Source organism: Streptomyces sp. JLYT201 (genome assembly GCF_059448825.1).
In genome coordinates, this window is record NZ_CM182551.1 from 5,810,125 (window position 1) to 6,040,810 (window position 230,686).

Here is a 230,686-nt window from a genome sequence, read left to right on the forward strand (position 1 = left end):
TCACCGTCGAGGAGCCCCGCACCGCCGTCACCCAGGAGGTCGGCCGCACCCTGCTGATCATCGGCGGCGTGGCCCTGCTCGCCATCATCGCCGCGGTCCTGCTCGCCGTGCGCCAGGCGAACCGCCTCGCCTCCCCGCTCACGGACCTCGCGGAGACCGCCGAGCGGCTCGGCTCGGGCGACCCGCGCCCCCGCCACCGCCGCTACGGCGTGCCGGAGCTCGACCGGGTCGCGGACGTCCTGGACGCCAGCGCGGAGCGGATCGCCCGCATGCTCACCGCCGAGCGCCGCCTCGCCGCCGACGCCTCGCACCAGCTGCGCACCCCGCTGACCGCCCTGTCCATGCGCCTGGAGGAGGTCGCCGTGACCGACGACCTGGACACGGTGAAGGAGGAGGCGACGATCGCCCTCACCCAGGTGGAGCGGCTCACCGACGTCGTGGAGCGGCTGCTCACCAACTCCCGCGACCCCCGCACGGGCTCCGCGGTCTCCTTCGACCTGGACGAGGTGATCAAGCAGCAGCTGGAGGAGTGGCGTCCCGCCTACCGCAGCGCGGGCCGCGCCATCGTCAGCTCCGGCAAGCGCCACCTCCAGGCGGTCGGCACGCCGGGCGCGGTCGCCCAGGTGCTTGCGGCGCTGATCGAGAACTCGCTGATGCACGGCGGCGGCACCGTGGCCCTGCGCACCCGCGTCACCGGCAACCAGGCGGTCGTCGAGGTCACGGACAGCGGCCCCGGCGTGCCCGCCGACCTCGGCGCGCGGATCTTCGAGCGCACCATCAGCGGCCGCAACTCGACGGGGATCGGCCTCGCCGTGGCCCGGGATCTGGCCGAAGCGGACGGCGGCCGTCTGGAGATGCTCCAGGGGAAGCCGCCGGTGTTCGGTCTCTTCCTCTCGCGGACGCCGACGCTCCGCGAGGAGCGCCACGAGGACGAGACCGTGCGCTGAACACCCCCGCGCCCCCGCACCCCCGGGGCCGGGATCGGCGCAGGTCAGGCCTGGCGGCGCCCGCCCGACGCGGCCGGTCGCCCGCCGTCGGCCGCCGGGGCGTCCTCCAGGAACGATTCGGCATCGGCGACCGCGGCGCGCGCGGGCAGGGCCCTGAACACCCAGGAGCGGTACGACCAGAAGCGGAACAGCGTGGCGATGCCCATGCCGAGGAACTTGAAGACGTTCGCCTGGAGCTTGCTGTCCCACTCGAAGCCGTACGTCGCGACGTACAGGACGCCGTTCTCGATCACCAGGCCGACGACGCTGAACAGCAGGAAGAGCGTCAGCTCCTTGGTGCGGCCGCTCTTGTCCCGGTCACGGTAGGTGAAGTAGCGGAACCCCACGTAGTTGCAGCAGATCGCGACCACCGTCGCGATGACGCTGGCGCGCACCACCTGGAGGTCGGTGAGGTGGCGCACGAGGTTGAAGACGGCGAAGTTCACCAGCGTCCCCACCGCGCCCACCGCCCCGAACTTGGCCACTTCCCGCGTGAGCCGGTCCATTCGCACGCGCAGTGCGCCGCGGTCCGTCATGGTTGGTCGCCCCAGCCCCGTGATTGGTGTCCATCGGTCGTGTTGCCCGTGTCGGTCGGCCGTACCGGCGGGTCGTGCCGGTGGTGCCGCTCCTGTGGTGCCGCGCCCGCCTCGTTTGCGGTTTCCCCGGTCGCGTCAACCCAGCCATGCTAACCAGCCCCTCCCGGTGGTGCGCGGGGACGCCGTCCGATCCGTGGCACGGCTGTGACGCCGGTGCACGGGATCGGGCCGTTCCCGGATGGCCGATACCCTGTGGGTGTGACGTTCCCGGTAGTCGGCATGGTCGGCGGGGGGCAGCTCGCTCGTATGACCCACGAGGCGGGCATCCCGCTAGGCATCAGGTTCAAGCTCCTCAGTGACACTCCGCAGGATTCCGCGGCGCAGGTCGTCAGCGACGTCGTCATCGGCGACTATCGCGACCTGGACACGCTGCGTGACTTCGCGCGGGGCTGCGACGTGATCACTTTCGATCACGAACATGTACCCACCGAGCATCTACGGGCCCTGGAGGCGGACGGCATCCCCGTGCGCCCGGGGCCCGACGCCTTGGTGCACGCCCAGGACAAGGGGGTGATGCGCGCGAAGCTGGATGAGCTCGGGGTGCCGTGCCCACGCCACCGCATCGTGGAGGACCCGGCGGACGTCGTGGCCTTCGCGGCGGAAGGGGCCACGGAAGGTGACGGCTTCCCGGTCGTCCTGAAGACCGTGCGCGGCGGGTACGACGGCAAGGGCGTCTGGGTCGTGCGCTCCGCGGCCGACGCCGCCGAGCCGTTCCGCGCGGGCGTGCCGGTCCTCGCCGAGGAGATGGTCGACTTCGCCCGGGAGCTGGCGGCGAACGTCGTGCGCTCGCCGCACGGCCAGGCCGTGGCGTACCCGGTCGTGGAGTCCCGGCAGGTCGACGGCGTCTGCGACACCGTGATCGCGCCCGCCCCCGACCTCAGCGACGAACTGGCCGGGCAGGCCCAGGAGCTGGCGCTTCGCGTGGCCCAGGAGCTCGGCGTGGTCGGACACCTCGCCGTGGAGCTGTTCGAGACCCGCGACGGCCGCGTCCTGGTCAACGAGCTCGCGATGCGACCGCACAATTCCGGCCACTGGAGCCAGGACGGCGCCGTGACCTCCCAGTTCGCCAACCACGTCCGCGCGGTCCTGGACCTGCCGCTGGGTGACCCGCGCCCGCGCGCCACGTGGACGGTCATGGCGAACGTCCTGGGCGGCGACTACCCCGACATGTACACCGCGTACCTGCACTGCATGGCGCGGGACCCGCAGCTGAAGATCCACATGTACGGCAAGGACGTGAAGCCCGGCCGCAAGGTCGGACACGTCAACACCTACGGCGACGACCTGGACGAGGTCCTCGACCGCGCCCGTCACGCTGCCGGCTACCTCCGAGGAACGATCACCGAATGAGCACATCCGTGAGCAGTCCCGTCGTCGGCATCGTCATGGGCTCGGACTCCGACTGGCCCGTCATGGAGGCCGCCGCCAAGGCCCTCGACGAGTTCGAGATCCCGTACGAGGTGGACGTGGTGTCCGCGCACCGCATGCCGCGCGAGATGATCGCGTACGGCGAGGAGGCCGCAGGCCGCGGCCTGAAGGTGATCATCGCGGGGGCGGGCGGCGCCGCGCACCTGCCGGGCATGCTGGCGTCGGTGACCCCGCTGCCGGTGATCGGCGTGCCCGTGCCGCTGAAGTACCTCGACGGCATGGACTCCCTGCTCTCCATCGTGCAGATGCCCGCGGGCGTGCCGGTCGCGACGGTCTCGGTGGGCGGCGCGCGCAACGCGGGCCTGCTCGCCGCGCGGACCCTCGCCGCGCACGACGCCGAACTGCTCGGCCGGATGCGCGAGTTCCAGCAGGAGCTGAACGAGCAGGCGACCGAGAAGGGCAAGCGCCTGCGCGCCAAGGTCGAGGGCGCGGGGTCCGGCTTCGGCTTCGGGAAGTGACCCCGTGACAGCGCGCGCGATCGAGGGAACAGTGGCCGCATGACGAAGCTGACCGATTCCCTGGCCCGAGCCCGCTCCCTGCTCGCCGAGTTCCCCGTGGTGGACGGTCACAACGACCTGCCGTGGGCGCTGCGCGAGAAGGCCGGGTACGACCTCGACCGCCTGGACGTCGCCGCCGACCAGACGGGCCTGCTCCACACCGACCTGGCACGCCTTCGCGCGGGCGGCGTCGGCGCGCAGTACTGGTCGGTGTACGTGCGCAGCGACATGGCGGGCGACGATGCGGTCAGCGCGACGCTGGAGCAGATCGACTGCGTCCAGCGGCTGCTCGCCCGCCACCCGGCTCAGCTGCGCCCCGCGCTGACCGCCGCCGACATGGAGGCGGCCCGCGCGGAGGGCCGCATCGCGTCCCTGATGGGCGCCGAGGGCGGCCACTCGATCAACAACTCCCTCGCCACGCTGCGGGCGTTGTACGCCCTCGGCGTGCGCTACATGACGCTGACGCACAACGACAACATCGCCTGGGCGGACTCGGCGACGGACGTCCCGGGCGTCGGCGGCCTGTCCGCGTTCGGCCGCGAGGTGGTCCGCGAGATGAACCGGCTCGGCATGCTCGTGGACCTCTCGCACGTGGCGGCGACGACGATGCGGGCGGCCCTGGACACCTCCGAGGCGCCGGTGATCTTCTCGCACTCCTCGTCCCGCGCGGTGTGCGACCACCCGCGCAACGTCCCGGACGACGTCCTGGAGCGGCTGCCCGCGAACGGCGGCGTGGCGATGGCCACCTTCGTGCCGAAGTTCGTCCTCCAGGCGGCGGTCGACTGGACCCTCGCGGCCGACGAGAACATGCGGGCGCACGGCTTCCACCACCTGGACACCACCCCGGAGGCCATGAAGGTGCACGCGGCCTTCGAGGAGTCGCACCCGCGCCCCGTCGCCACCGCGGCGACGGTGGCCGACCACCTCGACCACATGCGGGAGGTCGCGGGCATCGACCACATCGGCATCGGCGGTGACTACGACGGCACGGCGTTCACCCCGTCCGGCCTCGACGACGTCTCCGGCTATCCGAACCTCGTCGCCGAGCTCCTCGACCGCGGCTGGTCCGAGCCCGACCTCGCCAAGCTGACCTGGCGGAACGCGGCCCGGGTCCTGGGCGCGGCGGAGGACGTGGCCCGCGACGCGAAGGCCCGCAGGGGCCCGTCGATCGCGACCCTGGAGCAGCTCGACGGCTGACGGGTCATCACCGGGCGCCAGGGGCGCGGCTCCAGAGCCGCGCCCCTTCGTCGTCCCTCATTCTTGAACGATCGGTCTGAATGGGCTACCGTCCTCGCAGAGGTTATGAACTGAGCAGTACAAAACTCTCGAAGGAGACCCCCATGTCCGACACCGTTCCCGCCGTGCCCACCGACGAGGAGCTGGCCCAGTCCCTGGAGGGCGACTTCACCAGCGCGTACGCCGAGGTGAACGGCGTCCGGCTGCACTACGTGGCGGGCGGCAGCGGCGACCCGCTCGTCCTGCTCGGCGGCTGGCCGCAGACCTGGTGGCAGTTCCACAAGGTCATGCCGGCCCTCGCGCGCCGCTACCGCGTCATAGCCGTGGACCTGCGCGGCATGGGCGGCTCCGCGAAGCCGCCGTCCGGCTACGACAAGAAGACGATGGCCGAGGACGTCCACGCGCTGGTCCGTCACCTCGGCCACGACCGCGTGCACCTCGCCGGGCACGACATCGGCGCGATGGTCGCCCACGCCTTCGCCGTCAACCACCCCGAAGCCACCCGGAAGCTGGCCCTCCTGGACGTGGCCCACCCCGACCCGAGCCTGCGCGAGCTCACCCTGCTCCCGGTCGGCGACGGGGCCGACTGGGAGGCCGCCCCCGGCGGCGTCTATCTCTGGTGGTTCGCGTTCAACCAGGTCAAGGGCCTGCCGGAGCGGCTGCTCGCCGGTCGGACCGACGTCCTCGTCGACTGGCTCTTCGGCTATCTGCTCCAGGACCAGTCCACGATCGACGCGCGCTCGCGCGCGGTGTACGCGGCGGCCTACGCCACGCCCGAAGCGATCCGCGCGGGCAACGCCTGGTACCAGACGTTCCTCCAGGACATCGAGGACTTCGAGACGTACGACCGGGTGGGCGTCCCCGTCCTCGCGCTGGCGGGCGACCGCAGCCACGCACATCTGCGCGCCATCCTGCCCGGCCACGCCGAGGACTTCCGCCTGCGGCGGATCGAGGGCAGCGGCCACTACCTCCCCGAGGAGCGGCCGGAGCAGGTGACGGCGGAGCTGGTGGAGTTCTTCGCCTGACGTGCCGCGGTGCCGCTAGCGGGCGTCCCGCCACATCAGCCACACCGGCGGGGCGTCGAGCGGCAGGCTCAGCTCCTGCCGCACCGTGAAGCCGAAGCGCTCGTAGAACGGCACGTTGCCGGCCTTGGACGACTCCAGGTACGCGGGCATGCCCTCCGCGTCGGCCCGCGCCAGGCCCGACCGCAGCAGGGCGCTCCCGTGGCCCCGGCCCCGGGCGGCGGGGTCGGCGCCCACCACGGCGAGGTAGTAGTGCGGCTCGGCGGGCGTGTGCCGGCTGATCGCCTCGTAGCTGGCCTTCAGGCGGACGGCGTACTCGCCCAGGATGGCGCCGAGCTCGTCGAACAGGCCCTCGTCGGGTTCGCCCCCGCCCTCGTCCTGCGGCGGCAGCCAGAAGGAGGCCGCCGGACCGGTCTGCTCGCACAGGCCGTTGGGCCCGTAGTGGCGCGTGTAGAGCGTGGCGAAGTACTGCTCCAGGCGCTCCTTGCGGGTGCTGTCGTCGGGGAACAGCCACCGCATCATCGGGTCGGTCGCGAAGGCCCGGGTCAGCGTCGCGCTGAGCGCCGGGAGGTCATCGGGCGTGACGGGCCGGGGAGTCGAGGTGAGAGCCATGCGGCCGATTGTGCAGATTGGGTGATCGTCCAGTGGCGAGGGGGTGCCCGGCGGGAGGGTGCCAACTCGCCTTCCCCACAAGCGGATCGGCCCCTTCCGTGCGTGCGGGAAGGGGCCGATCCGGTCGGGGCTACGGCAGGTTGCGGGCCATCACGATCCGCTGGACCTGGTTCGTGCCCTCGTAGATCTGGGTGATCTTGGCGTCGCGCATCATGCGCTCGACCGGGTAGTCACGGGTGTAGCCGTAGCCGCCGAGGAGCTGGACGGCGTCCGTGGTGACCTCCATGGCGATGTCGGAGGCGAAGCACTTCGCCGCGGCGCCGAGGTAGGTGAGGTCGGCGTCACCGCGCTCGGAGGCGGCCGCGGCCTGGTAGGTCAGGGCGCGGGCGGCGGAGATCTTCATCGCCATGTCGGCGAGCATGAACTGGATGCCCTGGAAGTCGGCGATCGGCTTGCCGAACTGCTTGCGCTCCTGGACGTAGCCCTTGGCGTAGTCGAGGGCGCCCTGGGCGATGCCGAGGGCCTGGGCGGCGATGGTGATGCGGGTGTGGTCGAGCGTCTTCATCGCCGTGGCGAAGCCCGTGCCCTCCTCGCCGATCATGCGGTCGGCGGGGATGCGCACGTTGTCGAGGTAGACCTCGCGGGTCGGCGAGCCCTTGATGCCGAGCTTCTTCTCCGGGGCGCCGAAGGAGACGCCCTCGTCGCCCTTCTCCACGACGAAGGCGCTGATGCCCTTGGAGCGCTTCTCCGGGTCGGTGACGGCCATGACCGTGTAGTACTCGGAGACGCCCGCGTTGGTGATCCAGCGCTTCACGCCGTTCAGGACGTAGGAGTCGCCGTCGCGCACGGCCTTCGTCTTCATGCCCGCCGCGTCCGAACCCGCGTCCGGCTCCGAGAGGCAGTACGAGAACATGCCCTCGCCCTTGGCCAGCGGCGTCATGTACTTCTTCTTCAGCTCCTCGGAGCCGGAGAGGATCACGGGCAGCGAGCCCAGCTTGTTCACGGCCGGGATGAGGGAGGACGACGCGCAGACGCGGGCCACCTCCTCGATCACGATGACCGTGGCGAGCGCGTCGGCGCCACCGCCGCCGTAGCTCTCCGGTACGTGCACCGCGTGCAGGTCGGAGGCCACCAGGGCGTCCAGGGCCTCCTGCGGGAAGCGGGCCTCCTCGTCCACGGCGGCGGCGAACGGCGCGATCTTCGACTCGGCGAGCGAGCGGATCGTGTCGCGGAGCATGTCGTGCTCCTCGGACGGGCGGTACAGGTCGAAGTCAGCCGATCCGGCCAAGGTCTCTCACGCTCCAAGGACGCTGTGGACGCTAGTCACCCTTGCTAATTACCGTTAAGTAACACGATGGGTACTCGAATTTTAGGGTGCCGCCCGCGCCACGGATACGTGAGCTTGACGACAGGGGGAAACGTGCCCGGTGAGAGCCCTGGGCACGCCTGACCGCGCCCCGACTATGCTCGGGCAGCGCACCCCGGCCAGTACACCTCTGGAGCACTTCATGGCCCTGAAGATCACCGTGATCGGCACCGGCTACCTCGGCGCCACGCACGCCGCGGCCATGGCGGAGCTCGGCTTCGAGGTCCTCGGGCTCGACGTCGTGCCCGAGAAGATCGAGATGCTCACGCGGGGCGAAGTCCCCATGTACGAACCCGGCCTGGAGGAGCTGCTGCGCCGCCACGTCGCCGGGATCGAGGGGTCCAGCGGCCGGCTGCGCTTCACGATGGACTTCGCCGAGGCCGCGGAGTTCGGCGACGTCCACTTCGTCTGTGTGAACACCCCGCAGAAGCACGGCGAGTACGCCTGCGACATGAGCTACGTCGACGCCGCCTTCGCCTCCCTCGCCCCGCACCTCAAGCCGGGCGCGCTGGTCGTCGGCAAGTCCACGGTGCCGGTCGGCTCGGCCCAGCGCCTGTCCGGGCTCCTTCCCGAGGGCACGGAGCTGGCGTGGAACCCGGAGTTCCTGCGCGAGGGCTTCGCCGTGGACGACACGCTGCACCCGGACCGGATCGTGGTCGGCGTGGACAGCGAGCGCGCCGAGAAGCTGCTGCGCGACGTCTACGCGAAGCCGGTCGCCGAGGGCACCCCCTTCGTCGTGACGGACTTCCCCACGGCCGAACTCGTGAAGACGGCGGCGAACTCCTTCCTCGCCACGAAGATCTCCTTCATCAACGCCATGGCCGAGGTCTGCGAGGCCGCGGGCGGCGACGTGGTGAAGCTGGCCGAGGCCCTCGGGTACGACGACCGCATCGGCGCCAAGTTCCTGCGCGCCGGGATCGGCTTCGGCGGCGGCTGCCTGCCCAAGGACATCCGCGCGTTCATGGCGCGCGCCGGTGAGCTGGGCGCCGACCAGGCCCTCACCTTCCTGCGCGAGGTCGACTCCATCAACATGCGCCGCCGCGGACACATGGTGGAGCTGGCCCGCGAGGCCGTCGGCGGCGGCTCCTTCCTCGGCAAGCGGGTGGCCGTCCTCGGCGCCACCTTCAAGCCCGACTCGGACGACGTGCGCGACTCGCCCGCCCTGAACGTGGCCGGGCAGATCCACCTCCAGGGCGGCCAGGTCACCGTCTACGACCCCAAGGGCATGGACAACGCCCGCCGCCTCTTCCCGACGCTCGGGTACGCCGCCTCCGCCGAGGAGGCCGTCCGGGGCGCCGACGTCGTCCTGCACCTCACGGAGTGGCGGGAGTTCCGCGACCTCGACCCCGAGGCGCTCGGGGCCGTCGCCGGACACCGCGTCCTGCTGGACGGGCGCAACGCGCTCGACCCGGAGCGCTGGCGCGCCGGGGGCTGGACGTACCGCGCCATGGGCAGGCCCGGAGCCTGACCCGGGGCCCGGACACCGGGCCCCGCCGCTCCGGCTAGCCGTCGAGTCGGCTGATCGTGGCGGTCGAAGCGCCCCTGCGCTCCCGCGCCGCCCGGGCCGTGAAGTCCGCCCCGCGCAGGGCGCGTTGGACGTTGCCCCAGGTGAGCGCCCCGATCTCGGCATCGCTCCAGCCCTGCCCGAGCAGCTCGGTGACGAGCCGGGGGAAGCACGAGGCGTCGTCGAGCTCCTGGGGGTGCGCGGCCGTGGTGTCGTACGTGCCCGCGATCCCCACGCACTCCGGCCCCGCGATCCGGCGCACGTGCTCCAGATGGCTCACGACGTCCCGTACCGAGGTCCCCGTCTGCTCGGTCGCGAAGGGCACCAGACACAGGCCCTTCGCCGCGCCCACGGCGGCGAGCAGGTCGTCACTGAGGTTCGCGGGGTGCTCGCACAGCGCTCGCGCCCCGGACCGGGTGAACAGGACCGGCGCCCTGGACACCGAGAGCACCCGGCGCGCGGTCTCCTCGGGCGCCCCGGACAGATCGGCGAGGACGCCGAGCCGGTTCATCTCCCGTACGACCTCCTCGCCGAAGGCGCTCAGGCCGTCCCCGCCCGCCCACGACGTGTCGGCGAGCGTGAGGACGCTCAGGCCGAGCGCGTGCAGCGAGCGCAGCGCGCCCAGCGAGTCGCCGATGGCACGGGCGCTCGCCGGGCCGACGACGGTGGCGACGCGGCCGTGGTTGCGGGCGTCGGCGGCCTCCGAGGCGTCCCGGGCGAGCCGCAGGTCGTCGCCGTAGCGGGTGACGACGTGGCGCACCAGGTCGAGCTGTTCCAGGGTCGCGCTCACCGCACGGTCACCGGCGAGCTCGTCGGGCACGTGCAGCGACCAGAACTGCGCGCCGACCGCACCCGCTCTCAGCCTTGGCACATCGGTCTCCAAACAGCTGTCGCCGGACTCCAGGTCGCAGTACGGAAGGCCGCGCAGCGCCCACGGCAGGCCGCTGTAGCCGTCGGCGACGGGATGCGCGGCCAGCAGGGCGCGGGCCCGCCCGTCGGCGTCGTCGAGGCGCGCTTCGGGCTCGGGCGCGGCCGCCCCGGCGCCTGGTACGGCGTCCGGCAGCCGGTCGAGCTCTCCGGCCTCGGCGGTGGTGTCGAATTCGTCCTGCAGGTCCGCCATGGCAGCTCCGCGGTCCGGTGGGCACTTTCTCGCTGGTCCACCACCGTCGCACGGCGAGCCCGCGGCTTCGCGGCGGGCGGAGCGTTCGGGGTATGCGGGCGGGGGAGCGCCGCGGGCCCCGCCGTCGGTGACGGCGGGGCCCGCGGGCTTCGGGTGTCCGGTCAGTTGCCCGACACGGTCACCGTCTCGTCGTTGTTGAGCTGCTCGACGAGCTGCTTGACCTTCGCCTTGTCCCAGACGAGGTTGCCGCCGACCGAGCCCGAGATCGGCATGTTCATGGACTTGCCGTCGCCGCCCGTGACGCCCTTCATCGCCCAGAACATCGAGGCCACGTCGAACAGGCCCATGTCCTTGTCGACGATCAGCGTGTCCAGGCCCGCGCCCATCATCGGGTAGAGCTTGAACGGGTTCATCACCGTGCCGGGCGTCGCCGCCTGGTTGGCCAGGGCCGCGAGGAACTTCTGCTGGTTCTTGGTGCGGTCCAGGTCGCTGCCCGGGAGCGCGTAGCGGGTGCGGACGAAGGCCAGGGCCTCCTCACCGTTCAGCTTCTGCTTGCCCGCCTCGAAGTCCGCGCCGGACTTCTTGTCCTTGAAGCCCTTGGGGATGTTCATCTCGACGCCGCCGACCGCGTCCACGATCTTCGCGAAGCCGCCGAAGCCGATCTCCGCGTAGTGGTCGATGCGCAGGCCCGTGTTGGCCTCGACGGTCCGGACGAGCAGCTCGGGGCCGTCCTCGGCGTACGCGGCGTTCAGCTTCGTCTGGCGGCCCGTGGCCGGGTAGAGCTTGCCCGACTCGGCGCCCTTGAAGGACGGGATCGTGACGTTCGAGTCGCGCGGCAGCGAGATCATCGTGTTCCCGCCGTCGTCCGCGACGTGCAGGATCATCATCGAGTCGGTCCGCTTGCCCTCGGCCGAGCCGGTGTGGAGCTTCTTCTTCTCCTCGTCGGACATGCCCGCGCGGCTGTCCGAGCCGACGATCAGGTAGTTCGTGCCCTTGCCGCCCGCGGGCCGCTCGATCACCTTCGACAGGTCGACCTCGCGCTTGAGCTTGGAGTCCGCCCAGAAGTACGTGCTCACGGAGACCACGATCAGCAGGGCGAGGAACGTGACCAGGCCCCAGGTGATCCGCTTCTTCCAGTTCACCGGGGGCTTCGGGCGCGGCGGGGCGGGCGGGCCGCCCGGTCCCTGCGGGCCGCCGGGCGCCTGGCCGCGGCGGGGTCCGGCGGGCGAGCCGTACACCTGGCCGGTGTTGTAGCCGCTGTCGTAGCCCTCCGGGCCGCCGGGGCCCTGGGCGTGCTGCTGCCCGGGCTGGGCCCGCTGGTCGCGGTACAGGTCGTCGTACACGTTGGCGTCGTACGAGGGCTGGCGCGGGACTCCGTCGGGCCGCTGGACGTGGCGCATCACGCGGGCGCCCTCGGGCTGTGCGTTGCCGCTGCCGTACCCGTGGCGGTCCCCGTTGTTGCCGTTCCGCGCGTCTGGCCAATCGCTCATGTGGCTTAGTGTGCAGTGCCGCGCGCCCTCCCTCACAGGGAGGGCGTGATTTCGGGTCACGCCTGTTGCAGAGCTGTGGCAATGCGCCCGTAACCGGCACGATGCCCCCGGCGACATAGGGTGGAGGGCATGACAGATCAGGCCACTGCTCCGGAGCCGGAGATTCCGGGCAAGCCGACCTCGGTGTCCCGCACCACCCTCAGCCACATCATGACCCACGCCGACACCAACCTCCTCGGCACGGTGCACGGTGGCGTGATCATGAAACTCGTGGACGACGCGGCGGGCGCCGTCGCCGGGCGCCACTCCGGCGGGCCCGCGGTGACCGCGTCCATGGACGAGATGGCCTTCCTCTCACCCGTGCGCGTCGGCGACCTCGTCCATGTGAAAGCCCAGGTCAACTGGACCGGACGCACCTCCATGGAAGTCGGCGTACGCGTGCTCGCCGAGCGCTGGAACGAGTCGACGCCCGCGCAGCAGGTGGGCTCCGCGTACCTGGTCTTCGCCGCGGTCGACGCCGACGGCAAGCCGCGGCTCGTGCCACCGGTCGAGCCCGAGACCGACCGGGACCGGCGTCGCTACCAGGAGGCGCAGATCCGCCGCACCCATCGGCTGGCACGGCGGCGGGCCATCAAGGACCTCCGCGAAGCCCGGGCCCGGGAGGGCTACGACGACTGAGCCCCGGCTCCGACACCGCGGCCCCGCCCTCCCCGCCGCTACCGCGCCGGGGTCTTCCCCCACCCGCCCACCCGACTCTCCCGGCTGCGCGGGGCCGGGCCCCGACGCGGTGCGCCCGCGCGTGGTGCCGTCCCGGTTTCCGCCGCTACCGCGGCGGTTTTCCCACCCGCCCGCCCGTGTCTGCCCGGCTGTGCGGGGTCGGGCCCCGACGCGGTGCGCCTGCAGGTGGTGCCGTCCCGGTTTGCGCCGCTACCGCGGCGGTTTTCCCACCCGCCCGCCCGGCTCTCCCGGGCTGTGCGGGGCCGGGCCCCGACGCGGAGCGCCCGGCTCTCCCCGGCTGCGCGAAGCCCGGCCCCCATGCAGCGCGCCCGGCTCGCCCCAGCTGCGCGAAGCCCGGCCCGCCCGCGCGTGGCCACCGTGGGTCCGGTGGGGCGGGGCTGCCCTCACTGTTCGCTGTCCCTGTTTCCCGCCGTTCCTTCTATGGGCGGGTGGGTGGGCCCACCCACCCGCGCGGAGCGCGGGATCCCCCGGGTGCCCCCAGCGGCAGGCCTGGAGGCGGCGGCCCCGCGGTCAGGGGCAGATGACCTGGTCGCCCGTGATGGCGCCGAACTCGCCCTGGTGGGCGTCCTCCGCCCGGACCGCGCGGACCCCGCGGAAATCCGCCCCGGCCAGCACCTTCAGCGTCGGCCCCTGCCCGTTCACCCGCCGCATCTCGCAGCCGGGCAACGCGGTGGCCAGGGACTTCGCGGAGCGGTCCCAGCGCGGGTCGTAGGCCACGACCGTGCGGGCGAGCGGGCCGGCGCCGGGGGCGAGGGGGACGGAGCCGGGCACCCCGGAGGTGCGGAAGCCGGACTTCCGTAGGGCGGAGTCCACCTGCCGCCCCAGCCCGGACGTCCGCGTGCCGTTGTCGACCTGCACCCGGATCTGCTCGGGGGAGACCGGCACGAGCGCCACCTTCCGCCGCTCCCGGTGCGGAGCCAGCGGCTTGTCGTCGCGCAGCGCCTGGAACAGCTTCGCGGACTTCTGCGGGTCCCACTTCAGCGTCGACCCGACACCGGGGATCAGCTGCCCCTTGGGCGCCAGCGGCACGGTCGTGAACTCCGACGACGACGGCGAGAAGTTCCGCATGGCCCGGCCGAGCGCCAGCATGTCCGTCGTACCGAAGCCGTCGTCGGCCCGCACCGAGCCGAGCAGCGTCTTCGAGACGTCGCGGAACTTGACCGGATTCAACAGCACGCCGCTGCTCGTGGCCTTCGCGATGAGCGCCGCGAGGAACCGCTGCTGGCGCTGCATCCGCCCGAGGTCGGCGGCCCCGTCGATGTGCCGCGAGCGTACGTACTGCAGCGCCTGGCCCCCGCTGAGCTGGTGCGTGCCGACGGACAGGTCGAGGCCCGTGTAGGAGTCCTTCAGGGGGATCGCGGTGCAGATCTCCACGCCGCCGACGACGTCGACGGTCTTCATGAAGCTGGTGAAGTCGACCTCCAGATAGTGGTCGATCTTCACCTTCGTCATGCGCTCGACCGTGCGGACGGTGAGGTTGGGGCCGCCCTCCGCGTACGCCGCGTTGATCTTCACGGGGTGCGACCTGTGGTGCTTGCGCGAGTTCTGGTCGACGTGCGGCGGCAGCTCCGCGTACGAGTCCCGGGGCAGGCTCACCACGCTGGCGCGCTCCCGGTCCTCCGAGATGTGCACGATCATGATGGTGTCCGTGCAGTGGCAGGGGGCGCCGCCGAGCCGGTACTTCTTCTTCTCCGCGCGGCTGATCCTGTCGCGCCCGTCCGTGCCGACGAGCAGCACGTTCGTGCCGTGGCTGCCCTCGGGCCGGTTCTTCATGTCCTTGAAGGCGTCGACGCGCCTGATGCCGGTGTCCAGGCTGGAGACCACGGAGTGCCCGATGCCGGCGGCGCCGAGCACCGTGACGGACAGCGCCGTCGCGATCCGCATCGCCCAGCGCGGCCGCCGCGTCCGCCGGGGCGCCGGTCGGGCCGGGGGGCGCGGCGGCCGCGGCGGGTGGGGCCGGCGCGGGGGCGGGGCGGGGGAGCGGTGCGGTGCGGGCACGTGCGAGGACACCTCCGCGGTCGCGGCGTGAGCCGGGGGACGCCAGAACCGTAGGCCCATACGATCTGCGGCCCGGGGTAGCGACCCGGACGGCGCGCGCCCGTGTCCCCCGTTCGCGGTAACGTGACGCCCGATGCTGCATTCTCCGGGGGCGTCCCCGGGGGACCCGGGCCGCGAGACGAGAAGGAAACTCCGCACGTGAATTCTGACGGTCAGCCTCCCGCCGTCTCCGTGATCATGCCGGTCCTCAACGAGGAGCGGCATCTGCGCGAAGCCGTCCACGCGATCCTCAAGCAGGAGTACGCGGGTGAGATGGAGGTCGTCGTCGCACTCGGCCCCTCCACCGACCGCACGGACGAGATCGCCGCCGAGCTGGTGGCGGAGGACCCCCGTGTGCACACGGTCCCGAACCCCACGGGGCGTACGCCCGCGGCCCTGAACGCGGCCATCAAGGCCTCGCGTCACCCGATCGTGGTGCGCGTGGACGGCCATGCCGCGCTCTCGCCGGGGTACATCACCACCGCCGTACGCCTCCTGGAGGAGACCGGCGCGATGAACGTCGGCGGCATCATGCACGCCGAGGGCCAGAACGACTGGGAGCACGCGGTCGCCGCCGCCATGACCTCGAAGATCGGCGTCGGCAACGCCGCCTTCCACACCGGCGGCGCCGCCCAGCAGGCCGAGACGGTCTATCTGGGCGTCTTCCGCCGCGAGGCCCTCGAACAACAGGGCGGGTACAACGAGGAGTTCATCCGCGCCCAGGACTGGGAGCTGAACTTCCGCATCCGCGAGGCGGGCGGCCTCATCTGGTTCTCGCCGGAGCTGAAGGTCTCCTACCGGCCGCGCCCGAGCGTGAAGGCACTCGCCAAGCAGTACAAGGACTACGGCCGCTGGCGGCACGTCGTCGCCCGCTACCACGAGGGCTCCATCAACCTGCGCTACCTCGCGCCGCCGACGGCCGTGTGCGCCATCGCCGCGGGCCTGGTCGTGGGCGCGGCCCTGACGCCGTGGGGCCTGGTGATCCCCGGCGGCTATCTGGCGGCGATCGTCGCCGGGTCCGTGCCCGCGGGCAAGGGCCTGCCCCTGAAGGCGCGCCTCCAGATCCCCGTGGCCCTCGCGACGATGCACATGTCGTGGGGCTGGGGCTTCCTCACCAGCCCGCGCTCGCTCGCCAAGAAGGTCATCGCCTCGCGCCGCCCCGCGGTCCTCGGTACGGACCGCAAGCCCCAGGAAGCCTGACCCCGGGGCCCGCGGCCGGACCCGGACTCCTGCCTCACCAGGTGAAGTTCGGGTCCACCTTCATGCACGCCTTCTTGTCGGAGCCGTTGAGCGCGTCCGCCGACTTCGGCGTCGAGTCGTCCTGCTTCTTCGCCTTCTCCGGCTTGTCGCCCGCGCGCCAGTCGGCGCCCACGACCAGCGTCACGCCGGAGACGTCGGTCGACCTCTTGGCCGCGCTCAGCGGCAGGCCCAGGGACTTCGCGACCCGCTGGGCGTCGCCCTCCAGGTCGATCGACGGATAGCGCACCACCGTCCTGGCCTCGGTGAGGGCCGTCGCCGTGTCCGGCGCCGCCTTGGCGAAGCCCGCCGCGGTGAGCAGCTGCGCCACCGCGCTCGCCCGGCCGCTGACCGGCGGCTCGGTGGCGGTGCGGGTGCCGTTCTGGACCTGCACCGCGATGTCGGCGTCCGGCGCGGCCGGGTCGTCGGACGGCTTCTCCTTCGGCTTCCTCTTCTTGCCCTTGCCGTCCAGGGGGATGTCGTCGCGTACGAGGCGGAAGAGCTGCTCGGCGTCGCCCGGCTTGGGCACCACGCGCGAACCGGAGTACTCGAACGGCATCGTGGTCATCGTCGTGCGCTCCGGCGAGACCTTCTTCAGCTCGTTGCCGAGGTCGTACAGCTTGAGGACCGAGCCGAGGCCCGGGTCGACCTTCAGGGCCTTCGTGGCGTTCTCGGCGAGCTTGCGCAGCCGGTTCGGGCTGGTCAGGCTCGCGTTGTCGCGCAGGGTGCGGACCAGCGAGTTCATGTACATGTGCTGGGCCTTGGCGCGGCCGATGTCGCTGCCGTCCTCGAAGCCGTAGCGCGTGCGCAGCCACTGGAGGGCCTGCTCGCCCTGGATCTTCGAGGTGCCCTTGGGCAGCTTGAGACCGGAGCCCTTGCCCGTGCTGGTGCGCGAGTGGATGTTCTTGTCCACGCACACGGGGACGCCGCCGATGGCGTCGGCCATCGACACCACGCCGGAGAAGTCGACCATCATGAAGTGGTCGATGCGGATGTTGGTCAGCTTCTCCCAGGTGGCGACCGTGCAGCCGGGGCCGCCGCGCCCCAGGGACTCGTTCGTCATCGCCCGCGGCCCGAGCTCGTCGTACACCTTGCCGTCGTCCGGGTCCGTGCACTTGGGGATGGTCAGGAGCGTGTCGCGGGGCATGCTGATCATGGACATGTTGGTGCGGTCCGCCGACAGGTGGAGCAGCATCTGCACGTCCGCGAGCGGGGGGCCGCCGAAGGTGTCCTTGGCGCCGCCGAGCTTCTGGTTCGCCTTGGAGTCCCGCGCGTCCGAGCCGATCAGGAGGATGTTCAGCGGGGTCTGGCCCGCGGCGTTGGGCGTGGGCGCGGGCGCCCGGTGGTCGCCCAGGTTCAGGTCGTCCGTTTCGAGGTTGCTGTTGAGGTGCTGGTAGTAGAGGTATCCGGCCCCCGCGGTGCCCAGTATCAGCACGGCCAGGACGGTCGCCGACCAGCGCAGTACCCGCCGCTTGCGCCGGGGCGCCGCGCGGCGCGTGCGGCTGCGGGAGCCCCGGGCCTCTTTGCGGCGGGAGCGGCCCTCACTCGCCGTGCCGCCTTTTCCGCGGGAGCGGCTCTCGCCCGCCGTGCCGCGGGACGGCCCCGGGTCCTTCGTGTCCCGCGCGTGTGGCTCCGCGTCGGCGTCGCTGTCCGGACGGCTGCCTTCCGCGCGGGACCGCTCACTCGTGGCCTCGTGAGTGCCCGCCCCCGAGGACACTCCCTCCCCACGCACGCTGTTCTGCCCCATCCCCTGTCCCTCCCCGCCGTGCTTCCCAAGTGTGGCCCACCCGTGGCCACTTGCGGCACGCTGCCGCCGCCCCGGCAGTCGGCGCGGTATGTCACGCTTCAACCACCGGGGCGTTCTGTGAGACGTGAAACGACCGCCTCAGGTCACTTGGCACACACGGTTTTGTCGGCCTCGACCTTCTGGATGCCGTCCGGAGCCTTCGACGGAGCCTTGACGGGCACCCCCGCGCCCTTGAAGTCGGCACCGAGGGTCAGCACGATCGCCGGCAGCCCCTGCGCGTTCTTCTCGCTCTTGCCCGGCTTCAGGGCGGCGGCGGGCAGCCCCATGAGGTCGGCCAGCTTGCGGGCCTCGTCGGCCTGTCCCGCGCCGTACTCCACCGTCGTCTTGCCCTGTTTGCCGGCGTTGCCGAGCTGACTGGACTTCGTCACGCCCTCAGTGTTCTGCAGCCAGCTGAGAGTTTCCTGAGCGGCGCCGTTGCGGTCGCTGCCGTTGTAGACGTCGACGCGCACGTCACCGGCCTCGGCGCGCGGGCCCTTGAGCCGCGCGGCCACGGCGGCCTTCTCCTTCTTCTCCTTCTTCTTGACCTCGGTCAGCGACACGTCCTCGCGCAGCATCGAGAACAGCTCGTCGGCCTTGGCCTTGTTCAGCACGACCGTGATGGGCTTCTTCTCGGCGGGGTTGTCGACCACCGGGGTCGTCGCGAAGGTCAGGTTCTTCATGTCGAACTTGCCGAGCTCCATGCCGAGGTCGCGGAGCTTCAGTATGTCCTTGATCTTGGAGTCGACGGTCAGCGCCTTCGTGCCCGCCTCCGCCAGACTTATGATCTTCGTCGGGCTGGTCAGCGTGCCCTTCGACTTCAGCTTGCGCATCAGCGAGCTGAGGAACTGCTGCTGCAGCTGGATCCGGCTGAGGTCACCGCCGGTGCCCACGGTGTACCGGGTCCGGACGAACGCCAGCGCCTCCTCGCCCTCGATCGAGTGCTTGCCCGCGGGCAGCTTCAGATGCGACTTGGGGTCGTCGAAGTCCTTGGCGAGGCACACGTCCACGCCGTCGACCGCGCTGGACAGCGTCTTGACCGCGTTGAAGTCGGCCACCATGAAGTGGTCGAGCTTTATGCCGGTGATCTGCGTGACCGTGCGCATGACACAGCTGGGCGTGCGCTCGTTCTGCCCGAGACTCTCGTTGAAGCGGACCTTCTGCGAGCCCGGGATCGTCTTGGTGGAGCCGTCGTCCTGCTTGGTGGGGCAGTCCGGGATGTCGGTGATCAGGTCCCGGGGGATGCTCAGCGCGGTCGCGTTGGACCGGTCCTTGGACACGTGCAGCAGGAGCGTGGTGTCCGCGTGCCCCACGCTGCCCTCGTCGCCGTAGCCCTTGTTGCCCGAGCCGCTGCGCTTGTCCGTGCCGATGAGCAGGATGTTGATCGCGCGGTCCTTGCTGAACCCGCCGGTGCCCGCGCCGTCGTCGGAGACGGCCGTGATGTTGCCGTTGAGGTGCTGGTAGTACAGATAGCCGCCGACGCCGGCCGCGACGACCACGAAGGCGACCGAGCCCCCCGTCCACGCCAGTATCCGCTTGCCCGTGGACTTCTTCTTCTTGGTCTTGCCCTTGCGGCGGCTGCCCGCCGCCTCCGGCTGCGCCGCGCGGCGCCTGCGCTGGCCCGGCACCTGCTGCTCCCGGCTGCCGCTGCGGCCGCCCGGGCGCTCGGGCCCGCGCGTGCCCGGGCGCGGGGCGCCCTGCTGCGGCGCGTCCTGCTGCGGATCCGCCGGGCGCGGGGCTCCCCGCCGGGGCGCCGCCCTGCGCGGACCCGGCACGCCGGTCTGGGGCGCCGACTGCTCAGCGGAAGGGCTCAGTCGCAGCTCGTAGTCGCCGGTCTGCGGATTGAGTACCCACTGGTCTGCGGGGTCGATGCTGTCTGCCCGCCCGTCTCCCGCCACCGCCCTTCCATGGAAGTCGCTTCGCTCTCCCCGGTTGGGCCCACGGCCTTGCGCGTCCACGGTTGTTTGCGTCCTCCGTCAGGGCCACGCGGCGCCTTTCCCCCCTCAAGAAGGCGCTCGGTCCAGTCGTACCAGCGGTGTGCGGCCCATCGGCCGGACACCGGATCGGCTCACACTATCCGCCCAGTTCAGCGTCCAACGACGCCGGTGACAAATTCCACTCCCCTACAACTGGGCAATCCGCCCAATTTCTTGGCCCCGAAGCCCTGTCCACCCCGTGTTCGGATTACGTGCAGGTGGATCCGGCGGCCGTGTTGCCCCGGAATGTGGGCGCCGGACTCGGCGTGTGCGTGGGGTCGTCCGGCTTCTCGTCGCTCCACTCGCCGCCGTCCTCGTCGTCCCCGGATCCGTCGTATCCGCCGGAGTCGTCCTCTTCTTCGTACTCCCCGCCGTCGTCGCCGTTCTCGTACGAGGATTCGTCACTGTTCGAGGTGGTTGAGGCATTCGGCACGTCCGGCCGGGCGCGGGTGACCTGCACCGGCTCGTCCGTGCGGAGCCGGGTGAAGAGTTCGTCGGCCGCGGGTTCCACCAGCTCGTCGCGATTCGCGTCGTACGTGTACGAGCGGCGTGGCACCGTGAGGAATTGAACCCGTTCTGTGGGGATATTACGCAGTCCGCGCACCAGTTCGTACAAACCGCGCAGGCTCGCGAGTCCCGGATCCGTGGTGAGCGACGACGTGGCCGCGTCCAGAACGGGATAGAGCTTCACCGGATTCAGCAGGACGTCGTTGCTGCGCACTTTGTTGACGAGCGCGCCGAGGAACTCCTGCTGCCGGTCCATGCGTTCGGTGTCGCTGCCGTTGCCGAGCGACTTGCGGGCGCGGACGAATCCGAGGGCCTGCTCCCCGTCGAGGGTCTGCCGTCCGGCGGGGAGCCGCAGCTTCGCGGCCGCGTCGTCCACCGGCGCCTTGAGGCACACCTGCACGCCGTCGACGGCGTCCACCATGTCCTTGAACCCGGCGAAGTCCACGACCATGTGGTGGTCGACCCGGATGTTCGTGAGCTTCTCCACCGTACGGATCGTGCAGGCCGTGCCGCCGAACTCGAACGCCCAGTTGAACTGCGCGAATTGGGCCCGCGTACGGGAGCCGTCCGGGCGGCGGCAGCTCGGGATGCGCACCATCAGGTCGCGCGGCAGCGACACCGCGGTGGCGCTCTGCCGGTCGGCGGCCAGGTGCAGCAGGATCGTGGTGTCCGAACGCTGGGTGCCGAGGTCGCGCCCGTACTTGTGGTTGCCGCGCCCCGAGCGGGTGTCCGAGCCGATCAGAAGGATGTTCTGCGCGTCGTGCACGAGCGGGGTCGGCCGCTCCTTCTCGTACCGCGCGAGCTCGGCGGCGGCGTCGGTGTCCTCCGTGATGTTCCCGTCGAGCTTCCGGTACACGGCCCAGCCGACACCGCCCGCCGCCAGTACGACCACGGCCGTGCCGACCCCGGCGTACCGCAGCCAGCGTCGTCTGCGGCGCCGCGCGGCGAGCCCCGACGGACTCGCTCCCGCGCCCGGTCCGTACGTGCTGTCGGTCACGTGTGGATCCACCCCTCGTGGCTGCGTCGGTGCATGGCGCTCCTACGACCATGACCCGGCCGGGGGCGGGGGGCCCGCGGATGGTGGGCCGGACGGGTGAGGGGCCCCGGGACCGGCCCGCCCCGGCTACCGCACCGTCACGGTGACCCGCTCCGCCTCCACCCGCTTCTCCAGGCCGCCCTCCGGGGCCCGGTCGAGGTGGCGGCACAGCACCACGGAGCCGCCCGAGGCGAGCGGCGCGTACAGCCCGGCGCTCAGCCCGTCCCAGCTGTCGTAGGGGCGGCCGGACAGCAGCCGCGCCCCGGACCCGAGCCCGAGCCCGGCGGCGTCGTCCAGGGCCCGCGCCACCACCTCGGCCCCGGTCAGCTCGGCTCCGCCGACGGCCAGGGCGGGCCCGGCCGGGTCCACGGGCGCGTACGGCGCGAAGCGGTCGCCCTGGCTCGGCACCTCCACCGCGTAGTCGACGAACCCGTCCGGGGTCTCGGGGAAGCGCCCGCCGAGCGGCCGCAGCGCGAGCGCCACCCGCTCCCCGGAGCAGGCCCGTGCGGCTTCCAGGGTGTCGGGGCCGCTGACGACGAGGTCGGCGCCGGCCGGGTCGCCGCCGACGTCCGCGACGACGCCCACCGAGGAGCAGGCGAGCAGCCACACGGCGGTCTGCCAGTGCGCGGGAAGGAGCAGGGCGAGCCGGTCGCCGGGCTCGGCGGCGAGGTCGCCCTGGAGCAGGTTGGCGGTCTTGGCCACCCAATTGGCGAAGGTAGCCACGGACAATTCCACGCGCTCGCCGGTGGCGTCGTCGTAGTACGTGACGAGCGGGCGCGCCGGGTCGGCGGCGAGCGCGGATCGCAGCAGGTCGGCAGGGGTGCGGTCGTTGGCGTTCACGGCCGCAAGGGTACGCGGGGGCCCGTGTGCCGCCGGTGCGGGCGGGGCAGTTGGGGCCACCGGTTCGGCCGACTCCGGGCCGACGGACCGTCAGTTCCCCAATGGACAGATATGACCCGATATGCGGACGATCGTCTGCATGCGTGGATTCCTTGCTTCCTCGATCGGTGTCACCTGCGCGGCGGCGCTGGCCCTGCCCGTCGCCCTTCCGTCGACGGCCGCCGCCACGGCCGCCGGGCCGCCCGCGGCGGGCGCGCTGCCCGGCAGTACCCAGTCGCTCCCGCTGGCCCCGCTCGGCTCCGACCGGGCGGGCGGCGCGCCCCGGGCGGAGGGCCTGCCGCGGCGTGACGTACGGCCGTTCTCGCTGCTCGGCGTGGTCTGGGACGACGCGGACGCCGAGCTGCGCGGCACCGTCCAGGTCCGCACCCGCGCCACCGGCACCACGGTCTGGTCCGCCTGGCAGGACGTCGAGACGCACAACCACGAGCACGCCGCGGACCCCGGCACGGCCGAGCGCGACTCGGGCCGCGCGCGCGGGGCGACGGCGCCCCTGTGGGTGGGGGACTCGGACGGAGTGGAGGTACGCGTACGGGCGCGCGGCGCGGAGCCCGCGACGGGCGCACGCGCCGCACGACCGGACACCACGCGCGACCGGGCCCCGGCGGCGGACGCCCCCCACGCCCACGCTGCGGCGGCCGACGCGGAAGGCCGCACCCCGGCAGGCGACGCGGAAGGCCGGACCCCGGCGGACGGCGCCCCGGGGCTGCTCCCCGCCGGGCTGCGCCTGGAGCTCGTGGATCCCGGGGCGGAGCCCCCGCCCGGCGGCGCCCCGGCCGACGCCCCGCGCGCCACCACCCTGACCGCCGAGGCCGCGGCCTCCTCCGCCGTGAACGCCGACCTCGCCCCGCTGGGCGCCCCGGCCATCCCAGGGCTGACGAAGGAGCGCACGCGCGCCGACCTGCTCGCCGCCCGCGGCCTGCCCGGCGCCGCCGGGGCCCGGCCCTACGTCGGCCCGCGCCCGCGCATCGTCACGCGCCGCGGCTGGGGCGCCGACGAGCGGCTTCGCGAACGGGACTTCGCGTACACGAAGACCGTCAAGGCAGCCTTCGTGCACCACAGCGCCACCGGCAACAACTACCGCTGCTCCCAGGCACCCTCCGTCCTGCGCAGTATCTACCGCTACCACGTCGAGAGCAGTGGCTGGCGCGACATCGGCTACAACTTCGCCGTCGACAAGTGCGGAAACATCTACGAAGGCCGCGCCGGTGGCGTGGCGAAGGCCGTCCTCGGCGCCCACACGCTCGGTTTCAACACCAACAGCATGGGCATCGCCGTCCTCGGCACCTACACCAGTGCCGCCCCGCCGAAGGCCGCGGTCACCGCCGTCGCCCGCCTCACGGCGTGGAAGCTGGGCCTGTTCGGGGCCAATCCCCGCGGAACGACATACCTGAAGTCGGGAGGTGGCAACCTCTACTCGAAAGGCACGAAGGTCCGGCTGCATGTGATCTCCGGCCACCGGGACGGTTTCGCCACCGAGTGCCCGGGCCGCCGCCTTTACAGCAAACTCGGCACGGCCCGTACCGCGTCGGCGCGCTACCAGGGCCGCTGACCCCGATCGCACCGCACGCCCGCATACACGTCTGCATACACTGGCCGGCCGAAACAGAGTTCGGCCGGCCCCAGCAGGAAGCAGAGACGACAGGTGACAGAAGCGATCCTCCTGGTCGGCGGCAAGGGCACCCGGTTGCGGCCGCTCACGGTGAACACACCCAAGCCCATGGTCCCGGCGGCGGGCGTCCCGTTCCTCACCCACCAGCTGGCCAGGGCCCGTGCGGCAGGCGTGGACCACATCGTCCTCGCCACGTCGTACCTGGCGGAGGTGTTCGAGCCGTACTTCGGCGACGGCTCGGCGTTCGGTCTCCACATCGAGTACGTCACCGAGGAGGAGCCCCTGGGCACCGGCGGCGCCCTGCGCAACGTGGCGTCGCGGCTGCGCTCCGGGCCGCAGGACCCCGTCCTCGTCTTCAACGGCGACATCCTCACGGGCCTGGACATCCGCGCCCTGGTCGCCGAGCACGAGCGGACGCGGGCGGACGTCTCGCTCCATCTGACCCGGGTCACGGACCCGCGCGCGTACGGCCTCGTCCCCACCGACGGGACGGGCAAGGTCCTCGCCTTCCTGGAGAAGCCCCAGACGCCCGAGGAGATCGTCACCGACCAGATCAACGCGGGCGCGTACGTGTTCCGCCGCTCGGTCATCGACACCATCCCCGCGGGCCGCCCCGTCTCCGTCGAGCGCGAGACCTTCCCCGAGCTGCTCGCCTCCGGCGCGCATCTGCAGGGCCTGGTTGACTCGACGTACTGGCTCGACCTCGGCACCCCGCAGGCCTTCGTGCGCGGCTCCGCCGACCTCGTCCTCGGCCGCGCCCCCTCGCCCGCGGTGCCCGGCCGCTGCGGCGACCGCCTGGTCCTGCCGTCCGCCCGGGTCGCCTCCGACGCCAAGCTGACCGGCGGCACGGTGATCGGCGAACACGCGGTGGTCGGCGAGGGCGCCCGGCTGTACGGCAGCACGATCCTGTCCGGCGCGGTCATCGAGCCCGGCGCCGTCATCACCGACTCTCTCATCGGGGCCCGCGCCTCGGTCGGGGCCCGCTCGGTCCTCACCGGCGCGGTGGTGGGCGACGGCGCCCGCATCGGCGCGGACAACGAACTGCGGGACGGCGTACGCGTCTGGTGCGAGGCCACGCTCCCGGCGGGAGCGGTCCGCTTCTCCTCGGACCAGTAGGGCGCTTTCGGGCGGGGGCGGGCGTGCGGGCTTCCGGCGGGGCTACCCTCGACGGATGTCCTCCCGTTTCGCCCCCCGCCCCACCCGCACCACCGTGCGCGGCGGCGAAACCCGCGTCCCCCCGGCGAGCCCCCGGCCCGCCACCGCGGCCAAGCGCCGCACCTGGACCCCCGCGGCCCCGCTGCACCTGGGCCTCACCCTGGGCCCCCTGCGCCGGGGCCCCGCCGACCCCACCTTCCGCACCACCCCGGACGGCTCGGTCTGGCGGGCGACCCGCACCCCGCAGGGCCCCGCGACCCTGCGCGTGGCGCTGCGCGCGGGCGCGGCGGAGGCGGAGGCCTGGGGTCCGGGGGCGGACTGGGCCCTGGACACCCTGCCCGACCTGCTCGGCGCGGCGGACGCCCCGGACGGCTTCACCGCCCGCCACCGCCTGGTCGCACACACGGAGCGCCGCCGCCAGGGCCTGCGCCTGACCCGTACGGGCCTGGTGCTCGAGTCCCTGATCCCGTCGGTGCTCGAACAGAAGGTCACCACGGACGAGGCGTACCGCGCCTGGCGCCTGCTGGTCCGCACGTACGGCGAACCGGCCCCGGGCCCGACGCCCCCGCAGGCCCGCATGCACGTGATGCCGGATCCGGCGACGTGGCGCCGCATTCCGTCCTGGGACTGGCACAAGGCAGGGGTGGACGACAAGCGGGCCTCGGCGATCCTGCGGGCCGCGCGGGTGGCCGCCCGCCTTGAGGAGGCGGCGGCGATGCCCGCGGAAGAGGCCCGGGCCCGGCTCGAACTGGTCCCCGGCATCGGCCCCTGGACCTCGGCGGAGACGATCCAGCGCAGCAACGGCGCCCCCGACGCCGTCACCGTCGGCGATCTGCACCTGCCCGGCATCGTCGGCTACGCCCTGGCGGGCGAACGCGACGCCGACGACGCCCGCATGCTGGAGCTCCTGGCCCCCTACGAAGGCCAGCGCCACCGCGCGGCCCGGCTGATCTGCCTCAGCGGCCGCACCCCGCCACGCCGCAAGCCCAAGATGCCGAAGGCCGACATCGCGGCCCTCTGAGCCCCGAGCTCGCCCAGTACCCATCAGCCTGTCCGGCGTGTGAGGACGAGGCGCGGAGCGCCGAAAAGGCGGGGGCACGGGGGCGGCAGCCCCCGTAGCGGGAAGGGGCGGGCCTGGGGCGCCCCCGCGAGGGCCCGGCTACCGCACGACGAGGAACTCCTCCGCGTCCCGACCGACCCGCGCCTCCGGCGCCACCGCGGGGTGCCCCACCGCGACGGCCCCCATCGGCTCCCACTCCGGCGGCAGGTCCAGCACGTCCCGCACCACGTCGCGGCAGAACATCGTCGAGGACACCCACGCGGACCCGAGCCGCTCCCCGGCGAGGGCCACCAGGAGGTTCTGCACGCCCGCGCCCGCGGCGACGACGAACATCTCCCGCTCGGCGGCGTCCCGCCGCTCGTCGCCATACGTGTGCGCGCCGTCCATGACGAGGCAGGGGACCACCAGGAAGGGCGCGTTGCGCAGGACGTCGCCGCGGCGCACGCGGCGGGCGATGGACTCCTCGGACTTGCCGTCCCGCCGCAGGTCGGCGACCCACGCGTCCCGCATGGCGTCGAGCAGCCGCAGCCGGGACTCCGCCGACTCCAGGAGCACGAACCGCCAGGGCGTCGTGTGGTGCGGCGCGGGCGCGGTCACGGCGGCGGCGACCGCGCGCCGCACGGCCCCGGGGTCGACGGGCTCGTCGGTGAACTCCCGCACGGTGCGCCGCAGCGCGAGCGCCTCCCGCACGGCCTCGCTCGTGCCGAGCCGGAACATGTCGTCGCGGGCGTCGCGCACCAGGGCCCGCGCCCCGGTGTCGGTGTCGTCGGAGGCGGCGTCCGCGCCGCGCACCGCGTGCGGCAGCCCCCGTACGACCGCGACGGGAAGCCCCGCGGCCTTGCCCTTCACGAGGTCACCGGCGGCGGCCAGCTCGTCGGCGGTGGCGACGACGGTGGCCTGCAGCGGATTCCCGTACGAGTCGACGCCGCCGCGCAGGTCGTCGAGCACGCGCACTCCGGCGGCGCCGATGGCCACGTCCGTCAGGCCGGAGCGCCAGGGGCGCCCGAAGGTGTCGGTGACGAGCACGCCGACGTCGACGCCGAGCGCGTCGCGCAGCCCTTCGCGCAGGGCGCGCGCGGACGCGTCGGGGTCCTCGGGCAGCAGCAGGACGGTCCCCGCGGGGGTGTTGGAGGCGTCGACCCCGGCGGCGGCCATCACCAGGCCCTGGCGGTTCTCGACGATGCGCAGGGTGCCGCGGCGGGCCACGACGCGAACGGTCTCCGCGTCGATCGCGGCCTCGCGGTCGGCGGCGGCGACGACGCGCCCCTCGGCCTTGCTGACGATCTTCGAGGTGACGAGGACGACGTCCCCGTCGGCGAGCCCGGGCTCGGCCGCGGCGATCAGCTTCGCCAGGTCGTCGCCCCTGCGGACCTCGGGCAGTCCGGGCACGGCCCAGACCCGGAACGCCGGGGCGGTCACGCGCGGACCTCCTCGGCGAGGGCGAGTGCCTCGCGGGCCATGGCCGCGGCGGCGTCGATGTCCGTCATCATCAGCGGGATGGCGCGGCACCGGATGCCCGCGGTCTCGACGCGCTCCACGGTGGCGGCGTCCACGGTGTCGACGAGCCAGCCGTCGAGCAGTCCGCTGCCGTAGTGCTCGGCGACGGCGGCGGCCGTGGAGTCGACGCCCACGGCGGCGAGCACCTTGTCGGCCATGCCGCGCACGGGCGCGTCCCCGACGATGGGGGACAGGCCCACCACGGGCACCCCAGCCTCGGCGATGGCCTCGCGGATGCCGGGCACGGCGAGGATCGTGCCGACGCTGACGACGGGGTTGGACGGCGGGAAGAGGACGACGTCGGCCTCGGCGATGGCTTCGAGGACGCCGGGCGCGGGCTTGGCCTGCTCGGCGCCGACGGGCACGATCGCGTGGGCGTCGACGGAGGCCCGCAGGCGGACCCAGTACTCCTGGAAGTGGACGGCCTTGCGCTCGCCGGAGTCGCTGTCGGGCACGGTGATGGCCACGTGGGTCTCGACGCGGTCGTCCGACATGGGGATGAGCCGCACGCCGGGCTGCCAGCGCTCGCACAGCGCCTCGGTGACGGCGCTGAGCGGATAGCCCGCGGCGAGCATCTGGGTCCGCACGATGTGCGTGGCGAAGTCGCGGTCGCCGAGGCCGAACCACTCGGGTCCGACGCCGTAGGCCGCGAGCTCCTCCTTCACCTTGAAGGTCTCGTCCTCGCGGCCCCAGCCCTGTTCCTCGTTGATGCCGCCGCCGAGCGTGTACATCACCGTGTCGAGGTCGGGGCAGACCTTCAGGCCGAACAGGTGGATGTCGTCACCGGTGTTGCCGATGACGGTGATCGCCGCGTCGGGCGCGGCCTTCTTGAGGCCGCGGAGGAAACGGGCGCCGCCGATGCCGCCGGCCAGAACCACAATGCGCATGTGCCCAGCATCGCAGGCCGGTGTGACAGTGCGGCAGGCGCCCGGGGGTTCGGCCGTGACGTCGGCGGGATCGCGCCGGTTGCGCGCCCTACGCGGTGAGTGCGTCGCGCGCCGGGTCCCGCGGCGCGTGTGCCTCGCAACGGGCCGTGTGCATCGGCATTTCGGTGAGGCCGGGGTAGTAGACGTGCAGGCTCACGGCGGGTTCCAGGGAGTCGTTGACGACTTCGTGGTCGTAGCCGGGCGCGAACACGCGCTGCGCCCCTGCGGCGAGGGTGCGGCTGCCGCGCCGGGTGCGTTCGGTCAACCGGCCTTCCAGGAGGGTCAGTACGCCGGAGGAGCGGCCGTGGCCGTGGAAGCCGCTGCTCTGTCCCGGTACCCAGGAGAGCAGCCAGACCTCGTAGCCGGGCGCGGTGCGCAGGCGGTGGTACCAGCGGCTGGTGGCGTCGTACTGGACGAGGGGTGCCCACTGGGCGCGGTCGGCGGCGATGGCGCGGGCGAGCCCGGCGAACTCCGCGACGGTTTCGGGGTGCTCGCGCGGGGGCTGGAGGAGGTGCGGGACTTCGAGGATGTCGCCGGCGATCTGGAGGTCGCTGTCGCTGTTCATGGGGTGCGGTGGTTCCTCAACGTAAGAGTGCTGGGGTGTCGCGGGGCAGAAAGCGGAGAGGTACTGCTCGGGGGTGCGGGCCGGGTGCGGAGCGGGCGCCGGGGAGCGGGGTGGCCGGGGCCTGGCGGTGGCTCAGCGGTTCAACGGCTGGAGACGGTGTGGCTCAACAGCTGGAACAGGCACACGCACAGGTACAGCGACAGCGCGCGAGGGCAGCACCGACGGACCCGCTGTTGCGGGTCACGGAAAGCGCCAAGTTCGCGAGCATGCCCACCAGGACAGCGGCTTACACCTCACCTGTCAACTCGATGTCCGGAATGTGGACAATGTTTCACCGCATCCGGTTGTTCTGTCAGGGGAAAGGTTTGTGCGGCGCTTCAGGGGACACAAGCCGCACCAACCGGCGCTCGAACCGGCGCGTCAACCGGCGCTCGGCCGCCGTCGCGATCCTGTGATCCACATGTGATCCGGTTCGCTTCGGCGAGTTCGCTGCAACGGGAGTGCGAGTCGTGACGTCCCTGTCGGTGAGTGGACGTGACGCGACGCCTGTCGGGCGATGGGACACCTGTCGGACGGGTCGCTGGCGAGTGTCACGGTTTAGGTAGATATGAACACTTTCCGCAAAGCCTTGGTTCCGCAGAGTGAATAAGGGGCTCAATAGCAGATCCCGGCTTGACTGCCCCGGATCGGCACACTTGTAATTTCACTCGTGTCGTTCAGCCGAAATCGGTAACGGCAGCACCACGGGGACGCGAAGACAGACGAGGGGCGCATATGACCGAGCTGGTTCAGGAACTGCTGGTCGAAGACGCGGACGACGAACTCGGCTGGCAGGAGCGCGCACTGTGCGCCCAGACCGACCCCGAGTCCTTCTTCCCCGAGAAGGGCGGCTCCACCCGCGAGGCCAAGAAGGTCTGCCTCGCCTGCGAGGTCCGCTCGGAATGCCTTGAGTACGCGCTTGCGAACGACGAACGCTTCGGCATCTGGGGCGGCCTCTCGGAGCGCGAACGCCGCCGCCTGAAGAAAGCGGCCGTCTGATCCGCCCCCTCCCGAAACCGTCCCTCCGCCCGCCCATCCGCCCCTACCAGGGACGGGTGGGCGGCGCCATGTGACGCACCCGCGAGGCATACCGGCCAGGCACTCCCCAGTTGTCCACAGGCGGCGGGCCGTTGTGTTCCCAGCCGTTAGTGTGGGGCCCCGTCCGAGACGCCACGGCGCCCCCACAGGGCACGGGCGTCCACCGCAGTCCAGCGAACCGGGGCCCGTACCTCGATGTCCGTGCACAGCCACCCCCCAGACCACGACGGCGCCGCCGCCGGGTTCGACCCGTCCCGCGCGGCCGGGTTCGATCCGGCGAGCCCACCCGAATTCCCGCGGCACGTCGTGACAGCGGTGCTCGTCTCCCACGACGGCGCCCGCTGGCTGCCCGACGCGCTCGCCGGACTGCTCGGCCAGGACCGCCCCGTACAGAACGCGATCGCGGCCGACACCGGCAGCGCCGACGACTCCGCGCGCCTGGTCACCGAGGCCCTCGGCGACGACCGCGTGCTGCACCTGGCCCGCCGCTCCGGCTTCGGCACCGCCGTCGACGAGGCCGTGCGCACGGCCCCCCTCCTCACCCCGGAGGACCTGCCGTACCTGAAGCGCCCCAGCGGCTGGGACCCGGTGAGCCGCACCTGGCGCGACGAGGCCTACGACCTGCCGGACCTGCCGCACGGCGAGCCCGAGCAGTGGCTGTGGCTCCTGCACGACGACTGCGCGCCCGAGCCCGGCGCCCTCGCCGAACTGCTGCGCGCCGTCGAGGCGGAGCGCGAGGCGGGCAGCGAGGTCGCGGTCGTCGGCCCCAAGCTCCGCGGCTGGTACGACCGCCGACAACTCCTCGAGGTCGGCGTCTCCATCGCCCACTCGGGCCGCCGCTGGACCGGCCTCGACCGGCGCGAACAGGACCAGGGCCAGCACGACCACGTACGCCCCGTGCTCTCCGTGTCCACCGCGGGCATGCTGATCCGCCGTGAGGTCTTCGAGCAGCTCGGCGGGTTCGACCGCCGACTGCCCCTCATGCGCGACGACGTCGACCTGTGCTGGCGCGCCCACGCGGCCGGACACCGCGTCCTGGTCGCCCCCGACGCCGTCGTGCGGCACGCGGAGGCCGCCTCGCGCGAGCGCCGCACCGTCGACTGCGTGGGCCGTACGGCGACCTCGCCGCACCGCGTCGACAAGGCGGGCGCGGTCTACGCCCTGCTCGCCAACTCCCGCACCGCCGTGCTGCCCTGGGTCCTCGTCCGGCTCGTCGTCGGCACCCTGCTGCGCACGCTCGGCCTGCTCCTGGGCAAGGCGCCCGGCCAGGCCCTCGACGAGGTCGCCGGGCTCTTCGGCACGCTGCTGCGGCCCGAGCGGATCCTGGCCGCCCGCAAGAAGCGCGGCAGGCCGCAGCCGACCGCCGGCGAGATGCGCCCCCTGTTCCCGCCGCCCGGCGCCACGGTGCGCGCCACCGTCGAGCAGCTCGCGGGCCACCTCGGCGGCGATTCCGACCCCGAGATCTCCGCCGCCGGACGGCACGGGGCCGTCGAGTCGGGACCCGGCGGGGACGACGCCGACTTCCTGGAGATCGAGCAGTTCGCGCGCCTCAAGCGCGTCGCCCGCAAGCCCGGACCGCTGCTCTTCGTCATCCTGCTCTTCGTGTCGCTCGTCGCCTGCCGGTCCCTGCTCGGCGGCGGCGCGCTCGCGGGCGGCGCGCTCCTGCCCGCGCCCGCCGACGCCTCGGACCTGTGGTCCCGGTACGCCGACGCGTGGCACCCCGTGGGCATCGGCGGCACGGACGCGGCACCCCCTTACCTGGCCCTCCTGGCCGGCCTGGCGACGCTCCTGTTCGGCTCCACCGGGCTCGCCGTCACCGTCCTCCTGATCGGCTCGGTGCCGCTCGCGGGCTTCACCGCCTACTTCGCGTCCCGGCCCCTGGTCACCTCCCGGCTGCTGCGCGCGTGGGCGTCCGTCGCGTACGCCTTCCTGCCCGCCACCACCGGCGCGCTCGCGGGCGGACGCATCGGCACCGCCGTCCTCGCCGTCCTGCTGCCGCTCATCGCGCGCGCCGGAGCCTCGGCCGCCGGGCTCACGGCCCAGGACGGCGGCCGCGGCAGCTGGCGCGCCACCTGGGCGTACGCGCTGCTGCTCACCGTCACCACGGCCTTCACGCCCATCGTGTGGCCCATCGCCGCCGTCGTCGGCCTCCTGGTGCTCGCCCTGCGCCGCGCCGACCTCGTCGCGTACGGCACGCGCTTCCTGGCCGCCGTCGGCACGCCGCTGCTCGTCCTCGCGCCCTGGTCCCTCACGCTGCTGCCGACCGGCTTCTTCAAGGAGGCCGGTCTCGCGTACGGCACGGGCTCCGCGTCCGCGCTCGACCTGCTCGGCGGCAGCCCCGGCGGCCCCGGCACCGTGCACGGCCTGCTGCTCATCGGCATCGTCCTGGCCGCGCTCGCCGCCCTGCTGCGCGCCGAGCGGCAGCTGGCCGTCCGCACCGCCTGGGCCGTCGCCCTGGTCGCGCTGGTCTTCGCCGCCCTGTCGAACGGCTCGGCGTGGTCGGGCCCGGCCACGCTCGCGTACGGCATCGCGCTGCTCGCCGCCGCCGCGCTCGGGGCCGACGGCGCACGCGCGCGCGTCGCCGAGCAGAGCTTCGGCTGGCGCCAGCCGGTGGCCGCGCTCATCGCGTTCGCCACGGCCGCGGGGCCGCTGCTCGCCGCCGCCGGGTGGATGATCCGCGGCGCCGACGGCCCGCTGGAGCGCCGCGACCCGGTGCAGGTGCCTGCGTTCGTCGCCGAGGAGAGCCGCACCCAGGACCAGGCCCGCACGCTCGTCCTGGACAGCGAGTCCCCGGCCGAGGTCGCCTACATGCTGGTCCGCGGCTCCGGCGCCCGCCTCGGCGACGCCGAACTCGCCGCGAAGGACGGCACGGACGCCCGCCTCGACCGCATCGTCGCCCGCCTCCTCGCGGGCTCCGGCGCCGACCAGGCCGACCAGCTCGGCGGCTACGCGGTGCGCTACGTCCTCGTCCGCGACGGCGCGCCCCGCCAGCTCAGCCGCACCCTGGACACCACGCCGGGCCTGACCCGGCTCAGCCAGGAGGACGGCAGCGCCCTGTGGCGCGTGGACCGGCAGGTCGCCCGCGCGGCCGTCGTCTCCGGCTCCCAGGACCCCGAGCCGGTCGCCGCGGGCCCCGTGGAGGTGCACACGAAGGTCCCGTCCGGTGCCGAGGGCCGCGTGCTGCGCCTCGCCGACGCGGCGGACCCGGGCTGGACGGCGACCCTGGACGGCCGCGCGCTGACCAGGACCACCGTGGACGGCTGGGCCCAGGGCTTCGAACTGCCCGCGTCGGGCGGCCGCTTGGACATCACGTACGACCCTCCGGCCACCCACACGGCGCTGCTGTGGACGCAGGGCGCCCTCGCGCTCGTCCTGGTGGTCCTCGCGCTGCCCGGCCGCCGCCGTGACGTGGACGACGACCTCCCGGAGGAGCAGCTGTTGCCCGCGCAGGCGACCGCGGGCGAGGGCCGCAGGGCGCGCAGGCTGCGGGCCCAGGGCGAACAGGGCCCCCAGGAGGGCGCGTTCCCCCACGGCATCCCCGAAGAGGCCGCTCTGGGCGCGGTCCCGCCCCAGCACACCCCCGCGCCACCCCAGCACGCGCCCGCCCAGGGCGAGTGGCAGACCCCCGCCCACGCGGGCGCCGACCAGGGCGCGTACGGCGGCGAACAGCACCACCAGAGCGGCCAGTACGCCTCCGGAGGCTACGACCAGGCGTACCAGGCGGACCCCTACCAGGGCGCCCAGTACGACCCGTACGCCTACGAAGGCACGTACGGCACGTACGAGACGCACCCCGGTTACGGCCAGACGTACGGCTCCTACGACGCCACGGACGCCGCCCACCCGCAGCACCCGCCGGTGCCGCCGCGCCCCGCGCACGGCACCGACAGTGAGCGTCCCGACGGGAGCCAGCAGTGAACCGCACCACCCTGTCCCTGATCGCCGCGGCGGCGGCCCTGGCCGCCGTGACCGGTTTCGCCGCCGTCAACGCCCCCGCGGGCGACGACGGCGCGGCGGCGGCGAAGCGGCTGCCCGTGGAGCGCACGAGCCTGCTGTGCCCGGAGCCCAGCACGTCCGACCTCGCGGAGACGACGTACACGGCGTTCACGCCCGCGTCACGGGCCTCGTCGGGGCGTGCGGGCGGGGCCGCGCTGTTCCCCGTCGTCAAGCAGCTCACGGACGCGCCGCAGGGCGGCAAGGGCAAGGGCGCCAAGCCGTTCCTGACCCAGAAGGAGCCCGGGAAGCCGGTCTCCGGCGAGGAGTCGGGCGCGGAGGCCCCCACGCTCATCGGCAGCGCCGACGGCCGCCTCGCGCCCGGCTGGACCGCCCAGCAGACGACCTCGGTCAGCGCGGGCGCGGGGCGCGGTCTGCACGGCACCAACTGCACGGCCCCGGACACCGACTTCTGGTTCCCGGGCGCAGGCACCGCCAAGGGCCGCAACGACTACGTCCACCTGATGAACCCGGATGACGCGGCGGCGGTCGTGGACATCGAGCTGTACGGCCCCGGCGGCCCTCTGAAGGCCGAGGTCGGCGAGTCCATCCAGATCCAGCCGCGCTCCAGCGTCCCCGTGCTCCTGTCCACGCTCACGCCCAAGCCGCAGACCAACCTCACGATGCACGTCACCGCGCGCAGCGGCCGCGTCGCCGCCGCCGTGCAGTCCTCGGACGAGGAGCTGGGCGGCGACTGGCTGCCCGCCGCCACCGACCCGGCGCCCCGGCTGGTGCTGCCGGGCATCCCGAAGGACGCGACCTCGGTCCGCCTCGTCGCCTTCGCGCCCGGCGCCGACGACGCCGACCTGAAGGTCCAACTCGCCTCGCCCACCGGCTCGATCACCCCGGCCGGGCACGAGAACCTGCACGTGAAGTCGGGCATGACGGCGGCGGTGGACCTGGGCGACCTGACGAAGGGGGAGGCGGGTTCCCTGGTCCTCACCCCCACGGAGGACCCCGTCCCGGTCGTGGCGGCGCTCCGCGTCACCCGCGGCAAGGGCGCCAAGCAGGAGACGGCGTTCATCCCGGCGACCGCCCCCGTGGGCGCCCGCGCCACCGTCGCCGACAACCGTGCCAAGGGCACCACGCTCTCCCTGACGGCCCCCGACAAGACCGCCCGCGTCAAGGTGACCGCGTCCCCGGGCACGGAGGCGGGCGAGGCCACCAGCAAGACGTACACGGTCAAGGCGGGCACGACGCTCGCCGTCGCCCCGCCCGCGCCCTCCGGCCTGCGGGGCTCCTACGCCCTCACCCTGGAGCCCCAGTCGGACGCCCCTGTCTACGCCTCCCGCATGCTGGAGATCCCCGAGAACGGCATCCCCATGTTCACGATCCAGTCCCTGCCGGACGACAGGGGCACGGTGGAGGTGCCGAGGGCGAAGCAGGACCTGGAGGTACTGCAGAAGTAGCGCGGGGCCGGTGCGTCAGTCCTCGCCGTAGCGCGGGTCCACCGACTCCGGGGAGAGCCCGAGGAGCTCGGCGACCTGCTCGACGACCACCTCGTGGACGAGCGCCGCCCGCTCGTCCCGCCCCTTGGTCCGGATCTCCACGGGCCGCCGGTAGATGACGACCCGCGCGGGCCGTCCCTCGGACGCCGACACGGTCCCCCCGAGCGGCACGGTCTCCGCGGTCCACTCCTCGTCCGGGGCGCCCCCGCTGACGGGAGGCACCTCGAGCACCAGGAAGTCGATCTCGGTGAGTTGCGGCCAGCGCCGCTCCAGGCGCTCCACCGAGTCCTGCACGAGGTCGGTGAAGGCCTCGGCACGGCTCGTGGACAGGGGGACCTGCGGCGGCGCCACGGGGCCGCGCATGCCCCTGCCGTGGCGGTCGCGGCGGCGGGGCCTCGGCTCGGCGGAGCGGGGCTGTACGGGGTCGTCCATCACTCACGAAGCGTAGTCCCCGAGATCGCCCTTTCCGCGCGGAGCACGGCATGTCGTTTCCTGACCATTCCAGCCAAGCTTGGGCACGATTGTGCATCTCTCCTGTACCACCGATCTCGCCCTGATTGGCAGGATTTGTTCCTGGTGGTGACCGGGTTCAACACCACAGGCCCCGTTGGTCCCTTGTGTCTACGCAGGTCAGAGCGGTGCTTTCCGGACACGCCACGCACGGTGGTACCGCACGACACGGGGGAGTGACCTGGTGGAGAGTCGTCGCGGCCCGCTCAAGAGTGCGGTACCGTCCAACGTCGTGAGCCCTGTACGTCGCTGTTCGCGCACCGCTTGCGGCCGACCCGCCGTCGCGACGCTGACGTACGTCTACGCCGACTCGACCGCGGTCCTCGGCCCCCTCGCCACCTACGCCGAACCCCACTGCTACGACCTGTGCGCCGAGCACTCCGAGCGCCTGACCGCGCCGCGCGGCTGGGAGGTCGTCCGGCTCGCCGACGGCTCGGGCCCGGCCCGGCCCAGCGGCGACGACCTCGAAGCCCTCGCCAACGCCGTGCGGGAGGCCGCACGGCCCCAGGAGCGCGCCGCGGGGGCGGGCGGCGGCTCGCGCGGAGCGGACCCCATGGAGGTCGCGCGCCGCGGCCACCTGCGGGTGCTGCGCTCGCCGGACAACTGAGCCCGGACGCTGAACTCGGACACCTGTGTCCGGGAAGCTGAGTCCGGACGGCTGAGCCCGGACACCTGTGTCCGCGCAGCTGAGCCTGGACGGGTGAGCCCGCACGGCTGAGCACAGCCCTCGCCCGACGGCTGAGGGCGACCGGGACGCATTCCGGCCAGTCCCTTCCCGCGCCGCCGGGCGCGCGCTCCGCACGCCCATGAGTGAATCCTCACCGGCACACGGATTGACGGCTGTTCGCCGAGGCCACGACTATTTCGCCACCCCGTGATCAAGGGATCATCCAGGGAGGCACCCGTGTTCGTGCAGCAACTGGAGCCCGTGGCCGACTCGCTCGGCCTGTCCGCACTCGTCGCGACCCTTCCCCTGCTCACCGTCCTCGTCCTCCTCGGCGCCGTCCGCATGAAGGCGCACCGGGCCGGGCTCATCGGCCTCTGCGCTGCCGTGGCCGTCGCCTGGCTCGTGTTCGGCATGCCCCTCGGCCAGACCGCCTCCAGCGCCGCCCAGGGGGCCGTCTTCGGGCTCTTCCCCATCCTGTGGATCGTCGTCAACGCCCTGTGGGTGTACCGGATGACCGTCCGCACCCGGCACTTCGACGTCCTCAGACGCTCCTTCGGGCGACTCTCCGACGACCCGCGCATCCAGGCGCTCGTCGTCGCCTTCTGCTTCGGCGCGCTCCTCGAAGCGCTCGCGGGCTTCGGTGCGCCCGTCGCGATCAGCGCGGTCATGCTGGTGGCGCTCGGCTTCGACCCGGTGCGCGCCGCGGTCGTCGCCCTCGTCGCCAACACCGCGCCCGTCGCCTTCGGAGCCATGGGCACCCCCGTGGTGACGCTCGCGCAAGTCACCGGCCTCCCCCTGGACACCGTCGCCACCGTGGTCGGCCGCCAGACCCCGCTGCTCGCGCTCGTCGTGCCGCTGCTCCTGGTCGCCCTCGTCGACGGGCGGCGCGGCCTGCGCGAGACCTGGGTGCCCGCCCTCGTCTGCGGCTTCGCCTTCGCCGCCGCGCAGTTCACGGCCTCCAACTACGTCTCCGCGCAACTGGCCGACATCGGCGCCGCCTTGGCGGGCGCGGGCGCCCTCGTGGCCGTGCCGCACGCGCGCAGGCCCGCAGCCGAGCCCGTGCGCGCCGCGGTCCTCACCGGCGCGCGCAGCGAGGACCTCGACCACGACGACCCGCGCGCGGACGTGCTGCGCGCCTACGCCCCGTACGCCCTGATCGTCGCGATCTTCTCCGTAGCGCAGATCCCGCCCGTCAAGGACTTCCTCACCGAGGCCACCCGCACCTTCGACTGGCCCTTCCTGGACGTCGCCGACCCCGCGGGCGACCCGGTCGGGGGCAACGTCTTCGCGCTGCCCCTGGTCGCCACCGGCGGCACGCTCGTGCTGCTCGCCGGGTTCGGGACGGCCGCCGTGCTCGGCGTCCACGCGCGCGGGGCGGCACGGGAGTGGGCGGCGACCGTCCACGAACTGCGGTTCGCGATCCTGACCGTGACGAGCGTCCTCGCGCTCGCGTACGTCATGAACCTCTCCGGACAGGCCGCCACCATCGGGCACTTCGTGGCCGACGCGGGCGCGGGCCTCGCCTTCCTCTCGCCGGTGCTCGGCTGGTTCGGCGTTGCGGTGACCGGCTCGGACACCTCGGCGAACGCGCTGTTCGGCGCCCTCCAGGTGACCGCGGCCGAACAGTCGGGCCTCTCGCCCGAACTCCTCGCCGCCGCCAACAGCTCGGGCGGTGTGCTCGGCAAGATGATCTCCCCGCAGAACCTGACCATCGCGTGCGCGGCCGTCGGACTCGCGGGCAAGGAGGGCGATCTGCTGCGCAAGGTGCTGCCCTGGAGCCTCGGCCTGCTGCTCGTGATGTGCCTGATCGTGGTGGGCCAGAGCACGGCGGCGCTCGGCTGGATGCTTCCCTGACGTCCTTGTGTAACGCCGCCACAACCCGCTGTCAGTGGTTGGAGGTAGTTTGGGGGCGCCGTAGGAAGTCCGTAGGAAGTCCGTCGACGAAGTCCGCCGCGTGCGGCCGCCCGCCCGGGCACCCCACGCGTCGCTGAACGTACGTAAAGAGAGGCTTGGCCGTGGCTGCTGATCTGTCCCAGATCGTGAAGGCGTACGACGTGCGCGGGGTCGTCCCGGACCAGTGGGACGAGACCCTGGCCGAGCAGTTCGGCGCCGCCTTCGCGCGCGTGACGGGCGCGGCCGCGATCGTCGTGGGGCACGACATGCGGCCCTCCTCGCCCGGTCTCTCCGGCGCCTTCGCGCGCGGCGCGGCCGCCCTCGGCGTGGACGTCACCGAGATCGGCCTGTGCTCCACGGACCAGCTGTACTACGCCTCGGGCGCGTTGAACCTGCCGGGGGCGATGTTCACCGCCTCGCACAACCCGGCGCAGTACAACGGCATCAAGATGTGCCGCGCGGGCGCCGCCCCGGTGGGCCAGGACACCGGCCTCGCCGACATCCGCGCACTGGTGGAGGGCTGGGCGCAGTCAGGCGCCCCCGAGCCGGCGGCCACCCCCGGCACGCTCACCCGCCAGGACACCCTCAAGGACTACGCGGCCCATCTGCGGTCCCTGGTCGACCTGTCCGCGATCCGGCCCCTGAAGGTGGTCGTGGACGCGGGCAACGGCATGGGTGGCCACACCGTGCCCACCGTCTTCGAGGGCCTGCCGCTGACGCTGGTGCCGATGTACTTCGAGCTGGACGGCACCTTCCCCCACCACGAGGCCAACCCGCTGGACCCGGCGAACATCGTCGACCTCCAGCAGCGCGTGCGCGCAGAAGGCGCCGACCTGGGCATCGCCTTCGACGGCGACGCCGACCGCTGCTTCGTCGTCGACGAGAACGGCGACCCGGTCTCCCCATCGGCGATCACCGCCCTGGTCGCCGCCCGCGAACTCGCCAAGCACGGCGGCTCCGGCACGGTCATCCACAACCTGATCACCTCCTGGACCGTCCCGGAGGTCGTGCGGGAGAACGGCGGCACGCCGGTCCGCACGCGCGTGGGGCACTCCTTCATCAAGGAGGAGATGGCCAAGTCGGGGGCCATCTTCGGCGGCGAGCACTCCGCGCACTACTACTTCCGCGACTTCTGGAACGCCGACACCGGCATGCTCGCCGCCCTGCACGTCCTGGCCGCCCTCGGCGGCCAGGAAGGCCCCCTGTCGGGCCTCGTGGAGCAGTACGACCGCTATGTGGGCTCCGGCGAGATCAACTCCACGGTGGCCGACCAGCAGGCCCGCCTCGCCGCGATCAGGGCCGCATACGAAGGCCAGGACGGCGTCACCCTCGACGAGCTGGACGGCCTGACGGTCACGACGGCCGACTGGTGGTTCAACGTCCGCGCCTCCAACACGGAGCCGCTCCTCCGCCTCAACGCGGAGGCCCGCGACCAGCAGACCATGGAGAAGACCCGCGACGCGGCCCTGGCGATCATCAGGGCGTAGCCGCATCGCCCCTCGCGGCACAGGGGGAGCCCGGGGAAGGGTGGGCATGAACGTCCACCGGGCCCGCAGAGCGACACCGGGGGAGGGGCGGGCCGGAGCCACCCTCTCCCCGGGCAGGGCCCCCGCCCCCAGGGGCCCGCCCCCGCCCAAGGCCCCCAGGCCAGCGATAGGCTGGGCGGGCCGCACGACCCCACCCCGAAGGGACCACCCCATGCCGCTCGAAGCCGGCCTCCTGGAGATCCTCGCCTGCCCGGCCTGCCACGCCCCTCTCAAGGAGACGGACGACGAGCTGGTCTGCACCGCGGAAGGCACCGACTGCGGCCTCGCGTACCCGATCCGCGACGGCATCCCCGTACTCCTGGTCGACGAGGCCCGCCGCCCCGAGTAAGGATCAGACGAGGGCGGGCGCGCACCCCGCACGGACGCCCGCCCGCACCCCTGCCGCGCACGGCGATCGGAGGCCGGACCCCCATGCTCGACGAGTCGCTCCTGGACGCCCCCGACGAGCTCGCCCGCGCAGACCTGCGTGATCTGCTGCGCGGCGCCGCCGAAGCGGGCGCCCGCGTACGGACCGCGGTCCGGCACGCCACCGAATCCGGGGTCACCGAGCTGAAACCGGACGGCCGCCCCCGCACCGTCCTGATCGCGGGCCCCGGCACGGCCGCCGCCGGCGTTGCCGACCTCATCGGCGCCCTCGTGGGCACCGGCTGCCCCGTCATCAGGCTCGCCCCCACCGGCGTCGCCCCCGCGGCGGGCGCCCTGCGCTGGTCCCTGCCCGGCTGGGTCGGCCCCGTGGACCTGCTGCTCATCGCCACGCCCGACGGCACCGAGCCGGGCCTCGCGCTCCTCGCCGAGCAGTCCTACCGCCGCGGCTGCACCGTCGCCGCCGTGGCCCCGGCCCGCTCCCCGCTCGCCGAGGGCGTCAGCGGCTCGCACGGCCTCACCGTCCCGATGGCCGTGGCGCCCCGGCCCAGCACGGACGACGCCGACGGCACGGGCGCCCCGGCCGCCGCCCCCGGCACCCTGTGGTCCCTGCTCGTCCCGCTGCTCGCCCTGCTCGACCGCACCGGCCTGGTCACCGCCCCCGCGGAGACCCTCCAGAAGGTCGCCGACCGGCTCGACGGCGTCGCGGAGCGCTGCGGCCCCGCCGTCGCGACCTATCACAACCCCGCCAAGACCCTCGCGACCGAGCTGGCCGAAGCACTGCCGCTGATCTGGACCGAGGGCGAGACCGCGGGCCCCGTGGGCCGCCGCTTCGCCGCCGCGCTCGCCGAGCTGGCCGGGCACCCCGCGCTCGCCGCCGAGCTGCCCGAAGCGCTGCCCGCACACGCCTCGCTGCTCGCGCGCGGCCTCACCGGCGCCGCCGACAGCGACGACTTCTTCCGCGACCGCGTCGACGACCCGGGGCCCCTGCGCGCCCGCGCGGTCCTGCTGCGCGACCGCCCCGCCGACGCGGGCGGCCTCACCGCGGCGCCCGCCGCCCGCGAGCTCGCCCAGAGCCACGACATCGCCCTCAGCGAGCTCCACCCCGAGGACGGCGACGACCTGGAGCGCCTGGCCGAACTGATCGCCCTCACGGATTTCGCCGCCGTTTACCTGGCGCTCGCCTCCGGGAGCCGATCATGACCCCGGCTCCCGTACGGGCGCCCGCCCGCGTGCACCCGTACCCGTAGGGGCACGCGTACCCGCACCGAAGGACGCACCCGCCCGCGTCCCCGCACGCCCGTAAGGGAGACCCTTCCGTGGACCGCCTCACCAACACCATCCGCCCCTACGCCTGGGGTTCCACCACCGCCATCGCGGGTCTCCTCGGCGTCGAGCCGACCGGCGAACCGCAGGCCGAGATGTGGATGGGCGCCCACCCGGGCGCGCCCTCGCGCACCGAGCGCGGGCCGCTCAACGAGGTGATCGACGAGGATCCGCGCGCCGAGCTCGGCCCCCGCGCCGTCGACAAGTTCGGCCCACGCCTGCCCTTCCTCCTGAAGGTCCTGGCCGCGGGCGCCCCCCTGTCCGTACAGGTGCACCCGGACCTGGAGCAGGCCCGCGAGGGCTACGAGGACGAAGAGGCCCGCGGCATCCCGCTCGACGCGCCCCACCGCAACTACAAGGACGCCAACCACAAGCCCGAACTGATCTGCGCGCTCACGCCCTTCGACGGCCTGTGCGGCTTCCGCCCGCCCGCCGAGGCCGCCGACCTCATCGAGGGCCTCGCCGTGGACTCCCTCAAGCCGTACGTCGACCTGCTGCGCGCCAAGCCCGAGGACGCGGCGCTTCGCGAGGTCCTCACGGCCGTCCTCACCGCCGACCGCGAGGAGATGGCGCGCGCGGTCACCGAGGCCGCGGCCGCCGCCGAGCACCTCGGCGGCCCCTACGCCCCGTACGCCGGCGCGGCCCGCCACTTCCCCGGCGACCCCGGCGTCATCGCCGCCATGCTGCTCAACCACGTCACCCTCAAGCCCGGCGAAGCCCTCTACCTCGGCGCCGGAATCCCGCACGCCTACCTCAACGGCATGGGCGTCGAGATCATGGCCAACTCCGACAACGTGCTGCGCTGCGGCCTCACCCCCAAGCACGTCGACGTGCCCGAACTCCTGCGCGTCGTCCGCTTCGAGGCGAGCGACCCCGGCATCCTGCGCCCCGAGGCGTCCGCCGACGGCGAGGAGGTCTACGAGACGCCGATCGACGAGTTCCGGCTCTCCCGCTACGTCCTGCCCGAGGGCGACGCCCGGTACGACCTCACCGCCGGGACGCCGCAGATCCTGCTCTGCACGGCGGGCGAGGTCCGCGTGGGCGACCTCTCCCTCACACCCGGCGGATCCGTGTTCGTCCCCGCGGACGAGAAGGCCGACGTCCGTGGCAGCGGCACCCTTTTCCGCGCCACCGTGGTGGCCTGACCCACCCCACGCCTCCCGTGCTGCAACAATGACGCACCGCACCGGCCGGGCCCAGCGGCGCCCGGCCGTCGCGGAACGGAGAACGTACGCGTGTCACGCGGCAGGCGCGGCACGCAACGGAAGGGACAACGGGCACACATGAGTGCGTCAGGCGGAACAAAGGCGATCGTGGCGGCACTCGGCGCCAACCTAGCGATCGCGGTGGCCAAGTTCGTGGCGTTCCTCTTCAGCGGCTCGTCGTCGATGCTGGCCGAGAGCGTGCACTCGCTCGCCGACTCCGGCAACCAGGGCCTGCTGCTCCTCGGCGGCAAGAAGGCCCAGCGCGAGGCCACTCCGCAACACCCCTTCGGGTACGGCCGCGAGCGCTACATCTACGCGTTCCTCGTCTCCATCGTGCTCTTCTCCGTAGGCGGCATGTTCGCCCTCTACGAGGGCTACGAGAAGATCAAGCACCCGCACGACATCGAGCACTGGTACTGGCCGGTCGGCGTCCTGGTGTTCGCCATCATCGCCGAGTCGTTCTCCTTCCGGACGGCCATCAAGGAGTCCAACACCCTGCGCGGCTCGCTCTCCTGGAAGGAGTTCATCCGCCGCGCCAAGGCACCCGAGCTGCCCGTCGTCCTCCTGGAGGACTTCGGCGCCCTCGTCGGCCTGGTCCTCGCGCTCGGCGGCGTCGGCCTCGCGCTCGCCACGGGCAACGGCGTCTGGGACGGCGTCGGCACGCTCTGCATCGGCGCCCTGCTGATCCTCATCGCGATCGTCCTCGCGGCCGAGACCAAGTCGCTGCTGCTCGGCGAGGCCGCGGGCACCGAAGAGGTCAAGAAGATCGAGAAGGCCATCGTCGACGGCGACACCGTCACCCGCATCATCCACATGCGCACCCTCCACCTCGGCCCGGAGGAGCTGCTCGTCGCCGCCAAGATCGCCGTCCAGCACGACGACACCGCCCGCGAGATCGCCGACGCCATCAACGCCGCCGAGACCCGCATCCGCGAGGCCGTCCCGATCGCCCGGGTCATCTACTTGGAGCCGGACATATACCGCGAGGACGCGGCGACGACGGGCAGCTGACCGGGCTGAAGTCCTCCCCGCTGTGCCCACAGCGCCGGGCAACCGTCGAAACAGGGTGCACGTGAAAGGGGCCCCGCACCAACCACCAGGTGCGGGGCCCCTTTCACGTACCAAGGACCGGACTCACTGAACCTCTCGCAGCACTTCCAGCACCGCGGCCTCATCCGCCGCGGCCACAAGCCGCCCCCGGAACCCCTCGTCCATGAGCTTCCGCGACAGCAACGCGAGGATCCGCAGATGCTCGTCGCCCGCAGCGGCCTCAGGTACGGAGATCATGAAGATCAGCTTGGCCTTCGTGCCGTCGAGCGACCCCCACTCGATGCCCTCGGCCGACCGCGCGAAGCCCACGACCGGCGAGGTCACGGCATCGGTCTTGGCATGCGGGATCGCGATCTCCTCACCGAGTCCCGTGGTGCCCTGCGCCTCGCGGGCGAGCGCGGTCCGCACCAGTTCCTCCACATCGGTGACCTTGCCGGTACGCGCGAGCAGCCCGGCCATCTCGCGGATCGCGGCCTCCTTGTCGGCGGCGGCGAGCTCGACCTCGACGGTCTGCCGGGTGAGATAGCCCGAGAGGACCTCGGGTGCGGCACCCGCGGCCACCGGGAAAGCGGCCACCGGGGCCGAGGCGGCGGACTCCCGTCCTCCGCTCCGTGCGACTTCGGCACCGGTCCCGGCCACAGCCACCCCACCGGCCCCGGCGCCCACACCCGCCAGCACCGGCTCGGCCGCACCCGCCCCGCCGACCGGCGTCACCCCGCGCCGCCTCCGCTCGCTCAGATCCACCAGCGACACGGTGGCGAGGGCGGTGACGGCCGTTCCCGCGGCCACGGCGACGAAGAACATCGGCACACCGCCGACCGCACCGAGCACCGCGACGATCGGCCCGCCGTGCGGTACTGCGTCCTTCACGCTCGCGAGGCCCGCGATCGCACCGGCCACGGCACCGCCGAGCATGTTCGCGGGAATGACCTGCGCGGGTCGCGCCGCCGCAAACGGAATTGCACCTTCCGAAATCCCGAACAACCCCATGAACAGCGATGCGAGCCCGGTCTCCCGCTCCTGCTCCGTGTAGAGCCGCTTGCGGATCAGCGTCGCGAGCCCCTGCCCGAGCGGCATCACCGGAATCGCGGCCGCGCACATGCCCATGACCGTCTGGTTGCCGGTGGCGATGAGCCCCGCGCCGAACAGGAACGCCGTCTTGTTGACCGGACCGCCCATGTCGAAGGCGATCATCAGCCCCAGGATCGCGCCGAGCAGGATCGCGCTCGTGCCCGTCATCCCGCTGAGCCAGTCCGTCAGATGCTCGAAGACCCACGAGATCGGCTTGCCGATGACGTAGATGAAGAAGAGCCCGAGCGCGCTCGTCGCCAGGATCGGGATCACGATGATCGGCATGATCGGCTGGACGAACTTCGGGACCTTGACCTTCTTGATCCACAGCACCAGATACCCGGCCAGGAACCCGGTCACGATCGCCCCGATGAAGCCCGCCCCCGCCTTGGAGTCGTACAGCTCACCGGTGTTGGCGATCCAGCCGCCGATCATGCCCGGCACCAGGGCGGGCCGGTCCCCGATCGCGTACGCGATGTACCCCGACAGGATCGGCACCATCAGCGTGAACCCGATGACGCCGATCTGGTTCACGTGCATCCAGAACGAGTCGTCCGGGATGACGAGCCCGCCCTTCGGGTCGGTGTGCCCGCCGAGCGACAGCGAGATCGCGATCAGCAGACCGCCGACCACGACGAACGGGATCATGTACGAGACGCCGTTCATCAGCGCCTTGTACGCGACGCTCCGCTCCCGGCCGCCGCCCCCGCCACCGGTGGCCGCGCCCGTGCCGCCGCTCCCGGCGCCGTCGCCGCCCTGCACGGGCGCGCTCCCGACCCGCTCGATCAGCCGCTCGGGGTGGCTGATGCCCTCGGAAACCCCGACGGACAGCACGCGCTTGCCCGCGAACCTGCCGCGGTCCACGTCCTTGTCGGCCGCGATGATGATGCCGTCCGCCTCTCTGACATCGTTGTCAGACAGCACGTTCTCGGCCCCGATCGAGCCTTGCGTCTCCACCTTCATGTCGACGCCGAGGCGGTCGGCGGCCTGCTGGAGCTTCTCCGCCGCCATGTACGTGTGGGCGATGCCGGTCGGGCAGGCGGTCACCGCGAGCAGCTTCAGCCTCTTCTGCCCGTCGGCGCCGGTCGGGGGGTCGGCCGGACTGGTCACGTGGTTCTCCTAACGCCTTGACCGAACAAGATCGCGCATATGTTCCCGATCTCCAGGCATCCTGCAACAGACAGGGACAGGAGCAAAAGCGCAAAGGCCCCGGTTCGTCATGGACTGATGGCCTTTGCTCGGCCCTGGGAAAGGTCGCGATTCAGCCACGGCCCATCTCCCTGCACCCTTGTGGCTCACTGCGCCGATCGGTGTAGATTCGTGACAGTGCCAGACGTCGCTGCTGATGGCGGTCGGGCGGTCCGCTCCTGGGCCGACCGAGGGAGAGAGGGCCTCCGACGGACTGCGCTGCGCGCGCCGGTGTGTCTCCGTACCCCGACGCCGCAGATCAGCCATGCCCACCCTCGACCCATCACGAGGAGCAGCTCATCATGACTGCCGTCAACGGCAAGGACTTCAAGGTCGCCGATCTCTCCCTGGCCGAGTTCGGCCGCAAGGAGATCACCCTCGCCGAGCACGAGATGCCCGGCCTGATGGCGATCCGCAAGGAATTCGCCGCCAGCCAGCCGCTGGCCGGCGCCCGGATCATGGGCTCGCTGCACATGACCGTGCAGACCGCCGTGCTCATCGAGACCCTGGTCGCCCTCGGTGCCGACGTCCGCTGGGTCTCCTGCAACATCTTCTCGACCCAGGACCACGCCGCCGCGGCCATCGCCGTCGGTCCGAACGGCACCCCGGACGACCCCCAGGGCATCCCGGTCTTCGCCTGGAAGGGCGAGACCCTGGAGGAGTACTGGTGGTGCACCGAGCAGGCCCTGACCTGGCCGAACTCGCCCACCGGCGGCCCGAACATGATCCTGGACGACGGTGGCGACGCCACCATGCTCGTCCACCTGGGCGTCCAGTACGAGAAGGACGGCAAGGCCCCGGCCGTCGAGACCGCGGAGAACGACGAGCACCGCGTCATCCTCCAGGTCCTCAACCGCACCCTGGCTGAGAACCCGCAGAAGTGGACCCAGCTCTCCTCGGAGATCCGCGGTGTCACCGAGGAGACCACGACCGGTGTCCACCGCCTGTACGAGATGCAGCGCGACGGCAAGCTCCTCTTCCCGGCGATCAACGTGAACGACGCCGTCACCAAGTCGAAGTTCGACAACAAGTACGGCTGCCGCCACTCGCTCATCGACGGCATCAACCGCGCCACCGACGTCCTCATCGGCGGCAAGACCGCCGTGGTCTTCGGCTACGGCGACGTCGGCAAGGGCTGCGCCGAGTCCCTGCGCGGCCAGGGCGCCCGCGTCATCGTCACCGAGGTCGACCCGATCTGCGCCCTGCAGGCCGCGATGGACGGCTACCAGGTCACCACCCTGGACGAGGTCGTCGAGACCGCCGACATCTTCATCACCACGACCGGCAACAAGGACATCATCATGGCCTCCGACATGGCCAAGATGAAGCACCAGGCCATCGTGGGCAACATCGGCCACTTCGACAACGAGATCGACATGGCCGGCCTCGCGAAGATCCCGGGCATCGTCAAGGACGAGGTCAAGCCGCAGGTCCACACCTGGACCTTCGCGGACGGCAAGGTCCTCATCGTCCTCTCCGAGGGCCGCCTGCTGAACCTGGGCAACGCGACGGGCCACCCGTCCTTCGTGATGTCCAACTCCTTCGCGGACCAGACCCTGGCCCAGATCGAGCTGTTCACCAAGCAGGACGAGTACCCGATCGGCGTCTACACGCTGCCGAAGCACCTCGACGAGAAGGTCGCCCGTCTGCACCTGGACGCGCTCGGCGTGAAGCTCACGACGCTCAGCCCCGAGCAGGCCGCGTACATCGGCGTCGAGGTCGAGGGCCCGTACAAGCCGGACCACTACCGCTACTGATCCGGCCCGCGTACCGCCCCTGACCACGGAGCGGCCCCACCTCGGGCCGCTCCCGGCTCCCGGGGCGGTGCCCGGCCCGTCCGGCCGATCCCGGCCGTACGTCTCCAGCAGGCCCTCGCCGTTGTGGCGGGGGCCTGTCGGTGTCCTGGCCCGGACCGCGTCGTGACCGTCCCGCAAGCCCCAGGGCTGACCCCGGCAACTCCACGGCTGGCCCTGGCGGCCCCACCGTCAGGGTGCCGGACTCCGCATCCCCGACGGCGCGCTGCTTCACGGGCCTCCGCCCTACGAGCCCTCGGTCTGCATGCCCTCGGCTGACGAGTCCTCGGCTCACGAGCTCCCGGCACTCGATTGCGCGGCCCCTCCGACGGCTCGCCTCAGAAGGCTCCGTACGCTCGCCCCACGACGCCCCATACGCTCTGCCCCGACGCTCCACAGCGTCGACGACGCCCTACCGCACGTCCCCCGACAAGGACCGAGCCCCATGCCCCGCGGTCGCTATTCGCTGCACGATCCGCACGATCACACCCCCCTGGCTGAAGAACACTTCCAGTGCGCGCCCGGCCCCTCCGGCTGGCGCTACGTCGCCCAGCGCACCGCTCCCTCCGGCGACCACACGGGCTCCGTCGACCTGGCCGTCGACGAACTGGGCCGCCCCATCCGTCTCGAACTGAACGCCTCCGGCTGGCAGGTGCGGGCCGCCGCTCTCGACGGCGTCACCTGGGTCCGCACCGACGCCACCGGCGCGCACGCCACCGAGAACAACGCCCCCGCTCATGCCTTCACCGGTACGTCCCCCGCCTTCCTCATCGCCACCGCCCGGCTGCTGCGCCTCACCCCCGATTCCCCCGCGAGCCGCGTGCGCCTGGTCGCCTTCACGGACCCGGTCCTGGCGCCGCGCACCCTCGACCAGTCCTGGGCCCTGCTGACGAGAGAAGCACACGCCACTGACAACGGCCCGCTGACCGTGGACGAATACCAGGTCACAGCCCTGGACACGGGGGAGCAGCACACCGTCCACCTCAGCGGTGACGTCGTCCTCGCGGCCCCCGGCATCGAGCTCGAACACCTCGAGTCGCCGCCGTCGACGTTCCCCTGACGCCCGCCCTACGCCGGCGGCACGAAGCCCGTCGAGGGCCGCCGCGGCTCGTCACGCGGCCCGGACTCCGGCACGGCACGCGGCACGGCCCGGGGAGCTTCCGCGTCCGCCGCACCGGCCGAGGGCGGAGCCCACTGCCCCGCCGAGGGCAGCGGGGCGTGCGGGGCCGGCGGGGGGTACGGGGCCGGGGTGGGGGAGCCGGGCGCATTCGGGGCGTACGCGGTCGGCGCATAGGGGCCCGGGTGCGGCGCACTCCCCTCGGCCGCGGCACCGCCGAAGGCCCGCTGCGCCTCCCGTGCCTGCCGCTCGTGCACCACGGCGGCCAGGAACGCGGCCGGCGGCACCCCCACCGGAGCCGGGGCGCCCGTCCGCGCCACCAGATCGCCCGCGAGGCGCTCCGCCATGGCCCAGCCGACCTGCGGATCCAACTGCCCCATGCGCGTCAGGTACTGCCGTATCGCCAGCCACAGGCCATCCGGAACCGCCGACAGATCGAGCTCGGAGAACCGCCCCGCGAGCCACGGCGGCGGCGCGGGCACGTACGCCGTCTGCCCCGTGGGCACCCGCTCCCGTACGACCAGCGTCCCCGCGAACACGTCCCCGAGCCGCCGCCCCCGGGCCGAGACCAAGGACGCGATGCAGGCGACCACCCCGAACATCATCAGGATCTCGACGACACCGACGGCACCGCGCACCAGGGCGTGCCGGAACCGGATCGGCCCGCCGTCGTCCCGTACGACCCGCAGCCCGCAGGCCAGCTTCCCCAGCGACCGCCCGTGGCTGAGCGTCTCGATCGCGATGGGCACGCCCACGAGCACCAGCACGAACGTCGCCACGGCGATGGCGGCGGCCGCCGCGTCGTCGAGGGACGCGGTCGCCGCGAGCAGCCCCAGCGTCACCGCCAGGTACACCGACCAGGCCACGACCATGTCGATCAGGAGGGCGAGCACCCGGCTCGGCAGCTTCGCGGGGCGCAGTTCCAGCGCCACCGCCTCGCCCGTCACAAGCTCGCTCACGCCCGCCGTCCTTCCCGTCGCTGCCCCCGCCACCGCCAGTCTGCCAAGCTGATGAGTGATCGCGTCGCAGTAGGAGCAGTACGAGAAGCCGAGGAGCAGCCAATCCGATGGACCTCGACGTCTTCGTGTCGGCCCACGCAGCCGAATGGGACCGGCTCGACGCCCTGGTACGCCGCCAGCGCCGGCTCACCGGCCCTGAGGTCGACGAGCTCGTCACGCTCTACCAGCGCACCGCCACGCATCTCTCCCTGATCCAGTCCAGCGCCCCGGACCCGCAGCTCACCGGACGCCTCACCCAGCTGGTGGCACGCGCGCGCAGTGCCGTGACGGGCACGCGCCGCGCCTCTTGGAGGGACGTCACCCGCTTCCTGACGCACGGGTTCCCCGCCGCGGTCTACCGGTCCCGGCGCTGGTGGATTCCGGTGTCCCTGCTGTCCGTGGCCCTCGCGGCCGTGATCGGCTGGTGGGTCGGCACGCACCCGGAGGTGCAGTCCTCGATCGCGGCCCCTTCGGCGCTGCGGGACATGACCCGCCCCGGCGGGGAGTACGAGACGTACTACTCCAGCCACCCGGCGACGTCCTTCGCCGCCCAGGTGTGGACGAACAACGCCCAAGCGGCCGCGATGTGCCTGGTCCTGGGAGTCTTCCTGGGGATACCCGTCATCTGGATCCTCTTCCAGAACATGCTGAACGTGGGCGTCGGCCTCGGCCTGATGTCCTCCGCGGGCCGTCTGGACACCTTCTTGGGGCTGCTTCTTCCGCACGGCCTGCTGGAGCTGACCGCCGTCTTCGTAGCCGCCGGAACGGGGCTGCGCCTCGGCTGGACGTTGATCGACCCCGGCCCGCGCACCCGCCGCGCGGCCATGGCCGAGGAAGGCCGCTCCGCCCTGGGCATGGCCATCGGCCTGGCCCTGGTCCTGCTCGTGTCCGGCGCCATCGAAGGCTTCGTCACCCCTTCCGGCCTGCCGACCTGGGCCCGCATCACCATCGGAATCGCCGCCGAGCTGGCCTTCCTCGCCTACGTCTACGTCCTCGGTGGCCGGGCGGCACGCGAGGGCGAGACCGGCGACATCGACGCAGCGGAGCGGAGCGCCTCCGTCCCCACTGCGGCGTGATGTGCGTACGACCCTTCTGACCTGCTAGTCTCCTCATCGCTCCGGAAAAACCGTTGACACGGAAGGACCGGGGAGGTAGATTCGAACAGTTGCCTAGAGCTGGACAGCTCGCACGGCAGCGGTGATAATCCATCTGCTTCTCGAAATCACATGAATCGAGAGGCCACCCCCGATGAATCGGAATCCTGAGCCGGTCAGACCGGCCCAAAACTTCTGATAAAGTCGGAACCGCCGAAAAGGGAAACGCGAAAGCGAAAACCTGAAAGGCGCCGATGAAAATCGGAACGGACCGGGAAGCCGGAAAGATCTGATAGAGTCGGAAACGCCGAAAGGCAAAGGCCCTCCAACGGCCACCGGAAATGAAATCCGAACCGGGAACGGAACGGAAAACGGATCTGGTAGGGTTGGAAACACGAAATACCGAAGGGAAGCGCCCGGAGGAAAGCCCGAGAGGGTGAGTACAAAGGAAGCGTCCGTTCCTTGAGAACTCAACAGCGTGCCAAAAGTCAACGCCAGATATGTTGATACCCCGTCTGCCGGACATCAGTTCCGGCGGCGAGGTTCCTTTGAAAAAGTCCTCCCGCCGATGTGTGGGAGGCGCACAGCGAGGACGCTGTGAACGACCGGGATTATTCCTCCTGGTTGTTCCGCTCTCGTGGTGTTGCACCCGATTACGGGTACACATTCACGGAGAGTTTGATCCTGGCTCAGGACGAACGCTGGCGGCGTGCTTAACACATGCAAGTCGAACGATGAAGCCCTTCGGGGTGGATTAGTGGCGAACGGGTGAGTAACACGTGGGCAATCTGCCCTGCACTCTGGGACAAGCCCTGGAAACGGGGTCTAATACCGGATATGACACGGGATCGCATGATCTTCGTGTGGAAAGCTCCGGCGGTGCAGGATGAGCCCGCGGCCTATCAGCTAGTTGGTGAGGTAACGGCTCACCAAGGCGACGACGGGTAGCCGGCCTGAGAGGGCGACCGGCCACACTGGGACTGAGACACGGCCCAGACTCCTACGGGAGGCAGCAGTGGGGAATATTGCACAATGGGCGAAAGCCTGATGCAGCGACGCCGCGTGAGGGATGACGGCCTTCGGGTTGTAAACCTCTTTCAGCAGGGAAGAAGCGAAAGTGACGGTACCTGCAGAAGAAGCGCCGGCTAACTACGTGCCAGCAGCCGCGGTAATACGTAGGGCGCGAGCGTTGTCCGGAATTATTGGGCGTAAAGAGCTCGTAGGCGGCTTGTCACGTCGGTTGTGAAAGCCCGGGGCTTAACCCCGGGTCTGCAGTCGATACGGGCAGGCTAGAGTTCGGTAGGGGAGATCGGAATTCCTGGTGTAGCGGTGAAATGCGCAGATATCAGGAGGAACACCGGTGGCGAAGGCGGATCTCTGGGCCGATACTGACGCTGAGGAGCGAAAGCGTGGGGAGCGAACAGGATTAGATACCCTGGTAGTCCACGCCGTAAACGGTGGGCACTAGGTGTGGGCGACATTCCACGTCGTCCGTGCCGCAGCTAACGCATTAAGTGCCCCGCCTGGGGAGTACGGCCGCAAGGCTAAAACTCAAAGGAATTGACGGGGGCCCGCACAAGCGGCGGAGCATGTGGCTTAATTCGACGCAACGCGAAGAACCTTACCAAGGCTTGACATACACCGGAAACGGCCAGAGATGGTCGCCCCCTTGTGGTCGGTGTACAGGTGGTGCATGGCTGTCGTCAGCTCGTGTCGTGAGATGTTGGGTTAAGTCCCGCAACGAGCGCAACCCTTGTCCCGTGTTGCCAGCAGGCCCTTGTGGTGCTGGGGACTCACGGGAGACCGCCGGGGTCAACTCGGAGGAAGGTGGGGACGACGTCAAGTCATCATGCCCCTTATGTCTTGGGCTGCACACGTGCTACAATGGCCGGTACAATGAGCTGCGATACCGCGAGGTGGAGCGAATCTCAAAAAGCCGGTCTCAGTTCGGATTGGGGTCTGCAACTCGACCCCATGAAGTCGGAGTCGCTAGTAATCGCAGATCAGCATTGCTGCGGTGAATACGTTCCCGGGCCTTGTACACACCGCCCGTCACGTCACGAAAGTCGGTAACACCCGAAGCCGGTGGCCCAACCCCTTGTGGGAGGGAGCTGTCGAAGGTGGGACTGGCGATTGGGACGAAGTCGTAACAAGGTAGCCGTACCGGAAGGTGCGGCTGGATCACCTCCTTTCTAAGGAGCACTTCTTGGCTGCCAGCTCTGCTGACAGTCCAGAGGCCAGTACATCAGCGAATGTCTGATGCTGGTTGCTCATGGGTGGAACGTTGACTACTCGGCACACTTGACCTGCTTCTCTTCCCAGTACTGCTTCGGCGTGGAACGGAACGAGGAGGGGCGAGGGTGTCGGGCACGCTGTTGGGTATCTGAGGGTGCGGGCTTTGTTCCTGACCTCAGTGCCGACCCCAGTGCACTCACTGGTTCTCCAGTGGGGTGATGGGTGGTTGGTCGTTGTTTGAGAACTGCACAGTGAACGCGAGCATCTGTGGCCAAGTTTTTAAGGGCGCACGGTGGATGCCTTGGCACCAGGAACCGATGAAGGACGTGGGAGGCCACGATAGTCCCCGGGGAGTCGTCAACCAGGCTTTGATCCGGGGGTTTCCGAATGGGGAAACCCGGCAGTCGTCATGGGCTGTCACCCACCGCTGAATATATAGGCGGTGTGGAGGGAACGCGGGGAAGTGAAACATCTCAGTACCCGCAGGAAGAGAAAACAACCGTGATTCCGGGAGTAGTGGCGAGCGAAACTGGATGAGGCCAAACCTCAAGCGTGTGAGACCCGGCAGGGGTTGCGCTTGGGGGGTTGTGGGATCTCTCTTTCACAGTCTGCCGGCTGTGAGACGAGTCAGAAACCGTTGATGTAGGCGAAGGACATGCGAAAGGTCCGGCGTAGAGGGTAAGACCCCCGTAGTCGAAACGTCAGCGGCTCGTTTGAGAGACACCCAAGTAGCACGGGGCCCGAGAAATCCCGTGTGAATCTGGCGGGACCACCCGTTAAGCCTAAATATTCCCTGGTGACCGATAGCGGATAGTACCGTGAGGGAATGGTGAAAAGTACCGCGGGAGCGGAGTGAAATAGTACCTGAAACCGTGTGCCTACAAGCCGTGGGAGCGTCGGAACAAGGCTTGCCTTGTTCTCGTGACTGCGTGCCTTTTGAAGAATGAGCCTGCGAGTTTGCGGTGTGTTGCGAGGTTAACCCGTGTGGGGAAGCCGTAGCGAAAGCGAGTCCGAATAGGGCGATTGAGTAGCGCGCCCAAGACCCGAAGCGGAGTGATCTAGCCATGGGCAGGCTGAAGCGGAGGTAAGACTTCGTGGAGGGCCGAACCCACCAGGGTTGAAAACCTGGGGGATGACCTGTGGTTAGGGGTGAAAGGCCAATCAAACTCCGTGATAGCTGGTTCTCCCCGAAATGCATTTAGGTGCAGCGTCGTGTGTTTCTTGCCGGAGGTAGAGCACTGGATAGGCGATGGGCCCTACCGGGTTACTGACCTTAGCCAAACTCCGAATGCCGGTAAGTGAGAGCGCGGCAGTGAGACTGTGGGGGATAAGCTCCATGGTCGAGAGGGAAACAGCCCAGAGCATCGACTAAGGCCCCTAAGCGTACGCTAAGTGGGAAAGGATGTGGAGTCGCAGAGACAACCAGGAGGTTGGCTTAGAAGCAGCCACCCTTGAAAGAGTGCGTAATAGCTCACTGGTCTAGTGATTCCGCGCCGACAATGTAGCGGGGCTCAAGCGTACCGCCGAAGTCGTGTCATTGCAGTACATACCCCCAACGGGGACTGTGATGGGTAGGGGAGCGTCGTGTGCCGGGTGAAGCTGCGCCGGAAGGCAGTGGTGGACGGTTCACGAGTGAGAATGCAGGCATGAGTAGCGATACATACGTGAGAAACGTGTGCGCCGATTGACTAAGGGTTCCTGGGTCAAGCTGATCTGCCCAGGGTAAGTCGGGACCTAAGGCGAGGCCGACAGGCGTAGTCGATGGATAACCGGTTGATATTCCGGTACCCGCTTTGAAACGCCCAATATCGAGCCCATTAATGCTAAGGCCGTGAAGCCGCCCTGGAGCCTTCGGGCAAAGGGGAGTGGTGGAGCCGCCGGTCCAAGGTGGTAGTAGGTAAGCGATGGGGTGACGCAGGAAGGTAGTCCAGCCCGGGCGGTGGTTGTCCCGGGGTAAGGGTGTAGGACGTCAGGTAGGCAAATCCGCCTGACATTGAGTCTGAGACCTGATGCCGAGCCGATTGTGGTGAAGTGGATGATCCTATGCTGTCGAGAAAAGCCTCTAGCGAGTTTCATGGCGGCCCGTACCCTAAACCGACTCAGGTGGTCAGGTAGAGAATACCGAGGCGTTCGGGTGAACTATGGTTAAGGAACTCGGCAAAATGCCCCCGTAACTTCGGGAGAAGGGGGGCCACACCCGGTGACGGCACTTGCTGCCTGAGCTGGGGGTGGCCGCAGAGACCAGCGAGAAGCGACTGTTTACTAAAAACACAGGTCCGTGCGAAGCCGTAAGGCGATGTATACGGACTGACGCCTGCCCGGTGCTGGAACGTTAAGGGGACCGGTTAGTCACTCTTCGGGGTGGCGAAGCTGAGAACTTAAGCGCCAGTAAACGGCGGTGGTAACTATAACCATCCTAAGGTAGCGAAATTCCTTGTCGGGTAAGTTCCGACCTGCACGAATGGCGTAACGACTTCTCGACTGTCTCAACCATAGGCCCGGTGAAATTGCACTACGAGTAAAGATGCTCGTTTCGCGCAGCAGGACGGAAAGACCCCGGGACCTTTACTACAGTTTGATATTGGTGTTCGGTTCGGCTTGTGTAGGATAGGTGGGAGACTGTGAACCCGGTACGCCAGTATCGGGGGAGTCGCCGTTGAAATACCACTCTGGTCGTGCTGGATGTCTAACCTGGGTCCGTGATCCGGATCAGGGACAGTGTCTGATGGGTAGTTTAACTGGGGCGGTTGCCTCCCAAAGGGTAACGGAGGCGCCCAAAGGTTCCCTCAGCCTGGTTGGTAATCAGGTGTTGAGTGTAAGTGCACAAGGGAGCTTGACTGTGAGACTGACGGGTCGAGCAGGGACGAAAGTCGGGACTAGTGATCCGGCGGTGGCTTGTGGAAGCGCCGTCGCTCAACGGATAAAAGGTACCCCGGGGATAACAGGCTGATCTTCCCCAAGAGTCCATATCGACGGGATGGTTTGGCACCTCGATGTCGGCTCGTCGCATCCTGGGGCTGGAGTCGGTCCCAAGGGTTGGGCTGTTCGCCCATTAAAGCGGTACGCGAGCTGGGTTTAGAACGTCGTGAGACAGTTCGGTCCCTATCCGCTGTGCGCGTAGGAATATTGAGAAGGGCTGTCCCTAGTACGAGAGGACCGGGACGGACGAACCTCTGGTGTGCCAGTTGTTCTGCCAAGGGCATGGCTGGTTGGCTACGTTCGGGAGGGATAACCGCTGAAAGCATCTAAGCGGGAAGCCTGCTTCGAGATGAGTATTCCCACCCACTTGATGGGGTAAGGCTCCCAGTAGACGACTGGGTTGATAGGCCAGATATGGAAGCCTGGTAACGGGTGGAGTTGACTGGTACTAATAGGCCGAGGGCTTGTCCTCAGTTGCTCGCGTTCACTGTGTTGGTTCTGAAACCACGAACAACCCCATGCCCGTAGGGTGTGGTGCGGTAGTTCACAGTTTCATAGTGTTTCGGTGGTCATAGCGTGAGGGAAACGCCCGGTTACATTCCGAACCCGGAAGCTAAGCCTTACAGCGCCGATGGTACTGCAGGGGGGACCCTGTGGGAGAGTAGGACGCCGCCGAACAAATTGTGAAGGAGACCCCCGTGCCATTCGGCACGGGGGTTTTCTGCGTTGTGCTGCTTTTTCGCGCCCGCCTCTTCCCTCCTCTTCCTTTCATCGTTCGTTGGGGCGGCCTCAGAGGCGGCCCGCTGCCTTGAGGGAGAGATAGGCGTCGGCCAGCGCCGGGGGCAGAGCGTCAGGCGTGGCGTCCACGACCGTGACGCCATGGCGGGTGAGCTGTTCCACGGTCCGCTGCCGCTCCGCCTGGGACTGAGCGGCGGCTGCGGCGTCGTACACCGCCTCCGCGGTGCCCCGGGACATGGCCATCTTGGCGATGTGCGGGTCCGCGACGGATGCGACGAGAACCGTGTGGCGCTGGGTGAGACGGGGGAGCACCGGCAGCAGGCCCTCCTCGATGGGGGCCGTGTCGAGGCTGGTCAGCAGCACGATCAACGAACTGCGGGGGGCCGTGCGGAGAGCCGTCGCGGTGAGGCCGCGGGCGTCCGTCTCGACGAGCTCCGGTTCCAGCGCGGCCAAGGCGTTCACGAGAGAAGGAAGGACATCGCCCGCTGCCTTGCCCTGGACCAGGGCGCGTACGCGACGGTCGTAGGCGAGGAGGTCGACACGGTCGCCCGCACGGGATGCGAGCGCTGCCAGGAGGAGCGCGGCGTCCATGGACGCATCGAGGCGAGGAGCGTCGCCGACGCGGCCCGCGGAGGTGCGGCCCGTGTCGAGGACCAACAGGATGTGCCGGTCGCGCTCCGGGCGCCAGGTGCGGACCGCCACCGCCGACTGGCGGGCGGTGGCGCGCCAGTCGATGGAGCGGGTGTCGTCCCCGGGAACGTACTCGCGGAGGCTGTCGAACTCGGTCCCCTGACCGCGGATCAGCACGCTGGTGCGGCCGTCGAGTTCGCGCAGGCGGGCCAGCTTGGACGGCAGATGCTTGCGGCTCGCGAAGGGCGGCAGGACGCGCAGGACCCAGGGGACGCGGTGGCCCCCCTGGCGGGTGAACAGCCCCAGTGGGCCGTACGAGCGGATCGTGACGCGGTCCGCGCGGTGATCGCCGCGGCGAGTGGGGCGCAAGCGCGTGGTGAGACGGCGGCGCTCTCCGGAAGGGACGTCCAACCGGTGCCGGGAGGCGGCGACTTCGGTTCCGGGCTGCCAACTGCTGGGCGGCCAGGCGTCGCGGACTTCGGCACGCAAGGGGCGCTTGGTGGGGTTGGTGACGGTGAGCTCGACGTCCACGGGCTCGCCGAGGCGCACGGTGGTGTCGCCGGAGCGGGTCAGGCCGAGCCGGCGGACGGGTGCGGCCAGCGCGTAGTCGCAGGCGCACGCCAGGGCCAGCGGGGCGTTGACGGCCAGGATGCCGGTCCAGCCGGGTTCCAGCAGGCCGACGGGGAGGGTGCCGAGCGCCGCCAGGAGGGCGGCGCGGCCGGTGGGGGCCATCAGCGGGGCACCGGAACGTGGTTGAGGATCGCGGTGATGACGGAGTCGGCCGTCACGCCTTCCATCTCGGCCTCGGGGCGCAGCTGGACGCGGTGGCGGAGCGTGGGCAGGGCGAGCGCCTTCACGTCGTCAGGGGTGACGTAGTCGCGGCCTGTCAGCCAGGCCCACGCGCGGGCCGTCGACAGCAGGGCGGTCGCACCGCGCGGTGACACGCCGAGCGTAAGGGACGGCGATTCGCGGGTCGCACGGCAGACGTCGACTACGTAGGCGGCGATTTCGGGGGAGACCGCTGTCTTGGCGACGGCGGAGCGGGCGGCTTCGAGGTCGGCCGCGGTCGCGACGGGGCGCACGCCCGCGGCGCGCAGGTCGCGCGGATTGAAGCCTTCCGCGTGGCGCTGCAGCACGGCGATCTCGTCCTCGCGGGCGGGCAGGGGCACCGTCAGCTTGAGGAGGAAACGGTCCAGCTGGGCCTCGGGCAGGGGGTACGTGCCCTCGTACTCGACGGGGTTCTGCGTGGCGGCCACGAGGAACGGGTCGGGCAGGAGGCGAGGGGTGCCGTCGACGGTGACCTGGCGCTCCTCCATCGCTTCGAGGAGGGAGGACTGCGTCTTGGGCGGGGTGCGGTTGATCTCGTCGGCGAGCAGGAGGTTGGTGAAGACCGGGCCCGGCTGGAAGGAGAACTCCGTGCTGCGGGCGTCGTAGACGAGGGAGCCCGTGACGTCGCTCGGCATCAGGTCGGGGGTGAACTGGACGCGCTTGGTGTCGAGTTCCAGGGAAGCGGCGAGGGCGCGCACGAGCAGCGTCTTCGCGACGCCGGGGACGCCTTCGAGCAGGACGTGGCCACGGCAGAGAAGGGCCACGACGAGGCCGGTGACGGCGGGGTCCTGGCCGACCACGGCCTTGGAGATCTCCGTGCGCAGGGCCTCCAGGGAGGAGCGGGCGCGGTCGGAGCTCCCGGCGTTGTCAGTGGTCGGGTCCATCATGAAGTACGTACCTCACTTTCGAGGGCGTCGAGTTGGTCGGCGAGGGCGATGAGCCCTGCGTCGTCGCCGGGCGGCGGGCCGAAGAGAAGGGGGTGCAGGTCCCGGCCGGGCGTGCGCAGGCGGCTCGTCAGGGCGGCGAGGAGCGCCTCGGGCGAGTGGGCCCGGGTGGTGGGGACGCCGACGAGGGGGGCGAGGCGGGTGCGGGTGGCCGAGCGAAGAGCCGTGGCGGCGCGGTCGCGGGCGTCGGCCTTGCGGTAGAGGCGGGCGCGGCCTTCGACGGCTTCGGAGGCGCGGATCGCGACGGGGAGCTTCTCGGGGACGAGCGGGCCGAGGCGGCGGGCGCGCCAGAGGGCGGCGAGCACGGCGGCGACGGCGAGCTGAAGGGTGCCCCAGAGCCAGCCGGAGGGGATCAGGTCGAAGAAGTCCTCGTCGGCGCTGTCGTCGACGGCGTCGTCGGCGAGCGAGGGGAGGTACCAGACCAGGTGGGGGCGGGAACCGAGGAGTTGCAGGGCGAGCGAGGCGTTGCCGTGCTCGTCGAGGCGGTCGTTGTAGAGGATGTCGGGGGCGCCGAGGACGACGGTGTCGCCCTGCGCGTCCCCGGAGGCCGCCGTGGCGGGCAGCCGCAGAAGGCTGGGCAGGCCGTCGCTGGAGTAACAGGAATCGGCGTCCGGGACGAGCGTCTCGTAGCGGTTGCCGCCGACGTCGGCGGTGCCCGCGCGGCGGGCGGCGGGCAGGGAGCAGCCGGGGGACAGCGTCGAGTCGAGGCTGCGGGCGGAGTCCGCGGTGACCCCGGGGGCGAGGGTCGAGACCGACAGGGTGTTGGGGGCGACCAGGACGGTGCGGCCTCCGGAGTCCTTGGTGGCGGCGTGCAGCCGGGACTGCTGGCGTTCGGTGAGGAGGTCCGGGGTGGCCACGAGGAGCGTGGTGTCGGGGCCCGCGGCGGACCGGGCTTCTTCGGTGGTGGTGACCACGCGCGTGGACACGCCCCGGTCGTCGAGGAGTTCGGCGACGGCGCGGCTGCCGTAGGGGTCGGCGGAGCGCGGGTCCAGGCGCCCGTGCTGGGCGCCGGAGCGGACGACGGCGATGGCGATGGCCGCGGCCAGGAGGACGACGACCGCGAGGGCGATGCCCCGGGTGCGGGGCCAGAGCTGGCGCGGGGTGGCGGCGAGGGACGTCCCTGCGGGCGCTTCCGCCGCGGTCTCGGCGGGCGTGGCGGCTGTCCGGGGCAGGGTGCCTCCGGGAGTGCCCGGTGTGTTCGCGGCGGTGCCCGGTGCGTCCGCGCGGGGGGTGGGGCCGGTCATCCGTCGGCTCCGGGGGAGCTGGTGGGGGACGCGCCGGCGGTGGTGAGCACCGGCTTGGCGCGCTCCAGGGTCTGGTCGAGCTGGGCGATGCGCCGGTACGCGGGCGCGTCGGCGCTGCGGCCGCCGTACGTGACGTCGTCGAACTCCCGGGCCGCGGCGCGCAGCTCGGCGGCGTGCGCGGGCAGGGTGCGGCCGGCCTCGGCGGCGGCCTCGTCCGCCGTGCGGCCGGGGCGCGGGTCGAGCAGGGCGCGCTCCTCCAGGGAGCGGACGACGGCGCGCATCCGCTCCTGGACGGCCTGGTTCCAGTGGCCCTGGGCGGCGTGCGCCTCGGCGGTCGCGCGGTGTTCGGCGGCGCTGCGGGGGCGGTCGTCGAAGAGGGCGGCCGAGGTGGCGGGGGCCCGGCGGGGCGTGCCGAGGCGCCACCACAGGGCCGCGACCACGGCGACCACGGCGAGCACGATGACGACCAGGCCGAGCCCTCCGCCCGGAGCCGCCCCGGAGGCGGCGTTCAGGAGGTCGCCCGCCCACTCCCAGAAGCGGTTCAGGGCGCGCTGGAGGAGGCTCGGGTCGTTCTCGTGGTACGCGGGCTTGGACAGCTCCTTCTCGGCCGCCTCCCGCGCGGGGTCGCGCGGGATCGTCACCGGGGGTTCGTCGCCGGTGCGCGGCAGCGACAGGGCCGTCCTGAGGCCGCTGCGCGGCGACGGTGTCCCGAAGCCGGGGAGCGACGACGGGACGGCCGTGCCGAGCCTGTTGAGTACTGCCCCCGCCAGGGTCACCGCATCAGCTCCCCGGGGTGCTGCCGGGCGTGTCGGAGTCGCCGTGGCCCGGGACGCCGGCCGCGCGGGCCAGCTCCAGGTCGAGGGCCTCACGGCGGATCCGCTGGTCGATGTAGAGGAGCACGGTGACGCCCGCGGTGATCGGGAACGTGAGCATGGAGCCGATGACCTGCCCGATGCCGCTGACGATCAGGAAGGTCCAGCCGACGTCGCCGGTACCGCTGTCCAGGAGGTTGGAGACGCTGTCGCCGCTGAGCGCGCCGGCGATGACGGTGAACGGGATGACGATGATCGACGAGATGACGTTCGCGATGACGGCGGCGAGCAGCTGGATGCCGAAGACCCGCCACCAGGAGCGGTCGACCAGCTTCGCGGACCGGCTCATCGACTTCTTCACGCCCTGCTTCTCCAGCATCAGGGCGGGAGAGGAGAGCGAGAGGCGGACCACCAGCCAGATGGCGACGAGGCCGGCCGCGAGGCCGCCGAGGATCGCGAGGGTGACACCGGCGTCACCGGCCCCGAAGGCGGCGATCAGCACGCCGGGCAGGGTGCCGACCGCGACGATGCCCACCGCGATGAGCGGAAGGAGCAGGGTGAGGCCGAGCAGCTTGGGCAGCATCGGGCGGGAGTCCCGCCAGGCCTCCGCCGTGGTCACGGACCTGCCGAGCACGGCGCGGCTGGTGACCATGGTGAGCAGGGCGGTCGCCACGATCGTGCCGAGCAGGGTGATGACCAGGACGACGCCGCTGCCCACGAGCGTGGCGCCGAGGGCGCGGGTCACCTCGCCGACGGTCGCGCTCGGGTCGTCCAGGGCGTCGGTGTCGGCGGAGTCGTTGAGGAAGAGCCCCTGGAGAAGGACGACGACGAGCTCGGTGACGACGGCGACGGTCAGCGAGATGCCGAGGACCGTGCGCCAGTACGTGCGCATCGTGGAGACCGCGCCGTCCAGGATCTCGCCGACGGCGAGCGGGCGGAGCGGGATGACACCGGGCTTGGCGGCGGCGGGCGGGCCCTGCCAGGCGCCCCAGCCGCGGTAGGGGCCGCCGGGTCCGCCTTGGCCTCCTTGGCCGCCTCCCGGGCCGCCGGTGGGGCCGTTGCCCCAGCCCTGGCCGCCGCCCCAGCCCTGGCCGGGAGGAGCGGGCGGGGGCGGGGTCTGGGCCGGGCCGGGCGCGGACCACTGGGCGGGCGGCGGCTGTTCCTTCGACCACTTCGAGGACGGGCCGCTCGGCTGGTCCTGGGGGGCCTCGGGCCCCTGTTCGCCGGAGTCGTGGCCGTCGGAGGGGGCGGATCCGGGCGAGGCCCAGCCCGGAGTGTCGTTCATCGTCGCTCCTTCACAGTGCCCGTCCGCGGTCGCGGCGGCAGGTTGCCTGCCATCGTGCCACGGGGCGGTGGCCCGGGGACCAGGCACGGGGGTCCGGAGACCGGGTGCTGGCCGGGCTGCACACCTTCTATTGTCCGACGGGTAGCGGGCAGACTGGGCGGATGGCTGATCAGTACGCGCAATCCGGCGAGGACGTACGGCCGACACCGCCCTCGGCGACTTCCGGCGGCGACCCGGGGACGCCCGGCGGCTCAGGTGCGCCCGGCACGCCCGGCCCCTCCGACACCACCGGTTCCTCCGGCACCACCGCGGCCTCCGCGATCCCTGAGCCCCCAGAGACCCCAGAGGCTTCCATGGCCTCTGCGGTGCCCGCGACGTCCGCGATTCCCACGATCCGGTGGGACGAGCCACCCGAGGGGCCCGTTCTCGTCCTCCTCGACCAGACCAGGCTGCCGGGCGAGGAGACGGAGCTGGTGTGCACGGACGCGCCCGCTCTGGTGCAGGCGATCCGGACGCTCGCCGTGCGCGGGGCTCCGGTGCTCGGCATCGCCGGGGCGTACGGCGTCGCGCTGGCCGCGGCCCGCGGCTTCGACGTGGACGAGGCGGCCGAGGCCCTCGCGGCCGCGCGGCCCACCGCCGTGAACCTCGCGTACGGCGTGCGCAGGGCCCAGGCGGCGTACCGCGGCGCGGTCGCCGGTGGCGCGGACGAGCGGGGCGCGGCGAGTGCCGCCCTGGCCGCCGCGCGGGCGCTGCACCAGGAGGACGCCGAGGCCAGCGCGCGGATGGCGGTGCACGGCCTGGCGCTGCTCGACGAGCTGCTGCCCGGCGGCGGGCACCGCGTCCTCACGCACTGCAACACCGGGGCGCTGGTCTCCGGCGGCGAGGGCACGGCGTTCGCGGTGGCGCTCGCGGCACATCGCGAGGGCCGGCTGCGCAGGCTGTGGGTCGACGAGACGCGGCCGCTGCTCCAGGGCGCCCGGCTCACGGCGTACGAGGCGGCGCGCAACGGCATGCCGTACACCCTGCTCACGGACAACGCGGCGGGATCGCTGTTCGCGGCCGGTGAGGTCGACGCGGTGCTGATCGGCGCCGACCGGATCGCGGCCGACGGTTCGGTGGCCAACAAGGTGGGGAGCTATCCGCTCGCGGTCCTCGCCCGCTATCACCACGTGCCGTTCGTGGTGGTGGCGCCGGTGACGACCGTGGACCCGGAGACCCCGGACGGCGCCTCCATCGAGGTCGAGCAGCGGGCCTCCCAAGAGGTGACGGAGGTCACGGGCCCCTTCGTCGCGGGGTCGGGAGCGGAAGGGGGAGGCGGAATTCCGGTGGCGCCGCTGGGGACGCAGGCGTACAACCCGGCCTTCGACGTGACGCCCCCCGAGTTGGTGACGGCCATCGTCACGGAGGAAGGTGTCGTGTCGCCGGTCACAGCGGAGGCCCTGGCCGAGCTGTGTGCCAGGTCACGCCAGGTAACGATTAGCTAATGGGATGATGTCAGGCATGAAGGGACGAGTCCTTGTCGTCGACGACGACACCGCACTGGCCGAGATGCTCGGGATTGTGCTGCGTGGTGAGGGTTTCGAGCCGTCGTTCGTGGCGGATGGCGACAAGGCGTTGGCGGCTTTCCGGGAGGCCAAGCCGGATCTGGTGCTCCTCGATCTGATGCTGCCCGGTCGGGACGGCATCGAGGTGTGCCGTCTGATCAGGGCGGAGTCCGGGGTGCCGATCGTCATGCTCACGGCCAAGAGCGACACCGTGGATGTGGTGGTCGGCCTGGAGTCCGGGGCCGATGACTACATCGTCAAGCCGTTCAAGCCCAAGGAGCTGGTGGCCCGCATCCGGGCGCGCCTGCGTCGCTCCGAGGAGCCCGCGCCGGAGCAGCTGGCCATCGGTGACCTGGTCATCGATGTCGCGGGGCACTCCGTGAAGCGGGACGGGCAGTCCATCGCGCTGACGCCGCTGGAGTTCGACCTCCTGGTGGCGCTGGCCCGCAAGCCGTGGCAGGTGTTCACGCGCGAGGTGCTGCTCGAGCAGGTGTGGGGCTATCGCCACGCCGCCGACACCCGCCTGGTGAATGTGCATGTGCAGCGCCTGCGCTCCAAGGTCGAGAGGGACCCGGAGCGGCCGGAGATCGTGGTGACCGTCCGTGGCGTCGGTTACAAGGCCGGACCGAGCTGACGTGTCCAAGGACAGTTCCGCTCCGGCGCCCGGCGACCCGGGAGCGCGTCCGGGGCGGACTGTGCGGCCGCCACGGCGAGGGTCCCGCTTCGGGGCCCTCGTCGACAGCGGCCTGATGCTTCAGGGCGGAGTGCAGGGCAGCCCCGTGCTGCGGCTCTTCACCCGCTGGGTGCGCCGTCCGCTGCTGCCCGTGATGCGGCTGTGGCGGCGCAACATCCAGCTCCGGGTCGTCGTCACGACCCTCCTGATGTCGCTCGGCGTGGTCCTGCTGCTGGGCTTCGTCGTCATGAGCTCGGTGAGCAACGGCCTGCTCAAGGCGAAGGTCAACGCCTCCCAGAGCCAGGCCGACGGCGGCTTCAAGGTCGCCCAGGAGAAGGCCAACTCCGCGCGCCCGTCCTCCCCGCAGGGCGACGGCGCCGACGGCCCCACCGCGCAGAACGCCGCCGTGTGGATGTCGGAGCTGGCCGAGCAACTCGCCAGCGGCGGGCAGAACGCGTTCTACGTAGTGACGTTGAGCTCCAATACGGGTGACGTCGGCAGCGTGCGCGGACCGCGTGCCTCCGGAGGCGTGGACCCGATCCAGAGCGTGCCCGAAGAGGTGCGCGACAAGGTCGGCGACGGCACGCTCGCCTACCAGAGCAACACCCGCATCAACTTCATCGACCACCGCGCGTCGCAGGCCGGTCTGGTGATCGGCAAGCAGCTCAGCGACCTCAACGGCGACTCGTACCAGCTGTACTACCTCTTCCCGCTGACGCAGGAAGAGGAGTCGATGCGGCTGGTGCGCGGCACGCTGGCGACGGCGGGCCTGTTCGTGGTGGTGCTCCTCGGTGCCATCGCCTGGCTGGTCGTGCGCCAGGTCGTCACGCCCGTACGGATGGCGGCCGGGATCGCCGAGCGGCTGTCCGCGGGGCGGCTCCAGGAGCGCATGAAGGTCACCGGAGAGGACGACATCGCGCGCCTCGGCGAGGCCTTCAACAAGATGGCGCAGAACCTCCAGTTGAAGATCCAGCAGCTGGAGGAGCTGTCGCGGATGCAGCGCCGGTTCGTGTCGGACGTGTCGCACGAGCTGCGCACGCCCCTGACCACCGTGCGGATGGCGGCCGACGTCATCCATGAGGCGCGCGTGGACTTCGACCCGGTCACGGCGCGCTCCGCGGAACTGCTCGCCGACCAGCTGGACCGCTTCGAGTCGCTGCTCGCCGACCTCCTGGAGATCAGCCGCTTCGACGCGGGCGCGGCGGCCCTGGAGGCCGAGCCGATAGACCTGCGCGAGGTGGTCCGCCGGGTGGTGGGCGGCGCCGAACCGCTCGCGGAGCGCAAGGGCACCCGCATACGGGTCGTCGGCGACCAGCAGCCCGTGGTCGCGGAGGCCGACGCGCGGCGCGTGGAGCGGGTGCTCAGGAACCTCGTGGTCAACGCCGTGGAGCACGGCGAGGGCCAGGACGTCATCGTCAAGCTGGCGGTGGCGGGCGGCGCGGTCGCCGTCGCGGTGCGGGACTACGGGGTCGGGCTCAAGCCCGGCGAGGCGACCCGCGTCTTCAGCCGCTTCTGGCGGGCCGACCCGGCACGCGCGCGTACCACCGGCGGTACGGGCCTCGGCCTGTCCATCGCCCTGGAGGACGCGCGTCTGCACGGCGGCTGGCTGCAGGCCTGGGGGGAGCCGGGCGGCGGCTCGCAGTTCCGGCTCACGCTGCCGCGCACGGCCGACGAGGTCCTGCGGGGCTCGCCGATACCCCTCGAACCCGACGACTCGCGACGCCACCGCGACCGGGACGCCGCCGGCCTCCCGCGCGGGGGCGGCGGCAAGCGGGCCACCGTGCCGCACCAGCCGCAGGACCAGCCGCCGCCCGTGCCCGCGAAGGCCCCGATCGCGCCCCGGCTCGCCCAGGCGGCGGCCCTGGACGTGGACCCGACGGCCCTGCCGGGCAACGGCGCGCGCGTGGTGCCCCGCCAGCCCCTGGTGCCGGGAGACGAGCGCACCGGAGAGCCGCGCGGCGACGTACCGGAGCCGGGAACGGACCGGTACGCACCGACAGCGGACCACGAGGCGGACCACAAGGCGGATCACCACGACGGGCCGGGAGCGGGCAGTGGCGGCGGGCCGGGTGCGGGCAGGAGCGGCCCTGGTGCCGACGAGGAAGAGGGAGCCTCGCGTGCGCGTTGAGGGGAACGGGCGGCGGCTGCGGGCCGGGGTCGCGCTCACCGCGGGCGCGGTGCTGCTCGCCGGGTGCGCGTCCATGCCCGACGAGGGCAATCTGAAGAAGGTCGACGCGTCACAGCGCCCGGACTCGCAGTCCCAGGTGCGCGTGTACGCGATCCCGCCGTCCGAGAACGCGCGGGCCGTGGACATCGTCCAGGGCTTCCTGGAGGCCCTGACCAGCGACGACCCGGACTTCACGATCGCCCGCAAGTACCTCACGAAGGAAGCGTCCGCGGCGTGGGACCCGGAGCACTCCACCACGGTCCTCGCGGACGGCCCGAACACGGTCGCGGACAACCTGGGCAACGACAGCGGCGGCGGCCGCACGTACTCGCTGACAGGACGCCAGGTCGCGACGGTGAACAAGCAGCACGCGTACGTGCCCGACGAGAAGTCGTACGCGCAGACCGTGCACCTGTCGCAGCAGAGCGGGCAGAACGGCCGGGCGTGGCGCATCGACCGGCTGCCCAAGGGCATCGTGCTCGGCGAATCGGACTTCGAGCGCAACTACGAAGCGGTCAACAAGTACTACTTCGCCGAGCCCGGGGCGGGCAGCCGCGGAGGCGGCCCCAAGGCGCTCGTCGCCGATCCCATCTACGTACGGCAGCGCATCGACCCGCTGACGGAGACGGTGAAGTCGCTTCTGGACGGGCCGACGCACTGGCTCGAACCGGTGGTCAACTCGCGGTTCGACACCGGGACGAGGCTCGCGCCCGACGCCAAGTCGCTGGCACCCGACGACAAGAACAAGCTGGTCGTGCCCCTGAGCGGGCGCGGCGGCCGGGTCGGCCAGGAGCGGTGCACCGAGATGGCCGCGCAACTGCTCTTCACCCTCCAGGACTTGGCGTCCTCCGGAGTGGAGCAGGTGGAGCTCCAGCGCGAGGGCGGCTCGCAGCTGTGCGTGCTCGGCAAGGACCGCGCCGAAACGGTCGCGTCGCCGCGCAGCACGAACCGCCCGTCCTACCAGTACTTCGTCGACGACAAGCGGCGCCTGGTGCGGATGCCGGGCAACGCGGGGAGCAACGCCAAGCCCGAGCCGGTGTCCGGGCCGTTCGGCCAGCCGGAGGAGGAGCTGCAGTCGGTCGCGGTGTCGCGCAACGAGGTGCGCGCGGCCGGGGTGTCGGCCGATGGGCACCGGCTGTACACGGCGTCCCTGGTCGGCGGTGCGCTCGGCGGTCCCGAGCTGCGCTCGCGGGGCAAGACGCCGGACCAGGGCCTGTCCACGCCCAGCTGGGACGGCCGGGGCGACCTGTGGGTGGCCGACCGCGACCGGAAGCGGCCGCGCCTGCTCTGGCTCGACCAGGGCACGGGCGAGCCGGTGCAGGTCGGCGTCTCGGGCCTGGACGGGCGCATCGAGGCGGTCCGCGTGTCGGCCGACGGCGTGCGCATCGCGCTGCTCGTGAAGAAGGGCGACAAGACGTCGCTGCGCATCGGCCGGGTCGAGCGCTCGGGCGGCAAGGGCGAGCGCCCGGAGATCTCCGTCGTGGAGCCGCGCGAGGCGGCCCCGCAGATGGAGGAGGTCACCGCCATGTCCTGGGCGGGCCCGAGCCGTCTCGTGGTGGTCGGCCGCGAGTCCGGTGGCGTGCAGCAGATGCGGTACGTCCAGTGCGACGGCTCGGCGCGCGCGGGCACGACGCTGCCCGGCCTGACCGGCGTGCAGGAGATCGCCGCGTCCGAGGACGAGACGCAGCCGCTGCTCGCGCACTCCGACGACGGCATCGTGCGGCTGCCGTCGGGGGCGCAGTGGCAGACGGTGGGCAAGGACGGGACGGGGCCGGTCTACCCCGGGTGACGCCCGTGGGGCGCAGCGCCCCAGGAGCGCCCCTCGGAGCGCCTCCGGTACGGGTGCGTCGCCCGGCGCGCAAAAGTCGGTACAGAGGCGCGTTGGCGCAGCCCAGTCGGGGTGCGAACCGTTGTCCACAGGGGGTTATCCACAGGGGTGGCAGGGTGGCCCGCGCGTTGGCACAGTGGTGGGCATGCGGGGGTGGTGGCAGGACCTCACGGATCTGGTGCTGCCGACCGAGTGCGGAGGCTGCGGGACGCCTCGGGCGGCGCTGTGCGCCCGGTGCCGGACCGCTCTGTGCGGGGCCCCGCCGCGCAGGGTGCGGCCGGTGCCGGAGCCACCGGGCCTTCCGGTGGTGCACGCGGCGGCGGCGTACGAGGAAGCGGTGCGGGCGGTCCTGCTCGCACACAAGGAAAGGGGCGCGCTGGCGCTCGTCGGGCCGCTCGGCGAGGCGCTCGCGGGCGCGGTGCGGGCCTCGCTGGCGCATGGCGGCGCGGTCGGAGCGCGCGGTGCGGCCGCCGGGGGAGCCGGTGCGGCCTCCGTGCTGCTCGTCCCGGTGCCGTCCGCCGGGCGCGCGGTGCGGGCGCGGGGGCACGACCCCGTGCGGCGGATCGCGTTGGCCGCGGCGGGTGAGCTGCGCCGCCACGGGGTGCCCGCGCGGGTGCTCGGGGCGCTGCGGCAGCGGCGGCCGGTCGCCGACCAGTCCGGCCTCAACTCCCGCGAGCGGCGGGCGAATCTGTCGGGCGCGCTCGGGGTGGTGGCCGGTGCGGGGCCGCTGCTGCGGGGCGCGGGGCACGTCGTCGTGGTGGACGACCTCATGACGACCGGCGCCTCCCTCAGGGAAGCAGCGCGTGCGCTGGGTGGAGTGAACGGCGCATCCGGGGAAGGAGATGACCGAGCGCACCGGACCGGCCCCAGGGCACGGGACGGGGCGGAGAACCAGATAGGGAACCAGCCAAGCCGCGGTAAGCAGAACGGCGCCGTGGGCACGTCCGCTAATGCCCTGGTGGCCGAGGCAAAGGAGGCCGCAAAGGCACTCAGTGCGGCGGTCGTCGCGGCTTCACCGGATTCCTTCGAAATAAACCGGAACTGACGGAGAACTTTCATCGTTGCAGGTAGTGAGAGGGCCAAGACGCCCGAATGGAGGTACGCCGCAGTAGAGGGTGACGACATCCGTCCGGGCGAGATATGTTCGGTTGTGAGGAGCAGCGGACAGCGCTTCCTCGCATATCGGAATGCCGGTCCATGGGTTTTCCGCAATCACCCGGGGCCGGTGGGTGGAGATCTTGCCCACGGGGGAGGAGGAGGTGGAAGTCACCGAGTCCGAGGCTCCGGGAGCGCCCGGGGTCTGGTGCAAAAGGGAGAAGCCCCGCCGAGGTGGCGGAGCGATCCGGGAACGGAGTTCTGCGTGGACATCGTCGTCAAGGGCCGCAAGACCGAGGTGCCCGAGCGGTTCCGCAAGCACGTGGCCGAGAAGCTGAAGCTGGACAAGATCCAGAAGCTCGACGGCAAGGTGATCAGCCTCGACGTCGAGGTGTCCAAGGAAACCAACCCGCGTCAGGCCGACCGTTCCGACCGTGTGGAGATCACCGTCCGCGGGCGCGGACCCGTGATCCGGGCCGAGGCCTCGGCATCGGATCCGTACGCGGCACTCGACCTGGCGACCGCCAAGCTCGAAGCCCGGCTGCGCAAGCAGCACGAGAAGCGGCACAACAGGCGTGGCACCGGCAGGCTCACCGCCGCCGAGGTCGCCAGCCGCGTGCCGGACGCGGCGCATCTCAACGGGGACGGCACCGTGGCCCACGACGAAGAGCCCGACGGCGTGCCGACCACCAGGATCGGCTCGCTGGAGATCCAGGGCGAAGGCCCCCTCGTGGTCCGCGAGAAGACGCACGTCGCAGCCCCCATGTCACTCGACCAGGCGCTCTACGAGATGGAACTGGTCGGCCACGACTTCTACCTGTTCATCGACTCCGAGACCAAGGAACCGAGCGTCGTCTACCGGCGGCACGCCTACGACTACGGAGTGATCCACCTCAACGCGGACCCCATGGTCACCCAGCCGCAGTCGGCCGGCGGAGGCAGCGCCCTCGGCGGCTGACGCCCCCTTGCGGAGCGCGTAGGCAGGTGCCCCTGGAGCGCGTGTGCGCCCCCAGGGGCACCCCCGTGCGCCCACTGCGCGCACGGCTCGGCCGCCGGGCATGGAATCATGGGCCCGACAGCCCAACCCGCTTGACCCTGCCTAGGGTTGGTGCAGCCAAGGCAAGACACTGGCCCTGGCCTTCAGGGGGAGGAACGATGGCGGACAGCTTCGGACCGATGCGGAACGAGGATGCCGGGGACGGCATCGGCATCGGCACGGACGCGGGCGCCCCGCGCAAGGAGCCCATCCGGGTCCTCGTGGTGGACGACCACGCGCTCTTCCGCCGCGGCCTGGAGATCGTCCTCGCCGCCGAGGAGGACATCCAGGTGGTCGGGGAGGCCGGTGACGGCGCGGAGGCGGTGGACAAGGCCGCGGACCTGCTGCCGGACATCGTGCTCATGGATGTGCGCATGCCCAAGCGCGGCGGCATCGAGGCCTGTACCTCCATCAAGGAGGTGGCCCCCAGCGCCAAGATCATCATGCTGACGATCAGCGACGAGGAGGCCGACCTCTACGACGCGATCAAGGCGGGCGCCACCGGCTATCTGCTCAAGGAGATCTCCACCGACGAGGTCGCCACGGCGATCCGGGCGGTGGCCGACGGGCAGTCGCAGATCAGCCCGTCGATGGCGTCGAAGCTGCTCACGGAGTTCAAGTCGATGATCCAGCGCACGGACGAGCGACGGCTCGTGCCCGCGCCCCGGCTCACCGACCGGGAGCTGGAGGTCCTCAAGCTGGTGGCCACGGGCATGAACAACCGGGACATCGCCAAGGAGCTGTTCATCTCCGAGAACACCGTGAAGAACCACGTGCGCAACATTCTGGAGAAGCTTCAGCTGCACTCCCGGATGGAAGCCGTGGTGTACGCGATGCGGGAGAAGATCCTCGAAATCCGCTGACCTGCCGGGCGCCACCGACCCGCCCGGTGCCGGTGACCGGCCCGGCCCCGGTGGCCGCCCGGCGGGCCGTGGCCGGGGCGGGCCGGGCGGGCGTCAGCCCAGGGCGCGGACCAGGTCGGCCGTCAGCTCGGGGCGGTCCGCCACGCGCTCCACGCGCACCGCGTCGCAGCCCACCCACTCCGCCGCCTCCAGGAGCGCCTGGGCGACGGCAGGAACCGCCTTGGGGCCCTCCAGGGACACCTGCTTGGCGACCAGCGTGCCGCCCTCGCGCGCCGGGTCCACCCGGCCGACCAGACGGCCGCCCGCGAGGACCGGCATCGCGAAATAGCCGTGGATCCGCTTCGGCTTCGGGACGTACGCCTCCAGGCGGTGGGTGAAGCCGAAGATCCGCTCCGTCCGGGCCCGCTCCCAGATCAGGGAGTCGAAGGGCGAAAGGAGCGTGGTGCGGTGGCGGCCGCGCGGAGGCGTCGCGAGGGCCTCGGGGTCCGCCCAGGCGGGCTTGTCCCAGCCCTCGACCGCCACCGGCACCAGGCCGGAGTCCGCCACGACCGCGTCGAACTGCTCGCCCTTGAGGCGGTGGTAGTCCGCGATGTCCGCGCGCGTGCCCACGCCGAGGGCCTGGCCCGCCAGGCGGACCAGACGGCGCACGCACTCCCGGTCGTCCAGGTCGTCGTGGAGCAGGTCGTCGGGGACGGCGCGCTCGGCCAGGTCGTACACCCGCTTCCAGCTGCGGCGCTCCACGCACACCACCTCGCCGTACATCAGCGCGCGCTCCACCGCGATCTTGGAGTCGGACCAGTCCCACCACTCGCCCTTGTTCTTCGCGCCGCCCAACTCGGTGGCCGTGAGCGGGCCTTCGGCGCGGAGCTGCTTGATGACCTGGTCGTACGCGCCGTCCGGGAGGTCGTGGTGCCAGTGCGGCCGGGCGCGGTAGGCGCGGCGGCGGAAGGCGAAGTGGGGCCACTCCTCGATGGGCAGGACGCAGGCGGCGTGCGACCAGTACTCGAAGGCGTGGGGCCTGCCCGCGGGCGCGCCGGGGGACGCGCGGCCCCAGTACGCCGACTCGACCTGCTTGCGGCCCACCGCGCCCAGGCGCGCGTACGGGATCAGCTCGTGGGAGCGGGCCAGGACCGAGATCGTGTCCAGCTGCACCGCGCCCAGGTGGCGGAGGACGCCGCGGACGCCTGCCTTGCGGTCGGGGGCGCCGAGGAAGCCCTGGGCCCGGAGGGCGAGGCGGCGGGCTTCGTCGGCGGTGAGGGTGGCCTCGGGGGGCGGGGTGCGGGTGGGCTCGGTCATGGTCGGAACGATAGGGGGAGGGTCTGACAGCGGGGCCCCGGGTGGGCCTTCGCGGACGGGGTGCCCGCGAGCGCGGGCTGCCCTCGCGGGTGCGCCCCAGGCCGCCCCTTCCCGAAACCAGGGGGCTCCCCCCCGGGACCCCCCGTTGTCGGCGCTCCGCGCCTCGTCCTCAAACGCCGGACGGGCTTGAAGGTCCGCTGCGCGCTCGTCGCTCAGTTCGCCGTCGGCAGGTACTGCTGCTGGGACGGCAAGCCGATGTCCGTGGGCAGGAGGGCGCCGATCCAGCAGTCGCGGAGGGTGTTCTTGTTGGGCAGGGCCGCGCGGAGGGTGCCCTCGATGGTGAAGCCCGACTTCTCGGCCACCGCGCGGGAGCCCTCGTTGCCCACTTCGGCGCGCCATTCCAGGCGCGTGCAGCCGAGGCGGGTGAACGCCCAGTGGGCCATCGCCTGGACGGTCTCCGTCATGTAGCCGTGGCCCCGGTGCTCCTTGGCGGTCCAGAAGCCGATCTCCCAGCTGCCCGCGCGCGGGTGGTGCAGGCTCGTCGCGGCCAGGAGGGGCCCGCCCGCACGGGGGCGCACGGAGAAGGTGTACTCGATGTCGTGGCGCCAGCCGTCGGGGACCATGCGACCGGTGAAGCCCTCGGCGTCCACGCGCGCGTAGGGCGACGGGATGGTCGTCCAGCGCTGGATGTCGGGGTCCTGGCACGCCGCGTACACCTCGTCCGTGTCGGCGGACGTGAAGGTGCGCAGCAGCAGGCGTTCGGTGGTGAGGGTGACGGGCTCCATCGGCCGATTCTGCGCGGGCGCCCCGAGCGGCGCCAGCGGTTTGCGGCCTCGCCCCCGGTCCGGGGCGTCGACGGAAGGGTGCCTCGGTCCGGCCCGGCGCGTGCCGGAAGGGTCGCGGGAGCGGTGCGGCGGCGGGCGGATCCGCGGTCGGATGGCCCGGTATGCGGCACCTTCCAGGCCGCCCGAGCGTTGACGTACTGGCAGACCTCCCGGCGTGGCGGGGTCCTCGCATACGATGGCCGTTGCCCGACGAGTACAACCGACCGTGCCAGGCCCGACCGGCAAGGAGACCAACCCCCGTGTCCGTCCTCTCGAAGATCATGCGTGCAGGCGAAGGCAAGATCCTGCGCAAGCTGCACCGCATCGCGGACCAGGTCAACTCCATCGAGGAGGACTTCACGGTCCTCTCCGACGCCGAGCTGCGCGCGCTGACTGCGGAGTACAAGGAGCGTTACGCCGACGGCGAAACGCTCGACGACCTGATGCCGGAGGCGTTCGCGACCGTGCGCGAGGCCGCCAAGCGCGTCCTCGGCCAGCGCCACTACGACGTGCAGATCATGGGCGGCGCGGCCCTGCACATGGGTTATGTCGCGGAGATGAAGACCGGTGAGGGCAAGACCCTCGTCGGCACTCTGCCCGCGTATCTGAACGCGCTCTCGGGCAAGGGCGTGCACCTCATCACGGTCAACGACTACCTGGCCGAGCGCGACTCCGAAATGATGGGCCGCGTCCACAAGTTCCTCGGCCTGAGCGTCGGCTGCATCCTGGCGAACATGCCGCCCGCGCAGCGCCGCGAGATGTACAACTGCGACATCACCTACGGCACGAACAACGAGTTCGGCTTCGACTACCTCCGCGACAACATGGCGTGGTCGCAGGACGAGCTCGTCCAGCGCGGCCACAACTTCGCGATCGTCGACGAGGTGGACTCCATCCTCGTCGACGAGGCGCGTACGCCGTTGATCATCTCCGGCCCCGCCGACCAGGCCACCAAGTGGTACGGCGACTTCGCCAAGCTGGTCACCCGCCTCACCAAGGGCAAGCCCGGCGAGCCCCTCAAGGGCATCGAGGAGACCGGGGACTACGAGGTCGACGAGAAGAAGCGCACCGTCGGCATCCACGAGTCCGGCGTCGCCAAGGTCGAGGACTGGCTCGGCATCGACAACCTCTACGAGTCGGTGAACACCCCGCTCGTCGGCTACTTGAACAACGCCATCAAGGCCAAGGAACTGTTCAAGAAGGACAAGGACTACGTCGTCATCGACGGCGAAGTCATGATCGTCGACGAGCACACCGGCCGCATCCTCGCCGGCCGCCGCTACAACGAGGGCATGCACCAGGCGATCGAGGCGAAGGAAGGGGTGGACATCAAGGACGAGAACCAGACGCTCGCCACGATCACCCTGCAGAACTTCTTCCGCCTCTACAAGCGCCAGGACCACCAGGGCAAGGAAGTCCCCGGCCTGTCCGGCATGACCGGTACGGCCATGACCGAGGCCGCCGAGTTCCACCAGATCTACAAGCTGGGCGTCGTCCCGATCCCGACGAACCGGCCGATGGTCCGCAAGGACCAGTCGGACCTGATCTACCGCACCGAGGTCGCCAAGTTCGCCGCGGTCGTCGACGACATCGCGGAGAAGCACGAGAAGGGCCAGCCGATCCTCGTCGGCACCACCTCGGTCGAGAAGTCGGAGTACCTCTCGCAGCAGCTCTCCAAGCGCGGCGTCCAGCACGAGGTGCTCAACGCCAAGCAGCACGACCGGGAGGCGACGATCGTCGCCCAGGCCGGCCGCAAGGGCGCCGTGACCGTCGCGACGAACATGGCCGGTCGTGGCACGGACATCAAGCTCGGCGGCAACCCCGAGGACCTCGCCGAGGCGGAGCTGCGCCAGCAGGGCCTCGACCCCGAGGAGCACATCGAGGAGTGGGCGCACGCCCTGCCCGCCGCCCTGGAGCGCGCCGAGCAGGCGGTCAAGGCCGAGTTCGAAGAGGTCAAGGCACTCGGCGGGCTCTACGTCCTCGGCACCGAGCGGCACGAGTCCCGCCGCATCGACAACCAGCTGCGCGGCCGTTCCGGCCGTCAGGGCGACCCGGGCGAGTCGCGCTTCTACCTCTCGCTCGGCGACGACCTCATGCGCCTGTTCAAGGCCCAGATGGTCGAGCGCGTGATGTCCATGGCGAACGTGCCGGACGACGTCCCGATCGAGAACAAGATGGTCACGCGCGCCATCGCCTCCGCCCAGTCGCAGGTCGAGCAGCAGAACTTCGAGACCCGCAAGAACGTCCTCAAGTACGACGAGGTCCTCAACCGCCAGCGCGAGGTCATCTACGGCGAGCGCCGCCGCGTCCTGGAGGGCGAGGACCTGCACGAGCAGGTCCAGCACTTCATGGACGACACCATCGACGCGTACGTCGCGGCGGAGAGCGCCGAGGGCTTCGCGGAGGAGTGGGACCTCGACCGCCTCTGGAGCGCCTTCAAGCAGCTGTACCCGGTGAAGGTCACCATCGAGGAGCTCGAGGACGAGGTCGGCGACCGCGCGGGCCTGACCGCCGAGTTCATCGCCGAGGCCATCAAGGAAGACGTCCGCCAGCAGTACGAGGCCCGGGAGGCGCAGCTCGGCTCCGAGATCATGCGCGAGCTGGAGCGCCGCGTGGTCCTGTCGGTCCTCGACCGCAAGTGGCGCGAGCACCTCTACGAGATGGACTACCTCCAGGAGGGCATCGGCCTCCGTGCCATGGCGCAGAAGGACCCGCTGGTCGAGTACCAGCGCGAGGGCTTCGACATGTTCAACGCCATGATGGACGGCATCAAGGAGGAGTCCGTCGGCTATCTGTTCAACCTGGAGGTCCAGGTCGAGCAGCAGGTCGAGGAGGTCCCGGTGGCGGACGCCGCGCCGTCCCTGACGAAGGACGGCGCGCAGGACGCGGTTCCGGCCGGCGCCGCCCGCCCGGAGATCCGGGCCAAGGGCCTGGACGCCCCGCAGCGCCCGGACCGCCTGCACTTCCAGGCGCCGAACGCCGAGGGCGGTGTCGACGAGGGCGACTTCACGACCGCCGGCGAGCCCGCGGGCAGCGCGCCCGCGGCCGGTGGTGACGGCATGACGCGCGCGGAGCGCCGCAAGGCCCAGAAGGGCGGTCGGCGCCGCAAGAAGTAGGCGCTGAGCGGACCGAGCGGGGCCGGGTGCCGGTGGCACCCGGCCCTTCGGCGTTCCCGGGCGTCCTCGGCGTACTCGGCGGGACCCGGCGCTCTCCGGAGTTCACGCCCGGTGCCGTACGCCGCTGTCGACCTCTACGGCGGTGCAGCGCCAGCGCTCGTCGTCGCCCCGGTGCAGCCGGAACGCCAGGGCGCGCAGTGCGGGGCCCGCGCCGACGCGGGCGAAGACCTCGTAGACGCCGGGCCGCACCTCGTAGTGGCCGACGCGCCGCACCGCGGGCCGGTGGCCGCCCACGGAGCGCAGCGGAAGCAGCTCGGCGAGCCGGACCAGGTCGTCGTAGGCGGTGTGGGCGACGTGGCGGGCCACCGCGTGGACCGGGCGCTGGCCGCTGAGCACCAGTAACAGCAGCTCCGTGAAGAGCTCCGCCGGGTGCGGGGGAGGCTGCGCGGGGACCCGGTGCGACCGGGAGCCCGGGCGGCGCGGATCGGGACGCCCGGGCGGACGGCCCGCCGGTGGGCGGGACGCGGCCGGGCGGGTGCTCGCCGGGCGGCGGGGCCGGGTCATGACCTTCGGCCCGGCAGACCCGGTAGGTCCGGCAGAGACGGTAGGCCCGGCAGGTCCGGTAGGCGCGGCGACGGCCACGGGCGGTGGTGTGGGGGACTGGGGCACGGCAGGGCCTCCGTAACGGGTAACGGCGGGGGCGAACGGGCCTGGCCCTCAGGGCGCGGGGCCCGGGGTCGGGACTCGGGACTCGGGGTCAGGACTCGGGACTTGGGATTAGGACCGGATCGGGGGCCGGGATTCGCGACCGGGATCGGGATCGGGGACCGGTTCGGGACCGGGATTCGGCGGGCGGATTCGGGACCGGACTCGGGACCCGCACTGGGATACCGAGGGGTAACTTCACTGGGATCTTGTACGGCGGCGAGGGCGGCCGTGGCAACGCTCCCGAGGGCCCGCCGGGCCCGCCGCGGCGGTTCGCTCATCAGGGTGAGCGGAGGGGGCCCCGGCCCCGTGGCCACGGGGCCGGGGCGGGTGACGGGCCGGACGGGAGTGGACGCGGCGAGGGGCTCGGCCAGCACCTCGAAGGGGGACGCGCGCACGTATCCTGAAGCCCCTGCCGGGAGCCTTCGCGACTACGAAAGCGGCCAAGCCATGCGCGTCTACGTACCCCTGACACTGCCCCGTCTCGCGCAGGCGCACGAGGCGGGCGAGGTGGGTCCCGGGCCGCTGACCGCGTACGCCGTGACGCCCGCGCTGCGCGAGTGGTACGTGTCCGACGACATCGAGGAGCTGGAGTACGCGGCCCTCAACCGGGCGGCGCTGGCCTCGCTGCGGCTGCTCGCGGGCGAGCCCGGCACCGCGCGGCGCCGGGTCGTCCTCGCGGCGGACGTGCCGGACGGCGCCGCCGTGGCCGACCCCGACCGGGGCCTGGACGCGGGGGCGCTCGGCGAGGTGCGGATCGCGGGCGCGCTGCCCCTGGCCAAGGCGGCGGCGGTGCACGTGGACGCGGACGACGCGGAGCCGGACGTCACGGCGGCGGCGGACGCGCTGGGGGCGGCGGACCAGGGCGACGACGACGCGCAGTTCGTCGTGGACGGCGCGGAGGACCACGAGCTGCTCTGGTACGCGACCCAGGAGATCCCGAACCTGGTCGGGCCCGGCGCCTGAGCCCCGGCGCCGCCCCGGCGCCGCCTCGGCCCCGCCCCGGCCCCCGAGGGCCGTGGGAGCGGTGCTGTCAGTGGGGCCGGGTACGGTCTTGTGCATGGGGAAGCTGCAGCGCGGGGCGCACGGGGCCCACATCGTCTGGGACTGGAACGGGACACTCCTGCACGACATCCACGCCGTGATCGACGCGACGAACGCGTCGTTTGTCGAGATAGGCCTGGAGCCGATCACTCTGGAGCGGTATCGCGAGCTGTACTGCGTGCCGGTGCCGCGGTTCTACGAGCGGCTGATGGGGCGGCTGCCCACGGAGGACGAGTGGCTGATGATGGACGCCGTCTTCCACAAGCACTACGGGGCGCGGGTGGACGCGTGCGCCCTCGCCGAGGGGGCGGCGGAGCTGCTCGCCGGGCGGCAGGCCGCGGGGCGGACGCAGTCCCTCCTCTCGCTGGCGCCGCACGAGCAGCTGGTGCCCCTGGTCCGGCGGCACGGGATCGCCGAGCGGTTCGTGCGCATCGACGGGCGTACGGACGGCTCGCACACGGGGAAGGCCGAGCGGATGGTGCGGCACCTCGCGGCGCTCGACGGGGTCGACGCGGCGCGGATCGTCGTGATCGGGGACGCGGTGGACGACGCGGTGGCCGCGGCGCACGTCGGGGCGCGGGCGGTGCTGTACACCGGGGGGTCGCACAGCCGGGGCAGCCTGGAGCTCGCCGGGGTTCCCGTCGTGGACTCCCTCGGCGAGGCCGTGGACCTGGCGGAGAGCCTGGTGGCGTAGCCCCGGCCCCCCGCCCCGGGCCTCAGGCCCCCGGCCCCCGGACCGGGGCCCGGCCCAAGCTCCCGGGTGCCCCCGGCGGGGGCCTGGCGCGACTGCTGGGCGGCACCTCGGTGTTGTGCCCACCCGTTCCGCCCCCTGGGCGGACCAGCTGCCCACAACCAGGGGGCGACCCAGGAGGAGAGCTACGTCACCGGCGCCTTCGCCCTCAGGACCGTCAGGAACTCCCGCATCCACCCCGAGTGGTCCGGCCACGCCCGGGCCGAGACCAGCGTGCCGTCGACGACCGCCTCCGCGTCCTGGAAGGTCGCGCCCGCGGTCTGCATGTCGATCTCCAGGGCCGGATAGGCCGTGACGCGGCGGCCCGCGAGGCCCCCGACCGCCGCGGTGAGCAGCGGGCCGTGGCAGATCTGCGCCACCGGCTTGTCCGCGTCGAAGAAGGCCTTGAGGATCTTGCGGAGTTCGAGGTCGCCGCGCAGATACTCGGGGGCCCGCCCGCCGGGGACGACGAGGGCGACGTACTGCCCGGGGTCGACCTCCGCGAAGGCCAGGTCGGCGGGCCAGGTGTAGCCGGGCTTCTCCGTGTACGTGTCGAAGCCCGGCTCGAAGTCGTGCACGACGAACTGGAGCTTCTTGCGGGACGGGGCGGCGATATGGACGTCGTACCCCTCCTCACGCAGTCGCTGGTACGGGTAGAGGACCTCCAGTGACTCCGCCGCGTCACCGGTGACTATCAGGATCTTGGCTGCCATCGCTGCTCGCTCCCCTGCCTCAGCGCTTCGCTGGAACTGCCGTAATGGGCTGTCGATCGCCCGCGGGTCGGTCGTGGCTGCTCGCGCAGTTCCCCGCGCCCCTTCGGGCTGCCTTGTGCCGTCCCGGTCAACGTGCATCCCGTCGGAACGTTTGCCAAGAGGGCCGCACGGGGGCCGGGAGGGCGGGACTGTGCAGACTGTCAAAGTTCGGGCCCAGGTTTTGTACACATACGGCTCATGACGAGTTCCCGGTGGGGGGCGATAGCCTTGTCCCGTGATCAGCGCGATATCCCGCGGAGGCACGGCCGCCTCCGCCTTGCGCCCGCTATGCACGGAGGACATCCGTGCCGGGCGTCGCGCTGACGTTTTCCCGCGGTGCGGACAGCGCGGTCAGCGCGCCCCTCAGGACCGGTCAACGATCACCCCGGAAATGGCGGAATCCCGCCCGCTCATCGCTCATCGCGGCATAACGTCGACCTCGACCGGAGACCCCGCGTCGCGGCGTTACGTCACATCACTTCCTTCTACGTCACGCAACGGCGCGCGACAGGAGTCAGAGGACAATGCAGACCAAGCTGGACGAAGCCAAGGCCGAGCTGCTCGCGCGGGCCGCCCGGGTAGCTGAGAACAGCCCGGTCGGGGGGCGCCTGCCAACGGGAGCACCGACCGGGTCGAAGGGCGGGGGCGGATCCGGCTCGGACCCGGCCGCCCAGGCCGACCAGGACAAGGTGCTCGCGTTCCTCCAGCGCTACTACCTGCACACCGCCCCAGAGGACCTCACCGACCGCGACCCGGTCGACGTCTTCGGCGCCGCCTTCTCGCACTACCGCCTGGCGGAGAACCGCCCGCAGGGCACCGCGAACGTCCGGGTGCACACGCCCACGGTCGAGGAGAACGGCTGGACGTGCAGCCACTCCGTCGTCGAGGTCGTCACCGACGACATGCCGTTCCTCGTGGACTCCGTGACGAACGAGCTGTCGCGGCAGAACCGCGGCATCCACGTCGTCATCCACCCGCAGGTCATCGTGCGCCGCGACCTGACCGGCAAGCTCCTCGAGGTGCTGCCCGCGCAGGCGGCGGGCGCGGACAAGCCGCACGACACGCTCACCGAGTCGTGGATCCACGTCGAGATCGACCGCGAGACCGACCGCTCCGACCTGAAGCAGATCACCACCGACCTGCTGCGCATCCTGTCCGACGTCCGCGAGACCGTCGAGGACTGGGAGAAGATGCGCGACTCCGCGCTGCGCATCGCCGACGAGCTGCCCACCGAGCCGACCGCCTCCGACGTCCGCGAGGGGGAGGTCGAGGAGGCCCGCGAGCTGCTGCGCTGGCTGGCCGCCGACCACTTCACCTTCCTCGGCTACCGCGAGTACGACCTCACCGACGACGACTCCCTCACCGCCGTGCCCGGCACCGGCCTCGGCATCCTGCGCTCCGACCCCAAGCACAGCGGCGACGACCACCACCCGGGCGGCCCGTCCTTCAACCGGCTGCCCGCCGACGCCCGCGCCAAGGCCCGCGAGCACAAGCTGCTCGTCCTGACGAAGGCCAACAGCCGCGCCACCGTCCACCGGCCGTCCTACCTCGACTACGTGGGCGTGAAGAAGTTCGACGCCGACGGCAACGTGGTCGGTGAGCGCCGCTTCCTCGGCCTCTTCTCCAGCGCCGCGTACACCGAGTCTGTGCGCCGCGTGCCCGTGATCCGCCGCAAGGTCGCCGACGTCCTGCAGGGCGCGGGCTTCTCGCCCAACAGCCACGACGGCCGCGACCTGCTCCAGATCCTGGAGACGTACCCGCGCGACGAGCTGTTCCAGACGCCCCCCGACGAGCTGCGGTCGATCGTCACCAGCGTCCTGTACCTCCAGGAGCGCCGTCGGCTGCGGCTCTACCTCCGCAAGGACGTGTACGGGCGCTACTACTCGGCCCTGGTCTACCTGCCGCGCGACCGCTACACCACCGGCGTCCGGCTGCGGATCATCGACATCCTCAAGGAAGAGCTCAACGGCGCCAGCGTCGACTTCACGGCCTGGAACACCGAGTCGATCCTGTCCCGCATCCACTTCGTGGTCCGCGTGCCCAAGGGCGGCGAGGTCCCCGCGCTCTCCGACACCGACGTCGAGCGCATCGAGTCCCGTCTGGTGGAGGCCGCCCGCTCCTGGGCCGACGGCTTCGCGGAGGCGCTGACCGCCGAGTGCGGCGAGGAGCGCGCCGCCGAGCTGCTCCGCCGCTACCAGGGCGCGTTCCCCGAGGGCTACAAGGCCGACCACACGCCGCGCGCCGCCGTCGCCGACCTGGTCCACCTGGAGCACCTCCAGCAGGGCCACAAGGACTTCGCGCTCAGCCTGTACGAGCCGGTGGGCGCCGCCCCCGACGAGCGCCGCTTCAAGATCTACCGCTCCGGCGGCCAGGTCTCGCTGTCCGCCGTCCTGCCCGTCCTGCAGCGCCTGGGCGTGGAGGTCACCGACGAGCGGCCGTACGAGCTGCGCTGCGCGGACCGTACGAACGCGTGGATCTACGACTTCGGCCTGCGCATGCCCAAGCTGGGCAACGGCAGCGGCGACTACCTGGGCGACGACGGCCGCGAGCGCTTCCAGGACGCCTTCGCCGCCGCCTGGACCGGCGAGGCCGAGGTCGACGGCTTCAACTCGCTCGTCCTGCGCGCCGGTCTGAGCTGGCGCCAGGCGATGGTCCTGCGCGCGTACGCCAAGTACCTGCGCCAGGCGGGCTCCACCTTCAGCCAGGACTACATGGAGGACACCCTCCGCAACAACGTCCACACCACGCGGCTGCTCGTCTCCCTCTTCGAGGCCCGGATGTCGCCCGAGCGCCAGCGCGCGGGCACCGAGCTGACCGACGGCCTGCTCGAAGAGCTCGACGGCGCCCTCGACCAGGTGGCGTCGCTCGACGAGGACCGCATCCTGCGCTCCTTCCTCACCGTCATCAAGGCGACGCTGCGCACCAACTTCTTCCAGGAGGCGGCGGGCGGCAAGCCGCACGGCTACGTCTCCATGAAGTTCGACCCGCAGGCCATCCCCGACCTGCCGGCGCCCCGGCCCGCGTACGAGATCTGGGTGTACTCGCCGCGCGTGGAGGGCGTGCACCTGCGCTTCGGCAAGGTCGCGCGCGGCGGCCTGCGCTGGTCGGACCGGCGTGAGGACTTCCGTACGGAGATCCTCGGCCTGGTCAAGGCGCAGATGGTGAAGAACACCGTGATCGTGCCGGTCGGCGCGAAGGGCGGCTTCGTCGCCAAGCAGCTGCCCGACCCGTCGGTGGACCGTGACGCGTGGCTCGCCGAGGGCGTCGCCTGCTACAAGATCTTCATCTCGGCGCTGCTCGACATCACGGACAACCTGGTCGCGGGCGAGGTCGTGCCCCCGGCCGACGTGGTGCGCCACGACGAGGACGACACCTATCTGGTGGTCGCGGCCGACAAGGGCACGGCGACGTTCTCCGACATCGCCAACGAGGTGGCGGAGAGCTACAACTTCTGGCTCGGCGACGCCTTCGCCTCCGGCGGCAGCGCGGGCTACGACCACAAGGGCATGGGCATCACCGCGCGCGGCGCCTGGGAGTCCGTGAAGCGGCACTTCCGCGAGCTGGGCGTGAACACGCAGACCGAGGACTTCACCGTCGTCGGCGTCGGCGACATGTCCGGCGACGTGTTCGGCAACGGCATGCTCCTGTCGGAGCACATCCGCCTGGTGGCCGCCTTCGACCACCGGCACATCTTCATCGACCCGAACCCGGACGCGGCCACCTCGTACGCCGAGCGCCGCCGCCTGTTCGAGCTGCCCCGCTCCAGCTGGGCCGACTACGACAAGGACCTGCTCTCCCCGGGCGGCGGGATCTTCCCGCGCTCGGCCAAGGCGATCCAGCTCAACGCGCACATCCGCGAGGCCCTCGGCATCCAGACCGGCGGCGCCAAGATGACGCCCGCCGAGCTGATGCAGGCCATCCTGAAGTCGCCGGTCGACCTGCTGTGGAACGGCGGCATCGGCACCTACGTGAAGGCGTCCACCGAGTCGCACGCGGACGTGGGCGACAAGGCCAACGACGCCATCCGCGTCAACGGCGCCGACCTGCGCGTGAAGGTCGTCGGCGAGGGCGGCAACCTGGGGCTCACCCAGCTCGGCCGGATCGAGTTCGCCCGCTCCGGCGGCCGCATCAACACCGACGCCATCGACAACAGCGCGGGCGTGGACACCTCCGACCACGAGGTGAACATCAAGATCCTGCTGAACGCCGTGGTGCAGGCCGGGGACCTGACCGTCAAGCAGCGCAACAAGCTGCTCGCCCAGATGACCGACGAGGTCGGCCAGCTCGTCCTGCGCAACAACTACGCGCAGAACACGGCGCTCGCCAACTCCGTCTTCGAGGCCCCCTCGCTGCTGCACGCGCACCAGCGCTTCATGCGGCGCATGGGCCGCGAGGGCCATCTGGACCGCTCCCTGGAGTTCCTGCCGACCGACCGGCAGATCCGGGAGCTGCTCGGCTCCGGGCGCGGTCTGTCGCAGCCGGAGCTGGCCGTCCTGCTCGCGTACACGAAGATCGTGACGGCGGACGAGCTGATCCAGACCTCGCTGCCGGACGACGCGTACCTCCAGCGGCTGCTGCACGCGTACTTCCCGAAGGCGCTGCGGGAGAAGTTCCCCGAGCAGGTCGACGGGCACGCGCTGCGCCGGGAGATCATCACCACGGTCCTGGTCAACGACACCGTGAACTCGGGCGGCTCGACCTTCCTGCACCGGCTGCGCGAGGAGACCGGCGCGTCCCTGGAGGAGATCGTCCGGGCGCAGCTCGCCGCCCGCGAGATCTTCGGGCTCGGCGAGGTGTGGGACGCCGTCGAGGCGCTGGACAACGTGGTGGCCGCCGACGTGCAGACGCGGGTCCGCCTGCACTGCCGCCGCCTCGTCGAGCGCGGCACGCGCTGGCTGCTCAACAACCGGCCGCAGCCGCTGCAGCTCGCCGAGACGGTCAGCTTCTTCAGCGAGGGCGTCACGCAGGTCTGGGCGGCGCTGCCCAAGCTGGTGCGCGGCTCGGACCTGGAGTGGTACGAGAACATCCGCGAGGAGCTGACCGGCGCCGGGGTGCCGGACGAGCTGGCGCAGCGCGTGGCCGGGTTCTCCTCGGCCTTCCCGGCGCTCGACATCGTCGCCGTGGCCGACCGCACGGGCCGGGACCCGCTGGACGTCGCCGAGGTGTACTACGACCTCGCCGACCGGCTCCGGATCACGCAGCTGATGGACCGCATCATCGAGCTGCCGCGCAACGACCGCTGGCAGTCCATGGCGCGGGCCTCCATCCGCGAGGACCTGTACGCGGCGCACGCCGCGCTGACCGCCGACATCCTGGCCGCGGGCAACGGCTCCTCGACGCCCGAGCAGCGCTTCAAGGCGTGGGAGGAGAAGAACGCCGCGATCCTCGGCCGGGCCCGGACCACCCTGGAGGAGATCCAGGGCTCGGACGCCTTCGACCTGGCGAACCTGTCGGTGGCCATGCGGACCATGCGCACGCTGCTGCGTACGCATTCGTAGTCCCTGCGTCGCCGGGGCGCCCCGCACCGTTCGGTGCGGGGCGCCCCGGCGTTTTCGCGTCCGTACGCGCCGTACGCGCCTGCACTGGCAAATCGGGCATTTGGGGTACGGTGAATGAGATTATTTCGGGAAGGTCACAGGGTAAGCCGATGACAGAAGCAAGTCCGCTGGACGCTGCGGAAAGCGCGGTCCGTGCCTTCGGAGCGCCGCAGCTGCCCGAGGAGTGGGGAGCCACCCCGCTCACCGTCGTGATGCCGACCTACAACGAAGCGGGCAGCCTGCCCGGGATGGCCAGGGCCCTCATGGCGCTGCCGCTGCCCGGCCTGCGCCTGCTCGTCGTCGACGACTCCAGCCCCGACGGCACCGGGGCCCTCGCCGAGGAGCACGCCCGGCGCGTCGAGGAGACGTACGGGACGCGCCGCATGAGCGTCCTGCACCGCACCGAGAAGGACGGCCTCGGCCGGGCCTACGCGGCGGGCATGGCGCGGGCCGTCGCCGACGGCGCGCACTACGTGCTCCAGATGGACGCCGACGGCAGCCACCCCGCCGACAAGGTCGCCGAGCTGCTCGGCGTGGCCCTCGCCACCGACGCCGGGGTCGTCGTCGGCAGCCGCTACGTGCAGGGCGGCACCCTGTCCGACGCCTGGGGCGCCCACCGCAAACTGCTGTCCCGCTGGGCCAACGCGTACGCGGGCACGATCCTCGGCACCCGGGTCAGGGACATCACCGGCGGCTTCAACCTGTGGCGCGCCGACGCCGTGCGCGCCGTGGACCTGGCGACGGTCGACAGCGCGGGCTACAGCTTCCAGGTCGAGATGAAGTACCGCGCGCTGCGCCACGGCTTCGGCCTCGTGGAGGTGCCCATCCACTTCGAGGACCGCACGGTCGGCGAGTCCAAGATGAATCTGATGGTGCAGCTGGAGTCGGTCGCCATGCCCTGGAAGCTGCGTCTGCGCGACACCCGCCGCGGGGCGCGCGACGCCCTCGTGGGCCGGGCGGCGCGGGCGGCGCGCGGCGACCGGGGGCCGCTGGGATGACGAGCACCCTCCACGAGGCGGCCCGGCTCGCGGGCGCGCCGCACGAGGCGGCGGCGCCGGGGCGGCGCGCGGCGCCGGTGCGGCGGGTCCCGCCGCGCCTTCGCCGGCTGTGCGTGGAGCTCGCCAAGTTCGGCGTGGTCGGCGGCAGCGGCGTCGCGGTCAACTTCCTCGTCTTCAACCTGCTGCTGCACGGCCTGGGTTCGGCCCCCATGGCCGCGACGGTCCTCGCCAGCGTGGTCGCCATGGGCACCAACTACCTGGGCTTCCGCTTCTTCGCCTACCGGGACCGGGCTCGCCGCACCCGGCGCCAGATCGTGCTGTTCTTCGCCTTCAGCGGCATCGGCGTGGCGATGGAGACCCTGCTGTTCTACGCGGCGTACCACGGGGCGGGGATGAACGGCCCCCTCGGTGCCAACGTCGCCAAGGCCCAGTCCATCGTCCTGGCGTCGGCCTTCAGGTTCCTGGTGTACCGGACCTGGGTGTTCCAGCACCGCGCCCAGCCGCGGAGCGCGTGAGCCGCAGCGCCAGGGGCCGCACCAGGCGCGCGGTCACGCCCACGGGCGTCCAGCGCAGCTGGAGGCGGCCCGCGCCCCGGCCCTCCGGCTCCGCGGTGACCCGGTGCGGCGCGGTGCCGTGCCGGTAGCCGACGCGTGCCGTGACCGCCGGGAAGTCCAGGGGCGCGAGCAGCGGGCCGCTGTTGCGCAGCCGGCCCTCGGTGAGCTGGACCAGGGGGTGCCGGACGCCCGCGAAGCCCTGGGGCGGCAGCGCGGCCCGGGCCAGGTCGAGCACGGTCTCGCCCGCGAAGACGCCGGGGCGCACGGGGTCGAGGCGGAAGCGGACCGTCAGGCGCCGCCCGCCCGGGGCGACGACCAGGGACGCCACCTGCGGGCCCACCGGGAGCCGCAGCCCCGGGTCGTAGGTGCGCACGCCCAGGCGCAGGGTCGCGCCGGGGCCCGGCTCGATCCGGGTGAGCTCGTGGCGGAACAGGGCGCCGGGGAACGGCCGGGTGTCCAGGCCCAGGTCGGTGAGGTCCAGGTCGCGCCGGGCCTCGGGGGTCTCGGGGAGCCGCGCGCCCCAGTAGAGGCGGCCGTCCCGGTCGGCCGTCGCCTCGCGCGGGGCGACGGGGTGGCCGAGGGCGCGGGCGGCCACCCGGGCCTCGGCGAGGCGCCCGTCCCGCACCAGGCGCAGGACCACGCGCTCGGCGCGCGGCAGGCGCTCGTACGCCGCGGGGGACAGGCCCGCCAGATACGGGTTCACGAGGTCCGCGAAGCCGCGCAGCCAGGCGTCGTCGCGATGGGGCAGGTCGCCCGCGTACAGGCGGAAGTCGTGCTTGAGGAACTTGTAGTCCTTGGCCTCGCGCAGGGCGGTGTGCTCCGTGGCCCCGCTGGTGCGCAGGAAGTCGTCGATGAGGCGCTGGACGTGCACGCGGTCGCGCACGTTGCCCAGCTTGTGCCGCTGGTTGGAGATGGAGGCCGCGGAGGCGGCGCCGTAGGGCTCTATGTACCAGCGGTAGACGGGCTCGGGGATCACGGTGAAGGCCTTGGCCAGGCAGTAGGCCTGGGCCGTGAAGAGCTGGTCCTCGTAGTGGATGCCCTCGGGGAAGCGCAGGCCGCTGTGGTCGAGGAAGGACTTGCGGTACATCTTGCTCGTCGACAGGTGCTCGAAGAGCAGGCCGGGTTCGGTCTCGATGCCCTCGACCGTGCGGCGCTCCGCGACCAGGTGGGGCATCCACGTGGAGGTGCGGCCGGTGTCGACGCGGATGCGCTCGACGGCGCCCATCACGAAGTCGGCCTCCCGCTCGGCGTGCGCGGCGAGCAGCGACTCCACGGCGCGCTCGGGCAGTTCGTCGTCGCTGTCGAGGAACATCAGGTACGGGGCGCGGGCGAGGTCGATCGCGCGGTTGCGGGGCGCGCTGCACCCGCCGCTGTTCTCGGGCAGCCGCAGATAGCTGACGCGCGGGTCCCGGGCGGCGAGTTCGCGGGCCACGCGCGGGGTGTCGTCCGTCGAGTGGTCGTCGCTGATGATCACCTCGATGTCCCCGTGGGTCTGCCGGAGCGCGGAGCGGACCGCGCGCGGCAGGCGGGCCGCGTCGTTGAAGACGATGACCGTGATCGTCACGTCGGGGGTCACCGGACCGCCTCCTCGGGCGTCGGGGCGGGGGTGCGCCCGTCGAGCGGCACGACGGGCGGCAGCGCCGACTCCGGTTCGCCGAGGAACACGCGGCGCACCACCCGCTCCGCCGCGCGCCCGTCGTCGAACTCGCAGAAGCGGCGCCGGAAGGCGGCCCGCGCCCGCCCCGCGGCCGCGTCCCGCCAGGCGTCGGTGGTGAGGACCTCCGTCAGCTCATCCTGGGTGCGCGCCACCGCGCCCGGGGGCTCGGCGAGCAGGTCGAAGTAGACCCCGCGCGTCGTCGCGTACGTCTCCCAGTCGTCGGCGTAGACGACGATCGGCCGGTCCAGGTTGGCGTAGTCGAACATGAGGGACGAGTAGTCCGTGATCAGGGCGTCCGCCGCCAGGGCGAGGTCCTCCACCGGGTCGTACGCGGACACGTCGAGGACCCGGCCGGTGCGGCGCAGGGCGGCGAGGGACGGGCCCGCGCCGCCGCCGTAGAAGTAGTGGCCCCGGACGAGGAGGACGGTGTCCTCGCCGAGGCGGTCCGCCAGGGCGGCCAGGTCCAGGCGCGGGGTCCAGGCCGCCTCGTAGTCGCGGTGCGTGGGCGCGTAGAGCAGGGCGCGGGTGCCGGGGGCGATGCCGAGGCGGTCGCGGACGGCCCGGACGTCGGCGGCCGTCGCGGTGTAGTAGACGTCGTTGCGCGGGTAGCCGTGGTCGAGCTCGACGTAGCGGGACTGGTAGGCGCGCTGCCACATCTCCGTGGAGTGGGTGTTGGAGCTGACGCTGTAGTCCCAGCGGTCGACGCGGGCGAGCAGGTCGTGGAAGTTGAGGCCCTGGGCGGCGGCCGGGTGGTCGAGCTGGTCGAGGCCCATGCGCTTCAGGGGGGTGCCGTGGTGGGTCTGGAGGTGGACGGAGCCCTGCCGCTTGACGATCGCGTTGGGGAAGTTGGCGTTGTTCACCAGGTACTTCGCCGTCGCCATGACGCGCCAGTAGCGGCGGCTGCCGGGGACGACGTGGTCGGTGCCCGGCGGTAGCAGCGGTTCGTTCGCCCGTGACACCACCCACACGGGGTGGATGTGGGGCGCGAGCTCGGCGAGCTTCGCCGCGATCGCGGCCGGGTTGCAGGCCACGCCCCGGTCCCAGTAGGCCGAGAACACCGCGAGGCGGGGGTCGAGGGGGCGCCGCAGGTCCTGGTGGTACTGGACGGCGCGGACGGTCCTCGCCGCCTTGCGCCTGCCGCCCGCCATCGCCGAGCGCACCTGGCGCCGCCGCTGGTCGGCGGCCTGGACGGCGCGGTACTTCGTGTACGCGTCCTCTTCGAGCAGGCGGCGGCGCACGCCCTCCAGGCCGCCGGGGCGCCGGTGTCCGGGCGGGCGGAAGGCGATCGCCGCGAGCGAGGCGCGGTGGAAGAACTCCCGGGCCTCCGGCTCCGGGAGCCCCGCGCGGGCCACGGTCCGCAGACTGGCGGTGACCATCGCCGCGTACAGGATCCCGAGCGGCCCCGGGCCCGCCGCGCGCTCCTCGGCCAGGCGCAGCAGCCGCTCGTACGTCTCCAGGAGGGCGAAGCGGTCCGCGGCCGTCGGCGGCGGCAGGCTCTCGGGCCGCACCTGCCGCTCCTCCAGGGCGACTTGGTCGTGCGCCGCGATCCGGTCGGCGGTCAGGAGCGCGGCGTACGCGGTGAACAGCTCGTCGTCCGAGGCCAGTCGGTCCCGCCCGGTCTGCCAGAAGTCCCGGCGCAGCACGCGGGTGCCCAGGAGCGGGACGGTCCTCAGCAGGTCGGGGCAGTCCGCGAGGCGCACGTCGCGGCGGCCCGGCTCCGCCAGGAACCGGCCGTCGGGGCTCGGCAGGCGGGTGTGGCGCCAGGTCGACCGGGTGTGGTCGGTGAGCAGGACGTCCACGGTGTCCGGCAGCGCGGCCACGCGCTCGGCGACGGCGCGGGCGGCGCCCGGGGGCACGCTGTCCTTGCTGGGCACGAAGTGCAGCCAGCGGCCTTGGGCCCGGGCGGCGCCCGCCGCGCGGGCCGCGCCGTCGGAGGTGCCGTCGGGCAGGGCGACGAGGGCGAGGCCGGGGTGGCGGGCGGCCGCCGCCCGCGCGGAGGTGCCGACGGCGGCGACGACGACCTCCACGCCGGTGCCGGCCTGGCGGGCGAGGACGTCGAGGCTCTCGCCCAAGCGCCCCTGGACGTTGCGCCCGTGGACGACGACGCTCAGGTGCGGCCGGTCCTCGCTCATGCGCTGCTCCTTCGGGTCCCTCCGGGGTCCTTCTGCCGCTCAACGCTCCCATAGTGTAATGATCCGGACATTGGCGGCACAAAGGGGTTCGGCGGCTCCGGCCGGGCTCCGCGTGGCTCCGCGTGGCTTCGTGCGGCTCCGCGCGAGGGGCGGCCTTCCGGCTACTTACCGGTGAACTTCTCGTACTCCTTGATGACCTCGTCGGTGGGCCCGTCCATGCGCAGCTCACCGCGCTCCAGCCACAGGACCCGGTCGCAGGTGTCACGGATCGACTTGTTGTTGTGGCTGACCAGGAACACCGTGCCCGCCTCCTTGCGCAGCTCGCGGATGCGGGCCTCCGAGCGCTTCTGGAACTTGCGGTCCCCCGTCGCGAGCGCCTCGTCGATCATCAGCACGTCGTGGTCCTTGGCCGCCGCGATGGAGAACCGCAGCCGCGCCGCCATCCCCGAGGAGTACGTCCGCATCGGCAGCGTGATGAAGTCACCCTTCTCATTGATCCCCGAGAAGTCCACGATCTGCTGGTAACGCTCCTTGATCTGCTCCCGGCTCATCCCCATCGCCAGACCGCCCAGGATCACATTGCGCTCACCGGTCAGATCGTTCATCAGCGCCGCGTTCACCCCCAGCAGCGAGGGCTGGCCATCGGTGTAGACCCGGCCGCGCTCGGCCGGCAGCAGCCCCGCCACCGCCCGCAGCAGCGTCGACTTGCCCGACCCGTTCGACCCGATCAGACCGATCGCCTCACCCCGGTACGCCGTGAAACTCACCCCCCGCACCGCATGCACCTTGCGCACCCCCGGCGACTCACCCCGCCGCACGATCCGGCTCAACGCCGCCGTCGCACTTCCCCGGCCCGTCTTCCCACCGTTCACCCGGTACACGATGTGCAACTCGTCCGCGATCACCGTGGGGGTGCGTCCCTGCCGCTCAGCCGCGTCCATAGGTGTCCTCCGCCTTCCAGAAGTAGACGAACCCGCCGACCCCGGCGAGCAGCGCCCAGCCCGCGGCCCACGCCCACACGTGCGCGGGGAGCTGCCCGGCGTGGAAGCTGTCGATGAGGGCGAAGCGCATCAGGTCGATGTAGACGGCGGCCGGGTTGGCCTCCAGGAGCACGGTCACCGCGTGCGGCAGGTCCCGGTCGGCGAGGACCTTGTCGATGCTCCACATCACGCCGGACGCGTACATCCACGTCCGCAGGACGAACGGCATCAGCTGGGCGACGTCCGGGGTCCGCGCGCCGAGCCGGGCGAGCGCGAGCGCGAGCCCCGCGTTGAAGGTGAACTGGAGCGCGAGCGCGGGCAGCACGAGGAGCCAGGACGCGGTGGGCGGCACGCCGAAGCACAGCAGGATCGCGAGCAGCGCGACCATGGAGAACAGCAGCTGCTGGAGCTGCTGGAGGCAGTACGAGATCGGCAGCGCGGCCCGGGGGAAGTGCAGCGCGCGCACCAGGCCGAGGTTGCCCGCGACGGCGCGGGTGCCCGCGAGGGCGGACTGCTGCGTGAAGGTGAACACGAAGACGCCGGTGACCAGGAACGGCACGTAGTCCGGCACGTCGTGCTTGGTGTTCATCAGGACGCCGAAGACGAAGTAGTAGACGGCCGCGTTGAGCAGCGGAGTCATCACCTGCCAGAGCTGGCCGAGCTTGGCCTGGCTGTACTGGGCGGTGAGCCGCGCGGTGGCGAAGGCCGTGACGAAGTGGCGCCGCTGCCACAGCCGGCGCACATAGGTGCCGAGCGGGACGCGGGCGCCGCTGACCGTGAGGCCATGGCGGGCGGCGAGCTCGGCGGGCGACGGGCCGGACCCCGGGCCGGGGGCCGGGGCGGCGGGGGGCTTCTCCAGGACTTGGGTCACGTCCGCTGCTTTCGCTCGGGGGCGCGGGGGCGGAGGGCGACGCGCGGCACCCTCCACGTCGGGACGGGTCCGTATCGTCGTGACGTCGACAGTAGGGCGTTCCTACGTCGGGACGCAACCGTTTCGTCGTCACGTTCTATGCTGTCCCCATGACGACGAGCGGCAGGACGAGCGAGAAGAAGCCGGGTGAGCAGGGCCGCAGGGCACCGGCCGGGGCCGCCGTGCTCCGCGAGGACGTGACCGAGGCCATCCGGTCCGCCGTCTTCGCGGAACTCGCCGCCGTCGGGTACGCCCGCATGTCGATCGAGGGCATCGCGCGCCGCGCGGGCGTCGGCAAGACCGCCGTCTACCGCCGCTGGCGCTCCAAGCTCCACCTCGTCCTCGACCTGGTGTCGGCCCTCGCGGTCCAGGGCCTGCCCACGCCCGACACCGGCTCCCTGGAAGGCGATCTGCGCCTGCTGTACGAGGTGACCTCGCGCGCCCTGCGCCACCCGGTCGCCTCCCAGGTGATCCCCGACCTGATGGCCGAGGCGGCCCGCAACCCCGACATCGACGCGGCCCTGCAGAAGGCGCTCCGCGAGGGCCAGCACGGCGTCGCCAGCGGCATCGTGGCCCAGGCCGCCGCGCGCGGCGAGCTGCGCGCGGGCCTGGACGAGGAGCTGGCCCTCGACCTGATGTCGGGCCCGCTGTACTGGCGCGCGGTGGTGGTCCGCGGGCAGCTGCCCCCGGGCCATGTGGAGCGCCTCACGGCGGCGACGGCGGCGGCCCTCAAGGCGCTGTAGCGGCGGCCTCGGAGGTGTAGCGGGCTACACCCCCGGTCCGGGAGCGTCCTCCCTGGCCCCGCACCCGCCCCGACCGGCAGAGTCGGGACGTACGGAAGTCCTCCGCGACCAGCGGACGCCCCGAAAGGCCTCGTCATGAAGTCCCTGCTCTGGCTCGTGCTCGCTCTCGGTGTGATCGTCAACGCGTTCAGCAGCCTCGTCTTCGACGGCGCGCAGCAGGCCGTCATCAGCGTCATCACCGGGCTCGCCGTCATCGGCTCGATCACGGGCCTGGTCCTGACCCGTGAGCGCCGCTCCTAGCCTGTTGCCCATGCGAGAGACGCTGGAGCGCGCCGACCGCGCGTCCATGCAGCTGCTGGCGGGCGCGGGCCTCGCGCTCGTCTCGTACGTGTTCGTCGGCGTGCTGCTCTTCACGGCCGTCGCGTCCCTCATCGTCGTCGGCCTGGGCGTCCTGCCGGAGACGGTGCTGCTGCTGCGGCGCCTCGCCCGGTTCAAGCGGCGGCAGGTCGCGCGCGGGTCCGGGGTCGAGATCCCCGAGGCGTACGCGCCGCTGGAGGGTCCGCTCACCGCGCGCGTCCGCACGGCGCTGCGGGACCCCGGCACCTGGCGCGATCTGCGCTGGCTCGTCGTGCACTTCGCGTACGGGCTCGTGCTCCTCTACGCCATGCTCGTGCTGTGGGTCTTCGGGGCCTTCGCCGACGGCGTGTGGTGCGGGCTGCTGCGCCGCAGGGCCGTCGTCCTGCCGCTGATCGGACGGCTCGCCGCGCTCGACGCGGCCTGGTCGCGGGCGCTGCTCAGGCCCTCGCCGCAGGCCCTGCGCGCCGCCGAACTCGCCGAGCGCGTCGAGGAGCTCACCGCCACGCGCGCGGACGCCGTCGCCGCGCACGGCGCCGAACTGCGGCGCATCGAACGGGACCTGCACGACGGCGCGCAGGCCCGCCTGGTCGCCCTGTCGATGCGCGTCGGCCTCGCCAAGCGCGCCTACGACAAGGACCCCGAGGCCGCCCGCAAGCTCCTCGACGACGCGCAGCTCCAGGCCGAGGAGGCCCTCACCGAACTGCGGCACGTGGTCCGCGGCATCCACCCGCCGATCCTCACCGACCGGGGCCTGGTCGGCGCCGTGCGCGCGCTCGCCGCGGGCAGCGGGCTCGCCGTGGCGGTGCGTGACGACGGCGTCGAGGACGGCCCCCGGGCCCCGGCCGCCGTCGAGGCCGCCGCGTACTTCGTGGTCGCCGAGGCCCTCACCAACGCCGCCAAGCACAGCGGGGCCGCGCACGCCTCGGTGGACCTGGCCCGGGAGCGCACGGGCCTGCGGATCGCCGTGCGCGACGAGGGCCGCGGGGGCGCCGGAGGAACCGGTGGCGGCAGCGGGCTGCTCGGCATGCGGCGCCGGGTCGCCGCGCTCGACGGGATCATGGAGGTGAACAGCCCCGCCGGGGGGCCGACCGTGATCGAAGTGGAGCTGCCGTGCGTGTGGTGATCGCCGAGGACAACGCCCTGCTGCGGGAAGGCCTCGTGCTGCTGCTCACGACCTCCGGGCACGAGGTCGCCGCCGTCGCGGCCACCGGGCCCGAGATCCTGCCCGCGCTCCTCGCACACCGGCCCGACGTCGCGGTCCTGGACGTCCGCATGCCGCCCGGCTTCCGCGACGAGGGGCTGCGGGCGGCCCTCGCCGCGCGCCGCGAGCTGCCGGGCCTTCCCGTGCTCGTCCTCTCCCAGTACGTCGAGGAGACGTACGCGGCGGAGCTGCTCGGCGGGGGCGCGGGCGGTGTCGGCTACCTCCTCAAGGACCGGGTCGGGCGGGTCGACGAGTTCCTCGACGCGCTGGAGCGGGTGGCCGGGGGCGGCACCGCGCTCGACCCCGAGGTCGTCACGGAGCTCCTGACCCGGCGGCGGTCCGACCCCCTCGACTCGCTCACGCCCCGGGAGCGGGAGGTCCTCCAGCTCATGGCCGAGGGGCGGGACAACGCGTCCATCGCCGCCGCGCTCGTGGTCTCCGACCGGGCCGTCAGCAAGCACATCGGCAACGTCTTCCTGAAGCTCGGCCTGCCCCCGACGGACTCGGGGCATCGGCGGGTGCTCGCTGTGCTGGCTTACTTGAACCGGGGCTGATCCCTCGCGGTGCGCCCCAGACCCGCCCCTTCCTGAACAAGGGGGCTTCGCCCCCTTGGACCCCCTCATCGGCGCTTCGCGCCTCGTCCTCAAACGCCGGACGGGCTATGAAGAGCCCCTCCGGCGTTTGCGGAGCGGGGGTCTGGGGGCGGAGCCCCCAGGGGGCGCTGGCCGCGAGGGGGCCTCAGCGCGTCGGGTAGCGGCCCCGCAGCGCTGCCCGCGCAGGGAGGAGCGTGCCCGCGCAGACCGTGGCGCAGGTCAGGCCGACGATGAGCGCGGCCTGGGAGAGCGGCAGGCGCGGGAGGGTCCCGGCCGAGGTGAGCGTGAAGGCGGTGAGGGGGACCAGGGCCACGGCCGTGCCGACGGCGAGGCCCGTGAGCGCGACGGCCCCGGCCTCCAGGCGCAGCATGCGCCGGAGCTGGGCCCGCCCCGCCCCCACCCGCCGCAGCAGCGCGAGCTCGGGCCGCCGCCCCACCCCGATGAGGGCGAGGGTGGACAGCACGGAGACGGCGGTGAAGCCGCCGATCGCGGCGACGACGGCCCCGGTGACCACGTCGGCCAGTGCCTGGTCCGCGGGCGCGACCCGCACCGCGTCCCGTACGGCACCGGCTCCCTGGGCAAGGCGCGCCCCGGGCACGAAGGACCGTAGCGCGGCCGTGATACCGGGACGTTCCGCGGCCGGTACGCCGGGACGCTCCGTGGTCACCAGGACGCGCCGCTCCCCGGGCCCGCCCCCGGACATGTGGCGGACCAGTTCGTCGCGGGAGAGCAGGAAGTCCCCGAGGCCCAGGCCGCGTTCGTAGACCGCGATGACGCGCGGGCGGACCGCGGTGCCGTCGCCGAGGCGCAGGGACACCGGGGAGCCGACGCCCGCGTCCAGGTCACGGGCGCGCTCCCGGCTGATCGCGACCGTCCCCGGGCGCAGCCGGGCCAGGCTGCCCTCGGTGACGGCGGGATCCAGGGTCCGGCGCAGACCGGGGGCCGTCACGCCCAGGACGGGGAGGCGGTCCAGGCGCGGGGAGCCCGCCTCGCGGCGGGCCACGACCACCGTGCTGTGGACGACCTCGGTGGCCGCCCGCACCCCGGGCGCCGCGCGCAGCCGCTCAAGGGCCCCGGCGGGCAGCCCGCCGTCGGCCCGGACGACGAGGTCGGCGCGGACGGCGTCGCGCAGCTGGGCGCCCGCCTGGTGCGTCATCGTGGCGCCCGCCGACAGCTGGACGCCCATGAAGGCCGTGACGAGGACGACGGGCGTGATCGCCGCACCCAGACGGCCCGCCGTCGCCGCGCAGTGGGCGGCCGCGAGCTGCCCGCCCGGGCCCCCGGCGCGCCGCAGCGGCCCGCCGAGCACGCGCAGCGCGCCGCGCGCGATCCACGGCCCGAGCACCGCGCACCCGATGACCAGGGCGAGGGCAGCGGTGCTCGCCGCGGCGGCGGCCGCCTGGCCGTGCTGCAGCGCGGCCGTTCCCGCCGAGGTGACGCCGACGCCGAGCAGGACGAGCCCGGTGACGCGGCGGGCGGTCCCCGGCTCCGGCTCGCGCAGGGCCTCGGCGGGGCGGGCCTTCGCCGTGCGCGCGCACGCGAACAGGGCCGCGAGGCGGGCGATGAGGAGCGTCACGCCCGCGGCGGCGAGGGGCGCCGCCAACAGCCAGGCGGGCGTGGGCAGTTCCAGGCCGGGCGGCAGCGCCTCGCGGGCGTCCAGCAGGGCGCGCAGACCCGCGTACGCAGGGACGGCGAGCGCCGCGCCGAGCAGCCCCGCGGCCACGGCGACGCGGCCCACCTCGCGGCCCACCGCGCCGCGCAGCTGCCGCGGTGTCGCGCCCACGGCCCGCAACAGGCCCAGCTCGTGGGCCCGTTGCCGCAGGGCCTGCGCCACCGTCGAGGAGACGACGAGGAGCGCGACGAGGACCACGGAGCCCGCCACCGCGCCGAGGAACTCCAGGAGGCCCGCGCGGGCGGGCGCGGCGGCCAGGTGCTCCGCCGCGCCCCGGCCGTTCCCGGTGAGGACGCGCAGCCGGGCCGCGTCGCCCTCGGCCCTGCGGTCCGCGCCGCGCGGGCCCGCCCGGTCCAGGGCCGCGCGCACCCGGTCGTAGACGTCGGCGGTGCGGACACCGGGCCGCGTCACGACGCCCACGGCGTCCACGGTGCCCGCTCCCGGTGCCAGGCGGCGGGCCTCGGCCGCGGTGAAGTAGACGGCCGACCGGGGGCCGCGCGCGGTCCCGACGACCCGGTACGCCGCCTCGGCGTCGCCGACCCGCAGCAGCACGCGGGACCCGGGGGCGTGGCCGCCGCCCACGACGACCTCGCGGTCGTGCCGGGGCGGGTGTCCGGCGCGCAGCGCGTACGGCGCGAGGCGGGCCGCCTCCCAGGGGCGGCCGGTCGCCGCGCGGCCCCCGGCGCCGACGGGGAACACCCGGTCCGCCACCGCGCGCCGCACCCCGGGGACCGCGCGCACCACGTCCAGGGCGCGTTCCGGCACCCGGACGCGCTCGGTGAGCCCGGTCGTGGCCGTCTCGGGCTTCGAGCCCCACGGCTTGGTCGTGTAGCGGGTGTGCTGGTCCCCGGCGACCACGAGGTCGGCGGCGGCGTAGCGCTCCACGCGCGCGTGGCCGAGGCCCGCGGAGGCCACGGCGAGCGCGAAGGTGCCGAGCAGGGCCGAGGTGAGCACGAGGGCCGTGAAGACGGCCGCCCAGGCCTTGCGGTGGGTGCGCGCCGCGCGGGCCGCGAGCAGCGACGCGGCCCTCACGCCGCCACCGCCGACCGGCCGATGCGGCGCAGCACGTCCCGCACGCGCGGCGCGTCCGGGCGGTGCAGCGCCGCCACGAGCCGCCCCTGCGCCAGGAACACCGCCTCGTCGCACCAGGCCGCGGCGGCCGGGTCGTGCGTGACCATCACGACGGTGTGGCCGTCGTGGTCCACGGCCTGGCGCAGGAGCGAGAGGACGTCGTGGGCCGTCTCGGGGTCGAGGGCTCCGGTGGGCTCGTCGGCGAAGACGACGGCCGGGTCGGTGACCAGGGCGCGGGCGATCGCGACGCGCTGCTGCTGGCCGCCGGACAGCTCGGCCGGGCGGTCGTCGCCGCGGTCGGCGAGCCCGACGGCGGCGAGCGCCCGGGTCGCGGGGCCGTGCGGGTCGGCGGCGGCGCCGAGGAGCAGCGGCAGGGCGACGTTCTCGGCGACGCTCAGCGAGGGGACGAGGTTGTGGGTCTGGAAGACGAAGCCGACGCGCTCCCGGCGCAGGTCGGTCAGCCGGGCCTCCTTGAGGCCGTCGAGCGCGACGCCTTCGACCCGCACGGTGCCGGAGGTCGGGCGGTCGAGGCCCGCCGCGCATTGCAGGAGCGTCGACTTGCCCGACCCCGAGGGCCCCATGACCGCGAGGAAGCGGCCGCGCGGCACGACCAGGTCCACGGGGTGCAGGGCCACGAGGGCGCCGCGCCGGTAGGTGCGCCCGACGCCGTCGAGCGTCAGCGCGTGGCTCTCGGGGCGCCGCTCCCCGACCGTCTCCCGCGCGGGTCCGCGCCGCCTGAACATGCCGTACGTCCTCTCCGTGGCCGTCGCGGCGATCGCGCCGCCCGTCGGAGGAAACGCTAGGAATCAGGGCCTGTGCGCCGCGAGGGAGCGCGGTACCGGAGCGGGGGTGGAGCCTGCTACACCCCCGGGCGCCCGGCCGGGTGCCGTAACAGCTCCACCAGGGCCGAGACGCTGCCGGGCAGGGCGGGCAGCAGGGTGTGGGCGCGGGCGGGTCAGGGCGCCGCGCGCTCCGCCTCGGGGTGCAGCCGGACCCAGCCCGCCCACGCCGACTCGACCATCTCGCGCACGTCCCGCTTGGCCGACCAGCCCAGCTCGGCCGCGATGCGGTCGGCGGCGGCCACGACGCGCGCCGGGTCGCCCGCGCGGCGCTCGGTGACCTCGGCGGGGACGGCGTACCCGGTGACGTCGGCGATGAGGTCGACCATCTCGCGGACCGAGACGCCCTCGCCCCGGCCGATGTTGAGCGTCAGATCGGTGCCCTCGGGCACTTCGGCGAGGCGCCGGGCGGCGGCCACATGGGCCTCGGCGACGTCGCTGATGTGGATGTAGTCGCGCACGCAGGTGCCGTCGGGCGTGGGGTAGTCGGCGCCGAAGACGCGCGGGGCCTCGCCCTGGGTGAGCTTCTCGAAGACCATCGGGACGATGTTGAAGACGCCGGTGTCGGCGAGGTCGGGGCTCGCCGCGCCCGCCACGTTGAAGTACCGCAGGCAGGCCGTGCGCAGGCCCGTGGCCCGGCCCGTCGCGCGGGCCAGCCACTCGCCCGCGAGCTTCGTCTCGCCGTACGGGCTCATCGGCAGGCAGGGCGTGTCCTCGGTGACGAGATCGACGTCCGGCATGCCGTACACCGCGGCGGAGGAGGACAGGACGAAGGCCGGGACGCCCGCGTCCGTCATGGTCTCCAGGAGGACGCGCAGTCCTTCCACGTTCTCCCGGTAGTAGCGCAGGGGCTGCTCCACGGACTCGCCGACCTGCTTCTTGGCCGCGAGGTGGATGACGCCCGTGACCTCGTGCTCCGCCAGGGCGCGGGCGAGCGGCCCGGCGTCCAGGGTCGAGCCGGTGACGAGCGGCACCTCGGCGGGCACGCGCGCGGCGATGCCGGTGGACAGGTCGTCGTAGACCACTGTCCGCTCGCCCGCCTCGGTCATGGCGCGTACGACGTGCGCGCCGATGTAGCCGGCGCCGCCGGTGATCAGCCAGGTCATGGTCAGCTCGTCCCGTCGTGTGTCGTCTGTCGTGCTCGTCCCGGACGGTGCAGTCTCGCAGAGGCGGGGTGAGGGGTGTGTCAGTGGGCGTTTCCTCCCGGTCGCAGGGCGCGCAACAGGCGCCCGAACCGCCGCCGCGCGACCCCGGCGACGCCGAGCGCGCCCGGCGCGAGCCGCACCGCCAGGTTTCCGGCCCGGGTGGCGTAGGGCTGGACGAGCAGCACGCCGCGCCGCCCGTCCGGCACCACCGCGCGGCGCAGCAGGCCGGGGCCCGGCACCGCGCGGGCCGTGGTCTCGCGGGTCGTGCCGTCGTCGAAGAGCAGGCGCACCCGCAGGTCGAAGACGTCGCCGTCGAGCGCGCCGAGGTCGAGCCGCACCTCCGCCTCCCAGGTCCCGTCCGGCGACCCGGCGCCGAACGCGGCCGTGCGGCGCAGGCCCGGGCGGCCGCCGTCCCGGGGCACGAGCTCCACGTCGACCACGGCGGGACCGGCCTCGGCCACCCGCCCGTACAGCTCGTGCAGGCGCAGCCGCAGCGTGCCCGCGCGCGGGCGCAGCTCGGCGTCGACGGTGAGCGGGAGCAGCCGCAGCGGCCGGTGCAGGAGGTGGTCGAGGGTGACCTGGGGCAGGTCGGCGGACCACACGGGCGTGGCGTCGGACGCGCGCGCGTACGGCGGGGCGAGCCGGGCCGGGCGGGCCGCCACCTGCTGGATCCTGGCCAGGTCGCGGGGGTGCGGCGAGGCGAGCAGGACCCGGGCGATGACGCGTCCGGGCGCGGGCGCGGCCTCCAGGTCGGCGGTGTCGAACTCCGTCAGGTACGCGCGCGTGAGCGCCCACCACTCGCGCTGGTACGCCGTGCCGCGCGCGGGCAGCTCGCGTGCGTATATGCGCAGGGAGTGGTCGAGGAACTTGGCGCGGGCGGCCCGCGCGAGCGCCTTGCCGCCGCTGTCCCCGGTGGCGCGCAGGATGTCCACGGCCTGGCGGTGGGCGTCGACGCGGGCCTTCCAGTTGGCGATGCCGGAGCGGTCGAGGGAGATCGACAGCTTGGCGGCGGCGCGCCGCACGTGCCACACGTAGACGGGGTCGGGGACGAGCGCGACGCGCGGCGCGGCGGCGAGCACGCGGGCGCCGAAGACGAAGTCCTCGTAGAGGAAGCGGCCTTCGGGGAAGCGGGCGCCGTGCGCGCGCAGGAAGTCCGTGCGGTAGAGCTTGTTGACGCAGAGGGTGTCGTGGACCAGGCGCGGGCGCAGCTCGGGGCGGGCGACGAGCGCGGGCTTGCGGTACAGCTCGGGCTGCCAGGGCACCTCGCGCCCGGACGGCAGCTCGCGGCGCACGCACAGCCCGGAGGCGACCTCGGCGCCGTGGCGCACGGCGGCGGCGAGCAGGGTCTCGGCCGCGCCCGGCGGCAGCACGTCGTCGCTGTCGAGGAACATCACGTACTCGCCGGTCGCGGCGTCGATCCCGGCGTTGCGCGGGGCGCCGCAGCCGCCGCTGTTGGCCGCGCGGCGCAGGACCTCCAGGCGCGGCTCGGCCCCGGCCAGGTCGTGCAGGACCGCGAGGCTGTCGTCGGTCGAGCAGTCGTCGACGGCGATGACCTCCCGGACCACGGGGCCCTGGGCGAGCGCGGAGCGCACCGCGTCCGCGACGTGCGGGGCGTCGTTGTAGCCGATCACGACGACGGTGACGCACGGGGACGACGGCTGCGCCTGAGGCGAATTCGGTTCCACAAGGGAAATGTTAGAGCTTGCCAGGAATTATCCGATTAAGGGCCCGTGCTGGGTCGTCTGTCGCATGTCTGGTTAATCCAGGTTATATCGGAGCAAAGCTCTTCTTCGTGCGGGTCACGCGGGGCAAGCGGTACAGGCGATTCCAGCAGGCAGGGCAGGCAGAGCAGGCAGAGCGGGCGAGGCGGGCGGGGCGGGCGGGGCGGCTCCGGGGAGCGGTGGTCGTCCTCGTGCCCGCCCTCGTCATGCTCGCCCTCGGCCTGTGGGGCGTCGTACGCGGCAACGTCTGGCGCGACGAAGGCGTCACGCTCCAGGTGGCGAGCCGCTCGCTGCCCGAGATCTGGCGCCTCCTCCGCACCGTGGACGCCGTGCACGGCCTCTACTACCTGCTCATGCACACCGTGCTCCCGGCCGACGCGGGCGAGCTCGCGCTGCGCCTTCCGTCCGTGCTCGCGGCGGCCGCCACCGCCGGGCTCGTCGCCGCCGTCGGGGCCCGCCTCGCCCGCCCGCGCGTCGGCCTGTGGGCGGGCCTCCTGTACGCGGTGACACCGCTCGCCGGGCAGTACGCGCAACAGGGCCGCTCCTACGCGCTCGTCGCCGCCGGGGCGGCCCTCGCCACGCTGCTGCTCGTCCGGGCCGCCGAACGCCCGGAGCGGCCCTGGCCGTGGTGCGCGTACGCCGCCGTGAGCACCGCCACCGCGCTCCTGCACGAACTCGCCGGGCTGCTGCTCGCCGCGCACGCCGTGGCCCTGCTGCTCGGCCGCGCCGCGCCCCGCGTGCGGCGGGCCTGGGCGGGCGCGGCGGCCCCCGCCGCGCTGGCCCTGGTGCCGCTCGCCCTCGTCTCGCACCGGCAGGCGGCGCAGATCGGCTGGCTGCGGCCGCCCGACGGCACGGCCGCGGTGCGGCTCCTGCGGGAGTTCACCGGGCCGACGCTCGCCGTCCTCGCCGCCGAACTGGCCCTCGCCGCGCTCGCCCTGTGCGGCCCCTGGACCCGCCGCCGCGCCGGGCTCCCCCTCCAGGCGGTGGCCCTGCCGCTGCTCGTCGTGCCGCCCGCCGCGCTGCTCGCGGTGTCGCAGCAGTGGCCGCTGTACCACGCGCGGTACGTGCTGTTCGCGCTCGCGGGCGGGCCGTTGCTGGTGGCGGCGGGTGCCGATCGGGCGGCGCGGGCGCTCTCCGGCGGGCGCGGCCGCGGCGCAGTGGCCGCCGCCGGCGCGCTCGCCGTCGGCTGCGTCTTCTGGTGGCAGTTCCCCCTGCACCGGAGCGACCGGGCCGCCGGGCGCGGCGAGGACCACGCGGCGCTCGCCGCCTTCGCCGCCCGTGAACTGCGGCCCGGCGACCCGGTCCTGTATCTGCCGCTCATCGCCCGCCGCGTCCCGCTCACCTACCCCGACGCCTTCCACGGCGTGCGGGACGTGGCCCTGCGGGCGTCGGGCGCCGCGTCCGGAACCCTCTATGGCCGCGAGGCGGACCCCGCCGAACTGCGCCGCAGGCTCGCGGGTGTGGACCGCCTCTGGGTGCTCTCCGAGACGGGCCCGCTGCGGGGCGCGGCCGGTGACACCAGCGGCACGGAGGGCGTCAAGCTCGCCGTGCTGCGCGAGGAGTTCGCGCGGCGCGCCGAGCACGTCACGGTCGGCGGGGCGCTGCGGCTCTACGTACGCCGCTGACCGGCTCCGCCGACCCGGGCCAGGACCTCGCCGGTGCGCGGCCCCCACGCCACCACCACCGCCTCCGGCGGCACCCGCTGCGCCGGGTCGAGGAGCAGCCAGCGCACGGCGTAGCGGCGCACGACGGCGGCGCGCTCGGCCCGGGTCGACTCCGGCGCGAGGTACGCCCGCACCGCGCGCAGGCGCCGCCCGCGCTCCTCCTCGGCGAGCGAGGTGTCCGGCCAGGCGGGCGCGACCAGGTTGGCGCCGAAGGCGGGGAGCGAGCGCGTGGGCCGGTAGCCGTCGGTGAGCACCACGTCGCCGGGGCGCATCCGGGCGGCCGCCCAGGCGTAGCCGGGCCAGCGCGGCGGCTGGTCGAAGCCCACCGGGTCGAGGGCGCGGGGCACCACCGCCCCCGCCTGGACCTGGCAGAACCCGACGGCCGCCCCGAGCGCGGCCGCCCCCGCGAGCGCGGCGCGGCGCGTCCCCCACGGGCGGGGCGCCGCCAGCTCGATCGCCAGGGCGAACTGGAGGGGGACCAGGGTGAGGCCGAGGATGCGGCCGTACGTGTAGTGGCCGCTGAGCCAGCCGTAGGCGACGACCGCGCAGTCGAGGGCGAACATCAGGACCAGGGGGTCCCTGCGGTCGCGGCGCCAGCGGACCGCCAGGGCGGGGAGGCCCAGGGCGGCCAGCCAGAAGCGCGCGGGCATCTCTGTGTAGAGCTGTCGGTGGATGCCGTCGACTGAGGAGTCGCCTACGAGGGTGAGGGGGTTGAAGTAGGGCCAGGTCGTCGCTACTGCCACGGCGGCCGTGGCGGCCAGGGTCCAGCAGGCCGCGGCACGGGGCCGCTCGCGGCGGGCGACCGCGAAGGCCGTCACCCCGATCACCGCCGCCACCGATGAGATCGGGTGGATGAGCAGGATCAGGCCGCACAGCGCGCCCAGACCCCCGTACGCCCACGGCGACTTCGGGCCCGCGGCCGTCCAGGCCCAGGCCCAGAAGGTCAGGCCGATGGCGAAGGTCGACGGGTAGCCGAGGTTGCCCGTCATCGACATCAGGCCCAGGTAGCCGCTCCACCAGGCGGTGCGGGTGCCCCACAGGAGGACCATCGCGGCGAGGGCCAGGACCGGGGCCCAGGGCCGGGGCGTGAGGGCGCGGACGAAGCGGTTCAGGCCGGTGAGCAGGACGAGCAGGTTGACCGGCCCGGCGAGCTTGACCGTCTCCCAGCCGGTCAGGCCGGTGGCCTTGGCGAACAGGGCCTGGGCGACGGCGTAGGGGGAGTAGTACGCGCTGCCGTCGCCCGGCAGGGCCGCCATCGGGTGGGCGGGGTGGAGCAGGTCGGCCTTGAGGCGTTCGACGACCGCCGCGTGCTGGCCGAAGTCGCAGCACATCGGGACCCGCCAGTACGCGAGCGTCATGCCGAGCCAGAACAGGCCGCCGAAGACCAGGAACGGCGTCGGCCGCCACAGCCGTCCGGGGCCCGAGGCCGTGGCACCCGCCGGGGCGCGCCCGGTCAGGAGCGCGGTCACCGCATGAGCCTCTCCGCGACGCGGGCCGCCGCCCGGCCGTCGTCGAGGTCGCAGTACTCCGCGCGGAAGGACGCGTAGGCGGGGGCGTGCCGGGCGGTGACCGCGTCGAGGTCGCGCAGGGCGGCCACGACGTCGGCGGTGGAGGCCAGCAGCGGTCCGGGCGCGCGGGTCTCGAAGTCGAGGTAGAAGCCGCGCACGGTGTCGCGGTAGTGCTCCAGGTCGTAGGCGTGGAACAGCATCGGCCTGCCGGTGTGCGCGAAGTCGAACATCAGGGACGAGTAGTCGGTGACCAGGACGTCGGCGACGAGCAGGAGTTCGGTGGCGCGGGGGTGGGAGCTGACGTCGCGCACGAAGGGCGCGCGGGCCCCGGGCAGGCGGCCCGAGGTGAGCGGGTGCTTGCGGACGAGCAGGACGTGGTCGTCGCCGAGGGCGTGCTCGGCGGCGCGGAAGTCGAGGGCGGCCTCGTAGCGGAAGCGGCCGGGCGCGGCGGCGAGGTGATCGCGGTACGTCGGCGCGTACAGGACGACCCGCTTGCCGGGGGGCAGGCCGAGGTCGCGCCGCACGCGCTCGGCGACCTTGGCGCGGTCGGCGGCGAACAGCACGTCGTTGCGCGGCGACCCGGCCTCCAGGACCTCCCCGTCAAAGGCGAGGGCGCGGCCCAGGTGCCCGGTGGCGAAGCGGTTGGGGGAGACCAGGACGTTCCACTGCCGGGCCAGGCGCGGCAGCGCGTCGAGGTGGCCGTGGTCGGCGTACAGGGTGTCGGTCAGATCGGTGCCGAGGCGCTTGAGCGGGGCGCCGTGCCAGGTCTGCACGACCGTCTGGCCGGGGCGCCGCTCGAAGAAGTCCGGCAGGTGGCCCGCGGTGACGACGCGGCGGCAGCGGGCCAGGGCCTCGTACCAGGCGGCGCTGTGCTCCTCCACGCCGCGCGCGCCGGGCGGCACCGGCGTCTGCTGGTCGTGCGTGACCCACAGGTGCTCGACGTCGGCGCCGCGCCGCACGAGTTCGTCGTGGACGGCGCGCGGCGAGTCGCCGTCGAGGTACAGGACCGCGTCGCGCAGGGACTTGGCGCGCTCCCTCGGGTAGTGCTCGGTGCGCAGCCGGTGATGCCGGTACGCGCCGCGCTCGGTGCGCGCGAGCACGGACCCGGCCTCGATCAGGAGCCGGTCGCCGAAGCGCCGGTCGACGGTGAACTCCCGCCCCGCGACGGTGCGGCGGTCCGGCAGGGCCGCGCCGAGGGAGGCGAGGACCCGCACGGGCACGCCCGGCCCGCCGTGCCCGGCCTCCCGCAGGAAGGCGTACCAGCGGCCCTGCCGCAGCACGCCGCCGCCGGGGGCGAGGGTCGCGCGGAAGCGGCCGCCGACGCGCTCCACCGGCACGGTCACCTCGTCGTCGCGGCCGCTGTGGCGCAGCACGAGTTCGGCGGTGGGCCAGCTCGCGGGCGTGGCCGTGCCCTCCACGGTGAGGCCGCCGTCGTCGGTCCAGGCCAGGCGGTCGGCGACGGGCTGCCGGGTGAGTTCGACGACGAGGCGGCCCTGGTCGTCGGCGGTGGCGCACAGCTCGCGGCCGGGCCGGGACGCGTACCGGCCCGGCGGCAGGCCGAGGGCGGCGGCGAGCGGCACCCGCTTGCCGTCGGGCAGCACCAGGCGGGCCTGCCAGCGGTCGCCGTGCGGGGGCTCGACCTGGGCGGGCGCGTGCTGCGGGGCGGGCGGCACGTCCTCCAGGTCGGCGAGGCGGATGCGGGTGTCGAAGCGGTCGCCGTCGACCGTGACCGGGTAGTGGAACTCGGCGCGGCCGTCGCTCAGCCGCAGCGTCCGCGGGCGGGCGCCGCCGGTGAGCGTGCCGGTGAGCACGGCGTGGCCGCCGTCGAGGCGGTGGGCGTCCACGCGCGCCGCGTACTCCTGGATCCGCAGGACGAGCCGCCCCTTGCTGAAGCCCGCCGTCAGGCGCAGCCCGTCGTCGAGGTCGCGGACCAGGGACTGGGTGCCCGCGCCGTCCTGGGCGCGCACGGCGGCGCGCCGCACCGTGCCGTGGCCCGCGACGACGACGCCGAGCAGCCAGTTCCCGGGCTGCCAGCGGCCGCCGGTCTTCAGGCGCTCGGGGTCGACGGTCATCTCGAAGCCGGACAGGTCGTAGCTGTGCAGCTGCTGGCGGGAGGCCTCGGTGGCCTCGGGCAGGGAGACGGTGCGGGTGGGCACGCGGCGGAACCTGCCCTTGCTGTGGGCGGACTTGAGGAGCCCGGTCTTCACGCTCCTGGCGGGGCGGTCGGCCGGGAGGTTGCGCACGTACGCGTAGCCGCTGAGGCGCAGCCGCCCCTCGGCGTCCCAGGAGGCCTCGCGCAGCCGGGCCACGACGGGCAGTTCGCCGCGGCCGAGCCGGGTCAGCTCGCGCGGCAGCGCGCCGACGCCGGGGAACGCGGCGTGCCGGCGGCGGGCGCCGCGCACCGCGAACACGCCCTTGCCGCCCTGGCGTTCGCGGGCGAGCAGCGCGATCAGCTCGTCGGTGCGCCGCTCGCGCACCAGCTGCCACTTCACCCGCAGGTCCACGGGGAGCCGCCGGACGAGTTCCGGGTCCGCCGCGCCCAGGAACTCCGCGGTGCCGTCGAGGAACGCGGCCCGGTACTCGGGCCCGCCCATCGGAAGCCCCTCCAGGAAGTACACGAAGTCGTCGCGCAGACAGGACGCGTCGTACGTCGCCTTGAGGCCGGGCGCGTGCTCGCCGAGGAAGGCGCTGACGTGGGCGCAGGCGGCGATCCGGTCGCGCACGCCCTTGACGTCGGTGCGCCGCCGCGTGATGGAGCCCTCGCGCACCCGCCAGTAGTAGACGTGGTCGCTCAGCACGTCCACGGCCTCGGCGAGGAAGTGCGCGGGGATCATCACCGGCGTGTCCTCGTACAGTCTGCCCTCGGGGAAGACGAAGCCGTGCCGGTCCCAGAACGCCCTGCGGAACATCTTGTTCCAGGCGACGCGGTCGGACAGGAGCGCGAGGTCGCGGCGGATGTGCGTGCGGGTGCGCGGCTCGGTGAGCCACTGGTACTGCCAGGCCTGCGAGCGGCCGCGCTCGGTGAGCCGCCACACGTTGCCGGTGGCGAAGTCGGAGCCGCTGATGTCCAGGCTCTCGATCATCCGGGCGTACGCGCCGTCCGGCACGACGTCGTCGCTGTCCACGAACGTCAGATACGCGGCTCCCGGACTCGCGTGCCGCACGCCGGTGTTGCGGGCGGCGCTCAGCCCCGCGTTGGGCTGGCGCACGTAGACGAACCGGGGGTCGCGGGCGGCGAAGGCACGCGCGATGTCCGGGCTCGCGTCGGTGGAGCCGTCGTCGACGAGGATGACCTCCAGGCCGCCGCGGGGGCCGGGGCCGTCCTCGGGGCCCGGTGTCTGCCGGGCGATCGACTCCAGGCACTCCTCAAGGAACTCCTCGACGTTGTAGATGGGTACGACGACGCTGAGTCGGGGCTGCACGGGCGACCGGCCTTTCCTGGGCGTACGGGGGCAATACGTCCATTACGGGCGTATCCCTCCCGTTTTCCCGGTCGCGTCGCCCTTGCCGACGCCGATCACCCCTACGAGTGAGGGTTCTTCGGCGGTCCGTACGCATTGGCTACCGTCGGTGCGCATGTCGCGCTTCTCCGTAGTCGTGCCCGTCCATCGCGTCCAGGGCTATCTCAGGGAGTGCCTTGACTCGGTGCTCGACCAGTCCTTCGGCGACCTCGAACTGATCGTCGTCGACGACGCCTCCCCCGACGGCTGCGCGGACATCGCCGCCGCCTACGCGCGCCGCGACCCGCGCGCGCACCTCGTCCGGCTGCCCGAGAGCCGGGGCCCGGGCCCCGCCCGCGACGCCGGGGCCGCCCGCGCCACCGGCGCCTACCTCCTCTTCCTCGACGGCGACGACCTGCTCCTGCCCGGCGCGCTCGGCGCCGTCGACGCCGCGCTCTCCGGGGCGGGCGACCCGGACGTCCTGCTGTTCGGACACGACAGGATCAACTGGTGGGGCGACGTGCGCGCCGGACGCGACGACCTGACCGGCGACCCGCTCGCCGTGACACCGGCCGCCTGGAACCGCGTCGTACGGCGGGAGTTCCGGACCGGGCAGCGCCTGGCGTTCTCCGCGGGCCCCTACGAGGACGTGGTGCCCGCGCACCGGGCGACCCTCCAGGCCGGGGACCGCGTCGCCGCGCTCGACCGGGTGTGCGTGCGCTGGCGGGAGCGGCGCGTCGGCGGCTTCGCCAACGCCCCGGGCGAGCGGCACCTCACCGTGATCGAGCGCTACGAGGAGCTGTTCACCGGCACCTACGACGCCCCGGACGCCGTCGCCCGGCTCTACCCGCACGCCGTACGCCATCTGCTCGCCGTCCTCGGCGACCCCGGGCGCGTCGCCCCGCGCGACCGGCCGGAGTTCTTCCGCCGCGCGGCCCCGCTGCTCGGCGCGCACCGCCCGCCGGGCCACGAACCCGCGTCGGCCGAGGAGCGCGCCCTGGCCGACGGCTCGCACCGCGCCTACGAACGCCTGGAGCGGACCGCGAGCCGGGGCGCCGCCCTGCGCGCCCAGCTCGCCCGGCGCAAGAAGCAGCTCGCCGCCCGCGTCAAGCGCACCGCCTACCGCGCCGAACTCCGCACCGCCCGCCTCGACCCGGAACTCGCCGTCTACGGGGCGTACTGGAACCGCGGCGTCGCCTGCAACCCGGCCGCCATTCACGCCAAGGCCCGCGAACTCGCCCCGCACGTCAGGGGCGTCTTCGTCGTCTCGTACCACCACCGGCACCGGGTGCCGCCCGGCGTCGACCACGTGTTCGCGGGCTCGCTCGGCTACTGGCGGGCCATGGCCCGCGCCACGTACCTGATCAACAACTCCAGCTTCCCCGGCGGCTTCACCAAGCGTCCGGGCCAGGTCTACCTCCAGACCCACCACGGCACGCCCCTGAAGAAGATGGGCATGGACCAGCGGCGCTACCCCGCGAGCACGCACAACCTCAGCTTCCAGCGCCTCATGGACCACGTCGACCAGTGGGACTACAGCCTCTCCGCCAACCCGCACTCCACCGAGACCTGGGAGCGCGTCTACCCGTCCGCGTCCTACCGCGCCCTGGAGCTCGGCTACCCGCGCAACGACGTGTACTTCACGGCGACGGACGACGACGTGCGCCGCGTCCGCAAGGAACTCGGCGTCGACGACGGCCGCACGGTCCTCCTGTACGCGCCCACGCACCGCGACTACCAGAAGGGCTTCCTGCCCCGCCTCGACCTGGAGCGCCTCGCCGCCGCGCTCGGCCCCGCGTACGTGGTCCTGGTGCGCGCCCACTACTTCTACGGCGCCGACGCGGGCCTGGCCGCGCACCCCGGCCTGATCGACGTGACCGGCCACCCGCGCGTGGAGGACCTCTGCCTGGCCGCCGACGCCCTGGTGACGGACTACTCCTCGCTGATGTTCGACTACGCCTGCCTGGACCGCCCGATCGTCACCTACGCCCCGGACTGGCAGGCCTACCGGCTCGCCCGCGGCACGTACTTCGACCTCCTGTCGGGCCAGGAGGGCGAGACCCCGGGCGCGGTGGCCACCACGGAGGACGACCTCATCGCCCTGTTCCGCGACAACGCCTGGGACACCCCCGACACCACCCGCCTGCGGTCCGCCTTCCGGGCCCGCTTCTGCCCGTACGACGACGGGGGAGCGGCGGAGCGGGTGGTGAGGCATCTCTTCTTGGGCGAGGCGTAGGCGCCCGCTTTTAGGGGCGCGGGGAACTGCGCGAGCAACCCAGACGAACCGGCACCCGCTCAACACTCCTGACGCCGCAGCACCAACCGCGCAGCCACAACAACCAGCACAACCCACACAAGCAGCACCCCACCCCCGGCCAGGGGTGTCAGGTCGCCCGCGTCCTGATGGGTCTGCATCAGCCGAAGCCCGGCCCGATCCGGCAGCAGCCGAGCGAGCGGCCGCAGCCGCGGAGCCGTGGCCATGACCCCGGAGACGACGAACAGCAGCGGAAGGAGGATCCCCAGCGCGGTCATGGAGCGCCGCACCATGAACGTGAGGGCACCGGCGAGGACGGCGAGCAGCCCGGCGTAGGCCCCCGCGCCGGCCGCGGCGCGCAAGCCCTCCCCGCTCAAGGGCAGCCCCGCGCCGAGCGCCGCGCTCCCCGAGCCCAGCGCGAGCGCCCCGGTGGCGAGCCCCCAGGCGAGGCCCGTGAGGCCGAGCACGGCGAGCTTCGCGGCGAGCAGCAGCCCCCGGCGGGGCACCGCCGCGAGGGTGGTGCGGATCATCCCGGTGCCGTACTCGTTGCCGACGGCGAGCACCGCGAGGATCACCAGCGGCACCTGGCCGAACTGCAAGCCGGTGAACGGCAGCCCGACCGGGTCGAGTTCGCGCTGCCGCCCGGCGTCCGCGGCCCGGTACTCGGGGCCGATCAGGGCGCAGAACAGCAGGCCCACGGCGACGGTCAGGGCGCTGCCGAGCGCGAGCAGGGTCCAGGTGGAGCGCACGGAGCGGAGCTTGATCCACTCGGCGGCGAGCAGGTCACGCATGCAGCGCCGCCTCCTTCCGGGAGTCGTCGGACTTGCTGGTCACGCCCGTGGCGGCGGCCGCCGGGGCGGTCGCGCGGTACTCGGCGGCACGTTCGGTCAGGCGCAGATACGCCTCCTCCAACGACGGCCGCACGGGCGTGAGTTCGTGCACGCTCAAGCCGTGCGCGGCGGCGACGTCCCCGATGCGGGCACCGGTCAGGCCGGTCACGGTCGCGGTGTCCGGCGCGTCGTCGTAGGCCACCTGCGCGCCCTCGGAGCGCAGGGCGGGCGCGAGCGCGTCGAGCCGCGGCGACACGAGGCGGACGGCGGCCGGGCCCGCCGTCAGGAGCGAGGCCATGTCCCCGTCGGCGAGGACCCGGCCCCGGCCGATCACCAGGACGTGGTCGGCGGTGACCGCCATCTCGTGCATGAGGTGGCTGGAGACCAGGACCGTGCGGCCCTCGTCGGCGAGGGCGCGCAGCAGCTTGCGCAGCCACTGGATGCCCTCGGGGTCCAGGCCGTTCATGGGCTCGTCGAGCAGCAGCACCTCGGGGTCGCCGAGCAGCGCCACCGCGATGCCGAGCCGCTGCCGCATGCCCAGCGAGAAGCCGCGCACGGGCCTGCGCGCGGCCGTCGCGAGGCCCACCAGACCGAGGACCTCGTCCACCCGCGCCAGCGGGATGCGGTGCGTGCGCGCCAGCCAGGCGAGGTGCGCGCGGGGGCTGCGCGCCGGGTGGCAGGCCGACGCGTCGAGCAGCGCGCCCACCGTGTGCAGCGGGTCGCGCAGCCGCGCGTAGGGCACGCCGCGCACCAGGGCGCTGCCCGCGTCGGGGGTGCCGAGGCCGAGGACCATCCGCAGCGTGGTGCTCTTGCCCGCGCCGTTGGGCCCGAGGAACGCGGTGACGCTCCCGGGCGCGGCCGTGAACGACAGGCCGTCCAGGACGCGGCGGCCGCCGTAGGACTTGACCAGGTCGCGGACCTCGATCACGCGGCGGCCTCCAGGGTCAGGGTGCGGTCCACCAGGCCCGCGACCGAGGTGTCGGAGTGCGAGACCACGACCAGCGTGCGGCCCTCGGACCGCCACCGGGCGAGGTCGTCGCGCACGGCGGACACGGCGGCCGTGTCCAGGCCGTTGAACGGCTCGTCGAGCAGCAGGAGCCGGGGCGCGTGCGCGGTCGCGCAGACGTAGCCGAGCTTCTTGCGCTGGCCCAGGGAGAGTTCGCCGACGAGCACGTCGAACCGCTCGCCGAGGCCGAGGGCCGCAGCGCGCTCGCGCAACCCGCCCGCGGGTACGCCCCACACCCCCGCCGTGAACCCCAGCTGCTCGGCCGCGGTGAGGTGTTCGTACAGCGGCGGCGGCTCCTGCACATGGCCGCGCAGGGCCCGCACCGCCGGGTCGCCGGGCGCCCGGCCGTCGACGGCGACGCGGCCCGCGTCGGGTGCGGTGAGCCCGGCGATGACCCGCAGGAGCGTGCTCTTGCCGCTGCCGTTCGGCCCGGCGACGCGGACGGACTCGCCCGGGGCGACGCGGGCGCTCAGGCCGCTGAGGACGTCCGCCGGGCCCCGGCGGACGACGAGGTCGTCGATGACTATCACTGGAGCGCTCCGGCTTTCTGCTGACGGGCGGGCGGTGCGGCGGCCGCGGCGGGCGCCGCCTTGGGGTCGGGCAGGTCGCGGGCCGCGACGGCGCGCAGCGCGGCCCAGGCGCCCGCGAGCGAGAGCGCGAGCAGCGCGCCGTGCGCGAGGCGGGCCGCGGTGCCGTCGGCGAGGGCCCGGCAGAGGCCCGCGCCCGCCGTGACCGGCACGGTCAGCAGGGCCACGAACACGCCCTCGGTGACGTCCGCCGCCGGTGCCCGCGTCACCCGGCCGTCGGCGAAGGTCTCCGCGCGCGGCACGCAGAAGTAGGTGAGGACCGTGGCGCAGCCCGCGCCGCAGGCCACGGCGGCGAGCGCCAGCAGGGTCTGGGCCCAGGCGGCCGCGCCGCGCACCCCGCACAGCGCGGCCGCGCCCAGGGCGAACGGGCCGATCGCCGCGCCGACCGCCGCGGTCGCCGCCCACGCCTTCGCCGCCACCCAGACGCCCGTGGGGCGCGGCGACTGGCGCAGCGCGTCCCAGCTCTCCCGGTCCGCCTCGATGCCGCAGACCTGCACGACCTCGCTCGTCGTGAGCAGCGCGGCCGCCACGAACAGGGCGCCGACGGCCGCGGGGGGCAGCTGCCACACCGGCTGACCGTTCGTCACCACGACGGCCGCGCAGGCCGCGCCGGCGAACACGCCGAACCGCTGGAGCCGCAGCAGACCGCCGACGGTCTCCGGGTGCCCGCGAAGGAGCCGCAGCCGGGTCACGCGCCACACCGCGCGGTACGGGGACGCGGGCCAGGCCCCCGTGGAGCCGGTGGCCGCGCGGGCGGCCGGGCCCGCGGCCGCGTCGCGGCGGACGGTGGCCCGCACCCGCAGCACGGCGAAGGCGGCCAGGAGCAGCGTGAGCACGGCGTACCCGGCGACGGCGGCGCCGAGGGCGTCCGGCTCGTGCAGGTCCGTCCACAGCTGGGGACGCGAGGCCGTCACGGCGTCCCCGAGCAGCCGGGCCACGTCCTGTTCGGAGGGCCCGGAGCCGCCGCCGACCGCGCGGACGAACGGCGCCGCCACGGCGCCGGCCAGGCCGCCGCCCACCAGGGCGACGGCCAGGCGCGGCAGCTGCGGCACGCGCACCACGCGCACCATGAGCGCCGTCACCAGGGCCACGCGCAGCGCGACGCCACTGACCGCGGCGCCCACCGCGTGCACCGCGAGGACCGGCAGGGCGGCGCGCCCCGCGGCCCCGGCCGCGAGCCACGGCACGGCGATCGCGGCCGCGGCGACGAGCAGCCCCGCCGCGATACCGGCCGCGGGCACGACGAGCCGGGCGGTCACCACCTGGGCGCGGGACACCGGCAGCGGGTCCAGCACGCTCGCGTCGGGCGGGCTGACCAGGGCGCGGGCCTTCGCCGGTTCCGCGCTGAAGAGCTGGAAGAGGAACCACAGGGCCACGGGTGTCCAGGTCCACGTGGCCAGGTCCGTCCGCAGGTCCGGTCCCGGCGGCGCCAGGACGCCGAGGGTGCGGCCGAGCACGACCAGGGTGCCGAGCAGCGCGGCCGCGCCCGCGCAGACGACGACGCGCGCCGCCGCCCGGCGGCGCCGCGCCGAAGGGCCCGTACCGGCGAGGAGGTTGAGCCGCCGCCGGGTGTCGGCGAGCCACAGGGCGCACACGGTGCGCGGCCAGGCGCCGGGGCGGGCCGTCATGCCGCCTCACCGGCGCGGGCCCCGCCGAACCGCTCGGCGGGGCAGAGCACGGTGGCGGGCACGATCAGCGCCACGAAGACCGCGGCGAGCAGCTTGGGCGCCGTAGCGGACGGCAGATACAGACCGAGGATGCCGAGCGGGGCCCACCACAGCACCCCGCCGACGATCATCAGGACGCTGCCCCAGCGCGCCACGGCGACGAGCAGGCCGACGGCGATCAGCACGACGCCGCTGAGCAGCCAGACGACGCTGAGCAGCTGGAGGACGTCGACGACGTCGTCCGGGTCGCCGCTCAGATCGGCCGAGCTCTCGACGGCCCGCCGCGTCGCGTCGGACGTGGCCCGGAACGCGGCGAAGTACGCCACCGCGCACACCCCGGCGGCCGCCGCGAGCACCCCGCCCGCGATCCGCACCCCGGGCCGGGCGATGCCGTCCATGACCACGGTCCAGCAGCGCAGCGCGAACCGCAGGAGGCGGGGGTTTCCCAGGGTGGCGTGGAAGAGGCGGTGCAGCATGGTTCTCCGGGGCGGTGGGACGTCAGGAGGGGAGCAGCCCGAGCGCGGTGGCGTAGGCGGCGGTGACCGCGGCGGCGACGGCCGCGGCGCGCGGCGGGGCGGCACCGGCGGCGCGGCCCGCGAGCAGCAGCGCGCAGGGCAGCAGGGGCAGCCAGGCGTCGAGGTGCGTCACCGTGGGTACGGCCCGCGAGACGTCGTGGCCGAGCGCGAGGCCCGCCACGGTCCAGACGGTGAGCTTGGCGAGGACGAAGGCGACCCAGCCGAGCGTGAACGCCCGCCGCAGCCGGGTGAAGTCGTCGCTCCCGTCCGCGGGGCGCGGGGCGCCGGGCAGCGGCAGGTGGCGCGTGGCGACCGCGCCGAGCGCGCCCACGAGGACGCCGAGCAGGCCGAGCGTCAGGACGTTGGCGAGCAGGCTGGTGCACCAGGCGATGCTGGTGCCGATGCCGATGGCGCCCTCGGACGCGCTGTCGACGCGCTCCACGACCTGGTCGTGGATCTCGCCCCACAGCGGCACGCTGAACCCGGCCGTGGCGACGACGAGCGCGCTCACGCCGAGGGCGTGGCCGCGCCGGGTCAGCAGGCGCCGTCCGAAGGAGCCGCGCGCGGGCGGGGGCGCGGGCGCCGCGCCGGGGGCGTCGTCCTCGAAGGCGGGCAGCCCTGCCACGCCGTTCGCCCTGGTGATGCCGGTCGTCCCGGTAGTGCCGCTCATGCTCCCCATCCCGATCGTGCCGCCCGTCTCAAAAGGTCTCACTGGCACCGCATGCCCCATCGCCCGCGCCCTCACAGGCCGTGGCAGCCCCGCCCGCCGTGGCAGCCGGAGCCCCGTCGCCCGCGGCCGCTCCGCCCGCCGGGGGAGGCCCGGCCGTCGCGAAACCCTCGGGCATCACAAAAGCCTCGGCCAGGGCGGAAGCCCCGGTCGTCGCGGGCGCCCCCGCCCTCATGTGCTCACCCATGTCTCCACCGCCGCGGCCAGGGTCAGGCCCGCCAGGGACACGCCCCACAGCAGGCACGCGTCCTGGAAGCCGAAGCGGTCCCGGGTGCCGCGCTCCGGCGCGGGCCGCCGCCCGAGTCCGGCGCGCGCCCACGTCACGAGCGGCACGAGTCCGGCCGCCGCGGCGAGCGCGAGGCAGGCCAGTTCGAGGGGCATGTGCGGCAGCAGATGGCGTACGACGCCCTGCGTGCCTAGGACCGCGCTGCCCTGGCCCCAGTAGTAGCCCGCGAGCGTCCCGGTCAGGAGGGTGAGCGGGATCGTCATCACGCCGAGCGTGGCGACGCCGAGGAAGAGGGCCGCCGAGACGCCGACGTTGCGCGCGAGGATCTCCGCGAACAGGCCCCAGTCGGCCTGCTTGGGGGCCCGGCTCACCCCGGTCGGGTCCGCGGGCGCGAACCACCAGCCCGCGCCGAACGCGGCGAGCCACAGCAGGGCGCCGCTGACCACGGCGGGCCACTGCCGCCGCAGGAGTCCCGCCGCCGCGGGCTGCCGGCCGCCGCCGGCCGTGGGCCGGGCGATCGGCCCGGTCGTCGTGTCCATCTGTCCCCGCGCCTTCGCGTCCTGGTGTCGCCGGTCGGTCCCGCCGGGACCCCGCGCGTGCGGGGTCCCGGCCGGATGCGCTGCCTCGGGACTTAGGCGATGACGGCCTTCTTGCCGCCCTTCTTGATGGCCTGCTTGACGCCCCAGATGATCACGGAGCCGACGGCCAGGCCGCCGGAGACCAGACCGATCGCCGAGGCGACGTCCATGCCGGTCATGATCGACTGGTAGACGAGGGACGCGGAGTCCTTGCTCATGTTGAGCACGTTCTTCAGGAAGAACGGGGTGGCCGTGGCGGCCACCATGAAGGCGCCGAAGACGGTGGCGGTGACGGCGGCGGTGGTCAGGGGACGGCGGGTGGCCGAGCGGTTCATGTCGCGTGTTCCTTCGGATCGATTCATTACGATCGGACGCGTGCCCGCCCCGATTGGCGCGGGGCGGGCACGTCCGTTGACGGGCCCGGCGAGAGCGCCGGACCCGGTAACGATCTTGTGGGGGAAGCGGAGCACGCCCTACTGCCTGTTGACGGGGCCGTTCGGCAGTTACTGATGCGTAGAGGTATTAAATGCGGACATAAGCCCAGGAGTTGACGGAGCTCTCATCTGAGCGCATCGCCGCACGTCAACGCGGCACCGCTGGGGTAGGTTGAAGCCCGACCACATATTGACGACTTCTTGACTAATGGATCGCTCGGGGGAGCCATGCTGAACGTGACGGTCGCGCACCACCACCCGTTGATCCGCAGGGGGCTCGCGCAGTCCCTCGCGGACGGCGGGGAATTCACGGTCACCTCATACGGAGACGTCGACGGGGTGCTCGCGTGGGTGCGGGCCCAGCCGGACTCGGTCGTCCTGGCGTCGCGGATCCTGCCCGGCATCGACCGGCTGCTGGACGCGGTCCGGGGCGGCGAACTGCCCCGCGTCCCCGTCGCGCTGCTCGGCGAGGCCGCCGTCACCCGTCCCACCGTCGTCGGCGTGCCGCCCGGCGTCTCCGGCTACCTCCCGGAGGACGCCGACGTCCGCGCCCTCGCGCACGCCGTGCACACCCTCGCCTCCGGGGCCGCCGTGCTGCCCGCCGCGTGGATCCACCGCGCCGGCGCCACCACCGCCCGGGCCGAGTCGCGCGATGCGCACAGCGGGGCGCCGCTGTCGCTGCGCGAGCGGGAGGTCCTCGCCCTGGTGGGCGAGGGCCTGACGAACCAGCAGATCGGCCGGCGCCTCGGCCTGAGCGCCGGGACCGTCAAGTCCTACATCAGCGCCGTGTACGCCAAGTGCGGCGTGGACAACCGCGTCCAGGCCGCACTCTTCGCCCACGGCATCGAGGTCTCGGCGGCCTAGGCCCCCGCGGCCCGCTCATAGGGCGACGCCACCGGGAAGTAGGCCGCCAGGAACGCCCGCAGGGCGAGGGCCGACTCCTCGTCCGACACGTCGCCGCCGGGCGTCTCGCCGATGCAGAACGCGGTCTTGGCGCGGGACTGGAGCAACTGCCCGAGCCGGGCGTGGTCGGCGCGCTCGGCGATGTCCACGAAGTCGTACGCGAGGGAGCCGGGCACGGCCCGGCCCGTCAGGTACGCGTAGTGCTGGAACAGCGACGAGACGACGGAGTGGTCGCCCGCGCCCCGGAAGGGGTTGCGGGCGGTCGCCGCCAGCTCGTCGCCGTACCGCTCGGCCAGCTCCGCGAGGACGTCGCGCCGCAGCGCGTACGGCACGTGCAGCAGGCAGTGCGTCGCGGTGCGGCCGAAGTCGCGGCGCAGCAGCGCCCGGTTGTTCTTCGCCGCGGCCAGATAGCCCTCGTCGGCGGCGGACACCGGCAGGTCGGGCACGGACACCGACGACCAGAAGAACCGGGCAAGACCCGACGGCAGGAAGAACGTGTCCGGGGCCGTGGGGCGGCCCAGGAACATGTCGTCGTTGAAGTACAGGAAGTGCTCCGACAGGCCGTCGATCCGGTGCAGCTGGGTCTCGATGGCGTGCGAGTTGAACGTCGGCAGACAGCCGTCCGGATCCGCGAACAGGTCGCGGTGGTCCACCACCGTCAGACCCGGGTGGTCCTCGTCCAGCCACGCCGGGACCTGGCCCGCCGTGACGAGGTACACGTGCCGCACCCAGGGCGCGTACATCGCGAGGGACCGCAGGGAGTAACGCAGTTCGTCCCGGTTGCGGAAGCGGACCGCGCCGGTGTCGGCCGACGCGCCGTCGTCCCCGTCGCCCAGGGCGGCGGCGCGGGCCGCGCGCCAGGCCGGGTCGGTGTCGTCGACCCAGGTGTAGACGGCGTCGACGGGGAAGTCGACGTCCTTCATGAGCAGCCGCGCGAAGACGTCGAGGCTGGGGTACTCCCGCGCGCCCACCCGCAGCCGCGCCGTGGGGGTCAGGGACGGCAGCTCCGCCCCGGCGAGCGTGCTCCCGAACGGCGCCCGCCACACCCGCCCGCTCCCCTCCGGCTCGCCGGTGCGCGTCCAGAACGCCACCGTGCACGCCTGCTGCACGCCGTGGCGCAGCGAGAGCGTCGTCGTGGTGACCGGCTTGAAGACCTTGATCCCCGCCATCTCGCCGACGCTGTCGAGGCGTTCGGCGAGCACCACGCCGGGCGCGGCGTCGCGCGGCGCCACGAGCTCGGCGTACACGGCCCGGCCGTGCAGCGCCTCCGTGAGCGCCTTCAGGGCGGCGTCGCGGTGGTCGTCGGCGACGGCCAGGGTGTGCGCGGTCGAGCCGCCGTTCGTCCGCACCAGGACGTACGGCACGTCCCGCGCGTCGAGGGCGCTCGCGGTCAGGTCCAGGTTCCAGGCGGCCATGTCGGCGGTGCGGACGTCGTCGCGCCGCTCGGCGAGCCGCCCCACCGAGCGGATCAGACCGTCGTCGGCCGCCAGGATCTCCTCCTCGCGGGCCCGCTCGTCGGCGGGCGCGGGCGCGTCGAGGGTGTGCGGCGCCGTCGGCCGGAAGCCCGGGCCGCCGGACGCGACGCCGAGCGCCACCCGGTCCGCGCGCTCCGCGAGCCGCTCGGGCCGGTCGCGGCCCGCGACGAGCCGCGCGTACAGCTCCTCCCACAGCGCGGTCACGCGCTCGGACGAGAAGCGGGCGTACACGCCCTCGCGGGCGGCCCGCGCGTACCCGAGCCGGGTGGCGTCGTCCGACATCAGCTCGGCCATGGCGGCGGCAAGCCGCTCGATCTCGCCGGGCGGCACGAGAAGGCCGTCCACGCGGTGCCGCACGATCTCGGCAGGCCCCGTCATGACGTCGTACGCCACCACCGGCACGCCCGCCGCGAGGGCTTCGAGGAGGACCAGCGGGAACGCCTCGTTGTGGCCCGCCGTCATCAGGGTCAGACCCGCCTTGGCCCACTCGGCGGCCATGTCCTGGCAGGGGCCGAGGAGTTCGACCCGGTCCTGGAGGCCGAAGGCGTCCACAAGACGGCGCAGGCTCGCCTCGCGATGGCCGCCGCCGAAGATCCGCAGGGTCCAGTCCGGGTGCGCCTCCGCGATCTGCGCGAAGGCGCGGACCGCGTGGTCGACCCGCTTCTCGCCGGTGAGCCGCGCGGCCATCACGATGACCTTGCTGCCGCCGTCGGCGCGCGGCCTGAAGCCGTCCGGGACCGCGTTGGGGATCACCGCGAGCTCCGGCGCCGTCGCGCCGAGGGACTCCGCGATCCACTCCCGGGTCCGCTCCGTCAGCGTCACCAGGGCGTCCAGGCGCGGCGCGAAGAGCAGCAGCGGCTCGCCGGACGGGCCGCGGCGCTGCGTCGGCCGGTGCTCCTGGTGCACGGTCACCACGCGTCCGGGCACGAGCCGCACGGCCGCGGCGAGCAGCGCGGGCGTCGTGGTGACCAGGACGTCCGCGTCAAGATCGGTCAGCGCCGCCGTCAGCTCCACGTCCGCGAGCCGGTCGAACGCCGACTCCCAGGAGCGCGCGATCAGTTCGCTGGGCAGCGCGGCGAGCTCCCGGCAGGCGGCCTCGTCGAGCCGCGAGCCGCGCACCGGCCGCTCGGGCGTCACCGTGCGGTCCACCAGATAGCGCACGGCCAGGCCCCGCGCCTCGGGGAAGAACGGCTCGGCCCGGGTGCGGAAGACCGAGAGGACCTCCACGTCGTGCCGCTCGGCCAGGTGCAGCGCCTGGGTGTACGTGGCGAGTTCGGTGCCGCCCATCTCGTCTCCCCAGCCGAGGAGGTACGTGATCTTCATGAGGTCTCCTTCTGCTCCAGGCCCCGCCCCAGGTCCAGACAGGTCACGGCGAACGCGCCGGACGCGGTGACGTGCGGATGGGCCCGCACCAGACCGCCGCCCTCCAGCGCGACGAGCCGGAAGGGCGTGGGGAACGCCGACGGCAGATCCCGTACGTCGGTCAGCCAGCGCCCCAGCGGCAGTTCGCCCACGCGGAAGTCCCACACCCACTGGCCGGGCCCCGCCCCGGCCATCGCCGCCAGCGGCAAGGCGAAGCGGAACCGGTCGCCCTCCCACTCGGGCCGCACCGGCACGGCCAGGCCGTCCCGCCGCCGCACCGCGCTGGCCCGCTGCGCCCCGCGCGCCGCGACCATCCGGCCGTGCACCGTGATGCCGTCCCCGCGCGGCTCGAACCGCACCAGCTCCGCGCGCGGCCGCGACCGCGTGACCTGCACCGCCGCCCGCCCGCCCCGGCAGCGCACGAGCCGCAGGAGCGTGCCGGTGCGCGGGTGCGGGGCGTGCGGGAGCGTCGGCCCCGGCGGCCCCGGCGCGTCGGCGAGGGCGAGCCCCTGACGGCGTACGCGGCCGTCGGCGCCGGTCGTCTCCACCGTCAGCCGCCACACGCCCTCACCCAGGACGGGCCCGGCGCCGCTCGCGTCCCCGGCGGCGTCCCGCAGGCTGACGGTGGCCGTGAGCAGCGCCGCGTCCGCTTCGAGCGCGAGCGGTACGCGGAAGCGGCGGGGGCCGCGGCTGATCAGGAGCCGCGCGGCGGCCGGGGGCGGGGCCGGGGCGGGCAGGGCGAGGTTGAGCGTGCGGCTGTCCCGCAGGGACAGGTGAACGGGCCCGAGCAGCTCACCGCCGCCGTGCGGCTGCCGTCCCGCGGTGGCCCGCTCGACGCGGAACCGGGCCCTGCGGGCGGCCTGCCGGGCCCTGCGGGCCAATCCCCTGGCCGGAAAATTCTGCATCGCCCCACTTTGCCCGCTCTGTGCCTGGAGCGCCGGGAGCGCCGCGCGGCGGTCACCCCGCCCCCGGGCCCGGGCGGCACCCGGCAGTGGTCAGCGCCTGCGGCCCGGCAGGAGCGCCGCCAGGCCCCGGCCGCGCGGGCGGCGGGTGCGGCGGGGTCCGGCCTCGTCCTTGCGGGGCGGCGCGACGGAGGCGTGCCGGGACCGGGGGTGGGCCGGGGTGCGGGCCTTGCGGCCGCTGATGCGGATCATCGGGTGCCCGGCCACCTCCTCCGCCCCGTGCCACATGTCGTCCCGCCCCTTCAGGAGCCGCCCCAGCTCCCCGTGCACGGCCTCGTACCGCCCCCACGTCCCGTAGAACTTCGTCGCCGTGATGCACAGCGGCTTCAGCCCCGTCGTGGCGACGGCCCCCCACGTGGCGGCGGCCACGCCGGGACAGTGCTCGGCCCGGAAGTCGTCGAGGACGACGATCCCGTCCGGCGTGAGCAGCTCGCGCGCCGCCGCGATGTCGGCGTGCACGTGCTCGTACAGGTGCGAGGCGTCGATGTGGACGAAGCGGCAGCTCCCCCCGGGCACGTGCGTGGCGATGCCGGCCGAGGGGGCCTGCACGACCTGGGGCAGCTCGTCGTGGAAGGAGCGGTAGTTGGCCTCGAAGGCGCGCCGGGTCAGCGTCGCGTACGAGCGGCCCATCTCCTTGGAGTTCGCGTCGTCGGGCGCGGGCGAGTCGAACAGGTCGCAGACCGTGAAGGTCTCGTCGGGCCGCAGATAGGACCCCATGAAGATCGCGCTCTTGCCCAGATAGGCACCGAGTTCGAGCAGGTCGCCCGGTTCGCCGAGGTCCAGCTGACGGCTGAGGAACCAGTCGAAGAGCACTTGGTCGGCCGGGTGGAACCAGCCCTTCACATCGGAGAAGGCGGTGGGCAGGGGAAGGTCGTCCGTCTCCTCGGCGGACGCGGGCGCGGACGTGGGCACTGAAGCGGAGGCTTCGGGCATCTCAGATCCTGGAGTTGGGGGGAGTGCGCTGCGACAGGAGCGCGGCGGTCTGCGCGACCCCGGAGTCCTCGGCCCCGGACACACGGGTGCCCTCGGGCCCCGCCGCCGGCGTGGGGTGCCGCTCCGGGAGCGCCACGACCGAAGGTAGTGGGATCTTCGCCCCGAACACCACCCGCCGCACGACACGCTCCGCGGCACTCCCGTCGTCGTAGGGGCAGAACCGCTCCCGGAAGGCCCGCCGCAGCTGGGCCGAGCGCGAGCCCCGCCAGTGCCCCGACGCGAAGATGTCGGCCAGCTCGTCCTCGCCGCGCGCCACCGCGCCCGGCGGGAAGGCACGCACGTCGAAGTAGGTGCCGCGGGCCGCCTCGTACGCCTCCCAGTCGTCGGCGTGCAGGACGATCGGCCGGTCCAGGTTGGCGTAGTCGAACATCAGCGACGAGTAGTCCGTGACCAGCGCGTCCGCGGCCAGGCACAGCCGCCCCGGGTCCGGCTCGCCGGACACGTCGACCCACCGCCCGGTGAGGTCGTCGGGCAGCGGCTCCGCGTCGACGTGGGGGGCGCGCACCAGGACCGTGAAGCGGGGGCCGAGGCGGCGGAGCAGCCGCTCCAGGTCGACGCCGAGCCGCTGCGTGCGCCGGTAGTCGCGGTGCTCCGGCGCGTACAGGATCGCCGTCGTCCCCGGCCGCACGCCGAGGCTCTCGCGGATCCGCGCCACGTCGGTGGCGGTGGCGCGCTGGTAGCGGTCGTTGCGCGGACAGCCGTACTCCAGCGTCGTGTACGCCGCCGGGTACGCCCGCTCGCCCGCGAGGGTCGCGTGCCGGTTGGGGGACACGACGTAGTCCCAGGTGTCGGCGTCGCGCAGCCGCGCGTCGACGTCCGTGCCGCACGCGGCCGCCGGGCGCTCCAGGAGGTCGGCGCCCTCGTGCCGCAGGAGCGTGCCCGGGTGGACCCGCACCACGAGCTGCCCGGGGCGCTTGGCGAGCCGGCCGTCGAAGCCGGAGTCGCTCACCAGGTACGCGGCGCGCGCCAGGGCCGTCCACGCCGCGGCCGTGCCGGGCGTGAGCCTGCGGGTCGCGGTCGGCAGCGTGTGGTGGTGCGCGGGCGCGGCCAGCCAGGCGGTGCGCACGTGCGGCGCGAGCTCGCGGAACGCGGTTTCGAGGGCGCCCGGGTCACCGCCGTGCCCCCGCCCGTCGCCCGCCGTGAACACCGCGAGGTCCGCGCGCACCGGACGCCGCAGCTGGATCCGGTAGTGCAGCCGCAGCAAGGACTCCCGGGCCCGGCCGAGGGCTCCGGCGGAGTGCCGCACGGCAGCCCCGCCGAACCGGCGCACCGACCGCAGGACCTGGTACGCGCGGTGCGAGCCGAGCCGCACCAGGGCGTGCCGCAGCCGGGCACCCGCCCGCGGCCGGGAGCCGGGCACGCGGAAGCGGCGGTAGTGGGCGCGCGCCCGGCGCAGGAACTCGGCCCTGCTGCCGTGCGGCAGCCGCTCGGGACGGGAGTAGATGGTCAGGAAGTGGTCGACCATGCGCCGGAAGACCAGCGCCCGCCAGGCCTCCGGCAGGTGGGGGCGCGCGTCGAGGAACGCGAACACCCGCTCGTACTGGTCGAAGACGTCGAAGTGCGCGCGGCTCGCCGTGCCGAGGAGCCCGCCGCGCCGCCGCTGCCGGTAGCGCACGCACACCCGGTCGAGCGTCGCGATGGACTTCGCGGACATCATCAGCGGATACGTCCACGGCGCGTCCTCGTAGGTGCCGGGCGGGAACGTGAGGCCGATCCGCTCGACGAACTCGCGGCGGTGCGCCTTGTTCCACGCGACCATGAGCAGCCGCAGCAGGCCGCTCCTGTCGCCGAGTTCGAAGGGGGCGGGGCCGTCCTCGTCGAGGAGGTGCGCGAGCTGGTTGCGGACCCGCTCGCCCGTCCAGTACGTCCGCTCGTAGTCGTAGACCAGGACGTCGGGCTCGCCGGTCTCCTTCAGCCGGTCGGCGATGGCCTGGAGGGAGCCGGGCGCCATGCTGTCGTCGGCGTCGAGGAAGATCAGGTAGTCGCCGGTGGCGTGCTCCATGCCCGCGTTCCGCGCGCGGCCGAGACCCACGTTCTCTTCCAGGTGGACGGCCCTGACCCGGGCGTCCCGGCCTGCGAACTCGTCGATGATCGCGGCGCAGCCGTCCGGCGAGCGGTCCTCGACCGCGATCAGCTCCCAGTCCGCGAAGCTCTGTTCGAGCACGGACGTGAGGCATTCGTGCAGATAGGCCTGCACCTGGTACGCGGGGACGATGACACTGAACCGGGGCACGGCACATCCATGGGTCGGCGCGGGCACTCTGCCCGGGAACGCCCGGTGAGGTGATCTGGTTACGCCCGGGTCTCCCCATCGGGGGACGCCCGTCAAGCGGACGGAAAGGGGGCGGTCCGGTGCCGGACCGCCCCCTTCCGATCAAATCCCCGTCGCAGTAAGGCAGTTGATCATTTCGGCGCCGCCGGGTGCGCGGGCGCGTGCGCGTCCGCACTTGACGGCGCCCGCGCCACGGCCCCCGCCCTGCTTGACGGCGCCCGCGCCAGGCCCCCGCCCTACTTGACGGCGCCCGCCATCACGCCGGACACGAACTGCCGCTGGAACGCGAAGAACACCGCCAGCGGGATCACCATCGAGATGAACGCGCCGGGCGCGAGGATCTGCACGTTGTCCCCGAAGAACCGCACCTGCTGCTGGAGCGCCACGGTGATCGGCGGGCTGCCCGCGTCCGCGAAGATCAGCGCGATCAGCATGTCGTTCCACACCCACAGGAACTGGAAGATGCCGAGCGAGGCGATCGCCGGCGCCCCGAGGGGCATCACCACGCGGATGAAGAGCCGCAGCTCACCGGCGCCGTCCAGGCGCGCCGCCTCCAGGAGTTCGCGGGGGATCTCCGCGAAGAAGTTCCGCAGCAGGAAGATCGCGAACGGCAGCCCGAAGGCGGTGTGGAAGAGCACCACGCCCGTCGTCGTCTCGAAGATCCCGAGCTTGCCGAAGAGGTCGGAGACCGGGACGAGCGCCACCTGCACCGGCACCACGAGCAGCCCCACCACCCCGAGGAACCACCAGTCGCGGCCCGGGAACTCCATCCACGCGAACGCGTACCCGGCGAGCGAGCCGATCACCACGACCAGCAGCGTCGCCGGGACGGTGATGGACACGCTCGTCAGGATCGAGTCGGTGATCGTCTCGTCCTTCAGGAGGCTGGAGTAGTTCTCGAACGTCAGCTGCGACGGCGCCCCGAAGACCTTCCACCAGCCGGTCGCGCTCATGTCCTCCTTGGTGCGCAGCGAGCCGAGCAGCAGGCCGAGCGTGGGCACCAGCCAGAACAGGCCGACGAGGATCAGGAAGACCCGGACCGCGGTGCCGCCGAGCAGCCCCGCGATCCGCCCGCCGAGCGACTGCCGGGCCTTCACCACGCCCGCGTCCGCGGCGGCCCGAGTGTGCGTGCTCATCGCTTCGCCTCCCGCCGCAGCCGCCGCAAGTTGAACCACATCACCGGGATCACGAGGACGAAGAGCAGCACCGCGATCGCGCTCGCCACGCCGTCGTTCTGGTCCCCGAAGGCCGAGTTGTAGAGCTGGACGGCGAGGACGTTCGCCTCGTCCTTGGAGGAGCCCGGCGGGATCACGAAGACCAGGTCGAAGATCTTCATCACGTTGATCATCAGCGTGACCAGGACGACCGCGAGGACGGGCGCGAGCAGCGGCACCGTGACCCGGCGGAACACCTGCCACTCGTTGGCGCCGTCCACGCGCGCGGCCTCCAGGAGCTCGCGCGGCACGCTCGCGAGCCCCGCCGCGATGAGGACCATCGCGAACCCGGCCCACATCCACACGTAACTGCCGATGACGGCGGGCGTGATGAGCGAGGGCCCGAGCCAGTTCACGCCGTCGTACGGCTCGCGGAAGTTCGACGCGGGGTAGCGCAGGAGCGCCCCGTCGGCCTCCTTCGGCAGGGCGAAGGTGCCGTCGTCCGCCGCCGTCGTCGAGGCCACCACCTTGCCGTCCTTGACCGCCTCGATCCTGATGCCCGGGTAGCCGAGCTCGACGGGGTCGGGGGCGTTGACCTCGCCGCGGCCCTTGCCGCGGGTGAAGTCCTGCCAGGCCGTGCCGGTGACCTTGCCGGGGTCGGCCTCGGCGCGCTTCGCCGACGTGGCGTCGTCGGGCATCTTGTTGGGCGGCACGCCGGTCAGCGGCAGGGCCACCGGCTGCCCGGCGCGCACGGGCTCACGGGTCACGAAGGCGCCGCCGCCCGCCTCCTTCATCGGGGACCGCGCGGCCAGGTGCCCGCTCGGGAAGTGCGAGGACTCCACGAACGTGTCGTGCACGCCCACCCACACGGCGTTGACCACCCCGCGGTCGGGGTTCGCCTCGTACACGAGCCGGAAGATGATCCCCGCCGCCAGCATCGAGATCGCCATCGGCATAAAGATCACGATCTTGAACGCCGTGCCCCAGCGCACCCGTTCGGTAAGGACGGCGAAGATCAGGCCGAGCGCGGTCGCCACCGCGGGTGCGAACACCACCCAGATCGCCGTGTTCTTGACGGCGGTACGGATCCCGGAGTCCTCGAACATCGTCTCGTAGTTGTCGACGCCCGCGAAGTCGCCGCTCTTGTCGAAGAAGCTGCGCAGGACCGAGAACCCGATCGGATACAGCACGAGCGCGCCGAGCAGGACCAGGGCGGGCAGCAGGAACAGGGCCGCCACCGTCCTGCGGGTCCCGGTCACGCTCCTGCGGGGACCGGCGCCGCGCGGGCCGGTCGTGGACGTGTGCGCCGTCGGCCTGGCCGGGGGCACCGCTGCGGTGCCCCCGGCGTCCGGAGTCGTCATCGCCCCGTCAGCTCTTCGGGTACGCCTTGGCCGCCGCGTCCTCCAGCGTCCGCTGGGTGCCCGCGACGTTCTTCGGGTTCTTCAGGAAGTCCTGCAGCGCCTTCCACTCGCCCTTGCCCGGCGTGCCGCCGAAGGCCGGGGGCGCCTGGTCGGACATGTCGAAGCGGATGTCGTCGCCGGCCGCGATGAGCGCCTTGGCGATGCCGCGCTGCACGTCGTTGGGGTACGCGGCCAGGTCCAGGTTCTTGTTCGGCGAGACGAAGCCGCCCGCCTGCGCCCAGATCCTCGCAGCGTCCGGCGAGGCCAGGAACGTGAGCAGGGCCTGCGCGCCCTTGCCGTCCTTCAGCGCGACCGCGGCGTCACCGCCGACGACGGCGGGGGACTCGTCCCCGACCGCGGGGAACGGGAACACCTTCGCGTCCGTGCCGATCTTCGCCTTCGTCTCGGAGATCGAGAGCGACACCATGTCGCCCTCGAAGACCATGCCCGCCTTCGGCTGGTCGCCGCCGACGAACGTCTGCTTCACCGACGCCGGGAACTCCGTCTGCAGCGCGCCGTCCGCGCCCCCGGCGACGAACCCCTTCTTCCCGAAGAGCCCGCCGAGCGTCGTCAGCGCCTTCTTGACGGAGGGATCCGTCCACTTGATCTTGTGCTGGGCGAGTCGGTCGTACTTCTCGGGGCCCGCCTGCGAGAGATAGACGTTCTCGAACCAGTCGGTGAGCGTCCAGGCCTCCGCGCCGCCCACGGACACGGGCGCGACCCCGGAGTCGTACACCGTCTGGGCGGTCTTCATGAACGCGTCCCAGGTCTTGGGCTCGTCGACGCCCGCGTTCTCGAAGACCTTGGTGTTGTACCAGACCAGCGACTTGTTGGCCGCCTTGAAGTACACGCCGTACTGCTTGCCGTCGACCGTCCCGAGGTCCTTCCAGCCCTGCGCGTAGTTCTCGTCCAGCTCCTTCTGCGCCGCCGCGCCAAGGGGCTTGGCCCACTTCTTCGCCACGGCCTGCTGCACCGCGCCGACCTGCGGCAGCATCGCCACGTCCGGGGGCTGGCCGCCCGCCACCTTCGACGCGAGGAAGCTGATGATCGGCTCCTGCGCGGGTACGAACGACACGTCGGCGCCCGTCCGCTTCTCGAACTCGTCCAGGACCCTGAGGAACACCTTGCGCTCCGCGCCGCCCCACACGGCCGAGACCGACAGCTTCTGTCCGTCCAGCTTCGGCAGTCGAACGGTGGCCGCGGTCCCCTCCTTGCCGCCGCCCTTGCCGTTGCCGTCGTCGTCCTTGTCGTCGTCACCGCCGCACGCGGTGAGGCCGAGGGCGAGCGCGCCCACCGCCGCGGCGGCGACCATCCTGCCGGTCGTGCGTGTACGAAGAGTGCTGCGCATCACTGCCCCGTTCTCTTCCCCTGACAGTCCCGTTCCGGCCTGTCTACGCCCGGGGGCGTGGGGCGGCAAGACGGTCTACGGTGTCAAGTCGCCGATCGTGATGCCGTTGTAACGGCCCATCACCTCCCACAACCCCTCACCCACGCCCGGCCCCGGCCCGGGGGCGCCGCGCGCGGACACGGCGGGGCGCCGCCGGGAAGGGGCCCGGCGCACCCGGTGGGGCGCCGCCCGACGGTCAGAGCAGGGACGGCACTTGGTCGGCCGAGACCTCACGGGCCGCGCGGTCCAGGGCGCTGGCGAGGAGGGCCAGATCCGTAGGCCCGTTGCCCAGTTCGCGGACCGGGCGGCGGGTGGGGGGATCCCCCATGCGGTCCCACTCCAGGGGGACCACGGTGGGCCGCAGGGTCGCCGTACGGGGGATGCGCCCCGTGACCCGCCCCGCCTGGAAGGCGGTGACCCGCCCGTCACCCCCGCACAACACCCCGCGCCCGGGCGCCGGATCCTCCACCCCGCCCCCCGGCGCGTCCAGCGTGGCCCGAAGCCCGGCCCGCCGGCCCACCTCCGTCTCCGCCACGCGCTCGGCCCCCCGCACCGCGACCACCAGATGCACCCCGAGCCGCTCCCCGTCCCGGGCCACCGCGTCGAGCGCCCGGACGACGGACCCGGCGGCGGGCCGCCCGGGCGACCCGAGCGCGGGCGCCAGCAAGGAGTCGTAGTCGTCGACGACCACCACGAGCCGCGCGAGCGGCGGCCCCGGCTCGGGCCGTGCCCCGGCCCCCGGCGGCCGAAGGCGCAGCGTGGAGCTGCTCGGCACCTCGATGTCCCCGGCCCCCGGGCCCCCGCCCGCCTCGGCGTCCGGCGCCCCGCGGGGCGCCACGATCCGCCCGGCCACCACCCGCCCCGCGTGCCACTCGGCGAAGCCCTGCCGTCCAAGGAGCTCGGCCCGCCGCTTCAGCTCCGCGGTGAGGGACTGCGCGAACTCCCGCATCCGCACGGGGTCGTTGGCGGCGAGGTGGGTGCCGACGTGGGGGAGGTCCGTACAGGCCCGCAGCCCTTCGCCGGGCCGCTCGCCCGCACCGGTGCCGCCCGCCGTGCCCCCGTCCCGCCCGTCGACCCCGCCGTCGACGAGGACGACGCCGAGCCGGTCGGGCCGCTCGGCGGCGGCGAGGGACGCGGCGACGGACCGCAGCAGCTCCGTGCGCCCGCTGCCGGGCGGCCCCGCCACCAGCAGATGCGGCCCGTCCGCGGCGAGGTCCACCACGACGGGCCCGCGCGCGCCCGCGCCGAGCACCGCCCAGGCCCGCCCGCCCAGCGCACCCGCGTCGTCCCCGGCGGCCGCCCACCGCGCCATCAGCGAGGCGGGCGTGGCCCGGGCGAGCCCCAACTCGTCCAGGAGCCGGGCGGCTTGCGGCAGCGGCGCCGCCACGCGTGCGTGCCCGCCGCCCGCGCCGTCGGGCCGCAACGGGGCGAGCGCCCGCGCGAAGCGCTGCGCCCAGGCCGCCGACACGGCGTCCACCACGGCGACCGTGCCGTGCCCGGCGGGCTGCCCGTCCGCCGTGCGCAGCACTCGCAGGGCCGTCGCCACGTCACCGCTGAGCAGCGCGACCGCCCCGCAGGCGCGGAAGGCGGGCGACACCGAACACGCCGCCTCGTACGTCTCCGTCACCGGCGACGCGGGCGAGGCCGCGGCCGTCTCGGCCAGGCACACGACGTGGATCCCGGCCCTGCCGCCGTCCCGCGCGAGCCGCACGGCGGCCTCCCGCAGCGCGGCGGAACCGGGGTCGCCGTCCACGACCACCACCGTGCGCGGCCCGGACGCCTCCGGGGCTGTGTGCTCCTGAGCCCGCCCCGCCCCGCCGGGACCCGCGTCGGCCGTCTCCGGCTCGTCCAGGCGGCGCAGCAGCTCGGCCGTGCGCGCCGCCGCCTGCTCGCGGTCGTACGCCAGCAGCAGACGGCAGTCCTGGCCGTGCGCGGGCCGCAGGTGCGGCAGCCAGCCGAGCCAGGCCCACTCCGCGGCCCGCTCGCCCGGCGTCCGCGCCCGGTCCGTGCTGATCAGCACGATCTCCAGGTCCGTGGGGGAGTGCAGCGCGGCCAGCTGGGCGAGCACCGACCGGGCGAGCCCCGCGAGCCGCTCGCGCGGCCCGGCGAGACCGAGCGCTCCGGCCTCCCTAAGGCTCACCGTCACCGGCACGGCGGGCAGCAGCGCGCTCTGCCCGGGCGCCGCCCGGTCGACCGTGCCGAGGCGCACCGCGAGCGCCTCCGGGTGCGCGGGCCCGCGCTCCCACAGCCGCGTGCCCGGCCCGAGCGCCGTCAGGAGCAGCGCCGCCGCGTCCGGCCACACCTCGGGCACCGGCTCCGGGAGCGGCCCGCCGTCGCCCCACTCCTCCGCCACTTCGGGGCCCTCCGGCCCTTCGTACACCTCGTCGTACGCCCCGTGCTCGCGTGCCGTCTCCTCGCCGCGCCCGCCGGTCAGCCGCCGCGCCCACGCGGACAGGCCGCCCCGCTTGCGCGGGCCGCGCGGCAGGGGCGTCCCGCGCGCGGGGGTGCCGGTCCGGTGCCGCTCGGCCTCGGGCACGCCGCCCTGCCGGGGCACCACGGGGGACTCGCTGCCTCCGGAGGCACCCCACTCGGCCGTGCCGTACGCGTGCTGCGTCACGCCCTCTTCGGGGACGGCGGGAACGGACGGACCGGACGACGACCCGAGGAGGTCGGGTGCGGCGGCCGGGCCGGGCACGGTGGACGCGGCACCCGGTGAGGGCGAGGAGCCGGGCGCCGCGGCGCCTCCCGCGACGCGGGCACCCCATGCGCCGCGCAGCTCCCCGACGCCCCTCGCCGTCGCCCCGTCCCCTCCTGCCGCTCCTCCTGCTCCTTCCGCGGTGACCCGCACGCGCACGTGCCCCTCGCCGTCCGCCGCGGTGTCGAGCACGCCGCCCATGCCGCTGCCCGTGGTCAGCCGGAGCACGGACTCGCCGATGCGCAGGAGCGAGCCGGAGGCGAGCCGCACCGGCCGGTCGGTGAGCACGCGGCCGTCCACCGCCGTGCCGTTCGTCGAGCCGAGGTCCGTGACCGTGACCCGGCCGTCCGGGTCGAGCGTGACCGCGCAGTGCAGCCGGGACACGTCCGGGTCGTCCAGGGGGACGTCGGCCTGGGCGGAGCGGCCGACGCGGATCTGGCCGCCGTGCAGCAGGTGCACGCCGCCCGCGTCGGGACCGGCGACGACGTGGAGCTGGGCGGCGGCGTCCGCGAGCTCGGGGCCCGGCTCGGCGGGGGTGCCCACGCACAGCACCGCGCCGTCGACGAGCGGGGGCTCGCCGAGCGTGCAGCGCTGGAGGTCGAGCCGCTCCGACTCCGCGTAAAGGACGGCGGGGCCCTCGCCCGCGGCGACGGCGGCGGCGAGGCCGGAGGCGACGGCGGCGAGCGCGGTCCCGGCGGGCGCGGTGACCAGTACGTCGCAGGCCGTCGCGGGGCGTCCCCCCGGCTCGGCGGTCTGGCCGCCACGCGGCCCGAGGACGGTCAGCCGGATCTGCATGCCGTCAGCGGTCCCTTCTGCGCTGGGCGCCCGGCACGGGGACTCGCGCTGTGATTCCCCCCACCGCACACGGGCACGTCGGCCAGTACTGGAGCATCCTCGCACCTGCCACTGACAACACGCCCGCCCCCCACCCGTAAGTGATCTTGATTGGTCGCCTCTGTACGGAAACGTGCCCGGAAAAGTGCGGGAAGCGGGCCAGAAGGAAAATCGTCACCCCCGGAGGGCGCGCGCCTCCGTCGAGCCCCTGTCGAATCCCTACGGGAGCCCCGCCCGGGGCCCCTTTCACACCCCGGTCCGAGGCCGTCGGCAACCAACGGCCCTGGTAGCGCGTCTTCCCTGCGAACAAAGGTCCGCACGGGCGGCGTCCCCTGGCAAGATCGTCGTCCGGCGCCCCGCCCGGCGGCACTACAGTGGGTCGGAACGCCCATCGCGGCGAGGGCCGACCGGGATCCCCGGGTCACCGGGAGCCCGAGGACCACAGATCCAGACCGATCCAGCAGGGAGCGCATGACGTGCGGCCGGTAGGCAGCAAGTACCTGCTCGAGGAGCCGCTCGGGCGCGGCGCCACGGGCACCGTCTGGCGAGCCCGCCAGCGGGAGACCGCGGGTGCCGAGGCGGCCGTCCCCGGCCAGCCCGGCGAGACCGTCGCGATCAAGGTCCTCAAGGAGGAGCTCGCGAACGACGCGGACGTCGTGATGCGCTTCCTCAGGGAGCGCTCCGTCCTGCTCCGGCTGACGCACCCGAACATCGTCCGCACCCGCGACCTCGTCGTCGAGGGCGATCTGCTCGCCCTGGTCATGGACCTCATCGAGGGCCCGGACCTGCACAAGTACCTGCGCGAGAACGGGCCGTTCAGCCCGGCCGCCGCCGCCCTGCTCACCGCGCAGATCGCCGACGCGCTGGCCGCGAGCCACGCCGACGGCGTCGTCCACCGCGACCTGAAGCCCGCGAACGTCCTGGTCAAGCAGGATGCCGACGGTATGCACCCGATGCTCACGGACTTCGGCATCGCCCGTCTCGCCGACTCCCCGGGCCTCACCCGCACCCAGGAGTTCGTCGGCACGCCCGCGTACGTCGCGCCGGAGTCCGCCGAGGGCCGCCCGCAGACCAGCGCGGTCGACATCTACGGCGCAGGCATCCTGCTGTACGAGCTGGTCACCGGGCGCCCGCCGTTCGCAGGCGGCTCCGCGCTCGAGGTCCTGCACCAGCACCTGAGCGCCGAGCCGCGCCGCCCCTCCACCGTCCCCGACCCCCTGTGGACGGTCATCGAGCGCTGCCTGAGCAAGGACCCGGACCGCCGCCCCAGCGCCGAGAACCTGGCGCGCGCCCTGCGCACCGTCGCCGACGGCATCGGCGTGCACGCCTCCGCCGCGCAGATCGCCGCCGCCGAGGGCGTCGCCGCCCTGCTCGCGCCCGACCCGGCGCCCGCTCCGGTGCCGGGCGCCCCCGGCGCGGCCGACCCCACCCAGGTCCTGCCGAACACCTCGGGCGCCCCGGGCGCCTACGACCCGGCCGCGCCCACCAGCGTCATGCCGCACACCGGCGGCCTCCAGGGCGCCGACGCCACGGCCGTCATGCCGCCCGTGGGCCCCGGTCAGGGCCCGGACGACCCGCACCCCTGGCAGAGCCAGATGCGCGCCGCCCGCGACCGCAACGACCAGACGCAGGTGCAGTACCTGGACCCCAGCCAGGACCCGCTGCGCCGCCGGCCGCAGCGCCAGGTCGCCCGCCCCCAGCAGCGACCGCCGCAGCAGCCGCAGCCGTACGCCCCCCAGCACCAGCCGCAGCCGTACCCCCCGCAGCAGCAGTACGCGCCGCAGCACCAGCCCCAGCCCTACGCGCCGCAGCAGCCGCAGCAGTACGCGCCCCCCGCGCCCGCTCCGGCTCCCCAGCAGCCGCAGCCCGAGCCGCCCCGGCAGCGCCGCCAGCGCAGCGCGAACCCGACGAAGATCCCGGGCCTCGGCTGCCTCAAGGGCTGCCTGGTCGTCCTCGTCATCCTGTTCGTCGCGAGCTGGCTGGTCTGGGAGCTGAGCCCGCTCCAGGACTGGATCGGCACGACGAAGGGGTACTGGGACCAGCTCCAGGACGTCTGGGACAAGCTCTCGGAGTGGAGCTCCAAGATCAACGGCTGAGCCCGTGGCGATCGACGGCTGAGCCCGCGGCCCGGACCCCTTCCGGGCCGCCGTACGGCAACATCCTCGCGACCTAGGGGATTTGTCGACATCTGAGGGGTGATTTCCGCTCCCGGAGTGAAGGTTGGTGTCACGGACGCGTACTTTTGACGCCAACACACATCCGTAGGAGCAGTCTTGGCACGCAAGATCGGCAGCCGGTACACCGCCCATCAGATCCTGGGCCGTGGCAGCGCCGGCACGGTGTGGCTGGGCGAGGGGCCCGAGGGGCCCGTCGCCATCAAGCTGTTGCGCGAGGACCTGGCCTCCGACCAGGAGCTCGTCGGCCGCTTCGTCCAGGAGCGCACGGCCCTGCTGAGCCTCGACCACGCGCGCGTGGTGGGCGTCCACGACCTGGTGGTCGACGGCAACGACCTCGCGCTCGTCATGGACCTCGTCCGCGGCACGGACCTGCGCACCCGTCTGGAGCGCGAGCGCCGCCTCGCCCCCGAGGCCGCCGTGGCCATCGTCGCGGACGTCGCCGACGCCCTGGCCGCCGCGCACGCCGCCGGAATCGTGCACCGCGACGTCAAGCCCGAGAACGTCCTCCTGGACATGCAGGGTCCCCTCGGCCCCGGCGGCTCCCACCCCGCCCTCCTGACGGACTTCGGCGTCGCCAAACTCATCGACACCCCGCGCCGGACCCGGGCCACGAAGATCATCGGTACGCCGGACTATCTGGCGCCCGAGATCATCGAGGGCCTGCCCCCGCGCGCGGCCGTCGACATCTACGCCCTCGCGACCGTCCTCTACGAGCTCCTCGCGGGCTTCACCCCCTTCGGCGGCGGCCACCCCGGCGCGATCCTGCGCCGCCACGTCACCGAGACCGTCGTGCCCCTGCCCGGCATCCCCGAAGAGCTCTGGCAGCTCATGGTCCAGTGCCTGGCCAAGGCGCCCGCGTCCCGGCTGCGCGCCTCCGAGCTGGCGGCCCGCCTGCGCGAACAGCTCCCGTTGCTCGCGGGCATCCCGCCCCTGGACGTCGACGAGCCGGACGCGGAGCCGCAGGGCGCCGAGGCGCGCGAGGAGGCACCACCGGAGCCCCGGCCGCGCGCCCCCCGGCGCGGCGCCGTCCCCCTGGTCCCCGGCGCCACCCCCGCCGACGCCAACCGCGACACCCACACCTCCATGCGCGTCCCCGGCCCCGAAGAGCTGGCCGGAGGCGCCCTGGGCACCGCCCGCGTCCCCCGCGCCACCGGCACCGCCCGGCCCGGCTCGGCCCGCCACCGCTCCACGACGCGGCGCCGCCGGATCGCCCTCGGGGTGGCGGGGGCGGCCCTGGCCGCCGCGATAGGCGCAGGCGCCTGGTACGCCACCACGGACGACCCCCCACCTCCCACCCCCAAAACCACGGCCCCCCCGATCCCCTGACCCCTACCTGCTGCCCAGCACACCGCCCCGGGCCCCTGCCCAGCCACCCCGCACGCCCCGGCCCCGCCCACCAGCGAGGCCTGGCCCCGCCTACCAGCGCGGCCCGGCCCCACCCACTAGCGCGGCCTGGTCCCGCCCACCCGCCCCCACCCGTGGTGACCCCGGGCCGCCCAGCCCCCGGGCCCGGCACCTCACACCGCCCCCGACCACGGCCACGCCACCCCTGCCCACCCCACCCGCAGCGCCCAGCGCGCACTCGCCCGTGCCGAGCCCCGTGCCCCGCGCGCCCTGGTCCCGCCGCCCGCCCCCGCCCCGGGCACCCACGTGGGCACTCCCACTGGCTCAGCCGGAAGCCCCGCCCCGGGCCCCGGCCCGGCCCGCAGCGTCCAGCGAGCACCGGCCCCCGCACCGGCCCCCGTGCCCCGCGCGCCCCGGTCCCGCCGCCCGCCCCCGCCCCGGGCACCCTCACCGGCTCGGCCGGAAACCCCCTCCGGGCCCCTGCCCGGCCTACCCCACCCCCAGCACCCGGCGCAGTCGCCCCACACCAGCCCCCGCGCCCCGCTCACCCCGCCCCAGGCACCGGCGAGGGCGTTCCCATCGGCTCGGCCGGAAGCCCCGCCCCGGGCCCCGGCCCGGCCCGCAGCGCCCAGCGAGCACTGGCCTCACACCGGCCCCCGTGCCCCGCGCGCCCCGGTCCCGCGCCCTGCCCCCGCCCCAGGCACCCACGAGGACACTCCCACCAGCTCCACCCGAAGCCCCGCCCCGTGCAGAGGCCCACCTCCAAAGCCGGGGAGATTCGGGTGGGAGGGTGGGCAAGCCCGCCGCGGCAGCGGCGGGGGAGCGGACGACGGCGGCCGCGGCGCCCCGCGTCGGGGCCGGGCGGGCGAAGCCGGGGAGTGACGGGTGGGCGGGCGGGGAGCATCACCGCGGTAGGCAGGGAGCACCGCCGCGGTAGGCGGGGAGCGCCGCCGCGGTGGCGGCGGAAGGGCACCAGGGGCCGCGGGCCCGATCGCCCCGCGCGGAGGGCCCCGGCCCGCCGGACCCGGGCGGGCGGGAGGGCCGGGGCGGGGAGGCCCGGCCGGGCTCCGGCGCAGGCCGTCGCAGGGGGCGTCCCGCCCCACAGGGGGGAGGGACGCCGGCCGCAGCCGTTACGCTGGTGTCGTGGCAGTCGTCGACGTATCCGAAGAGCTCAAGTCCCTCTCCTCGACCATGGAGTCGATCGAGGCCGTCCTGGACCTCGACAAGCTGAGGGCAGACATCGCCGTGCTCGAGGAGCAGGCGGCCGCGCCGTCGCTCTGGGACGACCCGGACGAGGCGCAGAAGATCACCAGCAAGCTGAGCCACCTCCAGGCGGAGGTGCGCAAGGCGGAGACCCTGCGCGGGCGCATCGACGACCTGGGCGTTCTCTTCGAGATGGCCGAGGAGGAGGACGACCCGGACACCCGCGCGGAGGCCGAGTCGGAGCTCACGGCCGTCCGGAAGGCCCTGGACGAGATGGAGGTCCGCACCCTCCTCTCCGGTGAGTACGACGCCCGTGAGGCCCTGGTCACGATCCGCGCGGAGGCCGGCGGCGTCGACGCCTCGGACTTCGCCGAGAAGCTCCAGCGCATGTACCTGCGCTGGGCGGAGCGCCACGGCTACAAGACGGAGCTGTACGAGACGTCGTACGCGGAAGAGGCCGGCATCAAGTCGACCACCTTCGCCGTCCAGGCGCCGTACGCGTACGGCACGCTCTCCGTGGAGCAGGGCACGCACCGCCTGGTGCGCATCTCGCCGTTCGACAACCAGGGCCGCCGTCAGACGTCCTTCGCGGGCGTCGAGATCCTGCCCGTGGTCGAGCAGACCGACCACATCGAGATCGACGAGAGCGAGCTGCGCGTCGACGTGTACCGCTCCTCGGGCCCCGGCGGCCAGGGCGTCAACACGACGGACTCCGCGGTCCGCCTGACCCACCTCCCCACCGGCATCGTCGTCTCCTGTCAGAACGAGCGCTCGCAGATCCAGAACAAGGCGACCGCGATGAACGTCCTCCAGGCGAAGCTGCTCGAGCGCCGCCGCCAGGAGGAGCAGGAGAAGATGAACGCCCTCAAGGGCGACGGCGGCAATTCCTGGGGCAACCAGATGCGTTCGTACGTCCTGCACCCGTACCAGATGGTGAAGGACCTGCGGACGGAGCACGAGGTCGGCAACCCGGACGCGGTGTTCAACGGCGAGATCGACGGCTTCCTGGAGGCCGGAATTCGCTGGCGCAAGCAGCAGGAGAAGTAATTTCGGCTCTTTGTCGACATGGCGGGGTCCCCGCCGGGTCGTCGGGCACCCCGAGGAATTCACGGCAACCGCGGTCCACAGGGCCGCGGTTGCCGCGTTCTGTGGGGCAGTTGTGGGCCCCTCGCGTCTTTCCCGCGCCCTTTCGTCACAGTCGCATGTCCGCTCGACGGTCAACTGAGCGCATAACGGGCATCGCGCGCGCAACGTCCTTGACGGTGCTCAGGAAAGTGGAAAAGCTGTCGGGCGGCATGCGTGTTTCTGGGGCGCGTGTGATCCGGGGGGCCGATCGAGAGCCACCCCGTGACCCGGGCCCCGGGCGCTGCCTCACTGACGATTCAGCTACTGGGGGTAGCAGCCTGATGACCAAGAAGACGCGGATCCGCATCGCGCGGATAGCCGCTGGTGCGGTGATCGCCGCCGGCGCGTCGCTCACCGCCGCCGGCGCCGCCTCGGCCCTGGACGTGGGCGTCGACCTGGGCGGCACGGGCGCGAGCGCCTCCGCCGACGACAACGGCGTCGGCGTCGACACGGACCTGCCGGGTGACGACGACGACCCGCCGGAGCCCACCAACCCGCCGGAGCCGACCGACGAGCCGACCGAGCCGACGGACCCGCCGGAGCCCACCGAGCCGCCGGAGCCGACCGAGCCGACGGACCCGCCGGAGCCCACCGACCCGCCCACGGAGCCGACGAACCCGCCCAAGCCCACCAGCGACCCGGGTGACCCGGGCCACGGCGGCACGGGCGGCGGCGGCAGCAACGGCGCCGACCCCGCCGGCGGCGGCGACCGGCCCGTCGAGCAGGGCCAGGGCAAGGACAGCCTGACCGACACCGGCACCTCCCCGCAGCAGGTCGACCAGGTGGCCGACAAGGGGCAGGGCAAGAACGACGGCGAGCTGGCCGAGACCGGCGCCACCGAGGTGACCTTCCTGGTCATCGGTGCCGCGACGATGATCGCGGGCGGCATCGGCTTCCGCCTGCTGCCGCGCCTGGTCGGCAACCGGGGCGCAGCGGCGTAACCCTCCCGGGTCGACAAACTGAAAAAGGGCCCGGAGCCACTCGGCTCCGGGCCCTTTCGCGTACGCGACCGACGATCACCAGCGGCCACGGACGGCCCCAGCCGACCGGTGGGACACCGGACGACCGGCCAGTCCGTGACGACGGGTAACAGCCGGTCACGACCATCTGCGGGCGGGCGATCCGTCCCCGCGCCCAGCGGTCACGCGGCTCCCCGGTCACACAGCTGCGCGGCTACGCGGTCTGGTGCGCCAGCAGCGCCACCGCCGCGATCAGCACGACGAGCAGCCCTATCAGGGTCGCGGGGCTGAGGCCGCCGAAGGGGCCTTCCTGCTGCATACGGTCCCGGTTGGCCCGGCACACGGGGCAGCGGCCCTCGCTCACAGGCGCCGCGCAGTTCGCGCACACCAACCTGTCAAAGGTCATGCGCTTCTCCTCCCGCACAGTCTCAGCCTGCCCAACGCTCTGGGAACCTCAACCGTTCCCCCTACCACTGTGCCAGCTTCCGCGGATTTCGGCGCGGCCCGCCCTGCTCCACCGGTTTCCGGCCGTTCCGTTCCCGCCTCCGACGCGACAAATCGCGCAACTCAGGACGCCGACTGCGCTCGCGTACCGCATTCGCGTAGGGTCACGCTCACCTACCCCCGGCTAACCGTGGTGCACCCGTGATCCGATTCGACAACGTCTCCAAGGCCTACCCGAAGCAGAACCGCCCGGCGCTCCGCGATGTGTCGCTGGAGATCGAGAAGGGCGAGTTCGTCTTCCTGGTGGGGTCATCCGGCTCCGGAAAGTCCACCTTCCTGCGGCTGATCCTCCGCGAGGAGCGCACCAGCCACGGCCAGGTGCACGTCCTGGGCAAGGACCTGGCCCGGCTCTCCCACTGGAAGGTGCCGCACATGCGCCGCCAGCTGGGGACCGTCTTCCAGGACTTCCGGCTCCTGCCGAACAAGACCGTCGCCGAGAACGTGGCCTTCGCCCAGGAGGTCATCGGCAAGTCGCGCGGCGAGATCCGCAAGTCCGTGCCCCAGGTGCTCGACCTCGTCGGGCTCGGCGGCAAGGAGGACCGGATGCCCGGCGAGCTCTCCGGTGGTGAGCAGCAGCGCGTGGCGATCGCCCGCGCCTTCGTCAACCGGCCGAAGCTCCTGATCGCCGACGAACCGACGGGCAACCTCGACCCGCAGACCTCCGTCGGCATCATGAAGCTGCTCGACCGCATCAACCGGACCGGCACCACCGTCGTGATGGCCACCCACGACCAGCAGATCGTGGACCAGATGCGCAAGCGCGTCATCGAGCTGGAGAAGGGCCGTCTCGTCCGCGACCAGTCCCGCGGCGTCTACGGCTACCAGCACTGATACGTCTGCCCCCGTCGGCTGCCGGCCCTCCTTCCCGGCCCTGACGCTCCCGCCTGCCGGAACCATCTGTTCCACCTGATCCACCGAAAGGCCGCCATGCGCGCCCAGTTCGTCCTGTCGGAGATCGGCGTCGGTCTCCGCCGCAATCTCACGATGACGTTCGCCGTCGTCGTGTCCGTCGCCCTCTCGCTCGCCCTGTTCGGCGGCTCGCTGCTCATGCGCGACCAGGTGAGCACGATGAAGGGCTACTGGTACGACAAGGTCAACGTCTCGATCTTCCTGTGCAACAAGGCGGACGCCGAGCAGGACCCCAAGTGCGCCAAGGGCGCCGTCACGAACGAGCAGAAGGACCGGATCCTCACCGACCTCAAGAAGATGTCGGTCGTGGACACCGTCCAGCACGAGTCGGCGGACGAGGCGTACAAGCACTACAAGGAGCAGTTCGGCGACTCCCCGCTGTCCAGCTCACTGACCCCGGACCAGATGCAGGAGTCGTACCGCATCAAGCTGAAGGACCCGGAGAAGTACCAGGTGGTGGCGACCGCCTTCTCCGGGCGTGACGGCGTGCAGTCGGTGGAGGACCAGAAGGGCGTCCTGGACAACCTCTTCGAGCTGCTCAACGGCATGAACAAGGCGGCGCTCGCGGTGATGGCCCTGATGCTGGTCGTCGCCCTGATGCTGATCGTCAACACGGTGCGGGTCTCGGCGTTCAGCCGTCGCCGTGAAACAGGGATCATGCGTCTGGTGGGCGCGTCCAGCCTCTACATCCAGATGCCGTTCATCCTGGAGGCCGCCGTCTCCGGGCTCATCGGCGGCGGGCTCGCCTGCGGGTTCCTGCTGCTCGGCCGGTACTTCATCATCGACCACGGCCTGGAGCTCTCCGAGAAGCTGACGCTGATCAACTTCATCGGCTGGGACTCCGTCTTCGCGGTCCTTCCGCTGGTCCTCGTCATCGGACTGCTCATGCCCGCCCTTGCCGCCTTCCTCGCGCTGCGCAAGTACCTGAAGGTGTGAGGCGGCGGGCGGCGCGGGGTGCCGCTGATGTGAGGAGTGCCTCGGGCGCCGTGCGGTCAACCGACCGTGCGGCGCCCCTCGTTGTCCTAGACTCACCGACATGTCAGGCCCCGAATGGCTCTCCTCGCCCCGCCGCGTCCGCCGCGGGGCGGCCCTGACATTGGTGTTCGCGAGCGTCCTCGCCACCGGCGCGGCCACCGGCTCCTGGAGCGAGGACCCCCCGGAAGGCCGGAACTCTGCGGCACCTCCCACCCGTTCCGTCGCCTCCGCGCGCGACCGCGACCGTGCCCGGGACCGCGAGAGGGACCCCGCCGAGGCCGCGGCGGACGCCGCCGCCGAGGCCGTGGCCGACGGCAAGTCCGGCACGGAGGCCGCCGAGGACGCGGTCAGCCGCAGCGGCGACCGCTGGGCGTCGGTCTACTCCCAGGGGGAGTACGAGGAGTTCGAGCAGGCCCTGGACGGCGCCTACACCGGCGTCGGCCTGTGGGCCCGGCGCGCCGCCGACGGCCGCATCGAGGTCTCGAAGGTGCGCGGCGACGGCCCCGCCGCCCGCGCGGGCATCCGCGAGGGCGACCGGCTCGTCACCGTGGACGGCCACAAGGTCAAGGGCCGCCCGGTCACCGAGGTCGTGTCCCTGCTGCGCGGCGCCCGCGAGGGCACCCCGGTCGAGCTCGGCCTGGAGCGCGGCACGCGCGCGTGGCGGACGACGCTGCACCGGGAGCGCCTGTCGACGGACTCGGTGAGCGTGAGCCGGCTGACCGGCGGCGGCGTGAAGATCAAGGTGGACGCGTTCACGAAGGGCTCCGGCGCGGCCGTGCGCGACGCGGTGCGCCGGGCCCCGCGGGGCGCCGGGGTCCTGCTCGACCTGCGGGGCAACGCGGGCGGCCTGGTCACCGAGGCCGTCACCGCCGCCTCGGCGCTCCTGGACGGCGGCCTGGTGGCGACGTACGACGTCCGCGGCCGACAGCGCGCGCTGCACGCGCGGCCCGGCGGCGACGCGGCGAGACCCGTGGTCGCGCTCGTCGACGGCGGCACGATGAGCGCGGCCGAGCTGCTCACCGGAGCCCTCCAGGACCGCGGGCGCGCGGTCGTCGTGGGCTCCAGGACGTTCGGCAAGGGCTCGGTGCAGATGCCGAGCCGCCTGCCCGACGGCTCCGTCGCCGAGCTGACCGTGGGGCACTACCGCACCCCTTCGGGGCGGGGCGTCGACCACCGGGGCATCACCCCGGACCTGGAGGTCGGCGGAGGTGCCCAGGAGCGGGCCGAGACGGTATTGACTGGCCTCGGACCCCCCTCCTAGTGCGAAAATGGCCGCACTATGGCGAAGGAAAAGGTAAAGCGCAAGGCGGCGAAGGCCGAGAGCAAGGCCGCCCGTCCCAAGATGATCGCGCAGAACAAGAAGGCGCGGCACGACTACCACATCCTGGACACGTACGAGTGCGGCGTGGTCCTGATGGGCACCGAGGTCAAGTCCCTCAGGCTCGGCCGGGCCTCCCTGGTGGACGGCTTCGTGCAGATCGACGGGCACGAGGCCTGGCTGCACAACATCCACATCCCGGAGTACGTCCAGGGCACGTGGACCAACCACTCCGCCAAGCGCAAGCGCAAGCTGCTGCTGCACCGCGCGGAGATCGACAAGCTGGAGGCGAAGTCCCAGGAGACGGGGCACACGCTCGTGCCGCTCGCGCTGTACTTCAAGGACAGCCGCGTCAAGGTCGAGATCGCGCTCGCCAAGGGCAAGAAGGAGTACGACAAGCGGCAGACGCTGCGCGAGAAGCAGGACCTGCGCGAGACGAACCGCGCGATCTCCGCCGTCCGGCGGCGCCAGGGCATCGCCTAGGTCCTCCGTGGCGGGGAATACGCTGGCACCCGACGGCGTTGGTCACGTACGATGGCTCATGCTCCGCTGGTGACGGGGCAGCCCCTCCTCGGAGGGTCCTCTTCGGAGGGCCTGAAAAGGGGGTTTGAAAAATCAACATGGGGATGATCGGTTTCGACAGCGGATGTCGAAGCAGGGGAAGCGTGTCGAGGAAGCGGCAATGATCTCGTTAACCATATGTCGCAACCAATAATCGCCAACACCAAGCGCGATTCCTTCGCCCTCGCTGCCTAAGTAGCGACTTTGCGAAGTGTCAGCCCGGGGCTGTTCCCGACCCGGATCCTGGCATCAGCTAGGGAACTAAACTTCTAGACCCGGTCACGGGGTCCAGGAGGAAATCAAACAGTGACTGAGCCCGTCGGAGACTTGTCCACGTGATCTCCGGGGCTGAGAAAATCGCAGTGGACTGCACACGGAGAAGCCCTGATTCTGCACCGTTGGACGCGGGTTCGATTCCCGCCATCTCCACAATTCCCATGTGAGACGAAGGCCCGGTGGTCACCCGACCGCCGGGCCTTCGTCGTGTGCTCTTTTGCTTCGGGCCGTCATCGGGGATCCTCCAGGTTCATGAGTAGACCCGTGAGTCGCGTCAACACCCGTATGCGCCACTGGATCTGGCCCGCCGTCCTCGGCGTCGCCGCCGCCTCGCTGTCCCTCAGCGCCCCGGCCGGGGCCGACGCCGAGCGCAGCGGGCTCCCCGAAGCCATCGACACCATCCTCGGCGACCCCCGCATGGAGGGCGGCGTCGCCAGTGTCGTGGTCGCCGACGCCAAGAGCGGCGACGTCCTCTACCAGCACCGGCCGACCGGGCGGCTCATGCCCGCCTCCAACACCAAGATGCTCACCTCGGCCGCCGCCCTGGAGCTCCTCGGCCCCGACCACCGGTTCACCACCGACGTCCTCGCCGACGGCGAGCGGCACGGACCCGTGCTCAAGGGGAACCTGTACCTGCGCGGCACCGGCGACCCGACGACCCTCGCCAAGGACTACGACGCGCTCGCGGCGAAGGTCGCCGCGAGCGGGGTCCGGCGGGTCTCGGGGCGGCTCGTCGCCGACGACACGCGGTTCGACGACCGGCGCGTCGGCGACACCTGGGGCGCCGACGACGAGTCGTCGTACTACGCGGCCCAGATCTCGGCGCTCAGCGTCGCCCCCGACACGGACTACGACACCGGGACCGTCATCGTCGAGGTGACGCCGGGTGCCGGCCCCGGGGACGAGCCGCGGGTGTCCCTCACCCCGAAGACCGACTACGTGGACATCGACCTGCGCGCCACCACGGGCGCCGCGGGCAGCGCGAACAGTCTCGCCGTCGAGCGGCGGCACGGCGAGAACACCATCTCCGTCACGGGCTCCGTCCCGGCCGGCGCCGCGGCCGTCAAGGAATGGGTGACGGTCTGGGAGCCCACCCGGTACGCGGCCGCCGTCTTCCGGGACGCGCTCGCCGCCCACGGGGTGAAGGTCAGCGGGCCGACCAGGGCGGGGCGCGCGACCCCCAAGGGCGCGCACGAGCTCGCCTCGCACGCCTCCATGCCGCTCAGGGACCTGCTCGTCCCGTTCATGAAGCTGTCCAACAACATGCACGCCGAGTCCCTGACGAAGGCCATGGGGTACGAGGCGACCGGGCGGCCCGGCAGCTGGGGCGACGGGATCGCGGCGATCGGCGGCTATCTGAAGACGGCGGGCGTCGATCCGGGCAAGCTGCGCCAGGTCGACGGCTCCGGCCTCTCGCGCAAGGACAACGTCCCCGCGGGCCAGCTCATCACGCTGCTGCGCTCGGCCAAGGGCGAGCCCTGGTTCGCCGACTGGTACCGGTCCCTGCCGGTGGCCTGCGAGCCGGACAAGTTCGTCGGCGGCACGCTGCGCACCCGCATGTGCGGGACGCCCGCCGCCCGCAACGTGCGCGCCAAGACCGGGACGCTGACCGGCGCGTCGGCCCTCTCCGGGTACGTGACCGACGCGGGCGGGCGCGAACTGGTCTTCAGCATCATCCTCAACAACCACCTGGCCTCCTCGGTGAAGCCCCTGGAGGACGCGATCGTCGTCACCCTCGCCAGGTCCACCGCGGACAAGGCGGTCCTGGTGGAGCCGCGCTCGCCGCGGGCCGGTTCCGGGGAGCGGGGCGGCGGCGACCTGGAGTGCTCGTGGGTCAAGCCCGCCCGGTGCTGACGGCGCCCTCGCCCTCGGTGGGGTCCCCGCCGAGCAGGGTGAGCAGCAGCGCGCAGGCCGCGGCGGCCACCGGCACGGCATAGCCGGTGGTGGCGCCCAGGTGCTCCACCGTCCAGCCGCTCGTCGCCGCGCCGCAGGCGATGCCCCCGAGGAGGCCGGTCACGGCGAGGGTCATGCCCTCGTTCGTCCGCCCCTCGGGGGTGAGCCGCTGGACCAGCGTCATGCCGGTGACCATCGTGGGCGCGGTGGCCATCCCGGCGCACAGCAGGGCCCCGGCGAGGACGACGAGCGAGCCGGTGGCGGTGGCCGCGAGCAGCGGCAGACCCATCAGGGCCGCCATCGCCGCCGCGCACAGCAGCCTGCGGCGGTGCAGCGGGCCGCGCGGCCGCACGGCGCCGAAGACGAGCCCCGCGGCGCACGAACCCGCCGCCTGGAGGGCCAGGACGACGCCCGCGGCCGCCTTGTGGCCCCGCTCGTCGGCGTAGGCGATGGTGACGACCTCCAGGGCGCCGAAGACCGCGCCGGTGGCCAGGAACACGACGAGCAGCGCGGGCATCCCCCGCGCGCGCAGGGGCGATCCCGTCCTCGCGGCGGCGTCCGGACGCCCGTGCGGCGGCGGTTCCGTCGCGCGCTGGGCGGCGAAGAGCAGCACGCCGGTCAGGAGCAGCACGGCGGCCACGAGGGTGCCCGCCTGCGGGAAGAACGTCCCGCACAGGAAGGCCGCGAGTACCGGGCCGAGCATGAAGCACAGCTCGTCCGCCGCCTGTTCGAAGGAGTTGGCGGTGTGCAGGGCGCGCGCGTCGCCCTCCAGGAGGTGGGCCCAGCGGGCGCGCGACATGCCCCCGGTGTTCGGGACGGTGGCCGTGGCGGCGTACGAGGCGAACAGGGTCCAGTCGGGGGCCCCGTAGCGCACGCACAGCAGCAGGCAGAGCGAGCCCAGCACGGCGAACGCGGTGGCGGGCACGGCCACGCGCGCCTGTCCGTGGCGGTCGACGAGCCGCGCCGTCCAGGGCGCCACGACGGCGGTGGCCGCGAGCCCGGTGGCGGTGACGGCACCCGCGAGCGCGTACGAACCGCGGGACCCGGCGATCATCGTCACCGCGCTCACGCTGAACATCCCCATGGGCAGCCGGGCGATGAGGTTGCCGACGGTGAAGGCGGTGGCTCCGGGGACGGCGAAGAGGCGGGCGTAGGGGTTGCGGCGAGTGCCCAGGTCCACGGAGGTGCCGGGGGAGGGGGACGCGAGTGCCTCGGAGGAGGGGGACGCGGGCGGGGCGGCGGCGGGGGCGGTGGGTATGTCGGGGGAGTCGGAAGGGGCTTGCGGCATGGCTCCAGGCTGATCGCTGCCCCCAGGAGTGGTCCAACACCTACTGGAGGGCGATTAACGCGCCTACGTTGTAAGTTCCCCGGATGGTCACCTCACCGCCCGGGGCACCCCGTGATGTGGAGCCGCGGCTGCTCCGCGCCTTCGTCGTCGTCGCCGAGGAACTGCACTTCACGCGGGCGGCCGCCCGCCTCTACGTCGCCCAGCAGGCGCTGAGCCGTGATGTGCGGCGCCTGGAGCGGGAGTTGGGCACGGACCTGTTCGCGCGGTCGACGCGGCAGGTCGTGCTGACGGCCGACGGCGAGCGGCTGCTGCCCCACGCCCGGCGGGTCCTGGCGGCACAGGACGAGCTGACGGCCGCCTTCACGCGCGGGAGCACCGCTGCCGCCCGCCCCCTGCTGGTCGACCTCAACAGCCCCGGCCTGGTCTTCGGACGGATCCTGGAGCGGGCCCGCGAACTGGCCCCGCACTGCGAGCTGATGGCCCGCTTCGAGAGCGGTCTCACGGGTGCGGCGGCCGAGATCGCCGCGGGCCGGATCGACGCGTCGTTCGGCCGGTACGCGGGGCTGTCCGCCGCCCTGCGCACTGGGCTCGCGCAGCAGCCCGTACGGTACGAGCCGATGGCGGTGCTGCTCCCCGCCGGGCATCCGCTGGCAGCCCTGGACGAGGTGCCGCTGGCCCGGCTCGCGGGCGAGCGCGTGTACGCGGGCGCGGGCAACGACCGCACCCTGGAGTGGACCGACCTGGCCGAACGCCTCTTCGCGGGCCGGGACATCGAGGTCGCGCCGCCCGCCCCGCTGGCCGTCGGGCCCGAGGAGTTCGCGCGGATCATGGCCAAGCACCGCAACCCCGTGCTCGCCGTGGTCGGCTTCCCCGAGCTGCCCGGATGCGTGCTGCGGCCGCTCGTGGACCCGGTGCCGCTGTCGCCGGTGTCCCTGGTGTGGCGGCGCGGTCTCGACCACCCCGGTCTCGAAGCGCTGCGGCGCGCGGCGGCCGAACTCGCCGCGGCGGAAGGGTGGCTGGTCAAGCCCACGAACGCATGGATTCCAGACATCGATGCACTCATCATGGTGAGTTAAGACTGGCGAAAAAACACAGCTGTCCCCGGCGTGCGCTACATTCATCGCCCGGGTGCGGTGTGATAGTAGGGGCGCTCGGGCCGGGTGGGGGCCCGGCCCGGACGACGAGGGCCCGGGGCGTCGTACGCGCACCCGCACCGGTCCATTGGGGGGTTGCGCGTGCGCGGTGAGAAGTGGCAGGAGAACACGCTGTCGAACGATCCGACGAGCGTGCTGACAGGCGATCTACCAGGCGATTCCCCGACGGACCCGCGCGGCCGCCCGGGGGTGGAACCGCTGGGCCCCACCCTCGCGTCGGCGGGGTACCTGCACGATCCGCACGAGGTCACGGTCCAGATCGACGGTGTGGGCAGGCACTTGGCGGGGGAGTCTCCTGGTGGTGCCGGGGACACCCGTGCCATGGGAAAGGTTTCAGACACCACAGAGATGGCCGACAGGCCGGTGTTCGTCGACGAGACAGGGCGCCGCGGCCGCAGATACCGCCGCATCGGCACCTTCGTCGGCCTGGCCTGCGCCGGGTACGCGGTCGTCATCGTCACGACCCTCGCCTCCGGCAACTCCAGCGCGCCCTGGCTGCCCGTGCCCGACCCCGCGGACGAGCAGCCCGCGAGCAAGGTGGACACGCCGAACGGCCCTGCGGAATCAACGAGTTCGCCCGATGCGGCCCCCTCGTCCGGCAGGACGCCCTCGCCCGGCCCCTCGCGGACGACGAGCGGCACCGCCCCGAACCGGGTCGTCGTCCCGTCCGGCGGCCCCGGCGCGGCCGCGCCCTCCAAGGCCCGCGACGACGACGGCGAGCCGAGCGGCCCCGCGGCCCCGGCACCGGCCCCCACCCGCCGCGGCGAGCGGCCCGCGCCCCGCCCGACGGACGGCGGCGGAGCCCCCGCCCCGGCCCCCACGAGCGACCCCGCACCCCCGGCCCCCGAGCCGTCGCAGGGCCCCGAGTCCCCGGTCGCCCCGCCCGCCCCGTCGCCCGAGGCCGAGGCCGGGAGCGAGAGCGGCGGCGACGGCTCGCAGGCGGGCGGCGAGGCCTCCTCCGGGGCAGAGCCCGTGGCCGACGCGGGCGCCTCCCCACCCCAGGAGCCCCAGCCATGAACTCCCGCTCCGGCGGCCGCGCCGCGGCCCACCGCGCCGCACGCTCCCCCGCCCGTGCGGGCCGCCGCCTCCCCATGCGCTATCTCCTGCCCAGCCTCCTGCTCGTGGCCCTGTGCGCGATGCTGCTGCTCCGCGGGTACGTGCACAGCGAGATCCTCGCCGACCACCGCGTGCGCCCGCCCGCCGCCACCGACCGCGTCCCCCGGGAGATCCTGCGGGGCGGCCCGGTCATCGACACGCGCGGAGACCGGCCGAAGACCCTGCGCGTGCCCGACCACCACGTCGTCCTGACCTTCGACGACGGCCCGGACCCGAAGTGGACCCCGAAGGTCCTCGACGTCCTGGCCGCACACGACGCGCACGGCGTCTTCTTCGTCACCGGCACGATGGCCTCGCGCCACCCCGGCCTGGTCGCGCGGATGGTCCGCGAGGGCCACGAGGTCGGCCTGCACACCTTCAACCACCCCGACCTGTCGTACCAGTCGAAGGGCCGCATCGACCGGGAGCTGTCCCAGAACCAGCTGGCGCTCGCGGGCGCCGCGGGCATCCGCACCTCGCTCTTCCGCCCGCCGTACTCCTCCTTCGCCGACGCCATGGACAACGCGTCGTGGCCGGTCGCGCGGCACATCGGGAGCCGCGGCTATCTGACCGTCGTCAACGACACCGACAGCGAGGACTGGAAGCGCCCCGGCGTCGACGAGATCATCCGCCGCGCCACCCCCGTGGACGGCAAGGGCGCCATCGTCCTCATGCACGACTCGGGCGGCGACCGCTCCCAGACGGTGGCGGCCCTCGGCCGCTTCCTGCCGACGCTCAAGGAGCAGGGCTACCGGTTCACCAACCTCACCGAGGCCCTGCACGCCCCCAGCGCCCACGCGCGCGTGGACGGCTTCGCGCTCTGGCAGGGCCGGATCTGGATCGCCCTGGTCACCGCGTCCGAGTACGTCACGGACATCCTGGTCGTGGGCCTCGCGGTGATCGGCTTCCTGGTCCTCGGCAGGTTCGCCCTGATGCTGGTGCTCTCCGCGATCCACACCCGTCGCGTCCGCAAACGCGGCTTCCGGTGGGGCGCGCCCGTGACGGAGCCGGTCTCGGTGCTCGTGCCCGCGTACAACGAGGCGAAGTGCATCGAGAACACCGTCCGCTCCCTCATGGCGAGCGACCACCCCATCGAGGTCGTCGTCGTCGACGACGGCTCCTCGGACGGCACCGCCCGCATCGTCGAGGGCCTCGGCCTGCCGAACGTGCGCGTCGTGCGCCAGCACAACGCGGGCAAGCCGGCGGCGCTCAACAGGGGCCTGGCCAACGCGCGCCACGACCTCGTCGTGATGATGGACGGCGACACCGTCTTCGAGGCGTCGACCGTACGGGAGCTGGTGCAGCCCTTCGGTGACCCGCGCGTGGGCGCCGTGGCGGGCAACGCGAAGGTCGGCAACAGGGACTCGCTCATCGGCGCCTGGCAGCACATCGAGTACGTGATGGGCTTCAACCTCGACCGCCGCATGTACGACGTGCTGCGCTGCATGCCCACCATCCCCGGGGCCGTCGGCGCCTTCCGCCGCTGCGCCCTGGAGCGGGTCGGCGGCATGAGCGACGACACGCTCGCCGAGGACACCGACATCACGATGGCCCTGCACCGCGACGGCTGGCGCGTGGTGTACGCGGAGAGGGCCCGCGCGTGGACCGAGGCCCCCGAGACCGTGCGCCAGCTGTGGTCCCAGCGCTACCGCTGGTCGTACGGCACGATGCAGGCGATCTGGAAGCACCGGCGCGCGCTCGTCGACACCGGCCCCTCGGGCCGCTTCGGCCGCGTCGGCCTGCCCCTGGTCTCCCTGTTCATGGTCGTGGCCCCGCTCCTGGCCCCGCTGATCGACGTCTTCCTCCTCTACGGCCTGGTCTTCGGCCCCACCCAGAAGACGGTCGCGGCCTGGCTCGGCGTCCTCGCCGTCCAGGCGGTGTGCGCGGCGTACGCCTTCCGCCTCGACCGCGAGCCCATGACCCATCTCCTCTCGCTGCCGCTCCAGCAGCTCCTCTACCGGCAGCTGATGTACGTCGTCCTGCTCCAGTCCTGGATCACCGCCCTCACCGGCGGGCGGCTGCGCTGGCAGAAGCTCCGCCGCACGGGCGTGGTGGAGGCGCCGGGCGCGGCGCCGCGGCGGTGGGGCGGCGGCGCGGAAGGGGGGTCGGTGGCATGACCCACCCCACGCGCGTGGGGGAGCCTCCCGTGCGGCAGGCCCCCTCGGCCCGGGCCCCCCGGGACCGCTACCTCGACCTGCTGCGCTCCCTCGCCCTGGTCCGCGTCGTCGTCTACCACCTCTTCGGCTGGGCCTGGCTGACGATCCTGTTCCCCTCGATGGGCGTGATGTTCGCACTCGCGGGCTCCCTGACGGCACGCTCCCTGGAGCGACCGGCGCGGCAGGTCGTCACGTCCCGCCTGCGCCGCCTCCTGCCGCCCCTGTGGGTGTTCGGCGCGGCCGTCCTGTGCCTGCTCTTCGCGGCGGGCTGGAAGCCGGGCGACGACCCGGACCACGGCGGCACCTGGGGCCTGCTGAGCCTCGCCGACTACGTGCTGCCGCTCGGCGCGCCGCCCTTCCCCTGGCAACTGGGCGACAAGGCGGGCCTCCTGGAGGACACCTGGGCCGTGCAGGCGGTCGGACCGCTCTGGTACCTCCGCGCGTACCTGTGGTTCGTGCTCGCCTCCCCCCTGCTGCTGCGGGCCTTCCGCCGCGCCCCCTGGCCGACGCTCCTCGCCCCCCTGGCCCTCACCGCCCTGCTCTCCACCGGCCTCGTCCGCATCCCCGGCGAAACGGGCAACGCCGTCTGCGACTTCGCGGTCTACGGAGGCTGCTGGATCCTCGGCTTCGCCCACCAGGAGGGCGTCCTCGCGCGGGTCCCGCGCTATCTGGCCGTCTCCCTCGCCGCCCTCACCATGGCCTTCGGCCTGTGGTGGGCCTCCGGCCACCTCGGCCCCGACGGCTGGGACCTCAACGACATCCCCCTCGCCCAGGCCACCTGGTCCCTCGGCTTCGTCGTCGTCCTCCTCGTCCACTCCCCGTCCTGGCACCAGCTCCCCGGCCGCCTCGCCAGAGCGGACAGACTCATCACCCTCTCCAACAACCGTGCCGTCACGATCTACCTCTGGCACAACCTCTTGATCATGGCGACGGTCCCACTGATCGACATGGCGTACGACCTTCCGTTCATGACCGAGCGGACGATGGCGGCGCTCGACTCGACGTACATGATGTGGATGTTCATGCTGGTGTGGCCGCTGATCGGAGTGATGGTGCTGGCCGTGGGCTGGGTGGAGGACCTGGCCGCGCGGCGCGGCCCGCGGGTGTGGCCGGACGGTGCCGCGAAGCGGCGCCGCGGGGGGCGTCCCGCCGAGGGGGCGTGACCGGGGCTCCCGCGTTCTGCGACCGTTCCGCAACAACCCCCGCCGCGCGGCGGGGGTATGCCCCCATCTGCCCCCGTCCTCGGCAAACCTCACCGTCGCGCGCCCCTTTGCCCGTGGATAGCGTGGGTTCACTCAAGTGAACCCACGTCCCAGGGGAGCTGACTGTGAACCGCCGACCCACACTGCTCGCTGCCGCGTCTCTGACCGCTGCCGCAGTCCTGTCACTCTCCGCCTGCGGCGGCGGAGACGGCGGCTCCAAGAACGACGACAAGATCGAGGGCGCCGGCCACGGCAGCGGCCCGACCGCGACCCCGTCGCCGAAGGCGCCGGCCGACGCGATAGAGCGACCGCGGATCGCGTTGCCCAAGGGGGATGCGCTCGTCTTCACCCCCGACACGGTGGGTGATTCCGAGAAGGACGCCGTCCTGAGGGACAACGCGAACTATTTGCGTGCCATCGATGAAGCGATCGGCGCGCGCGACCCCAAGTCGAAGTCGGTCGCCTTCTACAGCAAGGACTCCGCCTATCTGGGGTCGGTCGACTGGATCAGCGGCTTCATCAAGGACGGGACGACCGTGACCGGCACCGTGCGTTATTTCGACCGCAAAGTCATGTTCAGCAAGGACGGTTCGGCCGGACTCACTTACTGCGCGGACGAATCGAAGGGTTACACGAAGGACGTCAAGACGGGCAAGACCAACGTCACCGAGGTGTCCAAGGATTCGTACGTCTTCTACAACGACCGCCTGCGAAAGAACAGCAAGGGCGTCTGGCAGACGACGCGGAGCATCTCGAAGCGGGGGGATGAGGTGTGCCAGCCGTGAAGCACGCAGCCGGTTCGACGGCGTTGACTCTTGTCGCCGCGCTCCTGATCACAGCTCAAGCGGCTCCCGCGGCCTGGGCCGACCGCACGAACAGGGGCGGTACGAGCAAGGACGCCGAAGGCGGTGCCAACGGCCGCACCATCAACGTCAAGACCAAGGTCCAGACGACGGTGAACGGCAATGCCAGCTCCGGCAAGACCGGTGTTCTCTCATCGGTGGACGGAGACTGGACACCGCCTGCCTGCTGGTACGAACCTGCTTTCTCGCCCAAGGAGATCGAGGCCACCGTCAAGAAGTGGCGCAAGGTGAAGCTCCTGGGGCTCGGTGACATGGTCGGTGACCTGTTCGACGCGTACTACAAGGACGGGAAGCCGTACAAGGACTACAACCTGGACGAGCAGGGCAAGGGCATGTTCTGGGCCGCTGCCGTGAACCCCAACAGGAAGGACGAGCCGGAGGCGAGCGCCTGCGACAAGTTGCCCTTCTGGGTGCCCAACGACGCTACGCCGAAGGAACCGCTGGCCCTCACCCCCAGGGTTCTCGCCGAGTACGCCTACGACGAACTCCCGCTGCCGGACACCGAGATCACCATGGCGCCCAAGGGTGAGACCAAAGTGAATCTGCCGACCTGGATCTGGTTGGACAGGGCGAAGTTCAAGGAGGTCTCGGTCACGGCGAGTCTGCCGGGGACGGGGCTTTCGGCTACGACGACGGCGAAGCCGGTTTCGTTGCGGATCGAGCCCGGGACGACGGACGCCGAGACCTACCCCGTCTCGGGGGAGTGCCCCGTGGTGAAGGGGCGGATCGGTGAGCCCTGGGCCAGGGGCAGGAGCGAGGAGACACCGCCGTGCGGCGTGAAGTACCTGCGGTCCTCGGGGGACGGTACGTACGGCCTGAAGGCCACGGTCACCTGGAAGATCAGCTGGACGAGCACGACGGAGAAGGGCGACGAGCTGCCGGACGGCGAGTTCGGTGCGGATCAGGACGTCGTGGTCAAGGAGATCCAGTCCGTGAACCGCTGACGGTCAGGAGCCGGGAGGGGCGGCGGCCGCGCAGGTGACCCCGGCTCGGGCGAGGGTCGGCGGCCGCGCGGGCGAGCCCGGCTTCGGCCCGTGCGGGGCGCCCGGCGGGCGGGGGCTCCGCTGACCCTCACCACCCCCCACCCCCCGTAGTGAGCCCAACGTTCCCCCGTGGTCATCCGGCGGCACAGGGCTGAAACGCCCCGTCCCTACCTTCGGGGGCACCGTCGTCGGTCGGGGAGGGTGGGCATGAGGAGTAGGTGGATCGCGCGGTGGGATCCGGAGGACGCGGGGTTCTGGGCGCGGGAGGGGGAGCGGGTCGCGCGGCGGAACCTGGCGTTCTCGGTGCTGTCGGAGCACGTGGGGTTCTCGGTGTGGACCCTGTGGTCGGTGCTCGTGCTGTTCATGGGGCCGGAGTACGGCATCGACCCGGCGGGGAAGTTCTTCCTCGTGTCGCTGGCGACGCTGGTGGGCGCCGTCGTGCGGGTGCCGTACACCTTCGCCGTGGCCCGGTTCGGGGGACGGAACTGGACGGTCGTCGCGGCGGGCCTGCTGCTGGTGCCCACCGTGGCCGCGTTCGTCGTCATGGAGCCCGGCACGTCGTACGGCACGTTCATGGCGTGTGCGCTGCTCACCGGCATCGGCGGGGGGAACTTCGCCTCGTCCATGACGAACATCAACTCCTTCTTCCCGCTGCGCAAGAAGGGCTGGGCCCTCGGGCTCAACGCGGGCGGCGGCAACATCGGCGTGCCCGTGGTGCAGCTGGCCGCGCTCGCCGTCATCGGGGCCGGCGGCGGGCCGCGGCTGCTCCTCGGCGTCTACATCCCGCTGGTCGTGGTCTCCGCCGTCTGCGCCGCGCTGTTCATGGACAACATCGCCTCCGTGCGCAACGACACGGGGGCCGTGCGGGAGGCCGCGCGCGACCCGCACACCTGGATCATGGCGCTCCTGTACGTGGGGACCTTCGGGTCGTTCATCGGCTACGGCTTCGCCTTCGGCCTCGTGCTCCAGACCCAGTTCGGGCGCACCCCGCTGGAGGCCGCGCAGCTCACCTTCGTCGGGCCGCTGCTCGGCTCGCTCGTCCGGCCCGTGGGCGGGCGGCTCGCCGACCGCTACGGCGGGGCGCGGATCACGCTGGGGACCTTCGTCGCCATGGCGGCGGCCACCGGCGTCGTCGTCCTGGCCTCCGAGCGGGCGTCGCTCGGGCTCTTCACCGGCGCGTTCGTGGTGCTCTTCGTGCTCAGCGGCCTCGGCAACGGCTCCACGTACAAGATGATCCCGGGCGTCTTCCAGGCCAAGGCCCTGCGCGAGGGGCTCACCGGGGACGACGCCGACCGGTACGGGCGGCGGCTGTCGGGCGCCGCCATGGGGCTCATCGGGGCCGTCGGCGCGCTCGGCGGGCTCGGGGTCAACCTCGCCTTCCGGCAGTCGTTCCTGAGCGTCGGTTCGGGAACCGGGGCCTATGTCTCCTTCCTTGCCTTCTACGCCCTGTGCTTCGGGGTCACTTGGGCCGTGTACCTGCGCGGGTCCGCGGCCCGCACGCGGTCCGTGGCCGCCGCGGGCGCCGAGCGCAGGCCGTCGTACGCCGAAGTGTGACGTAACACGGCGGACATCGGGGTGATCCAGACCCGTCACCGGGCGTTGGCAGGCTCGACGGCCCGTGGACCCGCGCAGACGGCCACGGCGGGAAGTCGGGCTACGGCGAAGTCGGGTCACTGCGAAGACGGGCCACTACTACGAGCGGGACGCCAGACATGAACGTGACCCACGACCACGGTCCCCTCGCCGGGTTCACCGTCGGCGTCACCGCCGCCCGCCGCGCCGACGAGCTCGGCGCGCTGCTCCAGCGACGCGGTGCCACCGTGCTGCACGCGCCCGCGCTCCGCATCCTGCCGCTGTCCGACGACGGGCGGCTGCTCGCCGCCACCAAGGAACTGATCGACCACGCCCCGGACGTCGTCGTGGCCACCACCGCCATCGGCTTCCGCGGCTGGGTGGAGGCCGCCGACGGCTGGGGCCACGGCGAGGCGCTCCTCGCGCGGCTGCGCGGGGTCGAACTGCTCGCGCGCGGGCCGAAGGTGAAGGGCGCCGTGCGGGCGGCAGGGCTCGTCGAGCACTGGTCGCCGTCGTCGGAGTCGATGGCGGAGGTCCTTGACCGGCTGCTCGCCGAGGGCGTCGCGGGGCGGCGCGTCGCGCTCCAGCTGCACGGCGAGCCGCTGCCCGGGTTCGTGGAGGCGCTGCGGGCCGGGGGAGCGGACGTCGTCCTCGTACCGGTGTACCGGTGGCTGCCGCCCGCCGACCTCGCGCCCGTGGACCGGCTGCTCGACGCGGCCGTGGCGCACGGCGTCGACGCGCTCACGTTCACCAGCGCGCCCGCCGCCGCCTCGCTGCTCGCGCGGGCCGAGGAGCGGGGGATGGCGGGGGAGCTGCGCGCCGCCCTGGCGCACGACGTGCTCGCGGCCTGCGTGGGCCCGGTGACCGCGCTGCCGCTCCAGGGCCTGGGCGTGGACACCGTCCAGCCGGAACGGTTCAGGCTCGGCCCGCTCGTCCAGCTGCTGTGCCAGGAACTGCCCGCGCGGGCCAGGGCGGTGCCGGTCGCCGGGCACCGCGTGGAGATCCGCGGGCACGCGGTCCTCGTGGACGGCGAACTGCGGGCCGTGCCGCCCGCGGGGATGGCGCTGCTGCGCTCGCTCGCGCGGCGGCCCGGGTGGGTGGTCGCGCGCGCCGAACTGCTGCGGGCGCTGCCCGGCGCGGGCCGCGACGAGCACGCCGTCGAGACCGCGATGGCCCGGCTGCGCACGGCACTCGGCGTGCCCAAGCTCATCCAGACCGTCGTCAAGCGGGGCTACCGGCTCGCGCTCGACCCGGCCGCCGGGTCCAAGTACGGGGCCTGAGAGGCCCGGTCCCGCGCGCCCAGGAGCCTGCCGCGCAGCACGAGCGCCCGGCCGAGCAGGCCGAACGCGAGCGTGCACAGGGCCGCCCGCACGATGTTCCACGCCACCCACGGGCCCTCGAAGTCCGCGCGCACGGCGGCCGGGTCGGCGATCCGCGCCGGGTCGCCCGCCGCCGCGAGGTCGTCGTTCAGGGGCACGTTCACCACGGCGGTGAGCACGAAGGCGAGCGCGTACGCGGCCAGGGCGCCGCACACCCACCACCGCAGCGGCGTGCGCCGCAGCCGCCACGCGGCGAGCCCGGTGCTCAGCAGCGCCCCGAAGAAGCCGAAGAAGAACACCGGGTTCTGGATGACATCGTTGATGTGCTGCATGACCTCGATGTACGCGCGGTCCGAGCTGCGCGCGAGGCCGGGCATCACCGCGCAGGCGAAGACGTAGAAGGATCCGGCCATCAGGCCCGTGGTGAGCGCTGCCGCGCCCAGGGCGACGCCGCTGGTGGGCCGGTCGGTACGGGGTGTGCCGCTGTTCGTCATGCCGTCGAGTCAAGCCGCGCGCCGCCGCCGGGGCCATGGCCGACAAGCGCACCGGCATAAGCGCGCGTCCAGCCCCGCCGGTGCGCCCGTCTTGCCACGAGGGTGTCCGCGCGCGGTGGCAGGGGTTCCAGAGCCGCCCCGGGACGGGCACTGTAGGAGTACGGACGGGCGTACGGACAGCACGCGCGCGCACGTCGGCACGCACCGGAACGGCCCCCGAACTCACCGGCGACCCCGAGGCGGTGACACCCGCATGGCGTTGAGTGCGGCCCCCCAGGAGGCCCCGCACAAGCCCCCGGACAAGGCTTCGTACCAGCCTCCGGACAAGGCGACCTACCAGGCTCCGTACAAACCCCCGCACAAACCCCCGCACAAGGTCGCGTACGGCGAGCTGCGGTTCGACTCCGGACGGATCTGCCTCGACCTCCTCGCGACGAACCACCCCGTGGAGCGGCTCGGCGACGTGGACCGGCTGCGCGCCTGGCTGGCCGGGGCGGGGCTGCTCCCGCCGGGCACACCGCTGCCGGACGCCGACCAGGCCTGGCTCGCCGGGTTCCGCGAACTGCGCGGCCACATCGGCCGGTTGGTCGGCGGGGAGCTGGCTGGACGGCCCGCCGACACCGCCCTCGCCCGGGTGAACGCGCTGACCGCCGTGGCCCCGCCCGCGCCGTGCGCCGTGCGGCACGCCGACGGCAGCCTCGTCCGCGCGCTGCACGGCACCCCGGGGCGCGCCGCGCTGCTCGCGGCCGTCGCCCGGGACGCCGTCGAACTGCTCACCGACCCGGTGGCGCGCTCGCTGCTGCGCCGGTGCGAGGGCGACAGCTGTCCGCTGGTCTACCTCGACACGTCACGGGGGCACCGCCGCCGCTGGTGTTCCAGCGAGGTGTGCGGCAACCGGGAGCGGGTGGCCCGGCACCGGAGGCGGGCGGCGGCGCTCACGCGCGCGTGAGCGAGGAAAACCTCGCCGCTGCCTGAACACATCCCCCGCTCTGTCCGTACGTCCCTGATGACCAGCCGGCGCGTGGTTCGGCAGCGCCCCGAAGGGGCGCGGGGCCGTGTCCATATGCGGCTCCGCCGCGTGGGCGCGACCAGCCCGAGTCGGCCTGCAGACGAACGGCAACTCAGCGAAGCGCCCGGCCAGCCGGGCCGAAGCGCGGACAGCGGAGGCAGACGTGCGCAAGGATTCCGCCGTGGCCGATGAACGCCCGCACCGACATCGCGCGGCGCCCGCGCCGGAGCCGGACGAGGAGTTGATGCGCGCGCTGTACCGCGAGCACGCCGGTCCGCTTCTCGCCTATGTGCTCCGCCTTGTGGCGGGAGACCGGCAGCGCGCCGAGGATGTCGTGCAGGAGACGCTCATCCGTGCCTGGAAGAACGCCGGTCAGCTCAACCGTGCGACCGGTTCGGTACGCCCCTGGCTGGTGACGGTCGCACGCCGCATCGTCATCGACGGCCACCGCAGCCGGCAGGCCCGGCCGCAGGAGGTCGACCCGTCGCCGCTGGAGGTCATCCCCGCGGAGGACGAGATCGATAAGGCGCTGTGGCTGATGACGCTGTCGGACGCGCTGGAGGACCTGACTCCCGCGCACCGGGAGGTACTTGTCGAGACCTACTTCAAAGGGCGTACGGTCAATGAGGCGGCCGAGACGCTGGGCATACCCAGTGGGACGGTGCGCTCGCGGGTCTTCTACGCGCTGCGCTCGATGAAGCTGGCTCTGGAGGAGCGGGGGGTGACGGCATGAGTACGCCGTACGACGCACACGGCCCTGACCGAGGGGGCCACGGCCCGCAGGGTCCCGAGGCGGTGCACGAGACCGTCGGCGCCTACGCCCTCGGCATCCTGGACGACGCGGAGGCCACCGAGTTCGAGGCCCACCTGGCGGGCTGCGAGATCTGCGCCCGGCAGCTGGAGGAGTTCGCCGGCATGGAGCCGATGCTGGCCGCCCTGGCGGACCTTCCCGGGGCGCACGGGGCGGCGGACCTCCCCGGGGCGCACGGCGCGGCGGGCCTCCCCGGGGCCCACGGGCCGCTCGGCGCGCCCGAAGGTCCGGACGCGGCCGTGCCCCGGCCGCGCGCACTGCCCGAGGTCGGCGAGCGGCTCGCCGCCCGGCCGGGCCCGCGCCTGGCCGAACGCCTCGTGGACGAGGTCGCGCAGCGGCGCGCGCGGCGGCGCAGGCGCTCTCTGTTCCTGGCCGCGGCGGCGGCCGCGCTGATCATCGGCGGGCCGCTCGCGGTCGTCGCGGTGGACGGCGACGACGGCTCGAAGGGGCAGGTGGCGATCGACCCGCACCCGACCTCGCCCGCCGAGGACGCCTTCTTCCACCACATGGAGGAGAAGAAGTCCGCCACCGATCCGAAGACGAAGGTCACCGCCACGGTCGGCACCGAGAGGAAGGCCTGGGGCACCCACGCGGTCCTGGAGCTGAAGAACGTCAAGGGCCCGCTCAAGTGCTCCCTCGTAGCCGTCGGCAAGGACGGCAAACGCGAGACCGTCTCGTCCTGGTCGGTCCCCGCATGGGGCTACGGCATCAAGGACAGCTCGAACAAGTGGGCCCGCAACCCGCTGTACGTGCACGGCGGCGCCGCCTTCGACCGCGACGACATCGACCGGTTCGAAGTCACCACGTTCGGCGGCGAACGCCTCGTGTCGGTGGACGTCTGAGGCGCCGAAGACCCCCGCCACCGCCCTGACCAGCGACGCCCCGGGTCACGGCCCGGCGACGGACGGCGCACGAGACTGCACAAGCGGGGCCCCTTTCGCGTACGGTGGACGGCTGCTCAGTACGAGCAGCAGCACGTCAGGAAAGGGGCCCCGGTGGCCGACGTACGCGACCGCGAGATCAGCGTCGAACAGGAACACCTCGACCAGGTCTACCGCCGCCTGGAGGAGAAGATCCACGAGGCCGAGTTCCTGATGAACGACGCCGCCCAGCGTTCCCAGGTCGGTACGCCGGGCGCGCTCGCCGAGCGTGACGCGCAGGTCTTCCGCGCGGGCATCCATCTCAACCGCCTCAACAACGAGTTCGAGGACTTCCTCTTCGGCCGCATCGACCTGCTCCTCGGCAAGGACGGCAAGAAGGGCCCGGACGGCGCCTACACGGCGGTCGAACCCGCCGAGGGCGTGGTCCGCCAGGACGCGTCGGGGCCGTGCGCCGACATCGCCGAGACCCTGCACATCGGCCGCATCGGCGTCCTCGACGCGGACTACTCGCCGCTGGTCATCGACTGGCGCGCGCCCGCCGCCGCCCCCTTCTACCGCTCCACCCCGGTGGACCCCGGCCGGGTCGTGCGCCGCCGCGTCATCCGCTCCAAGGGCCGCAAGGTGCTCGGCGTCGAGGACGACCTGATGCGCCCCGAGCTGACGGCGTACCTGGACGGCGAGGTGCTGCCCGTGGTCGGCGACGGGGCGCTCATGGCCGCGCTCGGGCAGGCCCGCAGCCACACCATGCGCGACATCGTGGCGTCCATCCAGGCCGAGCAGGACCAGGTCATCCGCGCGCCCGCCGCGTCCGTGACGTACGTGGAGGGCGGCCCGGGCACCGGCAAGACGGCGGTCGCGCTGCACCGCGCCGCGTACCTGCTCTACCAGGACCGCCGCCGCTACTCGGGCGGCATCCTCATCGTCTCCCCGACGCCCCTCCTCGTCGCGTACACGGAGGGCGTCCTGCCGTCCCTGGGCGAGGAGGGCCAGGTCGCCATCCGCGCGGTCGGCTCCCTCGTCGACGGCGTGGACGCCACGGTCTACGACAGCCCGGCGGTGGCCCGCGTCAAGGGCTCGTCCCGCATGCTGAAGGTCCTCCGCAAGGCGGCCAGGGGCGCCCTGGAGACCCCGCCCGCCCCGCCGCAGGCCCCCGCCGACGACGAGGACGCCCTGTTCCCCGCCCCGGCCGCGCCCGGCACCGGCGCCGCGGCCGCGCCCGGCACCCCCACCCGCCTCCGCGTCGTGGCGTTCAACAGGCGCCTGGAGCTCGACGCCGAGGAACTCGCCCGCGTCAGACGCACCGCGCTCGGCGGCACCGCCCCCGTCAACCTGCTGCGCCCCCGGGCCCGCAAGCTCCTCCTGGACGCCCTCTGGGACAAGTCCGGCGCGGCCACCCGGCACAGCGACCCCGAACTCGCCGCCGAGCTCCGCTCGTCGTTCGACGAGGACATCACCACCGAGGACGCCTTCATCGCGTTCCTGGACGCGTGGTGGCCCGTCCTCACCCCGCGCGGCGTGCTGCGCGCGATGGCCGACGAGAAGCGCCTCGGGCGCTGGGCGCGCCGGGTGCTCAACCCGGGCGAGGTCCGCAAGCTGGCCCGCTCCCTGCGCCGCGAGACCTGCTCGGTGCACGACATCGCGCTCCTGGACGAGCTCCAGGCGATCCTCGGCACCCCCGCGCGGCCGAAGAAGAAGCGCGACCTCGACCCGCTGGACCAGCTCACCGGCCTCGACGAGCTGATGCCGATGCGCGAGGAGTCCCAGCGCGAGCGCGCCGAGCGGCTCGCCGCCGAGCGCACCGAGTACGCGCACGTCATCGTCGACGAGGCCCAGGACCTCACGCCCATGCAGTGGCGCATGGTGGGCCGCCGCGGGCGCCACGCGACCTGGACGGTCGTGGGCGACCCGGCGCAGTCCTCCTGGTCCGACCCGGACGAGGCCGCGGCGGCGCGCGACGAGGCGCTCGGCACCCGCCCGCGCCGCCGCTTCACGCTGACCGTCAACTACCGCAACCCCGCCGAGATCGCCGACCTCGCCGCCAAGGTCCTGGCCCTGGCCATGCCCGGCTCCGAGTCCCCGTCCGCCGTCCGCTCCACGGGTGTCGAGCCGCGCTTCGCCGTCGTACGGGGCAAGGACCTCGGCCGGTCCGTGCGCGAGGAGGCGGCCCGGCTGCTCGACGAGGTCGAGGGGACCGTCGGCGTCGTCGTCGCCATGCACCGCCGCGACCAGGCGGCCCGCTGGCTGGCCGGGCTCGGCGAGCGCGTCGTGGCGCTCGGCAGCCTGGAGGCCAAGGGCCTGGAGTACGACGCGACGGTCGTCGTGTCGCCCGCGGAGATCGCCGACGAGTCCCCGGCGGGCCTGCGCGTCCTGTACGTCGCGCTGACCCGTGCCACCCAGCAGCTCACGGTCCTGTCGGGCGAGCGCGACGAGCCGGACGCGGACGGCGTGCCGGACCTGCTCAGGGAATGACCCCCTGCTACGGGAATTGCCTTACGGGATTCGTTTGTTACCGTTGATGTGACACCGGCTCGATCCAAGCCCCCGGGCCCAACCTTCGTCGCTACGAGCGACCACTTGCCGCGAGGCGAGCATGGCGGGTCGGTGTCACTTCGCGTAGGAGAGGTCCACGTCACCCGGTGACGTGGACCTCTTTTCGTTTCCCTGCCCTTCTCGTATGGTGGAAACTGTTTTCCGAAATGCATGTGAACAAAACGTTCTCAATCCGGGGCGGCTACCACGTACTCAGGGGTAGGTGCGACCATCGGACGGCAACAGCTACAAGGTGAAAGCAGAGGAAGTCCGCCATGGCAACGGCGCCCAGCGTCTCCTACTCGATGACGGTCAGGCTGGAGGTGCCCGCGAGCGGAACCGCGGTCTCCCAGCTCACCACGGCCGTGGAGTCCTCCGGCGGCTCCGTCACCGGCCTCGACGTCACGGCGTCCGGCCACGAGAAGCTGCGCATCGACGTCACGATCGCCGCGACGTCCACCGCGCACGCCGACGAGATCGTCGAGAAGCTGCGCGGCATCGAGGGCGTCACGCTCGGGAAGGTCTCCGACCGTACGTTCCTGATGCACCTCGGCGGCAAGATCGAGATGGCGTCCAAGCACCCCATCCGCAACCGCGACGACCTCTCCATGGTCTACACCCCGGGCGTGGCCCGCGTGTGCATGGCGATTGCCGAGAACCCCGAGGACGCCCGCCGCCTCACCATCAAGCGCAACTCCGTCGCGGTCGTCACGGACGGCTCGGCCGTCCTCGGCCTCGGCAACATCGGCCCCAAGGCCGCCCTGCCCGTCATGGAGGGCAAGGCCGCCCTCTTCAAGCGCTTCGCGGGCATCGACGCCTGGCCGATCTGCCTGGACACCCAGGACTCCGACGCGATCGTCGAGATCGTCAAGGCCATCGCCCCGGGCTTCGCGGGCATCAACCTGGAGGACATCTCCGCGCCCCGCTGCTTCGAGATCGAGGCCCGGCTCCGCGAGGCCCTCGACATCCCCGTCTTCCACGACGACCAGCACGGCACCGCGATCGTCGTGCTCGCCGCGCTGACCAACGCCCTGCGCGTGGTGGGCAAGAGCATCGGTGACGTACGCGTCGTCATGTCCGGCGCCGGCGCGGCCGGTACGGCCATCCTGAAGCTGCTGCTGGCCGCGGGCGTCAAGCACGCCGTCGTCGCCGACATCCACGGCGTCGTGCACGCCGACCGCGCGGACCTGGTGGACGCCGCGGCCGACTCGCCGCTGCGCTGGATCGCCGACAACACCAACCCCGAGGGCATCACCGGCAGCCTCAAGGAGGCCGTGCGCGGCGCCGACGTCTTCATCGGCGTCTCGGCGCCGAACGTGCTCGGCGGCGAGGACGTCGCGGCCATGGCCGACGGCGCCATCGTGTTCGCGCTCGCGAACCCGGACCCGGAGGTCGACCCGGCCATCGCCCGCCAGACGGCCGCGGTCGTGGCCACGGGCCGCTCGGACTTCCCGAACCAGATCAACAACGTCCTGGTCTTCCCCGGCGTCTTCCGCGGCCTGCTCGACGCCCAGTCGCGCACGGTCAACACCGAGATGATGCTGGCCGCGGCCACCGCCCTCGCGGACGTGGTGACCGAGGACGAGCTCAACCCGAACTACATCATCCCGAGCGTCTTCAACGACAAGGTCGCCGGAGCCGTCGCCGGGGCGGTGCGCACCGCGGCCAAGGCCGCCGGCGCGAGCGCGGCGGGCTGAGCCGCTCGGCGGTCTGTGACAGGTGCCACGGCGCGTCGGCACGGCGCGTCGTGGAACGCCGCCCTCAGCGGGCCTCTAGGGTGGCTGGGCGCGGTCCTGCGGGTCCGCGCCGCCCTGACCAGGCCCGCACGGCCTGCGGCCCGGCGCCGGGAGCGGACGGAGCGTCACCATTTCGAGGCACCTAGACGAAATGGGCGCTTTTCGTGTGACTCCCAGGGGTGCCGGATTGGCTTTCCCGCCGCTGGTGGGGGCAGGATGCGTCTCTGGGCGCGAGGGTCTGACCACGGACCCGGGTCCTGGGACTGACCGAGACCCTGGCAGCATCGGCTTCGCTGTTGCCTCACATGCGGCTCCGCCGCGTGGCACGCCTCAACGGCAAGAAGAACACGGGAGTACAAACATGAACCGCAGTGAGCTGGTGGCCGCGCTGGCCGACCGCGCCGAGGTGACCCGCAAGGACGCCGACGCCGTGCTGGCCGCGTTCGCCGAGACCGTCGGCGAGATCGTTGCCAAGGGCGACGAGAAGGTCACCATCCCCGGCTTCCTGACCTTCGAGCGCACCCACCGTGCCGCTCGCACCGCCCGCAACCCGCAGACCGGCGAGCCGATCAACATCCCGGCCGGTTACAGCGTCAAGGTCTCCGCGGGCAGCAAGCTCAAGGAAGCCGCCAAGGGCAAGTAAGTCCGTCTGCAGCCCTGAGGCTCATTCGGTACGCAGAAGGGGCGGCCACCCGTTTCGGGAGGCCGCCCCTTCGGCGTGCGCGCGCCCGGAAGGCACGGAAGGCGCCCGGATGCCCGAAGGGCGCCTCCCCGCCAGGGGGAGGCGCCCTTCGGCACGGCTCGGCGGGCGGCTAGCCCAGCGCGGGCTCGCCGGGCAGCTCGACCTTCGCGCCGAGCGACACGAGCTTGTCCATGAAGTTCTCGTAGCCGCGGTTGATCAGGTCGATGCCGTGCACCCGGGACGTGCCCTGGGCGGCAAGCGCCGCGATCAGATACGAGAAGCCGCCGCGCAGGTCGGGAATGACCAGGTCGGCGCCCTGCAGCTTGGTGGGGCCGCTGACGACCGCGGAGTGCAGGAAGTTGCGCTGGCCGAAGCGGCAGTCGGAGCCGCCGAGGCACTCGCGGTAGAGCTGGATGTGGGCGCCCATCTGGTTCAGCGCCGAGGTGAAGCCGAGGCGGGACTCGTACACCGTCTCGTGGACGATGGACAGGCCCGTCGCCTGCGTCAGGGCGACGACGAGCGGCTGCTGCCAGTCGGTCTGGAAGCCGGGGTGGACGTCCGTCTCCAGGGCGATGGACTTCAGCTGGCCGCCGGGGTGCCAGAAGCGGATGCCCTCGTCGTCGATCTCGAAGGCGCCGCCGACCTTCCGGTACGTGTTCAGGAAGGTCATCATCGAGCGCTGCTGGGCGCCGCGGACGTAGATGTTGCCTTCGGTCGCCAGGGCCGCGGAAGCCCAGGAGGCGGCCTCCAGGCGGTCCGAGAGGGCGTGGTGGTTGTAGCCGCCGAGGCTGTCCACACCGGTGATCCGTATGGTCCGGTCGGTGTCCATGGCGATGATCGCGCCCATTTTCTGCAGGACGCAGATCAGGTCCTCGATCTCCGGCTCCACCGCGGCGTTGGAGAGCTCCGTCACACCCTCGGCGAGCACGGCGGTGAGCAGCACCTGCTCGGTGGCGCCCACGGAGGGGTACGGCAGGCGGATCTTGGTGCCGCGCAGGCGCTGCGGCGCCTCCAGGTACTGGCCGCCCTCGCGCTTCTCGATGGTCGCGCCGAACTGGCGGAGCACCTCGAAGTGGAAGTCGATGGGGCGGCCGCCGATGTCGCAGCCGCCGAGGCCCGGGATGAACGCGTGACCGAGGCGGTGCAGGAGCGGGCCGCAGAACAGGATCGGAATCCGCGAGGAACCCGCGTGCGCGTCGATGTCGGCGACGTTCGCACTTTCCACATGCGAGGGGTCGAGCACCAGCTCGCCCGGCTCCTCGCCGGGGCGGACCGTCACGCCGTGCAGTTGCAGCAGGCCGCGTACGACACGGACGTCGCGGATGTCGGGAACGTTGCGCAGACGGCTCGGAGCGCTGCCGAGCAGCGCGGCGACCATGGCCTTGGGCACGAGGTTCTTCGCGCCGCGGACACGGATCTCACCCTCCAGCGGGGTTCCGCCGTGGACAAGCAGTACGTCTTGGGTGCCGGTGACGGTCATGAATCTCGCGTTCCGAAGAGGTGGACGGGGGGATCAAAGGGAAAGCGTAATGGCCGCCCGCCCCCCGTCCGTAGGCCCGAGGGGGCCCGAGCACGTCATGACTCGGCTACAACACGAACCGTACGGAACCGGACGCTCAGGGTCACCTTTCCCGCGCGCCGCCCGAACCGCCCGCGTACGCCCTGAACTGCGTGCACTTCCGTCAGGCCATTGCCTCCCCGGAGAAGCCCAAGATGCGGGATCATGTCTGGCATGACCGAGGTGTCCTCGCTCACAGGGCGGCTGCTCGTGGCCACGCCGGCCCTGTCGGACCCCAATTTCGACCGTGCGGTGGTGCTGCTCCTCGACCACGACGAGGAGGGCTCGCTGGGCGTGGTCCTCAACCGCCCGACCCCGGTGGGCGTCGGCGACATCCTGGAGGGCTGGGGCGAGCTCGCGGGCGCGCCCGGCGTCGTCTTCCAGGGCGGCCCGGTCTCCCTGGACTCGGCGCTCGGCGTCGCGGTGATCCCCGGCGACGAGGGGGCCGTGCGTTCCCGGCGCCGCCCGTCCCGCGAGGACCCCATCGGCTTCCGGCGGGTGCACGGCGCGATCGGCCTGGTCGACCTGGAGGCCCCGCCGGAGCTGCTCGCCGCCGCGCTCGGCTCCCTGCGGATCTTCGCGGGGTACGCGGGCTGGGGCCCGGGCCAGCTGGAGGACGAACTCGTCGAGGGCGCGTGGTACGTGGTCGAGTCCGAGCCGGGCGACGTCTCCTCGCCCGACCCGGAGCGGCTGTGGCGCTCCGTGCTGCGGCGCCAGCGCAGCGAGCTCGCGATGGTGGCGACGTATCCGGACGACCCGTCGCTGAACTGACGCGAAGGCGCGAAGACGCGAAGGCGCAGGGCCGGGGTGCGGTCAGGCGGCTGCCGTGCGCAGATACCGCTCGGCGAGCGGATGCGGGTCGCGGGCCGGCACGGCCAGGTGGACGGTGACCGGGGGCGCGTTCTTCAGGCGCAGATAGCGCAGGCCCGGATGGGAGTGGCGGCGGGCGACCGGCTCCGGGGCGACCCCGATGCCGTGGCCCGCGGCGACGGCCTCCAGCCACTCGTCGAAGTTGTCGGCGGTGCAGGCGAGCCGGGGGCGGCGGTCCGCGGGCCACAGCTCGGGGCGCGTGGTCCCGGTGACGGTGTTCACCACGAGCGGGTGCGCGGCGAGCTCCGCCCAGTCGAGGACGCGGCGGCCCGCGAGGGCCCCGGAGCCGCGGGCCACGGCGGCGACGCGCGGCTCGCGCAGCAGCACCTGACCGCGCACCTCGGCCCCGGGCGGCAGGTCCCCGCGGACGACCGCCACGTCGCAGGCCCCCGAGGTGAGCCCCGCCAGCGGCTCGTCGCGCCGCACGAGCCGCACGACCGCCCCGGTCGCCGCCTTGAACGCGGTGGTGAGCGGCCCGCAGACCTCCGGGAGCATCGAGGTGAAGCCGAGCCGGAGGACCGGCCGCGCGGCGCCCGGGGCGCGCAGGGCCCCGTCGAGGCGCGTGAGCAGCGGCGCGAGCTCGTCGCGCAGACACCGCCCGGCGTCGGTGAGCTCCACGTGCCGGGTGGTGCGGTCGAGCAGACGGGTGCCGACGGCCTCTTCGAGGGCCCGCACGGTCCGGGTGAGCGCGGGCTGTCCGATGCCGAGCGCCGCCGCGGCGTGCGTGAAGCTCAGCTCGTCGGCGACGGCGAGGAAGCCGCGCAGATGCCGCAGCTCCACGGTGTCCAGGGGGTCCTCGGGCGGCTTGGAATCCATGCTTCCTGAGCATAAACGCACTCCGGCGGGCATTTCCCCGCCGAACCGGAGACTGCCTACGTTTCCGTCCGACGACGACGTGAGCGGGAACGAAGGGAGCTGGTGACCCGTGCGGAAGATCTGGCTGTTGATGCTGGGGGCCTTCACATTGGGGCTCGACGCGTATGTGATGGCGGGCCTCCTGCCCGTGGTCGCGGACGACCTGGACACGACCGTGTCCCTCGCCGGGCAGATGGTCACCGTCTTCACGCTGGCGTACGCGGTGAGCGCGCCGCTCGTCGCGGGCCTGTTCGCGGGCGCCCGCCCGCGCGTGCTGATCATCGCGGCGCTCGCCGTGTTCACGGTGGGCAACGCCCTGACCGCGCTCGCGCCCGGCCTCGCGGTGCTGCTCGCCGCCCGTGCCGTGGCGGGCGTGGGCGCCGGGGTGTACTCGGCGCTGTCCACGGCCGCCGCCGCCACGCTCGCCGGACCGGAGAAGCGCGGCCGGGCGCTCGCCCTGGTGATGGGCGGGATGAGCTCGGGCACGGTGCTCGGCGTGCCGCTGGGGGTGCTGCTCGCCGACCACACCTCGTGGCGCTCGACCATGTGGCTGGTGACGGGGCTCGGCGCGGTCGCCCTCGCGGGGCTCGCGGCGGGCCTGCCCGAGATCCCCGCGCCGCCCGCCGTGCCGGTGCGGGCGCGGCTCGGGGCGCTCGCCGACCGGGCCGTCCTCCCCGTCGTGGGCGTGTCCTTCCTGGGGGCCGTGTCGAGCCTCGGCCTGTACACGTACCTCGCCCCGGTCCTGGACGCGGCGGGCGGTGTCGGCGAGGGCGAGGTGGCCCCGTACCTGTGGGCCTGGGGGATCGGTGGCGTGCTCGGCAGCGTGCTCGCGGGGCCGCTCGTGGACCGCACGGGCCGGGTGCTCGCCCTCGTGACGGGCGTGACGGCGCTCCTGGTCGTCTCGGAAGCCTCGATTCCGCTCCTCGGGGCGGCGGCCTTCCCCGCGCTCGTGGTCTGGGGCGCGGCGGGCTGGGCCTTCCAGGTGCCGCAGCAGCACCGCCTGTTGGCGCTGAGCGCCGAGCGCGGCACGGTGGCCCTCGCCCTCAACAACTCCGCCCTCTACCTGGGCAGCGCGGTGGGCTCCGGCGCCGCGGGGCTCGCCCTGTCGGCGGGCCTGGACGCGGGCGCGCTGCCGTGGGCGGCGGCCGGGGTCGCGGCCCTGGGCCTCGCCCTGCACCTGGTGGCGGGGCGTCGCGCCCGCGGAGGCGACAGCCGCTGCCAGGACGCGCCGGGCGTGAGTACCCTTGGCACCTATGAGCACTCTTGAGCCCGAGCCCGAGCGCGGGGCAGGTACGGGGACCCTCGTAGAGCCGACGCCCCAGGTGTCGCACGGTGACGGCGACCACGAGCGCTATGCGCACTACGTCCAGAAGGACAAGATCATGGCGAGCGCGCTCGACGGGACCCCCGTCGTGGCGCTCTGCGGCAAGGTGTGGGTCCCCGGCCGCGACCCGAAGAAGTACCCCGTCTGTCCCATGTGCAAGGAGATCTACGAGTCCATGGGCGCCGGCGGCGACAAGGACAAGGGCGGCAAGGACGGCGGCAAGAAGTAACCGCACGCCGACCCGGTTGATCACCGTGGGCCCCCGCAGCGTCCGACGGCGCGGCGGGGGCCCACGCATGTCCGGATCCGGGCAGCGGCACGTCCGGATCCGGGCAGTGGCACGTCCGGTGAGACGCTCGAGCCCGTCCGGCGTTTGAGGACGAGGCGCGCAGCGCCGATGGCTGTTCAAGGCCCAGGGGCCGGCCTCCGTTGCATATGCCGCAAAGGCTCTTTTGCCCCGCGCAATGCCGTGGCAGCCTCCTCCCCATGACCTTCGAGCAACTGATCCCCGCGCCCGCACGCGCCGAGGGCACACCGGGCGGCACCGGCTTCACCGTCGACGGGTCGACCGCGCTCTGGGCGGGCCCGGGCACCGAGACCACCGAACGCTGGCTGCGCGCGACGCTGGGCGGCACGTTCCACCTCCCGCTCGCGCCGGGCGCGGAGACGGCGCCCGGCACCATCGTGCTGCGCGTCGACGACGAGGGCGGGGCGCTGGCGCCGGAGGCCTACCGCCTCACCGTCACCTCCGACCGCGTCGAGATCGTCGGCGGCGGCTCGGCCGGCGTCTTCTGGGGCGCCCAGACGCTGCGCCAACTGCTCGGCCCGGAGGCGTTCCGCCGCGCCCCGATCGCCGCGCAGGGCACGCTCACCGTCCCCGAGGGCGTCGTCGAGGACGCCCCCCGGTTCGGCTGGCGCGGCATGATGCTCGACGTGTCGCGGCACTTCATGTCCAAGGAAGGGGTCCTGCGCTATCTGGACCTGCTCGCCGCGCACAAGCTGAACGTCTTCCACTTCCACCTCACCGACGACCAGGGCTGGCGCCTGGAGATCAAGCGCTACCCCCGGCTCACCGAGGTGGGCGCGTGGCGCTCGCGCACCAAGTGGGGCCACCGCCAGTCGGACTTGTGGAACGAGACCCCGCACGGCGGCTTCTACACCCAGGAGGACATCCGCGAGATCGTCGCGTACGCCACGGCCCGGCACATCACCGTCGTACCGGAGATCGAGGTTCCGGGGCACTCGCAGGCCGCCATCGCCGCCTATCCGGAACTCGGCAACGCCGACGTCATCGACACGAACGCGCTGTCCGTCTGGGACAACTGGGGCGTCACGCCGAACGTGCTCGCGCCCACCGAAGGCACCCTCCGCTTCTACGAAGGGGTCTTCGAGGAGGTCCTGGAGCTGTTCCCGTCGACGTTCATCCACGTCGGCGGCGACGAGTGCCCCAAGGAGCAGTGGAAGGACTCCCAGGTCGCCCAGGAGCAGATCGAGCAGCTGGGCGTCAGCAACGAGGACGAGCTGCAGAGCTGGTTCATCCGGCACTTCGACAAGTGGCTGGCCGCGCGCGGGCGTCGGCTCATCGGCTGGGACGAGATCCTGGAGGGCGGACTCGCGGAGGGCGCGGCCGTGTCCTCCTGGCGCGGGTACAGCGGCGGCATCGCGGCGGCCAAGGCGGGCCACGACGTCGTCATGTGCCCCGAGCAGCACGTGTATCTGGACCACCGTCAGCACGGCGGCGCGGACGAGCCGGTGCCCATCGGCTGGGTGCGCACCCTGGAGGACGTCTACCGCTTCGAGCCGGTGCCGGACAAGCTCACCGCCGAGGAGGCCCGGCACGTGCTCGGCACCCAGGCCAACGTGTGGACCGAGGTCATGGAGAACGAAGACCGCGTGGACTACCAGGTCTTCCCCAGGCTCGCGGCGCTCGCAGAGGTCGCCTGGAGCGAGCTGCCCGCGCCCGCCGAGCGCGACTTCGCGGCCTTCGAGGAGCGAATGACGGCCCACTACGCGCGACTTGACGCCCTCGGGGTGTCCTACCGTCCGCCGGGCGGCCCGCTGCCCTGGCAGCAGCGTCCCGGCGTGTTCGGACGCCCGATCGAGGGGGCGCCCCCAAACGTGTGAGGTCCGCCCCGCGCACGTGCTCCTGGCGGCCCGCCCTGCGACTGTGGGCCGCCAGGAGAAAGCCGTACAAGGCTCACCGAAGAGTGGCAATTCCCGCCGACCGGCGAGGGAGTGCGAAAACGGCATATCCCCCAGGTCTGCGGACGAACGTCTCCTAGCGGACCCCCGCGCCGGGGTCCGGTGAAGATGTGCCAGAGTTGCCACGTCCGGGTTGTGAGCACGTACCGTACGGCGGAACAGGCGTAACGGTGAGCGCGGCACGCAAGTGGCCGGGCCATCGGGAAGGGGCAGCCGGTTTTGACCACGCACGCACCGCGGGCGGCGCAGGGGGCGCAGTCTGTGTCGCTGCCCGCCACGCTCGACGAGGCCGTCGCGGCGCTCGCCGCCGTGCCCGCAGCCGTGCCCGTCGCGGGCGGCACGGACCTGATGTCGTCGGTCAACGCCGGCCTGCTGCGCCCCGCCGCGCTCGTCGGCCTCGGCCGCATCAGCGAGATCCGCGGCTGGCAGTACCAGGACGGGCACGCCCTGCTCGGCGCCGGGCTCACGCACGCGCGCATGGGACGCCCGGACTTCGCGGCGCTCATCCCGGCGCTCGCCGCGGCCGCGCGCGCCGCGGGACCCCCGCCGATCCGCAACGCGGGCACCCTCGGCGGCAACATCGCCTCCGCCGCGCCGACCGGTGACTCGCTGCCCGTACTCGCCGCGCTCGAAGCCGTGTTGATCATCGTGGGCCCCGGTGGCTCCCGCCGCGAGGTCCCGGTCTCGCACCTGCTCGCGGGCATGGAGATGCTCCAGCCCGGCGAACTCATCGGATTTGTCCGCGTGCCGATCCTGCACGCCCCCCAGGTCTTCCTGAAGGCCACGGGGCGCACCGGACCCGGCCGCGCCCTCGCGTCCGTCGCGCTGGTCCTCGACCCCGCGCGCCGGGGCGTGCGGTGCGCGGTGGGGGCGATCGCGCCCATGCCCCTGCGCCCCCTGGAGGCGGAGCAGTGGGTGGCCGGGCTCATCGACTGGGACGGCGAGCGCGGGCTCGTGCCGGAGGCCCTCGCGGCGTTCGGCGACTACGTGGCCGCGGCGTGCATCCCGGACCAGCCGCCCGCCGAGGACGGCAGCGAGCGGCCGCACCCGCCCGCCGTACTGCATCTGCGGCGCACCGTCGCCGCGCTGGCCCGACGAGCACTGGGGAGGGCGCTGTCGTGACCGACGCACAGAGGAACGGGGCGGGCGGCGGCTGGCAGCCGCACCCGCAGGGCGAGTACGACGCCGACGCCACGGCGTTCGTCCAGCTCCCGGAGGGCGCTGTCGACGCGGTGAGCACGCCGCTCGCCGCCCCCGGACACGGCTATGTGCCGCCGCAGATAACGGTCGCGCCGACCGCCGCCGACGCCACCGACCCCGCCGCCACGGGCGTGTGGGTGCTGCCCCCGGAGATCACCGGGGTCGCGCCCGCGCCCGGCGACGCCCCGGTCGCGAGCTGGCCGGACCCCGCCGCGCAGCCGGGACTCCCGGTCCACGAGGCGTACGACGGGCAGGGCCACGAGCCGCACGGCGCGCACGAGCCGCAGGGTCTGCACGGCACGCATGAGCCGCACGGCGTGCATGAGCCGCACGGCGTGCATGAGCCGCACGGTCCGTACGAGCAGCACGTCCCGGACGCTTACGACCCGCGCGCCACCGGCCAGTGGACCTTCCCGGACGCGGTGCCGCAGGATCAGCCTGCTCCGGCGCATCCGCACGCGCCCGCGCCCGCCGCGCACGACGTGACCGGGCAGTGGTCCATCCCCGTCGCGGATGGTGATCTTCCGGACGAATCGGGCGAGTTCACCGCGTCGTCCCTCGCGCAGCAGTGGGGTGGCACGCCGCCCGCGACGCTGCCCGGAGGGGCGCCCGCGCCCTGGGCGTCGGCGCTCGCGGCGATGCCGGAGTCGATGGTGCCGCAAGCGCCGGAGGCCTTCGCCGAGCAGCCGCCGGTGGAGCAGCAGCCGGTCGGGCACCCGCCGGTGGGGCAGTCCCCGCTGGCGCCGCCCCCGGTCGAGCAGCCGCAGGTCGAGCAGCCGCAGGTCGAGCAGCCCGCCGTGGAGCCGCCCGCCGTCGAGGAGACCCCCTTCGAGCAGACGGCCAAGCTGTTCGTCGTCGAGCGGCGGCCGGACGGCTCGCTCGGCCCCAGGGGCGGCGTACCGGAGGAGGCGGCGGAGCCGCAGCCGCTGGTCGCGCCGGAGCCGGAGCCCTTCGTGGCGCCGGAGCCGCAGCTCGTGACCGCGCCGGAGCCCGTGGCCGCCGAGCCGGAGCCGCCGGTTGCCCCGGAGCCCGAGCCCGCCCCCGTGGCGGCCGAGGTCCCGGCCCCGGTCGAACTCCCGGAAGCCCCGGCCCTGGTGGAGCCCGCCGTTCCGGAGGAGCCGGTCGCCGCCTCGGAGGAGCCCGGGGCCGAGGCCCAGGCCCCCGCGCCGGAAGCCGTGCCGGAACCGGAACCGGAGCCGGAGTCCGAGCTGGAGCCCGCGCCGGAGGCGTCCGCGCCCGAGCCGGAGCAAGGGCCCGAGCCCGCGCCGGAAGCCGGGTCCGCGGGCGAACCCGCCCCGACGCCCGCCCCGGAACCCGCCCAGGAGCCCGCCCCCGCGATGGAAGCGGAAGTGGCCCCCCCGGTTGAGGCCGGGCCCGACGCGGTGGCCGACGTCCAGGAGGCGGCGGCCGAGGCGGAGCCCGAGCAGCCGGAAGCCCCGGCCGAGCCGCAGCCCCACCACGACGAACACCCCCTCGTCTCCTACGTCCTGCGCGTCAACGGCGCTGACCGGCCCGTCACCGACGCCTGGATCGGCGAGTCGCTCCTGTACGTGCTGCGCGAGCGGCTCGGCCTCGCGGGCGCCAAGGACGGCTGCTCGCAGGGCGAGTGCGGGGCCTGCAACGTCCAGGTGGACGGCCGCCTCGTGGCCTCCTGCCTGGTGCCCGCCGCCACCGCGGCGAGCAGCGAGGTGCGCACCGTCGAGGGCCTCGCCGCCGACGGGCAGCCCTCCGACGTCCAGCGGGCCCTCGCCAACTGCGGCGCCGTGCAGTGCGGCTTCTGCGTCCCGGGCATGGCCATGACGCTGCACGACCTCCTGGAGGGCAACCCCGCGCCCAGCGACCTGGAGGCCCGCCGCGCCCTGTGCGGCAACCTGTGCCGCTGCTCGGGCTACCGCGGCGTGCTCGACGCGGTGCGCGACGTCGTCGCCGAGCGCGCGGCCAAGGGCGCCGCCGAGCAGGAGCAGGACGGGCAGGCCGCCGGGCAGACGCGCATCCCGCACCAGGCGGGCCCGTACGGGCAGGACGGAGAGCAGGCGTGACCGGCGTGACCGACGAAGCCGTCACCACCCCCGGAGGGGCCGAGCAACTGCCGCGCGGCATCGGCTCCTCGCTGCCGTCGGCGGACATCAGGGCCAAGACGGAGGGCACCTTCCCCTACGCCTCCGACCTGTGGGCCGAGGGCCTGCTGTGGGCGGCCGTCCTGCGCTCCCCGCACGCGCACGCGCGCGTGGTGTCCATCGACACCACCCACGCGCGCGAGCTGCCGGGCGTCCGCGCGGTCGTCACGCACGAGGACGTCCCGGGCGCGGCCCTGCACGGCCGGTGGAGCGCCGACCGCCCGGTCTTCGCCGCCGACGTGGTGCGCCACCACGGCGAGCCCATCGCCGCCGTCGCCGCCGACCATCCGGACACCGCCCGCATGGCCGCCGCCGCGATCATCGTCGAGTACGAGGCCCTCGACCCGGTCACCGACCCCGAGCAGGCCTTCGAGGCGCCGCCGCTGCACCCGGACGGCAATCTGATCCGGCACATCCCGCTGCGCCACGGCGACCCGGAGGCGACCGGCGAGGTCGTCGTCGAGGGCCTGTACCGCATCGGCCGCCAGGACCCGGCGCCGATCGGCGCGGAGGCGGGGCTCGCGGTGCCGCGCCCGGACGGCGGCGTCGAGCTGTACGTCGCCTCGACGGACCCGCACGGCGACCGCGACCGCGCGGCCGCCGTCTACGGCCTGGCGCCGGACCTGGTGAAGGTCGTCGTCACGGGCGTGCCCGGCGCCACCGCCGACCGCGAGGACCCGGGCTTCCAGCTGCCGCTCGGCCTGCTCGCCCTGAAGACGGGCTGCCCGGTCAAGCTCACCGCGACGCGCGAGGAGTCCTTCCTCGGCCACGCCCACCGCCACCCCACGCTCCTGCGCTACCGCCACCACGCGGACGCGGAGGGCAAGTTGGTGAAGGTGGAGGCGCAGATCCTGCTCGACGGAGGCGCGTACGCGGACACCTCGGCGCAGGTGCTCGCCGCCGCCGTCTCCTTCGCCTGCGGTCCGTACGTCGTCCCGAACGCCTTCATCGAGGGCTGGGTGGTGCGGACGAACAACCCGCCCTCCGGGCACGTGCGCGGCGAGGGCGCCTTCCAGGTCTGCGCGGCGTACGAGGCGCAGATGGACAAGCTCGCCAAGAAGCTGGGCGTCGACCCGGCCGAGGTGCGGCTGCGCAACGCGATGGCGACCGGCGACGTCCTGCCCACGGGACAGACCGTGACCTGCCCGGCCCCGACGGCCGAACTGCTCACGGCCGTACGGGACTTCCCGCTGCCGGAGCTGCCGAAGGACACCCCGCAGGAGGAGTGGCTGCTGCCCGGCGGCCCCGAGGGCGCGGGCGAACCGGCCGCCGTGCGGCGCGGCGTCGGCTACGGCCTCGGCATGGTCCAGCTCCTCGGCGCGGAGGGCGCCGACGAGGTCTCCACGGCCACGGTGAAGGTCCACGACGGCGTGGCGACGGTCATCTGCGCGGCCGTCGAGACCGGCCAGGGCTTCGCGACGCTCGCCCGCCAGATCGTCCAGGAGACCCTGGGCGTCGACGACGTGCGCGTGGCCCCCGTGGACACCGACCAGCCCCCGTCGGGCCCGAGCTGCCACGGCCGCCACACCTGGGTGTCGGGCGGCGCGGTGGAGCGGGCCGCGAAGATGGTCCGCACCCAGCTGCTCCAGCCCCTGGCGCACAAGTTCGGCATGTCCACCGAGCTGCTCCAGATCGCCGACGGCAAGATCACCTCGTACGACGGCGTCCTCTCCACGACGGTGGAGGAGGCGATGGAGGGCAAGGAGCTGTGGGCCACGGCCCAGTGCCGTCCGCACCCCACCGAGCCGCTCGACGCCGACGGGCAGGGCGACGCCTTCGTGGGCATGGCCTTCTGCGCGATCCGCGCGGTGGTGGACGTGGACATCGAGATCGGCTCGGTACGGGTCGTGGAGCTGGCGGTCGCCCAGGACGTCGGCCGGGTCCTCAACCCCGCGCAGCTGCGGGTCCGCATCGAGGCGGGCGTCACCCAGGGCCTGGGCGCGGCGCTCACGGAGAACCTCCGCACCCCGCGCGGCATCGTCCGCCACCCCGACCTGACGGGCTACGCCCTGCCGACCGCCCTGGACGCGCCGGACATCCGGATCGTCAAGCTCGTCGAGGAGCGCGACGTCGTCGCCCCCTTCGGCGCGAAGGCGGCCAGCGCGGTGCCGGTGGTCACCGCCCCGGCCGCGATCGCGTCGGCGGTGCGGGCGGCGACGGGCCGCCCCGTGAACCGGCTGCCGATCCGGCCGCAGGCCGCGGTGGGGGCGGAGCTGGCCTGAGCCGCGTTCCGCCCACCGGAAGGGAACGCGCTCCGCTCGCTGGAAAACGTTCCGCTCACCGGAAAAGAAGAGGAGCTCCGGTCGGCCCTGCGATACGTTCGCGCGCGTGAACGCACACACGGGTACGGACGGCGTCATCCTCATCACCGGCATCATGGCCGCGGGCAAGTCCACGGTCGCGCAGGCCCTCGCGGAGCGCCTGCCGCGCGCGGCGCACGTACGGGGTGACGTGTTCCGCCGCATGATCGTCTCCGGCCGCGAGGAGTACGAGCCCGGCGCGGGCGGCGAGGCCGAGGCCCAACTCCGGCTGCGCTACGGCCTGTCAGCGGCCACGGCCGACGCGTACGCCGCGGCGGGCTTCACCGCGGTCGTCCAGGACGTCGTCCTCGGCGCGGAGCTGAAGCGCTACGTCGACCTGGTGCGGACCCGACCCCTGTACGTCGTCGTCCTCGCCCCGCGCCCCGAGGCGGTCGCCGCCCGCGAGGCCGCCCGCGGCAAGACCGGCTACGGCGAGTGGACCGTCGAGGCCCTCGACGCCGGGCTGCGCGCCGAGACCCCGCGCATCGGACTGTGGCTGGACAGCTCGGAGTTGACGGCGGATCAGACGGTGACGGAGCTCCTCGCGCGTCTGGACGAGGCCGCGGTGGCCTGAGTGCGGAATGTCTCGTACCGGCGCCCGTACGGTAGCGAGGACGTTCCAGGCTCTCCATGACCGCATAAATCCCTTTTAATTCGGGCGAGTTGCAGGGCACCATCGAAGAGTCCCGAACCGCTCAACGCACGATCCGACTCGCTACGGGGGAGATACGTCATGGGGGATGACAACGACACGGGCTGGGGCTGACGGCCCCGCACTCTGAAGACGTGCAAGGGGCGGCTCCGGTTGGAGCCGCCCTCACTCGTGCGCGGGCCCGTGGTCAGCCCGCTTCCGCCAGGGCGTGGTCGAGGAGGACGTCCGCCGCCGCCCGCGCGTGCCGGCCGTAGTCCGCGTCGTCGAGGACCATGGCGCGGCTGGCCGCGCCGTCCGCGAGGGTGGCCAGCTGTTCGGCGAGCGCGAGAGGCTCGCGGCAGCCCAGTTCCGTCACCAGGGCGGCGATCAGCTGGACCATGCGCAGCTTCTGTTCCCGGGCGTAGGAGTGCACCGCGCTCGCCGGGTCGGGGAACTCCGCGGCGGCGTCGATGAACGGGCACCCGCGCACGGGGGCTGCGCCCGCCGCGGACGGGTCCGCGTCCGTCACCGACGGGTCCGCGTCGGTCACCGGCGGGTCGAACAGCTTGCGGATCCGCTCGCGCGGAGAGATGTCCTCGCGGGTCAGCACGCCTTCCAGGGTGGCGCCCGACAGGGCGAGGCCCCGCAAGTGGGCGATGACCAGATCGTTCTTGGTGCGGAAGTGCGCGTAGAGCGTCCGCTTGGACACCGGCGCCTCCTCCGCGATCTGTTCCATGCCGGTCGCGTTGATGCCCTGCGCCGCGAACAGCCGGGCGGCGGCGGCCAGGACGCGCTCGCGCCCGCCGCGTCCGCGCCGCGGGGGCGGCGTGGCGGTCGTGTCGGCGGTCGTGTCGCCTGTCGTGCTCCCGGTCGCGCTCATGAGGGAAGTGTACGCACGCGTTTACTTCGGCCGGAGGGCTGCGTTAGGGTGGCGCCCGCATGTAAACGGAGCCGTTTACATTTGCTCCCCGTCACCAAGGAGTCCCATGAGCAGGTTCGTTGCCACCGAGCTGAGCGGCTGTGCGGAGAAGCTGATACGCGGCCGTCGCGCGACCCGCGCGTTCCGTCCCGACCCCGTGCCCGAGGACACGCTGCGCAGGATCTTCTCGCTGGCCGCCGCCGCGCCGTCCAACTCCAACGCGCAGCCGTGGCAGGTGGAGGTGGTGAGCGGTGCGGCACGTCAGCGCCTGGCCGCCGCCTTGCGGGCGGCCCATGCCGAGGGACGCACCTCGGCGGACTTCCCGTACGCCGAGGAGATGTACGCGCCGGTGCACCGGGCGCGCCGGTCGGCGTTCGGCGCCGAGCTGTACGGAGCCCTGGGCATCGGCCCCGACGACCACGCGGCCCGCGCGGCCTACGACGCGGAGAGCCTGGCCTTCTACGGCGCGCCCCACGTGGCGTTCCTCTTCGTCCACGGCGACGGCGAGGCGCGCCTCGCCGCGGACGTCGGCGCCTACCTTCAGACGCTGCTCCTGGCGATGACCGCGTACGGCGTGGACAGCTGCCCGCAGGGGCTGTTGAGCTTCTACGCCGACACGGTCCGCGCCGAACTCGGCGTCACCGGAGGAAAGCTGCTCGTCGGCGTCTCCTTCGGCCATGCCGACGAGGCCGCGCCGGTGAACCGGGTGCGGACCGACCGTGCTCCGGTCGAGTCGACCACGGCCTTCCACCACTAGGGCTTGCGCTAGCGCCGCACCGTCACGACCGCGCCCGGCTCCAGCCGCTCGTACACCCACCGCGCGTCGGCCGACCTGAGCCCGATGGAGCCCCGGGTGGCGTCCCGTACGCCGGGTGCGTCCTCCGCGTACGTCAGCGCGAGGATGAAGTTGCTCCGGCCGTCCGGCCCGCGCAGCTCCACCACCCACGGCAAGGACACGTCGTACTCCTGCCCGAGACCCACCGACTCGCTGGTGAGCCGCTTCACGCGGTACTTGGCGACGACCGTCATCCGTCCCGTGCGCGTCGGGTGGGACTCCTTGCCGGAGGAGACGGGCACGCTCCGCCCGCCCAGGGCCAGCGTGCGCGAGCCGAGGTCGACGGTCGCGGCGGGCGCGGCGGCGGAGCGCGTGGCGGGCGCGGCGGGGGGCGCGGGCCGGGCGTCGGAGCCGTCGCGCAGGGCGCTGGTGAGGCCGAACGCGAGGGCGGCCACGGCGACGGCGGCGCCCCCCGCGAGGGCGGTGCGCCGACGCCGCCGCCGGGCCACGGCGCGGCGGCGGACCTGGGCACCGGCCATGGGCGCGGGCGCCGCACCGCTCCCGGCGAGCGCGCGCAGGGCGGCGGACAGTTCCGGGGCGGACTGCTCCGGGGCGGCGGGCTGTGGGGCGGCGGAGGAGGGGGAGGCCGGCTCGCGGGACAGGTCATCGGACACGGCCGGTCTCCTTCTCGCTGGGCGGCCCGCCGAGCGCGCCACGGGGCCCGCCGAGCGCGCCACGGGGCCCGCCGAGGGCGCCACGGGGCCCGCCGAGGGCGCCACGGGGCCCGCCGAGCGCGTCGCCGGGCCCGCCGACGGCGTCGGCCTCGCTCACGGCAAGGAGCTTCGCGAGCGCCGCGCGGCCGCGCGCGAGGCGGGCCTTGACCGTCCCCGTCGGGGCATCGGTCTCCGCGGCCACCTGGTCCACGCTGAGGTCGCACAGGTGGTGCAGCACGATCGCGAGGCGCTGGGCGTCGGGCAGCTGCCGCAGGGCCTCCACCAGGGCGAGGTGTTCGGGGCCCGGGCCCGGGGCGTGCTCGGGCGGCGGGGTGCGGCGCACGAGGTCGAGCCAGCGCCGGGCCCGCCGCCAGTGGCTGACGGCGAGGCGCATGGCGACCGTGCGGATCCACGCCTCCGGGGCCTCGGTGGCGAGGAAGTCGCGCCGCCGGTCCCAGGCGCGGACGAAGGCCTCCTGGACGACGTCCTGGGCCTGCCCGTGGTCCCCGGTGAACGCGTACACCTGGCCGACGACGCGCGGGAACGCCGACGCGTAGAACGCGTCGAACTCGTCCTCCGTCATGCGGCCCCCGAGGTCCCGAAAACTTTTCCGCACGGCATGCAACCCGGTGGCCCCTGGCGTGCGTACAGGTCGCGTACATCGAAGCACACCACACAGGGGGGCTCTGTTGAGCAGGGCGAGCACGGGAACCAGGGGACAGCGCGGGGCCAGGGGCAACGCCCGGATCTGGGGCCGCAGGGGAGCCGCGGCGGCGCTCGGCGCGCTGCTGCTCGCGGGCTGCGGGGTCGGCGGCGGCGACGGCGACGCGGACGGCTCGGGCGGCGCCGAGGGCGGCAAGCCCGCCGCGGCGGCCCCGGCCGCCAAGCCGTCCCCGCGCGCGAAGCCGCTGCCGGAGGCGCTGCGCGAGGGCGCCAAGGTCAACCTCTTCGACGGCCAGACGGTCGGCGTCGGCATGCCGGTGTCGGTGACGTTCGCCCGGCCGGTCCCGGCGCCGGAGCGCGCGGCGGTCGAGAAGCGCCTGAAGGTCACCACGGACAACGGCACGACCGGCTCCTGGAGCTGGGTCAAGGACCGCAACCTGCACGAGGGGCAGCGGATCGACTACCGCCCCCGGTCGTACTGGAAGCCCGGTACGAAGATCACCGTCCGGGCGGGCAGGGCCATCGACACGACGGTCACCGTGGGCCGCTCCCTGGTGGCCACGGTCGACGTGCGCAGCCACACCATGACCGTCGTGAAGGCCGGGGCGACGCGCCGCGTGCCGATCACGGCGGGCGCCCCGGGGATGGACACCTGGAACGGCACGATGGTCGTCTCCGACAAGCAGCGCCGCGTCCTCATGGACTCCCGGACCGTCGGCTACGGAGACGCGTACAAGGGCTACTACGACTACGCGGTGCACCTGACGACGTCGGGCACGTATCTGCACCAGAACCCGAAGGCCAACACGTTCGCGGGGAACAGCAACGTGACGCACGGCTGCATAGGCCTCGCCACGGACGGCACGGCGCAGCGCTTCTACGAAGAGGTGATCCCCGGGGACGTCGTCCGCGTCACCGGCTCCACGGAGACGGTGGCCGCGGGGAACGGGTACGGCGACTGGAACGTGCCGTGGGACCAATGGAAGGCGGGCAGCGCCCTGTAGGCGCCGCCCGCTCCCTCCTGGAGGCCGTGACCGGAATCGAACCGGTGTGCTTCGCTTTGCAGGCGAATCCCTAAACCACTCGGGCACACGGCCAAGCTGTGCTCTGTTGTCCTCGACCGTAGGCGTGGCCGCGACCTCCTTCAAGGCCGCGGCCCGCCTCGCAACGGGACCGCCATACGGCGTTCATGAACCCCGGGAGGAGCTACGGCGTGGGGCCGAGCTTCCTCCAGGGGCGGCTGCCGTCGGGCTCGGTCCTGCCCGGTTCGACCGTGGTGTACCACTGCGCGTACCAGTAGAAGCCGTCGTGCTTGACGTAGGCGCCCGTGGCGCGCTTGGGGTCACCGGTCAGGATGTGGGTCGCGTGGTCGTTGTCGCCGTTGGCGGCCTCGGCCTCCTGTCCGGTGGCGGCGCGGAGCTTGAAGAGCTTGCCGTGGCGGGGTCCGCCGGGCTGCCCCTCGGTGCCGTCGTCGTTGACGGGGACGAACCGCCAGCGCTGCTGCTCGCCGTCACCGCAGTCCCGGGTGGCGAGGTCCTCTCCCGCGTCGGTGGCGGTGAGGCACCTGTCGCCGTTGCCGATGCTGTACCAGCCGTCGCCCACGTCCTTGACCTGCCAGAACTGGTTGGGGTTGGTCGTGGAGGGGGCCACGAGGTGGACCCGCGACTGGTCGGGGTAGTGATCCATGTTCATCTGCTGGTACTCGAACTGCCAGCCCTTGTCGCCCTTGTCGAACGCGCCCCAGAGACGGCCCGCCGCGGGCGTGTAGGCCTTGCCGGGCTTCCAGTCGGCGGCGGGGCAGGTGCCCGAGGACGGGGCCGGGGGCTCCACGGTGTCGGTGCCCCGGCGCTTGTCACCGGTGATGCCGTACTCCTCGTCGCCGATCTTGACCGTGGTGTTCGCGGGGCCGGTGATCGGCAGGTAGTACTTGACGTCGATGTCCATGGATTTGCCCGGCGGTATGTCCTCGCAGTAGCCGAGTTCGATGGTCACGCGGTGGAAGTCGGCCTTCAGGCCGCCCTTGTTGGGGCCGGTGCGGCCGGGTTTGACGATCGGCATCTCCTTGTAGTCGCCGTCCTTGATGACGGGCGGGGCGGAGGTGGGGATGTCGAAGGAGATCTCGGTGCCCTGGCCGAGGGTCTGGCCGCTGTTGTTGGTGATGCGCAGCTTGGGCTGGAGGGGGTAGAAGTCCTTCTCGGAGGTGGGGAAGTCGACCAGGTCGACGTCGGCGTCGATGACCTTCCGGGGCAGAGTGCGGCCCTCGCCCGCCCTGGTCGCCCCGTAGGGGCCCGCGGCGCGCAGGGACTTGTCCAGGCGGGTCGTCAGGTCGTAGCCCATGCCGTACTCGCCGCCGGGGCGCTCGGCGTAGTCACCCGCCAGTTCCCACAGCATGACGCCGCCGATGCCGTTGTCCTTCACGTACTCGGCCTTGGCGTCGATCGACCGCTCGTTCTCGGTGGACAGGAACACCTTCTTGTCCGCGTTCCACAGCCACGGGGCCTCAAGCTCGGAGCTGTACTTCTCCTCGTAGCGGCCGCTCAGCTTGTTCTCCTGCTTCGCCGTGTCGAGCCCGTACGACTTCAAGTAGCCGGGGGTGGTGCCGCGCTGGAGGTTCTTGGCGTGCCACAGCGGGTTGGAGCCCGCGGCGACCTCCTTGCCGTCCTCGATGTCGTGCCAGATGTTGTCGATGCCCTCGGCGCCCATGCCGCAGTCCGAGTGGCCGCCACGGCCACCGGTGCCCAGCGGGCAGTCACCCTGCTGCGGCAGCGACGAGGTGCCCCACAGGCCGTCCTGGCCGCCCCGCACGTCGCGCCAGCCGCGCGTGTAGTAGGGCAGGCCGAGGTTGATGCGGCCCGCGGGCAGCGCGCCCCGGTAGTAGTGGTAGGCCCAGTCGGTGTTGAAGTAGCCGTGCTTCTGGAAGTCCTTGGTGTCCGCCTTCTGGTCGTCGTAGACGCCGGCGGCCGCCAGCTCGTTGTCCTTTCCGTCGTCGTACAGCGGCGCCTGCGGGCCGACGTACTTGTTCCAGGAGCCGTGCAGGTCGTACGACATGACGTTGACGAAGTCCTGGTACTGCAGGGCCTGGCCGGAGTCGAGGCCGCGCACCAGGTAGCCGGACGAGGAGCCCGCGGAGGTCAGCTGGAAGTACCGGCCCTTGTCGGCCCCGGCCCGGTCGAGCTTCTCCCGCAGGGTCTTCATCAGCGCGTTGTAGCCCTTGGTGAGGCCCTTGCGGCGCGGGTCGGAGACGTCCCAGTCCTTGGGGTTGCCGGTCTTGGGCAGCGCGGTGGGGTACTCGTAGTCGATGTCCACCCCGTCGAACCCGTACCGCTGGAGGAAGTCGACCACCGAGTCGGCGAAGGTGTCGATGCCGCCCTGGTTCACCGACCCGTCCGCGTGCGTGGCCATCGAGTAGAACTCGCGGGTCTCGGCCCAGCCGCCGACCGAGATCAGCGTCTTCACCGCCGGGTGCCGCTTCTTGTACTTGGTCAGCAGGTTGAAGTGCCCCTTGTACGGCAGCGAGGCGTCCATCTCGGCGCGCGGGTTGCCCGGCCAGGTCATGCCGGTGGCCGGGTTCTTCGGGTCCGAGGTGTCCCCGACCGAGATCTTGTCGTCCTTGACGTGCGCGAACGCGTAGTTGATGTGCGTGACCTTGGTCCACGGGATGTTGCCGACCAGGTACTTCGGGTCGCCCTTCGCGCCGGTGCGCCAGCCCGTGAAGTAGCCGACCACCCGCCGCGAGCGGCCGTTGCCGAGCCATTCGCGGCCCTGCTCGTCGTACACGTCGCAGTACGGCGTGTCCACCCCGGCCGTCTTCGCCATCCCGTCGGGGCGGCAGTCGCCGGAGGCGGCGGGCTTGTCGTCGCGCACCGGTTCCCCGTCGTCGTAGGGGTCACCGGCGTCGCCGCCCTTGTCGTCGTCGTCCGGCTTCTCCGGGGTGACTCCGGGGGCCTTCCACCGCTGCCCCGCGTCGCCGGACGCGCAGTCCTTGAGGGCCAGCGTCTCGTCCTCGCCGCCCGCCGTCAGACACCGGCCGCCGTTGCGCAGCCGCGTCCACCCGTCGCCCGCGTCCTCGGCCTGCCACAGCTGGTCCTTGTCCCTGTCGTCGGCCTTGGCGAGCCGGGCCTCGTGCTTGCCGGTGTCGTGCGCCAGCACGGGTTCGCCGTCCAGGGCGCTGATGATCTGCCACCCCTCCGGCGTGGCCCGCCCCCGCCACTTCTGCGCGGGGTGGTCCTTGGACGCGAGCGCCTTCACCCGGGTTCCCGGCTCCGACCACGCGTTGTCGACGTCGGCGACGAGGTCGTCCTTGGCGGACTTGAGGTGGCCGGTGCGGTCGGTGGGCTGGGGGCGGGGGGTGATCTTCACGTTCGTGTACTGGATGTCCCACACCTGGGTCGAATCGTCCGATGTCGGCTCGCACGGCTGCAGCGCGCCCCAGGGCATGTAACGCCCCTTGAGGGACAGGCACCACTTCTCGTCGTCCGTGGTGATCCTGAACTTCCCTCTTTTCAGTTTGTCCCGGTAGATCATCCAGGTGCGGGGTTTGTCGGTGACGGACGCCCATTGCCACGAGCTGCCGCCGTCGCCGTTCAGGTACTGCCCGGTCCGGTTCCTGATCGTGGTGTACAGCTTCTGGCCGATCTCCGGCAGCTCTCCGATGATGGACCAGCTTCCGGTGTCGGGGTCGTAGGAGGGTTTCGCGGAGACCCACTTGGAGTCAGGGCCGTGGCGCTGGAGTATGGAGGGCTCGTCCGCCTTGTCGAAGGAGCCGATGTGGACGGAGCGCTGAAGGCCCACCCCGTCGTCACCCTTGCCCGGAGTGCCCGCGCATGTCACTGAATGCCGCCGTCCCGGATCGCGCGACGCGGCCCGGGAGTACTCCGTCAGGCAGGCGCCGAGCGCCTTCTGCCCGTACGCGTTGGGGTGGATGGCCTCCTGCTTGTTGCCCTGGGAGCCCCAGAGCCAGCCCTTGGTGTTGTCGAACAAGTACGGAATCCACCGGACCCATTCGGCATCATCGTCCGGCAGCGGCTTCTCACGCGAGTTCGCGCTCGTGGCCTGCTTGGTGCCCGTACGGCACAGCTCGTGCCCGTTGAACGCGCTCTCCACGTCCAGCAGGGACACCCCGGCGTCGTAGGACGCGCCGCGCAGCATGGAGGTGATGCCCGGCATCAGCTCGTCGCGGGCCCAGTCCACATCGGTGTTGCGGAAGGGGCAGCCCCCGACCGAATAGCGTTCAGAACCTTCTTCATGGACGTCGTACTTCATCCGCGCGCTTTCGGGCAGCGGATTCGGATACGTGCTTAGCACCAGGGCGTACTCGTCGCGCGCGTACCCGGCGTTCGTCATGACGGAGCGGATCTTCTCCAGGGCCTTGACGACGTCGCCCCGCGTCTTGTCCAGCTTCTCCTTCAGCTCTGCGTTCGCGGAGTTCGTGTTGCAGGAGCCGCCGAGCGGCCAGCCCCAGTAGCGCCAGACGCAGTCGGTGATGATCTTGGAGAAGCCCAGGTCGTTGCCGCCGATGGACACCACGACCATCTTGACGTCGTAGTCCTTCGCCAGCCGCCCGAGCTGCTCGGCCTGCGGCTCCTCGCCCTTGAACTTCTCCGAGATGATGTGTTTCGTCTCAGCCCCGGAACAGGCGATGTTGAAGCGGCGCTCCCTGGGGATGCCGTCGATCGCGGCGCTCTTGATGGGCGCGACGTCGGATCGGTCGCAGCCGTTTCCGCCGTCGTACGACGTCTCTCCGTAGACGCAGTCCTTGCCGTCCTTGCCGCCCGGGCAGTCGGCCCTGCGGTCGGTGCCCCACACGTCGCCGCCGGGGTTGGTGTTGGCGTTGCCCGCCCACCGGCCGCCCTCACCGGAGATGTAGCTGTCGCCCATGGAGACGACCGCGTCCATGTTGTTCTCACAGGCGTCCCCCGCGGCGGCCCGGGCGGTTCGGCCCGCGGGGTTGTACACGGTGCTGTACTCCCAGCCGACTGGATTGCACAGGGCCCTGTCGGCGGGGGCGAACCGCACTGGCCAGTGGTCCGAGCCGCCGTTGGCACTCCTACGGGTCACCCTCAGGTTGCTGAGCTCGTCGTCGGCGACCATGTAGTCCAGAGGCGCTCCGTTCAGGTGTGTAGCCACCGGTGGACCGTAGGGTTTTCCATCCTGCGTGGCGTAGTACGTGTAGGGGCGGCCTGCGTCCCGACGGAAGCCGTGAGCGACGCTGTTGAAGTCCCCCAGGACCTGCCAGTGCTCACCGCGCCGTTGGGCGCTGACTGCATCCACAAGGGCTCGTGAGTGGTGGTTGAGCTGTTCGTCCACGCGCCTCGATTGGGCGTGGACGTCGTAGTACCACGTGTTACGCACCTTGAGCCCGAACGCAGGGCGAGACGTGACGTAGTCGTTGTTCCCCCACGTCGGTGTCACGAGGTGGAGGCGAGCCTGTTCCACAGCCTCGTTGTTGTCTGGGGGCGCGAGATCCTTGCGGACCCAGATGGCCATCGACTTCGGTGTGTTGGTGCCGACGTGCACGTCATCACCGGGGCGGGGTCTGTCAGGATCCCAGTCGTCCTTGTCGAGGATTTTCAGGTAGTACAAAACCCCCTGAACCCCACGCCTGGACTGGTTGTACGGCGCCTTGTACAGCCGGTACTTCAGACTGAAATTACCGCTGCTGTCGACCGTGCGATCCCGCTCGTTAGAGGCCCAATTCAACTGATGCATTTCGTCGAATGGTGCCTTGGGCGCCTCCTGCAGGAGGATGACGTCGGCGTCGGGCATCATGGCCCTGACGTCAGTCCACCTGTCGGTGCCCGACTGCATGTTGAATGTGATGACGGACGACTCCTGACCAACCAGCGCCACCGCCGGGGCGGGGTTCAACAAGGTCACCAGTGACGCCAGCAGGCCGACTAGGGCCGCCGCTGCGGCCGACCGTCTCCAGCGCCCTCTCGGGCGGGCAGAGGGCAGGAACCCCCACCGTCTCGCACGGCTCCGGACAGGCGAGCCGCCGCGCGGCGGACGCGTACTCGGTGGTGATCTGTGCATGGTTCCTTCTCGGGTCGAAGAGCGGGCCTGGCCAGCCGAGAAAGGTATGCGGGGCGGATCAACAAGCGGTCAACACGCACTGAGCGGTCAGGCGGCGCCGTCCCTACGGGCCGCAGCCCAGCTCCGCCCAGACCGTCTTGCGGGGCTCCGGGCCCACCTCCGTGCCCCACCGGTCCGCGAACGCCGCCACCAGCGCGAGGCCCCGGCCCGACTCGTCGTCCGGCTCCGCCGCCCCCGGGGCGCGGGGCAGCCGCTCGGCGCACGTGTCGCTCACCTCCACCCGCAGCACCCCGCTCGCCGCGAGCCGCAGCGTCAGGCGGAAGTTCCGCCCCGGCACGTGCCCGTGCCGCACCGCGTTGCTCGCCAGCTCCGCCACGACGTGCTCCGCCCGTGCGTACGGTCGCTCCCACGCGGTGAGTTGGCGTACGACGGCACGCCGGGCCAGGTGCGCCCCTCGCGGGCTCGACGGCATCAGCGCGGTGAACTGCCGTACGGGGGTCAGGGATTGTGGGGTCTGTGTGTTCATGCGCCTCAGCGTGGCGCAGGCCGCCTAGCCTGCACCGTGGTGCGACGCGCACGTACGGTGACTGTCCCGTCGCTGTCCGGTCCTGTCCGGGCTGTCCGGGGTGTCGTACGGGTACGGCTGCGCGTTGGAGCGGGGCGGCACTTCGGAGGTGGGCATTGATGAGCGCGGACGGCGAGGGTGTGGACGGGGCTGGCTGGGACGTCGAGCCCGAGGACGAGATCGCGTCGGTCGTGGAGGCCCTCGGCCACCAGCAGAAGCGCTGGCGCGAGGCCGCGGGCCTGAGCGCGGCGGAGCTGGGCGAGGCGATCGGCTACGGCGAGGACCAGGTGCGCAAGGTGGAACGGGGGGCGAGGATCCCGCGCCCCGAGTACCTGGACGCGGTGGATCGGGTTCTCGGTGCGAACGGCTTCATCTCGGCGATGAAGGAGGAGATGGCGAAGGCGAGGTACCCGAAGAAAGTTCGGGAACTGGCGAAGCTGGAGGAGCGGGCCGTTGAGCTGTGCCTCTATAGCAACCACAACATCCATGGGCTGTTGCAGACAGCGGAGTTCGCGGAGGCGCTGCTGCGGACCCGTCGTCCTGCGCTGCAACGCGGAGAGTTGGAGCGGGCTGTGGCTGCACGCATGGCGCGGCAGGGCATCTTCGAGCGAGAACCAGCGCCGGAGCTGAGCTTTGTCCAAGAAGAGGTGACTCTGCGGAGGCCGATCGGAGGGAGGATGGTACTGCGTCAACAGCTCGAACGCCTGCTTGAGGTCGGACAGTTGCCACACGTCGAGATCCAGGTGATGCCGACGAAAAGTGCTGAACACCCCGGGACGGGTGGGCGGATTCAGGTGCTGAAGTTCGCGGATGGCTCGGCGATCGGGCGTACCGATGATGAGTTTGCGGGCCGCCCGGTATCCGATCCAAGGCAACTCCGCGTCCTTGAGCTGCGCTATGGCATCATCCGGTCCGAGGCTCTTACGCCAGGGAAGTCGCTGGAGTTCATCGAGCAAGTGCTGGGAGAGACATGACTCGCAAGCCCTGCTTCGGGGATAGTGATCGGCTGCATTGGTTCACGAGCAGTTACAGCGACAGCAGTAACCCCAGCGACTGCGTCGAAGTCGCGCTGGAGTGGACCAAGAGCAGCTACAGCAGCGGCAGCGAGGGCGACAGCTGTGTCGAGGTCGCGCCGGGATGGACTAAGAGCAGCCACAGCAGCAGTGGCGACGGCAACGACTGTGTCGAGGTCGCGCTGGAGTGGGCCAAGAGCAGCCGCAGCGACAGCAGCAACATCAACGACTGCGTCGAGGTCGCCGCCACCCCCGGCACCGTCCACATACGGGACTCCAAGAACAAGCAAGGCCCCCGCCTCGCGTTCACGGCGGGGGCCTGGCGCGACTTCGTTCAGGCCGCCACGTCGTAGGTGTAGTACCGCGTGTGGTCCAGCATCTCCGCAGGAGTCACGTTGCCCCACGGGCGCATCGTGTCGTTGAGGTCGACGACGTTGCGCGTGCCCGCTGCGGGCAGGTAGGGCGCGTTGGGGTGGCGGGACTGCCACTGGGTCCACAGCTTGTCGACGTAGGCGTGGTGGAGCCAGAAGACGGGGTCGTTGGGGGAGGCCCCGGTGGCCATGTGGCCGCCGACCCAGACGTGGACGCGGTTGTGGAGGTTCACGCCGCGCCAGCCTTCGAGGTGGTTGCGGAAGCCGTCGGAGGCGCTGTTCCACGGCGCGGCGTCGTAGACGGGCATGGCGAGGACGGAGTCGACCTCGGCCTTCGTGGGGAGCTGGAGGCCGTTGGAGCCGAGGCTGCGGCGGAGGAAGTCGCGCCCGTCGACGCGGACGTTGATGCGCCAGCCGTTGCCGGCGGAGGCGAAGGCGCCGTCGGTGACCTGGCCGTCGCGGGAGCGCCCCGTGCCGCCGAGGAAGTCGGGGGCCCAGAGGGAGGCGGCGGGGGTGCGGTCGGTGGTCCAGTCCCAGTAGGGGAGGGCGACGGAGGCGTCGACGGACTGGAGGGCCTGCTCGAACTGTATGAGGAAGCGGCGGTGCCAGGGCAGGAACGACGGGGAGCGGTGGCCGACGCGGTCGCTGTCGTCGCGGTCGCTCATGATGAAGTCGTTGTGGGTGGAGACGAAGGAGTCGTAGCGCCCGTCGCGCTTCAACGCGAGCAGCGCGTTGACGAAGCGGCGCTTCTCGTCGGCGGTGAGCTGGGCCTGGTTCTTGCGTACGGTCATGGCGGCGGGGCTCCGGATCAGCGGGTGGCGGGGGCGAGCGGGACGAGGGCTGCGCCCTGGAGGTCGTCGACGGCGGCGCGGGCGAGGGTGCGGGGCGTTGCCTGCGGGTCGTAGTGGTTGATGACGCTGATCCAGGTGCCGTCGGCGTTGCGCATGATGTGGAGCTCGTCGCCGTCGATGCGGACGGAGTAGCCGCCGCCGTGGTCGGCGTGGTGGCCGCCGTGGCCTGTGGCGGGCCCGCCCTGGATGCGGCGGCCGAGGTAGACCTCGTCGAAGGAGCCGGGCTCGGCGCCGTGGCCGGCGGCGACGGCGGGACCCTGGGCGGCGCCGACGCCGACGACGGCGGCCCCGGCGACGGCGCTCGCGGCGCCGATGGCCTGGCGGCGGGTGATTCCGGACATGCGTAAAACCCCCAAGTGTGCGTGGTGGAAAGGCGGTTCCGGTGGTCGGGCCGGAACCGTCGTGACCATGCGTACAGGGAGGGGGATGCGCGGCCGTAATCGGCGCGGAAGGTTGCCCGCGCTTACGGACATCTGCGGATAAATAGTGCATTCTTGAACGACGCTGATCCTGCGGCGCGTTCACCCGCGCGGAGCGCGGACCGCAGATCCTGCGGTGGAAGTGACGATACAGTGAAAGATCTTCACGGCTGCCTCACGGCCCGTGCGCGGCGTCACAAGGAAAACGTGTCCGAAAAGCCGTGCCGCGTGAGTAGCCCCTGAGTACCCGTACTCAAGGCCGTTTCCGGGCTGTTGGCGACACTGGTGCGCATGACGACACCGCCCTCGCAGGCCCCGGTTCCCCTTCCGCCTCCCTACGCGCCGCCGCAGCCGGGGCGGTCGCGGCGGTGGGGGATCGTCGTGGTCGTGGCGCTGGTGGGTGCCGGGCTCGGGGCCTGGTGGTGGAGCAGGGGCGGGGACGAAGACCCGCTGGCGGGGCGGCCCTGGGAGACGGACCTGAAGGCCGGGGTGTCGTACCGGCTTCCCGAGGGCTGGAAGCGGGACAAGGGGGACCTCGTCGACGCCTTCACCAGCTCGATCCGGACGGAGGGCGCGGCGGAGGGCGAGGGCGGCGACGGCGAGCGGTTCGGCATGGTGGTCACCGGGCGCGGGGGCGCCGTCGCGGAGTCGGACCTGAAGGCGCAGACGGAGCGCGCCGCCCGGTCCAACGCGGAGTTCTTCAACCCGGACGGGTCGGCGGAGCAGACCGAGTCCGAGGCGACCCGGGTCGGCGGGCACCCCGCCCACACCGTCGTCCTCGTGCTGAAGGGCGGCGAGGGCGGCGAGACCCGGCTGCGCCTGACGGTGATCAGCGCGGACGCCGCACGGTCGGTGTTCCTGATGGGCATGACCAAGCCGAGCGCGGGCGAGGAGCAGGAGGCGACGGACGCGGTCCTGGAGAGCGCGAAGGTGCTGTGAGCCCGACCCCCCGACCCCTGGCCGGGGGGCCGGGGCGCGGATCCCTGGAGGGGCTGGGGCGCTGGCCTCCGGCGGAGCCTGGCGCACTGATCCCCAGCGGGGGCTGGGACGCTGACCCCTGGCGGAGCCCGGCGCGCGGAGCCCGGGCGGGGGCTGGCGCGCTGATCCCCAGCGGAGGCAGGGGCGCTGGCCTCCGGCGGCGCCCGGCGCGCTGCCTCCACCCCTGCGACCCCCGGGGAAGAGGCCGGGGGCGTACGACCAAGGGACCAGGCCCGGCCCGTCTCAAGGCAGGCGTCACGTGTCAGTGGTCGCTTCTACGCTGGCGGGCATGACCACCCACGACTCCCGCGAGACCTCCGGCGACACCGGTGTCGCCGCCGCGCAGGCCGCCCCGCAGGCGGCGCCCCACGAGGTGCCCGAGGGCGGCGTGCTCGCGAAACCGCATCGGGCGCTGAGCATCGGGATGGTCTCCGTCGTGCTGCTCATCGCCTTCGAGGCGACGGCCGTCGGCACGGCGATGCCGGTGGCGGCCCGCGAGCTCGACGGCGTTTCGCTGTACGCGTTCGGGTTCTCCGCGTACTTCACGACCAGCCTGTTCGGGATGGTCCTCGCCGGGCAGTGGGGAGACCGGCGCGGGCCGCTCGGCCCGCTGACCGCGGGCATGTCCGCGTTCGCGGCGGGCCTGCTCCTGTCCGGCACGGCGGGCGCGATGTGGCAGTTCATCCTGGGCCGCGCCGTGCAGGGCCTCGGCGGCGGCCTCGTCATCGTGTCCCTGTACGTGGTGGTGAGCAGGGCCTATCCGGAGCGGCTGCGCCCGGCGATCCTGGCGTCGTTCGCGGCGGCCTGGGTGGTGCCGTCGGTGGTCGGGCCCCTGGTGTCGGGCACGGTCACGGAGCACCTGGGCTGGCGGTGGGTGTTCATCGGCGTCCCGGTCCTGGTCACCGCGCCCCTCGCGCTCGCGCTGCCCGCGATACGCCGCGACGCCTCGGGCCCGCTGGACCCCGACGCCCCCGCCGAGCCCCTGGACCGCCGCCGCGTCCGCCTGGCCCTCGGCATCTCGCTCGGCGCGGGCCTGCTCCAGTACGCGGGACAGGACCTCCGCTGGCTGTCCCTGCTCCCTGCGGTGCTCGGCGCGGCCGTCCTGGTCCCGTCCGTGCTCGGCCTCCTCCCGCGCGGTACCTACCGGGCCGCGCGCGGCCTGCCCTCCGTGGTGCTGCTGCGGGGCGTGGCCGCCGGGTCCTTCGTCGCCGCCGAGTCGTTCGTGCCGCTGATGCTGGTCAGCGAGCGCGGCCTGTCGCCGACGCTCGCGGGCCTCTCGCTCGCGGCGGGCGGCGCGACCTGGGCCCTCGGCTCGTACGCGCAGTCGCGGCCGCGGATGGAGGCCCACCGGGAGAAGCTGGTGGTCGTCGGCATGGTGCTGGTCGCCGCGGCCATCGCCACCGCGCCCAGCGTGCTGATCGACGCCGTGCCGGTGTGGACCGTCGCGGTCGCCTGGGGCGTCGGCTGCCTCGGCATGGGCATGGTCATCGCCTCGACCAGCGTGCTGCTGCTCCGCCTGTCGCCCCCGGAGGACGCGGGGACGAACTCCGCCTCGCTCCAGATATCCGACGGCCTGTCCAACGCCCTCCTCCTCGCCGCGGGCGGCGCCGCCTTCGCCGCGCTCGGCGGCGGCATGATCGGCGCCCACGGCGCGGGCACCGGGGCCGCGGGCTCGCACCCGGGCGCCTTCACCGCGGTGTTCCTGCCGATGGCGGCCGTGGCCCTCGCCGGAGCGTGGCTCGGCACCCGGCTGCGGGGGCCCGCGGCGAAGGCCTGACACCCCCGGCGGAGGGGTGTGAACCGCGTCGCACCCCGGGGCGGACCCGAGCGTCAGCCCCGGAGTGCGGTCATCCCACCGGTAGGGTGGCCCGGTTGTCGTACGTACCCCCAGCGTCAAAAACGGAGACCGTGACTACCACCGCCGCCTCCAACCACCACCTCTCGCCCGCCTTCCCGGGGCGCGCTCCCTGGGGAACTGCCAGCAAGCTGCGCGCCTGGCAGCAGGGGGCGATGGAGAAGTACATCCAGGAGCAGCCGCGCGACTTCCTCGCGGTGGCGACGCCCGGCGCCGGCAAGACCACGTTCGCGCTGACGCTCGCGTCCTGGCTGCTGCACCACCACGTGGTGCAGCAGGTCACCGTGGTCGCCCCCACCGAGCACCTGAAGAAGCAGTGGGCCGAGGCCGCGGCCCGCATAGGCATCAAGCTGGACCCGGAGTACAGCGCGGGCCCGCTCAGCAGGGAGTACCACGGCGTCGCCGTGACGTACGCGGGCGTCGGCGTGCGGCCCATGCTGCACCGCAACCGCTCGGAGCAGCGCAAGACCCTCGTCATCCTCGACGAGATCCACCACGCCGGCGACTCCAAGTCCTGGGGCGAGGCCTGCCTGGAGGCCTTCGAGCCCGCGACCCGGCGCCTGGCGCTCACCGGCACGCCCTTCCGCTCCGACACCAACCCCATCCCCTTCGTCACGTACGAGGAGGGGAACGACGGCATCCGCAGGTCCTCCGCCGACTACACGTACGGATACGGCAGCGCGCTCGGCGACGGCGTCGTGCGGCCCGTCATCTTCCTCTCCTACAGCGGCAACATGCGCTGGCGCACCAAGGCCGGTGACGAGATCGCCGCCCGGCTCGGCGAGCCGATGACCAAGGACGCGGTCTCGCAGGCCTGGCGCACCGCCCTCGACCCGCGCGGCGACTGGATGCCGAACGTGCTCCGGGCCGCCGACCGCCGCCTCACCGAGGTCCGCAAGGCCATCCCCGACGCGGGCGCCCTGGTGATCGCCTCCGACCAGGAGTCGGCGCGCGCGTACGCCAAGCTCATCCGCGAGATCACCGGGACGAAGGCCACGCTCGTGCTCTCCGACGACACCGGGGCCTCGCAGCGCATCGACGACTTCAGCGGCAGCGACGACCGCTGGATGGTCGCCGTCCGCATGGTGTCCGAGGGCGTCGACGTGCCCCGGCTCGCGGTCGGCGTGTACGCGACGACGATCTCGACCCCGCTGTTCTTCGCCCAGGCCGTGGGCCGCTTCGTGCGCTCCCGGCGGCGCGGCGAGACCGCGTCCGTCTTCCTGCCCACCGTCCCCGACCTGCTCGGCTTCGCCAACGAGATGGAGGTCGAGCGCGACCACGCCCTCGACAAGCCGAAGAAGCAGGGCGAGGACGAGGACCCGTACGCCGAGTCCGAGAAGGAGATGGACGAGGCGAACAAGCAGCAGGACGAGGACACCGGCGAGCAGGAGCAGTTCTCCTTCGAGGCCCTGGAGTCCGAGGCCGTCTTCGACCGGGTGCTCTACGACGGTGCCGAGTTCGGCATGCAGGCCCACCCCGGCAGCGAGGAGGAGCAGGACTACCTCGGCATCCCGGGCCTCCTGGAGCCCGACCAGGTGCAGCTCCTGCTCCAGAAGCGGCAGGCCCGCCAGATCGCCCACAGCAAGAAGAAGCCCGCCGAGGAGGCCGACCTCCTGGAGCTGCCCGCGGAGCGGCGGCCCGTGGTCTCCCACAAGGAGCTCCTCGAACTCCGCAAGCAGCTGAACACGATGGTCGGGGCGTACGTCCACCAGAGCGGGAAGCCGCACGGGGTGATCCACACGGAGCTGCGGCGCGTGTGCGGGGGGCCGCCGTCCGCGGAGGCCACCGCCGGGCAGCTGCGGCAGCGGATCGCCAAGGTGCAGGAGTGGGCCACGCGGATGCGGTAGCCCGCGCTGGGGTGGGGTTCCCCGTCTTTGTCCGCGGGGCGCACGTGGCTGGTCGCGCAGTTCCCCGCGCCCCTTTGGGGCGCTTCCCTGGAGGCGCGGTTTCGGACACGGGTCCGTGCGTCGTCACCGGAAGGTCGGGAAACGTGCGCAGTGCGTGCAGGCATTGTGCGTTCCGCATACACATGCGGGGGTGCGTATCGGGATGATCCGGACCGTCTTTCCGTTGCCTTGACCGGATTCTGGACGGAGTCTTCCGCTGAGCGGGACGCCCTCGCTACTGTCCCCGCTACACAACGCCCCGTGGCAGCGCCGCCCCGGAGCGCAGCCGGTGCCCGCCGCAGAGGGGGCCGTCGACCCTCACGACTAAGGAGTGGGCGTCGTGACCGCGGAGACATCTCAGACGCTCGACCGAGGACTGCGCGTCCTCAAGCTGCTCGCCGACACCGACCACGGCCTGACCGTCACCGAGCTGTCCAACAAGCTCGGCGTCAACCGGACCGTCGTGTACCGGCTCCTCGCCACCCTTGAGCAACACGCCCTCGTGCGCCGGGACTTGGGCGGCCGGGCCAGAGTGGGCCTCGGCGTCCTGCGGCTCGGCCGCCAGGTGCACCCGCTGGTGCGCGAGGCCGCGCTGCCCGCCCTGCGCTCCCTGGCCGAGGACATAGGGGCCACGGCCCACCTGACCCTGGTCGACGGCACGGAGGCGCTCGCCGTCGCCGTGGTCGAGCCGACGTGGACCGACTACCACGTGGCGTACCGGACCGGGTTCCGCCACCCCCTGGACCGGGGCGCCGCGGGCAAGGCCATCCTCGCCGCCCGGCAGGGGCACATCACCGACCCCGGGTACGCGCTCACCCACGGCGAACTGGAGGCCGGGGCCAGCGGCGCCGCCGCCCCCCTGGTCGGCGTGACCGGCCTGGAGGGCAGCGTGGGCGTGGTCATGCTCGCGGACTCGGTGCCGGAGCGGGTGGGCCCGCGGGTGGTGGACGCGGCCCGCGAGGTCGCCGAGGCGCTGCGCTGAGGCCGCGGCGGCGCGCCGTTGATCGCGGCCTCCGGCCTGGCTCGTCCTCAAGCGCCGGACGGGCTTGATTTCCACCTCGCGTAGATTGGGCACGTGCTGTCTCGTCTCGCTCAGCTGAGCCGCCCCAAGGTCCTCGCCATCGCCGCGACGCCCGTCGTCGCCCTGCTCGCGGTCGCCGCGTTCGCGCCCCTCCCGTTCGCGGTCGCGCAGCCCGGCGGCACCGCCGACGTGCTGGGGGAGTACGAGGGCAAGCCGGTGCTCACGATCTCCGGGGCGCCCACCCGGAAGACCGAGGGGCAGCTGCGGATGACGACGATCGTGGCGACGGGGCCGCGGATGACCGTGCGCCTCGGCGACGTGATCGACGGCTGGTTCCGCACGGACCGGGCCGTGATGCCCAAGGACTCGGTCTATCCGGACGGCGACGACGAGAAGAAGGTCGAGGAGCACAACCTCGGCGACATGCGCGAGTCGCAGGACGACGCCACGAAGGCGGCGCTGCGCCATCTGCGGGCCGACGGCGTGGACGGCACCGACAAGGTCAAGGTCAACGCCGACCTGGGCAAGATCGGCGGGCCGAGCGCCGGGCTCTTCCTCGCGCTCGGGATCATCGACAAGCTGGACGGGAACGGCAGCGGCGGCGATCTGACCGGCGGCCGCACGATCGCCGGAACCGGCACGATCAAGGCGAACGGCAAGGTCGGCGCCGTCGGCGGGGTCTCCCTGAAGACGCAGGCCGCGGCCCGTGACGGCGCCACCGTCTTCCTCGTGCCGAAGGCCGAGTGCTCGGACGCCGAGGCGGAGAAGCCGAAGGAGCTTCAGCTGGTCCCGGTCACCACGCTGTCCGGTACGGTCGACGCGCTGCGGGCCCTGCAGAAGGGCGAGAAGGTTCCGAGCTGCTGACCAGGCGCAGGCCCAACTCGACCATGGTCCAACCCAGTTGGCTGCGGATCGGGGGCCTGGCCGGTCTGCGGGCGGGGGCCTCGCGGCGCAGCTCGGCGGCACGGGTCTCGTGCAGGAACAGATGGATCTCGGGGTGCACGGCGGGGTGCTCCTCTCAGGTGTCGGCCCCGGATTTCGTCGGGAACGCGTGCAGGTGGATGCGGACGCGGGCCGCGTCCGGAGCGTCCTCGTCGGGGGACAGCTTCCGGTAGCTCTCGATGAGTTCGTGGACCTTGCGGCCGAGCTCCGCGTTCTGCGCCGGGGTGAGGTGCAGCGTGAAGTCGCTCATGTCCGACGACTCGACCCACTCCTTGGACCAGTCGCCCTCGGTGCCGAGCCAGGTGGCCAGCTCCTGGGCGTGGTGCGTCGCGGCCTCGTGCAGATAGGCGTTGAGCGCGCCGCGCACTTCCGGGGTCGGGTCGGTGCGCAGCTGGTCGTCGAGGTACGTGCCCTGGTGGACGGAGCGCCACCAGCGCTCCCTGCCCTTGCCGCGCTCCGGGTCGTCCTCCGCGAAGCCGTACTCCGCGAGCTGGCGCAGGTGATAGCTCGTGGCGCCGCTCGACTCGCCCAGGCGGGCGGCGAGTTGGGACGCCGTGGCCGGGCCGTCGAACCTCAGTGAGGTGAGCAGCCGCATCCGCAGCGGATGGGCGAGGCCGCGCAGCGAGCGCGCGTCGAGGTGATGGATCTTCCGAGGCTTCGGGTCCTGCGTCATGGCCCTCAGCGTACGCATGCAAAGACTCCGTTGCAACGCTTTCTTTGCAAGGGAGTCTTTGCATGGCCGGAACCCGGCGGGAGGCGCCCGGAGCCCCCGGGCCGCACCCCCCGGACCACTGCGCCCCCGGGCTACTCCTTCACGAAGCCCTGCTCCACCATCCAGTCCTTCGCCACCTCGTGCGGATCCTCGCCGTCCACGTCGACCTTGGAGTTCAGCTCCTGCGCCACCTTGTTGTCGAGCTTCTTCGTGATGGGCGCGAGGACCTCTGCGATCTCCGGGTACTTCTTGAGGGTCTTGCTGTTGATCTCGGGAGCCGCGTTGTAGTTGGGGAAGAAGTGGCGGTCGTCCGCCATCGGCGTCAGGTTCATGGCCTTGATGCGGCCGTCCGTCGTGAAGACCTCGCCGTACGTGCAGGTGCCCTTCCGGGCCTGGGTGTAGATGATCCCGGTGTCCATCTGCGTGATGTTCCCGGCCGGGAGCTTCATGCCGTACGCCTTCTGCATGCCGGGCAGGCCGTCCGCGCGGTTGGCGAACTCGCCCTCCACGCACACCGTGACGGCCTTGGGATCCCGCTTCGCCAGGGCGGCGACGTCGGAGAGCGTCTTCGTGCCGTACTTCTTGAAGTTGGACTCGTTCATGGCGAGGGCGTAGGTGTTGTTGAGCGCGGCGGGCGGCAGCCAGGTCAGGCCGTTCTTCGCGTCGGCCTCACGGACCACCTCCCACTGCTGCTGCGGGTCGGTGACGGGCTTGGCGTTGCCGAGGTAGGTGATCCACGCGGTGCCCGTGTACTCGTACATGGCGTCCGCGTCCCCGCCCTTGACCGCCTCCCGCGCGCCGATCGAGCCCTGGATCCCGGTGCGGTCCAGGACGTCCGCGCCCGCCGCCTGGAAGGCGATCCCCATGATCGCGCCGAGGACCAGCTGCTCGGTGAACTCCTTCGAGGTGACCGTGAGGTCGGCGCCCTTCAGGGGCTGACCCTTGCCGACGATGCCGGGCTTCACGTCGTCCACCATCGGCGAGCCGCTGGTCAGACCGCAGCCGCCCGCGGCCAGGAGGACCCCGGCCACCGCCCCCCACGCCTTCGTACGCGCCGCGCACCTCATGAGCGCACCTCCAGACCGCGCGGGCTGAGGACGACTTCGGCGAGCGAGGCCAGCCAGTCCACGAGCAGGGCGAGCACCACCGTCAGGATCGAGCCGAGCATCAGGACCGGCATGCGCTGGTTGGTGATGCCCGTGGTGATCAGGACGCCCAGGCCCCCGCCGCCGCCGAAGGTCGCGAGCGTCGCCGTGCCCACGTTCAGGACGAGCGCGGTGCGCACGCCCGCGAGGATCAGCGGGACGGCCAGCGGGAGTTCGACCCGGGCGAGCACGCCGAGCGGGGACATGCCGATGCCCCGCGCGGCTTCGAGGAGGGTGGGGTCGTTCGCCTTGAGGCCCGCGATCGTGTTGGAGAGCACCGGCAGGACGGCGTAGATGATGATGCCGGTCAGGGCCGCCTTCTCACCGATGCCCAGCCAGATCACCAGCAGGGCGAGCAGGCCGATCGCGGGCGTCGCCTGGCCCGTGTTCGCCAGGGCCATGGCCACCGGCGCGCCCTTGCGGAAGCGGCGCCGCGTCAGCAGGATCCCCAGCGGGATCGCGATGATCAGCACGAAGAAGGTGGAGATCGCCGTCAGCTCGACGTGCTGCCGCAGGGCCTTGCCCACCTGGCCGTTGGACAGCGCGTTCTTGGAGATCTCGTCCAGGTCGGCCTGCTCGAACCAGATCCAGGTGGCGATCAGGACCGCCGCCAGGAGCGCGGGCAGGAACGTCAGCTTCTGCCAGGTCACCCGGCGCGGCTCGCGCGCCACCGGGGTCGCGGGCGCCTCCGGCCCGGCCCCGCCGTCGTCGCGGAAGGCCAGGCCCTTGACCTCGTGCTCGCCGCGCGGGCGCGACGCCTCCCGGGCGGCGTGCTTGCGCTCGGGGACGCGCGGCTCGTTGCCGGACACCGGACTCAACGCTTCACCTCCCCGCCGCCGTCGCCTTCCTGCTCCTTCTGCGTCAACTGGGCGCGCTGCTCCTCCAGTTCGTGCTGGTGCTCCAGGGCGTCGAGACGGTCGGCCTCCAGCATCTCGTGCACGGAGTTCATCAGCGTCTCCATGTCGACGACGCCCGTGTACTCGCCGCGCCGCCCGGTCACGGCGACCCGGCCCGCGTTGTCGGTGAGCACCGCCTCCAGGGCGTCGCGGAGCGTGGCGTCCCGGGTCACCGTGTCGTGCACGAGGGTGCCGGCGCGGGCCAGGGAGCCCCTGGCCCGCATCAGGTCGCCGCGTCTGAGCCACTTGTAGGGGCGGCCGCGCTTGTCGAGCAGGAGCAGTTCGTTGGTGCCGCTCGCGCGCAGCTTGTCGAAGATGTCCTGGAGCGGGTCGTCGACCGTCACCGTCGGCACGTCGGCCATCTCCACGTCCCGTACGCGCGTCAGGTTCAGCCGCTTCAGGGCCGCGCCCGCGCCGACGAAGCCCGACACGAAGTCGTCGGCCGGATTGGTGAGGATCGCCTCGGGGGTGTCGAACTGCGCGATGTGCGAGCGCTCGCGGAGCACGGCGATGCGGTCGCCCAGCTTGATGGCCTCGTCGAAGTCGTGCGTGACGAAGACGATCGTCTTGTGCAGCTCGTGCTGGAGCCGGATCAGCTCGTCCTGGAGGTGGTCGCGGGTGATCGGGTCGACCGCGCCGAACGGCTCGTCCATGAGGAGCACGGGCGGATCGGCCGCGAGCGCGCGGGCCACGCCCACGCGCTGCTGCTGGCCGCCGGAGAGCTGGCGCGGATAGCGGCCGTGGAACTCGGCCGGGTCGAGCCCGACCAGGTCCAGCATCTCCTCCACCCGCGCCTTGATCCTGGCCTTGCCCCAGCCCACCATCTTCGGGACGAGCGCGATGTTCTGAGCGACCGTCATGTGCGGGAAGAGGCCGGAGGACTGGATGGCGTAGCCGACCTTGCGGCGCAGCTTCACCGGGTCGATGTCGGTGACGTCCTCGCCGTTGATGCGGATGCGGCCGCTGGTCGGCTCGATCAGGCGGTTGATCATCTTCAGCGTGGTCGACTTGCCGCAGCCCGAGGGGCCGACGAAGATCACGATCTCGCCCGCCTTGATCTCCATGTTCACGCTGTCCACGGCCGGTTCGGAGCTCCCGGGGTAGCGCTTGGTGAGGCTCTCCAGCTCGATCGTCGCGCCGGTGGTGGCGGACGCCCCGGCCGCGGCGGTGGCGGGCGAGGTGGCGGTGGAGCCCGCCTGGTCGGCGGTGGAGCCCGCCGCGCCGGGCGCGGGCGACGGGACGGGCCTCTCCGGAGTCTCAGACACGGATCCCCCTCGGAATCGTCAGACGGCCGATCAGGACGTAGGCGGCGTCGAAGAGCAGCGCCAGGACGATGATCCCGAGCGTGCCCGCGAGCACTTGGTTGAGCGCGTTCTTGCTGCCGAGCGAGGCGATGCCGCGGAAGATCTCGTTGCCGAGCCCGGGCCCGGAGGCGTAGGCGGCGATCGCGGCGATGCCCATCAGCATCTGCGTGGAGACCCGGATGCCGGTCAGGATCGGCGGCCACGCCAGCGGCAGCTCGATGCGCACGAGCCGGTGCAGGCGGGACATGCCGATGCCCTTCGCGGCGTCCACCAGGGTGGGGTCGACGCCGCGCAGCCCCACGATGGAGTTGCGCACGATCGGCAGCAGGCCGTACAGCGTCAGGGCCGTCACCGTCGGCGCGACGCCGAGGCCCACGACCGGGATCAGCAGACCGATCATGGCGAGCGACGGGATGGTCAGGATCGTGGAGGTCGCGGTCGTGGCGAGGTTGCCCGCCCACTCGCTGCGGTAGGTCACCACACCGATCAGCACGCCGATGACCGTGGCCACCACCATGCACTGGAAGACCGCGCTGGCGTGCTGGTACGCGTCCATCAGCAACTGCTGGTGCCGGTTGCCGAGGTAGTCCCAGAAGTTCACCGTGCCGCTCACCTCGCGGGGTGCGCCAGACGGCGCGGGGAGTCTCCCCGCGCCCGCGTGCGTCGTACGGGTGGATCGCCCTAGTCCCTACCCACGCCCCACGTCGCCCGTGCCGTCAGCCGCCGGACGCCTGCTCCACCAGCGGGATGATCCGCAGCGGAACGGGGTTCTCCATGACGATCGCCGTGGAGGCCCGGACGATGCCATCAAAACCCACCACCCGGTCGATCACACGTTGGAGATCCGCGTTGGAGCGGGCCACCAGACGGCACAGCATGTCGCCGTGCCCGGTGATGGTGTGCAGTTCGAGGACCTCCGCCACGCCCGCCAAGTGCGCCCGCACGTCGGCGCCCTGGCCCTGTTTGATCTCCAGGGTCGCGAACGCCGTGACCGGGTAGCCGAGCGCCGCCGGGTCCACCTCCGGGCCGAAGCCGCGGATGACTCCGTTCGACTGAAGCCGGTCCATGCGGGCCTGCACCGTGCCGCGCGCGACGCCGAGCCTGCGGGACGCCTCCAGGACGCCGATCCGCGGCTCGCGCGCGAGCAGCACGATGAGCCTGCCGTCCAGATGATCGATCGCCATGCCGCCTCCGAAGTGGTCATGATGTACAGAACGCCCGGCGTACCTCGGCGCTCGCTGCGCACATTGCCCAGCGAATACGCGAACTATTGCGCATCTTGCGGTTCGGCGGGAGCCTCGGAGTATGACTCAGACCACACACACCACGCCCGAAACCGCGCGCGAGGCCGACCCCTTCCCGGTCAAGGGAATGGACGCGGTCGTCTTCGCCGTGGGCAACGCCAAGCAGGCCGCTCACTACTACTCCACGGCGTTCGGCATGAAGCTCGTGGCCTACTCCGGACCGGAGAACGGCAGCCGCGAGACCGCCAGTTACGTCCTGGAGAACGGCGCCGCGCGGTTCGTCTTCACCTCCGTCATCAAGCCCTCCACCGAGCGCGGCACCTTCCTCGCCGAGCACGTGGCCGCGCACGGCGACGGCGTCGTCGACCTCGCCATCGAGGTGCCGGACGCGCGCGCCGCGTACGCGTACGCCGTCGAGCACGGCGCGCGCGGCATCGACGAGCCGTACGAGGTCAAGGACGAGAACGGCACGGTGGTCCTCGCGGCCATCGCGACGTACGGCAAGACCCGCCACACCCTGGTCGAGCGCAAGGGCTACGACGGTCCGTACCTGCCCGGCTTCGTGGCCGCGTCGCCGATCGTCGAGCCGCCCGCCAAGCGGACGTTCCAGGCCATCGACCACTGTGTGGGCAACGTCGAGCTCGGCAAGATGAACGAGTGGGTCGGCTTCTACAACAAGGTCATGGGCTTCACGAACATGAAGGAGTTCGTGGGCGACGACATCGCGACCGAGTACTCGGCGCTGATGTCGAAGGTGGTGGCCGACGGGACCCTGAAGGTGAAGTTCCCGATCAACGAGCCCGCCATCGCCAAGAAGAAGTCCCAGATCGACGAGTACTTGGAGTTCTACGGCGGCGCGGGCGTCCAGCACATCGCGCTCGCCACGAACGACATCGTCGCCACGGTGCGCACCATGCGCGCGGCGGGTGTGCAGTTCCTCGACACCCCCGACTCCTACTACGACACCCTGGGCGAGTGGGCCGGTGAGACCCGGGTGCCCGTGGAGACGCTGCGCGAGCTGAAGATCCTGGTCGACCGCGACGAGGACGGCTATCTGCTGCAGATCTTCACCAAGCCGGTCCAGGACCGGCCGACGGTCTTCTTCGAGATGATCGAGCGGCACGGCTCGATGGGCTTCGGCAAGGGCAACTTCAAGGCGCTGTTCGAAGCGATCGAGCGCGAGCAGGAGAAGCGCGGCAACCTCTAGCCGAGGCCCGCGCGCGCCGTGCCCACCTGCCCCGCGGGGCAGGTGGGCACGGCCTTGAGCACCGTGTGCGTCACCGTGCCGCCGCGGCCTTGCGGGGCGTGGGGAGCTTCGGGACCGGGGCCCCCGGCGGGGCGTAGACCTCGGCGGGGCCGCTCTCGGGCGGCTCGCCCAGGGCCTGGAGGGCGTCGCGCGCCGCCGCGGCGCCCAGCGGGGAGAAGTACGGGTTCACCCGCAGGGCCTCCGTGAGGTGCCGCCGCGCGGCCCCGTACCGCCCGAGCTCCCGCTCGATCTCCCCCCGGTGATAGGCGAACAGCGCACTGCGCGGCCCCTTCTTCATCGCCCGCTCCGCCAGCTTCAGGCCGGCCTCCGGGTCCCCGGCCCGGTGCAGCGCCCACCCCAGCGCGTCCGCGTTCTCCGGACTCCCGTGCCGCGCGAACTCCGCCCGCAGCCGCCCCACCGCGGCCTCGGCGTCCCCGTGGTCCGCCTCGAACAGCCCGAGCACCCGCTCGTCGTTCACGCCGCCGCGCCCGGCGTCCCGGACCCGCGCCCGCACCAGGTCGTACTGCGCCCGCGCGGCGGGCATCAGCTTCAAGGACTCGTACAACTCGCCCAGCTCCAGGGCGTACCGCGGCTCCGGCCACGTGGCGAGCGCGCTCCGGTAGGCCTGCAGCGCCTGCGAGGTGCGCCCGAGCGCGGCGAGGGCGCGCCCCTTCGCCGCGAGCGCGGGCGGCTGCCCCGGGTCGGCTGCGAGCGCCGCCTCGGCGTAGCGCAGCGCCTGCGCGGGCTCGCCCCGCTCCCAGGCCAGCTCCCCGACCCGGTGCAGCGCCGCGGCCCGCTCGGCGGGGGACTCGGCGAGCGCCGCCGCGTCGGCCAGCGCGGCCGCCGCGTCCTCGCGCCAGCCCCGGTCGCGGTAGACCGTCCCGGCCCTGGCCATGACGGGCGCGCCGGACCGCAGCTTCTGGAGCGCCGCGAGCGAACGGGCCACGCCCTTGGCGTCACCGAGGCCCCGGTAGGCGTCGATGAGCACCGGATAGGTCATCCACCGCTTCGGCGCGAGCCGCGCCGCCCGCTCGCCCCACGTCCGCGCCGCCCGGTAGTCGTGCCGCGCGCAGGCGAGCGCCGCGAGCCCGGCGAGGGCCTCCACGTTCCCCTCGGGCCGCGCCCGCAGGGAGGCGCGCAGCGCCTGCTCGGCCTTCGGGTAGGCCATGAAGTCCCCCGTCCGCGAGCCCTGTTCGACGTACGCCGAGCCGAGGACCGCCCACGACTGGTCGTCGCCGGGGTGCGCCCGCAGATGGGCCTCGCGCTCGCCGATGAGCACGGCCAGATCGGGCAGCGCGGCCGGGACCCCGGTGCCCGCGGCGGCCAGGGCGCGCCCGGCGGGCCCCGGCGCGGGCGGCGTGGCCCGCTCGCCCGAGCCGGGCACCAGCACGCACACGAGCACGCCGCCGAGCACGGCGGCGCCCGCCACGGCCCCGACTAGGGCCCGCCGCAGACCGCGCCCGCGCGGCCGCTCCTCGGCGATCCCGTCGAGCAGCCGGGCCACGGACCCGGCGGGGCCGAGCGCCGGGGCCCGTTCCGCGGCGGGGCTCGCGGCCCGCTCCCCGGCCGCGCCGGGCTTCTCGGTCTCCATGGCGCTCACTGTGCGTCAATACGAAGATCGCGTCGCGGCACGCGAAGGGCGTCGCACACGGGTTCACACCGATGGCCCCGGGTGCGAGGCTGTGATCATGAGCAGCGCCCTCATCGAAGCCCTCCGGGCGGGCCTTCCCGCCGACGCGGTCCTCACCGACCCGGACGTCACGTCCTCGTACGCGCACGACATGGCGAGCTTCTGCGCGGCGGGCAGCCCGGCCGCGGTCGTCCTGCCCCGCACCGTCGAGCAGGTCCAGCACGTCATGCGCACGGCCACCGAGCTGCGCGTGCCCGTCGTGCCGCAGGGCGCCCGCACGGGCCTGTCGGGCGGGGCCAACGCCAGCGACGGCTGCGTCGTGCTCTCGCTCGTGAAGATGGACCGCATCCTGGAGATCAACCCCGTGGACCGCGTGGCCGTCGTCGAGCCGGGCGTCGTCAACGCCGCCCTCTCGCGCGCGGTCGCCGCCCACGGCCTCGCCTACCCGCCCGACCCCTCCAGCTGGGAGACCTGCACTATCGGCGGGAACATCGGCACCGCGTCGGGCGGCCTGTGCTGTGTGAAGTACGGCGTGACGGCCGAGTACGTCCTCGGCCTCGACGTCGTCCTCGCCGACGGGCGCCTCCTGCGCACCGGCCGCCGCACCGCCAAGGGCGTCGCCGGATACGACCTGACCCGCCTGTTCGTCGGCTCCGAGGGCAGCCTCGGCATCGTCGTCCGGGCGATCCTCGCGCTCAAGCCGCAGCCGCCCCGGCAGCTCGTGCTCGCGGCCGAGTTCGGCTCGGCGGCCGCGGCCTGCGACGCCGTGTGCCGGATCATGGAGGGCGGTCATGTGCCGTCCCTCCTCGAACTGATGGACCGCACGACGATCCGGGCCGTCAACTCCCTCGCCCACATGGGCCTGCCGGAGACCACGGAGGCCCTGCTCCTGGCCGCCTTCGACACCCCGGACCCGGCCGCCGACCTCGCCGCCGTCGGCGCCCTGTGCGAGGCGGCGGGCGCCACCCAGGTCGTCCCCGCGGAGGACGCGGCCGAGTCCGAACTCCTGCTCCAGGCCCGCAGGCTGTCGCTCACCGCCCTCGAAGCGGTCAAGGGCACCACGATGATCGACGACGTGTGCGTGCCGCGCTCCCGGCTCGGCGACATGCTCGACGGCGTCGAGCGCATCGCGGACAAGTACGCCCTGACCATCGGCGTGTGCGCGCACGCGGGCGACGGCAACACCCACCCCACCGTCTGCTTCGACGCCGCCGACCCCGACGAGTCCCGGCGCGCCCGCGAGTCCTTCGACGAGATCATGGCCCTCGGCCTCGAACTCGGCGGCACCATCACCGGTGAGCACGGCGTCGGCGTCCTCAAGAAGGAGTGGCTGGCGCGCGAACTGGGACCCGTCGGCGTCGAGATGCAGCGTGCCGTCAAGGCCGCCTTCGACCCGCACCACCTCCTCAATCCGGGCAAGCTCTTCTGAGCGCCCTCGCTCTCACCCGCCTCCGTGGCGGGCTCCCCCGTGACGCTCGCGCTCACTCACCGTCCTTGGACTCGTCAGAGGGCCACGGGTCCCGCAGCCACAGCTCGTCGGCGCGGCCGGGGGTGGGGGCGAGCAGCTCGGCGAGGCCGTCGTCGATGCCGAGCCGCTCGGCCTCAGAGCCCGGAGGGACCACCCGCAGGGTGCGCTCCAGCCAGGCCGACACGGCGGGCGCCGGGGCCTCCAGGAGCGCGTCCCCGTCGGGGGAGCTCAGCGCCATCAGGACCACGGACTTGCCCTCGACCTTCGTCGGCCACACCCGCACGTCGCCGTGGCCGCACGGCCGGAACACCCCCTCCACGAGCAGCTCCCGGGCGAACGTCCAGTTCACGGGGTTCTCGGAGCCGATGTGAAAGGCGATGTGGACGGCGTACGGATCGTCGGTGCGGTAGCTGAGCCGGGCCGGCACGGGGATCGAGCGTTCCGGCGAGAGGACCAGTTTCAGCTCCAGCTCGCGTTCCACCACGGTGTGCATATCGCTCGCGCTTCCTTTCTCTGGTGACTGTTCCGCGCGGCCCCGGAACGGGCCCGCAGAGAGTCAGAGCGCGAGGAGCGCCGGGCATTACGCGACTTCGGGAAAGTTTTTCGGAGAACTTTCGAAGGGGTTCGTACGGGCCCCTTCCGCGCCCCCGTACGAGCCCTCCGTGCGAGGTCGGGGAGGAACCGTGCACGGAAGGGGGCGGTGCGGCGGGAGCCACCCGGCGGGGCACGCCGGTCTGATAGATGTGGAGCCGCACACGACCCCCGAGCAGATACGGGACGACGGACATGAGCGCCCCAACCCCGGCCCCCGGCGACGACAGGCCCCGCGAGGGCTACTACCCCGATCCGTCCATCCCCGGCTACGTCCGGTACTGGAACGGCGCCGCCTGGGTGCCCGGTACGAGCCGCCCGGCGCCGTCCGAGGGTGAGCCCCTGCCCGCCCCGCCGCGCTCGGCGGCGGCCGCGGTGCCCGTGCCCGCGCCGCCGGTCGAGGAGACAGGACCCGTCTTCTTCGACGAGGAGCCGGAGGGCGTCGCCCAGTCCGAGGAGCCGGGGCCCGACGCCGATCAGGAGCCCGCGTCGGCCTGGGGCGCGGACGCCGCCCGGCAGAGCGGGCTCGGCGGCGAGCAGGACCAGCGGGTGTCCTGGGGCGCGCCCGGCCAGCAGGACCCCAGGCTGCCGGCCGAGCCCGCGGCCCGCCCCGACCCGGCCGCGCCGGGCGCCGCCCAGGGCACCGCGAACCGCGTGCCCGCGCAGGGCCGCCCCGAGGACGCGGTCCAGGCCCCCGGCGTCAAGGCGGGCCCTCCGCAGCCCCCCTCCGGCGAGGGAACGGTCACCTTCCGCCGCCCCACCGGACCGGTGAAGCCCGGCGGCCCCGCCACGCCCGGCGCGTCCGGCGGCGCCGAGGGCACGATGGCGATCAGGGCGCTGCGCCCCAAGCCGGCACCGGGGTCCGCGCCGACTCCCGTGCCGTCCGCGCCCGCTGTGCCCGCCGCGCCCGCTGTGCCGTCCGTGCCTGCCGCGTCCGCCGCGTCCGCCGGGCCGTCCGTGCCGCAGCAGACCGGTGCCCCCGGCAGCGGGGGAGTGGTGACCCCCGGGCCCGGTGGCGGTGCCGCCTCCTGGGCGCAGCAGGTGCACCAGCTCGCCCAGCCGTCCGCAGCCCCGCAGGGCGACGGGCCCGTCGTGCCGTGGAAGCCGGTGGCCGCGGACCCGTTCGCGGCGGCGGCCCAGGCCGAGGCGCGGCCCGCCCCGCTCGGCAAGCGGCTGGTGGCGCGGCTCGTCGACACCGTCGTCCTCGCCGCCGTCACCGCGGGGGCCGCGCTGCCGCTCGGCACGCGGGCCGCGGACCACATCGACAGCAAGATCGACGCGGCGAAGCTGTCCGGCCAGAAGGTCACCGTCTGGCTGCTCGACGGCACCACCGCGGGCTACCTCGGCATCCTCCTCGGCGTGCTGCTGCTCTTCGGCGTCCTGTACGAGGCGCTGCCGACGGCCAAGTGGGGGCGGACGCTCGGCAAGAAGCTGTGCGGGATCCAGGTGCGGGGCATCGAGGGGCACGGGGCGCCGTCCTTCGGGGCGGCCCTGCGGCGCTGGCTCGTGTACGCCGTGCCGGGGATCCTGGTGGTGGGGGTGCTCGGCGTGCTGTGGTGCCTGTTCGACCGGCCGTGGCGCCAGTGCTGGCACGACAAGGCCGCGAAGACGTTCGTGGCGTCCTGACCGGGGCCGGCACGGAAGCGCCCCGCAGGGGCGCGGGGAACCGCGCGCTCAGCCACGACGCATCCGCGGTCGACCGAAGGCCCGTCGTGGCAGAACGGGAAGAGGTAACCCGGACAGCCGCTCAGCGCATGCAGGTCCCTTCACTTCGCGGTGCACTCACCCCATGAGCACCGAACCGCCGCCCTACCCCACAGGACCGGACCCCGACGACAACGATCCGTTCAGGAAGCAGCCGCCCCCGCCGGGCCCCGGCGGCGGATCTCCGTACGGGGCCCCGCCCCCGGGCGGTGGATCGCCCTACGACACCCCGCCCCCTGGCGGCGGCCCGGGCGGCCCGGGCGGCGGCGCCCCGCCCCCGCCCTACGGCGGTGACCCCTACGGCGCCCCCGACCCCCTCGCGGGCATGCCCCCGCTGGCGGACAGCGGCAAGCGCGTCCTCGCCCGCATCATCGACATGATCCTCGTCGGCATCGTCGTCTGGGCGCTCACGTGGCTGTTCGGCACGCACGAGTACGACCTGGACCCCGACAAGGTGGACGCGGGCAAGTCGTTCGGCCAGTCGCTCCTGGCCGCTGTGCTGTACATCGCCTACGACAGCTACTTCATCTCCAAGTCCGGCCGGACGCTGGGCAAGAAGTGGCTGAATCTGCGGGTGGCGAACCTCAACGACGGGGCCACGCCCACCCTCCAGTCGGCGCTCGCCCGCGCCGCGGTCCTGTGGATCCCGTTCGCGTTCTGCTGCGCGTGCATCTGGACGGCGATCTGCGGCGGCTGGAGCTTCTTCGACAAGCCGTACAAGCAGGGCCTGCACGACAAGGCGGCCAAGACCGTGGTGGTCAGCACGGGCTGACCCGCGCGGCGGACGGCGGCCGCGGGGCAGGTGGCAGCGGCGCCCGGGCGGAACGGGGCGCTGGTCGACCGGCGGGTTCGTGGAGGTGGTTCACGAGCCCGCCGGTTCTGTATGCGTATGTCCGTACAGAACCGTCAGGGACCGGCGGGTTCCCGTACGGAGGCGGAGGCGGCGGCCGCGCTGGCCCGCGAGGGCTCCCGCGCCGGCACGGGCGCGATGACCGTGCGCTGGGCGGGGACCTGGTGCTCCGCGGGAGCGGCGGTGGTCTTGGCGCGCCCCTGCTTGGGCAGCGGAACCGTTAGGGCGACGAGCAGTCCGAGCCCGAGCGCGGCAAGGGCTATGACGGCGATTCCTGGGGGTGAGGTCGCCTGCGACAGGAGCAGCATGGCGAGGGTGGAACAGATGACGGTCGCGGAACCATACGAGAGCTGTGCGACGGTCGGACGAGGCATGGGGCGAGGCATGGCGTGATCCGTCCTCGGGACAGCGGATGCGGGGGTGATCCTGGGGCTATGGGGGTTGTGGGTGGGGCATAGCGGAACGTATACGAATCGAAGGGGGCTTTTTGGCGTCGGCTTGGATGCCTTGCCGAGCACCCGCGCCTGCCGTTGATTTGGCGCTGTTCTCCAGGGTCTGGCTCTATTTGCCTGCATGCCCGACGCGACCACGCGGTAAGCGTGACCTTACCCACGGCGCCGGTGCACGGGGGGCGCATAGATTCATACGTTCCATCAACTGGACGGTCGCACGCGCCGGTTGACGATGCAATATGCCGCTCGGTCGTGCCGCCGCCACACACCGCGTGCGTCCGGATAGTGGACAAGTGCGTCTGCATAGAGCATTTGGCCTGTTCAAGTCAAGGTCTGTCTTTTCTCTTCACCCTCCGGTCGAATGTCGTCACTTATGACGCGCTTACCGCGCGCGGACCTCCTTGACCGGGACACCTCCGGATCCGCGGCGGGAGCGGGGGAGGAAACCAACAAGTGAGAGTCAAGAGACGGACGTTCCGCGCCGCGGCCGCCACGGTCGCGGTGGCCGCGGCCACCGCGACGTTCTCGGCGTACGGGGTGGCGGTCGCCGACGACGGCGCGAAGGCGCCCTCGGCCAAGGACGGACAGGCCGTTGACCGCCGCGATCCGGCGGATGCCAAGACGGGTGTCGACCACGACCTGGACGGCCCCTTCAGCAAGCAGCAGGCCCAGCAGCGCAAGGCGGCCCTCGAACAGGTCGTGTCGGGCGAGGCCGAGGTCACCAAGCGCGGCGGCTCCAACGTCGTCAAGCTCGACGACAAGAAGTACGTCGAGCTGGGCCGCGAGAAGACCGACAAGATCTTCACGATCCTGGTGGAGTTCGGGGACAAGGTGGACGACACCACCCTGTACGACCCCGACGGCCCCGACGGCCCGCAGCCGCCCGTCAAGAAGTACGGCGGCACGCCCGGACCGCAGCACAACAAGATAGCCAAGCCGGACCGTGCGAAGGACAACAGCACGGCCTGGCAAGCCGATTACAACCGCAAGCACTTCCAGGACCTGTACTTCGGCAAGGGCAAGGACAGCAAGGGCAAGACCAAGCACTCGCTGAAGACGTACTACGAGAAGACCTCCTCCGGGCGCTACTCGGTCGACGGCACGGTCTCCGACTGGGTCAAGGTCGACTACAACGAGGCCCGTTACGGCTCGAACTACTGCGGCGACAACAACTGCGCCAACGTCTGGGACGCGGTGCGCGACGGCGTCACGGCCTGGGAGAAGGACCAGAAGGCCAAGGGCCGTACGGACGCGCAGATCAAGGCGGACCTCGCGAAGTACGACCAGTGGGACCGCTACGACTTCGACAACGACGGCAACTTCAACGAGCCCGACGGCTACATCGACCACTTCCAGATCGTCCACGCCGGTGAGGACGAGTCCGCGGGCGGCGGCGCCGAGGGCCCCAACGCCCTGTGGGCGCACCGCTGGTACGCCTACGGCGACGACGCCGGCAAGACGGGCCCCGGGAACAACAAGGCGGGCGGCACCCAGATCGGCAAGTCCGGCATCTGGGTCGGTGACTACACGATGCAGCCGGAGAACGGCGGCCTCGGCGTCTTCGCCCACGAGTACGGCCACGACCTCGGCCTGCCGGACCTGTACGACACCACGGGCCCCGGCGCGGCCGGTGAGAACTCCGTCGGCTTCTGGTCGCTGATGTCGGCCGGCTCCTGGCTCGGCACCGCCAAGAACGCGATCGGCGACCTGCCCGGCGACATGACCTCCTGGGATAAGTTCCAGCTGGGCTGGCTCAACTACGCCAAGGCGAAGGCCGCGACGAAGTCCACGCACAAGCTGGGCGTGTCCGAGTACAACACCCGCAACAAGCAGGCGCTGCTCGTCACGCTGCCCAAGAAGTCGGTCACCACGACGGTCGTGAAGCCCACCGAGGGCGCGAACCAGTGGTGGAGCGGCCAGGACGACGACCTCAGGAACACCCTGACCCGGTCCGTCGACCTCACCGGCAAGTCGAAGGCCGAACTGTCCCTCGACGGCTGGTGGGACATCGAGCGGAACTACGACTACCTCTACACCGAGGTCTCGACGGACGGCGGCGCCAGCTTCACGCCCGTCGACGGCACCGCCGACGGCAAGCAGATCACCCGTGACGGCGGCGACAAGCCCGCGCTCACCGGCTCGTCGACGAAGTACCAGAAGCTCGTCTACCCGCTCGACGCCTACGCGGGCAAGAAGATCGACGTCCGCTTCCGCTACGCCACGGACGGCGGCAACGCGCTCAAGGGCTTCACCGCCGACCAGATCACGCTGACCGCGGACGGCGCCAAGCTGTTCACCGACGGCGCGGAGAACGGCGACAACGGCTGGAAGGTGAAGGGCTTCTCGCGCATCGGCGAGTCCTTCACGAAGAAGTACGAGCAGTACTACTTCGCCGAGAACCGCCAGTACGTGTCGTACGACAAGACCCTCAAGGCGGGTCCGTACAACTTCGGCTTCTCCACGACGCGTCCGGACTGGGTGGAGCACTACCCGTACCAGACCGGCCTGTTGGTCTGGCAGTGGGACACCTCCCAGAAGGACAACAACGTCAGCAAGCACCACGGCCAGGGTCTGATCCTGCCGGTGGACGCACACGCCAAGCCGCTGAAGTGGAAGGACGGCACGCTCCTGCGGAACAAGATCCAGCCGTACGACGCGCCGTTCTCGAAGTACCGCACCGACGCCTTCACGCTCCACAACGCGGACGTCGCGCTCCAGCTGAAGTCGCGCGCCGGGGTCTCGGCCTTCGACGACCACAAGGGCACCTACTGGTACCCGGAGAACCCCACGGGCAGCGTCAAGGTCACTGACACCAACACCAAGATCAAGATCGTGAAGCAGCCGAAGGACGGCTCCTCGATCACGGTCCAGGTGGGCCCCTCCGTGCGGTGATTTTGCATTCCCCCAGGTCAGAGGCGTATTTCTGACAGAACGGCCGTCGCCCCCTAGCGGGCGGCGGCCGTTCGTGTTTAGGTGCGTGCTGTGGATTCCTTATTGACGCGACGTCTCACGGGGGTGTGACACGGCATGGCCGCAGGAGGCTTCTGCAAGCTGCCGAACGGCAGTGTGGTGGTGGCGCTGACCCTGCCGAGCCCCGGCGCCCCGGCGGGCGGCGGTGCGCGGGTACGGGTGCTCGTGCACGCCGTGAACCGGGCACGGGCCCTGACCCGGCTGCGGAACCTCGGCCTGCGGGCGGTGTACCTCCGCGGCAACGCGGAGCCCCCCACCCCCGACGAGGTCACGGCCGTCCTGCACCACCCCGACGGCCTCATATGGCGCACGGCCCCCATGCAGGGCGCGCAGGAGCTGTGGCACCCGATCAGAGCCCTGCTGCGCCGGGCGGCGGCCTGATCCCGCGTGGGACGCCCCGGACCCGCCCCTTCCCGCTTCCTGGGGGCTCCGCCCCCAGACCCCCGCTCATCAAACGCCGGAGAGGCTGAAAACCCTGCCGCGACCGGCGACAGTTCCAGCCCGTCCGGCGTTTGAGGACGAGGCGCGAAGCGCCGAAAAGCGGGGGCACGGGGGCGGCAGCCCCCGGATCGGGAAGGGGCGGGTCAGGGGCGGCCCGCGCGGGTTACACCACCGGCTTGCCCGTCAGCTCGACGCCCGCGGCGCGGAGCTCCTCCAGGGCCCGCTCCGTCGTGGCCTCGGCGACGCCCGCCGTGAGGTCGAGCAGGACATGGGTCCGGAACCCCTCCCGCACGGCGTCGAGCGCCGTGGCCCGCACGCAGTGGTCCGTGGCGATCCCCACCACGTCCACCTCCCGCACCTGCCGCTCCCGCAGCCACCGCGCCAGCGGCACCCCGTTCTCGTCGGCCCCCTCGAAGCCGGAGTACGCCGCCGAGCGCTCCCCCTTGGAGAAGACGGCGTCGACGGCCCCGGAGGCCACGGCGGGCGCGAAGTTCGGGTGGAAGCCGACGCCCTCGGTCCCGGCCACGCAGTGCGGCGGCCAGGAGTCGACGTAGTCGGGCGCGGCGGAGAAGTGGCCGCCGGGGTCGATGTGGTGGTCGCGGGTGGCCACGACGTGGCGGTAGCAGGCGGGCGTCTGGCCGATGAGGTCGGTGATGGCGGCGGCCACGTCCGCGCCGCCCGCCACCGCCAGGCTGCCCCCCTCGCAGAAGTCGTTCTGTACGTCTACGACGATCAGGGCGCGGCGCATGGCGGGTGTCCTTCGTTAGCTGGATGAATCGAGCGTAGAGACTTCACGTCCGTTGCGGGAGGGGGCGGCGGTCACACGAACTCCGTGGGGATGACGGCCTCGCCCCGCGAGAGCTGGGTCGCCGAAAGGGGCAGCGCGGCCCGCGCCGCCGCGTGCCGGTCGCGGACGGTGTCCAGGGGCTCCCGGGCGAGCACCGCCCCGCCCTTGATCAGCTGGACGTGGAGCTGGTGGTCCGCCAGGTCCGCCGGGACCGGCCCGGTGCCGACGACCTCGGCCTCGGCGACCCCCTGGGCGTCGGGGCGGCGCGCGGCCCACTTGCGTCCGCCCAGGGACGACTTGGCGCCGAGCGACTTCTTCGCGACGGGTTCGAGGGGCGCCTCGGGGTCGGCGGAGCGGGCGCGGGCGACCAGCTTGTAGACCATGGAGCAGGTGGGGTGCCCGGAGCCGGTGACCAGCTGGGTGCCCACGCCGTACGCGTCCACGGGCGCGGCCGCCAGCGAGGCGATGGCGTACTCGTCCAGGTCGGAGGTGACCACGATCTTGGTCTGGGTGGCGCCGAGCTCGTCCAGCTGCTGTCGCACCCGGTGTGCGACCAGGAGGAGGTCGCCGGAGTCGATGCGGACGGCGCCGAGCTCCGGGCCCGCGATCTCGACGGCCATCCGGACGGCCTCGCCGACGTCGTAGGTGTCGACGAGCAGGGTGGTGCCGCGGCCGAGGGAGTCCACCTGGGCGCGGAAGGCGTCGCGCTCGCTGTCGTGGACGAGGGTGAAGGCGTGCGCGGAGGTGCCGACGGTCGGGATGCCGTAGCGGAAGCCCGCGGCGAGGTCGGAGGTGGTGGTGAAGCCGCCGACGTAGGCCGCCCGGGACGCGGCGACGGCCGCCAGCTCGTGGGTGCGGCGCGCGCCCATCTCGATCAGCGGCCGCCCGCCCGCGGCGGAGGCCATCCGGGACGCGGCCGCGGCGATGGCCGAGTCGTGGTTGAGGATCGACAGGACCACGGTCTCCAGGAGCACGCACTCCGCGAAGCTGCCCTCGACCCGCAGGATCGGTGAGCCGGGGAAGTACACCTCGCCCTCCGGATAGCCCCACACGTCCCCGCTGAAGCGGTACGAGGCGAGCCACCGCAGGGTCGGCTCGTCCACGACGCCGCGCTCGCGCAGGAAGGAGAGGACGTCCGCGTCGAAGCGGAAGTTCTCCACGGCGTCCAGGACCCGGCCGGTCCCGGCGACCACTCCGTAGCGACGGCCCTCGGGCAGGCGGCGCGTGAACACCTCGAAGACCGAGCGGCGGTGCGCGGCGCCGGACTTGAGTGTGCCCTGCAACATCGTCAACTCGTAGTGATCCGTGAAGAGCGCGGTCGACGGTACGTCGACCGGCAGCCCCAGCTCATGCTCCCCAGAGTTCATATGACGGATGCTACCGCTCATCTCGTCACTCTGACGATTTCGGGGGTCCGTTTGTGCGGTCACCCCCGGCGGGTGGCAGCATGGGACAGGTGAGTAGCGCGGCTCCTGCAGAGATCACCCGCCCGGACGCGGACGAAGAGACCTTCGTGGTCCCCGAACCCGACGTCCCCTGGATCACCCTGGTGCACAACGACCCGGTGAATCTCATGAGCTATGTGACGTACGTCTTCCAGACGTACTTCGGGTACTCCAAGGACAAGGCGACCAAGCTCATGCTCGACGTCCACCACAAGGGCCGCGCCGTCGTCTCCTCGGGAACGCGCGAGGAGATGGAGCGCGACGTGCAGGCCATGCACGGGTACGGACTGTGGGCCACCCTGCAGCAGGACCGGAAGTAGCGACGCGACCGATGCCAGGACAATTCGAACCGATCCCGGGGGGCGGCGCGGCCGTCGCGCTCGACGAGGTCGAGATCTCCATCATCCGCTCCCTCGCCGTGCAGCTCCTGGAGCTGATCGGCCCCGGCGACGAGCCCGCGGGCGCCGACGACGACCTCTTCGCCGAGCTCTTCGCGCCCGGCCCGAGCGAGCCGCCTGCCGACCCGGTGCTCAAGCGGCTGCTCCCGGACGCGTACGGCGGCCCCGGCACCGAGGACGCCTCCGAGGTGCAGGCCGCCGAACTGCGGTCGTACTCCGCGGAGTTCCGCCGCTTCACCGAGAACGACCTGCGGGCGCGCAAGCGGGACGACGCGCTCGCGGTGGTCCGCTGCCTGGACGCACTGACCGTCGCGGGCGAGGGCGGCGCCGTCCTGAAGCTGTCCGTCGACGACTCGCGCCGCTGGCTCGGCGCGCTCAACGACCTGCGGCTCGCGATCGGCACCCGCCTGGAGGTGACCGACGAGGAGGACACCGACCTCCTCTACCGACTGCCGGACTCCGATCCGCGCAAGCCGATGGTGATGGCGTACCTGTGGCTGGGGGGACTCCAGGAGACCCTCGTCGACACGCTGACCGGATGAGGCGGGACCCGACCGGGCGTGAAGTTCTTCCGATGGCCGGTGTGAAGGTTTTCTGTCGGACGGGGTGACGGTTTCCCGGCGTCCGCGTGACGTCTTCTTGAAGATCGTGGACGTTCGCTCAACGGACGCTCAAATCCGGATAACGATCAGGTCACCACACCGTCCGCATATGTGGTCCGATGTGAGTTTTGTCCGCTTCTTCCTGTGGTGTGCGCCATAGCGGACTCATTCGATCACTGTGACGGTCGTGATAAATGTTCACGACCGCTCGGTGACGCCACCCATGTCGCCGACGGCACGCCAGGGGCCGACTGACCGTCGGCGGCACTCCATCACCATTCGGGGGATCACGACCTGGTCCGCGGCGAAACCGCAGTTCGCGGCGCGGATCAGCATGGAGAAAGGCGTCACCATGACCTCAGTGCAGGTCGAAGAGCATCACGACGGCAATGGGGCCGCGGCGGGCGCGGACGCGTCCGGCGAGAACGAGGGCTATCAGCGCGGGCTCGGTGCCCGGCAGATCCAGATGATCGCGATCGGCGGTGCCATCGGCACCGGGCTGTTCCTCGGCGCGGGCAAGGCCATTCACAAGGCCGGGCCGAGCCTCATCCTCGCTTACGCCATCGCGGGCCTCGTCATCTTCTTCATCATGCGCGCGCTCGGCGAGCTCCTGATGTACCGGCCCGTGTCGGGTTCGTTCTCGGAGTACGCCCGCGAGTTCGTCGGCCCGTTCTTCGGATTCGTGACCGGTTGGACGTACTGGCTCTTCTGGGTCGTCACCGGCATCACCGAAGTCACGGCGGCAGCCCAGTACATGCAGTACTGGACCCATGGCTCCGTTCCGCAGTGGGCCTACGCGCTGATCTTCACCGTCATCCTGTACGGCGCCAACCTGATCTCCGTGAAGCTCTTCGGCGAGCTGGAGTTCTGGTTCTCCATGGTCAAGGTCACCGCCATCATCGGCATGATCCTGATCTGTGCCGGCATCCTCACCATCGGCTTCTCCGACGCCGGGGACAGCGCGTCCGTCACGCACCTGTGGGACAACGGCGGCTTCTTCCCCAACGGCATCGGCAACACGCTGATGACCCTCCAGATCGTGATGTTCGCCTTCCTGGCCGTGGAGCTCGTCGGCGTCACCGCGGGTGAGTCCAAGGACCCGAAGAAGACCCTGCCCAAGGCGATCAACACCGTGCCGTGGCGCATCGCCGTCTTCTACGTCGGCGCCCTGATCATGATCCTCTCGGTCGTCCCGTGGACGTCCTTCCAGCCCGGTGTCTCCCCGTTCGTCGCGGCCTTCGAGAAGATGGGCCTCGGCATCGGCGCCGCGATCGTGAACTTCGTGGTCCTGACCGCCGCGCTCTCCTCCTGCAACTCGGGCATGTACTCCACCGGCCGCATGCTGCGCGACCTCGCGCTCAACGGCCAGGGCCCGAAGTTCTTCACCAAGCTCACCAAGAACGGCCTGCCGCTGGTCGGCACCACCGCGTCCGCCGCGCTGATGCTCGTCGGCGTGTGGATCAACTACCAGTGGCCGGGCGAGGCGTTCAACTACGTCGTCTCCTTCGCCACCATCTCCGGCATGTGGGCCTGGATCATGATCCTGGTCTCCCAGATCAACTACCGCCGCAAGGCCGACCGCGGCATCCTGCCGCAGTCCACCTTCCGCGCCCCGGGCGCCCCGTACACGAGCTGGTTCGCGCTCGCCTTCATCGGCATGGTCATCGTGATGATGGGCATCGACAAGGACGCCCGGATCTCGCTGTACTGCGCCCCGATCTGGGCCGCCATCCTGTGCGTGTCCTACCTGGTGCTCAAGAGCCGCAACCCGGAGGCCGCGGCCTTCAAGAAGCGCCAGCACGCTGCCGCTGTGCCTGGGGCCAAGGACTGACCACTGCGTCTCACGGAGCTGCGGGCCGTCTGTGGCTGGTCGCGCCCACGCGGCGGAGCCGCTGATCGGCACTGCCCCGCGCCCCTTCGGGGTGCTGCCCACGATTCGGGCCGTCGCGTATCACATGGTGGTACGCGGCGGCCCTTTCGTACGTCCGTGCTGCTTATCCTGGCCCACATGCTGACCATCACCCAGGCCCTGCGGGACGAGATCGTCGCGCACGCGCGCAAGGACCACCCCGACGAGGCGTGCGGCGTCGTCGCGGGCCCGGCGGGCACGGACCGCCCCGAGCGGTTCGTCCCGATGCTGAACGCGGCCCGCTCGCCCACGTTCTACGAGTTCGACTCGGCGGACCTGCTCAAGCTGTACCGCGATCTTGACGACCGCGACGAGGAACCCGTCGTCATCTACCACTCGCACACCGCCACGGAGGCCTACCCCTCCCGCACGGACATCTCGTACGCGAACGAGCCCGGCGCCCACTACGTCCTGGTGTCCACCGCCGACGCCGACGACGCGGGCCCCTTCCAGTTCCGCTCGTTCCGCATCGTGGACGGAGAGGTCACCGAGGAAGACGTCCAGGTCGTACAGGCATACTGAAGCCGACCTTCGAGGCGGCAGGAGCCAGGAAGCCGGTGTGAGTCCGGCGCGGTCCCGCCACTGTGACCGGCACGCGCGCGTGCCGGGAGTCAGGAACTGACCTGCCGCCTCCTCCCACTTGACGCAGGGGACGCGGAAATCCCCTGGAGGAGGACCGCACAGTCATGCGCATCCGCGTGCTGCTCGTCGCCGCGGCGACCCTGCTCCCGCTCACGGCCTGCTCGTCGTCCGACGGCTCCGGCTCCGACGGCTCGGCCGGGAAGCCCAAGGCCGCCGGATTCCCGTACACCGTCACCAACTGCGGTGTGAAGACGACGTACAAGGCGCCCCCCGAGCGCGCCGTCCCCATGAACCAGCACGCCACGGAAGTCCTCCTGGAGCTCGGCCTCAAGGACCGCATCGCCGGGACCGCCTACCTCGACGACAAGGTGCTCCCGACGTACGCGAAGGACTACGCGTCCCTGCCGGTGCTCGCCAAGGAGTACCCCTCGTACGAGAAGCTCCTCGCCGCGAACCCCGACTTCGTCTACGGCGGCTACTCCAGCGCCTTCGCCGCCGGTGAGGGCCGCTCCCGCGAGGCCCTCGCCAAGTCCGGGATCAACAGCCGCCTGAACATCGAGGGCTGCGCCGAGAAGCCGGTCACGATGGACGACGTCTACCGCGAGGTGCGCGAGACCGGCGCCACCTTCGGCGTCCGCGACCGCGCCGAGAAGTGGGTGCGCACCGCCGAGGCCGAGCTGGCCCGCGCCGCGAAGAAGTCCAAGGGCGGCAGGACCCCGTCGGTCTTCGTCTACGACAGCGGCGACAAGACCGCCTTCACCGCGGGCGGCAAGGGCATCGGCAACGACATCATCGAGCGCGCCGGCGGCCGCAACGTGATGGCCGACCTCGACAAGCCCTTCGGCGACGCCTCCTGGGAGACAGTGGTCGACCGCCGCCCCGACGTCGTCCTCATCTACGACTACGGCGCGACGACCGTGGCCCAGAAGAAGAAGCGCCTCCTGGACGACCCGGCCCTCAAGGACGTCCCCGCCATCAAGAACAAGCGCTTCGCGGTCCTGCCCCTGTCGGACGTGGTCCTCGGCGTACGCGCACCAAAGGCGGTGGAGAAGCTGGCGGAGCAGCTGCGGTGACCAGCACGGAGAAGCCCGCCCGGGACATCCAGCCCGTCCGGCGTTTGAGGACGAGCCGCGGAGCGGCGATAAGGGGGTCCGGGGGCGCAGCCCCCGGCTTCGGGAAGGGGCGGGCTTGGGGAGCCCCCGGCAGGGCCCGCTACGCCGTCCTCGTGGCCACGCTCACACTCGCCCTCGCGGCCGCAGGCATCGCCGCGCTGACCTACGGCTCCGTCAAGATCCCGCCCGCCGAGGTCTTCGCCATCCTCACGGGCAGGGCCGAAGGACCGTCCCCGTACCGGACCATCGTCCTCGACGTCCGCCTCCCGAGGGTCCTGCTCGGCGCGGCCGTCGGCGCGGGGCTCGCCGTCATCGGCACCGCCCTCCAGGCCCTGGTCCGCAACCCGCTGGCCGACCCGTTCCTGCTCGGCGTCTCCTCCGGGGCCTCCGCGGGGGCGGTCGGCGTGATCGTGCTCGGCTGGGGCGCGGGCCTGGCCATCACGGTGACCATCCCGGCGGCGTCGTTCGCGGGCGCGTTCCTCGCGCTGCTCGTCGTGTACGTGCTGGCCCGGGAGCCCGGCGGCGGCTTCACCACCGGCCGCCTGGTCCTCGCGGGCGTGGCCGTCTCCTACGTCCTGTCCGCCCTGACCAGCCTGATCCTGGTGGTCTCGGCCCGCGCCGACCACCTCCAGGAGGTCCTGTACTGGACGCTCGGCGGCCTCGGCAGCGCCCGCTGGGACATGCTCGCCGTGCCCCTGACCGTGCTCGCGCTCGGCACGGCCGTGCTCCTCGCGCTCGCCCGGCCGCTCGACCTGCTCCTGGTGGGGGAGGAGGGCGCCACCGTCCTCGGCCTGGACACGGCCCGGTTCCGCGCGGGCGTCTTCGTGCTCGCCTCGCTGGTGACCGGAGTCCTCGTCGCGCACAGCGGGGCCATCGGCTTCGTCGGCCTGATGGTGCCGCACGCGGCCCGCATGCTGGTCGGTGCCGGACACCGGGCGCTGCTGCCGGTGGCGGCGCTGATGGGCGCGGTGTTCCTGGTCGTCGCCGACCTCGCGGCGCGCACCCTGGCGGCACCGCAGGACATCCCCGTGGGCGTGCTCACCGCGCTCACCGGCGGCCCGTTCTTCCTGTGGCAGCTGCGCCGGGCCCGGACGCACGAAGGGGTGACGGCATGACCGAAGGACGACGACCGCCCGCCGAGGCCGGGGGCCCGCTCCCCGGCGCCGGGCGCCTGCGCGCCGAGGACCTCACGTACGACACCCCGTCCGGCCGCCGTCTCGTCGACGGCGTCTCGCTCACCGTCTCTGCGGGCGAGACGGTCGGCATCGTCGGCCCCAACGGCAGCGGCAAGACGACGCTGCTGCGCTGCGTCTACGGCGCGCTCGCGGCCACCGCGGGGCGGGTCCTGCTCGACGGCGCCGACCTGGCGGCGGCCGGGGTCAAGGCGCGGGCCCGCCGCGTCGCGACCGTGCCGCAGGACGGCCACGCGGGCTTCGAACTCACCGTCCGCCAGGTGGTGGCCATGGGCCGCTCCCCGCACAAGCGCTTCTGGGAGGCCGACACCACCACCGACCGGGCCATGGTGACCGACGCCCTGGGGCGCGTCGGCGCGGCGGACCTCGCCGACCGCCCCTTCGGGCAGCTCTCCGGCGGCGAGCGGCAACGGGCCCTGCTCGCCCGCGCGTTGGTGCAGGAGCCCGCCGTCCTCGTGCTCGACGAGCCCACCAACCACCTGGACATCCGCTACCAGCTGGAGATCCTCGGCCTGGTCGGGCAGCTCGGCACGGCGAACCTGCTCGCCCTGCACGACCTGACCCTGGCCGCGTACTACTGCGACCGCCTGTACGTCCTCGACGGCGGCCGCGTCGTCGCGTCCGGGCCCCCGGTCGAGGTCCTGACCGGCGAACTCCTCGCGGAGGTGTACGGCGTCACGGCCGAAGTGGCCGTCCACCCGGCCACCGGAGCCCCCACCGTCACGTATCTGCCGGGCCCGTCACGGCGCGTCCCCGCGCCCTGAGCGGCCCGCCCGCGTCCGGGTGCCGAGCCGGATCCGTCCGGTATCCGAGATCACATTCCGGGACCCGGACCGGGAATCGATACGATGACCCCATGGTTTCGAACGACGTGAGCATCGATACGACGCCGGGCGCCCTGCTCGTCGGCCGGCTGCACGTCGACCTGTGCCGTCTCGCCAGCGCCATCTGTCGGCGCTGAGGCGCCGCCGGGCGCCGGGCCGCGCCCCGCGCTCCCGGGCCGGGGGCGCCGCCCGCCCGCGCACCGGGCGGCCCGCCCCTCGCGCAGTTCCCGCAGTGCTCGCAGTCCCGCACTTCTCGCAGTTCCGGTAGTCCGCCCCTCCCGACAGGAGCCCATCGCCATGGCCATCGAGGTCCGCATCCCGACCATCCTCCGCACCTACACCGGCGGCGAGAAGGCCGTCGAGGGCAACGGCGACACCATCGCCGCGCTCTTCGCCGACCTGGAGACCCGGCACGCGGGCATCCAGGAGCGCCTCATCGACAAGGACAAGGGCAACGAACTGCGCCGGTTCGTGAACGTGTACCTGAACGACGAGGACGTCCGCTTCCTGGCGGGCGTCTCCACCGAGCTCACCGACGGCGACAGCGTCACGATCCTGCCCGCCGTCGCGGGCGGCATGGTCTGACGGCCGCGGCCGCCGCATGCGTTACGACTCCCCGCTCGCGGCCGTCGGCAACACGCCGCTGGTCCGCCTGCCGCGCCTGTCCCCGTCCGCCGACGTCCGCGTCTGGGCCAAGCTGGAGGACCGCAATCCGACCGGCTCCATCAAGGACCGGCCCGCGCTCCACATGATCGAACAGGCCGAGAAGGACGGCCGGTTGACCCCCGGCTGCACCATCCTCGAACCGACCTCGGGCAACACCGGCATCTCGCTCGCCATGGCGGCCAGGCTCAAGGGCTACCGCATCGTGTGCGTCATGCCGGAGAACACCTCGCGGGAGCGGCGCGAACTGCTCACGATGTGGGGCGCCGAGATCATTCCGTCGCCCGCGGCGGGGGGCTCCAACACCGCGGTGCGCGTCGCGAAGGAGCTGGCGGCCGAGCACCCCGACTGGGTGATGCTCTACCAGTACGGCAACCCGGACAACGCGGGCGCCCACTACGCCACCACCGGCCCCGAGGTCCTCGCCGACCTGCCCTCGATCACCCACTTCGTGGCCGGGCTCGGCACCACCGGCACGCTCATGGGCGTCGGCCGCTATCTGCGCGAGCACAAGCCCGACGTGAAGATCGTCGCCGCGGAGCCGCGCTACGACGACCTCGTCTACGGCCTGCGCAACCTCGACGAGGGCTTCGTCCCCGAGCTGTACGACGAGTCGGTCCTCACCACCCGCTTCTCCGTGGGCTCCGCCGACGCGGTGACCCGCACGCGCGAGCTGCTCAAGGAGGAGGGCATCTTCGCCGGAGTCTCCACCGGCGCGGCCCTGCACGCGGCCATCGGCGTCGGCCGCAAGGCCGTCAAGGCCGGGGAGCAGGCGGACATCGTCTTCGTGGTGGCCGACGGCGGCTGGAAGTACCTCTCGACGGGCCTGTACACGGCCGCCACGACGGAGGAGGCCATCGCCACGGTCCAGGGCCAGCTCTGGGCGTAGCCCTGGGGGGCGCCCTGGAACCGGTCGGTCGGCCTGCGGCCTCGTCCTCAAACGCCGGACGGGCTTGAAGGATCTCGGTCCGGGCCGGACGCCTTCTGCGGACACGCAGACGCCGTCGGCGGACCCGCGGACGAGATGAGGCCCGCAGCGGCACCATCCAGCCCGTCCGGCGTTTGAGGACGAGGCGCGGAGCGCCGAAAACGGGGGGCACGGGGGGCGGAGCCCCCCGAATCGGGAAGGGGCGGGCCTGGGGCGCACCGCGAGGGGTCAGCCGCCGCCGAGGTACCGCACCTGGTCCCACAACGCCGGGTCCACCACCCCCGCCCGCCGCCGGAAGTCCCCGGCCCACAGCTCCCGCACCCCCTCCGGCTCCAGGAAGCTCGCGCGCCCCTGGACGTCGCCCACGGTCCCGGGCGGCAGCGGAATCACCCCGGCCCGCTCGTCGTGGAACCGGGTGGTGATGGTCGCGACGCGCACGGCGTCACCCCGTACGGACAGGACGAGGAAGGGGCGCTCGGCCTCGTCGGCCACGGCCCACCAGATCTCCGCGGCCCGCGGCCGGACCGGCGCCCCCGAGGCGGACCGGCGCGCCGTGCGCCCCGCGCCGCGCGGGCGCCCGCGCCCCCACCCGTCCACCACGGTGGCCACCAGGGCGAGCACCACCACCGCGGCGAGGGCAAGCCACCAGGACGTGTCCATAGCCCCGACGGTACCGGCGGGCCCCTCAGCCCGCCGCCCGCGCCGGCGAAAGGAGGGCGCCGAGGACCACGGGAGCGTCCTCGCGCGCCAGGGCGATGACGACCGGCTCGGCGCCGTCGAGGCACTCGATGAGGACGGTGTCGTACGTGCCGCCGCCCGGCCCCAGGACGGTGTCGCCGGGCCGCGGCGCCCGGACCTCGTGCACGGTCAGTGACGGCGGCAGCGGCCTGCGGGCGACGCGCCCGTCGGGGTCGGGCGTCACCGCGGGCGGCCCGTCCCCGACGACCAGGTGGTCGAAGCCGTCCACGCTGTAGGGCACGTCCCCGAGCACGGCCGCGCGCACGCACCGCCTCCCGGCGGGCGGCACCGGGACGATGTCGCTGGTGTCGACGGCCCGCCGCTCCCGCCGCCGCGTGCGCCGGGCGACCAGAGCGGTGAGCACCGCCACCGCAGGCACCCCGAGGGCCGTGACCAGCAGGGCGCCGCGCACGTCCGGGCAGGCCTGGGCCGCGACGAAGCCGAGGCAGCCCAGGAGCGCCCCGGCCACGGGCCCCACGGAGAGCTGCCAGGCGCTCGCGTGCGCGGCGCCGGCGTACCTGCGGCGCCACCACAGGACCGCCGCCAGGACGCCGAGCCCGACGGGCAGCGTCAGCAGGCCGATGCCGAGGGGGAGGCGCCAGTCGTCGGCGGGCGAGGCCTCGGTCTCCTCGGCGGCGGTGCCGAACCGCACGCGGCGGATCTCGCCCCGCCAGTACGTCAGCGACACCCGGTCCCCGGCGCGCACGGCGTCGTGCAGCCTCGATCCGGACATGTGCACGCGCCGCACCCGGTCGTCGCCGCGCTCGGTGACGCGGAGCCAGTAGTCGGCCTTCCGGCCCCGGGCCTTCTCCTCGGTGCCCGTGACGGTCGCGGCCACCGTCGTCGTGCACGAGTCCGTCCTGGCCCCGGCCGCGCAGGCGGGCGCGGCGGCGTACGCGTGCCCCCGCGCGAGCGCGCCCGGCACGGCGGCGAAGAACCCGACGGGGACCAGCAGGAGCACCAGCGCGCAGCAGACCGCGAGCACCGGCCGCCACCGACCGGCCCGGCTCCCCGTTCGCCCCGCCATCCCCGACACTCCCGCAGCCCTCCCGGACCCAGCCAAAACCTTCCCTCCCAGTGTCCCCCGCCGCCCCACCCCGAGGCGGCCCCCCGAACCGGTGACACCCCAGGTGAGTTCGCCCACAACGGCCCACGACGGAGGAGCGAGGCGCCGTTTCGCGCCTTACGCTCGTCGGACCGCACGCCCCCGAATTCCCCCGACCGCCAGCGCGGAGGTTCCAGCTATATGAAGCTCACCGTCGTCGGCTGCTCGGGGTCGTTTCCGTCCGCGGACTCGGCCTGCTCGAGCTACCTCGTCGAGGCCGACGGCTTCCGGCTGCTGCTCGACATGGGCAACGGCGCCCTGGGCGAGCTGCAGCGCCACATCGGTCTGTACGACCTCGACGCGATCTTCCTCAGCCATCTGCACGCCGACCACTGCATCGACATGTGCGCGTACTTCGTGGCCCGCTACTACCGGCACGAGGGCGGCCGCTGCGCGCCCATCCCGGTGTACGGCCCCGAGGGCACCGAGCAGCGCCTGACCACGGCGTACGCCGACACGCCCTCCGCGTCCTCGATGAGCGAGGTCTTCGACTTCCACACGGTCAAGCCGGGCGCCTTCGACATCGGCCCGTTCGCGGTGCGCACCGAGAAGGTCTGCCATCCGGTCGAGGCGTACGCCGTGCGCGTCGAGCACGGCGGCAGGTCGCTCACGTACTCCGGCGACACGGGCCCCTGCGCGGCGCTCGACGAACTCGCCACCGGCACCGACCTCTTCCTGTGCGAGGCCGCGTTCACGCACGGCAAGGAGAACATCCCGGACCTGCACCTCAACGGCCGCGAGGCGGGCGAGTCCGCCTCGCGCGCGGGCGCGGGCCGGCTCGTCCTGACCCACATCCCGCCGTGGACGGACCCCGCGGTGAACCTCGCGGACGCCCGCGCCGTGTTCGCGGGCCCGACGGAGCTGGCCGTGCCCGGAGCGTCGTACCAGCTCTGAGCCGCCGTATCGATACGCCCCCGGACCGGCGCGCACCGCGGGGGAGGCCCGGCACGACGAAAAGGCCCCGGCACGACGAAGGCCCCGGAACCGAGCGGTTCCGGGGCCTTCGCGCTGCCTGAGGGGCTACGCCTTCGTCAGGTCCTCGATCTCCTCCTCGGGCTCACGGCCCGGGGTGGGGATGTTGAACTTGACGATCGCGAAGCGGAAGACCACGTAGTAGACGGCCGCGAAGACGAGGCCGATCGGGATGATCATCCAGGGCTTCTCGGCGAACTTCCAGTTCAGGACGTAGTCGATGGCACCGGCGGAGAAGGTGAAGCCGTGGTGCACGCCGAGCGCCCAGGTGACCGTCATGGCGACGGCCGTGAGGACCGCGTGGATCACGTACAGGGCCGGGGCGATGAACATGAACGCGAACTCGATCGGCTCGGTGATGCCGGTCACGAACGAGGTGAGCGCGAGGGACATCATCATGCCGCCGACGACCTTGCGGCGCTCGGGGCGCGCGGTGTGCGTGATGGCGAGCGCGACGGCGGGCAGCGCGAACATCATGATCGGGAAGAAGCCGGACATGAACTGACCCGCGGTCGGGTCACCGTGCATGAAGCGCTGGATGTCGCCGTGCCAGACGGCACCGGCGGAGTCCGTGAAGGAGCCGATCTCCTGCCAGGCGACGGTGTTCACGAACTGGTGCATGCCGACGGGGAGCAGCCCGCGGTTGACCACGCCGAAGATGCCCGCGCCGATGGAGCCGAGGCCGGTCATCCACTCGCCGAAGTTGGTGATCGCGTCGCCGACCGGGCCCCAGCACAGGCCGAAGAAGACGCCCAGGGCGGTGCCGATGAAGGCCATGATGATCGGCACCAGACGGCGGCCGTTGAAGAAGCCGAGCCAGTCCACCAGCTTGGTGCGGTGGTACTTCTGCCAGACCACGGCGGAGATCAGGCCCATGATGATGCCGCCGAAGACCTTGGGGTCGTTGTACGTCGCGGCGACGTCGGCCCCCTTCATGATCTTCGCCTCGGTCACCGGGAACGCCTTCAGGACGTTCGTGTAGACCAGGAAGCCGACGAGCGCGGCGAGGGCCGTGGAGCCGTCCGCCTTCTTCGCGAAGCCGATCGCGACGCCGATGCAGAACAGCATCGGCATGTTCGCGAACACGGCGTCACCGGCGTTGGCGAACACGGTGGCGACCTTGCCCCAGCCCAGGCCGTCCGCGCCGAACACGTCCGGCTGGCCGAGGCGGAGCAGGATGCCCG

178 protein-coding genes, 1 tRNA gene, 3 rRNA genes, 1 other RNA gene, 1 pseudogene and 1 riboswitch (2 of these 185 running past the window's edge) are annotated in these 230,686 nt (G+C 72.8%); of the genes and pseudogenes, 105 read left to right on the forward strand and 79 right to left on the reverse strand.

Annotated features, from left to right (window positions below):
- Nucleotides 1–947: the 3' portion of a sensor histidine kinase gene (locus tag AC5WAM_RS24370; protein WP_366791494.1), read on the forward strand. 325 nt of this gene lie to the left of the window's left edge; the window shows 947 of its 1,272 coding nt (coding positions 326–1,272); the start codon falls outside the window, past its left edge; the stop codon is at nt 945–947.
- 44 nt (nt 948–991) lie between these two features.
- Here the strand turns inward: AC5WAM_RS24370 and AC5WAM_RS24375 are convergent, their stop codons facing one another.
- Nucleotides 992–1,522: a GtrA family protein gene (locus tag AC5WAM_RS24375; RefSeq protein WP_495518801.1), complete on the reverse strand. Its 531-nt coding sequence runs from the start codon at nt 1,520–1,522 to the stop codon at nt 992–994.
- A 258-nt stretch (nt 1,523–1,780) separates the two neighbouring features.
- Between AC5WAM_RS24375 and AC5WAM_RS24380 the strand changes: the two genes are divergently transcribed.
- The 4 genes from AC5WAM_RS24380 (at nt 1,781) to AC5WAM_RS24395 (ending at nt 5,768) form a co-directional block, all read left to right on the forward strand.
- Entirely contained in the window at nt 1,781–2,932 is a 1,152-nt protein-coding gene (locus AC5WAM_RS24380; RefSeq protein WP_366791492.1) for a 5-(carboxyamino)imidazole ribonucleotide synthase, read from the forward strand.
- Nucleotides 2,929–3,468, forward strand: coding sequence for a 5-(carboxyamino)imidazole ribonucleotide mutase (purE, locus tag AC5WAM_RS24385; RefSeq protein WP_138960095.1), 540 nt, complete (start codon nt 2,929–2,931; stop codon nt 3,466–3,468). Before AC5WAM_RS24380 ends, purE begins: the two co-directional genes overlap by 4 nt.
- A 39-nt stretch (nt 3,469–3,507) precedes the next feature.
- On the forward strand, nt 3,508–4,704 hold the full coding sequence (locus tag AC5WAM_RS24390; protein WP_495518802.1) for a dipeptidase: 1,197 nt from the start codon (nt 3,508–3,510) through the stop codon (nt 4,702–4,704).
- 143 nt (nt 4,705–4,847) lie between these two features.
- Nucleotides 4,848–5,768, forward strand: a complete 921-nt coding sequence (locus AC5WAM_RS24395) for an alpha/beta fold hydrolase (RefSeq protein WP_366791490.1) — start codon at nt 4,848–4,850, stop codon at nt 5,766–5,768.
- A gap of 15 nt (nt 5,769–5,783) precedes the next feature.
- On the opposite strand, the gene AC5WAM_RS24400 is transcribed toward AC5WAM_RS24395, so the two are convergent.
- Both AC5WAM_RS24400 and AC5WAM_RS24405 read right to left on the reverse strand, forming a co-directional pair.
- On the reverse strand, nt 5,784–6,377 hold the full coding sequence (locus AC5WAM_RS24400; protein ID WP_495518803.1) for a GNAT family N-acetyltransferase: 594 nt from the start codon (nt 6,375–6,377) through the stop codon (nt 5,784–5,786).
- 130 nt (nt 6,378–6,507) lie between these two features.
- Nucleotides 6,508–7,665, reverse strand: a complete 1,158-nt coding sequence (locus tag AC5WAM_RS24405) for an acyl-CoA dehydrogenase family protein (protein ID WP_242718841.1) — start codon at nt 7,663–7,665, stop codon at nt 6,508–6,510.
- Between the two features lie 220 nt (nt 7,666–7,885).
- Here AC5WAM_RS24405 and AC5WAM_RS24410 point away from each other — a divergent pair, with 220 nt between their 5' ends.
- Complete coding sequence (locus tag AC5WAM_RS24410; protein WP_495518804.1) at nt 7,886–9,211, forward strand: UDP-glucose dehydrogenase family protein; 1,326 nt, start codon at nt 7,886–7,888, stop codon at nt 9,209–9,211.
- Between the two features lie 34 nt (nt 9,212–9,245).
- On the opposite strand, the gene AC5WAM_RS24415 is transcribed toward AC5WAM_RS24410, so the two are convergent.
- On the reverse strand, nt 9,246–10,367 hold the full coding sequence (locus AC5WAM_RS24415; protein WP_366791483.1) for a dipeptidase: 1,122 nt from the start codon (nt 10,365–10,367) through the stop codon (nt 9,246–9,248).
- Nucleotides 10,368–10,528: 161 nt separating this feature from the next.
- Entirely contained in the window at nt 10,529–11,857 is a 1,329-nt protein-coding gene (locus AC5WAM_RS24420; RefSeq protein WP_495518805.1) for an LCP family protein, read from the reverse strand.
- Nucleotides 11,858–11,986: 129 nt separating this feature from the next.
- Here AC5WAM_RS24420 and AC5WAM_RS24425 point away from each other — a divergent pair, with 129 nt between their 5' ends.
- Complete coding sequence (locus AC5WAM_RS24425; RefSeq protein WP_366791481.1) at nt 11,987–12,535, forward strand: acyl-CoA thioesterase; 549 nt, start codon at nt 11,987–11,989, stop codon at nt 12,533–12,535.
- 570 nt (nt 12,536–13,105) lie between these two features.
- Here AC5WAM_RS24425 and AC5WAM_RS24430 read toward each other — a convergent pair.
- Nucleotides 13,106–14,593 (reverse strand): LCP family protein, encoded by a 1,488-nt coding sequence (locus AC5WAM_RS24430; RefSeq protein ID WP_495518806.1) that lies wholly within the window; start codon nt 14,591–14,593, stop codon nt 13,106–13,108.
- 198 nt (nt 14,594–14,791) lie between these two features.
- Between AC5WAM_RS24430 and AC5WAM_RS24435 the strand changes: the two genes are divergently transcribed.
- Nucleotides 14,792–15,832: a glycosyltransferase family 2 protein gene (locus AC5WAM_RS24435; protein ID WP_366791479.1), complete on the forward strand. Its 1,041-nt coding sequence runs from the start codon at nt 14,792–14,794 to the stop codon at nt 15,830–15,832.
- A gap of 34 nt (nt 15,833–15,866) precedes the next feature.
- Here AC5WAM_RS24435 and AC5WAM_RS24440 read toward each other — a convergent pair whose 3' ends face one another.
- The 4 genes from AC5WAM_RS24440 to AC5WAM_RS24455 form a co-directional block, all read right to left on the reverse strand.
- Nucleotides 15,867–17,615 carry an LCP family protein gene (locus tag AC5WAM_RS24440; protein ID WP_495518807.1) on the reverse strand — a complete coding sequence of 583 codons (1,749 nt, stop codon included), beginning with the start codon at nt 17,613–17,615 and terminating at the stop codon, nt 15,867–15,869.
- A gap of 143 nt (nt 17,616–17,758) precedes the next feature.
- Nucleotides 17,759–19,549 (reverse strand): LCP family protein, encoded by a 1,791-nt coding sequence (locus AC5WAM_RS24445; protein WP_366791477.1) that lies wholly within the window; start codon nt 19,547–19,549, stop codon nt 17,759–17,761.
- 286 nt (nt 19,550–19,835) lie between these two features.
- On the reverse strand, nt 19,836–21,131 hold the full coding sequence (locus AC5WAM_RS24450) for an LCP family protein (protein WP_366791476.1): 1,296 nt from the start codon (nt 21,129–21,131) through the stop codon (nt 19,836–19,838).
- A gap of 126 nt (nt 21,132–21,257) precedes the next feature.
- Nucleotides 21,258–22,010, reverse strand: a complete 753-nt coding sequence (locus AC5WAM_RS24455; protein WP_495518808.1) for a TIGR03089 family protein — start codon at nt 22,008–22,010, stop codon at nt 21,258–21,260.
- 139 nt (nt 22,011–22,149) lie between these two features.
- Here AC5WAM_RS24455 and AC5WAM_RS24460 point away from each other — a divergent pair, with 139 nt between their 5' ends.
- The 3 genes from AC5WAM_RS24460 (at nt 22,150) to AC5WAM_RS24470 (ending at nt 25,855) form a co-directional block, all read left to right on the forward strand.
- Complete coding sequence (locus tag AC5WAM_RS24460) at nt 22,150–23,619, forward strand: N-acetylmuramoyl-L-alanine amidase (protein WP_366791474.1); 1,470 nt, start codon at nt 22,150–22,152, stop codon at nt 23,617–23,619.
- Nucleotides 23,620–23,712: 93 nt separating this feature from the next.
- On the forward strand, nt 23,713–24,795 hold the full coding sequence (manB, locus tag AC5WAM_RS24465) for a mannose-1-phosphate guanylyltransferase (RefSeq protein ID WP_138960081.1): 1,083 nt from the start codon (nt 23,713–23,715) through the stop codon (nt 24,793–24,795).
- A 55-nt stretch (nt 24,796–24,850) separates the two neighbouring features.
- A complete protein-coding gene (locus AC5WAM_RS24470) occupies nt 24,851–25,855 on the forward strand; it encodes a DNA-3-methyladenine glycosylase family protein (RefSeq protein WP_495518809.1) in 1,005 nt (334 codons plus the stop codon).
- Between the two features lie 138 nt (nt 25,856–25,993).
- On the opposite strand, the gene AC5WAM_RS24475 is transcribed toward AC5WAM_RS24470, so the two are convergent.
- From AC5WAM_RS24475 to AC5WAM_RS24485, 3 genes are all read right to left on the reverse strand, one after another.
- The gene (locus tag AC5WAM_RS24475) at nt 25,994–27,313 is read right to left on the reverse strand and encodes a coenzyme F420-0:L-glutamate ligase (protein WP_495518810.1); all 1,320 of its coding nucleotides are present in this window, start codon (nt 27,311–27,313) and stop codon (nt 25,994–25,996) included.
- On the reverse strand, nt 27,310–28,278 hold the full coding sequence (cofD, locus tag AC5WAM_RS24480) for a 2-phospho-L-lactate transferase (protein ID WP_366791471.1): 969 nt from the start codon (nt 28,276–28,278) through the stop codon (nt 27,310–27,312). The genes AC5WAM_RS24475 and cofD overlap by 4 nt, the downstream gene beginning before the upstream one ends.
- An 88-nt stretch (nt 28,279–28,366) precedes the next feature.
- Nucleotides 28,367–28,882 (reverse strand): cysteine dioxygenase, encoded by a 516-nt coding sequence (locus tag AC5WAM_RS24485; RefSeq protein ID WP_138960077.1) that lies wholly within the window; start codon nt 28,880–28,882, stop codon nt 28,367–28,369.
- Nucleotides 28,883–29,656: 774 nt separating this feature from the next.
- Between AC5WAM_RS24485 and AC5WAM_RS24490 the strand changes: the two genes are divergently transcribed.
- The 3 genes from AC5WAM_RS24490 (at nt 29,657) to AC5WAM_RS24500 (ending at nt 35,361) form a co-directional block, all read left to right on the forward strand.
- A complete protein-coding gene (locus AC5WAM_RS24490; protein WP_030672713.1) occupies nt 29,657–29,920 on the forward strand; it encodes a WhiB family transcriptional regulator in 264 nt (87 codons plus the stop codon).
- Between the two features lie 234 nt (nt 29,921–30,154).
- The gene (locus AC5WAM_RS24495) at nt 30,155–33,877 is read left to right on the forward strand and encodes a glycosyltransferase (protein ID WP_495518811.1); all 3,723 of its coding nucleotides are present in this window, start codon (nt 30,155–30,157) and stop codon (nt 33,875–33,877) included.
- Nucleotides 33,874–35,361: a DUF5719 family protein gene (locus tag AC5WAM_RS24500; RefSeq protein ID WP_495518812.1), complete on the forward strand. Its 1,488-nt coding sequence runs from the start codon at nt 33,874–33,876 to the stop codon at nt 35,359–35,361. Before AC5WAM_RS24495 ends, AC5WAM_RS24500 begins: the two co-directional genes overlap by 4 nt.
- Nucleotides 35,362–35,376: 15 nt before the next feature.
- On the opposite strand, the gene AC5WAM_RS24505 is transcribed toward AC5WAM_RS24500, so the two are convergent.
- The gene (locus AC5WAM_RS24505) at nt 35,377–35,832 is read right to left on the reverse strand and encodes a metallopeptidase family protein (RefSeq protein WP_366791572.1); all 456 of its coding nucleotides are present in this window, start codon (nt 35,830–35,832) and stop codon (nt 35,377–35,379) included.
- Between the two features lie 262 nt (nt 35,833–36,094).
- On the opposite strand from AC5WAM_RS24505, the gene AC5WAM_RS24510 reads away from it, so the two are divergent.
- The 7 genes from AC5WAM_RS24510 to AC5WAM_RS24540 all read left to right on the forward strand — a co-directional run bounded on the left by AC5WAM_RS24510 (nt 36,095) and on the right by AC5WAM_RS24540 (nt 43,922).
- Entirely contained in the window at nt 36,095–36,517 is a 423-nt protein-coding gene (locus AC5WAM_RS24510; RefSeq protein WP_366791468.1) for a DUF3499 domain-containing protein, read from the forward strand.
- Between the two features lie 297 nt (nt 36,518–36,814).
- Nucleotides 36,815–38,431 carry an L-lactate permease gene (locus AC5WAM_RS24515; protein WP_495518813.1) on the forward strand — a complete coding sequence of 539 codons (1,617 nt, stop codon included), beginning with the start codon at nt 36,815–36,817 and terminating at the stop codon, nt 38,429–38,431.
- A 161-nt stretch (nt 38,432–38,592) separates the two neighbouring features.
- A complete protein-coding gene (locus tag AC5WAM_RS24520) occupies nt 38,593–39,957 on the forward strand; it encodes a phosphomannomutase/phosphoglucomutase (protein WP_495518814.1) in 1,365 nt (454 codons plus the stop codon).
- A gap of 211 nt (nt 39,958–40,168) precedes the next feature.
- Nucleotides 40,169–40,345 (forward strand): Trm112 family protein, encoded by a 177-nt coding sequence (locus tag AC5WAM_RS24525; RefSeq protein ID WP_138960070.1) that lies wholly within the window; start codon nt 40,169–40,171, stop codon nt 40,343–40,345.
- Between the two features lie 83 nt (nt 40,346–40,428).
- Complete coding sequence (locus AC5WAM_RS24530; RefSeq protein ID WP_495518815.1) at nt 40,429–41,583, forward strand: SIS domain-containing protein; 1,155 nt, start codon at nt 40,429–40,431, stop codon at nt 41,581–41,583.
- A gap of 116 nt (nt 41,584–41,699) precedes the next feature.
- Entirely contained in the window at nt 41,700–42,851 is a 1,152-nt protein-coding gene (gene manA, locus AC5WAM_RS24535) for a mannose-6-phosphate isomerase, class I (RefSeq protein WP_495518816.1), read from the forward strand.
- A gap of 138 nt (nt 42,852–42,989) precedes the next feature.
- On the forward strand, nt 42,990–43,922 hold the full coding sequence (locus AC5WAM_RS24540; RefSeq protein WP_495518817.1) for a cation diffusion facilitator family transporter: 933 nt from the start codon (nt 42,990–42,992) through the stop codon (nt 43,920–43,922).
- A 123-nt stretch (nt 43,923–44,045) separates the two neighbouring features.
- Here the strand turns inward: AC5WAM_RS24540 and AC5WAM_RS24545 are convergent, their stop codons facing one another.
- Nucleotides 44,046–46,142, reverse strand: coding sequence for a fructose-specific PTS transporter subunit EIIC (locus AC5WAM_RS24545; RefSeq protein WP_495518818.1), 2,097 nt, complete (start codon nt 46,140–46,142; stop codon nt 44,046–44,048).
- Nucleotides 46,143–46,519: 377 nt separating this feature from the next.
- Between AC5WAM_RS24545 and ahcY the strand changes: the two genes are divergently transcribed.
- Together ahcY and AC5WAM_RS24555 are read left to right on the forward strand one after the other, a co-directional pair.
- Nucleotides 46,520–47,977, forward strand: coding sequence for an adenosylhomocysteinase (gene ahcY / locus AC5WAM_RS24550; RefSeq protein ID WP_366796262.1), 1,458 nt, complete (start codon nt 46,520–46,522; stop codon nt 47,975–47,977).
- 481 nt (nt 47,978–48,458) lie between these two features.
- The gene (locus tag AC5WAM_RS24555; protein ID WP_495518819.1) at nt 48,459–49,073 is read left to right on the forward strand and encodes a hypothetical protein; all 615 of its coding nucleotides are present in this window, start codon (nt 48,459–48,461) and stop codon (nt 49,071–49,073) included.
- 8 nt (nt 49,074–49,081) lie between these two features.
- Here AC5WAM_RS24555 and AC5WAM_RS24560 read toward each other — a convergent pair whose 3' ends face one another.
- Nucleotides 49,082–50,089, reverse strand: coding sequence for an RDD family protein (locus tag AC5WAM_RS24560; RefSeq protein WP_495518820.1), 1,008 nt, complete (start codon nt 50,087–50,089; stop codon nt 49,082–49,084).
- Nucleotides 50,090–50,196: 107 nt separating this feature from the next.
- Between AC5WAM_RS24560 and AC5WAM_RS24565 the strand changes: the two genes are divergently transcribed.
- The 4 genes from AC5WAM_RS24565 to rrf all read left to right on the forward strand — a co-directional run bounded on the left by AC5WAM_RS24565 (nt 50,197) and on the right by rrf (nt 57,054).
- Entirely contained in the window at nt 50,197–51,204 is a 1,008-nt protein-coding gene (locus AC5WAM_RS24565) for a stage II sporulation protein M (protein WP_366796255.1), read from the forward strand.
- A gap of 684 nt (nt 51,205–51,888) precedes the next feature.
- Nucleotides 51,889–53,414: ribosomal RNA gene (locus AC5WAM_RS24570) — 16S ribosomal RNA — on the forward strand.
- Nucleotides 53,415–53,726: 312 nt separating this feature from the next.
- Nucleotides 53,727–56,848 (forward strand): 23S ribosomal RNA (locus tag AC5WAM_RS24575).
- An 89-nt stretch (nt 56,849–56,937) separates the two neighbouring features.
- Nucleotides 56,938–57,054 (forward strand): 5S ribosomal RNA (rrf, locus tag AC5WAM_RS24580).
- Together the 16S, 23S and 5S rRNA genes form the textbook arrangement of a ribosomal RNA operon.
- A gap of 111 nt (nt 57,055–57,165) precedes the next feature.
- Here rrf and AC5WAM_RS24585 read toward each other — a convergent pair.
- Genes AC5WAM_RS24585 through AC5WAM_RS24605 form a run of 5 tightly spaced genes read right to left on the reverse strand, consistent with a single transcriptional unit; the run spans nt 57,166 to nt 62,857 of the window.
- A complete protein-coding gene (locus AC5WAM_RS24585) occupies nt 57,166–58,476 on the reverse strand; it encodes a DUF58 domain-containing protein (RefSeq protein WP_366795737.1) in 1,311 nt (436 codons plus the stop codon).
- Nucleotides 58,476–59,456, reverse strand: a complete 981-nt coding sequence (locus AC5WAM_RS24590) for an AAA family ATPase (protein WP_495518821.1) — start codon at nt 59,454–59,456, stop codon at nt 58,476–58,478. The genes AC5WAM_RS24585 and AC5WAM_RS24590 overlap by 1 nt, the downstream gene beginning before the upstream one ends.
- Nucleotides 59,456–60,760, reverse strand: a complete 1,305-nt coding sequence (locus AC5WAM_RS24595; RefSeq protein WP_495518822.1) for a DUF4350 domain-containing protein — start codon at nt 60,758–60,760, stop codon at nt 59,456–59,458. The genes AC5WAM_RS24590 and AC5WAM_RS24595 overlap by 1 nt, the downstream gene beginning before the upstream one ends.
- Nucleotides 60,757–61,536: a DUF4129 domain-containing protein gene (locus AC5WAM_RS24600; protein WP_495518823.1), complete on the reverse strand. Its 780-nt coding sequence runs from the start codon at nt 61,534–61,536 to the stop codon at nt 60,757–60,759. The genes AC5WAM_RS24595 and AC5WAM_RS24600 overlap by 4 nt, the downstream gene beginning before the upstream one ends.
- Nucleotides 61,537–61,540: 4 nt before the next feature.
- Nucleotides 61,541–62,857, reverse strand: coding sequence for a glycerophosphoryl diester phosphodiesterase membrane domain-containing protein (locus tag AC5WAM_RS24605; RefSeq protein ID WP_366795734.1), 1,317 nt, complete (start codon nt 62,855–62,857; stop codon nt 61,541–61,543).
- A gap of 353 nt (nt 62,858–63,210) precedes the next feature.
- Between AC5WAM_RS24605 and mtnA the strand changes: the two genes are divergently transcribed.
- From mtnA to AC5WAM_RS24640, 7 genes are all read left to right on the forward strand, one after another.
- Nucleotides 63,211–64,341 carry an S-methyl-5-thioribose-1-phosphate isomerase gene (gene mtnA / locus AC5WAM_RS24610; RefSeq protein ID WP_495523648.1) on the forward strand — a complete coding sequence of 377 codons (1,131 nt, stop codon included), beginning with the start codon at nt 63,211–63,213 and terminating at the stop codon, nt 64,339–64,341.
- 4 nt (nt 64,342–64,345) lie between these two features.
- Complete coding sequence (mtrA, locus tag AC5WAM_RS24615; RefSeq protein WP_189176211.1) at nt 64,346–65,035, forward strand: two-component system response regulator MtrA; 690 nt, start codon at nt 64,346–64,348, stop codon at nt 65,033–65,035.
- Nucleotide 65,036: 1 nt separating this feature from the next.
- Nucleotides 65,037–67,202 carry an MtrAB system histidine kinase MtrB gene (gene mtrB / locus AC5WAM_RS24620; protein ID WP_495518824.1) on the forward strand — a complete coding sequence of 722 codons (2,166 nt, stop codon included), beginning with the start codon at nt 65,037–65,039 and terminating at the stop codon, nt 67,200–67,202.
- Nucleotides 67,192–69,030 carry an LpqB family beta-propeller domain-containing protein gene (locus AC5WAM_RS24625; RefSeq protein WP_495518825.1) on the forward strand — a complete coding sequence of 613 codons (1,839 nt, stop codon included), beginning with the start codon at nt 67,192–67,194 and terminating at the stop codon, nt 69,028–69,030. Before mtrB ends, AC5WAM_RS24625 begins: the two co-directional genes overlap by 11 nt.
- Nucleotides 69,031–69,214: 184 nt before the next feature.
- On the forward strand, nt 69,215–70,114 hold the full coding sequence (locus AC5WAM_RS24630; RefSeq protein WP_495518826.1) for a ComF family protein: 900 nt from the start codon (nt 69,215–69,217) through the stop codon (nt 70,112–70,114).
- A 315-nt stretch (nt 70,115–70,429) separates the two neighbouring features.
- Nucleotides 70,430–71,122, forward strand: a complete 693-nt coding sequence (gene hpf / locus AC5WAM_RS24635) for a ribosome hibernation-promoting factor, HPF/YfiA family (protein ID WP_374120635.1) — start codon at nt 70,430–70,432, stop codon at nt 71,120–71,122.
- 197 nt (nt 71,123–71,319) lie between these two features.
- A complete protein-coding gene (locus AC5WAM_RS24640) occupies nt 71,320–72,063 on the forward strand; it encodes a response regulator (RefSeq protein ID WP_030686988.1) in 744 nt (247 codons plus the stop codon).
- A gap of 93 nt (nt 72,064–72,156) precedes the next feature.
- Here the strand turns inward: AC5WAM_RS24640 and AC5WAM_RS24645 are convergent, their stop codons facing one another.
- Together AC5WAM_RS24645 and AC5WAM_RS24650 are read right to left on the reverse strand one after the other, a co-directional pair.
- Nucleotides 72,157–73,359 (reverse strand): winged helix-turn-helix domain-containing protein, encoded by a 1,203-nt coding sequence (locus AC5WAM_RS24645; RefSeq protein WP_495518827.1) that lies wholly within the window; start codon nt 73,357–73,359, stop codon nt 72,157–72,159.
- 212 nt (nt 73,360–73,571) lie between these two features.
- Nucleotides 73,572–74,144: a GNAT family N-acetyltransferase gene (locus AC5WAM_RS24650; RefSeq protein WP_138960052.1), complete on the reverse strand. Its 573-nt coding sequence runs from the start codon at nt 74,142–74,144 to the stop codon at nt 73,572–73,574.
- Between the two features lie 299 nt (nt 74,145–74,443).
- Here AC5WAM_RS24650 and secA point away from each other — a divergent pair, with 299 nt between their 5' ends.
- On the forward strand, nt 74,444–77,299 hold the full coding sequence (gene secA / locus AC5WAM_RS24655) for a preprotein translocase subunit SecA (RefSeq protein ID WP_366795728.1): 2,856 nt from the start codon (nt 74,444–74,446) through the stop codon (nt 77,297–77,299).
- A gap of 102 nt (nt 77,300–77,401) precedes the next feature.
- On the opposite strand, the gene AC5WAM_RS24660 is transcribed toward secA, so the two are convergent.
- Nucleotides 77,402–77,863, reverse strand: coding sequence for an Rv3235 family protein (locus AC5WAM_RS24660; RefSeq protein ID WP_253917258.1), 462 nt, complete (start codon nt 77,861–77,863; stop codon nt 77,402–77,404).
- Between the two features lie 591 nt (nt 77,864–78,454).
- Here AC5WAM_RS24660 and AC5WAM_RS24665 point away from each other — a divergent pair.
- Both AC5WAM_RS24665 and AC5WAM_RS24670 read left to right on the forward strand, forming a co-directional pair.
- Entirely contained in the window at nt 78,455–78,970 is a 516-nt protein-coding gene (locus tag AC5WAM_RS24665) for a DUF6912 family protein (RefSeq protein ID WP_366795727.1), read from the forward strand.
- Nucleotides 78,971–79,064: 94 nt separating this feature from the next.
- Entirely contained in the window at nt 79,065–79,742 is a 678-nt protein-coding gene (locus AC5WAM_RS24670) for an HAD family hydrolase (RefSeq protein ID WP_138960049.1), read from the forward strand.
- 182 nt (nt 79,743–79,924) lie between these two features.
- Here AC5WAM_RS24670 and AC5WAM_RS24675 read toward each other — a convergent pair whose 3' ends face one another.
- Nucleotides 79,925–80,491 carry a DJ-1/PfpI family protein gene (locus tag AC5WAM_RS24675; protein ID WP_172387850.1) on the reverse strand — a complete coding sequence of 189 codons (567 nt, stop codon included), beginning with the start codon at nt 80,489–80,491 and terminating at the stop codon, nt 79,925–79,927.
- 563 nt (nt 80,492–81,054) lie between these two features.
- On the opposite strand from AC5WAM_RS24675, the gene AC5WAM_RS24680 reads away from it, so the two are divergent.
- From AC5WAM_RS24680 to AC5WAM_RS24690, 3 genes are all read left to right on the forward strand, one after another.
- Nucleotides 81,055–86,028 carry an NAD-glutamate dehydrogenase gene (locus AC5WAM_RS24680; protein ID WP_495518828.1) on the forward strand — a complete coding sequence of 1,658 codons (4,974 nt, stop codon included), beginning with the start codon at nt 81,055–81,057 and terminating at the stop codon, nt 86,026–86,028.
- Nucleotides 86,029–86,279: 251 nt separating this feature from the next.
- On the forward strand, nt 86,280–87,065 hold the full coding sequence (locus AC5WAM_RS24685) for a polyprenol monophosphomannose synthase (protein WP_495523649.1): 786 nt from the start codon (nt 86,280–86,282) through the stop codon (nt 87,063–87,065).
- Complete coding sequence (locus tag AC5WAM_RS24690) at nt 87,062–87,580, forward strand: GtrA family protein (RefSeq protein WP_366795723.1); 519 nt, start codon at nt 87,062–87,064, stop codon at nt 87,578–87,580. Before AC5WAM_RS24685 ends, AC5WAM_RS24690 begins: the two co-directional genes overlap by 4 nt.
- On the opposite strand, the gene AC5WAM_RS24695 is transcribed toward AC5WAM_RS24690, so the two are convergent.
- The 4 genes from AC5WAM_RS24695 to AC5WAM_RS24710 all read right to left on the reverse strand — a co-directional run bounded on the left by AC5WAM_RS24695 (nt 87,519) and on the right by AC5WAM_RS24710 (nt 93,259).
- Nucleotides 87,519–89,195 (reverse strand): glycosyltransferase family 2 protein, encoded by a 1,677-nt coding sequence (locus AC5WAM_RS24695; RefSeq protein WP_495518829.1) that lies wholly within the window; start codon nt 89,193–89,195, stop codon nt 87,519–87,521. The genes AC5WAM_RS24690 and AC5WAM_RS24695 overlap by 62 nt on opposite strands.
- Nucleotides 89,192–91,408: a CDP-glycerol glycerophosphotransferase family protein gene (locus tag AC5WAM_RS24700; protein WP_495518830.1), complete on the reverse strand. Its 2,217-nt coding sequence runs from the start codon at nt 91,406–91,408 to the stop codon at nt 89,192–89,194. Before AC5WAM_RS24700 ends, AC5WAM_RS24695 begins: the two co-directional genes overlap by 4 nt.
- Before the next feature lie 161 nt (nt 91,409–91,569).
- Nucleotides 91,570–92,349 (reverse strand): ABC transporter ATP-binding protein, encoded by a 780-nt coding sequence (locus tag AC5WAM_RS24705; RefSeq protein WP_495518831.1) that lies wholly within the window; start codon nt 92,347–92,349, stop codon nt 91,570–91,572.
- Nucleotides 92,336–93,259, reverse strand: a complete 924-nt coding sequence (locus AC5WAM_RS24710; protein WP_495518832.1) for an ABC transporter permease — start codon at nt 93,257–93,259, stop codon at nt 92,336–92,338. Before AC5WAM_RS24710 ends, AC5WAM_RS24705 begins: the two co-directional genes overlap by 14 nt.
- A gap of 149 nt (nt 93,260–93,408) precedes the next feature.
- On the opposite strand from AC5WAM_RS24710, the gene AC5WAM_RS24715 reads away from it, so the two are divergent.
- The 4 genes from AC5WAM_RS24715 to AC5WAM_RS24730 all read left to right on the forward strand — a co-directional run bounded on the left by AC5WAM_RS24715 (nt 93,409) and on the right by AC5WAM_RS24730 (nt 96,153).
- Entirely contained in the window at nt 93,409–94,041 is a 633-nt protein-coding gene (locus AC5WAM_RS24715; RefSeq protein ID WP_366795451.1) for a TetR/AcrR family transcriptional regulator, read from the forward strand.
- Between the two features lie 135 nt (nt 94,042–94,176).
- Nucleotides 94,177–94,341 (forward strand): hypothetical protein, encoded by a 165-nt coding sequence (locus tag AC5WAM_RS24720; protein ID WP_366795450.1) that lies wholly within the window; start codon nt 94,177–94,179, stop codon nt 94,339–94,341.
- 10 nt (nt 94,342–94,351) lie between these two features.
- Entirely contained in the window at nt 94,352–95,521 is a 1,170-nt protein-coding gene (locus tag AC5WAM_RS24725) for a sensor histidine kinase (RefSeq protein WP_366795449.1), read from the forward strand.
- On the forward strand, nt 95,509–96,153 hold the full coding sequence (locus AC5WAM_RS24730) for a response regulator transcription factor (protein ID WP_366795448.1): 645 nt from the start codon (nt 95,509–95,511) through the stop codon (nt 96,151–96,153). Before AC5WAM_RS24725 ends, AC5WAM_RS24730 begins: the two co-directional genes overlap by 13 nt.
- Nucleotides 96,154–96,337: 184 nt before the next feature.
- Here AC5WAM_RS24730 and AC5WAM_RS24735 read toward each other — a convergent pair whose 3' ends face one another.
- The 4 genes from AC5WAM_RS24735 to AC5WAM_RS24750 all read right to left on the reverse strand — a co-directional run bounded on the left by AC5WAM_RS24735 (nt 96,338) and on the right by AC5WAM_RS24750 (nt 102,604).
- The gene (locus AC5WAM_RS24735; protein ID WP_495518833.1) at nt 96,338–98,896 is read right to left on the reverse strand and encodes an FtsX-like permease family protein; all 2,559 of its coding nucleotides are present in this window, start codon (nt 98,894–98,896) and stop codon (nt 96,338–96,340) included.
- Nucleotides 98,893–99,678: an ABC transporter ATP-binding protein gene (locus tag AC5WAM_RS24740; protein ID WP_495518834.1), complete on the reverse strand. Its 786-nt coding sequence runs from the start codon at nt 99,676–99,678 to the stop codon at nt 98,893–98,895. The genes AC5WAM_RS24735 and AC5WAM_RS24740 overlap by 4 nt, the downstream gene beginning before the upstream one ends.
- Nucleotides 99,679–99,890: 212 nt before the next feature.
- Complete coding sequence (gene galE / locus AC5WAM_RS24745; protein WP_366795444.1) at nt 99,891–100,880, reverse strand: UDP-glucose 4-epimerase GalE; 990 nt, start codon at nt 100,878–100,880, stop codon at nt 99,891–99,893.
- Nucleotides 100,881–100,960: 80 nt separating this feature from the next.
- Nucleotides 100,961–102,604 carry a glycosyltransferase family 2 protein gene (locus AC5WAM_RS24750; RefSeq protein WP_495518835.1) on the reverse strand — a complete coding sequence of 548 codons (1,644 nt, stop codon included), beginning with the start codon at nt 102,602–102,604 and terminating at the stop codon, nt 100,961–100,963.
- Nucleotides 102,605–102,819: 215 nt separating this feature from the next.
- Between AC5WAM_RS24750 and AC5WAM_RS24755 the strand changes: the two genes are divergently transcribed.
- Nucleotides 102,820–104,265, forward strand: a complete 1,446-nt coding sequence (locus tag AC5WAM_RS24755) for a glycosyltransferase family 39 protein (RefSeq protein ID WP_495518836.1) — start codon at nt 102,820–102,822, stop codon at nt 104,263–104,265.
- On the opposite strand, the gene AC5WAM_RS24760 is transcribed toward AC5WAM_RS24755, so the two are convergent.
- Both AC5WAM_RS24760 and AC5WAM_RS24765 read right to left on the reverse strand, forming a co-directional pair.
- A complete protein-coding gene (locus AC5WAM_RS24760) occupies nt 104,250–105,773 on the reverse strand; it encodes a hypothetical protein (RefSeq protein WP_495518837.1) in 1,524 nt (507 codons plus the stop codon). The two genes, AC5WAM_RS24755 and AC5WAM_RS24760, sit on opposite strands and share 16 nt — an antisense overlap.
- Nucleotides 105,770–109,234: a bifunctional glycosyltransferase/CDP-glycerol:glycerophosphate glycerophosphotransferase gene (locus AC5WAM_RS24765; protein ID WP_495518838.1), complete on the reverse strand. Its 3,465-nt coding sequence runs from the start codon at nt 109,232–109,234 to the stop codon at nt 105,770–105,772. Before AC5WAM_RS24765 ends, AC5WAM_RS24760 begins: the two co-directional genes overlap by 4 nt.
- Nucleotides 109,235–109,388: 154 nt before the next feature.
- Here AC5WAM_RS24765 and AC5WAM_RS24770 point away from each other — a divergent pair, with 154 nt between their 5' ends.
- Nucleotides 109,389–111,488, forward strand: coding sequence for a bifunctional glycosyltransferase/CDP-glycerol:glycerophosphate glycerophosphotransferase (locus AC5WAM_RS24770; RefSeq protein ID WP_495518839.1), 2,100 nt, complete (start codon nt 109,389–109,391; stop codon nt 111,486–111,488).
- Between the two features lie 59 nt (nt 111,489–111,547).
- Here AC5WAM_RS24770 and AC5WAM_RS24775 read toward each other — a convergent pair whose 3' ends face one another.
- From AC5WAM_RS24775 to AC5WAM_RS24810, 8 genes are all read right to left on the reverse strand, one after another.
- Nucleotides 111,548–112,297, reverse strand: a complete 750-nt coding sequence (locus tag AC5WAM_RS24775; protein ID WP_495518840.1) for an ABC transporter permease — start codon at nt 112,295–112,297, stop codon at nt 111,548–111,550.
- A complete protein-coding gene (locus AC5WAM_RS24780; protein ID WP_495518841.1) occupies nt 112,290–113,264 on the reverse strand; it encodes an ATP-binding cassette domain-containing protein in 975 nt (324 codons plus the stop codon). The genes AC5WAM_RS24775 and AC5WAM_RS24780 overlap by 8 nt, the downstream gene beginning before the upstream one ends.
- Entirely contained in the window at nt 113,261–113,872 is a 612-nt protein-coding gene (locus tag AC5WAM_RS24785; RefSeq protein ID WP_366795436.1) for an ATP-binding cassette domain-containing protein, read from the reverse strand. The genes AC5WAM_RS24780 and AC5WAM_RS24785 overlap by 4 nt, the downstream gene beginning before the upstream one ends.
- Nucleotides 113,869–115,557 carry a hypothetical protein gene (locus tag AC5WAM_RS24790; RefSeq protein ID WP_495518842.1) on the reverse strand — a complete coding sequence of 563 codons (1,689 nt, stop codon included), beginning with the start codon at nt 115,555–115,557 and terminating at the stop codon, nt 113,869–113,871. The genes AC5WAM_RS24785 and AC5WAM_RS24790 overlap by 4 nt, the downstream gene beginning before the upstream one ends.
- Nucleotides 115,554–116,072 (reverse strand): hypothetical protein, encoded by a 519-nt coding sequence (locus tag AC5WAM_RS24795; protein ID WP_366795434.1) that lies wholly within the window; start codon nt 116,070–116,072, stop codon nt 115,554–115,556. Before AC5WAM_RS24795 ends, AC5WAM_RS24790 begins: the two co-directional genes overlap by 4 nt.
- 22 nt (nt 116,073–116,094) lie before the next feature.
- A complete protein-coding gene (locus AC5WAM_RS24800; protein WP_495518843.1) occupies nt 116,095–116,781 on the reverse strand; it encodes a hypothetical protein in 687 nt (228 codons plus the stop codon).
- Between the two features lie 228 nt (nt 116,782–117,009).
- Nucleotides 117,010–117,603 carry a stage II sporulation protein M gene (locus AC5WAM_RS24805; protein WP_495518844.1) on the reverse strand — a complete coding sequence of 198 codons (594 nt, stop codon included), beginning with the start codon at nt 117,601–117,603 and terminating at the stop codon, nt 117,010–117,012.
- 92 nt (nt 117,604–117,695) lie between these two features.
- Nucleotides 117,696–117,977 (reverse strand): hypothetical protein, encoded by a 282-nt coding sequence (locus AC5WAM_RS24810; RefSeq protein ID WP_172387494.1) that lies wholly within the window; start codon nt 117,975–117,977, stop codon nt 117,696–117,698.
- Between the two features lie 327 nt (nt 117,978–118,304).
- Here AC5WAM_RS24810 and AC5WAM_RS24815 point away from each other — a divergent pair, with 327 nt between their 5' ends.
- Nucleotides 118,305–118,940, forward strand: a complete 636-nt coding sequence (locus tag AC5WAM_RS24815) for a response regulator transcription factor (RefSeq protein WP_366795431.1) — start codon at nt 118,305–118,307, stop codon at nt 118,938–118,940.
- Here the strand turns inward: AC5WAM_RS24815 and AC5WAM_RS24820 are convergent.
- From AC5WAM_RS24820 to AC5WAM_RS24855, 8 genes are all read right to left on the reverse strand, one after another.
- Entirely contained in the window at nt 118,937–121,777 is a 2,841-nt protein-coding gene (locus AC5WAM_RS24820) for a stealth conserved region 3 domain-containing protein (RefSeq protein ID WP_495518845.1), read from the reverse strand. The two genes, AC5WAM_RS24815 and AC5WAM_RS24820, sit on opposite strands and share 4 nt — an antisense overlap.
- Nucleotides 121,774–122,721 (reverse strand): hypothetical protein, encoded by a 948-nt coding sequence (locus AC5WAM_RS24825; RefSeq protein WP_366795429.1) that lies wholly within the window; start codon nt 122,719–122,721, stop codon nt 121,774–121,776. The genes AC5WAM_RS24820 and AC5WAM_RS24825 overlap by 4 nt, the downstream gene beginning before the upstream one ends.
- Nucleotides 122,722–122,811: 90 nt before the next feature.
- Nucleotides 122,812–123,711, reverse strand: a complete 900-nt coding sequence (locus AC5WAM_RS24830) for a class I SAM-dependent methyltransferase (RefSeq protein ID WP_366795428.1) — start codon at nt 123,709–123,711, stop codon at nt 122,812–122,814.
- 1 nt (nt 123,712) lies between these two features.
- Entirely contained in the window at nt 123,713–126,004 is a 2,292-nt protein-coding gene (locus AC5WAM_RS24835) for a bifunctional glycosyltransferase/CDP-glycerol:glycerophosphate glycerophosphotransferase (RefSeq protein WP_495518846.1), read from the reverse strand.
- 275 nt (nt 126,005–126,279) lie between these two features.
- Nucleotides 126,280–127,179 (reverse strand): carbohydrate ABC transporter permease, encoded by a 900-nt coding sequence (locus AC5WAM_RS24840; RefSeq protein ID WP_495518847.1) that lies wholly within the window; start codon nt 127,177–127,179, stop codon nt 126,280–126,282.
- Nucleotides 127,176–128,456, reverse strand: a complete 1,281-nt coding sequence (locus AC5WAM_RS24845; RefSeq protein WP_366795453.1) for a carbohydrate ABC transporter permease — start codon at nt 128,454–128,456, stop codon at nt 127,176–127,178. The genes AC5WAM_RS24840 and AC5WAM_RS24845 overlap by 4 nt, the downstream gene beginning before the upstream one ends.
- Before the next feature lie 109 nt (nt 128,457–128,565).
- Nucleotides 128,566–129,945 (reverse strand): ABC transporter substrate-binding protein, encoded by a 1,380-nt coding sequence (locus tag AC5WAM_RS24850; RefSeq protein WP_495518848.1) that lies wholly within the window; start codon nt 129,943–129,945, stop codon nt 128,566–128,568.
- Between the two features lie 235 nt (nt 129,946–130,180).
- On the reverse strand, nt 130,181–133,474 hold the full coding sequence (locus AC5WAM_RS24855; RefSeq protein WP_495518849.1) for an FHA domain-containing protein: 3,294 nt from the start codon (nt 133,472–133,474) through the stop codon (nt 130,181–130,183).
- 515 nt (nt 133,475–133,989) lie between these two features.
- On the opposite strand from AC5WAM_RS24855, the gene AC5WAM_RS24860 reads away from it, so the two are divergent.
- From AC5WAM_RS24860 to AC5WAM_RS24875, 4 genes are all read left to right on the forward strand, one after another.
- Nucleotides 133,990–135,609: a serine/threonine-protein kinase gene (locus AC5WAM_RS24860; protein ID WP_495518850.1), complete on the forward strand. Its 1,620-nt coding sequence runs from the start codon at nt 133,990–133,992 to the stop codon at nt 135,607–135,609.
- Nucleotides 135,610–135,786: 177 nt separating this feature from the next.
- Nucleotides 135,787–137,016: a serine/threonine-protein kinase gene (locus tag AC5WAM_RS24865; RefSeq protein ID WP_366795420.1), complete on the forward strand. Its 1,230-nt coding sequence runs from the start codon at nt 135,787–135,789 to the stop codon at nt 137,014–137,016.
- A 1,161-nt stretch (nt 137,017–138,177) separates the two neighbouring features.
- Nucleotides 138,178–139,284, forward strand: coding sequence for a peptide chain release factor 2 (gene prfB / locus AC5WAM_RS24870; protein WP_495518851.1), 1,107 nt, complete (start codon nt 138,178–138,180; stop codon nt 139,282–139,284).
- A 359-nt stretch (nt 139,285–139,643) separates the two neighbouring features.
- Nucleotides 139,644–140,303, forward strand: a complete 660-nt coding sequence (locus AC5WAM_RS24875; RefSeq protein ID WP_495518852.1) for a hypothetical protein — start codon at nt 139,644–139,646, stop codon at nt 140,301–140,303.
- 232 nt (nt 140,304–140,535) lie between these two features.
- Here AC5WAM_RS24875 and AC5WAM_RS24880 read toward each other — a convergent pair whose 3' ends face one another.
- Nucleotides 140,536–140,727 carry a hypothetical protein gene (locus tag AC5WAM_RS24880; RefSeq protein ID WP_138960010.1) on the reverse strand — a complete coding sequence of 64 codons (192 nt, stop codon included), beginning with the start codon at nt 140,725–140,727 and terminating at the stop codon, nt 140,536–140,538.
- Nucleotides 140,728–140,966: 239 nt separating this feature from the next.
- Between AC5WAM_RS24880 and ftsE the strand changes: the two genes are divergently transcribed.
- From ftsE to dacB, 6 genes are all read left to right on the forward strand, one after another.
- A complete protein-coding gene (ftsE, locus tag AC5WAM_RS24885; protein WP_138960009.1) occupies nt 140,967–141,656 on the forward strand; it encodes a cell division ATP-binding protein FtsE in 690 nt (229 codons plus the stop codon).
- A 96-nt stretch (nt 141,657–141,752) separates the two neighbouring features.
- Nucleotides 141,753–142,670: a permease-like cell division protein FtsX gene (gene ftsX, locus AC5WAM_RS24890; protein WP_138960008.1), complete on the forward strand. Its 918-nt coding sequence runs from the start codon at nt 141,753–141,755 to the stop codon at nt 142,668–142,670.
- A gap of 100 nt (nt 142,671–142,770) precedes the next feature.
- Nucleotides 142,771–143,970 (forward strand): S41 family peptidase, encoded by a 1,200-nt coding sequence (locus AC5WAM_RS24895; RefSeq protein WP_495518853.1) that lies wholly within the window; start codon nt 142,771–142,773, stop codon nt 143,968–143,970.
- Between the two features lie 18 nt (nt 143,971–143,988).
- Nucleotides 143,989–144,510, forward strand: a complete 522-nt coding sequence (gene smpB, locus AC5WAM_RS24900) for an SsrA-binding protein SmpB (RefSeq protein ID WP_138960006.1) — start codon at nt 143,989–143,991, stop codon at nt 144,508–144,510.
- Nucleotides 144,511–144,649: 139 nt separating this feature from the next.
- Nucleotides 144,650–145,020, forward strand: a transfer-messenger RNA (tmRNA) gene (ssrA, locus tag AC5WAM_RS24905).
- 96 nt (nt 145,021–145,116) lie between these two features.
- Nucleotides 145,117–146,718, forward strand: a complete 1,602-nt coding sequence (gene dacB / locus AC5WAM_RS24910; protein WP_366794436.1) for a D-alanyl-D-alanine carboxypeptidase/D-alanyl-D-alanine endopeptidase — start codon at nt 145,117–145,119, stop codon at nt 146,716–146,718.
- Here the strand turns inward: dacB and AC5WAM_RS24915 are convergent.
- A complete protein-coding gene (locus AC5WAM_RS24915; RefSeq protein ID WP_495518854.1) occupies nt 146,699–148,045 on the reverse strand; it encodes an MFS transporter in 1,347 nt (448 codons plus the stop codon). The two genes, dacB and AC5WAM_RS24915, sit on opposite strands and share 20 nt — an antisense overlap.
- Before the next feature lie 83 nt (nt 148,046–148,128).
- Here AC5WAM_RS24915 and AC5WAM_RS24920 point away from each other — a divergent pair, with 83 nt between their 5' ends.
- From AC5WAM_RS24920 to AC5WAM_RS24955, 8 genes are all read left to right on the forward strand, one after another.
- Nucleotides 148,129–149,121 carry a LysR family transcriptional regulator gene (locus AC5WAM_RS24920; RefSeq protein ID WP_495518855.1) on the forward strand — a complete coding sequence of 331 codons (993 nt, stop codon included), beginning with the start codon at nt 148,129–148,131 and terminating at the stop codon, nt 149,119–149,121.
- 399 nt (nt 149,122–149,520) lie between these two features.
- Nucleotides 149,521–150,216: a hypothetical protein gene (locus AC5WAM_RS24925; protein WP_495518856.1), complete on the forward strand. Its 696-nt coding sequence runs from the start codon at nt 149,521–149,523 to the stop codon at nt 150,214–150,216.
- Nucleotides 150,213–152,411: a bifunctional polysaccharide deacetylase/glycosyltransferase family 2 protein gene (locus AC5WAM_RS24930; RefSeq protein WP_495518857.1), complete on the forward strand. Its 2,199-nt coding sequence runs from the start codon at nt 150,213–150,215 to the stop codon at nt 152,409–152,411. The genes AC5WAM_RS24925 and AC5WAM_RS24930 overlap by 4 nt, the downstream gene beginning before the upstream one ends.
- Nucleotides 152,408–153,613, forward strand: a complete 1,206-nt coding sequence (locus AC5WAM_RS24935; protein WP_366794439.1) for an acyltransferase family protein — start codon at nt 152,408–152,410, stop codon at nt 153,611–153,613. Before AC5WAM_RS24930 ends, AC5WAM_RS24935 begins: the two co-directional genes overlap by 4 nt.
- Before the next feature lie 164 nt (nt 153,614–153,777).
- Nucleotides 153,778–154,437, forward strand: a complete 660-nt coding sequence (locus AC5WAM_RS24940) for a hypothetical protein (protein ID WP_366794440.1) — start codon at nt 153,778–153,780, stop codon at nt 154,435–154,437.
- Complete coding sequence (locus tag AC5WAM_RS24945) at nt 154,434–155,459, forward strand: hypothetical protein (protein ID WP_495518858.1); 1,026 nt, start codon at nt 154,434–154,436, stop codon at nt 155,457–155,459. The genes AC5WAM_RS24940 and AC5WAM_RS24945 overlap by 4 nt, the downstream gene beginning before the upstream one ends.
- Nucleotides 155,460–155,705: 246 nt before the next feature.
- Entirely contained in the window at nt 155,706–157,052 is a 1,347-nt protein-coding gene (locus AC5WAM_RS24950; protein ID WP_495518859.1) for a nitrate/nitrite transporter, read from the forward strand.
- Between the two features lie 158 nt (nt 157,053–157,210).
- Nucleotides 157,211–158,350: a uroporphyrinogen-III synthase gene (locus AC5WAM_RS24955; RefSeq protein ID WP_495518860.1), complete on the forward strand. Its 1,140-nt coding sequence runs from the start codon at nt 157,211–157,213 to the stop codon at nt 158,348–158,350.
- On the opposite strand, the gene AC5WAM_RS24960 is transcribed toward AC5WAM_RS24955, so the two are convergent.
- Nucleotides 158,302–158,883, reverse strand: a complete 582-nt coding sequence (locus AC5WAM_RS24960; protein WP_366794444.1) for an anthrone oxygenase family protein — start codon at nt 158,881–158,883, stop codon at nt 158,302–158,304. The genes AC5WAM_RS24955 and AC5WAM_RS24960 overlap by 49 nt on opposite strands.
- 253 nt (nt 158,884–159,136) lie before the next feature.
- Here AC5WAM_RS24960 and AC5WAM_RS24965 point away from each other — a divergent pair, with 253 nt between their 5' ends.
- The 6 genes from AC5WAM_RS24965 to AC5WAM_RS24990 all read left to right on the forward strand — a co-directional run bounded on the left by AC5WAM_RS24965 (nt 159,137) and on the right by AC5WAM_RS24990 (nt 166,492).
- Nucleotides 159,137–159,832, forward strand: a complete 696-nt coding sequence (locus AC5WAM_RS24965) for a CGNR zinc finger domain-containing protein (protein ID WP_366794445.1) — start codon at nt 159,137–159,139, stop codon at nt 159,830–159,832.
- A gap of 223 nt (nt 159,833–160,055) precedes the next feature.
- Nucleotides 160,056–160,625 carry a sigma-70 family RNA polymerase sigma factor gene (locus AC5WAM_RS24970; protein WP_138959997.1) on the forward strand — a complete coding sequence of 190 codons (570 nt, stop codon included), beginning with the start codon at nt 160,056–160,058 and terminating at the stop codon, nt 160,623–160,625.
- Entirely contained in the window at nt 160,622–161,545 is a 924-nt protein-coding gene (locus AC5WAM_RS24975) for a zf-HC2 domain-containing protein (protein ID WP_495518861.1), read from the forward strand. The genes AC5WAM_RS24970 and AC5WAM_RS24975 overlap by 4 nt, the downstream gene beginning before the upstream one ends.
- Before the next feature lie 153 nt (nt 161,546–161,698).
- On the forward strand, nt 161,699–164,053 hold the full coding sequence (locus tag AC5WAM_RS24980; RefSeq protein WP_495518862.1) for a HelD family protein: 2,355 nt from the start codon (nt 161,699–161,701) through the stop codon (nt 164,051–164,053).
- Nucleotides 164,054–164,388: 335 nt separating this feature from the next.
- The gene (locus AC5WAM_RS24985; protein ID WP_172384444.1) at nt 164,389–165,810 is read left to right on the forward strand and encodes an NAD-dependent malic enzyme; all 1,422 of its coding nucleotides are present in this window, start codon (nt 164,389–164,391) and stop codon (nt 165,808–165,810) included.
- Between the two features lie 400 nt (nt 165,811–166,210).
- On the forward strand, nt 166,211–166,492 hold the full coding sequence (locus AC5WAM_RS24990; protein ID WP_016645140.1) for an HU family DNA-binding protein: 282 nt from the start codon (nt 166,211–166,213) through the stop codon (nt 166,490–166,492).
- Nucleotides 166,493–166,661: 169 nt separating this feature from the next.
- On the opposite strand, the gene murA is transcribed toward AC5WAM_RS24990, so the two are convergent.
- Nucleotides 166,662–168,011, reverse strand: a complete 1,350-nt coding sequence (gene murA / locus AC5WAM_RS24995) for a UDP-N-acetylglucosamine 1-carboxyvinyltransferase (RefSeq protein WP_138959993.1) — start codon at nt 168,009–168,011, stop codon at nt 166,662–166,664.
- 252 nt (nt 168,012–168,263) lie between these two features.
- Here murA and AC5WAM_RS25000 point away from each other — a divergent pair, with 252 nt between their 5' ends.
- Nucleotides 168,264–168,860: a YqgE/AlgH family protein gene (locus AC5WAM_RS25000; RefSeq protein ID WP_366794448.1), complete on the forward strand. Its 597-nt coding sequence runs from the start codon at nt 168,264–168,266 to the stop codon at nt 168,858–168,860.
- Nucleotides 168,861–168,902: 42 nt separating this feature from the next.
- On the opposite strand, the gene AC5WAM_RS25005 is transcribed toward AC5WAM_RS25000, so the two are convergent.
- Complete coding sequence (locus tag AC5WAM_RS25005; RefSeq protein WP_495518863.1) at nt 168,903–169,775, reverse strand: LysR family transcriptional regulator; 873 nt, start codon at nt 169,773–169,775, stop codon at nt 168,903–168,905.
- A gap of 109 nt (nt 169,776–169,884) precedes the next feature.
- Between AC5WAM_RS25005 and AC5WAM_RS25010 the strand changes: the two genes are divergently transcribed.
- From AC5WAM_RS25010 to AC5WAM_RS25040, 7 genes are all read left to right on the forward strand, one after another.
- The gene (locus AC5WAM_RS25010; RefSeq protein WP_495518864.1) at nt 169,885–171,081 is read left to right on the forward strand and encodes an MFS transporter; all 1,197 of its coding nucleotides are present in this window, start codon (nt 169,885–169,887) and stop codon (nt 171,079–171,081) included.
- Nucleotides 171,068–171,367 carry a DUF3039 domain-containing protein gene (locus AC5WAM_RS25015; protein ID WP_037825937.1) on the forward strand — a complete coding sequence of 100 codons (300 nt, stop codon included), beginning with the start codon at nt 171,068–171,070 and terminating at the stop codon, nt 171,365–171,367. The genes AC5WAM_RS25010 and AC5WAM_RS25015 overlap by 14 nt, the downstream gene beginning before the upstream one ends.
- 257 nt (nt 171,368–171,624) lie before the next feature.
- Complete coding sequence (locus AC5WAM_RS25020) at nt 171,625–173,262, forward strand: beta-N-acetylhexosaminidase (RefSeq protein ID WP_495518865.1); 1,638 nt, start codon at nt 171,625–171,627, stop codon at nt 173,260–173,262.
- A 297-nt stretch (nt 173,263–173,559) separates the two neighbouring features.
- Nucleotides 173,560–174,462, forward strand: a complete 903-nt coding sequence (locus tag AC5WAM_RS25025) for an FAD binding domain-containing protein (protein WP_366794452.1) — start codon at nt 173,560–173,562, stop codon at nt 174,460–174,462.
- Nucleotides 174,459–176,579 (forward strand): (2Fe-2S)-binding protein, encoded by a 2,121-nt coding sequence (locus AC5WAM_RS25030; RefSeq protein ID WP_495518866.1) that lies wholly within the window; start codon nt 174,459–174,461, stop codon nt 176,577–176,579. The genes AC5WAM_RS25025 and AC5WAM_RS25030 overlap by 4 nt, the downstream gene beginning before the upstream one ends.
- 5 nt (nt 176,580–176,584) lie before the next feature.
- Entirely contained in the window at nt 176,585–178,879 is a 2,295-nt protein-coding gene (locus AC5WAM_RS25035; protein ID WP_495523650.1) for a xanthine dehydrogenase family protein molybdopterin-binding subunit, read from the forward strand.
- 106 nt (nt 178,880–178,985) lie between these two features.
- Nucleotides 178,986–179,531 carry an AAA family ATPase gene (locus AC5WAM_RS25040; RefSeq protein ID WP_366794455.1) on the forward strand — a complete coding sequence of 182 codons (546 nt, stop codon included), beginning with the start codon at nt 178,986–178,988 and terminating at the stop codon, nt 179,529–179,531.
- Between the two features lie 265 nt (nt 179,532–179,796).
- Here AC5WAM_RS25040 and AC5WAM_RS25045 read toward each other — a convergent pair whose 3' ends face one another.
- Complete coding sequence (locus tag AC5WAM_RS25045) at nt 179,797–180,468, reverse strand: TetR/AcrR family transcriptional regulator (RefSeq protein ID WP_495518867.1); 672 nt, start codon at nt 180,466–180,468, stop codon at nt 179,797–179,799.
- A 106-nt stretch (nt 180,469–180,574) separates the two neighbouring features.
- Between AC5WAM_RS25045 and AC5WAM_RS25050 the strand changes: the two genes are divergently transcribed.
- A complete protein-coding gene (locus AC5WAM_RS25050; protein ID WP_366794457.1) occupies nt 180,575–181,264 on the forward strand; it encodes a nitroreductase in 690 nt (229 codons plus the stop codon).
- A gap of 8 nt (nt 181,265–181,272) precedes the next feature.
- Here AC5WAM_RS25050 and AC5WAM_RS25055 read toward each other — a convergent pair whose 3' ends face one another.
- A complete protein-coding gene (locus AC5WAM_RS25055) occupies nt 181,273–181,956 on the reverse strand; it encodes a L,D-transpeptidase (RefSeq protein ID WP_366794458.1) in 684 nt (227 codons plus the stop codon).
- 142 nt (nt 181,957–182,098) lie between these two features.
- Nucleotides 182,099–182,578 (reverse strand): annotated as a pseudogene (locus AC5WAM_RS25060) (SigE family RNA polymerase sigma factor); the annotation flags it as partial.
- Nucleotides 182,579–182,684: 106 nt separating this feature from the next.
- Between AC5WAM_RS25060 and AC5WAM_RS25065 the strand changes: the two are divergent.
- Complete coding sequence (locus tag AC5WAM_RS25065; RefSeq protein ID WP_495518868.1) at nt 182,685–183,662, forward strand: L,D-transpeptidase; 978 nt, start codon at nt 182,685–182,687, stop codon at nt 183,660–183,662.
- Between the two features lie 18 nt (nt 183,663–183,680).
- Here AC5WAM_RS25065 and AC5WAM_RS25070 read toward each other — a convergent pair.
- The 3 genes from AC5WAM_RS25070 to AC5WAM_RS25080 all read right to left on the reverse strand — a co-directional run bounded on the left by AC5WAM_RS25070 (nt 183,681) and on the right by AC5WAM_RS25080 (nt 190,216).
- Nucleotides 183,681–183,755: transfer RNA gene (locus tag AC5WAM_RS25070), tRNA-Cys, on the reverse strand.
- A gap of 109 nt (nt 183,756–183,864) precedes the next feature.
- A complete protein-coding gene (locus AC5WAM_RS25075; RefSeq protein ID WP_495518869.1) occupies nt 183,865–189,690 on the reverse strand; it encodes a glycosyl hydrolase family 18 protein in 5,826 nt (1,941 codons plus the stop codon).
- Nucleotides 189,691–189,793: 103 nt separating this feature from the next.
- Entirely contained in the window at nt 189,794–190,216 is a 423-nt protein-coding gene (locus AC5WAM_RS25080; protein WP_495518870.1) for an ATP-binding protein, read from the reverse strand.
- 158 nt (nt 190,217–190,374) lie between these two features.
- On the opposite strand from AC5WAM_RS25080, the gene AC5WAM_RS25085 reads away from it, so the two are divergent.
- Entirely contained in the window at nt 190,375–191,229 is an 855-nt protein-coding gene (locus AC5WAM_RS25085) for a helix-turn-helix domain-containing protein (protein WP_495518871.1), read from the forward strand.
- Complete coding sequence (locus AC5WAM_RS25090) at nt 191,226–191,621, forward strand: DUF397 domain-containing protein (RefSeq protein ID WP_495518872.1); 396 nt, start codon at nt 191,226–191,228, stop codon at nt 191,619–191,621. Before AC5WAM_RS25085 ends, AC5WAM_RS25090 begins: the two co-directional genes overlap by 4 nt.
- Here the strand turns inward: AC5WAM_RS25090 and melC2 are convergent.
- Together melC2 and melC1 are read right to left on the reverse strand one after the other, a co-directional pair.
- Nucleotides 191,603–192,430, reverse strand: a complete 828-nt coding sequence (gene melC2 / locus AC5WAM_RS25095; RefSeq protein ID WP_495518873.1) for a tyrosinase MelC2 — start codon at nt 192,428–192,430, stop codon at nt 191,603–191,605. The two genes, AC5WAM_RS25090 and melC2, sit on opposite strands and share 19 nt — an antisense overlap.
- Nucleotides 192,431–192,447: 17 nt before the next feature.
- Nucleotides 192,448–192,831 carry an apotyrosinase chaperone MelC1 gene (gene melC1 / locus AC5WAM_RS25100; protein WP_495518874.1) on the reverse strand — a complete coding sequence of 128 codons (384 nt, stop codon included), beginning with the start codon at nt 192,829–192,831 and terminating at the stop codon, nt 192,448–192,450.
- Nucleotides 192,832–193,200: 369 nt separating this feature from the next.
- Here melC1 and AC5WAM_RS25105 point away from each other — a divergent pair, with 369 nt between their 5' ends.
- The 5 genes from AC5WAM_RS25105 to AC5WAM_RS25125 all read left to right on the forward strand — a co-directional run bounded on the left by AC5WAM_RS25105 (nt 193,201) and on the right by AC5WAM_RS25125 (nt 199,513).
- Nucleotides 193,201–193,848, forward strand: coding sequence for a hypothetical protein (locus AC5WAM_RS25105; RefSeq protein WP_495518875.1), 648 nt, complete (start codon nt 193,201–193,203; stop codon nt 193,846–193,848).
- Nucleotides 193,849–194,176: 328 nt separating this feature from the next.
- Complete coding sequence (locus AC5WAM_RS25110; RefSeq protein ID WP_495518876.1) at nt 194,177–195,664, forward strand: MFS transporter; 1,488 nt, start codon at nt 194,177–194,179, stop codon at nt 195,662–195,664.
- Between the two features lie 131 nt (nt 195,665–195,795).
- The gene (locus tag AC5WAM_RS25115) at nt 195,796–197,589 is read left to right on the forward strand and encodes a DEAD/DEAH box helicase (RefSeq protein ID WP_366794468.1); all 1,794 of its coding nucleotides are present in this window, start codon (nt 195,796–195,798) and stop codon (nt 197,587–197,589) included.
- Between the two features lie 379 nt (nt 197,590–197,968).
- Nucleotides 197,969–198,610, forward strand: coding sequence for an IclR family transcriptional regulator (locus AC5WAM_RS25120; RefSeq protein ID WP_030680755.1), 642 nt, complete (start codon nt 197,969–197,971; stop codon nt 198,608–198,610).
- A 93-nt stretch (nt 198,611–198,703) separates the two neighbouring features.
- The gene (locus tag AC5WAM_RS25125; protein ID WP_495518877.1) at nt 198,704–199,513 is read left to right on the forward strand and encodes a S16 family serine protease; all 810 of its coding nucleotides are present in this window, start codon (nt 198,704–198,706) and stop codon (nt 199,511–199,513) included.
- A 154-nt stretch (nt 199,514–199,667) separates the two neighbouring features.
- Here AC5WAM_RS25125 and AC5WAM_RS25130 read toward each other — a convergent pair whose 3' ends face one another.
- The 6 genes from AC5WAM_RS25130 to AC5WAM_RS25155 all read right to left on the reverse strand — a co-directional run bounded on the left by AC5WAM_RS25130 (nt 199,668) and on the right by AC5WAM_RS25155 (nt 204,832).
- Nucleotides 199,668–200,264, reverse strand: coding sequence for an ArsR/SmtB family transcription factor (locus AC5WAM_RS25130; RefSeq protein ID WP_366794470.1), 597 nt, complete (start codon nt 200,262–200,264; stop codon nt 199,668–199,670).
- 131 nt (nt 200,265–200,395) lie between these two features.
- Nucleotides 200,396–201,370 carry a glycine betaine ABC transporter substrate-binding protein gene (locus tag AC5WAM_RS25135; protein ID WP_366794471.1) on the reverse strand — a complete coding sequence of 325 codons (975 nt, stop codon included), beginning with the start codon at nt 201,368–201,370 and terminating at the stop codon, nt 200,396–200,398.
- Nucleotides 201,367–202,257, reverse strand: coding sequence for an ABC transporter permease (locus tag AC5WAM_RS25140; protein ID WP_495523651.1), 891 nt, complete (start codon nt 202,255–202,257; stop codon nt 201,367–201,369). The genes AC5WAM_RS25135 and AC5WAM_RS25140 overlap by 4 nt, the downstream gene beginning before the upstream one ends.
- A gap of 5 nt (nt 202,258–202,262) precedes the next feature.
- Nucleotides 202,263–203,474 (reverse strand): betaine/proline/choline family ABC transporter ATP-binding protein, encoded by a 1,212-nt coding sequence (locus tag AC5WAM_RS25145; protein WP_366794481.1) that lies wholly within the window; start codon nt 203,472–203,474, stop codon nt 202,263–202,265.
- Between the two features lie 127 nt (nt 203,475–203,601).
- Entirely contained in the window at nt 203,602–204,249 is a 648-nt protein-coding gene (locus AC5WAM_RS25150; protein WP_030680772.1) for an ABC transporter permease, read from the reverse strand.
- Between the two features lie 115 nt (nt 204,250–204,364).
- Nucleotides 204,365–204,832, reverse strand: a complete 468-nt coding sequence (locus AC5WAM_RS25155; RefSeq protein WP_138959968.1) for an Lrp/AsnC family transcriptional regulator — start codon at nt 204,830–204,832, stop codon at nt 204,365–204,367.
- A 121-nt stretch (nt 204,833–204,953) separates the two neighbouring features.
- Here AC5WAM_RS25155 and hppD point away from each other — a divergent pair, with 121 nt between their 5' ends.
- Entirely contained in the window at nt 204,954–206,099 is a 1,146-nt protein-coding gene (hppD, locus tag AC5WAM_RS25160; protein WP_138959967.1) for a 4-hydroxyphenylpyruvate dioxygenase, read from the forward strand.
- Nucleotides 206,100–206,169: 70 nt separating this feature from the next.
- On the opposite strand, the gene AC5WAM_RS25165 is transcribed toward hppD, so the two are convergent.
- Nucleotides 206,170–207,729, reverse strand: coding sequence for a tetratricopeptide repeat protein (locus AC5WAM_RS25165; RefSeq protein WP_495518878.1), 1,560 nt, complete (start codon nt 207,727–207,729; stop codon nt 206,170–206,172).
- Nucleotides 207,730–207,826: 97 nt separating this feature from the next.
- Between AC5WAM_RS25165 and AC5WAM_RS25170 the strand changes: the two genes are divergently transcribed.
- On the forward strand, nt 207,827–209,197 hold the full coding sequence (locus AC5WAM_RS25170) for an FAD-binding oxidoreductase (protein WP_366794473.1): 1,371 nt from the start codon (nt 207,827–207,829) through the stop codon (nt 209,195–209,197).
- 52 nt (nt 209,198–209,249) lie between these two features.
- Here AC5WAM_RS25170 and AC5WAM_RS25175 read toward each other — a convergent pair whose 3' ends face one another.
- Nucleotides 209,250–209,729 (reverse strand): SsgA family sporulation/cell division regulator, encoded by a 480-nt coding sequence (locus tag AC5WAM_RS25175; protein WP_030680789.1) that lies wholly within the window; start codon nt 209,727–209,729, stop codon nt 209,250–209,252.
- Nucleotides 209,730–210,022: 293 nt separating this feature from the next.
- Between AC5WAM_RS25175 and AC5WAM_RS25180 the strand changes: the two genes are divergently transcribed.
- Together AC5WAM_RS25180 and AC5WAM_RS25185 are read left to right on the forward strand one after the other, a co-directional pair.
- Entirely contained in the window at nt 210,023–211,453 is a 1,431-nt protein-coding gene (locus AC5WAM_RS25180) for an RDD family protein (protein ID WP_495518879.1), read from the forward strand.
- Between the two features lie 163 nt (nt 211,454–211,616).
- On the forward strand, nt 211,617–212,303 hold the full coding sequence (locus AC5WAM_RS25185) for an RDD family protein (RefSeq protein WP_495518880.1): 687 nt from the start codon (nt 211,617–211,619) through the stop codon (nt 212,301–212,303).
- Between the two features lie 134 nt (nt 212,304–212,437).
- Here AC5WAM_RS25185 and AC5WAM_RS25190 read toward each other — a convergent pair whose 3' ends face one another.
- Nucleotides 212,438–212,755 (reverse strand): hypothetical protein, encoded by a 318-nt coding sequence (locus tag AC5WAM_RS25190; protein WP_495518881.1) that lies wholly within the window; start codon nt 212,753–212,755, stop codon nt 212,438–212,440.
- Nucleotides 212,756–213,286: 531 nt separating this feature from the next.
- On the opposite strand from AC5WAM_RS25190, the gene AC5WAM_RS25195 reads away from it, so the two are divergent.
- Both AC5WAM_RS25195 and AC5WAM_RS25200 read left to right on the forward strand, forming a co-directional pair.
- A complete protein-coding gene (locus AC5WAM_RS25195; RefSeq protein ID WP_366794477.1) occupies nt 213,287–215,725 on the forward strand; it encodes an immune inhibitor A domain-containing protein in 2,439 nt (812 codons plus the stop codon).
- 135 nt (nt 215,726–215,860) lie between these two features.
- Nucleotides 215,861–216,184, forward strand: coding sequence for a hypothetical protein (locus AC5WAM_RS25200; protein WP_366794478.1), 324 nt, complete (start codon nt 215,861–215,863; stop codon nt 216,182–216,184).
- A 223-nt stretch (nt 216,185–216,407) separates the two neighbouring features.
- Here AC5WAM_RS25200 and AC5WAM_RS25205 read toward each other — a convergent pair whose 3' ends face one another.
- The gene (locus tag AC5WAM_RS25205) at nt 216,408–216,992 is read right to left on the reverse strand and encodes an isochorismatase family protein (protein ID WP_366795992.1); all 585 of its coding nucleotides are present in this window, start codon (nt 216,990–216,992) and stop codon (nt 216,408–216,410) included.
- A 71-nt stretch (nt 216,993–217,063) separates the two neighbouring features.
- Nucleotides 217,064–218,398, reverse strand: a complete 1,335-nt coding sequence (locus AC5WAM_RS25210; protein WP_366795993.1) for a nicotinate phosphoribosyltransferase — start codon at nt 218,396–218,398, stop codon at nt 217,064–217,066.
- Between the two features lie 80 nt (nt 218,399–218,478).
- Here AC5WAM_RS25210 and clpS point away from each other — a divergent pair, with 80 nt between their 5' ends.
- Together clpS and AC5WAM_RS25220 are read left to right on the forward strand one after the other, a co-directional pair.
- Nucleotides 218,479–218,796: an ATP-dependent Clp protease adapter ClpS gene (gene clpS, locus AC5WAM_RS25215; protein WP_366795994.1), complete on the forward strand. Its 318-nt coding sequence runs from the start codon at nt 218,479–218,481 to the stop codon at nt 218,794–218,796.
- 11 nt (nt 218,797–218,807) lie between these two features.
- On the forward strand, nt 218,808–219,416 hold the full coding sequence (locus AC5WAM_RS25220; protein WP_366795995.1) for a DUF2017 domain-containing protein: 609 nt from the start codon (nt 218,808–218,810) through the stop codon (nt 219,414–219,416).
- Nucleotides 219,417–219,674: 258 nt separating this feature from the next.
- On the opposite strand, the gene AC5WAM_RS25225 is transcribed toward AC5WAM_RS25220, so the two are convergent.
- Nucleotides 219,675–219,830: a hypothetical protein gene (locus tag AC5WAM_RS25225; protein WP_161624867.1), complete on the reverse strand. Its 156-nt coding sequence runs from the start codon at nt 219,828–219,830 to the stop codon at nt 219,675–219,677.
- Here AC5WAM_RS25225 and AC5WAM_RS25230 point away from each other — a divergent pair.
- The 8 genes from AC5WAM_RS25230 to AC5WAM_RS25265 all read left to right on the forward strand — a co-directional run bounded on the left by AC5WAM_RS25230 (nt 219,829) and on the right by AC5WAM_RS25265 (nt 226,648).
- Nucleotides 219,829–221,307, forward strand: coding sequence for an amino acid permease (locus AC5WAM_RS25230; RefSeq protein ID WP_495518882.1), 1,479 nt, complete (start codon nt 219,829–219,831; stop codon nt 221,305–221,307). The two genes, AC5WAM_RS25225 and AC5WAM_RS25230, sit on opposite strands and share 2 nt — an antisense overlap.
- A 177-nt stretch (nt 221,308–221,484) precedes the next feature.
- Nucleotides 221,485–221,907: a M67 family metallopeptidase gene (locus tag AC5WAM_RS25235; RefSeq protein WP_242718548.1), complete on the forward strand. Its 423-nt coding sequence runs from the start codon at nt 221,485–221,487 to the stop codon at nt 221,905–221,907.
- Nucleotides 221,908–221,909: 2 nt separating this feature from the next.
- A riboswitch (cobalamin riboswitch) is annotated at nt 221,910–222,026 on the forward strand.
- 45 nt (nt 222,027–222,071) lie between these two features.
- Entirely contained in the window at nt 222,072–223,040 is a 969-nt protein-coding gene (locus AC5WAM_RS25240; protein WP_495518883.1) for an ABC transporter substrate-binding protein, read from the forward strand.
- Between the two features lie 152 nt (nt 223,041–223,192).
- Entirely contained in the window at nt 223,193–224,194 is a 1,002-nt protein-coding gene (locus AC5WAM_RS25245; protein WP_366795998.1) for a FecCD family ABC transporter permease, read from the forward strand.
- Complete coding sequence (locus AC5WAM_RS25250; protein WP_366795999.1) at nt 224,191–225,036, forward strand: ABC transporter ATP-binding protein; 846 nt, start codon at nt 224,191–224,193, stop codon at nt 225,034–225,036. The genes AC5WAM_RS25245 and AC5WAM_RS25250 overlap by 4 nt, the downstream gene beginning before the upstream one ends.
- 92 nt (nt 225,037–225,128) lie before the next feature.
- Nucleotides 225,129–225,233 (forward strand): putative leader peptide, encoded by a 105-nt coding sequence (locus AC5WAM_RS25255; protein WP_318783814.1) that lies wholly within the window; start codon nt 225,129–225,131, stop codon nt 225,231–225,233.
- A 160-nt stretch (nt 225,234–225,393) separates the two neighbouring features.
- Entirely contained in the window at nt 225,394–225,681 is a 288-nt protein-coding gene (locus AC5WAM_RS25260) for a MoaD/ThiS family protein (RefSeq protein ID WP_138959951.1), read from the forward strand.
- Between the two features lie 16 nt (nt 225,682–225,697).
- Complete coding sequence (locus AC5WAM_RS25265) at nt 225,698–226,648, forward strand: PLP-dependent cysteine synthase family protein (protein WP_366796000.1); 951 nt, start codon at nt 225,698–225,700, stop codon at nt 226,646–226,648.
- Nucleotides 226,649–226,915: 267 nt separating this feature from the next.
- Here the strand turns inward: AC5WAM_RS25265 and AC5WAM_RS25270 are convergent, their stop codons facing one another.
- Together AC5WAM_RS25270 and AC5WAM_RS25275 are read right to left on the reverse strand one after the other, a co-directional pair.
- Nucleotides 226,916–227,347 carry a type II toxin-antitoxin system PemK/MazF family toxin gene (locus AC5WAM_RS25270; protein WP_366796001.1) on the reverse strand — a complete coding sequence of 144 codons (432 nt, stop codon included), beginning with the start codon at nt 227,345–227,347 and terminating at the stop codon, nt 226,916–226,918.
- A 25-nt stretch (nt 227,348–227,372) separates the two neighbouring features.
- Nucleotides 227,373–228,452 (reverse strand): hypothetical protein, encoded by a 1,080-nt coding sequence (locus tag AC5WAM_RS25275; RefSeq protein ID WP_495518884.1) that lies wholly within the window; start codon nt 228,450–228,452, stop codon nt 227,373–227,375.
- A gap of 219 nt (nt 228,453–228,671) precedes the next feature.
- Here AC5WAM_RS25275 and AC5WAM_RS25280 point away from each other — a divergent pair, with 219 nt between their 5' ends.
- A complete protein-coding gene (locus AC5WAM_RS25280) occupies nt 228,672–229,424 on the forward strand; it encodes an MBL fold metallo-hydrolase (protein WP_366796003.1) in 753 nt (250 codons plus the stop codon).
- A 126-nt stretch (nt 229,425–229,550) separates the two neighbouring features.
- Here AC5WAM_RS25280 and AC5WAM_RS25285 read toward each other — a convergent pair whose 3' ends face one another.
- Nucleotides 229,551–230,686 carry the 3' portion of a PTS transporter subunit EIIC gene (locus AC5WAM_RS25285; protein ID WP_495518885.1) on the reverse strand. 115 nt of this gene lie beyond the right edge of the window, so the window shows 1,136 of its 1,251 coding nt (coding positions 116–1,251); its start codon lies beyond the right edge, outside the window — the gene reads right to left on this strand; it ends in the stop codon at nt 229,551–229,553.

Coding starts and splice junctions, on each gene's coding strand:
- AC5WAM_RS25165 (WP_495518878.1), bottom strand. CDS start 207,729: ATGGAGACCGAGAAGCCCGGCGCGGCCGGGGAGCGGGCCGCGAGCCCC.
- hppD (WP_138959967.1), top strand. CDS start 204,954: ATGACTCAGACCACACACACCACGCCCGAAACCGCGCGCGAGGCCGAC.
- AC5WAM_RS25270 (WP_366796001.1), bottom strand. CDS start 227,347: ATGGACACGTCCTGGTGGCTTGCCCTCGCCGCGGTGGTGGTGCTCGCC.
- AC5WAM_RS24645 (WP_495518827.1), bottom strand. CDS start 73,359: ATGACCGAGCCCACCCGCACCCCGCCCCCCGAGGCCACCCTCACCGCC.
- AC5WAM_RS24815 (WP_366795431.1), top strand. CDS start 118,305: ATGCTGAACGTGACGGTCGCGCACCACCACCCGTTGATCCGCAGGGGG.
- AC5WAM_RS25180 (WP_495518879.1), top strand. CDS start 210,023: ATGAGCGCCCCAACCCCGGCCCCCGGCGACGACAGGCCCCGCGAGGGC.
- AC5WAM_RS25020 (WP_495518865.1), top strand. CDS start 171,625: ATGACCTTCGAGCAACTGATCCCCGCGCCCGCACGCGCCGAGGGCACA.
- AC5WAM_RS24495 (WP_495518811.1), top strand. CDS start 30,155: ATGTCCGTGCACAGCCACCCCCCAGACCACGACGGCGCCGCCGCCGGG.
- dacB (WP_366794436.1), top strand. CDS start 145,117: ATGAGTAGACCCGTGAGTCGCGTCAACACCCGTATGCGCCACTGGATC.
- AC5WAM_RS24390 (WP_495518802.1), top strand. CDS start 3,508: ATGACGAAGCTGACCGATTCCCTGGCCCGAGCCCGCTCCCTGCTCGCC.
- AC5WAM_RS24605 (WP_366795734.1), bottom strand. CDS start 62,857: ATGAACGACACTCCGGGCTGGGCCTCGCCCGGATCCGCCCCCTCCGAC.
- AC5WAM_RS25220 (WP_366795995.1), top strand. CDS start 218,808: ATGCCAGGACAATTCGAACCGATCCCGGGGGGCGGCGCGGCCGTCGCG.
- clpS (WP_366795994.1), top strand. CDS start 218,479: ATGGGACAGGTGAGTAGCGCGGCTCCTGCAGAGATCACCCGCCCGGAC.
- AC5WAM_RS24395 (WP_366791490.1), top strand. CDS start 4,848: ATGTCCGACACCGTTCCCGCCGTGCCCACCGACGAGGAGCTGGCCCAG.
- AC5WAM_RS25210 (WP_366795993.1), bottom strand. CDS start 218,398: ATGAACTCTGGGGAGCATGAGCTGGGGCTGCCGGTCGACGTACCGTCG.
- AC5WAM_RS24720 (WP_366795450.1), top strand. CDS start 94,177: ATGAAGTCCCTGCTCTGGCTCGTGCTCGCTCTCGGTGTGATCGTCAAC.
- AC5WAM_RS24530 (WP_495518815.1), top strand. CDS start 40,429: ATGCTCGACGAGTCGCTCCTGGACGCCCCCGACGAGCTCGCCCGCGCA.
- AC5WAM_RS25075 (WP_495518869.1), bottom strand. CDS start 189,690: ATGCACAGATCACCACCGAGTACGCGTCCGCCGCGCGGCGGCTCGCCT.
- AC5WAM_RS25170 (WP_366794473.1), top strand. CDS start 207,827: ATGAGCAGCGCCCTCATCGAAGCCCTCCGGGCGGGCCTTCCCGCCGAC.
- AC5WAM_RS24565 (WP_366796255.1), top strand. CDS start 50,197: ATGGACCTCGACGTCTTCGTGTCGGCCCACGCAGCCGAATGGGACCGG.
- purE (WP_138960095.1), top strand. CDS start 2,929: ATGAGCACATCCGTGAGCAGTCCCGTCGTCGGCATCGTCATGGGCTCG.
- AC5WAM_RS24975 (WP_495518861.1), top strand. CDS start 160,622: ATGAGTACGCCGTACGACGCACACGGCCCTGACCGAGGGGGCCACGGC.
- AC5WAM_RS25005 (WP_495518863.1), bottom strand. CDS start 169,775: ATGGATTCCAAGCCGCCCGAGGACCCCCTGGACACCGTGGAGCTGCGG.
- AC5WAM_RS24490 (WP_030672713.1), top strand. CDS start 29,657: ATGACCGAGCTGGTTCAGGAACTGCTGGTCGAAGACGCGGACGACGAA.
- AC5WAM_RS24925 (WP_495518856.1), top strand. CDS start 149,521: ATGGGAAAGGTTTCAGACACCACAGAGATGGCCGACAGGCCGGTGTTC.
- AC5WAM_RS24810 (WP_172387494.1), bottom strand. CDS start 117,977: ATGAACCGCTCGGCCACCCGCCGTCCCCTGACCACCGCCGCCGTCACC.
- AC5WAM_RS24935 (WP_366794439.1), top strand. CDS start 152,408: ATGACCCACCCCACGCGCGTGGGGGAGCCTCCCGTGCGGCAGGCCCCC.
- AC5WAM_RS24800 (WP_495518843.1), bottom strand. CDS start 116,781: ATGAGCGGCACTACCGGGACGACCGGCATCACCAGGGCGAACGGCGTG.
- AC5WAM_RS24415 (WP_366791483.1), bottom strand. CDS start 10,367: ATGGCGGACCTGCAGGACGAATTCGACACCACCGCCGAGGCCGGAGAG.
- AC5WAM_RS24640 (WP_030686988.1), top strand. CDS start 71,320: ATGGCGGACAGCTTCGGACCGATGCGGAACGAGGATGCCGGGGACGGC.
- AC5WAM_RS24850 (WP_495518848.1), bottom strand. CDS start 129,945: ATGCGCAGCACTCTTCGTACACGCACGACCGGCAGGATGGTCGCCGCC.
- AC5WAM_RS24840 (WP_495518847.1), bottom strand. CDS start 127,179: ATGAGCACGCACACTCGGGCCGCCGCGGACGCGGGCGTGGTGAAGGCC.
- AC5WAM_RS24965 (WP_366794445.1), top strand. CDS start 159,137: ATGGCGTTGAGTGCGGCCCCCCAGGAGGCCCCGCACAAGCCCCCGGAC.
- mtrA (WP_189176211.1), top strand. CDS start 64,346: ATGATGTCAGGCATGAAGGGACGAGTCCTTGTCGTCGACGACGACACC.
- AC5WAM_RS24590 (WP_495518821.1), bottom strand. CDS start 59,456: ATGGACCCGACCACTGACAACGCCGGGAGCTCCGACCGCGCCCGCTCC.
- AC5WAM_RS24820 (WP_495518845.1), bottom strand. CDS start 121,777: ATGAAGATCACGTACCTCCTCGGCTGGGGAGACGAGATGGGCGGCACC.
- AC5WAM_RS24690 (WP_366795723.1), top strand. CDS start 87,062: ATGACGAGCACCCTCCACGAGGCGGCCCGGCTCGCGGGCGCGCCGCAC.
- AC5WAM_RS24420 (WP_495518805.1), bottom strand. CDS start 11,857: ATGAGCGATTGGCCAGACGCGCGGAACGGCAACAACGGGGACCGCCAC.
- AC5WAM_RS24440 (WP_495518807.1), bottom strand. CDS start 17,615: ATGGGGCAGAACAGCGTGCGTGGGGAGGGAGTGTCCTCGGGGGCGGGC.
- AC5WAM_RS24670 (WP_138960049.1), top strand. CDS start 79,065: ATGGGGAAGCTGCAGCGCGGGGCGCACGGGGCCCACATCGTCTGGGAC.
- AC5WAM_RS24540 (WP_495518817.1), top strand. CDS start 42,990: ATGAGTGCGTCAGGCGGAACAAAGGCGATCGTGGCGGCACTCGGCGCC.
- AC5WAM_RS24775 (WP_495518840.1), bottom strand. CDS start 112,297: ATGCGTGACCTGCTCGCCGCCGAGTGGATCAAGCTCCGCTCCGTGCGC.
- AC5WAM_RS25260 (WP_138959951.1), top strand. CDS start 225,394: ATGGCCATCGAGGTCCGCATCCCGACCATCCTCCGCACCTACACCGGC.
- melC1 (WP_495518874.1), bottom strand. CDS start 192,831: ATGTCCGGAATCACCCGCCGCCAGGCCATCGGCGCCGCGAGCGCCGTC.
- AC5WAM_RS24825 (WP_366795429.1), bottom strand. CDS start 122,721: ATGCAGAATTTTCCGGCCAGGGGATTGGCCCGCAGGGCCCGGCAGGCC.
- AC5WAM_RS24955 (WP_495518860.1), top strand. CDS start 157,211: ATGAACGTGACCCACGACCACGGTCCCCTCGCCGGGTTCACCGTCGGC.
- AC5WAM_RS24630 (WP_495518826.1), top strand. CDS start 69,215: ATGCGGGGGTGGTGGCAGGACCTCACGGATCTGGTGCTGCCGACCGAG.
- AC5WAM_RS24650 (WP_138960052.1), bottom strand. CDS start 74,144: ATGGAGCCCGTCACCCTCACCACCGAACGCCTGCTGCTGCGCACCTTC.
- AC5WAM_RS24675 (WP_172387850.1), bottom strand. CDS start 80,491: ATGGCAGCCAAGATCCTGATAGTCACCGGTGACGCGGCGGAGTCACTG.
- AC5WAM_RS25190 (WP_495518881.1), bottom strand. CDS start 212,755: ATGCCTCGTCCGACCGTCGCACAGCTCTCGTATGGTTCCGCGACCGTC.
- AC5WAM_RS24680 (WP_495518828.1), top strand. CDS start 81,055: ATGCAGACCAAGCTGGACGAAGCCAAGGCCGAGCTGCTCGCGCGGGCC.
- AC5WAM_RS24770 (WP_495518839.1), top strand. CDS start 109,389: ATGTCGCGCTTCTCCGTAGTCGTGCCCGTCCATCGCGTCCAGGGCTAT.
- AC5WAM_RS25240 (WP_495518883.1), top strand. CDS start 222,072: ATGCGCATCCGCGTGCTGCTCGTCGCCGCGGCGACCCTGCTCCCGCTC.
- AC5WAM_RS25135 (WP_366794471.1), bottom strand. CDS start 201,370: ATGAGGTGCGCGGCGCGTACGAAGGCGTGGGGGGCGGTGGCCGGGGTC.
- AC5WAM_RS24895 (WP_495518853.1), top strand. CDS start 142,771: ATGTCAGGCCCCGAATGGCTCTCCTCGCCCCGCCGCGTCCGCCGCGGG.
- AC5WAM_RS24400 (WP_495518803.1), bottom strand. CDS start 6,377: ATGGCTCTCACCTCGACTCCCCGGCCCGTCACGCCCGATGACCTCCCG.
- AC5WAM_RS24855 (WP_495518849.1), bottom strand. CDS start 133,474: ATGCAGATCCGGCTGACCGTCCTCGGGCCGCGTGGCGGCCAGACCGCC.
- mtnA (WP_495523648.1), top strand. CDS start 63,211: ATGGCCTCTGCGGTGCCCGCGACGTCCGCGATTCCCACGATCCGGTGG.
- AC5WAM_RS24525 (WP_138960070.1), top strand. CDS start 40,169: ATGCCGCTCGAAGCCGGCCTCCTGGAGATCCTCGCCTGCCCGGCCTGC.
- AC5WAM_RS25050 (WP_366794457.1), top strand. CDS start 180,575: ATGAGCAGGTTCGTTGCCACCGAGCTGAGCGGCTGTGCGGAGAAGCTG.
- AC5WAM_RS25130 (WP_366794470.1), bottom strand. CDS start 200,264: ATGACGCAGGACCCGAAGCCTCGGAAGATCCATCACCTCGACGCGCGC.
- AC5WAM_RS24795 (WP_366795434.1), bottom strand. CDS start 116,072: ATGCTGCACCGCCTCTTCCACGCCACCCTGGGAAACCCCCGCCTCCTG.
- AC5WAM_RS24425 (WP_366791481.1), top strand. CDS start 11,987: ATGACAGATCAGGCCACTGCTCCGGAGCCGGAGATTCCGGGCAAGCCG.
- AC5WAM_RS25155 (WP_138959968.1), bottom strand. CDS start 204,832: ATGGCGATCGATCATCTGGACGGCAGGCTCATCGTGCTGCTCGCGCGC.
- AC5WAM_RS24460 (WP_366791474.1), top strand. CDS start 22,150: ATGCGTGGATTCCTTGCTTCCTCGATCGGTGTCACCTGCGCGGCGGCG.
- AC5WAM_RS24915 (WP_495518854.1), bottom strand. CDS start 148,045: ATGCCGCAAGCCCCTTCCGACTCCCCCGACATACCCACCGCCCCCGCC.
- AC5WAM_RS24485 (WP_138960077.1), bottom strand. CDS start 28,882: ATGAACAGCGACAGCGACCTCCAGATCGCCGGCGACATCCTCGAAGTC.
- AC5WAM_RS24985 (WP_172384444.1), top strand. CDS start 164,389: ATGGCAACGGCGCCCAGCGTCTCCTACTCGATGACGGTCAGGCTGGAG.
- AC5WAM_RS24960 (WP_366794444.1), bottom strand. CDS start 158,883: ATGACGAACAGCGGCACACCCCGTACCGACCGGCCCACCAGCGGCGTC.
- AC5WAM_RS25000 (WP_366794448.1), top strand. CDS start 168,264: ATGACCGAGGTGTCCTCGCTCACAGGGCGGCTGCTCGTGGCCACGCCG.
- cofD (WP_366791471.1), bottom strand. CDS start 28,278: ATGCGCATTGTGGTTCTGGCCGGCGGCATCGGCGGCGCCCGTTTCCTC.
- AC5WAM_RS24880 (WP_138960010.1), bottom strand. CDS start 140,727: ATGACCTTTGACAGGTTGGTGTGCGCGAACTGCGCGGCGCCTGTGAGC.
- AC5WAM_RS25110 (WP_495518876.1), top strand. CDS start 194,177: ATGACCACCCACGACTCCCGCGAGACCTCCGGCGACACCGGTGTCGCC.
- AC5WAM_RS24665 (WP_366795727.1), top strand. CDS start 78,455: ATGCGCGTCTACGTACCCCTGACACTGCCCCGTCTCGCGCAGGCGCAC.
- AC5WAM_RS25080 (WP_495518870.1), bottom strand. CDS start 190,216: ATGAACACACAGACCCCACAATCCCTGACCCCCGTACGGCAGTTCACC.
- AC5WAM_RS25205 (WP_366795992.1), bottom strand. CDS start 216,992: ATGCGCCGCGCCCTGATCGTCGTAGACGTACAGAACGACTTCTGCGAG.
- AC5WAM_RS24660 (WP_253917258.1), bottom strand. CDS start 77,863: ATGACCCGGCCCCGCCGCCCGGCGAGCACCCGCCCGGCCGCGTCCCGC.
- melC2 (WP_495518873.1), bottom strand. CDS start 192,430: ATGACCGTACGCAAGAACCAGGCCCAGCTCACCGCCGACGAGAAGCGC.
- AC5WAM_RS25250 (WP_366795999.1), top strand. CDS start 224,191: ATGACCGAAGGACGACGACCGCCCGCCGAGGCCGGGGGCCCGCTCCCC.
- AC5WAM_RS25085 (WP_495518871.1), top strand. CDS start 190,375: ATGAGCGCGGACGGCGAGGGTGTGGACGGGGCTGGCTGGGACGTCGAG.
- ftsX (WP_138960008.1), top strand. CDS start 141,753: ATGCGCGCCCAGTTCGTCCTGTCGGAGATCGGCGTCGGTCTCCGCCGC.
- AC5WAM_RS24375 (WP_495518801.1), bottom strand. CDS start 1,522: ATGACGGACCGCGGCGCACTGCGCGTGCGAATGGACCGGCTCACGCGG.
- AC5WAM_RS25280 (WP_366796003.1), top strand. CDS start 228,672: ATGAAGCTCACCGTCGTCGGCTGCTCGGGGTCGTTTCCGTCCGCGGAC.
- AC5WAM_RS25200 (WP_366794478.1), top strand. CDS start 215,861: ATGGCCGCAGGAGGCTTCTGCAAGCTGCCGAACGGCAGTGTGGTGGTG.
- murA (WP_138959993.1), bottom strand. CDS start 168,011: ATGACCGTCACCGGCACCCAAGACGTACTGCTTGTCCACGGCGGAACC.
- AC5WAM_RS25090 (WP_495518872.1), top strand. CDS start 191,226: ATGACTCGCAAGCCCTGCTTCGGGGATAGTGATCGGCTGCATTGGTTC.
- AC5WAM_RS24585 (WP_366795737.1), bottom strand. CDS start 58,476: ATGGCCCCCACCGGCCGCGCCGCCCTCCTGGCGGCGCTCGGCACCCTC.
- AC5WAM_RS24875 (WP_495518852.1), top strand. CDS start 139,644: ATGACCAAGAAGACGCGGATCCGCATCGCGCGGATAGCCGCTGGTGCG.
- AC5WAM_RS24595 (WP_495518822.1), bottom strand. CDS start 60,760: ATGACCGGCCCCACCCCCCGCGCGGACGCACCGGGCACCGCCGCGAAC.
- AC5WAM_RS25255 (WP_318783814.1), top strand. CDS start 225,129: ATGGTTTCGAACGACGTGAGCATCGATACGACGCCGGGCGCCCTGCTC.
- AC5WAM_RS24470 (WP_495518809.1), top strand. CDS start 24,851: ATGTCCTCCCGTTTCGCCCCCCGCCCCACCCGCACCACCGTGCGCGGC.
- AC5WAM_RS24740 (WP_495518834.1), bottom strand. CDS start 99,678: ATGTTCAGGCGGCGCGGACCCGCGCGGGAGACGGTCGGGGAGCGGCGC.
- AC5WAM_RS25015 (WP_037825937.1), top strand. CDS start 171,068: ATGAGCACTCTTGAGCCCGAGCCCGAGCGCGGGGCAGGTACGGGGACC.
- AC5WAM_RS24930 (WP_495518857.1), top strand. CDS start 150,213: ATGAACTCCCGCTCCGGCGGCCGCGCCGCGGCCCACCGCGCCGCACGC.
- AC5WAM_RS25175 (WP_030680789.1), bottom strand. CDS start 209,729: ATGCACACCGTGGTGGAACGCGAGCTGGAGCTGAAACTGGTCCTCTCG.
- AC5WAM_RS25225 (WP_161624867.1), bottom strand. CDS start 219,830: ATGGTGACGCCTTTCTCCATGCTGATCCGCGCCGCGAACTGCGGTTTC.
- AC5WAM_RS25045 (WP_495518867.1), bottom strand. CDS start 180,468: ATGAGCGCGACCGGGAGCACGACAGGCGACACGACCGCCGACACGACC.
- AC5WAM_RS24700 (WP_495518830.1), bottom strand. CDS start 91,408: ATGAGCGAGGACCGGCCGCACCTGAGCGTCGTCGTCCACGGGCGCAAC.
- AC5WAM_RS24830 (WP_366795428.1), bottom strand. CDS start 123,711: ATGCCCGAAGCCTCCGCTTCAGTGCCCACGTCCGCGCCCGCGTCCGCC.
- AC5WAM_RS25265 (WP_366796000.1), top strand. CDS start 225,698: ATGCGTTACGACTCCCCGCTCGCGGCCGTCGGCAACACGCCGCTGGTC.
- AC5WAM_RS24555 (WP_495518819.1), top strand. CDS start 48,459: ATGCCCCGCGGTCGCTATTCGCTGCACGATCCGCACGATCACACCCCC.
- AC5WAM_RS24705 (WP_495518831.1), bottom strand. CDS start 92,349: ATGGACGCGGCTGAGCGGCAGGGACGCACCCCCACGGTGATCGCGGAC.
- AC5WAM_RS24790 (WP_495518842.1), bottom strand. CDS start 115,557: ATGACGGCCCGCCCCGGCGCCTGGCCGCGCACCGTGTGCGCCCTGTGG.
- galE (WP_366795444.1), bottom strand. CDS start 100,880: ATGACCTGGCTGATCACCGGCGGCGCCGGCTACATCGGCGCGCACGTC.
- AC5WAM_RS24920 (WP_495518855.1), top strand. CDS start 148,129: ATGGTCACCTCACCGCCCGGGGCACCCCGTGATGTGGAGCCGCGGCTG.
- AC5WAM_RS25275 (WP_495518884.1), bottom strand. CDS start 228,452: ATGGCGGGGCGAACGGGGAGCCGGGCCGGTCGGTGGCGGCCGGTGCTC.
- AC5WAM_RS24805 (WP_495518844.1), bottom strand. CDS start 117,603: ATGGACACGACGACCGGGCCGATCGCCCGGCCCACGGCCGGCGGCGGC.
- AC5WAM_RS24505 (WP_366791572.1), bottom strand. CDS start 35,832: ATGGACGACCCCGTACAGCCCCGCTCCGCCGAGCCGAGGCCCCGCCGC.
- AC5WAM_RS25235 (WP_242718548.1), top strand. CDS start 221,485: ATGCTGACCATCACCCAGGCCCTGCGGGACGAGATCGTCGCGCACGCG.
- AC5WAM_RS24715 (WP_366795451.1), top strand. CDS start 93,409: ATGACGACGAGCGGCAGGACGAGCGAGAAGAAGCCGGGTGAGCAGGGC.
- AC5WAM_RS24725 (WP_366795449.1), top strand. CDS start 94,352: ATGCGAGAGACGCTGGAGCGCGCCGACCGCGCGTCCATGCAGCTGCTG.
- AC5WAM_RS24685 (WP_495523649.1), top strand. CDS start 86,280: ATGCCGACCTACAACGAAGCGGGCAGCCTGCCCGGGATGGCCAGGGCC.
- smpB (WP_138960006.1), top strand. CDS start 143,989: ATGGCGAAGGAAAAGGTAAAGCGCAAGGCGGCGAAGGCCGAGAGCAAG.
- AC5WAM_RS24950 (WP_495518859.1), top strand. CDS start 155,706: ATGAGGAGTAGGTGGATCGCGCGGTGGGATCCGGAGGACGCGGGGTTC.
- AC5WAM_RS24990 (WP_016645140.1), top strand. CDS start 166,211: ATGAACCGCAGTGAGCTGGTGGCCGCGCTGGCCGACCGCGCCGAGGTG.
- AC5WAM_RS25105 (WP_495518875.1), top strand. CDS start 193,201: ATGACGACACCGCCCTCGCAGGCCCCGGTTCCCCTTCCGCCTCCCTAC.
- AC5WAM_RS24410 (WP_495518804.1), top strand. CDS start 7,886: ATGGCCCTGAAGATCACCGTGATCGGCACCGGCTACCTCGGCGCCACG.
- AC5WAM_RS25185 (WP_495518880.1), top strand. CDS start 211,617: ATGAGCACCGAACCGCCGCCCTACCCCACAGGACCGGACCCCGACGAC.
- AC5WAM_RS25230 (WP_495518882.1), top strand. CDS start 219,829: ATGACCTCAGTGCAGGTCGAAGAGCATCACGACGGCAATGGGGCCGCG.